At 68.8% G+C, this 223,203-nt stretch carries 213 protein-coding genes and 1 pseudogene (1 of these 214 cut by a window edge); 96 read left to right on the forward strand and 118 right to left on the reverse strand.

Translation table 11 applies throughout. The annotated features are described in order from the left end of the window. The 8 genes from ACFIMZ_RS17250 to ACFIMZ_RS17285 all read right to left on the reverse strand — a co-directional run. Positions 1–151: the 5' portion of a cytochrome c oxidase subunit 3 gene (locus ACFIMZ_RS17250; RefSeq protein WP_059612909.1), read on the reverse strand. 707 nt of this gene lie to the left of the window's left edge; 151 of the gene's 858 nt are visible here — the first part of the coding sequence; the start codon lies at positions 149–151; its stop codon lies beyond the left edge, outside the window. A gap of 138 nt (positions 152–289) precedes the next feature. Continuing rightward, positions 290–490, reverse strand: a complete 201-nt coding sequence (locus ACFIMZ_RS17255; protein ID WP_431820567.1) for a DUF2970 domain-containing protein — start codon at positions 488–490, stop codon at positions 290–292. Between the two features lie 33 nt (positions 491–523). Beyond that, complete coding sequence (locus ACFIMZ_RS17260) at positions 524–1,126, reverse strand: cytochrome c oxidase assembly protein (RefSeq protein ID WP_431820568.1); 603 nt, start codon at positions 1,124–1,126, stop codon at positions 524–526. Between the two features lie 23 nt (positions 1,127–1,149). Continuing rightward, positions 1,150–1,290 carry a cytochrome oxidase small assembly protein gene (locus ACFIMZ_RS17265; RefSeq protein WP_088502125.1) on the reverse strand — a complete coding sequence of 47 codons (141 nt, stop codon included), beginning with the start codon at positions 1,288–1,290 and terminating at the stop codon, positions 1,150–1,152. A gap of 72 nt (positions 1,291–1,362) precedes the next feature. Further along, the gene (gene ctaD / locus ACFIMZ_RS17270) at positions 1,363–2,970 is read right to left on the reverse strand and encodes a cytochrome c oxidase subunit I (RefSeq protein ID WP_059612915.1); all 1,608 of its coding nucleotides are present in this window, start codon (positions 2,968–2,970) and stop codon (positions 1,363–1,365) included. Between the two features lie 43 nt (positions 2,971–3,013). Next, positions 3,014–4,594 carry a cytochrome c oxidase subunit II gene (coxB, locus tag ACFIMZ_RS17275; protein WP_431820569.1) on the reverse strand — a complete coding sequence of 527 codons (1,581 nt, stop codon included), beginning with the start codon at positions 4,592–4,594 and terminating at the stop codon, positions 3,014–3,016. A gap of 49 nt (positions 4,595–4,643) precedes the next feature. After that, positions 4,644–5,180 (reverse strand): DUF2244 domain-containing protein, encoded by a 537-nt coding sequence (locus tag ACFIMZ_RS17280; RefSeq protein WP_431822521.1) that lies wholly within the window; start codon positions 5,178–5,180, stop codon positions 4,644–4,646. Between the two features lie 195 nt (positions 5,181–5,375). Next, positions 5,376–6,341, reverse strand: coding sequence for a methyltransferase domain-containing protein (locus tag ACFIMZ_RS17285; RefSeq protein ID WP_431820570.1), 966 nt, complete (start codon positions 6,339–6,341; stop codon positions 5,376–5,378). Positions 6,342–6,421: 80 nt separating this feature from the next. Here ACFIMZ_RS17285 and ACFIMZ_RS17290 point away from each other — a divergent pair, with 80 nt between their 5' ends. Both ACFIMZ_RS17290 and trmL read left to right on the forward strand, forming a co-directional pair. Continuing rightward, positions 6,422–7,192 carry a phosphoribosyltransferase family protein gene (locus tag ACFIMZ_RS17290; protein WP_431820571.1) on the forward strand — a complete coding sequence of 257 codons (771 nt, stop codon included), beginning with the start codon at positions 6,422–6,424 and terminating at the stop codon, positions 7,190–7,192. Between the two features lie 109 nt (positions 7,193–7,301). After that, complete coding sequence (gene trmL / locus ACFIMZ_RS17295) at positions 7,302–7,772, forward strand: tRNA (uridine(34)/cytosine(34)/5-carboxymethylaminomethyluridine(34)-2'-O)-methyltransferase TrmL (protein WP_431820572.1); 471 nt, start codon at positions 7,302–7,304, stop codon at positions 7,770–7,772. A 1-nt stretch (position 7,773) separates the two neighbouring features. Here the strand turns inward: trmL and ACFIMZ_RS17300 are convergent, their stop codons facing one another. The 5 genes from ACFIMZ_RS17300 to ACFIMZ_RS17320 form a co-directional block, all read right to left on the reverse strand. Continuing rightward, complete coding sequence (locus ACFIMZ_RS17300; RefSeq protein WP_431820573.1) at positions 7,774–8,298, reverse strand: O-acetyl-ADP-ribose deacetylase; 525 nt, start codon at positions 8,296–8,298, stop codon at positions 7,774–7,776. Between the two features lie 68 nt (positions 8,299–8,366). Further along, positions 8,367–9,365 (reverse strand): NAD(P)H-dependent glycerol-3-phosphate dehydrogenase, encoded by a 999-nt coding sequence (locus ACFIMZ_RS17305; protein ID WP_431820574.1) that lies wholly within the window; start codon positions 9,363–9,365, stop codon positions 8,367–8,369. Between the two features lie 26 nt (positions 9,366–9,391). Next, the gene (secB, locus tag ACFIMZ_RS17310) at positions 9,392–9,874 is read right to left on the reverse strand and encodes a protein-export chaperone SecB (RefSeq protein WP_010090592.1); all 483 of its coding nucleotides are present in this window, start codon (positions 9,872–9,874) and stop codon (positions 9,392–9,394) included. Positions 9,875–9,974: 100 nt separating this feature from the next. Next, entirely contained in the window at positions 9,975–10,235 is a 261-nt protein-coding gene (gene grxC, locus ACFIMZ_RS17315) for a glutaredoxin 3 (RefSeq protein ID WP_010090591.1), read from the reverse strand. Next, positions 10,232–10,654 (reverse strand): rhodanese-like domain-containing protein, encoded by a 423-nt coding sequence (locus ACFIMZ_RS17320; protein WP_431820575.1) that lies wholly within the window; start codon positions 10,652–10,654, stop codon positions 10,232–10,234. The genes grxC and ACFIMZ_RS17320 overlap by 4 nt, the downstream gene beginning before the upstream one ends. A gap of 135 nt (positions 10,655–10,789) precedes the next feature. On the opposite strand from ACFIMZ_RS17320, the gene gpmA reads away from it, so the two are divergent. From gpmA to ACFIMZ_RS17335, 3 genes are all read left to right on the forward strand, one after another. After that, entirely contained in the window at positions 10,790–11,536 is a 747-nt protein-coding gene (gene gpmA, locus ACFIMZ_RS17325; protein ID WP_431820576.1) for a 2,3-diphosphoglycerate-dependent phosphoglycerate mutase, read from the forward strand. 174 nt (positions 11,537–11,710) lie between these two features. After that, positions 11,711–13,258, forward strand: a complete 1,548-nt coding sequence (locus tag ACFIMZ_RS17330; RefSeq protein WP_431820577.1) for a S41 family peptidase — start codon at positions 11,711–11,713, stop codon at positions 13,256–13,258. A 180-nt stretch (positions 13,259–13,438) separates the two neighbouring features. Then, a complete protein-coding gene (locus tag ACFIMZ_RS17335; RefSeq protein WP_431820578.1) occupies positions 13,439–14,191 on the forward strand; it encodes a HesA/MoeB/ThiF family protein in 753 nt (250 codons plus the stop codon). 66 nt (positions 14,192–14,257) lie between these two features. On the opposite strand, the gene ptsP is transcribed toward ACFIMZ_RS17335, so the two are convergent. The 7 genes from ptsP to ACFIMZ_RS17370 form a co-directional block, all read right to left on the reverse strand. Continuing rightward, positions 14,258–16,027, reverse strand: coding sequence for a phosphoenolpyruvate--protein phosphotransferase (gene ptsP, locus ACFIMZ_RS17340; RefSeq protein ID WP_431820579.1), 1,770 nt, complete (start codon positions 16,025–16,027; stop codon positions 14,258–14,260). Between the two features lie 201 nt (positions 16,028–16,228). Then, the gene (locus ACFIMZ_RS17345; RefSeq protein WP_431820580.1) at positions 16,229–16,498 is read right to left on the reverse strand and encodes an HPr family phosphocarrier protein; all 270 of its coding nucleotides are present in this window, start codon (positions 16,496–16,498) and stop codon (positions 16,229–16,231) included. A gap of 71 nt (positions 16,499–16,569) precedes the next feature. Then, complete coding sequence (locus ACFIMZ_RS17350) at positions 16,570–17,040, reverse strand: PTS sugar transporter subunit IIA (protein ID WP_431820581.1); 471 nt, start codon at positions 17,038–17,040, stop codon at positions 16,570–16,572. 229 nt (positions 17,041–17,269) lie between these two features. Then, positions 17,270–18,226 (reverse strand): glutathione synthase, encoded by a 957-nt coding sequence (gene gshB, locus ACFIMZ_RS17355; RefSeq protein ID WP_431820582.1) that lies wholly within the window; start codon positions 18,224–18,226, stop codon positions 17,270–17,272. A 36-nt stretch (positions 18,227–18,262) separates the two neighbouring features. Further along, positions 18,263–19,552: a glutamate--cysteine ligase gene (gene gshA, locus ACFIMZ_RS17360; protein WP_431820583.1), complete on the reverse strand. Its 1,290-nt coding sequence runs from the start codon at positions 19,550–19,552 to the stop codon at positions 18,263–18,265. Between the two features lie 242 nt (positions 19,553–19,794). Then, positions 19,795–21,312: an ammonium transporter gene (locus ACFIMZ_RS17365; RefSeq protein WP_431820584.1), complete on the reverse strand. Its 1,518-nt coding sequence runs from the start codon at positions 21,310–21,312 to the stop codon at positions 19,795–19,797. A 32-nt stretch (positions 21,313–21,344) separates the two neighbouring features. After that, a complete protein-coding gene (locus ACFIMZ_RS17370; RefSeq protein WP_006398175.1) occupies positions 21,345–21,683 on the reverse strand; it encodes a P-II family nitrogen regulator in 339 nt (112 codons plus the stop codon). A 353-nt stretch (positions 21,684–22,036) separates the two neighbouring features. Here ACFIMZ_RS17370 and ACFIMZ_RS17375 point away from each other — a divergent pair, with 353 nt between their 5' ends. Both ACFIMZ_RS17375 and ACFIMZ_RS17380 read left to right on the forward strand, forming a co-directional pair. Further along, complete coding sequence (locus tag ACFIMZ_RS17375; protein ID WP_006398174.1) at positions 22,037–22,288, forward strand: accessory factor UbiK family protein; 252 nt, start codon at positions 22,037–22,039, stop codon at positions 22,286–22,288. A 194-nt stretch (positions 22,289–22,482) separates the two neighbouring features. Beyond that, positions 22,483–24,039: a YifB family Mg chelatase-like AAA ATPase gene (locus ACFIMZ_RS17380; RefSeq protein WP_431820585.1), complete on the forward strand. Its 1,557-nt coding sequence runs from the start codon at positions 22,483–22,485 to the stop codon at positions 24,037–24,039. 322 nt (positions 24,040–24,361) lie between these two features. On the opposite strand, the gene ACFIMZ_RS17385 is transcribed toward ACFIMZ_RS17380, so the two are convergent. After that, positions 24,362–24,952, reverse strand: a complete 591-nt coding sequence (locus ACFIMZ_RS17385) for a hypothetical protein (RefSeq protein ID WP_431820586.1) — start codon at positions 24,950–24,952, stop codon at positions 24,362–24,364. 157 nt (positions 24,953–25,109) lie between these two features. On the opposite strand from ACFIMZ_RS17385, the gene ACFIMZ_RS17390 reads away from it, so the two are divergent. Beyond that, positions 25,110–25,646 (forward strand): TlpA disulfide reductase family protein, encoded by a 537-nt coding sequence (locus tag ACFIMZ_RS17390; RefSeq protein ID WP_431820587.1) that lies wholly within the window; start codon positions 25,110–25,112, stop codon positions 25,644–25,646. A gap of 95 nt (positions 25,647–25,741) precedes the next feature. Here the strand turns inward: ACFIMZ_RS17390 and ACFIMZ_RS17395 are convergent, their stop codons facing one another. The 9 genes from ACFIMZ_RS17395 to ACFIMZ_RS17435 all read right to left on the reverse strand — a co-directional run bounded on the left by ACFIMZ_RS17395 (position 25,742) and on the right by ACFIMZ_RS17435 (position 38,716). Beyond that, complete coding sequence (locus tag ACFIMZ_RS17395; RefSeq protein WP_431822522.1) at positions 25,742–27,094, reverse strand: sigma-54-dependent transcriptional regulator; 1,353 nt, start codon at positions 27,092–27,094, stop codon at positions 25,742–25,744. A gap of 117 nt (positions 27,095–27,211) precedes the next feature. Further along, on the reverse strand, positions 27,212–29,215 hold the full coding sequence (locus tag ACFIMZ_RS17400; RefSeq protein ID WP_431820588.1) for a sensor histidine kinase: 2,004 nt from the start codon (positions 29,213–29,215) through the stop codon (positions 27,212–27,214). Positions 29,216–29,219: 4 nt separating this feature from the next. Continuing rightward, positions 29,220–30,509, reverse strand: a complete 1,290-nt coding sequence (locus ACFIMZ_RS17405) for a dicarboxylate/amino acid:cation symporter (RefSeq protein WP_059994816.1) — start codon at positions 30,507–30,509, stop codon at positions 29,220–29,222. A 353-nt stretch (positions 30,510–30,862) separates the two neighbouring features. Then, on the reverse strand, positions 30,863–32,548 hold the full coding sequence (locus tag ACFIMZ_RS17410) for a cation acetate symporter (protein ID WP_431820589.1): 1,686 nt from the start codon (positions 32,546–32,548) through the stop codon (positions 30,863–30,865). 11 nt (positions 32,549–32,559) lie between these two features. After that, on the reverse strand, positions 32,560–32,865 hold the full coding sequence (locus ACFIMZ_RS17415; RefSeq protein ID WP_431820590.1) for a DUF485 domain-containing protein: 306 nt from the start codon (positions 32,863–32,865) through the stop codon (positions 32,560–32,562). A 90-nt stretch (positions 32,866–32,955) separates the two neighbouring features. Beyond that, positions 32,956–34,164 (reverse strand): CaiB/BaiF CoA transferase family protein, encoded by a 1,209-nt coding sequence (locus tag ACFIMZ_RS17420; RefSeq protein ID WP_431820591.1) that lies wholly within the window; start codon positions 34,162–34,164, stop codon positions 32,956–32,958. A gap of 22 nt (positions 34,165–34,186) precedes the next feature. Next, positions 34,187–35,341, reverse strand: coding sequence for an acyl-CoA dehydrogenase family protein (locus ACFIMZ_RS17425; protein ID WP_431820592.1), 1,155 nt, complete (start codon positions 35,339–35,341; stop codon positions 34,187–34,189). A gap of 9 nt (positions 35,342–35,350) precedes the next feature. Further along, a complete protein-coding gene (locus tag ACFIMZ_RS17430; RefSeq protein WP_431820593.1) occupies positions 35,351–36,559 on the reverse strand; it encodes an acyl-CoA dehydrogenase family protein in 1,209 nt (402 codons plus the stop codon). Positions 36,560–36,589: 30 nt separating this feature from the next. Then, a complete protein-coding gene (locus tag ACFIMZ_RS17435; RefSeq protein ID WP_431820594.1) occupies positions 36,590–38,716 on the reverse strand; it encodes a 3-hydroxyacyl-CoA dehydrogenase NAD-binding domain-containing protein in 2,127 nt (708 codons plus the stop codon). 177 nt (positions 38,717–38,893) lie between these two features. On the opposite strand from ACFIMZ_RS17435, the gene ACFIMZ_RS17440 reads away from it, so the two are divergent. The 3 genes from ACFIMZ_RS17440 to ACFIMZ_RS17450 all read left to right on the forward strand — a co-directional run bounded on the left by ACFIMZ_RS17440 (position 38,894) and on the right by ACFIMZ_RS17450 (position 42,472). Further along, positions 38,894–39,856 carry a LysR family transcriptional regulator gene (locus tag ACFIMZ_RS17440; protein ID WP_431820595.1) on the forward strand — a complete coding sequence of 321 codons (963 nt, stop codon included), beginning with the start codon at positions 38,894–38,896 and terminating at the stop codon, positions 39,854–39,856. Positions 39,857–39,927: 71 nt separating this feature from the next. Further along, on the forward strand, positions 39,928–41,805 hold the full coding sequence (gene ggt, locus ACFIMZ_RS17445) for a gamma-glutamyltransferase (protein ID WP_431820596.1): 1,878 nt from the start codon (positions 39,928–39,930) through the stop codon (positions 41,803–41,805). 76 nt (positions 41,806–41,881) lie between these two features. Continuing rightward, positions 41,882–42,472, forward strand: a complete 591-nt coding sequence (locus tag ACFIMZ_RS17450; protein ID WP_431820597.1) for a hypothetical protein — start codon at positions 41,882–41,884, stop codon at positions 42,470–42,472. Positions 42,473–42,532: 60 nt separating this feature from the next. Here the strand turns inward: ACFIMZ_RS17450 and ACFIMZ_RS17455 are convergent, their stop codons facing one another. From ACFIMZ_RS17455 to tauA, 3 genes are read right to left on the reverse strand one after another with little or no spacing between them, the layout of a single operon-like run. Beyond that, entirely contained in the window at positions 42,533–43,501 is a 969-nt protein-coding gene (locus ACFIMZ_RS17455; RefSeq protein ID WP_431822523.1) for an ABC transporter permease subunit, read from the reverse strand. Then, positions 43,501–44,310: a taurine ABC transporter ATP-binding protein gene (locus tag ACFIMZ_RS17460; RefSeq protein WP_431820598.1), complete on the reverse strand. Its 810-nt coding sequence runs from the start codon at positions 44,308–44,310 to the stop codon at positions 43,501–43,503. The genes ACFIMZ_RS17455 and ACFIMZ_RS17460 overlap by 1 nt, the downstream gene beginning before the upstream one ends. 27 nt (positions 44,311–44,337) lie before the next feature. Continuing rightward, positions 44,338–45,372: a taurine ABC transporter substrate-binding protein gene (gene tauA, locus ACFIMZ_RS17465; RefSeq protein WP_431820599.1), complete on the reverse strand. Its 1,035-nt coding sequence runs from the start codon at positions 45,370–45,372 to the stop codon at positions 44,338–44,340. A 474-nt stretch (positions 45,373–45,846) separates the two neighbouring features. On the opposite strand from tauA, the gene ACFIMZ_RS17470 reads away from it, so the two are divergent. Further along, on the forward strand, positions 45,847–46,467 hold the full coding sequence (locus ACFIMZ_RS17470) for a hypothetical protein (protein WP_431820600.1): 621 nt from the start codon (positions 45,847–45,849) through the stop codon (positions 46,465–46,467). A gap of 66 nt (positions 46,468–46,533) precedes the next feature. Here the strand turns inward: ACFIMZ_RS17470 and lipA are convergent, their stop codons facing one another. The 3 genes from lipA to ACFIMZ_RS17485 all read right to left on the reverse strand — a co-directional run bounded on the left by lipA (position 46,534) and on the right by ACFIMZ_RS17485 (position 48,675). Next, complete coding sequence (gene lipA, locus ACFIMZ_RS17475) at positions 46,534–47,526, reverse strand: lipoyl synthase (RefSeq protein ID WP_431820601.1); 993 nt, start codon at positions 47,524–47,526, stop codon at positions 46,534–46,536. After that, a complete protein-coding gene (gene lipB / locus ACFIMZ_RS17480; protein WP_431820602.1) occupies positions 47,519–48,265 on the reverse strand; it encodes a lipoyl(octanoyl) transferase LipB in 747 nt (248 codons plus the stop codon). Before lipB ends, lipA begins: the two co-directional genes overlap by 8 nt. A gap of 83 nt (positions 48,266–48,348) precedes the next feature. Continuing rightward, positions 48,349–48,675, reverse strand: a complete 327-nt coding sequence (locus ACFIMZ_RS17485; RefSeq protein ID WP_431820603.1) for a DUF2917 domain-containing protein — start codon at positions 48,673–48,675, stop codon at positions 48,349–48,351. A gap of 101 nt (positions 48,676–48,776) precedes the next feature. Between ACFIMZ_RS17485 and ACFIMZ_RS17490 the strand changes: the two genes are divergently transcribed. Next, a complete protein-coding gene (locus ACFIMZ_RS17490) occupies positions 48,777–49,721 on the forward strand; it encodes a transcriptional regulator GcvA (RefSeq protein WP_431820604.1) in 945 nt (314 codons plus the stop codon). A gap of 16 nt (positions 49,722–49,737) precedes the next feature. On the opposite strand, the gene ACFIMZ_RS17495 is transcribed toward ACFIMZ_RS17490, so the two are convergent. From ACFIMZ_RS17495 to ACFIMZ_RS17540, 10 genes are all read right to left on the reverse strand, one after another. Further along, positions 49,738–50,046 (reverse strand): HP0495 family protein, encoded by a 309-nt coding sequence (locus ACFIMZ_RS17495; RefSeq protein ID WP_010090550.1) that lies wholly within the window; start codon positions 50,044–50,046, stop codon positions 49,738–49,740. Continuing rightward, positions 50,046–50,972 carry a D-amino acid aminotransferase gene (locus tag ACFIMZ_RS17500; protein WP_431820605.1) on the reverse strand — a complete coding sequence of 309 codons (927 nt, stop codon included), beginning with the start codon at positions 50,970–50,972 and terminating at the stop codon, positions 50,046–50,048. Before ACFIMZ_RS17500 ends, ACFIMZ_RS17495 begins: the two co-directional genes overlap by 1 nt. Before the next feature lie 48 nt (positions 50,973–51,020). Continuing rightward, positions 51,021–52,334 carry a D-alanyl-D-alanine carboxypeptidase family protein gene (locus tag ACFIMZ_RS17505; protein ID WP_431820606.1) on the reverse strand — a complete coding sequence of 438 codons (1,314 nt, stop codon included), beginning with the start codon at positions 52,332–52,334 and terminating at the stop codon, positions 51,021–51,023. 436 nt (positions 52,335–52,770) lie between these two features. Next, positions 52,771–53,415, reverse strand: a complete 645-nt coding sequence (locus tag ACFIMZ_RS17510) for an alpha/beta hydrolase (protein WP_431820607.1) — start codon at positions 53,413–53,415, stop codon at positions 52,771–52,773. 17 nt (positions 53,416–53,432) lie between these two features. After that, a complete protein-coding gene (locus ACFIMZ_RS17515; protein ID WP_011353339.1) occupies positions 53,433–53,750 on the reverse strand; it encodes a (2Fe-2S) ferredoxin domain-containing protein in 318 nt (105 codons plus the stop codon). 107 nt (positions 53,751–53,857) lie between these two features. Further along, entirely contained in the window at positions 53,858–55,021 is a 1,164-nt protein-coding gene (locus ACFIMZ_RS17520) for a VanZ family protein (protein ID WP_431820608.1), read from the reverse strand. Between the two features lie 16 nt (positions 55,022–55,037). Next, positions 55,038–55,661 carry an ABC-type transport auxiliary lipoprotein family protein gene (locus tag ACFIMZ_RS17525; protein ID WP_431820609.1) on the reverse strand — a complete coding sequence of 208 codons (624 nt, stop codon included), beginning with the start codon at positions 55,659–55,661 and terminating at the stop codon, positions 55,038–55,040. Between the two features lie 35 nt (positions 55,662–55,696). After that, entirely contained in the window at positions 55,697–56,623 is a 927-nt protein-coding gene (locus tag ACFIMZ_RS17530) for an MlaD family protein (RefSeq protein ID WP_431820610.1), read from the reverse strand. A 14-nt stretch (positions 56,624–56,637) separates the two neighbouring features. Continuing rightward, positions 56,638–57,537 (reverse strand): ABC transporter ATP-binding protein, encoded by a 900-nt coding sequence (locus ACFIMZ_RS17535; RefSeq protein ID WP_431820611.1) that lies wholly within the window; start codon positions 57,535–57,537, stop codon positions 56,638–56,640. Beyond that, positions 57,534–58,658 carry an MlaE family ABC transporter permease gene (locus tag ACFIMZ_RS17540; protein ID WP_431820612.1) on the reverse strand — a complete coding sequence of 375 codons (1,125 nt, stop codon included), beginning with the start codon at positions 58,656–58,658 and terminating at the stop codon, positions 57,534–57,536. Before ACFIMZ_RS17540 ends, ACFIMZ_RS17535 begins: the two co-directional genes overlap by 4 nt. A 321-nt stretch (positions 58,659–58,979) precedes the next feature. Between ACFIMZ_RS17540 and ACFIMZ_RS17545 the strand changes: the two genes are divergently transcribed. The 3 genes from ACFIMZ_RS17545 to ACFIMZ_RS17555 all read left to right on the forward strand — a co-directional run bounded on the left by ACFIMZ_RS17545 (position 58,980) and on the right by ACFIMZ_RS17555 (position 62,585). Next, positions 58,980–61,034 carry a bifunctional 2',3'-cyclic-nucleotide 2'-phosphodiesterase/3'-nucleotidase gene (locus ACFIMZ_RS17545; protein ID WP_431820613.1) on the forward strand — a complete coding sequence of 685 codons (2,055 nt, stop codon included), beginning with the start codon at positions 58,980–58,982 and terminating at the stop codon, positions 61,032–61,034. Then, positions 61,031–61,888, forward strand: a complete 858-nt coding sequence (locus ACFIMZ_RS17550; RefSeq protein WP_431820614.1) for a tetratricopeptide repeat protein — start codon at positions 61,031–61,033, stop codon at positions 61,886–61,888. Before ACFIMZ_RS17545 ends, ACFIMZ_RS17550 begins: the two co-directional genes overlap by 4 nt. 166 nt (positions 61,889–62,054) lie before the next feature. Further along, positions 62,055–62,585 carry a hypothetical protein gene (locus tag ACFIMZ_RS17555; RefSeq protein ID WP_431820615.1) on the forward strand — a complete coding sequence of 177 codons (531 nt, stop codon included), beginning with the start codon at positions 62,055–62,057 and terminating at the stop codon, positions 62,583–62,585. Positions 62,586–62,613: 28 nt separating this feature from the next. Here the strand turns inward: ACFIMZ_RS17555 and ACFIMZ_RS17560 are convergent, their stop codons facing one another. Together ACFIMZ_RS17560 and ACFIMZ_RS17565 are read right to left on the reverse strand one after the other, a co-directional pair. After that, the gene (locus ACFIMZ_RS17560) at positions 62,614–63,123 is read right to left on the reverse strand and encodes a hypothetical protein (RefSeq protein ID WP_431820616.1); all 510 of its coding nucleotides are present in this window, start codon (positions 63,121–63,123) and stop codon (positions 62,614–62,616) included. Positions 63,124–63,155: 32 nt separating this feature from the next. Then, the gene (locus ACFIMZ_RS17565; protein ID WP_431820617.1) at positions 63,156–63,338 is read right to left on the reverse strand and encodes a hypothetical protein; all 183 of its coding nucleotides are present in this window, start codon (positions 63,336–63,338) and stop codon (positions 63,156–63,158) included. Between the two features lie 226 nt (positions 63,339–63,564). Here ACFIMZ_RS17565 and ACFIMZ_RS17570 point away from each other — a divergent pair, with 226 nt between their 5' ends. The 3 genes from ACFIMZ_RS17570 (at position 63,565) to ACFIMZ_RS17580 (ending at position 65,621) form a co-directional block, all read left to right on the forward strand. Then, complete coding sequence (locus ACFIMZ_RS17570; RefSeq protein WP_431820618.1) at positions 63,565–64,494, forward strand: biotin--[acetyl-CoA-carboxylase] ligase; 930 nt, start codon at positions 63,565–63,567, stop codon at positions 64,492–64,494. Next, on the forward strand, positions 64,491–65,279 hold the full coding sequence (locus ACFIMZ_RS17575; protein ID WP_431820619.1) for a type III pantothenate kinase: 789 nt from the start codon (positions 64,491–64,493) through the stop codon (positions 65,277–65,279). Before ACFIMZ_RS17570 ends, ACFIMZ_RS17575 begins: the two co-directional genes overlap by 4 nt. A 99-nt stretch (positions 65,280–65,378) precedes the next feature. After that, on the forward strand, positions 65,379–65,621 hold the full coding sequence (locus tag ACFIMZ_RS17580) for a hypothetical protein (protein WP_431822524.1): 243 nt from the start codon (positions 65,379–65,381) through the stop codon (positions 65,619–65,621). A gap of 22 nt (positions 65,622–65,643) precedes the next feature. Here the strand turns inward: ACFIMZ_RS17580 and rfaE2 are convergent, their stop codons facing one another. The 6 genes from rfaE2 to ACFIMZ_RS17610 form a co-directional block, all read right to left on the reverse strand. Further along, on the reverse strand, positions 65,644–66,129 hold the full coding sequence (gene rfaE2, locus ACFIMZ_RS17585) for a D-glycero-beta-D-manno-heptose 1-phosphate adenylyltransferase (RefSeq protein ID WP_431820620.1): 486 nt from the start codon (positions 66,127–66,129) through the stop codon (positions 65,644–65,646). Positions 66,130–66,246: 117 nt separating this feature from the next. Beyond that, positions 66,247–67,122 carry a ferritin-like domain-containing protein gene (locus ACFIMZ_RS17590; protein ID WP_059612992.1) on the reverse strand — a complete coding sequence of 292 codons (876 nt, stop codon included), beginning with the start codon at positions 67,120–67,122 and terminating at the stop codon, positions 66,247–66,249. Positions 67,123–67,557: 435 nt separating this feature from the next. Continuing rightward, a complete protein-coding gene (locus ACFIMZ_RS17595) occupies positions 67,558–68,766 on the reverse strand; it encodes a patatin-like phospholipase family protein (RefSeq protein ID WP_431820621.1) in 1,209 nt (402 codons plus the stop codon). Between the two features lie 31 nt (positions 68,767–68,797). Continuing rightward, a complete protein-coding gene (locus tag ACFIMZ_RS17600; RefSeq protein ID WP_431820622.1) occupies positions 68,798–69,550 on the reverse strand; it encodes a PhaM family polyhydroxyalkanoate granule multifunctional regulatory protein in 753 nt (250 codons plus the stop codon). A 69-nt stretch (positions 69,551–69,619) separates the two neighbouring features. Then, the gene (locus tag ACFIMZ_RS17605; protein ID WP_431820623.1) at positions 69,620–70,447 is read right to left on the reverse strand and encodes an enoyl-CoA hydratase/isomerase family protein; all 828 of its coding nucleotides are present in this window, start codon (positions 70,445–70,447) and stop codon (positions 69,620–69,622) included. 118 nt (positions 70,448–70,565) lie between these two features. After that, a complete protein-coding gene (locus tag ACFIMZ_RS17610) occupies positions 70,566–71,558 on the reverse strand; it encodes a fumarylacetoacetate hydrolase family protein (protein ID WP_431820624.1) in 993 nt (330 codons plus the stop codon). Positions 71,559–71,694: 136 nt separating this feature from the next. Between ACFIMZ_RS17610 and ACFIMZ_RS17615 the strand changes: the two genes are divergently transcribed. The 5 genes from ACFIMZ_RS17615 (at position 71,695) to metH (ending at position 78,481) form a co-directional block, all read left to right on the forward strand. Beyond that, entirely contained in the window at positions 71,695–72,561 is an 867-nt protein-coding gene (locus ACFIMZ_RS17615; RefSeq protein WP_431820625.1) for an IclR family transcriptional regulator, read from the forward strand. A gap of 127 nt (positions 72,562–72,688) precedes the next feature. After that, on the forward strand, positions 72,689–73,924 hold the full coding sequence (locus ACFIMZ_RS17620; protein ID WP_431820626.1) for a DUF3108 domain-containing protein: 1,236 nt from the start codon (positions 72,689–72,691) through the stop codon (positions 73,922–73,924). A 276-nt stretch (positions 73,925–74,200) separates the two neighbouring features. Continuing rightward, on the forward strand, positions 74,201–74,458 hold the full coding sequence (locus ACFIMZ_RS17625) for a BTH_I0359 family protein (RefSeq protein ID WP_010090525.1): 258 nt from the start codon (positions 74,201–74,203) through the stop codon (positions 74,456–74,458). A 178-nt stretch (positions 74,459–74,636) separates the two neighbouring features. Then, the gene (locus tag ACFIMZ_RS17630) at positions 74,637–75,716 is read left to right on the forward strand and encodes a homocysteine S-methyltransferase family protein (RefSeq protein ID WP_431820627.1); all 1,080 of its coding nucleotides are present in this window, start codon (positions 74,637–74,639) and stop codon (positions 75,714–75,716) included. A gap of 47 nt (positions 75,717–75,763) precedes the next feature. Then, positions 75,764–78,481: a methionine synthase gene (gene metH / locus ACFIMZ_RS17635; RefSeq protein ID WP_431820628.1), complete on the forward strand. Its 2,718-nt coding sequence runs from the start codon at positions 75,764–75,766 to the stop codon at positions 78,479–78,481. 108 nt (positions 78,482–78,589) lie between these two features. Here the strand turns inward: metH and ACFIMZ_RS17640 are convergent, their stop codons facing one another. Further along, the gene (locus ACFIMZ_RS17640; RefSeq protein WP_431820629.1) at positions 78,590–78,913 is read right to left on the reverse strand and encodes a DUF1840 domain-containing protein; all 324 of its coding nucleotides are present in this window, start codon (positions 78,911–78,913) and stop codon (positions 78,590–78,592) included. Between the two features lie 199 nt (positions 78,914–79,112). Here ACFIMZ_RS17640 and argS point away from each other — a divergent pair, with 199 nt between their 5' ends. The 6 genes from argS (at position 79,113) to ACFIMZ_RS17670 (ending at position 87,174) form a co-directional block, all read left to right on the forward strand. Then, entirely contained in the window at positions 79,113–80,894 is a 1,782-nt protein-coding gene (argS, locus tag ACFIMZ_RS17645) for an arginine--tRNA ligase (protein WP_431820630.1), read from the forward strand. Positions 80,895–80,972: 78 nt separating this feature from the next. Beyond that, positions 80,973–81,968 (forward strand): SPOR domain-containing protein, encoded by a 996-nt coding sequence (locus ACFIMZ_RS17650; protein ID WP_431820631.1) that lies wholly within the window; start codon positions 80,973–80,975, stop codon positions 81,966–81,968. A gap of 62 nt (positions 81,969–82,030) precedes the next feature. Next, positions 82,031–82,669, forward strand: a complete 639-nt coding sequence (locus ACFIMZ_RS17655; protein WP_431820632.1) for a thiol:disulfide interchange protein DsbA/DsbL — start codon at positions 82,031–82,033, stop codon at positions 82,667–82,669. A 19-nt stretch (positions 82,670–82,688) separates the two neighbouring features. Further along, the gene (locus tag ACFIMZ_RS17660) at positions 82,689–83,462 is read left to right on the forward strand and encodes an SDR family oxidoreductase (RefSeq protein ID WP_431820633.1); all 774 of its coding nucleotides are present in this window, start codon (positions 82,689–82,691) and stop codon (positions 83,460–83,462) included. A 286-nt stretch (positions 83,463–83,748) separates the two neighbouring features. Further along, positions 83,749–85,335 (forward strand): ABC transporter substrate-binding protein, encoded by a 1,587-nt coding sequence (locus tag ACFIMZ_RS17665; protein WP_431820634.1) that lies wholly within the window; start codon positions 83,749–83,751, stop codon positions 85,333–85,335. 198 nt (positions 85,336–85,533) lie between these two features. Then, positions 85,534–87,174, forward strand: a complete 1,641-nt coding sequence (locus ACFIMZ_RS17670) for an ABC-F family ATP-binding cassette domain-containing protein (protein ID WP_431820635.1) — start codon at positions 85,534–85,536, stop codon at positions 87,172–87,174. Positions 87,175–87,190: 16 nt separating this feature from the next. Here ACFIMZ_RS17670 and ACFIMZ_RS17675 read toward each other — a convergent pair whose 3' ends face one another. Beyond that, the gene (locus tag ACFIMZ_RS17675; protein ID WP_431820636.1) at positions 87,191–88,270 is read right to left on the reverse strand and encodes an MBL fold metallo-hydrolase; all 1,080 of its coding nucleotides are present in this window, start codon (positions 88,268–88,270) and stop codon (positions 87,191–87,193) included. 293 nt (positions 88,271–88,563) lie between these two features. On the opposite strand from ACFIMZ_RS17675, the gene aceK reads away from it, so the two are divergent. The 10 genes from aceK (at position 88,564) to bioB (ending at position 99,734) form a co-directional block, all read left to right on the forward strand. Next, entirely contained in the window at positions 88,564–90,375 is a 1,812-nt protein-coding gene (aceK, locus tag ACFIMZ_RS17680) for a bifunctional isocitrate dehydrogenase kinase/phosphatase (protein WP_431820637.1), read from the forward strand. Positions 90,376–90,432: 57 nt separating this feature from the next. After that, a complete protein-coding gene (gene can, locus ACFIMZ_RS17685; protein ID WP_431820638.1) occupies positions 90,433–91,200 on the forward strand; it encodes a carbonate dehydratase in 768 nt (255 codons plus the stop codon). A 37-nt stretch (positions 91,201–91,237) separates the two neighbouring features. After that, the gene (locus ACFIMZ_RS17690) at positions 91,238–92,443 is read left to right on the forward strand and encodes an acetyl-CoA C-acetyltransferase (protein WP_431820639.1); all 1,206 of its coding nucleotides are present in this window, start codon (positions 91,238–91,240) and stop codon (positions 92,441–92,443) included. A 32-nt stretch (positions 92,444–92,475) separates the two neighbouring features. Beyond that, positions 92,476–93,153, forward strand: coding sequence for an SDR family oxidoreductase (locus ACFIMZ_RS17695; RefSeq protein ID WP_431820640.1), 678 nt, complete (start codon positions 92,476–92,478; stop codon positions 93,151–93,153). A 36-nt stretch (positions 93,154–93,189) separates the two neighbouring features. Beyond that, entirely contained in the window at positions 93,190–93,627 is a 438-nt protein-coding gene (locus tag ACFIMZ_RS17700) for a YchJ family protein (RefSeq protein WP_431820641.1), read from the forward strand. Positions 93,628–93,733: 106 nt separating this feature from the next. Next, the gene (locus ACFIMZ_RS17705; protein WP_431820642.1) at positions 93,734–94,984 is read left to right on the forward strand and encodes a dienelactone hydrolase family protein; all 1,251 of its coding nucleotides are present in this window, start codon (positions 93,734–93,736) and stop codon (positions 94,982–94,984) included. Positions 94,985–95,400: 416 nt separating this feature from the next. After that, positions 95,401–96,747: an adenosylmethionine--8-amino-7-oxononanoate transaminase gene (gene bioA / locus ACFIMZ_RS17710; protein ID WP_431820643.1), complete on the forward strand. Its 1,347-nt coding sequence runs from the start codon at positions 95,401–95,403 to the stop codon at positions 96,745–96,747. Then, positions 96,744–97,961: an 8-amino-7-oxononanoate synthase gene (gene bioF / locus ACFIMZ_RS17715; protein ID WP_431820644.1), complete on the forward strand. Its 1,218-nt coding sequence runs from the start codon at positions 96,744–96,746 to the stop codon at positions 97,959–97,961. Before bioA ends, bioF begins: the two co-directional genes overlap by 4 nt. Then, positions 97,958–98,677 carry a dethiobiotin synthase gene (gene bioD / locus ACFIMZ_RS17720; RefSeq protein ID WP_431820645.1) on the forward strand — a complete coding sequence of 240 codons (720 nt, stop codon included), beginning with the start codon at positions 97,958–97,960 and terminating at the stop codon, positions 98,675–98,677. Before bioF ends, bioD begins: the two co-directional genes overlap by 4 nt. 37 nt (positions 98,678–98,714) lie before the next feature. After that, the gene (gene bioB / locus ACFIMZ_RS17725) at positions 98,715–99,734 is read left to right on the forward strand and encodes a biotin synthase BioB (RefSeq protein ID WP_431820646.1); all 1,020 of its coding nucleotides are present in this window, start codon (positions 98,715–98,717) and stop codon (positions 99,732–99,734) included. A gap of 88 nt (positions 99,735–99,822) precedes the next feature. Here bioB and ACFIMZ_RS17730 read toward each other — a convergent pair whose 3' ends face one another. The 4 genes from ACFIMZ_RS17730 to ACFIMZ_RS17745 form a co-directional block, all read right to left on the reverse strand. After that, positions 99,823–100,551 (reverse strand): copper homeostasis protein CutC, encoded by a 729-nt coding sequence (locus tag ACFIMZ_RS17730; RefSeq protein WP_431820647.1) that lies wholly within the window; start codon positions 100,549–100,551, stop codon positions 99,823–99,825. Between the two features lie 81 nt (positions 100,552–100,632). Further along, on the reverse strand, positions 100,633–101,037 hold the full coding sequence (locus tag ACFIMZ_RS17735) for a hypothetical protein (protein WP_431820648.1): 405 nt from the start codon (positions 101,035–101,037) through the stop codon (positions 100,633–100,635). Beyond that, positions 101,034–101,414 (reverse strand): hypothetical protein, encoded by a 381-nt coding sequence (locus ACFIMZ_RS17740; RefSeq protein WP_431820649.1) that lies wholly within the window; start codon positions 101,412–101,414, stop codon positions 101,034–101,036. Before ACFIMZ_RS17740 ends, ACFIMZ_RS17735 begins: the two co-directional genes overlap by 4 nt. Positions 101,415–101,552: 138 nt before the next feature. Further along, complete coding sequence (locus ACFIMZ_RS17745) at positions 101,553–102,839, reverse strand: sensor domain-containing phosphodiesterase (protein WP_431820650.1); 1,287 nt, start codon at positions 102,837–102,839, stop codon at positions 101,553–101,555. Positions 102,840–103,144: 305 nt separating this feature from the next. On the opposite strand from ACFIMZ_RS17745, the gene ACFIMZ_RS17750 reads away from it, so the two are divergent. Continuing rightward, positions 103,145–104,812 (forward strand): Na+/H+ antiporter, encoded by a 1,668-nt coding sequence (locus ACFIMZ_RS17750; protein ID WP_431820651.1) that lies wholly within the window; start codon positions 103,145–103,147, stop codon positions 104,810–104,812. Between the two features lie 69 nt (positions 104,813–104,881). On the opposite strand, the gene ACFIMZ_RS17755 is transcribed toward ACFIMZ_RS17750, so the two are convergent. The 3 genes from ACFIMZ_RS17755 to ACFIMZ_RS17765 form a co-directional block, all read right to left on the reverse strand. Next, complete coding sequence (locus ACFIMZ_RS17755; protein WP_431820652.1) at positions 104,882–108,454, reverse strand: indolepyruvate ferredoxin oxidoreductase family protein; 3,573 nt, start codon at positions 108,452–108,454, stop codon at positions 104,882–104,884. 1,337 nt (positions 108,455–109,791) lie between these two features. Next, positions 109,792–110,928: a hypothetical protein gene (locus ACFIMZ_RS17760; RefSeq protein ID WP_431820653.1), complete on the reverse strand. Its 1,137-nt coding sequence runs from the start codon at positions 110,926–110,928 to the stop codon at positions 109,792–109,794. A gap of 22 nt (positions 110,929–110,950) precedes the next feature. Next, positions 110,951–111,439: a hypothetical protein gene (locus ACFIMZ_RS17765; protein ID WP_431820654.1), complete on the reverse strand. Its 489-nt coding sequence runs from the start codon at positions 111,437–111,439 to the stop codon at positions 110,951–110,953. Positions 111,440–112,216: 777 nt separating this feature from the next. Between ACFIMZ_RS17765 and ACFIMZ_RS17770 the strand changes: the two genes are divergently transcribed. Then, entirely contained in the window at positions 112,217–112,831 is a 615-nt protein-coding gene (locus tag ACFIMZ_RS17770; protein WP_431820655.1) for a glutathione S-transferase family protein, read from the forward strand. 12 nt (positions 112,832–112,843) lie between these two features. On the opposite strand, the gene ACFIMZ_RS17775 is transcribed toward ACFIMZ_RS17770, so the two are convergent. Next, positions 112,844–113,815 carry an ion channel gene (locus ACFIMZ_RS17775; RefSeq protein ID WP_431820656.1) on the reverse strand — a complete coding sequence of 324 codons (972 nt, stop codon included), beginning with the start codon at positions 113,813–113,815 and terminating at the stop codon, positions 112,844–112,846. Between the two features lie 192 nt (positions 113,816–114,007). On the opposite strand from ACFIMZ_RS17775, the gene ACFIMZ_RS17780 reads away from it, so the two are divergent. Together ACFIMZ_RS17780 and ACFIMZ_RS17785 are read left to right on the forward strand one after the other, a co-directional pair. Further along, positions 114,008–115,240, forward strand: coding sequence for a molybdopterin-dependent oxidoreductase (locus ACFIMZ_RS17780; RefSeq protein ID WP_431820657.1), 1,233 nt, complete (start codon positions 114,008–114,010; stop codon positions 115,238–115,240). Positions 115,241–115,250: 10 nt separating this feature from the next. Further along, positions 115,251–115,610, forward strand: a complete 360-nt coding sequence (locus ACFIMZ_RS17785) for a c-type cytochrome (protein WP_431820658.1) — start codon at positions 115,251–115,253, stop codon at positions 115,608–115,610. A 43-nt stretch (positions 115,611–115,653) separates the two neighbouring features. On the opposite strand, the gene ACFIMZ_RS17790 is transcribed toward ACFIMZ_RS17785, so the two are convergent. Continuing rightward, a complete protein-coding gene (locus ACFIMZ_RS17790; RefSeq protein WP_431820659.1) occupies positions 115,654–116,676 on the reverse strand; it encodes a sulfate ABC transporter substrate-binding protein in 1,023 nt (340 codons plus the stop codon). 446 nt (positions 116,677–117,122) lie between these two features. Between ACFIMZ_RS17790 and dapA the strand changes: the two genes are divergently transcribed. Then, the gene (dapA, locus tag ACFIMZ_RS17795) at positions 117,123–118,016 is read left to right on the forward strand and encodes a 4-hydroxy-tetrahydrodipicolinate synthase (protein ID WP_431820660.1); all 894 of its coding nucleotides are present in this window, start codon (positions 117,123–117,125) and stop codon (positions 118,014–118,016) included. A 21-nt stretch (positions 118,017–118,037) separates the two neighbouring features. On the opposite strand, the gene ACFIMZ_RS17800 is transcribed toward dapA, so the two are convergent. The 3 genes from ACFIMZ_RS17800 to ACFIMZ_RS17810 form a co-directional block, all read right to left on the reverse strand. Beyond that, entirely contained in the window at positions 118,038–118,418 is a 381-nt protein-coding gene (locus ACFIMZ_RS17800; RefSeq protein ID WP_431820661.1) for a type II toxin-antitoxin system VapC family toxin, read from the reverse strand. Further along, positions 118,418–118,645: a type II toxin-antitoxin system Phd/YefM family antitoxin gene (locus tag ACFIMZ_RS17805; protein WP_431820662.1), complete on the reverse strand. Its 228-nt coding sequence runs from the start codon at positions 118,643–118,645 to the stop codon at positions 118,418–118,420. The genes ACFIMZ_RS17800 and ACFIMZ_RS17805 overlap by 1 nt, the downstream gene beginning before the upstream one ends. Positions 118,646–118,740: 95 nt before the next feature. Continuing rightward, on the reverse strand, positions 118,741–119,754 hold the full coding sequence (locus tag ACFIMZ_RS17810; protein WP_431820663.1) for a LysR substrate-binding domain-containing protein: 1,014 nt from the start codon (positions 119,752–119,754) through the stop codon (positions 118,741–118,743). Positions 119,755–119,853: 99 nt separating this feature from the next. Between ACFIMZ_RS17810 and ACFIMZ_RS17815 the strand changes: the two genes are divergently transcribed. Continuing rightward, a complete protein-coding gene (locus ACFIMZ_RS17815; protein WP_431820664.1) occupies positions 119,854–121,131 on the forward strand; it encodes an MFS transporter in 1,278 nt (425 codons plus the stop codon). On the opposite strand, the gene ACFIMZ_RS17820 is transcribed toward ACFIMZ_RS17815, so the two are convergent. Next, positions 121,123–121,770, reverse strand: coding sequence for a glutathione S-transferase family protein (locus tag ACFIMZ_RS17820; protein ID WP_431820665.1), 648 nt, complete (start codon positions 121,768–121,770; stop codon positions 121,123–121,125). The genes ACFIMZ_RS17815 and ACFIMZ_RS17820 overlap by 9 nt on opposite strands. 115 nt (positions 121,771–121,885) lie before the next feature. On the opposite strand from ACFIMZ_RS17820, the gene ACFIMZ_RS17825 reads away from it, so the two are divergent. From ACFIMZ_RS17825 to ACFIMZ_RS17835, 3 genes are all read left to right on the forward strand, one after another. Then, complete coding sequence (locus tag ACFIMZ_RS17825) at positions 121,886–122,806, forward strand: LysR substrate-binding domain-containing protein (RefSeq protein WP_431820666.1); 921 nt, start codon at positions 121,886–121,888, stop codon at positions 122,804–122,806. A 145-nt stretch (positions 122,807–122,951) separates the two neighbouring features. Beyond that, on the forward strand, positions 122,952–123,245 hold the full coding sequence (locus ACFIMZ_RS17830) for a hypothetical protein (protein WP_431820667.1): 294 nt from the start codon (positions 122,952–122,954) through the stop codon (positions 123,243–123,245). Between the two features lie 42 nt (positions 123,246–123,287). Next, entirely contained in the window at positions 123,288–125,405 is a 2,118-nt protein-coding gene (locus ACFIMZ_RS17835) for a phosphocholine-specific phospholipase C (protein ID WP_431820668.1), read from the forward strand. A gap of 135 nt (positions 125,406–125,540) precedes the next feature. On the opposite strand, the gene ACFIMZ_RS17840 is transcribed toward ACFIMZ_RS17835, so the two are convergent. Then, on the reverse strand, positions 125,541–126,164 hold the full coding sequence (locus tag ACFIMZ_RS17840) for an RBBP9/YdeN family alpha/beta hydrolase (RefSeq protein WP_431820669.1): 624 nt from the start codon (positions 126,162–126,164) through the stop codon (positions 125,541–125,543). 167 nt (positions 126,165–126,331) lie between these two features. On the opposite strand from ACFIMZ_RS17840, the gene ACFIMZ_RS17845 reads away from it, so the two are divergent. The 5 genes from ACFIMZ_RS17845 to ACFIMZ_RS17865 are packed head-to-tail and all read left to right on the forward strand — an operon-like array spanning position 126,332 to position 129,404. Continuing rightward, positions 126,332–126,769: a VOC family protein gene (locus ACFIMZ_RS17845; protein ID WP_059634379.1), complete on the forward strand. Its 438-nt coding sequence runs from the start codon at positions 126,332–126,334 to the stop codon at positions 126,767–126,769. A gap of 4 nt (positions 126,770–126,773) precedes the next feature. After that, on the forward strand, positions 126,774–127,715 hold the full coding sequence (locus ACFIMZ_RS17850) for a 2-hydroxyacid dehydrogenase (RefSeq protein WP_431820670.1): 942 nt from the start codon (positions 126,774–126,776) through the stop codon (positions 127,713–127,715). A 30-nt stretch (positions 127,716–127,745) separates the two neighbouring features. Further along, the gene (locus tag ACFIMZ_RS17855; RefSeq protein WP_431820671.1) at positions 127,746–128,678 is read left to right on the forward strand and encodes a hydroxymethylglutaryl-CoA lyase; all 933 of its coding nucleotides are present in this window, start codon (positions 127,746–127,748) and stop codon (positions 128,676–128,678) included. A gap of 25 nt (positions 128,679–128,703) precedes the next feature. After that, entirely contained in the window at positions 128,704–129,210 is a 507-nt protein-coding gene (locus tag ACFIMZ_RS17860; RefSeq protein WP_431820672.1) for a YbaK/EbsC family protein, read from the forward strand. After that, positions 129,207–129,404 (forward strand): DUF1289 domain-containing protein, encoded by a 198-nt coding sequence (locus ACFIMZ_RS17865; RefSeq protein WP_060112950.1) that lies wholly within the window; start codon positions 129,207–129,209, stop codon positions 129,402–129,404. The genes ACFIMZ_RS17860 and ACFIMZ_RS17865 overlap by 4 nt, the downstream gene beginning before the upstream one ends. Positions 129,405–129,630: 226 nt before the next feature. Here ACFIMZ_RS17865 and ACFIMZ_RS17870 read toward each other — a convergent pair whose 3' ends face one another. Next, positions 129,631–130,533 carry a DMT family transporter gene (locus tag ACFIMZ_RS17870; protein ID WP_431820673.1) on the reverse strand — a complete coding sequence of 301 codons (903 nt, stop codon included), beginning with the start codon at positions 130,531–130,533 and terminating at the stop codon, positions 129,631–129,633. A gap of 110 nt (positions 130,534–130,643) precedes the next feature. On the opposite strand from ACFIMZ_RS17870, the gene ACFIMZ_RS17875 reads away from it, so the two are divergent. Further along, positions 130,644–131,135, forward strand: coding sequence for an Lrp/AsnC family transcriptional regulator (locus ACFIMZ_RS17875; protein ID WP_431820674.1), 492 nt, complete (start codon positions 130,644–130,646; stop codon positions 131,133–131,135). A gap of 19 nt (positions 131,136–131,154) precedes the next feature. Here the strand turns inward: ACFIMZ_RS17875 and ACFIMZ_RS17880 are convergent, their stop codons facing one another. After that, positions 131,155–132,051 (reverse strand): alpha/beta fold hydrolase, encoded by an 897-nt coding sequence (locus tag ACFIMZ_RS17880; RefSeq protein ID WP_431820675.1) that lies wholly within the window; start codon positions 132,049–132,051, stop codon positions 131,155–131,157. A 267-nt stretch (positions 132,052–132,318) separates the two neighbouring features. Between ACFIMZ_RS17880 and ACFIMZ_RS17885 the strand changes: the two genes are divergently transcribed. Then, complete coding sequence (locus ACFIMZ_RS17885; protein ID WP_431820676.1) at positions 132,319–133,278, forward strand: NAD(P)H-dependent flavin oxidoreductase; 960 nt, start codon at positions 132,319–132,321, stop codon at positions 133,276–133,278. Between the two features lie 110 nt (positions 133,279–133,388). On the opposite strand, the gene ACFIMZ_RS17890 is transcribed toward ACFIMZ_RS17885, so the two are convergent. From ACFIMZ_RS17890 to ACFIMZ_RS17900, 3 genes are all read right to left on the reverse strand, one after another. Then, a complete protein-coding gene (locus ACFIMZ_RS17890) occupies positions 133,389–134,351 on the reverse strand; it encodes a LysR family transcriptional regulator (RefSeq protein WP_431820677.1) in 963 nt (320 codons plus the stop codon). A 150-nt stretch (positions 134,352–134,501) separates the two neighbouring features. Further along, on the reverse strand, positions 134,502–135,581 hold the full coding sequence (locus tag ACFIMZ_RS17895) for a porin (protein WP_431820678.1): 1,080 nt from the start codon (positions 135,579–135,581) through the stop codon (positions 134,502–134,504). Between the two features lie 343 nt (positions 135,582–135,924). After that, positions 135,925–136,416: a peptide-binding protein gene (locus ACFIMZ_RS17900; protein ID WP_431820679.1), complete on the reverse strand. Its 492-nt coding sequence runs from the start codon at positions 136,414–136,416 to the stop codon at positions 135,925–135,927. Between the two features lie 363 nt (positions 136,417–136,779). On the opposite strand from ACFIMZ_RS17900, the gene ACFIMZ_RS17905 reads away from it, so the two are divergent. The 6 genes from ACFIMZ_RS17905 (at position 136,780) to ACFIMZ_RS17930 (ending at position 143,473) form a co-directional block, all read left to right on the forward strand. Continuing rightward, a complete protein-coding gene (locus tag ACFIMZ_RS17905; protein ID WP_431820680.1) occupies positions 136,780–137,823 on the forward strand; it encodes a bile acid:sodium symporter family protein in 1,044 nt (347 codons plus the stop codon). Between the two features lie 118 nt (positions 137,824–137,941). Further along, on the forward strand, positions 137,942–139,777 hold the full coding sequence (locus ACFIMZ_RS17910) for an EAL domain-containing protein (RefSeq protein ID WP_431820681.1): 1,836 nt from the start codon (positions 137,942–137,944) through the stop codon (positions 139,775–139,777). A 182-nt stretch (positions 139,778–139,959) separates the two neighbouring features. Then, complete coding sequence (locus ACFIMZ_RS17915) at positions 139,960–140,979, forward strand: LacI family DNA-binding transcriptional regulator (RefSeq protein WP_431820682.1); 1,020 nt, start codon at positions 139,960–139,962, stop codon at positions 140,977–140,979. Continuing rightward, on the forward strand, positions 140,976–142,256 hold the full coding sequence (locus tag ACFIMZ_RS17920) for an AGE family epimerase/isomerase (protein ID WP_431820683.1): 1,281 nt from the start codon (positions 140,976–140,978) through the stop codon (positions 142,254–142,256). Before ACFIMZ_RS17915 ends, ACFIMZ_RS17920 begins: the two co-directional genes overlap by 4 nt. After that, positions 142,253–143,161, forward strand: a complete 909-nt coding sequence (locus ACFIMZ_RS17925; protein ID WP_431820684.1) for a carbohydrate kinase family protein — start codon at positions 142,253–142,255, stop codon at positions 143,159–143,161. Before ACFIMZ_RS17920 ends, ACFIMZ_RS17925 begins: the two co-directional genes overlap by 4 nt. Positions 143,162–143,251: 90 nt before the next feature. Beyond that, positions 143,252–143,473 carry a hypothetical protein gene (locus ACFIMZ_RS17930; RefSeq protein ID WP_431820685.1) on the forward strand — a complete coding sequence of 74 codons (222 nt, stop codon included), beginning with the start codon at positions 143,252–143,254 and terminating at the stop codon, positions 143,471–143,473. 13 nt (positions 143,474–143,486) lie between these two features. On the opposite strand, the gene ACFIMZ_RS17935 is transcribed toward ACFIMZ_RS17930, so the two are convergent. Further along, positions 143,487–143,681 carry a DUF2905 domain-containing protein gene (locus ACFIMZ_RS17935; protein ID WP_010090459.1) on the reverse strand — a complete coding sequence of 65 codons (195 nt, stop codon included), beginning with the start codon at positions 143,679–143,681 and terminating at the stop codon, positions 143,487–143,489. 12 nt (positions 143,682–143,693) lie between these two features. Then, on the reverse strand, positions 143,694–144,884 hold the full coding sequence (locus ACFIMZ_RS17940; RefSeq protein WP_431820686.1) for a class I SAM-dependent methyltransferase: 1,191 nt from the start codon (positions 144,882–144,884) through the stop codon (positions 143,694–143,696). Between the two features lie 13 nt (positions 144,885–144,897). On the opposite strand from ACFIMZ_RS17940, the gene ACFIMZ_RS17945 reads away from it, so the two are divergent. The 7 genes from ACFIMZ_RS17945 to ACFIMZ_RS17975 all read left to right on the forward strand — a co-directional run bounded on the left by ACFIMZ_RS17945 (position 144,898) and on the right by ACFIMZ_RS17975 (position 151,174). Continuing rightward, entirely contained in the window at positions 144,898–145,659 is a 762-nt protein-coding gene (locus ACFIMZ_RS17945; RefSeq protein ID WP_431820687.1) for an SDR family oxidoreductase, read from the forward strand. 55 nt (positions 145,660–145,714) lie between these two features. Further along, positions 145,715–146,119, forward strand: a complete 405-nt coding sequence (locus ACFIMZ_RS17950; protein WP_010090456.1) for a dihydroneopterin aldolase — start codon at positions 145,715–145,717, stop codon at positions 146,117–146,119. Continuing rightward, the gene (ttcA, locus tag ACFIMZ_RS17955; RefSeq protein ID WP_431820688.1) at positions 146,116–147,093 is read left to right on the forward strand and encodes a tRNA 2-thiocytidine(32) synthetase TtcA; all 978 of its coding nucleotides are present in this window, start codon (positions 146,116–146,118) and stop codon (positions 147,091–147,093) included. Before ACFIMZ_RS17950 ends, ttcA begins: the two co-directional genes overlap by 4 nt. A 124-nt stretch (positions 147,094–147,217) precedes the next feature. Beyond that, positions 147,218–148,579 carry a bifunctional UDP-N-acetylglucosamine diphosphorylase/glucosamine-1-phosphate N-acetyltransferase GlmU gene (gene glmU, locus ACFIMZ_RS17960; protein WP_431820689.1) on the forward strand — a complete coding sequence of 454 codons (1,362 nt, stop codon included), beginning with the start codon at positions 147,218–147,220 and terminating at the stop codon, positions 148,577–148,579. A 52-nt stretch (positions 148,580–148,631) separates the two neighbouring features. After that, a complete protein-coding gene (glmS, locus tag ACFIMZ_RS17965) occupies positions 148,632–150,449 on the forward strand; it encodes a glutamine--fructose-6-phosphate transaminase (isomerizing) (protein WP_431820690.1) in 1,818 nt (605 codons plus the stop codon). A gap of 39 nt (positions 150,450–150,488) precedes the next feature. Then, entirely contained in the window at positions 150,489–150,956 is a 468-nt protein-coding gene (locus tag ACFIMZ_RS17970) for a hypothetical protein (protein WP_431820691.1), read from the forward strand. Next, positions 150,956–151,174 carry a hypothetical protein gene (locus tag ACFIMZ_RS17975; RefSeq protein WP_431820692.1) on the forward strand — a complete coding sequence of 73 codons (219 nt, stop codon included), beginning with the start codon at positions 150,956–150,958 and terminating at the stop codon, positions 151,172–151,174. Before ACFIMZ_RS17970 ends, ACFIMZ_RS17975 begins: the two co-directional genes overlap by 1 nt. Before the next feature lie 71 nt (positions 151,175–151,245). Here the strand turns inward: ACFIMZ_RS17975 and ACFIMZ_RS17980 are convergent, their stop codons facing one another. Both ACFIMZ_RS17980 and ACFIMZ_RS17985 read right to left on the reverse strand, forming a co-directional pair. Continuing rightward, entirely contained in the window at positions 151,246–152,082 is an 837-nt protein-coding gene (locus ACFIMZ_RS17980; protein WP_431820693.1) for an FTR1 family iron permease, read from the reverse strand. Between the two features lie 12 nt (positions 152,083–152,094). Further along, the gene (locus tag ACFIMZ_RS17985) at positions 152,095–152,427 is read right to left on the reverse strand and encodes a cupredoxin domain-containing protein (RefSeq protein ID WP_431820694.1); all 333 of its coding nucleotides are present in this window, start codon (positions 152,425–152,427) and stop codon (positions 152,095–152,097) included. 349 nt (positions 152,428–152,776) lie between these two features. Between ACFIMZ_RS17985 and ACFIMZ_RS17990 the strand changes: the two genes are divergently transcribed. After that, a complete protein-coding gene (locus ACFIMZ_RS17990) occupies positions 152,777–152,977 on the forward strand; it encodes a heavy-metal-associated domain-containing protein (protein WP_431820695.1) in 201 nt (66 codons plus the stop codon). Positions 152,978–153,023: 46 nt separating this feature from the next. Here ACFIMZ_RS17990 and ACFIMZ_RS17995 read toward each other — a convergent pair whose 3' ends face one another. Next, a complete protein-coding gene (locus ACFIMZ_RS17995) occupies positions 153,024–154,514 on the reverse strand; it encodes an aldehyde dehydrogenase (protein ID WP_431820696.1) in 1,491 nt (496 codons plus the stop codon). Positions 154,515–154,611: 97 nt separating this feature from the next. Next, on the reverse strand, positions 154,612–155,163 hold the full coding sequence (locus ACFIMZ_RS18000) for a cupin domain-containing protein (protein ID WP_431820697.1): 552 nt from the start codon (positions 155,161–155,163) through the stop codon (positions 154,612–154,614). Between the two features lie 413 nt (positions 155,164–155,576). Here ACFIMZ_RS18000 and ACFIMZ_RS18005 point away from each other — a divergent pair, with 413 nt between their 5' ends. The 11 genes from ACFIMZ_RS18005 to ACFIMZ_RS18055 all read left to right on the forward strand — a co-directional run bounded on the left by ACFIMZ_RS18005 (position 155,577) and on the right by ACFIMZ_RS18055 (position 168,494). Continuing rightward, on the forward strand, positions 155,577–155,804 hold the full coding sequence (locus tag ACFIMZ_RS18005) for a hypothetical protein (RefSeq protein ID WP_431822525.1): 228 nt from the start codon (positions 155,577–155,579) through the stop codon (positions 155,802–155,804). Between the two features lie 290 nt (positions 155,805–156,094). Continuing rightward, a complete protein-coding gene (locus ACFIMZ_RS18010; RefSeq protein ID WP_431820698.1) occupies positions 156,095–156,880 on the forward strand; it encodes a gamma-glutamyl-gamma-aminobutyrate hydrolase family protein in 786 nt (261 codons plus the stop codon). A gap of 28 nt (positions 156,881–156,908) precedes the next feature. Then, positions 156,909–158,246, forward strand: coding sequence for a glutamine synthetase family protein (locus tag ACFIMZ_RS18015; RefSeq protein ID WP_431820699.1), 1,338 nt, complete (start codon positions 156,909–156,911; stop codon positions 158,244–158,246). 28 nt (positions 158,247–158,274) lie between these two features. Continuing rightward, complete coding sequence (locus ACFIMZ_RS18020) at positions 158,275–159,717, forward strand: aspartate aminotransferase family protein (protein WP_431820700.1); 1,443 nt, start codon at positions 158,275–158,277, stop codon at positions 159,715–159,717. A 61-nt stretch (positions 159,718–159,778) separates the two neighbouring features. Further along, positions 159,779–160,897 (forward strand): polyamine ABC transporter substrate-binding protein, encoded by a 1,119-nt coding sequence (locus tag ACFIMZ_RS18025; RefSeq protein WP_431820701.1) that lies wholly within the window; start codon positions 159,779–159,781, stop codon positions 160,895–160,897. Positions 160,898–161,074: 177 nt separating this feature from the next. Beyond that, on the forward strand, positions 161,075–162,229 hold the full coding sequence (locus tag ACFIMZ_RS18030; protein ID WP_431820702.1) for an ABC transporter ATP-binding protein: 1,155 nt from the start codon (positions 161,075–161,077) through the stop codon (positions 162,227–162,229). Beyond that, a complete protein-coding gene (locus ACFIMZ_RS18035; protein ID WP_431820703.1) occupies positions 162,226–163,212 on the forward strand; it encodes an ABC transporter permease subunit in 987 nt (328 codons plus the stop codon). The genes ACFIMZ_RS18030 and ACFIMZ_RS18035 overlap by 4 nt, the downstream gene beginning before the upstream one ends. Further along, positions 163,209–164,042, forward strand: a complete 834-nt coding sequence (locus ACFIMZ_RS18040) for an ABC transporter permease subunit (protein WP_431820704.1) — start codon at positions 163,209–163,211, stop codon at positions 164,040–164,042. Before ACFIMZ_RS18035 ends, ACFIMZ_RS18040 begins: the two co-directional genes overlap by 4 nt. Positions 164,043–164,170: 128 nt before the next feature. Beyond that, the gene (locus tag ACFIMZ_RS18045; protein ID WP_431820705.1) at positions 164,171–165,754 is read left to right on the forward strand and encodes a DUF3138 family protein; all 1,584 of its coding nucleotides are present in this window, start codon (positions 164,171–164,173) and stop codon (positions 165,752–165,754) included. A gap of 98 nt (positions 165,755–165,852) precedes the next feature. Beyond that, positions 165,853–167,157: an NAD(P)/FAD-dependent oxidoreductase gene (locus tag ACFIMZ_RS18050; protein WP_431820706.1), complete on the forward strand. Its 1,305-nt coding sequence runs from the start codon at positions 165,853–165,855 to the stop codon at positions 167,155–167,157. 23 nt (positions 167,158–167,180) lie between these two features. Beyond that, a complete protein-coding gene (locus ACFIMZ_RS18055) occupies positions 167,181–168,494 on the forward strand; it encodes an NAD(P)/FAD-dependent oxidoreductase (RefSeq protein ID WP_431820707.1) in 1,314 nt (437 codons plus the stop codon). 52 nt (positions 168,495–168,546) lie between these two features. On the opposite strand, the gene ACFIMZ_RS18060 is transcribed toward ACFIMZ_RS18055, so the two are convergent. The 10 genes from ACFIMZ_RS18060 to ACFIMZ_RS18105 all read right to left on the reverse strand — a co-directional run bounded on the left by ACFIMZ_RS18060 (position 168,547) and on the right by ACFIMZ_RS18105 (position 176,901). After that, the gene (locus ACFIMZ_RS18060) at positions 168,547–169,221 is read right to left on the reverse strand and encodes a DUF799 domain-containing protein (RefSeq protein WP_431820708.1); all 675 of its coding nucleotides are present in this window, start codon (positions 169,219–169,221) and stop codon (positions 168,547–168,549) included. A 10-nt stretch (positions 169,222–169,231) separates the two neighbouring features. Beyond that, positions 169,232–169,648: a DUF4810 domain-containing protein gene (locus ACFIMZ_RS18065; protein WP_431820709.1), complete on the reverse strand. Its 417-nt coding sequence runs from the start codon at positions 169,646–169,648 to the stop codon at positions 169,232–169,234. Positions 169,649–169,696: 48 nt separating this feature from the next. After that, the gene (locus tag ACFIMZ_RS18070) at positions 169,697–170,374 is read right to left on the reverse strand and encodes a CsgG/HfaB family protein (protein ID WP_045567045.1); all 678 of its coding nucleotides are present in this window, start codon (positions 170,372–170,374) and stop codon (positions 169,697–169,699) included. Between the two features lie 494 nt (positions 170,375–170,868). Beyond that, positions 170,869–172,221 carry a glutathione-disulfide reductase gene (gor, locus tag ACFIMZ_RS18075; protein WP_431820710.1) on the reverse strand — a complete coding sequence of 451 codons (1,353 nt, stop codon included), beginning with the start codon at positions 172,219–172,221 and terminating at the stop codon, positions 170,869–170,871. Between the two features lie 234 nt (positions 172,222–172,455). Next, positions 172,456–172,674: a hypothetical protein gene (locus ACFIMZ_RS18080; protein ID WP_431820711.1), complete on the reverse strand. Its 219-nt coding sequence runs from the start codon at positions 172,672–172,674 to the stop codon at positions 172,456–172,458. Between the two features lie 285 nt (positions 172,675–172,959). Then, positions 172,960–174,081, reverse strand: coding sequence for a porin (locus tag ACFIMZ_RS18085; RefSeq protein WP_431820712.1), 1,122 nt, complete (start codon positions 174,079–174,081; stop codon positions 172,960–172,962). A 441-nt stretch (positions 174,082–174,522) separates the two neighbouring features. Then, positions 174,523–175,218 (reverse strand): YoaK family protein, encoded by a 696-nt coding sequence (locus ACFIMZ_RS18090; protein WP_431820713.1) that lies wholly within the window; start codon positions 175,216–175,218, stop codon positions 174,523–174,525. A gap of 32 nt (positions 175,219–175,250) precedes the next feature. Further along, a complete protein-coding gene (locus tag ACFIMZ_RS18095) occupies positions 175,251–175,592 on the reverse strand; it encodes a zinc ribbon domain-containing protein YjdM (RefSeq protein WP_431820714.1) in 342 nt (113 codons plus the stop codon). Positions 175,593–175,714: 122 nt separating this feature from the next. Further along, entirely contained in the window at positions 175,715–176,242 is a 528-nt protein-coding gene (locus ACFIMZ_RS18100; protein ID WP_431820715.1) for a chromate transporter, read from the reverse strand. Continuing rightward, positions 176,239–176,901 carry a chromate transporter gene (locus tag ACFIMZ_RS18105; RefSeq protein ID WP_431820716.1) on the reverse strand — a complete coding sequence of 221 codons (663 nt, stop codon included), beginning with the start codon at positions 176,899–176,901 and terminating at the stop codon, positions 176,239–176,241. The genes ACFIMZ_RS18100 and ACFIMZ_RS18105 overlap by 4 nt, the downstream gene beginning before the upstream one ends. A 96-nt stretch (positions 176,902–176,997) precedes the next feature. On the opposite strand from ACFIMZ_RS18105, the gene ACFIMZ_RS18110 reads away from it, so the two are divergent. Beyond that, positions 176,998–177,882 (forward strand): transcriptional regulator GcvA, encoded by an 885-nt coding sequence (locus ACFIMZ_RS18110; RefSeq protein ID WP_431820717.1) that lies wholly within the window; start codon positions 176,998–177,000, stop codon positions 177,880–177,882. 78 nt (positions 177,883–177,960) lie between these two features. Here the strand turns inward: ACFIMZ_RS18110 and ACFIMZ_RS18115 are convergent, their stop codons facing one another. Next, positions 177,961–179,268, reverse strand: a complete 1,308-nt coding sequence (locus ACFIMZ_RS18115; RefSeq protein ID WP_431820718.1) for a solute carrier family 23 protein — start codon at positions 179,266–179,268, stop codon at positions 177,961–177,963. A gap of 404 nt (positions 179,269–179,672) precedes the next feature. Between ACFIMZ_RS18115 and ACFIMZ_RS18120 the strand changes: the two genes are divergently transcribed. The 5 genes from ACFIMZ_RS18120 to ACFIMZ_RS18140 all read left to right on the forward strand — a co-directional run bounded on the left by ACFIMZ_RS18120 (position 179,673) and on the right by ACFIMZ_RS18140 (position 185,263). Beyond that, a complete protein-coding gene (locus ACFIMZ_RS18120) occupies positions 179,673–180,698 on the forward strand; it encodes a hypothetical protein (RefSeq protein ID WP_431820719.1) in 1,026 nt (341 codons plus the stop codon). Further along, positions 180,602–181,843, forward strand: a complete 1,242-nt coding sequence (locus tag ACFIMZ_RS18125) for a cysteine desulfurase family protein (protein ID WP_431820720.1) — start codon at positions 180,602–180,604, stop codon at positions 181,841–181,843. The genes ACFIMZ_RS18120 and ACFIMZ_RS18125 overlap by 97 nt, the downstream gene beginning before the upstream one ends. 6 nt (positions 181,844–181,849) lie before the next feature. Further along, complete coding sequence (locus ACFIMZ_RS18130) at positions 181,850–183,136, forward strand: ATP-grasp domain-containing protein (protein ID WP_431820721.1); 1,287 nt, start codon at positions 181,850–181,852, stop codon at positions 183,134–183,136. Then, positions 183,133–184,287 carry an MFS transporter gene (locus ACFIMZ_RS18135; protein ID WP_431820722.1) on the forward strand — a complete coding sequence of 385 codons (1,155 nt, stop codon included), beginning with the start codon at positions 183,133–183,135 and terminating at the stop codon, positions 184,285–184,287. Before ACFIMZ_RS18130 ends, ACFIMZ_RS18135 begins: the two co-directional genes overlap by 4 nt. Positions 184,288–184,594: 307 nt before the next feature. After that, positions 184,595–185,263: an HAD family hydrolase gene (locus tag ACFIMZ_RS18140; protein WP_431820723.1), complete on the forward strand. Its 669-nt coding sequence runs from the start codon at positions 184,595–184,597 to the stop codon at positions 185,261–185,263. Positions 185,264–185,324: 61 nt separating this feature from the next. Here ACFIMZ_RS18140 and flgL read toward each other — a convergent pair whose 3' ends face one another. The 12 genes from flgL to flgB form a co-directional block, all read right to left on the reverse strand. Then, on the reverse strand, positions 185,325–186,569 hold the full coding sequence (flgL, locus tag ACFIMZ_RS18145; protein WP_431820724.1) for a flagellar hook-associated protein FlgL: 1,245 nt from the start codon (positions 186,567–186,569) through the stop codon (positions 185,325–185,327). Between the two features lie 22 nt (positions 186,570–186,591). Further along, a complete protein-coding gene (flgK, locus tag ACFIMZ_RS18150; protein WP_431820725.1) occupies positions 186,592–188,589 on the reverse strand; it encodes a flagellar hook-associated protein FlgK in 1,998 nt (665 codons plus the stop codon). Between the two features lie 240 nt (positions 188,590–188,829). Continuing rightward, the gene (locus ACFIMZ_RS18155; RefSeq protein WP_431820726.1) at positions 188,830–189,585 is read right to left on the reverse strand and encodes a flagellar brake protein; all 756 of its coding nucleotides are present in this window, start codon (positions 189,583–189,585) and stop codon (positions 188,830–188,832) included. Positions 189,586–189,816: 231 nt separating this feature from the next. Continuing rightward, positions 189,817–190,809, reverse strand: coding sequence for a flagellar assembly peptidoglycan hydrolase FlgJ (gene flgJ, locus ACFIMZ_RS18160; protein WP_431820727.1), 993 nt, complete (start codon positions 190,807–190,809; stop codon positions 189,817–189,819). Next, positions 190,810–192,009 (reverse strand): flagellar basal body P-ring protein FlgI, encoded by a 1,200-nt coding sequence (locus tag ACFIMZ_RS18165; protein WP_431820728.1) that lies wholly within the window; start codon positions 192,007–192,009, stop codon positions 190,810–190,812. Next, a complete protein-coding gene (flgH, locus tag ACFIMZ_RS18170; protein WP_431820729.1) occupies positions 192,003–192,692 on the reverse strand; it encodes a flagellar basal body L-ring protein FlgH in 690 nt (229 codons plus the stop codon). Before flgH ends, ACFIMZ_RS18165 begins: the two co-directional genes overlap by 7 nt. Before the next feature lie 20 nt (positions 192,693–192,712). After that, entirely contained in the window at positions 192,713–193,501 is a 789-nt protein-coding gene (flgG, locus tag ACFIMZ_RS18175) for a flagellar basal-body rod protein FlgG (RefSeq protein ID WP_059760151.1), read from the reverse strand. Between the two features lie 28 nt (positions 193,502–193,529). Beyond that, positions 193,530–194,288, reverse strand: a complete 759-nt coding sequence (gene flgF, locus ACFIMZ_RS18180; protein WP_431820730.1) for a flagellar basal-body rod protein FlgF — start codon at positions 194,286–194,288, stop codon at positions 193,530–193,532. A 20-nt stretch (positions 194,289–194,308) separates the two neighbouring features. Further along, positions 194,309–195,553 carry a flagellar hook protein FlgE gene (flgE, locus tag ACFIMZ_RS18185; RefSeq protein WP_431820731.1) on the reverse strand — a complete coding sequence of 415 codons (1,245 nt, stop codon included), beginning with the start codon at positions 195,551–195,553 and terminating at the stop codon, positions 194,309–194,311. 27 nt (positions 195,554–195,580) lie between these two features. After that, entirely contained in the window at positions 195,581–196,339 is a 759-nt protein-coding gene (locus tag ACFIMZ_RS18190; RefSeq protein ID WP_431820732.1) for a flagellar hook assembly protein FlgD, read from the reverse strand. Positions 196,340–196,379: 40 nt separating this feature from the next. Then, positions 196,380–196,805, reverse strand: a complete 426-nt coding sequence (gene flgC / locus ACFIMZ_RS18195; protein WP_431820733.1) for a flagellar basal body rod protein FlgC — start codon at positions 196,803–196,805, stop codon at positions 196,380–196,382. A gap of 20 nt (positions 196,806–196,825) precedes the next feature. Further along, positions 196,826–197,314, reverse strand: a complete 489-nt coding sequence (gene flgB / locus ACFIMZ_RS18200) for a flagellar basal body rod protein FlgB (protein WP_431820734.1) — start codon at positions 197,312–197,314, stop codon at positions 196,826–196,828. 204 nt (positions 197,315–197,518) lie between these two features. Between flgB and flgA the strand changes: the two are divergent. From flgA to ACFIMZ_RS18220, 4 genes and pseudogenes are all read left to right on the forward strand, one after another. After that, positions 197,519–198,807: pseudogene (gene flgA, locus ACFIMZ_RS18205) on the forward strand (flagellar basal body P-ring formation chaperone FlgA). Positions 198,808–198,910: 103 nt separating this feature from the next. Next, a complete protein-coding gene (gene flgM / locus ACFIMZ_RS18210) occupies positions 198,911–199,249 on the forward strand; it encodes a flagellar biosynthesis anti-sigma factor FlgM (RefSeq protein WP_431820735.1) in 339 nt (112 codons plus the stop codon). Positions 199,250–199,325: 76 nt separating this feature from the next. After that, positions 199,326–199,766, forward strand: a complete 441-nt coding sequence (locus tag ACFIMZ_RS18215; protein WP_431822526.1) for a flagella synthesis protein FlgN — start codon at positions 199,326–199,328, stop codon at positions 199,764–199,766. A gap of 176 nt (positions 199,767–199,942) precedes the next feature. Next, the gene (locus ACFIMZ_RS18220; RefSeq protein ID WP_431820736.1) at positions 199,943–201,289 is read left to right on the forward strand and encodes an SGNH/GDSL hydrolase family protein; all 1,347 of its coding nucleotides are present in this window, start codon (positions 199,943–199,945) and stop codon (positions 201,287–201,289) included. Between the two features lie 94 nt (positions 201,290–201,383). Here ACFIMZ_RS18220 and ACFIMZ_RS18225 read toward each other — a convergent pair whose 3' ends face one another. Then, a complete protein-coding gene (locus ACFIMZ_RS18225; RefSeq protein ID WP_431820737.1) occupies positions 201,384–203,234 on the reverse strand; it encodes a M24 family metallopeptidase in 1,851 nt (616 codons plus the stop codon). A 280-nt stretch (positions 203,235–203,514) separates the two neighbouring features. Here ACFIMZ_RS18225 and ACFIMZ_RS18230 point away from each other — a divergent pair, with 280 nt between their 5' ends. Beyond that, positions 203,515–204,345 carry a helix-turn-helix domain-containing protein gene (locus tag ACFIMZ_RS18230; RefSeq protein WP_431820738.1) on the forward strand — a complete coding sequence of 277 codons (831 nt, stop codon included), beginning with the start codon at positions 203,515–203,517 and terminating at the stop codon, positions 204,343–204,345. Between the two features lie 146 nt (positions 204,346–204,491). Here the strand turns inward: ACFIMZ_RS18230 and ACFIMZ_RS18235 are convergent, their stop codons facing one another. The 4 genes from ACFIMZ_RS18235 to ACFIMZ_RS18250 form a co-directional block, all read right to left on the reverse strand. After that, a complete protein-coding gene (locus ACFIMZ_RS18235) occupies positions 204,492–205,733 on the reverse strand; it encodes a multifunctional CCA addition/repair protein (RefSeq protein ID WP_431820739.1) in 1,242 nt (413 codons plus the stop codon). Between the two features lie 10 nt (positions 205,734–205,743). Continuing rightward, on the reverse strand, positions 205,744–206,391 hold the full coding sequence (locus ACFIMZ_RS18240; protein WP_431820740.1) for a glutathione S-transferase family protein: 648 nt from the start codon (positions 206,389–206,391) through the stop codon (positions 205,744–205,746). A 38-nt stretch (positions 206,392–206,429) separates the two neighbouring features. Continuing rightward, positions 206,430–207,386, reverse strand: coding sequence for a complex I NDUFA9 subunit family protein (locus tag ACFIMZ_RS18245; protein WP_431820741.1), 957 nt, complete (start codon positions 207,384–207,386; stop codon positions 206,430–206,432). Positions 207,387–207,480: 94 nt separating this feature from the next. Next, entirely contained in the window at positions 207,481–209,433 is a 1,953-nt protein-coding gene (locus ACFIMZ_RS18250; RefSeq protein ID WP_431820742.1) for a transglycosylase SLT domain-containing protein, read from the reverse strand. An 8-nt stretch (positions 209,434–209,441) separates the two neighbouring features. On the opposite strand from ACFIMZ_RS18250, the gene ACFIMZ_RS18255 reads away from it, so the two are divergent. Continuing rightward, complete coding sequence (locus tag ACFIMZ_RS18255; RefSeq protein ID WP_431820743.1) at positions 209,442–210,050, forward strand: 5-formyltetrahydrofolate cyclo-ligase; 609 nt, start codon at positions 209,442–209,444, stop codon at positions 210,048–210,050. A 117-nt stretch (positions 210,051–210,167) separates the two neighbouring features. On the opposite strand, the gene ACFIMZ_RS18260 is transcribed toward ACFIMZ_RS18255, so the two are convergent. Further along, complete coding sequence (locus ACFIMZ_RS18260) at positions 210,168–210,680, reverse strand: winged helix DNA-binding protein (RefSeq protein ID WP_431820744.1); 513 nt, start codon at positions 210,678–210,680, stop codon at positions 210,168–210,170. Positions 210,681–210,829: 149 nt separating this feature from the next. Between ACFIMZ_RS18260 and pxpB the strand changes: the two genes are divergently transcribed. Genes pxpB through pxpA form a run of 3 tightly spaced genes read left to right on the forward strand, consistent with a single transcriptional unit; the run spans position 210,830 to position 213,370 of the window. Next, entirely contained in the window at positions 210,830–211,486 is a 657-nt protein-coding gene (pxpB, locus tag ACFIMZ_RS18265) for a 5-oxoprolinase subunit PxpB (protein ID WP_431820745.1), read from the forward strand. Next, positions 211,483–212,556 (forward strand): biotin-dependent carboxyltransferase family protein, encoded by a 1,074-nt coding sequence (locus tag ACFIMZ_RS18270; protein ID WP_431820746.1) that lies wholly within the window; start codon positions 211,483–211,485, stop codon positions 212,554–212,556. The genes pxpB and ACFIMZ_RS18270 overlap by 4 nt, the downstream gene beginning before the upstream one ends. 49 nt (positions 212,557–212,605) lie before the next feature. Further along, complete coding sequence (pxpA, locus tag ACFIMZ_RS18275) at positions 212,606–213,370, forward strand: 5-oxoprolinase subunit PxpA (RefSeq protein ID WP_431820747.1); 765 nt, start codon at positions 212,606–212,608, stop codon at positions 213,368–213,370. A 768-nt stretch (positions 213,371–214,138) separates the two neighbouring features. Here the strand turns inward: pxpA and ACFIMZ_RS18280 are convergent. The 8 genes from ACFIMZ_RS18280 to ACFIMZ_RS18315 form a co-directional block, all read right to left on the reverse strand. Further along, the gene (locus tag ACFIMZ_RS18280) at positions 214,139–215,287 is read right to left on the reverse strand and encodes a TraB/GumN family protein (RefSeq protein WP_431820748.1); all 1,149 of its coding nucleotides are present in this window, start codon (positions 215,285–215,287) and stop codon (positions 214,139–214,141) included. Continuing rightward, entirely contained in the window at positions 215,280–216,296 is a 1,017-nt protein-coding gene (locus tag ACFIMZ_RS18285; RefSeq protein ID WP_431820749.1) for a peptide ABC transporter ATP-binding protein, read from the reverse strand. Before ACFIMZ_RS18285 ends, ACFIMZ_RS18280 begins: the two co-directional genes overlap by 8 nt. After that, on the reverse strand, positions 216,293–217,291 hold the full coding sequence (locus ACFIMZ_RS18290; RefSeq protein WP_431820750.1) for an ABC transporter ATP-binding protein: 999 nt from the start codon (positions 217,289–217,291) through the stop codon (positions 216,293–216,295). Before ACFIMZ_RS18290 ends, ACFIMZ_RS18285 begins: the two co-directional genes overlap by 4 nt. A gap of 1 nt (position 217,292) precedes the next feature. Continuing rightward, a complete protein-coding gene (locus tag ACFIMZ_RS18295; protein WP_431820751.1) occupies positions 217,293–218,210 on the reverse strand; it encodes an ABC transporter permease subunit in 918 nt (305 codons plus the stop codon). 3 nt (positions 218,211–218,213) lie between these two features. Further along, a complete protein-coding gene (locus ACFIMZ_RS18300; RefSeq protein ID WP_431820752.1) occupies positions 218,214–219,224 on the reverse strand; it encodes an ABC transporter permease subunit in 1,011 nt (336 codons plus the stop codon). A gap of 112 nt (positions 219,225–219,336) precedes the next feature. Next, on the reverse strand, positions 219,337–220,965 hold the full coding sequence (locus ACFIMZ_RS18305) for an ABC transporter substrate-binding protein (protein ID WP_431820753.1): 1,629 nt from the start codon (positions 220,963–220,965) through the stop codon (positions 219,337–219,339). 258 nt (positions 220,966–221,223) lie between these two features. Beyond that, entirely contained in the window at positions 221,224–222,531 is a 1,308-nt protein-coding gene (locus ACFIMZ_RS18310) for an MFS transporter (protein ID WP_431820754.1), read from the reverse strand. 200 nt (positions 222,532–222,731) lie between these two features. Further along, positions 222,732–223,046 (reverse strand): high-potential iron-sulfur protein, encoded by a 315-nt coding sequence (locus ACFIMZ_RS18315; protein ID WP_431820755.1) that lies wholly within the window; start codon positions 223,044–223,046, stop codon positions 222,732–222,734. Positions 223,047–223,203: the final 157 nt, after the last annotated feature.

The raw sequence follows: 223,203 nt of genomic DNA on the forward strand, positions 1-223,203 counted from the left end.
GGCCGAGCAGCGCGGTATAAGGCGCCCAGTCGTGACCGTTGAGCCACAGTGCGAACGATCCGAGCATGACCAGCAGGCCGACGGCCGCGCTGATCGGATGCTGCGACGGATGCGGCACGAAATAGTACGGGGTCTGGTTTTGACCGCTCATGCTTGATTCTCCACTTCAGTCCAATTTGTGTCCCGGAAACCACTCCGGCTTTATTTCTCGCGCGGCGCGACGGCCGCCGCTCTTTCCTTCGCGGCCCGCCAGGGGCGCGCCGCTTGCATTCTGTTGCTGCCGCAGGCCTCAGCCCACGACGGCGCGCACGATCAGGATCAGCACGCCGATGAACACGCCGGCCGCGATCAGCGCGACGATCAGCACGTGCAGCGGGTTCAGTTGCGTCGCGTCGGCTTCCAGGTCGCGCCGCTTGCGCACGCCGAAGAACGACCACAGCACCGCCTTCACTGCCTGGCCGAACGAGCCGCTACGCTTGACCTCCGTCATCGCCCCGCCTCCATCATCGCCCCGCCTCCATCATCATGCGCCCGGCTTCGTCGAGCCGGACTGCTTCGCCGCGCCGGCTGCCGCCTGGGCCGGCGTATTCAGTTCGAAGAACGTGTACGACAGCGTGATCGTCTTCACGTCCTTCGGCAATTTCGGATCGATCACGAACACCACCGGCATCTTGCGCGACTCGTTCGCGGCCAGCGTCTGCTGCGTGAAGCAAAAGCACTCGATCTTCTTGAAGAACTCCGTCGCCTGCTTCGGCGCGTAGCTCGGGATCGCCTGCGCGACGACCGGATGGTTCTGGCCGTTCGTCACGTCGTACACGATCGTCGTCAACTCGCCCGGATGCACGTCGAGGCTGTTGTGCTCCGGCTTGAAACCCAGCGGGCCGCGCGCGTTCGCGTCGAACTCGACCGACACGGTGCGGCTTTTGTCCACCTGCGTGTTCTTCGCCTCGCGCTCGCTGACGTCGCGCTGCACGAGGTTGTTGATGCCGGTGATCTGGCAAATCGCGCGATACATCGGCACCAGCGCGAAACCGAAGCCGAACATCAGCCCGGCCACGACGATGAGCTTCATCAGCATCGAACGGTTGAACGCGCGATCCGTGCTCTCCGCTTCCGGCTTCGACATACGACAGCTTCCTCGCTACTGCGTCAGTGTGTGGACAGCCACCACTGCTTGATCACGACACCCACAAAAAAGACGGCGACGATCGCAAGCAGAATCAGGCCGAGCCGCTTGTTGCCCGCGCGGATCTGCTCGGGCGTGCGTCTTTGTTGTGGATTCCGGTTCATCTGAAACCTGCTGTAGAACATTCCGCCTCGCCTGCCTGCGGCGGCAGGCGAAGGCGGAACATCCGGTGAAACTTACTCGACGGTCGGCGGGTGCTCGAACGTGTGGAAAGGAGCCGGGCTCGGCACCGTCCACTCGAGGCCCGTCGCGCCGTCCCACGGCTTGTCGGACGCCTTTTCCAGCTCGCCGCCGCCACGGTATGCCGGCAGCACGACCGCGAACAGGAAGTACACCTGCGCGAGACCGAAGCCGAACGCGCCGATCGTCGCGACCTGGTTGAAGTCCGTGAACTGCGCCGGGTAGTCCGCATAGCGGCGCGGCATGCCCGCGAGACCGACGAAGTGCATCGGGAAGAACGTCAGGTTGAAGAAGATCATCGACGCCCAGAAGTGGATCTTGCCGCGCGTCTCGTTGTACATCCAGCCCGTCCACTTCGGCGACCAGTAGTACCAGCCCGCGAACAGCGCGAACAGAGAACCGGCCACCAGCACGTAGTGGAAGTGCGCGACCACGAAGTAGGTGCCGTGGTACTGGATGTCGAGCGGCGCCATTGCCAGCATCAGGCCCGTCAGGCCGCCGAACGTGAACACGAACAGGAAGCCGATCGCGAACAGCATCGGGGTTTCGAAGGTCATCGAGCCGCGCCACATCGTCGCGAGCCAGTTGAACACCTTCACGCCCGTCGGCACCGCGATCAGCATCGTCGCGTACATGAAGAACAGCTGGCCCGTCACCGGCATGCCGGTCGCGAACATGTGGTGCGCCCAGACCATGAACGACAGGATCGCGATCGAAGCCGTCGCGTACACCATCGAGCTGTAGCCGAACAGCGTCTTGCGCGCGAACGCCGGGATCACCTGCGACACGATCCCGAACGCCGGCAGAATCATGATGTACACCTCGGGGTGGCCGAAGAACCAGAAGATGTGCTGGTACATCACCGGGTCGCCGCCGCCTGCCGCGTTGAAGAACGACGTGCCGAAGTGGCGGTCGAACAGCACCATCGTGATCGCGCCTGCGAGCACCGGCATCACCGCGATAAGCAGGTACGCGGTGATCAGCCACGTCCACGCGAACATCGGCATCTTCATCAGCGTCATGCCCGGCGCGCGCATGTTCAGGATCGTCACGACGATGTTGATGCCGCCCATGATCGACGACGCGCCCATGATGTGCACCGCGAAGATCGCGAAGTCCATGCCCGGGCCCATCTGCGTCGACAGCGGCGCATACAGCGTCCAGCCCGCGGCCGTCGCGCCGCCCGGCGCGAAGAACGAGCCGACCAGCAGGACAGCGGCGACCGGCAGCAGCCAGAAGCTGAAGTTGTTCATCCGCGCGAACGCCATGTCGGATGCGCCGATCTGCAGCGGGATCATCCAGTTCGCGAAGCCGACGAACGCCGGCATGATCGCGCCGAACACCATGATCAGGCCGTGCATCGTCGTGAGCTCGTTGAAGAACTCGGGACGCATGATCTGCAGGCCCGGCTCGAACAGCTCGACGCGGATCGCGAGCGCCATGACGCCGCCCGACAGGAACATGATGAACGAGAACAGCAGGTACAGCGTACCGATGTCCTTGTGGTTGGTGGCGAACAGCCAGCGCCGCCAGCCGTGCGGGGTTTCGTGCGCGTGGTCGTCGTGCGCGTGGCCCGCTGCTACGTCGTGCCCGATGCTAGACATGAGAATCTCCTAATGCGAATACGTCGACAAACACAGCGACACGTCAGGCCGCCGGGCCGATCTCGACACGCCGGGCTTCCTTCGCGTCCGCCCCGCCCGTGATCGTTTCCGGCTTCTTCAGAATGATGTGGTCTTCCGCCACGCCCGCCGCCTTCAGCGCGTCGCGCACGGCTTGCGCGCGGTGCTTGGCCAGTTCGGCGTTCGCGTCGGTCGAGCCCGACTTGTCGGTGAAGCCCGACAGCGCGAGCTTTGCGTCCGGATGCGCCTTCGCATAGTCCGCCGCCGCCGCGATCGCCGACTGCGCGTCGGCCGGCAGCGTGCTCTTGCCCGTTTCAAAATAGATCGTCGACAGCGCGGCCGTGGCCGCCGGCGCGGCTGCGCCCGAGGCCGCCTGCTCCGGCGCCGAAGCTGCTTCCGCCGGCGCTGCGCCCGCGGTTTCTTCCGGCAGCTTGCCGTTACGCGCGTCCGCCACCTGCTTCGGTTGCAGCAGGTCGTTCTTGTGGTTGCCCCACGAGTTGCGCTCGTAGGTGATGACCGACGCGATGTCGAGGTCCGACAGCGACGCCCACGACGGCATCGCGCCCTTGCCCTTCAGCACCTGCTCGAGGTGGCCGGCGATCGGGCCGTTGGAGATCTTGCCGCCGTCGATCGCCGGGAACGCGCCGACGCCCTTGCCGTTCGCCTGGTGGCACGCCGCGCAGTTCGCCTTGTAGACTTCCTCGCCGTGCGACACCAGCTCGGCCATCGTGTAAACCTTGTTCGGGTCGACCGCCGCGCCGGCCAGCTTGGCCTTCTGCGCGCTGACCCACTTCGCGTAGTCTTCGTCCGACAGCACTTCGACCACGACCGGCATGTACGCGTGCTCCTTGCCGCACAGTTCGGTACAGAAGCCGCGGAAGGTGCCGACCTTGTCAGCCTTGAACCACGTGTCGCGCACGAAGCCCGGGATCGCATCCTGCTTCACGCCGAACGCGGGCACGTACCACGAGTGGACGACGTCGTTCGCGGTCGTGATGATGCGGACCTTCTTGTTGACCGGCACGACGAGCGGGTTGTCGACTTCCTGCAGATAGGTGTCGGTGATCGGCTTCTTGCCCATCACTTCATCGCGCGGGGTCGACAGCGTCGACAGGAAGCTGATGCCCTCGCCCGGGCCCTTCACGTAGTCGTAGCCCCACTTCCACTGGTAGCCGGTGACCTTGACCGTGAGATCGGCGTTCGTCGTGTCCTTCATCGCGACGACGGCCTTGGTGGCCGGCAGCGCCATCAGCACGACGATGATGAACGGCACGATCGTCCAGATGATTTCGACGGTCGTGCTTTCATGGAAATTGGCGGCCTTGTGGCCCTTGGATTTGCGGTGCGCGAAGATCGAATAGAACATCACGCCGAACACGCCGACGAAGATCACCGTACAGAGGATCAGCATCATCGTGTGGAGGTCGTAGAGCTCCTCGGCGATCTTCGTGACAGGCGGCTGAAAGTTGATCTCGTTGACGCGGGGACCGCCCGGGCTGTCACCGACCGCCAGAGCGGCACCGGCAAAGAGCAGTCCGCTGCATGCCAGCACGCCCGTGAGGGCTCGCTTGATTGTTTTCATAGCATCCTTACCCAAAATTTCCATTCAAACCCTCCCCCGTCGCCAGCCGCCTGCGCCGCGCCGGCCAACCTGCTCAGCCGCAGCGCCGGAGCGACGCGCGCAGTTCGTCGGCGAACTGTGCGCGCCTGTACTGCGCGAGATGCTGCCCGATCACGACGGTCTGCCCGCGCGATACCAGCCGAATCGGATCGCGTGGCGTCGCGCCCGGCTCGACCCGCACCCAGCGCGGGTTGAATTCGATCTGCGTGAGCTGTTCCGCATTCATCCGCTCGATCAGGAGCCGGTGCGGAAACAGCCTGATGCGCTCGTAATCGACCGCATGCCGCGCGTAGATCGCAAACGCGACGCCCACCGCCAGCAGCTCGATTCCGGTAAAAGGCATGATGAGCCATGCCCCCCGCCACATCAGCATTGCCGCGATCGCCAGCGAAAAGCCTGCGAGCGACGCGTAAAACAGCACGAACTGGCGCGGCGACATCGAACAGTTGCGCTTCATGAGCCAGTCCTCGAGGACAGGTTCCGCAACCACTACGGCATCCGCCGAATCAGTCGAAACACGCGCTGCTTCCATCGCCGCCTCACGCGAATGGCATGCGATGCATGCCTGCATCGGACTCGCCACCCCGTATTGCGGGGACCCCGGGGCGACAAGCTGACGCATTATAGGCGGGTTCAATGGCATCCACAAGCAAACGCCTATCGCCCCGCGAGCCAAGCGCGACAAGCTTTCCGGCCGTTTTCGGGGCAATTTTGACCGCGCCTTGCGCTGCTAATCTCAGACATAACAAAACCCCTCTTTACCGCTTTACCGATTCTTCGGACGCCCCTTTCCGATATCCTCGATGCGGACGATGCCGTGCCCTTCCGCGGTCGTGCGCGGCACGGCCTTCCACGCGTGCCCGTAGATCACCTCGAAGGTCAGCGGGATCGTGCCGTCCGCGCGCCGGCGCGCGTCGAGCGCGTCGCAGAGCGCCTGCCGGAAGCGCCGCGTCGCGCGCTGCGGCGCCGCGCGCTCGAATGGATAGGCGCCCCAGCGGCGCACGTCGGCCAGCAGCGAATCGGGGGACTTGTAGGTGACGGTCAGCACTTCCTGGTCCATCACGGGAATCTCGAATCCGCTCTCGACGAGCATGTCGCCGAGGTCGTGCATGTCGACGAAATCGATCACGCGGGGCGCGGCGGGCGCCATGCCGAGCGCGGCCTCGGCCTCGCCGCAGGCCGCGCGCAGCTCGCGCAGCGTGTCGGGGCCGAGCGTACTGAACATCAGGAGGCCGTTGACGCGCAGCACGCGCTGCCACTCGGGCAGCACCGTGTCGGGGCGGCAATGCCAGTGCAGCGCGAGATTCGACCAGATCAGGTCGAATGCGCCGGCCGCGAACGGCAGCGCCGAGAAGTCAGCCTGCGCGACGCGCGGGCCGCGCTGGCCGAGCGCCTTGCCGAGCGACGCGGGCAGCCAGCGGCGCCAGCTCGTCTGGTCGATCTCGCGCTGCCCCGCCCGCGCGAGCATCGCGCCCGACAGGTCGACGCCGAACACCGGCGCCTCGGGAAAGCGCGCGCGCAGCGCCGGCAGGTCGTCGCCCGCGCCGCAGCCCGCGTCGAGCACGGCGGCGGGGCTCACCTTGATGTATTCGAGACGCTCGCACATCCGGTGTGCAATCTCGCGCGGCAGGAACGCAACCGCGTCGAACGTGGCCGCGCGGCGGTCGAAGATCCGACGCAAGCGCCTCGCGTCATAGGCCGGACGGCCGGAGATGGTCGAAGGTGGGGACATGTCGGGCAAACTGGCGAAGAGCCCGAAGTATACTCGCTCGCCCCGGAAGCTTCATTGAGGCCAGATTGAGGAGCCTGCCGATGAATCGCCGCCCGTTTCCGCCGCCGATCCGCGTCGTTATGTCGCAGGCTGTCGCGCAGCTTGCACGCGTTGCGGCGATCGCGCTGCCGAACCGCTGCGCGCTGTGCGGCAATTTGTCACGCGCGGTGATCTGCGCCGGATGCGATGCGGCGTACTGGAACGAAGCGCGCCTGCGCTGCGCTGTCTGCGCGGCGCCGCTCGCCCCGGGGCACGCGCGGCGCGCGGCCGGGTACCGGTGCGACGCGTGCCGCGCCACGCCGCCGCCGTTCGATGCGACACTCGCGCTCGCCGATTACCGGGCGCCGCTCGATGGCCTGGCGCGCGGACTGAAATTCCACGCGCGGCTCGCGCTCGGCGCGGAGTTCGCCGGCCGGCTCGCCCGGCTGCTCGCCGACACGCGCGGCGCGGACGGCGGCTTCGACGTGATCGCGCCGGTGCCGCTCGCGCATGCCCGGCTCGCCGCGCGCGGCTACAACCAGGCGTGGGCGATCGCGCGGCCGCTCGCGCGCCGGCTCGGCGTGCCGGCCGACGCGACGCTGCTCGCGCGCGTGGTGGAAACGGCGCCGCAGTCGCGGCTCGACCGGCGTGCGCGGCGCGACAACGTCGCGTCGGCCTTCACGGTCGCGCACGATGTCGCCAGCCGCCATGTCGCGCTCGTCGACGACGTGATGACGTCGGGCGCGACGCTGGCCGCCGCGGCGCACGCGCTCAAGGCGGCAGGCGCCGCGCGCGTGACGAATCTGGTTGCGCTGCGCACCGCCAGGGATTAATTAGAGAGAAGCCGGCCGCCCACCCGCGGCCGCGCTCGTGACAAACCGGCCGGTCCGGCCGCCGCCCCGCAACGGGGGCGCGCCGGAAACCGCCATCCGAAACCGAAACATGTTCAACGTCGTCCTCGTCGCCCCCGAAATTCCGCCGAACACCGGCAACGTGATCCGCCTGTGCGCGAATACCGGCGCGCGGCTGCACCTGATCGAGCCGCTCGGCTTTCCGCTCGACGACGCCAAGATGCGCCGCGCGGGCCTCGACTATCACGAATACGCGCAAATGCGCGTGCATCCGGACTGGGATGCGTTCGTCGCGGCCGAGACGCCCGATCCCGCGCGGATGTTCGCGTTCACGACACGCGGCTCCGGCCGCTTCCACGACCATGCGTTCCAGCCGGGCGACTGGTTCGTGTTCGGCTCGGAAACGCGCGGCCTGCCCGCCCCGCTGCTCGAGCGGTTCGCGAACGAGCAGCGCGTGCGCCTGCCGATGCGGCCGGGCAACCGCAGCCTGAACCTGTCGAACACGGTCGCGGTGGTCGTGTTCGAGGCGTGGCGCCAGGCCGGCTTCGAAGGCGGCGCCTGAGCTATCGACGTGCGAGCCGCACGCGATACAGCTCGTATATGTCGGGAGAAAAGCACGCGAACACCACGCGTGCGAGGTTCGGCGCCTGCGGCAGCATGTCGACGACCGTATCGACGGCGATGTCGACTGCCTGCGCGGCCGGATAACGGTAAACCCCGCAGCTGATCGCAGGAAACGCGATCGACGTGCACGCGACCTCTTCGGCCAGCTCGATCGCGCGGCGGTAGCACGACGCGAGCATCTCGGCCTCGTTCTGCGTGCCGCCGTGCCACACCGGGCCGACCGCATGAATCACGTACCTGGCCGGCAGCCCGTGGCCGCGCGTGAGTTTCGCGTCGCCGGTCTGGCAGCCGCCGAGCGTGCGGCATTCGGCGACGAGGCCCGGGCCGGCCGCGCGATGGATCGCGCCGTCGACGCCGCCCCCGCCGAGCAGCGAGCTGTTTGCAGCGTTGACGATCGCGTCGACCGCGAGCGTCGTGATGTCGACGACCTGCGCGTCGAGCGTGGTGGAACCGATCTGCAGCATGGCGACCTCCTCGAATGCCGGAGATGGTTCAAGCGTAATCCGCTTTGCGCGGCGATGCGACCGCCGCGCTACTCCGCGCGCGCGTCCCGCCGCAACAGGCCGCTGACCGCGTCGCGCGGCGCGACGCCGTCGAACAGCACGCCGCACACGGCTTCGGTGATCGGCACTTCGATCGCGTGCTCGCGCGCGATCGCAAGCACCGCCTGCGCGCAGCGCACGCCTTCGGCGACGTGGCCGAGCGCGGCGAGGATGTCGTTCAGCGAGCGGCCGGCGGCCAGTTGCAGGCCGACCGTGCGGTTGCGCGACAGGTCGCCCGTCGCGGTGAGGATCAGGTCGCCGAGGCCCGCGAGGCCCGTGAAGGTCTCCGCGCGGCCGCCGAGCGCGACGCCGAGCCGCGACATTTCCGCGAGGCCCCGCGTGATCAGCGCGGCACGCGCGTTCAGGCCGAGGCCGAGGCCGTCGGCGATGCCGGTCGCGATCGCCAGCACGTTCTTCACCGCGCCGCCGACCTCGACGCCGACCACGTCGTCGCCGGTATAGATCCGCATCGCGCCGTGATGGAACGCCGAAAGCGTGCGGTCGCGGCAGGCGGCCGACGCACTCGCGATCGTCAGCGCGACCGGCAGCCCCTGGCCGACCTCGCGCGCGAAGCTTGGGCCCGACAGCACGCCGTTGCTGCGCTGTTCCGGCAGTTCGGCGGCAATCACCTGATGCGGCAGCAGATGCGTGTCCGCCTCGAAGCCCTTGCAGACCCAGATCACGTGCGCGGGCACGCAGCCCGCGTCGCGCATCGCGCGGCACAGCGCGCGCAGGCCGGCGACGGGCGCGCCGATCACGCACAGCGCGTCGTCCGCGGCGCCGTGCGCGAGCGCCGCGGCGAAATCCGCGTCGTAGCGCAGTGCATCGGGCAGCGCGATGCCGTCGAGATAGCGGGAATTCTCGTGCCGGGCCTGCAGCCCGGCGATGAGCGCGGCGTCGCGCGCCCACAGAAGCGTATCGTGCCGCGCGGCCAGATGGCCCGCGAGCGCGGTGCCCCAGGCACCGGCGCCGAGAACGGCTACTTTCATACCCAGCACCGGTCCTTGCTCGTCCCTCAGTTCAGCGCCGAGCCGTTCGGCGCGCCGGCCGCACCAGCCTGTTGCTGCTGGAGCTGCGCGAGACGCTGCTCGTACAGCGCCTGGAAGTTGATCTCGGCGAGGTGGATCGGCGGGAAGCCCGCGCGCGTGATCGCGTCGGCGATGTTCGAGCGCAGGTACGGGAACAGGATCGTCGGGCATGCGATGCCGACGAGCGGGTCGAGCTGTTCGTCAGGAATGTTGCGAATGTCGAAAATGCCGGCCTGCTTCGCCTCGATCAGGAACGCGACCTTGTCCTTCACCTTCGCGGTCACGGTGCCCGACACGACGACTTCGAACACGCTTTCGGCGAGACGCTCGGCCTTCACGTCGACTTCGACTTCAACCGACGGCATGTCCTGCTCGAGGAAGATCGCCGGCGAATTCGGCTGCTCGAGCGACATATCCTTCAGGTAGACGCGCTGGATGTTGAAGAACGGTTGGTTTTCGACGTCGGACATGTTGTTTCCCTAAATGTGGTGACGAGGCGGCCGGCCTGCGCCGGCCGCCCCGGTTGATCCTGCGCGCGTGGCCGCGCGACCGGCGGCCATTCTGCCCTAATCAGGCGGCTTGCAGAAGCGGCACGAGGCCGCCTGCGCGGTCGAGCGTCGACAGATCGTCGTAGCCGCCGACGTGCGTGTCGCCGATATAGATCTGCGGCACCGTGCGGCGGCCGGTGCGCGACATCATTTCCTCGCGGCGCGCCGGATCCTTGTCGATCAGCACCTTCTCGATCTGCTCGACGCCGCGCAGCTTCAGGAGCCGCTCGGCCTGGATGCAATACGGGCACACCTGGGTGCTGTACATGACCACTTTGTTCACTTCGCCACTCCTTGTTTGACGACCGGCATCCCGGCCTGCTGCCACGCGGCGACGCCGCCCTCGAGCACGTGCACCTCGGCATAGCCCGCCGCCTCGACCGCGCGCGCCGCCTTCTGCGACTGCTGGCCGTTCTGGCACACGAGCAGCACCGGGGTGCTCTTGTTCTTCGCGACCTGCGCGATCTTCGCGCCGATCTCGCCGGCTTCGACCTGGCGCGCCGACGGCAGGTGGCCGGCGGCGAACTCGGACGCCGGCCGCACGTCGATCACGACCGCGTTGCGGCGATTGATGAGCTGGGTCGCCTCCGCGGCCGACAGGCCGCCGCGGCCGCGGCGCAGCGCCGGAAACGCAAGCAGGCCGCCGGACACCAGCAGGATCGCGACAAGGGCCAGGTTCGTGTAATCGGTAAAGAAACTCACGGAATTCCGCCGGAAAGAGAGAAATCGGAAAAGGACAATCCGGCCATTATAAAATAACCGCCTTGCGCGATGGCGGGCCCGTCCCGGGCGCCGTGCGACGCGCACCGCTTCCTTCACTACCGACCGCAAGCATCTATGTACAAGCTCGTCCTCATCCGCCACGGCGAATCGACGTGGAACAAGGAAAACCGCTTCACCGGCTGGGTCGACGTCGACCTGACCGAGCAAGGCTGCAACGAGGCCTACCAGGCCGGCGAACTGCTCAAGGAAGCCGGCTACACGTTCGACATCGCGTACACGTCGGTGCTCAAGCGCGCGATCCGCACGCTGTGGCACGTGCAGGACCGCATGGACCTGATGTACCTGCCCGTCGTGCACTCGTGGCGCCTCAACGAGCGCCACTACGGCGCGCTGTCGGGCCTGAACAAGGCGGAAACGGCCGCGAAGTTCGGCGACGAGCAGGTGCTCGTCTGGCGCCGCAGCTACGACACGCCGCCGCCCGCGCTGGAGCCGACCGACGAGCGCGCGCCGTTCGCGGACCCGCGCTACGCGCGCGTGCCGCGCGAGCAGCTGCCGCTCACGGAATGCCTGAAGGACACGGTCGCGCGCGTGCTGCCGCTGTGGAACGAGTCGATCGCGCCGGCGATCAGGGGCGGCAAGCAGGTGCTGATCGCCGCGCACGGCAACTCGCTGCGCGCGCTGATCAAGTATCTCGACGGCATCTCGGACAGCGACATCGTCGGGCTGAACATCCCGAACGGCGTGCCGCTCGTCTATGAACTCGACGAAAACCTGAAGCCGGTGAAGCGCTACTACCTCGGCGACCAGGACGCGATCGCGAAGGCCCAGGCCGCCGTCGCGAAGCAGGGCAAGGCGGGCTGATCCCGCCCCGCCGTGCCGGCCCCGCGCCGGCGCGGCGGGCGCCCGCGCGAACCTCTTCGCCCGGGCGCGGTCGAACCGGTTTCGGTCCTTTCCACTGCCCCGCCGGACGAACAGTTATACTTGTCCGCTCAACCCCCGCTACCGCCACGCGCTTCCCGACCGCACCAGATCTCTATGCGTATGAAATTGAAGAACATCGGCCTGATTGCCGCGGGCCTTGCCACGGGCGTGTTCGCCACGCTGCAAATCTCCGCGTCGGCCGAGCAGACCGTCACGGCGCCGCTTCCGCTCGACCAGCTGCGCCTGTTCGCCGAGGTGTTCGGCCAGATCAAGCGCGAGTACGTCGAGCCGGTCGACGACAAGAAGCTGCTGACGGCGGCGATCAAGGGCATGGTGTCGAGCCTCGACCCGCACTCGTCGTTCCTCGACAAGACCGACTACGAGGAACTGCAGGAGCAGACGAAGGGCCGCTTCGCGGGTCTCGGCATCGAGATCTCGCAGGAAGACGGCCTCGTCAAGGTGATCTCCCCGATCGAGGACACCCCGGCGTTTCGCGCCGGCATCCGTCCGGGCGACCTGATCACCCGCATCAACGACAAGCCGGTGCGCGGCATGACGCTCGACAAGGCGGTCAAGCAGATGCGCGGCGAGCCGGGCACCAAGGTCACGCTGACGATCTTCCGCAAGAGCGATGACCGCACGTTCCCGATCACGGTCACCCGTGCGGTGATCCGCGTGCAGAGCGTGAAGCTGAAGATGCTCGACCCGGGCTACGCGTACATCCGCATCACGAGCTTCCAGGAGCGCACGACGCCCGATCTCGCAGCAAGGCTGCAGGACATCGCGCGCCAGCAGCCGAACGTGAAGGGCCTGATCCTCGATCTGCGCAACAACGGCGGCGGCCTGCTGCAGAGCGCGGTCGGCGTCGCGGGCGCGTTCCTGCCGCCGGATTCCGTCGTCGTGTCGACCAACGGCCAGATCCCCGATTCGAAGCAGGTCTACCGCGACACCTACGACAATTACCGCCTGCCGTCGTTCGACGGCGATCCGCTGAAGAGCCTGCCGCCGGTCTTCAAGACCGTGCCGATCGTCGTGCTGACGAATGCGTATTCGGCTTCCGCGTCGGAAATCGTCGCGGGCGCGCTGCAGGATTCAAAGCGCGCGACCATCATGGGCAAGACGACGTTCGGCAAGGGCTCGGTGCAGACGGTCCGTCCGATGACGGCCGACACCGCGCTGCGGCTGACGACCGCCTACTACTACACGCCGAGCGGCCGCTCGATCCAGAACAAGGGCATCACGCCGGACGTGCCGGTCGACCAGTACGCGGACGGCGATCCGGACGACGTGCTCGTGACGCGCGAAGTCGACTACACGAACCACCTCGCGAACACGCAGGATCCGAACGAGAAGAAGGAGCAGGAAGAGCGCGAGCAGCGCCGGATGGACCAGCTCCGCATTCTCGAGGAGCAGAACGACAAGAAGACGCCGGAGCAGCGCCAGAAGGACCGCGATCGCAAGCCGATCGAGTTCGGCAGCCCGGAGGACTTCATGATGCAGCAGGCGCTCGCGAAGCTCGAAGGCAAGCCGGTGCTGGCATCGAAGTCGCTGCTCGCCGAGAGCACGCAGGCCCCGGCCGGCAAGTCGGCTGCGAAGCCGGCGCCGAAGGCGTCCGCCGCCAAGCCGGCATCCGCGCCGAAGCCCGCGCCGGCACCGCAGTAAGCGCCGGCCGGCACCCGACGGGCCATCGCGGCAACCCCGCGATGGCCCGTTTTGTTTGGGCGCGCCGCCGCGCACAGATCGATGCCGCCCCGGCCGGCACAGCACGTTCGCCTGCCCGCCACCCGTGCGGGCAGGCCCTAGAATAAGCAGGTCCGCCCCGCTCTTCGCCCGCCCCCGCTCATGAACGACGATCAACTTCTCCGCTACTCCCGCCACATCCTCGTCGACGAAATCGGCATCGAAGCGCAGCAGCGCTTTCTCGACGCGCATGCGATCGTCGTCGGCGCGGGCGGGCTCGGTTCGCCCGCTGCGATGTACCTCGCGGCGTCCGGCGTCGGCACGATCACGCTCGTCGACGCGGACACGGTCGATCTCACGAACCTGCAGCGGCAGATCCTGCACGTGACCGCATCGGTCGGCCGCAGGAAGGTGGAGTCGGGGCGCGACACGCTCGCGCAGCTCAACCCCGACGTGACCGTGCACGCGGTCGCCGAGCGCGTCGACGGCGGGTGGCTCGACGCGCACGTGCCGCAGGCGAGCGTCGTGCTCGACTGCACCGACAATTTCGCGACCCGCCACGCGATCAACCGCGCGTGCGTCGCGCACCGCGTGCCGCTCGTGTCGGGCGCGGCGCTGCGCTTCGACGGCCAGATCAGCACGTTCGACTTCCGGCGCGCCGATGCGCCCTGCTACGCGTGCGTGTTTCCGGAAGACCAGCCGTTCGAGGAAGTCGCGTGCGCGACGATGGGCGTGTTCGCGCCGACGGTCGGAATCATCGGCGCGATGCAGGCCGCCGAGGCGCTGCGCGTGATCGGCGGCATCGGCGCGACGCTGAACGGCCGGCTGATGATGCTCGATGCGCTGCGGATGGAATGGACGACGATGAAGATCGCACGCCAGGCGGACTGCCCGGTGTGCGGCGGGCGGCACTGACGCGCGGCCCACGCCCCGCGTGCAGGAACGTGGGCGTGTGAAACCGCCCTAGGGCGTGTTCACGCCCTAGGCCGCGTCCGCGTGCGGCTCGGCGGTCGACAGGCGCTGCAGCGCCGACTGCACTTCCTCGGGCTCGAACGCCGCGAGCACATCGGCCGTCGGCTTTTCGAGCGCCTTCAGGTGCGCGCGCAGGATCTCCTGCTTGACGACGAGCAACTGGCTCGTTTGCATCGAGAACTCGGTGAGGCCCATGCCGAGCAAGAGGCGCGTCAGCGCCGGATCGCCCGCCATCTCCCCGCATACCGACACCGGCACCCCGGCACGCTTCGCTTCGCGCAGCGTGTACGCGATCAGGTGCAGCACCGCCGGATGCAGCGGGTCGTACAGATGCGCGACCGCGTTGTCCGCGCGGTCGATCGCGAGCGTGTACTGGATCAGGTCGTTGGTGCCGATCGACAGGAAATCGAAACGCTTCAGGAACAGCGGCAACGCGATCGCCGCCGCCGGAATCTCGATCATCGCGCCGATCCGCACGTTCGGATCGTATGCGAGGCCCGCGTCGTCGAGCTGGCGCTTCGCCTCGCGAATCAGGTCGAGCGTCTGGTCGATCTCCTGCGCGTGCGCGAGCATCGGGATCAGGATCTTCACCTGCCCGAACGCGGACGCGCGCAGGATCGCGCGCAACTGCGTGAGAAACATCTGCGGCTCGGACAGGCTCCAGCGGATCGCGCGCAGGCCGAGCGCCGGGTTCGGCGCGGTCTCGTAGCCTTCGTCAAGCGCTTCGAGCGGCTTGTCGGCGCCGACGTCGATCGTGCGGATCGTCACCGGCATGCCCTTCATCCATTCGACCGCGCGCTTGTACGCGGCGAATTGCTCCTCTTCCTCCGGCATCGCCTTCTGGTGCATGAACAGGAATTCGGAGCGGAACAGCCCGACGCCGACCGCGCCCGCCTCGACCGCCGCTTTCGCGTCGTCGGGCAGCTCGATGTTCGCGTACAGGTCGATCTTGGTGCCGCATAACGTTTGCGTCGGCGAGAACTTGAGACGCTGCAGCTTGCGTTGCTCGAGCGCCTTTTCGGACTGCCGGTACGAATACTCCTCGAGGACGATCGGCGCCGGATCGACGATCACGATGCCCTGGTCGCCGTCGACGATGATCAGATCGTCCTGCCGGATCAGCGTGCTCGCGTGCTGCACGCCGACCGCCGCCGGAATGCCGAGGCTGCGCGCGACGATCGCCGTATGCGACGTGCGCCCGCCGAGATCGGTGACGAACGCCTGGAACGACTGGCTCTTGAACTGCATCATGTCGGCCGGCGCGATGTCGTGCGCGACGACGATCATCTCGTCGGTGCCGGATTTCGCGGCGCCGTCGAGCGCCTGCGACGCGGACGGCGCGCCCGCGAGCGCCTTCAGCACGCGCTCGACCACCTGCTCGATGTCGGCCTTGCGTTCGCGCAGGTATTCGTCCTCGATGTCGTCGAAATGGCGCGTGAGCAGGTCGAGCTGCTCGGTCAGCGCCCATTCGACGTTGTAGCGGCGCGTGCGGATCAGGTCGATGGTTTCCTGCACGAGCATTGCGTCGCTCAGGATCATCGCGTGCACGTCGATGAATGCGCCCACTTCGGTCGGGGTATCGTCGGTCAGGTCCGCGCGAAGCGCGTCGAGCTCGCGATGCACGGCCGCGAGCGCCGCGCGGAAGCGCTCGACCTCGACGTCGATCTGGTTCGCCTCGATCAGGTAATGGGCGACGTCGAGCGCCGCCGGCGCGATCAGATACGCACGACCGATCGCGATACCACGTGAGACGGGAATGCCATGCAGCGTGAACGACACGCGCACCTCCTCTTTACATGAACAGCCGCGGCGCACCGCTGCGATGCGCTTATGACCCCGATAGCGATTATAAATTCCGCGCGTGGCTGCTGACTGCATGCAGCGCAGCATTGCGCGAATCGCATCAATCGTGCCTGCGAAAAAAATGCCGCGATAGGCGCGGCATTCTCACTGGAAACGGCAGCGATTCTGTGCTGCGGGTCACTGCCCTTCGCCGAACTTGTCGGCGATCAGCTTGAGCAGCGCGTCCATCGCTTCATTCTCGTCCGGCCCTTCGGTCTCGATCGTGATCGTGCTGCCGATGCCCGCCGCGAGCATCATCACGCCCATGATGCTCTTCGCGTTGATCTTGCGCCCGTTGCGCGACATCCAGACTTCGGACTGGAAATTGCCGGCCAGTTGCGTGAGCTTGGCCGATGCGCGCGCATGCAGCCCCAATTTATTGACGATGGTGGTTTCTTGTTGAAGCATGGTTCTCGGTCGGTCGAGGCCGCCGGCGGCCAGCGCCGGCGAACGGGTCTAAAACGGGGAACGCAATCCGGTCACGTCGACCGGGTGCGCGGGCACGGCTCCGGCGGAATCGGCGCGCATGCGCCGCAGCCGACCTCGGACGGCGGCGGCGGCGTGCCCGCCGCGACTTCGTGAACGCCTTTCGCGCCGCCGGACAGCGCCTTGTCGACGAGCTTGTCGAGCGGCAACGTGCGGTAGCAGACCGCGCGCACCAGCATCGGCAGGTTGACGCCCGCCAGCACCCGCACGTCCGTGACCTTCGCGAGCTGGCCGGCGATGTTCGCAGGCGTCGCACCGTACATGTCGGTCAGCACGATTGCGCCGTTTTCTTCCCTGAGCCGCGCGAGCTCCGCGTGCGCGAACGCCATCACCTGGACGGGATCGCTGTCGGCCTGCACGTCGATGCAGCCGATGCGCGCGGGCACGCCGCCGTAGATGTGCGCGATGCAGTCCCGCAGCGCGGTCGCGAGCGGGGCATGCGCGATGATCAGAATCCCTGCCATGTCAGCACCCGCCTGTCCGCCCCGAGCCGGGCAACGAGCAACGCGATTGAGAGGATCGATTCATGTTCAAGCCTTGCAACGGTTCGGCCCGGCCGCCGGGCCTTCGGCGCGTCCAAACGCAGCGCCGGGCGAGCGGGCATTGTAGCAGGCCGGTCGGCCTGTCCGGCCGAGCCATTCCGGCGGCGGGGGACCTGCGCGGCCGCCGCCGGCGTTGCGCGAACAGCGCGGCTTACGCGGCCGCGCGCTCCAGCGCGTCGACGAACATCGCGGCAACGTCGAAGCCCGTCTGCTCCATGATCTCGCGGAAACACGTGGGGCTCGTCACGTTCACCTCGGTCAGCCAGTCGCCGATCGCGTCGAGCCCGACCAGCAGCAGCCCGCGTGCGGCCAGCACCGGGCCAAGCGTTTCGGCGATCTCGCGATCGCGCGCGGTGAGCGGTTGCGCGACGCCGATGCCACCCGCCGCGAGATTGCCGCGCACCTCGCTGCCCTGCGGAATCCGCGCGAGCGAATACGGCACGGGCTCGCCTGCGATCAGCAGGATGCGCTTGTCCCCCGCCTTGATCTCGGGGATGAACTTCTGGATCATCAGTGAACGCGTGCCGTCGTGGCCGAGCATCTCGATGATCGAGCCGAGATTCATCCCGTCCGCCTTCACGCGGAACACGCCCATCCCGCCCATGCCGTCGAGCGGCTTCACGATCACGTCGCCGTGCTCGGCATGGAACGCGCGCAGCCGCGCGGCATCGCGCGTGACGAGCGTCGGCGCGACGAACTGCGGGAATTCGCCGATCGCGAGCTTCTCCGAATGATCGCGGATCGCCTGCGGCTTGTTGAACACGCGTGCGCCGGCGCGCTCGGCCACTTCCAGCATCCACGTGGCCGTCACGTACTCCATGTCGAACGGCGGATCCTTGCGCATCAGCACCGCGTCGAACGACGTCAGCAGGCGCGACTCGTGCGCGGCCGCCTCGTACCACGGATGGCGGTGCAGGTCGGCCGTGTCGCCGACGATCGTCACGCGCCGCACGTCCGCCTCGACGCCCGAACCCGTCCACGCGAGCTGGTGCGGCTCGCATGCGTAGACCGCATGCCCGCGCCGCGCGGCCTCCGCCATCATCGCGTAGGTCGAATCCTTGTAGATCTTGAAGCGCTCGAGCGGGTCGGCGATAAAGAGAATGTCCATGCGGGTCCTGTCTTTGCGGTGCCGGCAGCGCGGCCGTTACACCTGGATGGCTTCCGGATCGGTCTTTTCCAGTTCGATCGACGACGCGATCAGCGACAGCCGCGCGACGACGCCGTACATGTAGAACCGGTTCGGCGGCGCGGCGCCCGGCTTGGCGCCTGCATCCGGCAGCGCGGTGTGCTCGAAGCCGAGCGGCACGTAGTGCATGCCCGGCGCGTTCAGGTTCTGGTCGCGCTCGCGGCCGCCGTGCGTGCGGTAGAAGCCGCCGACCACGTAGCGGTCGATCATGTAGACGACCGGCTCCGCGACCTCGTCGCCGATCCGCTCGAACGTGTACACGCCTTCCTGCACGATCACGTCGCGCACCGCGACGCCGGCCTTCGATTCGGCCATCTGCGCGCGCTCCGCCTTCGACATCCGGCCGATCTCGGCCGCGTCGTGCACGGTCATCACGCCGCGCCCGGCGGTGCCGGCATCGGCCTTCACGACGACGTAAGGCTTCTCGCTGATGCCGTACTCGCGATACTTGCGCGCGATCTTCTTCAGCACGCCGTCGATCGCGTCGGTAAGCGCCTGCTCGCCTTCATGCCCCTGCCAGTCGACGCCCTCGACGTGCGCGAAATACGGATTCACCATCCACGGATCGACGCCGACCATCTTCGCGAACTTCTTCGCGACGTCGTCATAGCACGAGAAGTGCGTCGACTTGCGGCGCACCGCCCAGGCCGCGTGCAGCGGCGGCAGCAGGTACTGCTCGTGCAGGTTTTCCAGCACGGGCGGGATGCCGGCCGACAGGTCGTTGTTCAGCAGGATCGAGCACGGGTCGAAGTTCTTCAGGCCGAGCCGGCGCGGCGTGCGCTCGAGCGGCTCCAGCACGATCTTCTGGCCGTCGGCGAGCGTGATCGGCGTGATGTCGGTGATGCTCGGGTCGAGCGAGCCGAAGCGCACGTTGAGGCCGGCCTGGCGCATGATCGTCGCGAGCCGCGCGACGTTTTCCAGATAGAACGCGTTGCGGGTCGGCAGCTCGGGAATCACGAGCAGGTTCTTCGCGTCCGGGCAGATCTTCTCGATCGCGGCCATCGCCGCCTGCACGGCGAGCGGCAGCACTTCGGACGGCAGGTTGTTGAAGCCGCCGGGAAACAGGTTGGCGTCGACGGGCGCCAGCTTGAAGCCGGCGTTGCGCAGGTCGACCGAACAGTAGAACGGCGGGGTGTGTTCCTGCCATTCGAGCCTGAACCAGCGTTCGATCGCAGGCGTGGCGTCGAGGATCTTCTGCTCGAGTTCAAGCAGCGGACCGTTTAACGCCGTAACGAGGTGGGGAACCATGAATCACTCGCGAGCGGGAGAATGAAGATTGTAGAGCAATTGCATTGCCCATTTGGGGATTGTTCCCGGGATCGCAAGGATTTGGAGGAAGTTTCTGGCTATTGACCCGATAGCGCGCAGGGTTACCCGCTGCCGGGCCCGGTTGCAGGAGAAAAAAAACCCGCCGGGAAGGCGGGCCGAAGTCGCTGCGCTCATTCGTCGCGGGGGCGGCGTCGCGGCCGCCCGCCGTCCATCGTTCCGTCTTATTCGACGTGCTCGCCGTGCAGGATCACGTCGAGGCCTTCGCGCTCTTCCTCTTCCGACACGCGCAGGCCGATCGTCAGGTCGATCAGCTTCAGCAGGATGAAGCTCAGCACGCCGCTGTAGACCAGCGTGATCAGGACGCCCTTCGCCTGCAGCAGCAGGCTGCCGTCGGCGCCGCCGATGTCCTTGACCGCGAACACGCCCGTCAGCAGCGCGCCGAGGATCCCGCCCACGCCGTGCACGCCGAACGCGTCGAGCGAATCGTCGTAGCCGAGCTTCGACTTGAGCCACGTCGCCGACCAGAAGCAGACCACGCCCGCCGCGATGCCGATCACGAGCGCGCCCGCCACGCCGACGAAACCGGCGGCCGGCGTGATCGCCACGAGACCCGCGACCGCGCCCGACACGATGCCGAGCACCGACGGCTTGCCCTTCGCGATCCATTCGGCAAACATCCAGCCGAGCGCCGCGCAGGCCGTCGCGACCTGCGTCGTCAGCATCGCGAAGCCGGCACGGCCGTCGGCCGCGACCGCCGAACCGGCGTTGAAGCCGAACCAGCCGACCCACAGCATCGAGCCGCCGATCATCGTCAGCACCAGGTTGTGCGGCGCCATCGATTCACGGCCGTAGCCGACGCGCTTGCCGAGCACGAGGCACGACATCAGGCCCGCGATGCCGGCGTTGATGTGCACGACCGTGCCGCCCGCGAAGTCGAGCACGCCGTCCGCCGACAGCCAGCCGGTCGGCTCCCACACCATGTGCGCGATCGGCACATAGACGATCAGCGACCAGAGCGTCATGAACACGAGCATCGCCGAGAACTTCATCCGGTCGGCGAACGCGCCGCAGATCAGCGCCGGCGTGATGATCGCGAACGTCATCTGGTAGACGAAGTAGACCGATTCCGGAATCGTCGTCGCGAGATGGCTCACGGTCAGCGTCGTCGCCTTGTCGCCGTGGATGTAGTTCATCCCGTGCAGGAACACGCGCGACAGCCCGCCGATGAAGCCGTTGCCCGGCGTGAACGCGAGGCTGTAGCCGACCACCGTCCAGAGCACCGTGATCAGCGCGGTGATCGCGAAGCTCTGCATCACGGTCGCGAGCACGTTCTTCTTGCGGACCATGCCCGCGTAGAACAGCGCGAGGCCCGGGATCGTCATGAACAGCACGAGCGCGGTGGACGTCAGCATCCACGCGGTGTCGCCCGCGCTGATCTTCGACGAATCGACCGAGAACGGCGCGGTCGGCGCGGCGGGCGCGGCCGGGGCCGACGCGGCCGCGGCGGCCGATGCCTCGGCGCCCGAAGCCGGCGCGGCGGCGGCCGAAGCGGCCGGGGCGGCAGCCTCCGACGCAGCCGGCGCCGAAGCGGCCGGGGCCGCAGTTGCCGACGCGTCGGCAGCCGATGCGGCAGGCGCGGACGCAGCCGCGGCCGACGCCGCGTCGTCCGCGAGCGCGGGGCCAACGCCGGCCGCGATCAGCGAGCCGGCCATCAGCAGGGTCATCAGAAGTTTGCGCATCTTGGTTTTCCTCTTGTCGCTCGTCTTGTCTGTTACAGCGCGTCCGCGCCTGTCTCCCCGGTGCGGATCCGGATCACCTGCTCGATCGGCGTGACGAAGATCTTGCCGTCGCCGATCTTGCCGGTGCGCGCGGCCCGCTCGATCGCTTCCACCGCCTGGTCGACGAGATCGTCGGACACAGCCGCCTCGATCTTCATCTTCGGCAGGAAATCGACCACGTATTCGGCGCCCCGATACAGTTCGGTATGCCCTTTCTGGCGGCCGAACCCTTTCACCTCCGTCACCGTGATGCCGGAGACGCCGAGGGCGGAGAGCGCCTCGCGCGTCTCATCGAGCTTGAACGGCTTGATGATTGCGGTAATGAGTTTCATGAAGTCCTCTCGCTGGGTTGTCCCGTCGAATTGGTTGGATGTGTACCGGGCTCTCTTCAGCAACTCGCATGCCATGTGCGTCCAGGTGACGCATTCCGCCGCGCGGTGAGCGGTCGCATCCCGTGCGAAAAGACGTCGAAGCCCGGCCGAACGGCCAACGGGGGCCGGGTTTGCTGGCGCCGGGCGACGATCGTTGCTAGAGTGCACGCACGTCCCGGGATGCAGGGACTTTCACCCATGCGGGCGCCATGCCCGGAAATCGCGCGCGACGCGCACCATTTCCGGTCATGCGTGCTTCATGGGCACGTATGCAACTGACGATGCACATTTTTTGTGCAATGAAGGGGAATCACATGAAACAACCCAGCGATGTTTTCAACGATCTGCAGTCGCGCGTCAGCGACCTGCTGAAAAACTCGCCGGCCAAGGATGTCGAGCGCAACGTGAAGGCCATGCTGTCGCAAGGCTTCTCGAAGCTCGACCTCGTCACCCGCGAGGAGTTCGACACGCAGGCGCAGGTGCTCGCCCGCACCCGCGTGCGTCTCGAGGAGCTGGAAAAGCGCGTCGCGGAACTCGAGCAGAAGCTCGCCGCTTCACAAGCGTAATGTCACAAGCCTGATGATTTCGCAGGCATGACCGGCAGGCCGCGTGCCGCGGCCTGCCGGTCATGCCTTGCGCTGATATGTAGTACTCGCGTCGTTCTTTCTTCCGCGCCACGCCGGCAAGCGCGCACCGATCCCTCCCTTTCCCGCGGCAGGCGGCCCGACCCGCTGCCCGACCGCTCAACAGGAGCCTCGCCATGTCGCTTGCCGTGGTGCGCAGCCGCGCCCCGGCGGCCGGCCGCGCGCCGGACGTCACCGTCGAAGTCCATCTCGCCAACGGCCTGCCGTCGTTCTCGATCGTCGGCCTGCCCGATCTCGAAGTCCGCGAAAGCCGCGAGCGCGTGCGCGCCGCGCTGCAGAACTGCGGATTCGAATTTCCGGTCCGCCGCATCACCGTCAATCTCGCGCCCGCCGACCTGCCGAAGGAATCGGGCCGCTTCGACCTGCCGATCGCGCTCGGCATCCTCGCCGCGAACGGCCAGATCCCGGCCGACGCGCTGATCGGCCGCGAATTCGCCGGCGAACTGTCGCTGACCGGCGCGCTGCGGCCGATGCGCGGCGCGTTCGCGATGGCGTGCGGCGTCGCGCGCGACCGGCATGCCGGCGGCGCCGAGCCGGCCGCGCCGTCCCGCGACCCCGAGCTTTACCTGCCGCTCGACAGCGCCGCCGAAGCCGCGCTCGTGCCGGGCGTGACCGTATTCGGCGCGCCCGATCTCCCCGCGCTGTGCGCGCACCTGGCCGACGCGCCCGACGGGCGGCTCGCCCCCGTCGCCGCGCCGCGGCTCGAGGGGCGGCCGGCGTCGGCCGCGCCCGACCTCGCCGACGTGATCGGCCAGCGCGGCGCGCGGCGAGCGCTCGAAGTCGCCGCCGCGGGCGGGCATCACATGCTGATGGTCGGGCCGCCCGGCGCGGGCAAGTCGATGCTGGCCGCCCGGCTGCCGGGGCTGCTGCCGCCGCTGACCGACGACGAGGCGCTCATGTCGGCCGCGCTGCTGTCGGCGAGCCGCGCCGGCTTCTCGCCCGCGCAGTGGCGGCAGCGGCCATTTCGCACGCCGCATCACTCGTCGAGCGCCGCGGCGCTCGTCGGCGGCCGCAATCCGCCACAGCCGGGCGAGATCACGCTCGCGCACCTCGGCGTGCTGTTCCTCGACGAGTTGCCGGAATTCGACCGGCACGTGCTGGAAATGCTGCGCGAGCCGCTCGAAGCGGGCCGCATCACGATTTCCCGCGTGGCGATGCAGGCGGATTTCCCCGCCGCGTGCCAGTTGATCGCCGCGATGAACCCGTGCCCGTGCGGCTGGCACGGCGACCCGTCAGGCCGCTGCCGCTGCTCGCCGGATGTCGCCGCGCGCTACCTGCGCAAGCTGTCCGGGCCGCTGCTCGACCGCATCGACATCCAGATCGACCTGCCCGCGCTCACGCCGGCCGAGCTCGCGGCACGGGCGTCGGCGCCCGGCGAGCCGAGCGCGGCGGTCGCCGCGCGGGTCGCGCAGGCGCGCGCGCTGCAGCTCGACCGCCAGGGCAAGACCAATCACATGCTGACCGGCCGCGAGACCGACGACCTGTGCCGGCCGACCGACGAAGGCGAGCGCCTGCTGCGCGAGGCCGGCGAGCGGTTCGGCTGGTCCGCGCGGGCGTATTACCGGGTGCTGAAGGTCGCGCGGACGATCGCCGATCTCGCCGGCGACCCGTTGCCGACCGCCGCGCAGATCGCCGAGGCGATCCGCTACCGGCGCGCGCTGAGCGCGCTTTGAGGACAAAATTGGCTGTCAAGACTTGACTTATGCACAATTCCGCGTATCCGGGCCCGGATTGCGTCGCGACGGGCAATACTTGACGGTCGAATTGCATGCCCTTGTTTTGATTGACTTTTCTTGAACGTCAAGCAGCCGCGCAAGCAGGCTGGAAGGCCGTCCGGCGCGGGTAGGCGGCAGGTTCGGCCAACTTTTCAACAAAGTTATCCACACGTGCTGTGGATAGCCGAAAAAGCCCAGCAAAATCCGGCGATTAGCGGCGAATGCTGCGAAGGAACTTTCAGTCGGCAAAGACGCTCTGAGGCGCCCTCGCCCGCCACGTTCAGTCGAGTTTCAACGAGCCGAAGAACTGATCGAGCTGTTCCGGCGCAAGCGGCGCGTCGGCGATCACGACCGCCTGGTACGCATGCTTGCCGCGCGCGACGAGCCGCGCCACGATCGTCTTGCGGGCGCGCTCCTGCCCGGCCGACGCGCCGGCGACGCGCAGCTCGAGCCCGCTCACCGCGCCGCCCGCCGCGAGCGGCACCGGCACCGCGGCCGTCTGCGGCGCGCCGTCGAGGTTGCGGGACAAGCCCGCGCGCAAGTAGTCGAGCACCGCGCGCCGAGTGTCGTCGCGGTCGTCGGGCAGCATCACCGTGCCGACCGCGAACACCGCGCCGGCGACGTGCGCGGCCTGCATCCGCATCTTCATTGGCGTGCCGCCGATCGCGACCGTGTGTTCCTCGACGGTCGGCTTCGCGGGCAGGTCGATCGTGTAGCCGGCGTCGTTGTGCAGCGTGCGCCAGTCGAAGGACGGCGAGCACGCGGCCAGCGCGGCGCTCGCGCAGACGACTGCGGCGAACTGCCGCAGCGGACGAAAACGACGAAAGGATCGAAAAAGGGGACGCAGCGAATCGGCAAGTTCCTTCGGCATGACGCGGATCGAGGCAGGCAAAGCGTGCATTATGCGTCGAACGGCCATCCGCGGATGCGCGGCGGCCTCCGGTGCGCGCGCCGCATTCGCGCTAAAATGACTGCCGAATTTCGACCGCCATGTCCTGCGCCGTCGACCGACTCCGAGAGCCCCGCAGATGAACTCCACGCCTCCCACCCAGGGCCGCCGCGCCAGCCCGATGCGCTACGTCGCGGCCGCCGTCGTCGTGGCCGCGATCGCCGTGGCCGGCTTTTTCGCGTTCAACGGCAAGTCCAGCGCGCCGGACGCCACCTTCACGCTGCTGTCGGGCCAGAAGATTTCGACCGCGTCCGACCTGAAGGGCAAGGTCTACCTCGTCAACTTCTGGGCGACGAGCTGCGCGACCTGCATGCAGGAAATGCCGCAGATGGTCGAAACCTACAACCGCTTCAAGGGACAGGGCCTGGAATTCGTCGCGGTCGCGATGAACTACGATCCGCCGATGTACGTCGCGAACTACGCGCAGACGCGCCAGCTGCCGTTCAAGGTCGCACTCGACGACGGCAGCGCCGCGAAGCAGTTCGGCAACGTGCAGCTGACGCCGACGACCTTCGTCGTCGACAGGAACGGCAAGATCCTGAAGCGCTATGTCGGCGCGCCGCAGTTCGCGGAGCTCGACGCGCTGCTCAAGAAGGCGCTCGGCAGCGCCGCCTGAGCGCCCGCCCGATACCCGGCCGACGCCTCGCCGCAAGCAGGCCCCCAGGACGGACCGCATGACCGGACAGCACCGGTTCCGCGGTCCGTTTCGTTTCAGCGGTCCGTTTCGCCTTTCGCCGACAGCCCGTAGCGCTTCATCTTCTCGTAGAGCGTCGCCTTGCCGACGTGCAGCCGGTCGGCAGTCGCCGCGACCGCGCCGCCGGTCTGGTTCAGCGCTTCGGCGATCACCGCGCGCTCGAACTCCTCGATCCGCTCCTTCAGCGTCTGCTCGTTCGCGTCGTCGCCCGCCGCGCCCGCATCCTGCGGCATGTCCGCGACGCCGAGCACGAACCGGTCGGCCGCGTTGCGCAGCTCGCGCACGTTGCCCGGCCAGTCACGCTGCATCAGGCTCGTGCGCTGCCGGTCGGTGAGCACCGGCGCCGGGCGGTCGTAGCGCACGGCCGCATCGAGCATGAAGTGCTCGAACAGCGGCACGATGTCCTCGCGGCGCTCGGCGAGCGGCGGCAGCGCGATCGTCACGACGTTGAGCCGGTACAGCAGGTCGCGCCGGAACGTGCCGGCCGCGACAAGTTCACTCATGTCGCCCTTCGCGGCCGCGACGACCCGGCAGTTCACGCGGATCGGCTGGTTCGAGCCGAGCCGCTCGAGCACGCCGTCCTGCAGCACGCGCAGCAGCTTCACCTGCAGCGCGAGCGGCATGCTTTCGATCTCGTCGAGGAACAGCGTGCCGCCGGACGCGTATTCGAGCTTGCCGACCCGGCGCTTCGCCGCGCCCGTGAACGCGCCGGGCTCGTAGCCGAACATCTCCGACTCGAACATCGGCTCGGGCAGCGCGCCGCAGTTCACCGCGATGAACGGCTTGTCGCGGCGCGGCGACAGCTCGTGCAGGCTGCGCGCGATCAGTTCCTTGCCGGCGCCGGTGTCGCCGTTGATGAGGACCGACGCATCGGTCGGCGCGACGTTCGCAATCAGCTTGCGCACCTGCTCGATCGCCGGGCTGCGGCCGATGATGCGCGGCGCGACGACGCTCTGCTCGGCCAGCTCGCGGCGCAGCGCATGGTTCTCGAGCACCAGCTCGCGCCGCTCCAGCGCGCGCCGCACCGTCTCGATCAGCCGCTCGGCGGCGAACGGCTTCTCGATGAAGTCGTAGGCGCCGTCGCGCATCGCCTGCACCGCCATCGAGATGTCGCCATGGCCGGTGACGAGGATCACCGGCACGTCGGGCACGCGCTCGCGGCATTGGGCGAGCAGGTCGAGCCCGCTCGCGCCGGGCAGGCGGATGTCGCTGACGATCACGCCGGCGGCGTCGGCGACGATCGCCTTCTCGGCAGCCTCGGCCGACTCGAAGCCGGTCACGTCGAAACCTGCCAGCTGGAGGCTCTGCACGCTCGCGCGGCGCACGAGCGCGTCGTCTTCGATATAGATCACTTGCAGCCGGTTGGCCATCGTACTCACTTGCTCCTGATGGGCGGGCGCGGGTCGGTTCACGCCGATTGTCCGTCGATTCGGCCCGCGGCGCGCCGCGGGCGGCCAGCGCAAGCCCGCTATTGGCGTGAACAGGCCCTAGCGCGAGCCCGTCCGCTCGGACACGGAGTCCGGATGATGCGTGCGGGCGCGCCGCAACGTCAAGACGAACAGCGCGCCGCCGCCCGGCGCGTTGCGGGCGGTCAGCGAGCCGCCCGCGTCGCTCGCGATCGACGACGAGATCGCGAGCCCGAGGCCGAGCCCGCGCCCCATTTCCTTCGTCGTGAAGAACGGCTCGAACAGGCGCGGCAGCAGGTCGGGGGCAATGCCCGGGCCGTTGTCGCGCACCTGGATCGCGAGCGTCGCGGCCGACGCCTCGATCGTCACGTCGATGCGAGGGGCGGCCCCCGCCGCGACCGCGTCGAGCGCGTTGCCGAGCAGGTTGATCAGCACCTGTTCGAGACGCAGGTCCTCGCAGCGCGCGACGAGCTCCGGATGATCGTTCGCGAGATCGAGCGACGCATCCCGCGCGGGCGACACCGCGGCATCCCGCAACGTCAGCACCAGCTCGACGCCGCGCAGCCGTTCGCCGAGCAGCCCGAGCACGCTGCGCAGCGCGCGCACGACGAGCGCCTGCTCGTTGCGCGGCCGCGCGCGGCCGACGAACAGCTTCAGCTGGTTGGTGATCTTGCCCATCCGCTCGGTGAGCGCGGCGATCGCCTCGAGGTTCTCGCGCGCGGCCGCCTGCTCGCCGCGGTCGAGCAGCACGCGCGTGTTGTCGGAAAAGCTGCGCAGCGCGGCGAGCGGCTGGTTCAGCTCGTGCGTGATGCCCGCCGCCATCTGGCCGAGCGCGGCGAGCTTGCTCGCCTGGATCAGCTCGTCGTGCGCGGCGCGCAGGTCCTGTTCGGCGCGAATCCGGTCGCCGACCTCCTTCTGCAGCTGCGCATTCGCTTCCGACAGATCGGCCGTGCGCTCCTCGACGCGCCGGTTCAGCTCCGCGTACGCCTGCTGCAGCAGCGCGCGGCTGCGGATCATCTCGCGCACGCGGGCGCGGCGCATCCGCCAGTAGAACGCGAGCAGCGCGACCGACACGAAGCCGAAACCGGTGACGATCGTCGCGTTGCGCGCGTCGGCGTCGACCGGCGCGATCGGCGCGAGCGTGACGAGCAGCCAGTCCGGCTCGCCGATGCGGCGCTGCGTCGCGAGATAGCGCGGCGCGCGGCGGCCCGGCCCGAGCCGCACGATCTGCGCATCGGGATCGAGCACCTGCTCGACCCTGAGCGGCAACGGTGTGACCGGCTGCTGCGCGTACTGGCGGGTCTCGAAGATCGACGCGGCGACGGGCCCCTCGAGCGGCTTGAGCGTGTGGTATTTCCACGCGGGCACCGACGACAGGAACACGACGCCGTGATCGTCCGCGACGACGAGCGGCTCGGACGCGTCGGCGCCCTGGAACCATTCGAGGTTGAGCTTCACGACGACGACGCCGACGATCCGGCCGTCGCGCCACACGGGCTGCGAGATGTAGTAGCCGGGGTCGCGCGAGATCGTGCCGATGCCGAAGAAGCGGCCGACCTGGCCGTTCATCGCGTCGATGAAATACGGGCGGAAACGGTATTCGATCCCGATGAAGCTGTCGGGCGCGCGCCAGTTGCTCGCGGCGACGCACAGGCCGTCCGCGCCGACGAGATAGGTGACGGTCGCGTGCGCGTGCTGGTTGAGGTCTTCAAGGTAGCGGTTCGCGCGCGCGGCGTAGTCGGCGCGCTTCGGCTCGGCGAGCAGCTCCTGCACGTACGGATGGCTGCCGAGCAGGTACGGCAGCGATTCGTAGCGGTCGAGGGTGCTCTTCAGCGCGTTGGTCGTGCGGTCGACGCGCACCGCGGCATTGCGCTGCAGTTCGCCGACCCCGCGCTGCCAGGTTACGGTCCACGTCAGCGCGCACGCCGCGGCGAGCACGGCGGCGAGCGCGACGAGGACGAGCAGACGGCGCTTCAAGGTGACGGCTTCCTGGCGATGCGGATCGACTATTGTGTCATAGCCGTCCCCCTCCGCCCTGCCGCCGCGCGGCGCGGCGCCCGCGGGCGGCGCCGCCTGCTCCTTCATGGCGTCAGACGCCGGCCGTCTCGGTGGCGGCGACTTCGCCGCCGCCCTTCAGCGCCTGGCGCAGCTTGTTGCGGTCGAGCTCCTTCTCCCAAGCGGACACGACGACCGTCGCGACGCCGTTGCCGACGATGTTGGTCAGCGCGCGGCACTCGCTCATGAAGCGGTCGATGCCGAGGATCAGCACCATGCCCGACAGCGGAATGGTCGGCACGACGGCGAGCGTCGCGGCCAGCGTGATGAAGCCCGCGCCGGTGACGCCGCTCGCGCCCTTCGACGTCAGCATCGCGACCGCGAGCAGCGTGAGCTGCTGCATCCAGGTCAGCTCGATGTTGGTCGCCTGCGCGATGAACAGCACGGCCATCGTCATGTAGATGTTGGTGCCGTCGAGGTTGAACGAGTAGCCGGTCGGCACGACGAGGCCGACGACCGAGCGCGAGCAGCCGGCCTTCTCGAGCTTTTCCATCAGCTGCGGCAGCGCGGCTTCCGACGAGCTCGTGCCGAGCACGATCAGCAGCTCTTCCTTGATGTAGCCGACGAAGCGGATGATCGAGAAGCCGGTGATGCGCGCGATCGTGCCGAGCACGACGAGCACGAACACGACCGACGTCAGGTAGAACGTGCCGATCAGCTTGAGCAGCGGCACCAGCGAGCCGACGCCGTACTTGCCGATCGTGAACGCCATCGCGCCGAACGCGCCGATCGGCGCGAGCTTCGTGACGATGTGCACGATGCCGAACAGCACGCGCGTGATCCCGTCGATGAAGTCGGTGACGACCTTGCCGCGCTCGCCGAGGTGCGCGAGCACGCTGCCGAACAGCAGCGCGACCAGCAGGATCTGCAGGATCTCGCCCTGCGCGAACGCATCGACCATCGTGTTCGGGATGATGTGCATCAGGAAATCGACCGTCGACTGCCCATGCGCCTTCGCCGCGTACGACGCGACTTCCTTGCCGTTCAGCGTGGCCGGATCGATGTTGAAGCCGACGCCCGGGCGCAGGATGTGCGTCGCCGCAAGGCCGAGCACCAGCGCGAAGGTCGACACGACCTCGAAGTACAGCAGCGCCTTGCCGCCGACGCGCCCGACCTTCTTCATGTCCTCCATCCCGGCGATGCCGGTCACGACCGTACAGAAGATGATCGGCCCGATCACCATCTTGATCAGCTTGATGAAGCCGTCGCCGAGCGGTTTCATCTCGGTGGCGAGCGACGGATAGTAGTGACCGAGGATCACGCCGACGACGATGGCGAAGATCACCTGCACGTAGAGCACTTTGTAGAACGGTTTCTTCTTCACGATGATTCCTGATGAAGGGTAGATGAGCCGGGAAGCGGCGTCACGCGCGCGAGCGAATGCCAGGGGAAGTCAGTCGCCCGCGCGGCTGCCGTGCCGCAACAAGCGATGCCTCAGGACATCCGGAGGGGGAGGAAGGCGTCGGTCATCGGTTGTCTCCTTGCTTGCTGTAGTAGTTCGGCCGCGGGTGGCCGTGCCTTTTATATTGCAAGGTCGATGCCAGCCACACGAAAGCATTCAAGCCGTTGTTTTCGTTGAACTTCCCACAATGCGGCAAGCAAGTAAATCCGGGTTTCCGGAAATCCGGAATGAATCCGTCCGGCGATCCGGACGGATTCATTGTTTCATCAGACGAATCAATGCCGGACGGCCTGCCCGGCCAGCACGCCGGTCTGCGCATAGAACTCCTGCCGCGCGAACGCGTCGCGCTCGCGGCGCGCGCGCTCGCCGCGGTCGGCCAGCGAGCCGACGACGATGCCGACGAACGCGAGCGGCACCGACACGAGCGCCGGGTTGTCGAGGAACACCGGCGCGTGCGCATGATGCAGCACGTCGACCCACACCGATTTCGACAGCAGCGTGAGCACGACCGCCGACGCGAGCCCGAGGCTGCCGCCTGCCACCGCGCCGCGCGTCGTCATCCCGCGCCAGAAGATCGACATCGCGAGCACCGGGAAATTCGCGCTCGCCGCGACCGCCGCGACGAGGCCGACCATGAACGCGACGTTGACGTGCTCGAACAGGATCGACAGCCCGATCGCGATCGCGGAGAGCGCGATCGTCGCCGCGCGCGAGATACGCATCTCCAGGCGCTCGTCGGGTTTGCCGCGCGCCCACATCTGCGCGTACAGGTCGTGCGAGATCGTCGTTGCGCCGGCGAGCGTGAGGCCCGCGACCACCGCGAGGATCGTCGCGAACGTGACCGCTGCGATGAACCCGTAGAACCAGTTGCCGCCGACGGCCTGCGCGAGCTTCACCGCGACCATGTTCGAGCCGCCGAGCAGGTCATGCGTAAGGTTGAACGTGCCGCCCGCGCCGAGCCGGAAGAACTCCGGATGCTGCGCGAGCAGCACGATCGCCGAGAAACCGATCACGAACGTCAGCAGGTAGAAGTAGCCGATGAAGCCCGTCGCGTAGAGCACCGACTTGCGCGCCTCCCTGGCATTCGGCACCGTGAAGAAGCGCATCAGGATGTGCGGGAAGCCGGCCGTGCCGAACATCAGCGCGATGCCGAGCGACAGCGCGTTGGCCGGATCGCGGATCAGCTTGCCCGGCCCCATGATGCCGAGCGCGCCCGGATGCACGGCCACCGCGCTGCGGAACATCGCGTCGACGCTGAAGCCGAATTCGCCGAGCGCGAGCAACGCGAGCAGCGTCGCGCCGCATAGCAGCAGCACGGCCTTGATCACCTGGACCCAGGTGGTCGCGGTCATCCCGCCGAAGAACACGTAGACCACCATCAGCACGCCGACGATCAGCTCGGCCGTGCCGTACGACAGCCCGAACAGCAGCTGGATCAGCTTGCCCGCGCCGACCATCTGCACGACGAGGTACAGCACGACGATCGTCAGCGCGTTCGCGGACGTGAGGAGCCGGATCGGCCGCTGCGCGAAGCGGTACGCGACGACGTCGACGAACGTGAACTTGCCGAGGTTGCGCAGCGGCTCGGCGATCAGGAACATCACGAACGGCCAGCCGACGAGGAAGCCGATCGAGTAGATGAGCCCGTCGAAGCCGAACATGAACACCATCCCGGAGAGCCCGAGGAACGACGCGGCCGACATGTAGTCGCCGGCGATCGCGAGCCCGTTCTGCAGGCCCGTGATGCCGCCGCCGGCCGTGTAGAAGTCGCGCGCCGAGCGCGTGCGGCGCGCGGCCCAGCGCGTGAGCGCGAGCGTCGCGAACACGAATGCGAAGAACATGCCGATCGCGACGGGGTTCAGCTCGACCTTGTCGGGCATCGGCCCGGCGACGGACACCGCGTGCGCGGCAGCGGGAACGAAAACGGAAAGCGCGCCAAGCGCGAATGAGGAACGACGCATCGCGGCCTCCGTCACGAACGTTCGAGAATCGCGTCGACCGCGCGGTCGAACGAGCGGTTCGCGCGCAGCACGTAGCACGCGGTCAGGCCGATCGCGACCAGGATGATCGCGACGCCGGCGGCGATCCCGACCGTCGTCGTCGCGCCCCGGTAAAGCGGCGTCGCGAGCACGTGCGGCGCGAGCGCGACGAGCAGGATGAAGCCGTAGTACGTCGCGATCATCAGCGCCGTCAGCACGAAGCTGAAGCGGCGCCGCGCGCGCACGAGCTGCTGGTAGTCACGGCGCGCCGTGACCTGTTCGATGACGGATGTCTCCATGGTGTCTCCTGCTCGCTCGATTGGCGAGGTTGTCGTGTAATCGATCGGCGCGTGTTCCAGCCCGCCCGCGCCGCGGCGGCACAAATCGATTCAGACCACGCGCTCCGCGCGCAGCTTCGCGACGTCGTCCGCCGACAGCCCGAGCCAGCCGCCGAGCACGTCGTCCGTATCGGCGCCGAGCACGGGCGGCGCGCCGCGCACCGGCAGCCGCGCGCCGTCGAAGCGGTACGGCGGCGCAAGCACGTCGACGCCGCCCGCGACCGGATGCGGCTGCCGCGTGACGAGCCCCGCGCCGCGCGCGCGTTCGGACGTCAGCGCCTCATGCAGGCCGAGCACCTCGCCGCACGGGATGCCCGCATCGGCGAGCGCCGCGAGCAGCGCTGCGCGCGGCCGGCGCGCGAGCTCGCGACGGATTTCCGGCAGCAGCGCGGCGCGGTTCTCCGAGCGGCCGAGGTTGGTCTGGTAGCGCGCATCCGCGGCGAGATCGGGCCGCTCGATCGCCGCGCAGAAGCGCGCGAACTGCGCGTTGTTGCCGACCGTGATCACGAGCGGGCCGTCGGCCGCGTCGAACACGCCGTACGGCACGATCGACGGATGCGCGTTGCCGTAGCGCGGCGGATCCTGTTCCATCAGCAGCGCGTCGAGCCCGTAGTACGCGGTGATCATCAGCCCGCAGTCGAACAGCGCCATCTCGATGCGCCGCCCGCGCCCCGTCGCGTGCCGTTCGTAGAGCGCGGCGAGGATCGCCTGCGCCGAATACATCCCGGTGAACAGGTCGACCGCCGCGACGCCGAACTTCAGCGGCGGCTGGTTTGCCTCGCCGTTCAGCGCCATCAGCCCCGCCTCGCCCTGCACGACGAGGTCGTAGCCGGGACGGCCCGCTTCCGGGCCCGAGCGGTCATAGCCGGAAATCGCGCAGTGCACGAGGCGCGGGTTCAGCGCGGCCAGCGCGTCGTAGCCGAGGCCGAGCTTCTCCGCGCCGCCGAGCTTGAAGTTGTGGATCAGCACGTCGGCCTGCGCGGCGAGTTCGCGCGCGACGCGCCGCCCTTGGTCCGTCTGCAGGTCCAGGCAGATCGACCGCTTGCTGCGGTTCACGCTGTTGAAGTACGTCGTCTCGGTGTTGCCGATCCGCATGCCCCAATCGCGCGTATCGTCGCCGCGCGCCGGGTGCTCGACCTTGATCACCTCCGCGCCGAAATCGGCGAGCACCATCGCGCACCACGGGCCGGCCAGCACGCGCGAGAAATCGAGCACCTTGACGCCGGCGAGCGGCAACGCGCGTGGCGTGTCGTGGTCCATCGTCGTCTCCTCCATCGTCGGCTTATTGTTTCAACAGCGGTTTCAACAGCGGTTTCGACAACGCGATGTAGCGCGCGAGATGGTGATCCTCGTCGCCGAGCTGGTGATCGATCATCACGAGGCGCTTCGCATAGTGCGACAGCGGCAGCTCCCACGTCATGCCGATCCCGCCGTGCAGCTGGATGCTCTCCTCCGCGACCAGCGTGCCGATCCGGCCGACGCTGTACTTGGCCGCGGCGAGCGCGCGTTCGCGCACGGCGCGCGGCGCGTCGAGCTGCGCGGCCGCGTTGATCACCGCCGAGCGCGCCTGCTCGACTTCGAGCAGCAGGTCGGCCATCCGGTGCTGCAGCGCCTGGAAGCTGCCGATCGGCAGCCCGAACTGCTTGCGCGTGCGCAGGTATTCCAGCGTGTGCTCCTTCGCGACGTCCATCGCGCCGAGCGCTTCGGCCGACAGCGCGAGCAGCCCGTAGCCGAGCACGCGTTCGAGCAGCGCCGCCCCTTGATGCGGATCGCCGAGCGCCGCGTCGGACGGCAGCGCGACACGGTCGAAGCGCACTTCCGCCGCGCGGCCGCCGTCGATCTTCCGGTAATCGCGCAGCGACACGCCCGGCGCATCGGCCGGCACGACGAACAGGCCGATGCCGTCCTCATCGTCGTCGTTGCCGGCCGTGCGCGCGCTGACGACGAAGAACGCCGCCTGCGCGGCCTGGTCGACGACGCCCTTCGCACCCGTCAGCACCCAGGCGTCGCCGTGCTGCTCCGCGCGCGTGCGCACCGTCGTGAGTTCGTAATGCGAGCCCGGCTCGTCGTGCGCGAACGCGGCGCTCGCGCGGCCGTCGAGCAGCGCGGCGAGCCTGTCGCGATGCGCGTCGCCGCCGGCGAGCGCGAGCGCGCGGCCCGCGAGCAGCGCGCCGAGGAACGGCTCGACGACGAGCCCGCGCCCGAGACACTCGAACACGACCGCGATGTCGAAGCCCGCGCCGCCGAAGCCACCGTCGGCTTCGGGAAACAGCGCGCCGATCGCGCCCAGCTCGGCGAAGCGCTCCCACATCGTCCGGTCGAAGCCCGCCGCCGATTGCGCGATGCGGTCGCGCACCGGGAACGCGTACTGCTCGCCGATGAAGCGGTTCAGCGTATCCGCCAGCATCCGGCGATCTTCGGTATGTCGAAAGTCCATTAGCGTTCCTTACAAGCCGAGCATCATCTTCGCGATGATGTTCTTCTGGATCTCGTTCGAGCCGCCGAAGATCGACAGCTTGCGGTTGTTGAAGTACTGCAGCGCGGCGCTCGCGGCCCCTTCCGGCCCGACCGGCTCGTCGTCGTAGCCGGCGTCGAGCGCTTCGTCGACGAACGGCTGCGCATACGGCCCCATCGCGCGCCGCATCAGCGCGGTGATCTCCTGGCGGATCTGCGTGCCGCGGATCTTCAGCATCGAGCTTTCCGCGCCCGGCGCGCCGCCGCCCGCAACCGCGGCCAGCACGCGCAGGTTGGTCGTCTTCATGTTCTCGAGCTCGATCTCGACGCGCGCGACGCGCGCCGCGAAGAACGGATCGTCGGCGAGCGGCCGGCCGTTCTTCCGCACCGTCGCGGCGACCGTGCGCAGCCGGTCGAGCGCGGCCGTCGAGAAGCCGACGCCGGCGATGTTGGTGCGCTCGTAGGTCAGCAGGTATTTCGCATAGGTCCAGCCGCGGTTCTCCTCGCCGACGAGGTTCCCGGCCGGCACGCGCACGTCGGTGAAGAACACCTCGTTCACCTCGTGCTCGCCGTCGAGCGTGATGATCGGACGCACGTCGACGCCGGGCGAGTTCATGTCGATCAGCAGGAAGCTGATGCCTTCCTGCTTGCGCACGTCGGTCGCGGTGCGCACGAGGCAGAAGATCATGTTCGCGTAGTGGCCGAGCGTGGTCCACGTCTTCTGGCCGTTGACGACGTAGTGGTCGCCCTGCGCATCGACACCCCGCACCGCGCTCGTCTTCACCGCCGCGAGGTCCGAGCCCGCGCCCGGCTCCGAGTAGCCCTGGCACCACCAGTCCGACCCGTCGAGAATGCGCGGCAGCCAGTAGCGCTGCTGCGCGTCGCTGCCGTACTTGATCAGCACCGGGCCGAGCATGTTCACGCCGAACGGCACGATGCGCGGCGCGCCCGCGAGCGCGCACTCGTGATCGAACAGGAACTTCTGCGCGACGCTCCAGCCGGGGCCGCCGTACTCGCGCGGCCAGTGGCTCGCGAGCCAGCCGCGCGCGTGGAGGATCGCGTGCCATTCGCGCATGTCGTCGCGCGTCAGGCGCAGCCCGCCCTTCACCTTGCGGGAAATGCGTTCTGGAAGCCGCTCATGCAGGAAGCGCTGCACGTCGGCGCGGAACGCTTCTTCTTCGGGAGTGAAATTGAGATCCATCGGGTATCCGTAACGAATTCGGGACGACGTTCAGTCGAGGCGGTTCAGGCTGGCGAAGTTCGCGCCGCGCGCGACGAGCTCGACGATGAGCGGCGACGGCTTCCAGAACAGCGGATCCTCCTTCGCGAACGCGCGAATGTCGGCGAGCACGTTCGCGAGGCCGACCGTGTCCGCGTAGTGCATCGGGCCGCCGCGATGGCGCGGGAAGCCATAGCCGTGCAGGAACACCGCGTCGACGTCGAGCGGGCGCAGCGCGATCCGCTCGTGCACGACGTTCGCGCCTTCGTTGATCATCGCGGCGAGGTAGCGGCGCAGGATTTCGTCATCGGTGAACGCGCGCGGCGTGACGCCCTTTGTCGCGCGCTCGTCGGCGACGATCGCCTCCACTTCCGGATCGGGCGTGCCGGTGCGCGCGCCGTCCGGATACAGGTAGTAGCCGCGCCCGGTCTTCTGGCCGAACCAGCCGCGCTCGCACAGCCGGTCGGAAATCCCGACGTAGCGGGCGCGCGGATCGCGCGTCGCCGCGCGGCGCTTGCGGGTCGCCCAGCCGATGTCGCCGCCCGCGAGGTCGACGACCTGGAACGGCCCCATCGGGAAGCCGAATGCGCGCACCGCGCCGTCGATCTGGTACGGCGATGCGCCGTCTTCCATCAGATAGTCGGCCGCGGTGCGGTAGACGGCGAGGATGCGGTTGCCGATGAAGCCGTCGCACACGCCCGCGCGCACCGGCGTCTTCTTCAGCTTCTTCGCGAGCTCGAACGCGGTCGCGACGACGTCGGGGCTCACACGCGCCGGCACGACGATCTCGAGCAGCTTCATCACGTTGGCCGGCGAGAAGAAATGCAGGCCGATCACGTCGGACGGCCGGTCGATGCTCGCGGCGATCCGGTCGATGTCGAGATACGACGTGTTGGTCGCGAGCACCGCGCCCGGCTTGCACGCGCGCGCGAGCTCGGCGAACACGGCCTCCTTGACCGCCATGTCCTCGAACACGGCCTCGATCACGACGTCGGCCTGCGCGAGCGCGTCGTACGACGTGCCGCCCTTGAAGCGCGCCATCCGCGCCGCATGCGCGGCGGGCGTCATGCGCCCCTTCGCGACGAGGCCGTCGTACACCTTCTCGACGTGCGCGCGGCCGCGCGCGAGCGACGCATCGTCGCGCTCGATCATCGTCACCGGCAGCCCCGCGTCGAGCGCCGCGACCGCGATGCCCGCGCCCATCGTGCCGCCGCCGACCACGCCGATCCGCTCGACCGGCCGTGCGCTCGCGCGGCGCGCCTCCGGCGCCTTCGCGGCCTCGCGCTCCGCGAAGAACGCGTGCACGAGGCCCGCGCGCTGCGGGCTGTCGACGCACCGCAGGAACAGGCTGCGCTCGAGCTTCATCCCCGCGTCGAACGACAGCGTGAGCGCGGCCTCGACCGCGTCGACGATCTTCGCGGGCGAGAACAGCCCGCGCGACTTCTTCGCGAGCTCGACGCGCGCCGCATCGATCGCGGCTTGTGCGGCCGCGCGATCCGCGAGCCCCTGCGCGTCGCGCGTGCGCCGCGCGCTCGCGCCGAGCGACAGCAGCTCCTGCACGTAGGCGAGCCCTTCGGCGAGCGTGTCGTCGCTGTGCGCGAGGCGGTCGACGAGGCCGAGCGCGAGCGCCTCTTCCGCGCCCGCGTGGCGGCCGGACAGCATCAGGTCGAGCGCGGCCTTCGCGCCGATCAGCCGCGGCGCGCGCTGCGTGCCGCCCGCGCCCGGCAGCAGGCCGAGCGTCACTTCGGGCAGCCCGAGCTTCGCGCCCGGCACCGCGAGCCGGTAATGCGCGGCGAGCGCGACCTCGAGGCCGCCGCCGAGCGTCGCGCCGTGCAGCGCGACCACGACCGGCTTCGCGCTCGACTCGATCCGCTCGCACACGTCGGGCAGCGACGGCGGCGCCGGCGGCTTGCCGAATTCACGGATGTCCGCGCCCGCGATGAAGTTGCGCCCGGCGCCGACGATCAGCACCGCATGGATCGCGGCGTCGCGCTGCGCGGCATCGAGCGCGTCGGCAAGGCCGCGCCGGACGTCGGCGGACAGCGCGTTGACGGGCGGATGGTCGATCGTGACGACGAGCACCTTGTCGCGCCGTTCGTGCGTGACCGTGCCGGTATCGGGAGAGGTGGATGCATTCATCGTGTCTCGGGTCCCATGCAAAACGGTAGAAGTCTCCGGCGAGCCGCCGGGTATGACACGATTCTCGATTGATCGAGATTCATTGACAATTCCAGCGTGCTTTAACAAGCTGTCAAATCCGACTTGACACTGAATGCTTGCGAATCATTAAAAGGGATCGATGAGGAGACCTTCGGCATGGACCTGAACGCGCTGACGCTGCTGGTCGAGATCCTCGACGCCGGCAATCTCAGCAAGGCTGCGCAGCGGCTGAAGATGAGCCGCGCGAACGTCAGCTACCGGCTGAACCAGCTCGAGCGCTCGATCGGCCAGCAGCTCGTGCGGCGCACGACGCGCCGCATCGAGCCGACCGAGATCGGCCTGAAGCTCTACGAGCACGGCCGGCGCATCCGCAACGAGCTGCTCGCCGCGCAGGAGTCGGTGACGACGCTCGGCCAGGACCTGCAGGGCCGCGTGCGGCTGTCCGTGCCAAGCGGCTACGGGCAGCTCGTGATGTCGGCATGGCTGCTCGCGTTCAAGCGACTGCATCCGGGCATCGTGCTCGACGTCGTGTTCGAGAACCGCGTCGAGGACCTCGTGCGCGACGAGGTCGACATCGCGATCCGCGTGATGTCCGAGCCGCCGCAGAACCTCGTTGCGCGCGACATGGGCGCGGTGCGCTACGTCGCGTGCGCGTCGCCCGCGTTCGCGGCCGCGCACGGGATGCCGGCGAGCCTCGACGCGCTGGCGGGCGCGCCCGTGATCACCGCGACGGTGATGGGCAGGCAACTGCGCATCGCCGCGTATCTCGGCGACGAGCGCCACGAGGTGCTGCTCGAGCCGACACTGATCTCCGAGAACTTCCTGTTCCTGCGGCAGGCGATCCTCGCCGGGCTCGGCGTCGGCATCGTCCCGGACTACGTCGTGCACGACGACGTGCGGCGCGGCGCGGTCGTCACGTCGCTCGACGCGTACCGGCTGTCCATCTTCGGCACGCACATGTACATGCTCTACATGCCGAACCGGCACCACACGCGCGCGACCGCGACGTTCATAGAGTTCGTCCTCGAACAGGCCGGCAAGGCCGGCCGGGGCGGGCCGGACGCGCTGCGTCAGGGTTTCCTGTCGGATGACAGCCCGCGCGCGACGCGGCGACAATAGCGCGCCGGAGCCTGTCGCTCCCTATCGCTCCCTGTTGCGCCGTTTCAGCCTTCACTCCTGCCGAGGGTTCAATGTCCGACCGGATTCGTCCGCGCCCGCGCTCGTGGGCGATGCTTGCCGCCGCCGCGCTCGTCGCGCTCAATGCCGCCTGCACGTCCCCCGCGCCGCCCGCCGGCGCCGCCGCCAGTACCAACGCACCCGTTGCCGCGTCCGGCGCCGTCGCGCCCGCCGCGCACGCGCCCGAACTGTCGTCGGGCTGGGCCGACAAGCCGGGCTGGACCGCGCAGCGCTACATGGTGGCCGCCGCGAATCCGCTCGCGGCGCAGGCCGGCTACACGATGCTGAAGGCGGGCGGCACCGCGATCGACGCGGCGATCGCGACGCAGATGGTGCTCGCGCTCGTCGAGCCGCAATCGTCGGGCATCGGCGGCGGCGCGTTCATCCTGTATTTCGACGGCAAGGCGACGCAGGCGTACGACGGCCGCGAGACCGCACCGGCCGCCGCGACCGACCGCTTGTTCTACGGCCCGACCGGCCAGCCGATGAGCTTTTACGAAGGCGTCGTCGGCGGGCGCTCGGTCGGCACGCCGGGCGTGCTGCGGATGCTCGAGGCCGCGCATCGCGCGCACGGCAGGCTGCCGTGGCGGCGGCTGTTCCAGCCGGCGATCGCGCTTGCGCAACACGGCTTCACGATCAGCCCGCGGCTCGCGACGCTGATCGCGAACGACCGCTACCTGATGAAGGACCCGGCCGCGCGCGCGTATTTCTACAACCCGGACGGCACGCCGAAGCCGGCCGGCACAGTCCTGAAGAACCCGGCGCTCGCGGTCGTGCTGCGCCAGATCGCCGATCACGGCGCGAACGCGTTCTACACCGGCGCGATCGCGCGCGACATCGTCGCCAAGGTCAGGAAGCATCCGGCCAACCCGGGCCTGCTGTCGCTGCAGGACCTCGCGCGCTACAAGGCGAAGGTGCGCGAGCCGCTGTGCGCCGATTACCGCCGCTCGGTCGTCTGCGGAATGCCGCCGCCGTCGTCGGGCGGCCTCGCGATCGCGCAGATGCTCGGCATCCTCGAGGCGATGCCCGACTGGCAGCAGATCGGCGCGCAGAAGCCGGTGCGCAACGACGTCGGCTTCGAGCCGACGCCGTTCGCCGCGCACCTGTTCAGCGAGGCCGGGCGCCTCGCGTATGCGGACCGCGCGCGCTACGTCGCCGATCCGGACTTCGTTTCGCTGCCCGGCGGCAGCTGGGCGAGCCTCGTCGACAAGTCCTATCTCGCGCAGCGCGCGCGGCTGATCGGCGACGGCAGCATGGGCGCCGCGCAGGCCGGCACGCCCAAGGGCGCGACGCTCGCGATGGCCGACGACCGCAGCCCCGAGCTGCCGTCGACCTCCGACATCGCGATCGTCGACCGCTACGGGCAGGCGCTGTCGATGACGACGAGCGTCGAGGATGCGTTCGGCTCGCGCATGATGGTGCGCGGCTTCATGCTGAACAACCAGCTCACCGATTTCTCGTTTGTATCGAGCGAGAACGGCCGGCCGGTCGCGAACCGCGTGCAGGCCGGCAAGCGGCCGCGCTCGTCGATGTCGCCGGAACTCGTGTTCGACCGGAAGACGAAGCAGGTGACGCTGGTCGTCGGCTCCGCGGGCGGGCCGGCGATCATCAACCACGTCGCGAAGGCGCTGGTCGGCGTGCTCGACTGGGGGATGACGATGCAGCAGGCGATCGCGCTCCCGAACTTCGGGTCGATGAACGGGCCGACGCAGCTCGAGCGCGGCCGCGTGTCGGACACGCTCGTCGACGCGCTGAAAGGTCGCGGCCACACCGTGCAGGTCGTCGAGATGAACTCCGGGCTGCACGGCATCCAGCGGCTGAACGTGCAGGGGCAGACGGTGTGGTTCGGCGGCGCGGACCCGCGGCGCGAAGGGGTCGCGCTGGGGGATTGAGCGGCGGACGTCGAGCGGCGCGCGCATGCCGCCCGACGACGTCTCGCACGGCGAGCCTTGATTTCACCTACATAAAATGAGTGACAACCACACCTACCTGGTCGACCCCGCGATTTCTCTCGATGCCGCGCCCTCAGAGGCGCAGCGGATGATCGCATGGCTGCAGGCGCGCGGGATCGTCGGCGCCGCGACGCGGGTCGGCGACCTGTATCGCAACTGGTGCAACGAACTGGAAGAGGGCGAACTGACGAAAATCGAAGACATCGGTTATCCGTTCGGCCCGCATTATGCGAGCGCATGCGATGCCCGCGCGCGATTGCCCCCGCCGATCCCGAACTGGCTGGAAGTCATCGTTGCGCGCCGCGTTTTCGATGCCGGAGGGAACGGCATCGAGATCTTCTGTCCGGCCTGCAACGAGGAGCAGACGGCGCTCGGCGACGCGTGGAGCGATGCGTTCTCACGCTGGTTCAAAGGCGACGACGACGCCCCGCTCGTGTGCGGCGCATGCGGCCACCAGCAACCCGTGACGCAGTGGCGCTACGACCCGCCGTGGGCGTTCGGCAATCTCGGCTTCTGCTTCCGGAACTGGCTGCTGAGCGATGCGTTCATCGCCGAATTCAGCGCGGCGCTTGGCCGGCCGCTGACGATCGTGTATCAGCACATCTGAGTTGGCGCGAGCCACGCGTGGGTTGCGCGTGCCGCCCGCTCGCGGCGCCGGGCACCCCGCTTACCCCCTGCCCTTCCACGGCACGACCCGCCGCTCGACCCAGCGCATCCCGAGGTCGAACAGCCACGCGATCAGGCCGATGATCAGGATTCCCATCACGACGATGTCCGTGCGCAGGAAGCTCGACGCGTTCAACACCATCTGCCCGAGCCCGGCCGTCGCGGCGACCATCTCGGCCGCGACGAGCGTCGTCCAGCCGAAGCCGATCGCGATCCGCAGCCCGGTGAGGATTTCCGGCAGCGCGGCCGGCAGCACCACATGCCGCACGATCTGCGCGAAGCTGCCGCCGAGCGAATACGCGGCGTTGATCTGCTCGACCGTCGCGGCCCGCACGCCCGCGCGCGCCGCCATCGCGACCGGCGCGAAGCACGCGAGGAAGATCACGACGAGCTTGGCCGTCTCGTCGATCCCGAACCAGATCACGACGAGCGGCAGGTACGCGAGCGGCGGCAGCGGCCGGTAGAACTCCAGCAGCGGATCGAGCACACCGCGCGCGACGCGGCTCACGCCCATCAGGATCCCTGCGGGGACGCCGAGCGCGGTCGCCAGCACGAACGCGCCGAACACGCGCGCGGCGCTCCACAGCAGATGCTCGGACAGCGGCAGCCCACCCTGGATGCGGCCGTGCCACGCGTCGACGAACGCCGCCCACACCGCTTCCGGCGCGGGCAGGAACAGCGGCGGCAGCCATTGCCGGTCCGTCGCGACCCACCACAGCACCGCGAGCGCCGCGACCGTCGCCGCACTCAGCGCCCCCGTCTTCCCCTGCCCCGGCAGCCGGTAGCGGCGCGATGCGCGCGCGGGCCGCGCAACGCCGGCGCGCGGCGGCGCGGTGCGTTCATCCTGCTCGAAACCGGCGGCCGCGCGATCGGCCGCCCACGAATCCTGTGTGCTCATGCTGTCCTGCCTGTGCAAAGTGCCGTTCCGACCGCGCCCGCTGGACGCGCCCTGCCGCGCCAGCTCGCGCATCACGCGGCTTCTCCAACCGCTTCTCCGCCCGCTTCGTCGCGATGCAGATACGCGATCAGCCGCTCCCGCCACGCGATGAAATCGGGCGACGACTTCACCGCGCGTGCGTCGCGCGATTCGACGTAGCGGCGCGCGAACGGCAGGTCGAAGGTCTCGGCGATCCGGCCCGGGCCGGGCGTCATCACGACGAGCCGCGTCGCGAGAAACAGCGCCTCCTCGACGTCGTGCGTGATGAAGAACACCGTCTTGCCGGTGCGCGCCCACACGTCGAGCACGAGCGCCTGCATCGTGCCGCGCGTCATCGCGTCGAGCGCGCCCATCGGCTCGTCCATCAGCAGCACGCGCGGCTCGCTCGCGAGCGCGCGCGCGATGCCGACGCGCTGCTGCATCCCGCCCGACAGCTCGTAGACGCGCGCATGCGCATGGCGCTCGAGCCCGACGAGCGCGAGCATCTCCCGTGCGCGCGCCGCGCGCTCGGCCTTCGGCACGCGCGCGAAGCGCAGCCCGAGCGCGACGTTGTCGAGCACGTCGAGCCACGGCAGCAGCGCGTATTTCTGGAACACCACGCCGCGGTCCGCGCCGGGGCCCGCCACGGGCACGCCGTCGACCCGCACGTCGCCGGTCGTCGGCGCGACGAAGCCGGCCATGCAGTTCAGCAACGTCGTCTTGCCGCACCCCGACGCGCCGAGCGCGACGACGAATTCACCGGCGTCGATGCGCAGGTCGACCTGCGCGAGCGCCTGCGTCGTCGGACGCCCGCGCTCGCCCGGATAGGCGACCGATACCTGACGGACTTCGAGCGTGCTCATGTCTGGCTCCGCGATGCGTTGCCGCGCTCAGCGCGCGGCTTTCTGCACGAACTGCGGATCGACGCCGACCGAGTAGTCGGCGAGCACCGTCTGGATCGTGCCCTGCGCTTTCAGGAACGCGGCCGTCGCCGCGAGCGACTTCGCGGCGCCCGCTTGCGCGCCGCCGCCGAGCCACGTCGGCGACGCCTGCTCGGCGGGCGTCGGGAATGCATAGAGCGCGAGGCTCGCCGGCACGTCCTGCGCGTTCGCGCCGGACACCTTCGCGACGGCCGCGACCTGCGGCGTGCCGACCTTCCATGCGGCGGCGTGCGCGCGGTAATCGGCGTCGGCGGCCGCGAGCACCTTGACGAAGCGCGTGACGAACTCGGGGTTGTCGCGCGCGAACTTGCGGCTCACGACGAAGCCGTCGAAGGTGGCCTTGCCGCTTTGCTTCGCGACCTGGCCCGACGTCGTCAGCACCGTGCCGGACTGCTTGACCTTCGCGAGCACCGGATCCCAGATGTAGGTCGCGTCGATGTCGCCGCGCGTCCAGGCCGCCGCGACTTCGGGCGGGCGCAGGTTGACGATCTTCACGTCGTTCGGGTTGACGCCCGCGGCCTGCAGCGCGACGAGCGTGTGGAAGTGCGACGTCGACACGAACGGCACGCCGATCTTCCGGCCCTTGAGCGCGGCGACGCTCGTCACGCCCGAGCCGTTGCGCGCGACGAGCGCTTCGGCGTCGTTGATGTTGTCGAGAATCCAGAACAGCGAGATGTCGAGCCCCTGCGACAGGCCGGCCGCGATCGGGCTCGAGCCCGCCTCGCCGAGCTGCACCGAGCCCGATGCGAGCGCGCGGATCACGTCCGCGCCGCTGTCGAGCTTGCGGAACGTGACCTTGTAGCCGGTCGCCTTCTCGACCTCGCCGCTCGCCTGCGCATAACGCCACGGGACGACCATGTCCTGGTACGCGATCACGACCTCGCGCGATTCGGCGTGCGCCGCGCCGGGCGCTACAAAGGCGGCGAGCGCGGTCAGCGCGGTCAGTGCGACAGCGGCGCGGCGGATGAGGCTGAAACGGGGCATGCGGCTCTCCTTCGGCATTCTGGCGATTCAACGAGAGAGCCGACTATAGGAGGTTTGCGCGCGGCGGAAGCGAACTTATCCTGCGAAGCTATCGACGACGTTTCAGCTTTGCTTTCCACGCTGGATTGGATCGCGCGTCCGGTCGGGTGGCGATTGTCGTGCGCCAGCCGCCTCTGGCGGAACCGCACGTGTCAACGATGAATCGGTCCATCCGGCGCTCCGGACACGCGCCCGTTGCGGGTCCGGGAGCCCGCTTCGCCAGAACGCAGCCTGGCCCGGCAACGCCACGATTCAATTCCGCAACGTTCACCCGGCCACGTCGCTACCGGACGCGCCGCCGACAGGCCGAGAGCCGCCTATTCGCTGGCCTGGCCCGATATATGCGGCGCCCCGGAAGCCCGCGCCGTCTCGCGTTCGATCCGCGCCCGGGCAAACCAATCGGCCTGCAGAAGAACGAAACCGGAGGCGCGTCTCGTGATAAGTCCTGGTTCGGCCCGTCTGCGCGCCAAGATCGAACATGCGTTGGGTCGGCTGGTTGCAGCGGCCTTTGCCATCGTGCTTCTGGCTTCGCCACTCCGCGCAGATGCACAGGCTGGCCGGCCTCCCTTCAGCCGGGTCTCCGCAACCGCGTATGGTACGGTGCTCGACGCGTGCGGCGTGACTCAGACCGCCGTCACCATCTCGACCTTCGGGACGACAGACCTCGAAAATGCCCCCAATGCTGCAGCTTCGGTCGTCGTCTATCGCTTTGATCGCTGCAAACGCTCGCCCGTCTTCGCTTACGGCGCTTCTCGGCGATGTGACCTTACGGTCGGGGCGGCCGACGGCAGCCGATGGCCGAAATCGGTGACGGTCTCGGGACAGATACCGCTGAGCGTATTCACTTCGAGTGGCCATAGCAGGGACGCCGCGAGGTTCGAGTTGACCCTGCAATGGGTCAGCGCGCCGTCGGGGTCCGGCGACGAGAAACATGGCGGCGCTGCGGGCGACGGCCTGTATGACCACAGTGTCGACACAACCGGTGAAATGACGCTGCCTGCTTTGGGGCTGCGGTCATTTCCGTTGCCGAATGGCCAAATGAAGTTTGAAAGATGAAAAGCCCGCGGCGTGCGGGCTTTTCCAGGCTCGTCCGACGACGAAGCGGCAACGAGGCGACGACGTTCAGACCACCCCGGCCCCGTGCGCCTGCAGATCGGCGTGATAGCTCGAACGCACCATCGCGCCGACGGCCGCGTGCGTGAAGCCCATCTTGTACGCTTCTTCCTCGTACATCTTGAAGGTGTCCGGATGCACGTACGCGCGCACCGGCAGGTGGTGCTCAGAAGGCTGCAGGTACTGGCCGATCGTCAGCATGTCGACGTCGTGCGCGCGCAGGTCGCGCATCACCTGCAGGATTTCCTCCTCGGTCTCGCCGAGGCCGACCATCAGGCCCGACTTCGTCGCGACGTCCGGATGCAGCGCCTTGAAGTCCTTCAGGAGCTTCAGCGAGTGCGCGTAGTCCGAACCCGGGCGCGCTTCCTTGTACAGGCGCGGCACCGTTTCGAGGTTGTGGTTCATCACGTCCGGCGGCGCGGCGTTGAGGATCGAGATCGCGCGGTCGAGGCGGCCGCGGAAGTCCGGCGTCAGGATCTCGATGCGCGTCTCCGGCGACTGTTCGCGCACTTCGCGGATGCATTCGACGAAGTGGCCGGCGCCGCCGTCGCGCAGGTCGTCGCGGTCGACGCTCGTGATCACCACGTACTTGAGCTTCAGCGCGGCGATCGTGCGCGCGAGGTTCTTCGGCTCGTCGGCGTCGAGCGGATCGGGACGGCCGTGGCCGACGTCGCAGAACGGGCAGCGGCGCGTGCACTTGTCGCCCATGATCATGAACGTCGCGGTGCCCTTGCCGAAGCACTCGCCGATGTTCGGGCAGCTCGCTTCCTCGCACACCGTATGCAGGTTGTGCTCGCGCAGGATCGTCTTGATCTCGTTGAAGCGCGAGCTGCCGGTGGCCGCCTTCACGCGGATCCACTCGGGCTTCTTCAGCCGCTCGATCGGAATGACCTTGATCGGGATGCGCGCCGTCTTCGCCTGCGCCTTCTGCTTGGCGGTCGGATCGTAGGCAGGGGTCGCGGCCGAATCGGCCGGTGCGGGGGAAGCGGTCAAGTCAGTCATTCGAATGTTCCAGTGCCTGCGGCTTGTCGGCGGCCGCGGATGCGCCGTCGAGGTTGGCGATCAGACGGCGCACCAGCGTTCGGGCGACGTCGTTCCAGTCGGCGGCAACCTCGAGGCTCGCCATGTCGACGGTTTCCAGTCCGGCATAGCCGCACGGATTGATCGCGAGAAACGGGCGCAGATCCATCTTCACGTTCAGGCTCAGCCCGTGATAGCTGCAGCCGTTGCGGATCTTCAGGCCGAGGGCCGCGATCTTCGCGCCCTCGTGAGCGCCCGACGCCACGTAGATGCCCGGCGCGCCCGCCTTGCGGACCGAAGCGAGATTATACGCCGCGAGGGTTTCGATCACGGCCTCCTCGATCCGGGACACCAGCGTGCGGACCATCAGCTTGCGCCGGCGCAAGTCCAGCAACAGGTACATGACGATCTGGCCGGGGCCGTGATAGGTGATCTGCCCGCCGCGGTCGACCCGGACGAGCGGGACGCCGCTATCGGCGACCAGCAGGTGGGCCGGATCGCCCGCCTGCCCGAGCGTGTAGACGGGCGGATGCTCGACCACCCAGATTTCGTCGCCGGTGCCCGCAGTGCGCGCGTCGGTGAACGCGCGCATCGCGTCGAAGCTCGCGTCGTACGGCTCGACGCCGCGCCAGCGTACCGTCACCGGCGGGACCGGAAGGGCTGCGGGCGAATCGGGTGCGGCGACAGGCGTGGACACAGTGGAAACCGGCGAGACGAACATGGGCGGTAGTTTACCGAAAACCCAAGGGTCTCGCCGGCTATCGAAAGGGACGGATCGATGGCATCCGTCGGATCAAAGCGACATCAGACGGTGCGCCACGCGTTCTGGAACAGCGCCGCGACACGCTCGCGCAGCCGGGCGAGCCCCGTCAGCGCGACTTCCTTCGGCGGCCGCGATACCGAGAACGCGACGCACGCGCTGCCTGCGCCCTCGGCGCTCAGCCACAGACGCTCGCCACGGCGCAGCCGCAGCGTTTCGCCGTCCGCGAGGAAGTAGTCGCCGACGTCGTTGCTGCGCGTCGCCCACACCGGCCCGCACTGGACCGTCAGCCGCGTGCTGCGCTGCACCCGCATCGGGACGGTTTCGCCAGGGGGAATCTCGAACGTGATGCTTGAAGAAATTTCTTGCATGATGCGCTCCGCCAAAAATGCTTCGATGGCTACAATCGTAGTCATCTCAAGGCGTCCGACCAAACGACCAATTTTCACGTCGATGTGAGGAAAATTAGCAAATGGACCTGCGCCAGCTCCCCGCGCTGAACGCGATTCGCGCGTTCGAGGCCGCCGCCCGCCACGAAAACTTCTCGCGCGCCGCCGACGAGCTGTTCGTCACGCACGGGGCGGTCAGCCACCAGGTGCGTGCGCTCGAGGAGGAGCTCGGCGTGCAGCTCTTCACGCGCAACGGCAAGCGCCTGTGCCTGACCAACGCCGGCATCCGCTACGCGCAGCAGGTCCGCACCGCGCTGATGATGCTCGTCGAGGCGACACGCGAAGTCCGCGCGAGCGACCGCGACCGGCGGCTGGTGATCTCGATGCTGTCGTCGTTCGCGGCGCGCTTCGTGACGCCGCGCATCGGCTCGTTCATCGAGCGGCATCCGGAAATCGACGTCGAGCTGCAGTCGACCAACGCCCTCACCGATTTCGCGCGCGACGACGTCGACCTCGCGATCCGCTTCGGGTTCGGCACCTATCCGGGGCTGCACGTGGAGCCGCTGCTCGAGGAAGCGTTCTTCCCGGCCTGCGCGCCGACGCTGAACGGCGGCGTGCTGCCGAAGACGCCCGCGGATCTGGTCCGCTACAACCTGCTGCGCTCGGACGACGAGCTGTGGCGGCCGTGGTTCGACGCAGCGGGCCTCGATACGCTGACGGAGCCGAAGCGCGGGATCCTGTACCAGGATTCGTCGAACCTGCTGCAGGCGGCGATCGACGGCCAGGGCATCGCGCTGGTGCGGCGCTCGCTCGCGGTGCACGAACTGCGGCAGGGGCGCCTCGTGCGCCTGTTCGACATCGACGGGCCGAGCCCGTGGAACTATTTCCTGGTGTGCCCGCCGCCGCTGCTGGGTACGCCGCGCGTGCAGGCGTTCAGGACGTGGATATTGCGGGAAGTCGCCGAATTCAAGCTGCTGTGCGACGAACTGGACGCGCGCCGCGCGGCGGAGAGAGCCGCCGCCGCGTGAGCGCGCAAGGAAGGGATCAGAGCACGACCTTGACCATCGGATGGCCGGTCAGCGCACGGTAGATGTTGTCGAGCTGCTCCTGGCTCGTCGCGCGCACGGTAATCGTGAGGCCGGTGTAGTTGCCGCCGCTCGATGCACGCTCCTCGATCTTCTCGAGGTCGATTTCGTTGTCATGGACGCTCACGACCTTGAAAATCGTGTCCTTGAACTCCGGGTGCGCCTTGCCCATGATCTTGATCGGGAAATCGCACGGGAACTCCAGCAGCGATTCCTTCCGGGTATCGATCGCGCCGGTCAGCTCGACGGTTTTGGACGGTTCGCTCATCACTTTCTCCGGGTTAGGTCAAACTGTTCAAACTCGCGCGCCTTCGCGCGCTGGTACGCGTCGTACAACGCCGCGAATACCGGGCCGGGCTTGCCGCCCTGCACCGGCAAATCGTCGAGCGCCGTGACGGGCAGCACTTCCTTCGTCGCCGACGTGATCATGATCTCGTCGGCCGCGCGCAGCTCCACTTCGCTGATTTCGCGCGCGACGAACGGAATCCCGCATTCGTCGGCCAGCTCCTCGAGCAGCGCGTAGCGGATCCCCTCGAGGATCTTGTTGCTGCGCGGCGGCGCAAGCAGCTCGCCGTTCTTCACGATCCACACGTTCGACGACGAGCCTTCGGTCAGATTGCCGTCGCGCAGCTGCAGCGTCTCGAACGCGTCGTGCTCGACCGCATGCTGCGCCATCAGCACGTTGCCGAGCAGCGAGGTCGACTTGATGTCGCAATGCAGCCAGCGCCGATCCTCGGCGGTCACGCAGCGCACGCCGGCCGCGCGCTCTTGCTCGGACGGCACGCGCAGCGGGCTCGTCATCACGAACACGGTCGGCACGACGTTCGCCGGGAACGCGTGGCCGCGCTTCGCGACGCCGCGCGTCACCTGGATATAGACGAGCGCGTCGCCGGCGCCAAGGCCGTCGGCGTTCGCCGCGACGACGCGCTCGATCAGCGCGCGCCAGAGCGCGTCGTCGTGCGGGTTCGCGATGCCGATCTTCTTCAGGCTGCGCTCGAGCCGCGCGAGATGCTGCGCGATCCGGAACGGCACGTGCGCGCCGTCGTGCGCGTAGACGGGGACGACCTCATACACACCGTCGCCGAAGATGAACCCGCGGTCGAGCACCGGGATGCGGGCTTGCGACAGCGGCACCATCTCTTCCTGCGAGGAGACGCTCAGGTAGACGATCGGTTCGAATTCGGCTTGGCTCATGGCTATGTCAGATGGGGATGAAGTCGTCGAAACAAAGGCCGCGCCCGCTTACTTCTTCTTGCTGAACATCAGCAGGATCGAGTCCCAGATACGACCGAAGATACCCGCTTCCGGCACCGCCTGCAGCGCGACAACCGGGAACTGCGACAGCGTCTTGCCGTCGGCGACGATCTTCACGGTGCCGACCGGCTGGCCGTCCGCGAGCGGCGCGATCAGCGGCGCGTTCACCTCGACCTCGGTCTTCACCTTGTCGCCGAGGCCGCGCGGCACCGTCACCCACTGGTCGCCCTTCACGCCGACCTGCACGTTGTTGCTCTTGCCCTTGTAAAGGCGCGGCGTCGAGATCGCCTGGCCACCCTTGAACAGGCGCACCGCATCGAACGCGCTGTAGCCGTAGTTCAGCATCTTCATGCTGTCCTGCGTGCGGTCGCTTTCCTTGGTCTCGCCCATCATCACCGACACGAGGCGGCGCGGCGCATCCGCCGTGCCCGGCATCGGCCGCTTCGACGACGCGATCAGGCAGAAGCCCGCCGCCTGCGTGTGGCCGGTCTTCAGGCCGTCGACCGTCGGGTCGAGCCACAGCAGGCGGTTGCGGTTGCCCTGGCGGATGTTGTTGTACTTGAATTCCTTCTCCGAGAAGATGCTGTAGTACTGCGGAAAATCGCGGATCAGGTGTGCGGACAGCGTCGCGAGATCGCCGGCCGTCGTGTAGTGGTTCGGGTCGGGCATGCCGTTCACGTCGGCGAAGTGCGTGCCCTTCATGCCGAGGCGCTTGACCTCGTCGTTCATCATGTTGACGAACTGCGCCTCGCTGCCGCCGACCAGCTCGGCGAGCGCGATCGCCGCGTCGTTGCCCGACTGGATGATCATCCCGTAGACAAGGTCGTGCACCGACACCGGCTTGTCCGCCTCGATGAACATCCGCGACTCGTCGGTGCCGACGCGGCGCACGGCAGCGCTCGGCGTGACGATCTGCTCCATCGAGATCTTCTTCTTGTCGAGCGCCTCGAACACGAGGTACGCGGTCATCAGCTTCGTCAGCGACGCCGGCTCGACGCGCTCGTCCGCGTTGCCCGATGCGAGCACGGTGTTGCTGGTCGCGTCGACGAGCACCCACGAACGCGCGTTCACGCCCGGCGGCGGCACCGCGCCCGGCATGTAGGTCGCGGGCGCGCCGGTCGCCTCGGGCGCGGCCGGCGCCGCATGCGCGGCCCGGGCCTTGGCGGCGGGCTTCGCCTCGGCGGCGACGATCGTCGACGCGAGCGCGACGGGCAGCATCACGCCGAGCGCGACGTTGCGCGCGGCGGTGCTGAAGGCGATGGAAGAAGCGAGGGACTTGAGGCCTTGGGAGGACAAACGCATGATCGATTCAGGCTGATGGCAGAAAGTACGGGCGCGAAACACGCACGGTTGAATGGCAAGGCGGCGGGCGTTTCGGCCTGCGCCTGAAACGTCAGGCGATGCGAAACGCGCCGGTTGGACTCGTGCGGACGCGTTCGGTTCGCGGCCGGCGCAGCGCGTGCTGCGACGGGCAGCGAATCGAGCGCCGCATGGGCCCGGCCGGGCCGCGGGCGACGCGAAATCCGGCCATTATACGTGGCCGCGACGGGCGTTTTCGTGAATCCGGCGTCGCGCAGGCACAGATCGGCGACGCGAGGATAGCGCGACGGGAATGCGCAGGACCACTATCGAAGGAAGACGAAAGATGCGCGCAGGCGGCATGCAAGCGCGCCCAAAAAAAGGGGCGAAACGCACCGCCGACGGACCGGCGCTGCGCTGCCCCGCGGCGGAACGCCGACTAGCGCCACGCGTCGACGACGACGCGCTTGAGCACATGCAGCTTGCGATGGAAGAAATGCTCGGCGCCGGGAATCACGACGACGGGCAATTCCTGCGGCCGCGCCCAGTCGTACACCGACGCGATCGGCACCGTGTCGTCGGTCTCGCCGTGGATCACGAGCGTGTTCTCCGGCACGTCGGCAACCTGCCAGCGGCTCGCGGCCGTGCCGACGAACACCATCCGCTCGATCGCGTCGCCCGCGTCGCGCAGCCGCTTCGCGACGTGCGACAGCACGAAGGTGCCGAACGAGAAGCCGGCCAGCACCAGCGGCAGGTCCGCATACGCGGGCTGCGCGCGCATGTGCGCGAGCACCGCGAGCAAGTCGTCGGCTTCGCCGAGGCCGTTGTCGTGCACGCCTTCGGTCGCGCCGACGCCGCGGAAGTTCGACCGGTAGACGACGTAGTTGAGCTGCACGAGCGTGCGCGCCAGTGTTTGCGCGACCTTGTTGTCCATCGTGCCGCCGAACAGCGGGTGCGGATGCGCGACGAGCGCGATGCCGCGCGGCGCGGCGCTCCCTTCGCGCACCGCGTCGGGCAGGTCGACGGCGATCTCGATCTGGCCGACGGGGCCGGTGATCAGCGATTTCTGCGTATGAACGTTCATGCTTTCGACCGCCCCGCTCAGATCTTCAGGCGGTCGACGACCTTGCCGTCGCGCAGGTGCGACTCGACGATCTCGTCGATGTCGGCCTGGTCGACGTACGTGTACCAGGTGCCTTCCGGATAGACGACCATCACGGGCCCCTCCTCGCAGCGGTCGAGGCAGCCGGCCTTGTTGATGCGGACCTTGCCCGGCCCGGCGAGACCGAGCTCCTTCACGCGCTTTTTCGCGTATTCCTGCATGCTCTGCGCGTCGCACTGCGCGCAGCTCGGACGTTCGGCGCCGGGCTCGCGCTGGTTCAGGCAGAAGAAGACGTGGTGCTGGTAGTAGGAATCCATGATGGTGACGGCGAGCGGCCCGGCGACGAGGCCGGACCGGCGGTGGCAGGTGAATGGTGCGGACGATTATAGCGAGCGGCGCGCCCCGCTGCCCGCCCCGCCGCCCGTCACCGGCGCGGCGGGCCGGTCAGGGCGGCCGGCAGCCACGCGCGCTCGACGCGCAGCCCGAGCCAGATCAGCGCCGCATAGGGCCAGATCCACGCGAGCCAGCGCGCGAGGCTGTTGAAGTGCACGTAGCGCCCCTGCCGCCAGCCGGACAGCGTGAAGTCGAAGAACGGGTTGACGGGCAGCAGGTTGACGAGCGCGACGCCCGCGAGCAGCGCGGCGGCGGCGAGCGCCGCCCGCCACGCGCCGGGCACGTACAGCGCGGCAAGCGCCGCCGCGAAGCCGAGCTCGATGCCGAGCCGCGCGCCGGGCGTCGCCCACACGACGACGAGCCCGGTGGCCGACTGCATGAACGTCGCGGCGGACTTCAGCACGAGCGTCGCGGCGACGAGCACGATCAGGAGCCGCACGCGGGGCGCGCGCGGCCGCATCGCGAGCGACGCGATCGCGAGCGCGGGGAACAGCATCAGCCCGCCGAGCACGGCCTCCCATCCGGAATCGGACAGCCAGCCGTCGACCCGCTCGGGCCATGCCGACACGTGCCACGCGGCCGGCAGCCACGCGAGCAGCGCGTCCTGCATCGACACGTCGGCGCGCTCCCACAGCGCGGCCGGCCAGTCGCCGATGCCGAACAGGAACGGGGAAGGAAACAGGATCGCGAACGGCCAGAGCGCGGCCAGCAACAGCGGCGTCGCGCCGTCCGGCTCGAACCACGCGAAGCGCAGCCGCCTGAGCGCGCCGCGATCGAGCAGCGCGCCGGTCGCGGGCGCCATGAGCGCCGCGCCCAGCAGCGCGCCGAGCGCGTTGGCGGCGAGATCGAGATTCGACGCGACGCGCGTCGGCAGGTAGGTCTGCAGCGCCTCCATCGCGCCGGACAGCAGCGCGCCGAGCACGCCGGCGATCAGCGTCGCGCCGACGCCGCGCCAGCGCGGATGCAGCGCGAGCACCGCGAGGCCGCCGAACGGCAGGTAGCCGAGCACGTTCGTGACCACGTCGAACGCGGTCACGTAGCGCTGCATCGGCGCGAACAGGTAGTCGAACGGGCCGATGCCGAGCGCGGTCCAGCCGTCGAACGGATAGAGCGAGGCGTAGACGATGAGCGCCGTGTACGCGGCGAGCGCCTGCCGCGCCAGCGTCGATGCGCGGGACGAGCCGTGCACGCTCATCGCGGGCGCCGGCGCATTACGGCGTGCCCGCGTAGGCCTGCATGCCGACCCAGGCGGCGATCTGCGCGACGAGATCGTCGCTCGCCATCGCGAGCGCGCGCGCGCCGCCGGCGGCGTCCGGCGTGCTCGACGGCGCGCGCGCGACGAACGTGCGCTGGCCGAGCACCTTGCCGTCCTGCGTGAGCGTCGCGCGCGCGGTGACGGCGCCGTGGCTCTGCGACCGGCCGTCGAACACCTGCTCGAACTCGCTCAGGTCGACCCGCAGCGTCGGCGCGCGCACGCCGTCGGCGCCCTCGAGCACCGCGCCGCGCGACGACAGCGCGCCGCGCAGCCGCTGCGTGAGCAGTTGTGCGGGCGGCGCGGTCCAGCGGCTGTCGCGGTAGACGGCCATGCGCTGCGCATCCGCATACGTGAGCCGGAAGACGAACTTGTCCGAATCGAGCGCGTCGGGCGCGACAATGTCGAGCACCTTCAGCGCGGGGCCGGGGCCAGCGGTCGCGACCGGTGCGGCCGGGCCGAGGTCGTAGCGGACGTTCGACAGCGCCGCGTTTTCGCTGGCGCAGCCGGCCGCGAGCGCGAGCGTCAGCGCGGCGAGCACGGCGGCGGCCGGGCGCAGCGCGCGGGCGAGGATTCGGGGCATGACGTGTTCCTGCATGAAAATTCCGGATTCGATGATCAGTGGGCCGTCGCGCCCGGCCAGACGAAGCCCGCCTCGCCGGGCCCTGGAGCCGCGCCCGGCGAGCCGAACAGCAGGCTGCGCGGATTGCGGCCGAGCTCGCCCGCGACGTCCTTCAGCTGGCGCGACGCGTCGCCGACGCTCGTCGCCAGCGCGTTGAAGCGCGGCAGCGTGTCGTACTGCACGCGCGCATTCAGCTCGTTCAGCGCGTCGCCGATATGCTCGGCGGCCATGCCGGCCTTGTTCAGGTTCGCGACGAGCGGGCCGTTCGGCTGCAGCAGCGTGTTCGCCGACGCCATCGCGCGGTTCACCTCGTGCATCGTGTCGGGCAGCGCCGCGACCGCGGGGCCGAGCTGCTTCGACAGCGTCGCCGCGCCGTCCGCCGCGTGCTGCAGGCTTTCCGCCGTCGCGCGCAACTGCTCGCGCATCTCGGGCGACATCAGCTCGTTCGCGCTCTTCGCCGCCAGTTCGAGCTGCCGCAGCAGCACGTCGCCGCGCTGCTGGATCTGGTCGAACAGGCTCGGGTGCATCGGGATCTGCGCGACCGCCTTCGCCGACGACGGCAGCGGCGACAGGTCGGTGCCCGTGTCGTCGAGCTGCACGAACGCGATGCCCGTCACGCCCTGGAAGCCGAGGCTGCCGAACGTCGACTGCGTGATCGGCGCGTCCTTGTCGACCATGATGCGGATCCGGATCTGCCCGGGGCGCGAGCGGTCGAAGCCGATCGACTGCACCTTGCCGACGTCGAGGCCGCGAAAGCGCACCGCCGCGTCCGGAAACAGCCCGGTGACGTTGGTGCGCGCGATCAGGTCGTACGGAATGCGCACGGCGCGATCGACGTTGAACCAGAACACGGCGCCCGCGATCACGAGCGTCAGCGCGATCGTGAACAGGCCGGCCCAGAACGCATGAGATTTGTTTTCCATTCGCGGGTTCCTTGCTACAGCTCGACGCTCGCCAGCGCCGGTTCGAGGGCTGCCGGCGGCAGCTTCGCGCGCCGCTCGGGCGGCAGCGCCTGCAGCGCGCGCCGGCCGCGCAGCCCCAGAAAATACTCGTGGATGAACGGATGGTCGACGTTCGCGGCCTCCTCGACCGGCGCGGCGACGAGCACCTTGCGGTCGGCGAGCACCGCGACGCGCGTCGACAGCGCGACCATCGTGTCGAGATCGTGCGTCACCATCACGACGGTCAGCCCGAGCGTGCGATGCAGCGTCGCGATCAGCTCGACGAACTCTTCCGACGCCTGCGGGTCGAGCCCCGCCGTCGGCTCGTCGAGGAACAGCAGCTCCGGCTCGAGCGCGATCGCGCGCGCGATGCCGACCCGCTTCACCATCCCGCCCGACAGCGCAGCCGGCATCTTCGACGCATGCTTGCACGGCAGCCCGACCATCTCGAGCTTGAGCATCACGATGTCGTGCAGCAGGTCGGCCGGCACGCGGCCGAGCTCGCGCAGCGGCTGCGCGACGTTGTCGAACACCGTCATCGACGAGAACAGCGCGCCCTGCTGGAACAGCATCCCGGAACGGGTGCGCATCGCCCGCGCGCTCGCCGCGTCGATCGTCGACGTGTCCTCGCCGAACACCTTGATCGTGCCCGACGTCGGCCGCTCGAGGCCGAGGATCTGCCGCACGAGCGTCGTCTTGCCCGAGCCCGAGCCGCCGACGATCGACACGATCTCGCCGCGCCGCACGTCGAAATCGAGCTTCTGGTGGATGATGTTGCGCCCGTAGCGCTTCGTCAGGTTGCGCACCTCGATCACGAGGTCGCCGGCCGGCGCGGCGCCGGTCGCCCCGGCGCCGGCGGGCGCCGCATCGGTTGTCGGCAGGTTCAGCATGTTCATCCGAGCCCCACGTTCTGAAACAGCATCGCGAACACCGCGTCGGCGAGGATCACGACCGTGATCGACGTGACGACCGACGTCGTCGTGCCTTCGCCGAGGCTCTGCGAGTTCGCCTTGATCCGGAAGCCGAAATGGCACGCGACGAGCGCGATCAGCATGCCGAACACGACACCCTTGCCGAGCCCGATGTACAGGTTCGCGATCGGCACGACGCCCGGCAGCGAGCGCACGAAGAAGCTGAAGTCGATGCCGAGCGCGAGCTTCGCGGCGAGCGCGCCGCCCGCGAGCGCGATGACGTTGGTCCACATCACGAGCAGCGGCATCGCGACGCCGAGCGCGAGCACCCGCGGCAGCACCAGCCGCAGCCCGTGCGGGATGCCCATCACGCGCATCGCGTCGAGTTCCTCCGTCACGCGCATCACGCCGATCTGCGCGGTGATCGCCGAGCCCGAGCGGCCGGCGACGAGGATCGCCGACAGCACCGGCCCGAGCTCGCGGATCACCGACAGCCCCAGGATGTTCACGATATACCGGTTCGCGCCGAACATCTGCAGCTGCTGCGCGGACAGGTAGCTCAGCACGATGCCGATCAGGAACGCGACGAGCGCGGTGATCGGCAGCGCCTTCGCGCCCGCGCTGTAGACGTTCGCCGACGTCTCCTTCCACGGCATCGTCTTCGGCCGGCGCAGCACCGACAGCGCGTCGAGAACCACGCGGCCGAACATCGAGATGCCGCCCTGCAGGTGCTCGGCGAACGTGAAAAGCGCGCGGCCGAGGCGCGTGACCGGATCGATGCGCTCGATGCGCTCGGGCGCCTCGCGCTGGCGGTCGAGCCGCTCGATGCGCTCGAAGATCGTGCGCTGGGTCTCGGTCAGCGCGATGCCGTCCGGCAGCTTGCGGCCCCAGACCCGCCACAGCGCCTGGCCGCCGACGTGGTCGATCCGCTCGATGCCGGACAGGTCCCATTCGCGCACGCGGCCTTTCGCGAGCCCCGCGACGCGGCGCGCGACGGCGCCGCGATTGCGCGCCAGCGCGAGCGCGGTCCACTGTCCGTACAGGCGCACGGTCGGGCCCTGGCCGCCGGCATCGACCGACAGGCCGGGAGGAGTGTCGAAATCCAAAGCGGCTTGTTTGCAAATGAATGACACCGGCCATTGTAACGAACCGTCCGCTTCCGCGACGCGAGGATTTCCGCCGGGTCGGGAGGCTCGCCGGCCGCGGCGCGCCGCCGCAGCGCCGCCCTCCCCGGACGCCCGCAACTCGCCGCCCGCTGCCGGCCGCCCGCGGATGGCCGCCCCCCCTTTCCGCCAGCCGTCGCAGCCCTTTCATTCCACCGTCACGATTCCTTTCGATACTCTCACGCTCTGCACGACCGGCCGTCGGCGCGCCACGCGTCGCATTCCGTGCAGACCACGACAACAGAACACCAAACAGGACAACCGATGCGATTCCCCTCGCTTCTCCGCCATCGCGCGCCGGCAGCCGCCGCGCTCGCGAGCCTCGCCTTTCTCGCCGCGTGCAACGGCGACGACGTGATCGCCCCGCCGTCGCGGCAGGCGCAAGCGCCCGTCGGCACCAAGGCGACCCTCGCGCTGCTCGAGACGACCGACCTGCACACGAACGTGCTCTCGTATGACTATTTCAAGCTCGCGGCGGACAACTCGCTCGGCTTCGAGCGCGTGTCGACGCTGATCGCGCAGGCGCGCGCGCAGTACCCGAACACGCTCCTGCTCGACAACGGCGACACGATCCAGGGCACCGCGCTCGCCGACTACCAGGCGCTCGTGAACCCGGTCGGCTGCGACCAGACGCTCGCGATCTACAAGGTGATGAACGCGGCGAAGTTCGACGGCGGCGGGATCGGCAACCATGAATTCAACTACGGGCTGCCGTACCTGTCGCAGGTGACCGGCAGCACGTTCGACGTCGACGGCATGCCCGCGCAGCAGAAGAAGTGCGCGGGCCCGGCGTTCCCGCAGGTGCTCGCGAACGTGATCAGCGCGAAGACCAACGCGCCCCTCTTCACGCCGTATACGATCCTGACCCGCACGATCACCGCGACCACGCCGGACGGCAAGACGGTCAGCGCGCCGGTGAAGGTCGGCATCATCGGCTTCACGCCGCCCGCGATCATGAACTGGGACAAGCGCTGGCTCGACGGCAAGGTCTACACGACCGGCCTGAAGGAAGCGGCCGAGAAGTACATTCCGGAGATGCGCGCGAAGGGCGCGGACCTCGTCGTCGCGATCTCGCACGGCGGGCTCGACAACTCGGCGTACTCGCCGACGATGGAAAACGGCAGCTGGTGGCTGTCGACCGTGCCGGGCATCGACGCGATGCTGATCGGCCACTCGCACCAGGTGTTCCCGGATGCGAACAGCACGGTGCCGCAGTTCAACCTGCCGGGCGTGGACAAGGTCAAGGGCACCGTCAACGGCGTGCCGACCGTGATGGCGAACTACTGGGGCAAGCACCTCGGCGTGATCAAGCTCGGCCTCGCATTCGACGGCAAGACGTGGAGCGTCGACAAGTCGCTCACGACCGTCGAGGCGCGCCCGATCCAGAACGCGGACAAGAGCTACGTCGCCGCCGACCCGTCGGTGGCGGCCGCGATCGCCGCCGAGCACCAGGCGACGATCAACTACGTGAAGACGCCGATCGGCTCGACCGACTACCGGATGACCTCGTATTTCGCCGACGTCGGCGATCCGGGCGCGATCCAGATCGTCAACGAGGCGCAGGCCGACTACGTGAAGACCTACGTGCAGGCGAACCTGCCGCAGTACGCGTCGCTGCCGGTGCTGTCGGTCAGCGCGCCGTTCAAGAGCGGCTTCGGCGGCGGCAACGACTTCACCGACGTCGCGCCGGGCGCGCTCGCGATCAACAACGCGGCCGACCTGTACCTGTATCCGAACACCGTCTACGCGACGAAGGTGAGCGGTGCGGACGTGAAGAACTGGCTCGAGACCGCCGCGAAGCGCTTCAACCGGATCGATCCGACGCAGGCGACCGTGCAGAAGCTCGTCAGCAGCTTCCCCGGCTACAACTTCGACATGTTCACGTCCGCCGATCTGTCGTACGAGATCGACGTCACGCAGCCGGTCGGCAGCCGGATCAGGAACCTGACGTACAAGGGCGCGCCGATCGACCCGAACGGGCAGTTCATCGTCGCGACCAACAACTACCGCGCGAGCGGCGGCGGCAACTTCCCCGGCCTCGACGGCAGCAAGACGATCTTCGCGTCGCCGGACGCGAACCGCGACGTGCTGATCGCGTTCATCAAGAAGCGCGGCGCGATCACGCGCGCGGCGGACGGCGCGCAGCGCAGCTGGCGCTTCACGAAGCTCGCGAGCTCGGTCGCGCACGTGCAGTTCGCGTCCGCGCCGAACCGCCTCGCCGATGCGGCGGCGGCCGGCCTGACCGGCATCACGCAGGTCGCGGCCGACGACGGCTCGGGCAAGAACCTCGCCACCTACGAGATCGACCTGACGCAATGAGACACGCGACGCAACCGATCCGCACCATGCGGCCCGCCGCGGCGGGCTTCGCGCCGGCCGCGCGGCGCCTGCTGCGCGTGAAGCTGCCGCCCGCCGTGCTGCTGGCGGCGGTGGCGGCAATCGCCGCCGCCGCCGTCGCGGCGAGCAGCTGGCGCAGCGCCGGCCCCGCGCCGAGCACCGCGCAGCTCGACGAATGGCAGGCGATGGTCACGCAGGCCGGCGAGCCGCACGCGCTCGCGCGGCTGCGCGACCTCGCGCGCGCCGGGTCCGCCGATGCGCAGGCGGCGCTTGGCGGTGCGCTCGTCGACGCGCGCGAGCCCGGCTTGCGCGACGAAGGACGCGGCTGGCTCGAAACCGCCACGCAAGCGAACGGCGCGACGGACGCGCCGGCCGCGCGCCGCGCGCAGCTCGCGCTCGGCAAGGCGCTGCTGCTCGGCAGCGGCGGGCTGCCGAAGGACTATGCGCGCGCCCGGACGCTGCTGGCCGCCGCCGCCGGACACGGCGACCCGGCCGCCGCGTACTACCTCGGGCTGATCTACCGCAGCGGCTACGGCATCGCCGCCGATCCTGAGCAGGCGGCACGCTGGTTCGACGTGGCGTCGCGCGCGGACATCCCGGCCGCCGACTTCATGCTCGCGAACGCGTATCGCGACGGCAGCGGCGTGCCGCGCGACGACGCGCGCGCGCTCGCGCTGTACCGGCGCGCGGCCGAGCACGAACTGCCGGAAGCGGTGCAGACGCTCGCGATGGCGTATCGCAACGGCGAGCTGGGCCTCACGCCGGATGCGAACGAATTCCACGCGCAGTGGATCGAGACCGCGCACGCGCTGAAGCATCCGGTCGTCGCGCCGTAAGGGTGCGGCGGAAGTGCAAGCCGGCAGGACCGCGGTGGCCTGACACGCATGACCCGGCGCCCCGCGCATCGACCGCCTGGAACCGGGATCGATCGCGAGACGCGGGCATGCGCGCGGCGATGCCTTATCATGCCGCCTCACAACAAAACCTGAGAGGACCGCGTCCATGTCGCATCGCCTGTCCGGCCTTCGCGCCGCCCTCGGCGCCGTCGTCGCCGCCCCGTTCGTCGCGCTCGCCGCGCCGCCCGCCCATCCCGATATCTTCAACGCCGCGATCTGCAAGCCGCCGTTTACGTCGGACCTCATGAGCGCGATCTACGACACCGTCAAGGCGACCGATCCGAAGCCGGACGAATCGATGCTGGGCGCCGCGGTCTTTCGCCTGCCGGAGCCGATCCGCCGGGACGGCTTCACGACGCAGAAGGTCGTGTTCACCAGTACGGGAATCGGCGTGCTCGTGGAAGGCGAAGTCGCCGACCAGCTCGCGCAACGCTACAAGCTCGCCCCCGAGAAGGGCCACCTGCTGGGCGCGTCGTCCGTCGGCTATTCCCGCCGGCTGACCTTCCGGGGGCCGGGGGGCGCCCTGATCCTCGTTTCGGCCCGCCAGGGCCCGGCGCTGAAGGGCAAGACGCTGCTTGCCTGCGAAATGACGTCCGAGGAAGACATCAAGGCGCTGGAGCAGATGGAACAGCATTGAGCCGGCCAAGCGCCGCCGTGACATCCCGTCAGGCGGCGCTGCTGCGCGCGGGCCGTTCCAGACGCATGTACGCGTCGGACACGATCAGCCCGAAGACGATGTGGTCGAGTGCGCTCACCCAGCCACGCGCGTCGGCGAACCACGGGAACAATTGCGTCATGCCGTAGTAATTGACGACGTACAGCAGCACGCCGAATACGGCCCCCGCCACGCTGACCATGCCGACACTCGAATCCAGGCTGAAACACGCGATGATCACGGCCAGGATCAGCGCAAATACGATCGACAGCGCGAAGTGCACGCCCAGCGCCGCCAGCAGGGTTCCCACTTCGACCGTGGTCGACGGCGCGAGCGCGTCGTCGCCGAAATAGATGGCCGCGATCATGCGCAGCGGCGCCCACGCGTCCTGTCCGATGATTGCCGACGCGATGACCTGGATGACGAGGAACACCGCGCCGGCCACGCACCCGCCGATCACGGCGGCGCGCCACACCGGAATGCGGCGCGCGTAATGGTGCGAATGCATGTGGAGCTGCATGGCGATCTCCTTGAAAACGGTCCGCCGCCGCGTCAATGCCGGTGCGTATGCGACGTACCGGAACGCACCGCCGACCATGCCGACGCGAGCGACTCCGACAGCCGGTGACAGGCACGCATCATCGGCGGCCCGACGGCGTCGGAGATCCGGGTCGTGTTGCGGTGGAAGCGCTCGAGCAGGCTGGACAGGCTCGCACACGAATGAAGCTTGCTCATCGCCATTTCCCTCGATGCGGCAACGACGAGAACCGGTTGGCACTCGCCACACGCGCCGCCAAAGCGGATATATCGAACGTAGTCTCGCCGGTCGGGAAGATCAAGATGACGACGGCGCTGCTCGCGCGACGCCTCGTCGTTCTCCTGAAGAAAGCGCCGACGGCTGCGCGGCACGCCGCCCGTCTCCCGAGCACCGCCTCTTCCCCCTGTCGCTACAATAGGCGCCATGAACGCCCCCACCTCCTCCGACAAGCCCGACTCCGGCGACGCGCATATCGCGCGCAGCCGGCTCGACGCGCACCTGGACGCCGCGCCGCGCGCGTGGCCGCTCGACATTGTCGCCGCGACCGGCTCGACCAACGCCGACCTCGCCGCCCGCCTGAAGGCGCTGCCGCGCACCGCGAACGCGCTGCCCGCGCCGCTCGTGCGGGTCGCGTTCGAGCAGACGGCCGGCCGCGGCCGGCAAGGCCGCCCGTGGTTTGCGCAGCCGGGCAACGCGCTGCTCTGCTCGGTCGGCTGCATCGTGCCGCGCCCGGTCGACGCGCTCGGCGGGTTGAGCCTCGCGATCGGCGTCGCGCTCGCCGAAGGGCTCGCCGCGCTGCCGCTCGACGCGCGCTCCGGCGTCGCGCTCAAGTGGCCGAACGACCTGCTGCTGACCGCCGCCGACGCCGGCGCGCAACGTGGTGTCCGCATCGTCGGCAAGCTCGCCGGGATCCTGATCGAAACGGTGTGGACGACGCCCGACGCGACGGCCATCGTGATCGGCTTCGGCGTCAACGTGCGCGGCGCGGAAGCCGTCGCCGCGCAGGTCGACGCGCAGCGCGCGCGCGAAGCGTCGACCGCGGGCGCGCTGCCGCCCGCGGCACTGTCGTCCGCGTGGGCGGCGGCGAACCTCACCGATACGCTCGCCGCGTCGCTGAACGCGCTCACGCCCGCGCTCGCGCAGTTCGCGGCCGACGGGCTCGCGCCGTTCGTGCCGCGCTGGCACGCGCGGCACGCCTACGCGGGCCGCGAAGTGGTGCTGATCGAGCAAGGCGCGGAACGCGCGCGCGGCATCGCGACCGGCATCGACGCGGCAGGCCAGCTGCTGCTCGACACGCCCGGCGGCGTGCAGGCGATCGCGGCCGGCGACGTGTCGCTGCGCGAGGCGCAATGAGCGCACCGCACCTGCTGATCGACGCCGGCAACAGCCGGATCAAGTGGGCGCTCGCCGACGCCCGGCGCGGGCTGGTCGAGACGGGCGCGTTCGGCCACGCACGCGACGGCGGCGCCGATCCGGACTGGTCGCACGTGCCGCGTCCGCGCGGCGCGTGGATTTCGAACGTCGCCGGCGCGGAGGTGGCGGCACGGCTCGACGCGCTGCTCGATGCGCGCTGGCCGGGCCTGCCGCGCACGACGATCCGCGCGTGTGCCGCGCAGTGCGGCGTGACGAACGGCTATACGATGCCCGACCAGCTCGGCAGCGACCGCTGGGCCAGCTTGATCGGCGCGCGTGCGGCGTTTCCTGGCGAACCGCTGCTGATCGCGACGTTCGGCACCGCGACGACGCTCGAGGCCTTGCGCGCGGACGGGCACTTCACGGGCGGGTTGATCGCGCCGGGCTGGGCGCTGATGATGCGTTCGCTCGGCACGCACACCGCGCAGTTGCCGACGCTCACCACCGACATCGCGAGCGGCCTGCTCGCGCTCGCTCAGGCGGAGCCGTTCCAGCTCGACACGCCGCGCTCGCTGTCGGCGGGCTGCCTGTATGCGCAGGCCGGGCTGATCGAGCGCGCATGGCGCGACCTGAGCGCCGCGTGGCAAGTGCCGGTGCGGCTCGTGCTGGCGGGCGGCGCGGCGGACGACGTCGCGCGCGCGCTGACGGTGCCGCATACGCGCCACGATGCGCTGATCCTGTCCGGACTGGCGCTGATTGCGGCGGAAATGGTTGCGAATGGTTGAAACGGCACGCACGCGCGTTCTCACACGCGGGTGAGCCGGGCGAACTGAATGACCAGCCCCGCGGCTGGCCTGACTGGATGACGAAAAGGGGTGTCGACGATGCTGCGCTGGCTGATCGCTGTTCTCTTTCTCGCCAACATGCTCGCGCTCGTGGTGGCGCGCGGGGTGTTCGGGCCGCTGCCGGCCGCCGGTCCGCGCGACCCGGGGATGCTGTCGCGACAGGTGCATCCCGACGCGCTGCGCGTCACACCGCTCGCGCACGCTGCTGATCAGGCGCTCACGGGCGGCCCGATCGCGGCACCGGCGGTGCCGGCGGAGCCGCTCGCGGCATCCGCGCCCTGACGCCGCGCGCGGCGGCGCGAATTTACGGCTGCTGCGCGCGCACCTTCTTCAGCAGCGCCGTGGTCGAACGCTCGTGCTCGAACGGAATCGCCAGCGCCCGGCCGCCCCAGCCGCGCACCAGCGCGGATTCCGGCAGCACATCCATGTCGTAGTCGCCGCCCTTGACGAGGATGTCCGGACGCACGGCCTCGATCAGCGACACCGGCGTCTGCTCCTCGAACTTCACGACCCAGTCGACGCTTTCGAGCGACGCGAGCAGCGCCATCCGGTCGTCCTCGTGGTTGATCGGGCGGTCGTCGCCCTTGCCGAGCATGCGCACCGACGCGTCGCTGTTGACGCCGACGATCAGGCACGCGCCGAGCGCCTTCGCGTCGGCGAGATAGGTGACGTGGCCGCGATGCAGGATGTCGAACACGCCGTTCGTGAACACGACGGGCGCGCGCAGCGACGCGCGCAGTGCGACGAGCGCGTCGCGGGTGATCAGCTTACGTTCGAAGGTAGCGGGCATGATGGGTGACTGGCGGAAGCGAACGGCGTGCGCGGCGCGCATGCCCAAGAAAAAGCCCGCCGGAGGGCCGGGCGGGCTTCATGTCGCGCGCGCCCTCGCCGGGCGCGCGTCTCGTCGTCAGGCCGGCTGGGCAGCCGACTGGCCGCCTTCGGCCTGCAGGCGGCCGGTGACTTCCTTGCGATACCGGTTGAGCTCCTGCGCGGTCGCGAACGTGCGCTCGAACAGGATCGACAGGTTGTGCAGGATGCGCTCGACGACCTTCTTCTCCCACTCGCCGTCGAAGCGGATCTGCTCGTCGAGCCAGCGCTCGAGCCACTCCGGATCCGGCAGGCGCGACTGCACGGTGTCGCGCGGGAACAGCGCCTGGTTCACGTGCAGGTTGGTCGGGTGCAGCGGCTTCTCGGTGCGGCGCGCCGACGCCATCAGCACGCCGATCTTCGCGAACGCCGCGCGCGCGACGTCGCCGCAGTTCGAGAGCGCCTTCTTCATGTAGCGCAGGTACGCGCCGCCGTGACGCGCCTCGTCACGCGAGATCGTTTCGTAGATGTGCTTGATGACCGGCTCGGTGTGCCAGTCGGCCGCGCAGCGGTACCAGTGGTTCAGGCGGATCTCGCCGCAGAAGTGCAGCATCAGCGTCTCGAGCGGCGGCGCCGGGTCGAACTCGAAGCGCACCGCGTGCAGTTCCTCCTCGGTCGGCACCATTTCCGGCTTGAAGCGGCGCAGGTACTCCATCAGCACGAGCGAGTGCTTCTGCTCTTCGAAGAACCACACGCTCATGAAGGCGGAAAAGTCGCTGTCGTGCTGGTTGTCGCGCAGGAACATTTCCGTCGCGGGCAGCGCCGACCATTCGGTGATCGCGTTCATCTTGATCGTCTTCGCCTGCTCGTCGGTGAGCAGCGAAGCGTCGAACTTGTCCCATGGAATGTCCTTCTCCATGTCCCAGCGGACGGCTTCGAGCGACCTGTAAAGTTCCGGATAAAGCATGGTGTTCATGATGGTCCCACCCCTGTTCTGCGCAATGCGACTTCTCTTAAACGTGACCGTTGCAGCAACGCGCGTGCGGATGCGCTTTTTGCAACCAAGACTGTAATTTTACGCGTGAAACCAGCCCCCGGCCGCGTGTTCCGCGTCCGGCAGCCGCGCGGCCGCGTAAGCCGCTCGCTGGGGGCAAGCCGCGTGCCGCGCTCCGCTCGAACGGAACCGACCGCGCGTGCCTGAGTGGGGGCCGGCGCTGGCCGGCTTCGCTGGCGAGCCCGTCGCGGCCCCTTGCGGGCGCCGGTCCGGCGAGCTGCTCGATTTGATGTATTCGGCGGCGGCCATGATAGCACGCACGCATGACGGTTCCGCGACAGCCGTCCGGTCGCTTCCCGACAGCCGGCATGCGGCGAAGCGTCGCAGCCGGCGTCGCGAAACCGCCACCGATCCGCATCAGACCCGCATTTCCCCGGCCGCCTGCCCGTCGGCCGGCGACGCGCTCGCGCCGTCCGCGTGCGCGATCCAGCCGGCGAGCGTGGCGTGCTGCGCGCAGCCGTCGCGATAGCCGAGCTCGATCAGTTCGCGCGTGAACGCCTCCTCGAACAGCAGGTAGCTCGCGAACGACGCCCCCGCCGGCTGGCTGCCGCCGACCGCGCCGAGCAGCCCGCGCACGGTGAGCGGCAGCTGCTTCAGGTGTTTCGCGGCGATCAGCTCGATGCGCTCGGACGGCGCGATCGCCAGCACGTCGACGTGCCGCCAGCCGCTGTCCACTTCGACCTGGTGAGGCAGGTGCGCGATCATCCGGTTGATGTGCTCGATCCGTTCGATGTCCGAGCCGATCGAGTCGAGAAACACGCTGGCGAGCACCTGCTGGCCGATCTGCGCGAGCGACGGATAGCCGCGCACGAAGCCGCCGCCGTTCACCGGAATCTCCGGCCGCGGGTCGGCCGCGCCGACGACCACGATCCGGTCCGCGCCGAAGTGGATCGCCGGCGACAGCGGCGCGATCTGGCGGATCGAACCGTCGCCGAAATACTCGATCTGGCCGTCGAGCACGAGCGGCACGGCCGGGAACACGAACGGAATCGCCGACGACGCGAGCAGGTGCGACGCCGACAGGTCGACGAGCCGCGCGGTGCGCTGCGCGCGCCGCCACGCCTGGATCGGCTCGGCGGCCTGGTAGAACGTCAGATGGCGGCCGCTCGAATAGCTGAGCGCGGTCACCGCGAGCGCGTGCAGCGTGCGCGCCTCGAGCATCTGCTCGATCCGGTGGAAGCTCAGCTCGCGCTGCAGCAGGTGCGCGAGCGGCGCGTTGTCCAGCAGGCCGCGCGGCGAGCGGCGGGCCGCCCAGCCGAAGCTCATCGCCGCGAGCCAGCGCGCGCCCGCGGCGGCGATGCCGAGCCAGTCGGTGCGGTACACGTAGTCCGCGCGCAGGTGCTCCCAGAATTCGAGCAGGCGGCGCACGCCGTGCGAGAAATCGTCCGCGTGGCTCGCGATCGACGTCGCGTTGATCGCGCCGGCCGACGACCCGCACACGACGCCGAACGGCAGCGTGCGCCGTTGCGGATCGGCCTCGAGCGCGATCTCGGCCAGCGCCTTCAGCACGCCGACCTGATATGCGGCGCGCGCACCGCCGCCCATCAGTACGAGCGAGAGCCGCATCGCCTGGCCTGCTACATGGGCCGCCGCGCCGTCACGTCGAGCGCTTCGGCGGACGGCTCGCGGGCGTCGACGCGGCCGCCGCGCGCGCCGCAGCCGAACCGGACGATCCGGCGGGCTTCGCGCGCTTCGCGGCGGGCTTGCGCGGCGCGGCCGGCGGCGGGTCGGCTGCGTCGGGCTGCGCCGCGGCCGATGCCGCCGGTGCAGCCGGCGCAGCCGGCGAGGCCGGTTGCGCGCCCGGCTGCGCCATCGCGAGGCTCGCGAGCTGGTTGAACTGCGTCTGCAGCAGGTTCCACCAGCCGGCCGGGTCGAAGCCCGCGTTCTGCGCGGCGCTCTCGCCCTCGGGCGGCGCGTCCGCTTGCGCGCCTTCCGGCGCATCGCCGAGCGGCGTCGCGGCCGCCTTCGCCGCCGCGACGGCCGCATCCTCTGCGGCCGACATCGAGGTTTGCGCGAACGCGCCGAACGCGCGCAGCGTCGCGAGCGTCGCGCGCTGCACTTCCATCGCCTGGATCGCGGACTGCAGCATCCCGAGGTTCAGCTTCAGCCATTGCTCGACCGCGCGCAGGTCGGTGATGCGCTTGTCGAGCTCCTCGACGCTGGCGAGCGGCGCCATCATGTCGGACATGCTCGACAGCGACGGCGGCAGCCCGTGCGTCGCGCCGGGAAACGCGCCCATGCTGCCGAACGGCGACAGGCGGATCATTTCCCACATGCGTTCGAGCATGTCTGCGGGCTGGAAGCCGGCGAAGCCGGAAAAAGGATTGGAGCCGGAGGTATCGATCGTCATGCGGGCATCCTGGTTGACTGTGGGAGCGGCCGGATCGCCCGGCCGCCTGGGTCGATCATAGCGCGCGCGTCAGAACGGCGCGCCGCCGGGGAAGTCGGGCGCTCGCCGTTCGCGCAGCGAGCGGATCCCCTCCTGCACGTCGGGCCCCGAAAAACCCATGAATTCGAGCGCGAGCGACGCATCGAAGGTCGGCCCCGCCGAGCGCAGCCAGTTGTTGAGCGCGTACTTGGTCCAGCGGATCGCCGTCTGCGAGCCGTGCGCGAGCTTCTCCGCGACCTCGTACGCCTTCGGCAGCAAATCGGGCTCGTCGACCGCGAGCGACACGAGGCCGATCCGCTCGGCCTCCTCGCCGCTCACCGGCTCGCACAGCAGCAGGTAGTACTTCGCCTTCGCCATCCCGCACAGCAGCGGCCACACGATCGCCGCATGGTCGCCCGCCGCGACGCCGAGCCGCGTATGGCCGTCGATGATGCGCGCGCTCTTCGACGCGATCGAGATGTCGGCGAGCAGCCCGGCGACGAGCCCCGCGCCGACGGCCGGGCCGTGCATCGCGGACACGATCGGCTTGCTGCAGTTGATCACGTTGTAGACGAGGTCGCGCGCTTCGCGCCAGACCCGCGCGCGCACGTCGAAATCGTTCGCCATCTGCTCGACGAGCGCGAGGTCGCCGCCCGCCGAGAAGCCCTTGCCTTCGCCGCGGATCACCGCGACGCGCGTGTCGGGATCGCGATCGACGTCGCGCCAGATGTCGGCCAGCTCGCGGTGCATGCGCTCGTTGGCGGTCGCGAGGCCGCTCCTGTTCGCGCCTTCGCCGCTCATCACGATCTCGAGGATGCCGTGCGGCTGGCGCCGCACCTTCAGTGCTTCATAACCGCTGTAGATGGCGGTATCGGACATGCGCAACTCCTTGCGGAAAACCCATGAGTCGAGTGTAGCCAAGCCCGCGCGGGCAAACATCGGGCGAAACCCGGCGCGCGGGCCGCAACCGGGTTGCGCCCGCGCGCGCTACGTTACGTCATGCGGCGCCGTCGGGCGGCGCGACCGACTGCTCGATCGCGCCGAAGATCGACTTGCCCGCGTCGTCGAACATCTCGATCTTCACGGTGTCGCCGTAGCGCATGAATTCGGTCTGCGGCTTGCCGTGCTCGATCGTCTCGAGGCAGCGCTTCTCGGCGATGCAGCAGTAGCCGCGCTTCGGATCCTTGTTCGACACCGTGCCCGAGCCGACGATCGAGCCCGCGCGCAGGTTGCGCGTCTTCGCCGCGTGCGCGATCAGCTGGCCGAAATGGAACACCATGTCGGTGCCCGCGTCGGGCTGGCCGACCTTCCTGCCGTTCCAGTGGACGATCATCGGCCGGTGCACGCGGCCTTCGCGCCAGTGCTCGCCGAGCTCGTCCGGGGTGACCGCGACCGGGGCGAACGCCGTCGCCGGCTTGCTCTGGAAGAAGCCGAAGCCCTTCGCGAGCTCGGCCGGAATCAGGTTGCGCAGCGACACGTCGTTGACGAGCGTGACGAGCCGGACCGCCTTCAGCGCGTCGTCGGGCGACGCGCTCATCGGCACGTCGCCGGTGATCACCGCAACTTCCGCCTCGAAGTCGATGCCCCATTCCTCGGACGGACAGACGACGTCGTCGCGCGCCCCGAGGAAATCGTCGCTGCCGCCCTGGTACATCAGCGGATCGGTCCAGAATTCCGGCGGCATCTCGGCGCCGCGCGCGCGGCGCACGAGCTCGACGTGGTTCACGTACGCGGAGCCGTCGGCCCACTGGAACGCGCGCGGCAGCGGCGCCATGCAGTTCGCCGGATCGAACGGGAACGCGTGCCGCGCGCGGCCGTGGTTCAGCGCGTCGTACAGGTCGCGCAGCTGCGGCGCGTAGAACGCCCAGTCGTCGAGCACGCGCTGCAGCGTCGGCGCGATCGCGTCGGCGATCGCCGCGGTGTGCAGGTCGCGCGACACCACGATCAGCTGGCCGTCGCGCGTGCCGTCCTTCAGCGAAGCAAGTTTCATAGGGGGAATCTGCCGTTGTAGTGACGATGGAAGGAATCTATTTTACGATGGTGAATCCGTGCCGCGCACCGCGCTTGCGTGCGCCGCGGCCGATTCGACCCTTCCCTCCAGATCGCGCGCCGCGCGCCGTTGCCCCATGTCCGCCAGCCAGCTCCCAGACGACGATCTCGCCGACCCCGACACCGCCGACGAAGCCGCCGGCGACAACGGCGAGAAGGTCCGCTCCGGCATCCAGTCGATCGAGGTCGGCTTCCGCCTGCTCGACGTGCTGACGAGCGAGCCGCGCGCGATGATGCTGCGCGATCTCGCGCAGCGCGCGGGCATGAGCCCGGCGAAGGCGCACCGCTACCTCGTCAGCTTCTCGCGGCTCGGCGTCGTGTCGCAGGACCCTGTCTCCGGCCGCTACGAGCTCGGCGGCTTCGCGCTGCAGATGGGCCTCGCGCGCCTCGCGCGGGTCGACGGCGTGAAGCTCGCGCGGATCGCGCTGACCGAATTGCGCGACCGGCTCGACCAGACGGTCGGCATCGCGGTGTGGGGCAACCAGGGCCCGACGATCGTGCACTGGATGGAATCGAGCCATCCGGCAAAGGCGTCGCTGAAGCTCGGCGACGTGATGCCGCTGCTCGGCTCGGCGACGGGCCTGCTGTTCGCCGCGTACCTGCCGCGCGGCAAGACCGCCGCGATGATCGAGCGCGAGCTCGCCGACACGCGCCGCTCGCCGCATCACGGCGGGCCGCGCACGCTCGCCGAGGTCGACGCGGCGCTCGCGGACGTGCGCGCCCATGCGGCCGCGCGCGTCGAAGGGATGCTGCTGCCGACGATCCACGCGTTCTGCATGCCGGTGTTCGACGCGGTCGGCGAGCTGGCGCTCGCGATCCTCGCGCTCGGCCACGAAGGCACGTTCGACATCGCATGGGGCGGCGAGATCGACACCGCGCTGCGCGCCTGCGCGCAGAAGCTGTCGTACGAACTCGGCTATAGTCCGGACGCGCGCGACGCCTGACGCGTGGCGCTCGACGCGCCGCATGAACGCGCGGCGCACCCGGCGGTCCGAATCCAGACGCAACCTGCCGACCGGCGCGCCGCGCGCCGACGCTGCGCAACCGCCCCGAACCCTTCGCTGCCCGACGATGCCGCCTTCCGACGCCCCCCCCCGCTACGCCCCGCCCCGCCGTTGGCTGCGCGCGGGCGTCGCGCTTGCCGTGGTGCTCGTGCTGCATGCGCTCGCCGCGCTGTGGTTCACGCGCCATCGCGAACCGTTCACGCCGCCGGCGCCCGCCGAAGTGCCGGTGCAGATCGAGCTGCTGAAGCCGCGGCCGATCGAGCGGCAGCCGGCGCAACCCGCGCCGAAGCCGGTTGCAAGGCCGGCCGCGCCTGAGCCGGCCGCGCCGAAGCCCGCGAAGCCGGCGGCCGCGCCATCGCATCCGGCGCCGCAGGAGCCGGTGCTGACGTCGACGCAGGCTGCCGCGGAAGGCGTGCCGCCGGCCGCCTCCTCCGGCGGCACCGCATCAGGCGCATCAGGCGCGTCGGCTGCGGCGGCCGGCGGCGCAAGCGGCGCCGCGACGGCCGGCCCCGCGTCGAACGGCGTGAAGTTCGCCGCGCCGCCGTCCGGCGACCTGCGGTACGACGCCCTCTTCAACGGCATGCAGAACTCGACGGGGACGATCCACTGGCGCACCGACGGACAAACGTATGAGCTGTCGGTGACGATGCCCGTGCCGTTCATCGGCCCGTTCAGGTACCGGAGCCAGGGCCGCGTCGATGCATACGGGATCGCGCCCGACCGGTACGTCGAGCAGCGCGGCAAGCGCCCGGAGGACATCGCGATCTTCAACCGCGAGATCCGGCAGGTCGTGTTCACGCGCACGCCGGACAACGCGCCGCTGCCCGACGGCGCGCAGGACCGCTTCAGCATGCTGATGCAGCTGTCAGGCCTCGTGCGCGGCAATCCCGACGCATACAAGCGGGGCGTCACGCAGCAGTTCTTCGTGATCGACAACAACAGCGGCGAGACCTGGCCGATCACGGTCATCGGCGACGAGCAGGTGCAGACCGCCGCCGGCTTCATCGAGACGCGGCACTTCATGCGCCTGCCGCGCCGCGCCGGCGACACGCGGCGCATCGACATGTGGCTCGCGCCGTCGCTCGGCTGGCTGCCCGCACGGCTCGTGCAGACGGAACCGAACGGCGCGCAGATCGAGCTGCTGTGGCACGGCCCGCTCGCCGCCCCCGACATGCCCGCCGAAGCGGCGCCGGACACCGGCGGCACGCCGGCCGCAACCTCCGGCGCGACCGCGCCGGACACGCCCGTTGCGCCGCCTTCGGCACCCGCTTCGGCGCCGTCGCCGCCGCCCGCTGCGCCGTGACGCAGCGCGCCGCGCCCGCGAATCGGCAAATTCGACCGATGGTTATCCGCCATAAAGATTGGCGGTGACACGCCGTAATATCAGGCATGACACTCTTTAACAACTATTTCGGTACACCGGCCGACAATAGGAAACGTTTCGGAGATATCGGCTTCTAACCGATACACCCCATGCAGAGGGAACGGGGTGTGCAGCGCAAGCCCCTTGAAACCGGCGAGGTCTACCCCACTTAGGGGAACAACAAGGCCAGAAGCCACTGCGAAGAGGAGTGCCGCCATGCAAATGATCTACAACAGCCCCAACTACTGCGTCGTCGAGTTCCCGCCGCAGGTCGGCCATCATGCGATGAATTCGGGTGGCTACGAAATCGTCGACAAGAACGCGCAGCGCGAGATCTTCATCGACGGCGAACTCGCCGCCCGGTTTCGCGAGCACGTGAAGCAGCTGATCGAGGACGAGCCGTCGCTCGACGAAGTCGACGAATTCCTCGGACAGTTCGACAGCCTGATGACGCAACCGGTCGTCCTGCACTGACGACACGCCGGCCCGGCGCCCGATACTGACTGACGCCGCCGGGTTCGCCGCAAGCACTCCGATCCCGCCCCCGCCCGGTCCGCCGCGCGGGGGCTTTCATTTGGCGCCGCGCAACGCCGGACGGTGCGCGGCCGCACCGGCTACAATGGCGCTTTTCCCGATTCGCCGGTCATCCGCCATGTCTGCGACTTCATCCGCCGTTCGTTCCGCTCCGTTAGCCGCGCTCGACGCCCCGTACACGCGCGGCGCCCAGCTGCCCGCGCTGCTGAAGCAGCGCATCCTGATCCTCGACGGCGCGATGGGCACGATGATCCAGCGCTACAAGCTCGACGAGGCCGCGTATCGCGGCGAGCGCTTCCAGGACTTCCCGCGCGACATCAAGGGCAACAACGAGCTGCTGTCGCTCACGCAGCCGCAGATCATCCGCGAGATCCACGACCAGTACTTCGCGGCCGGCGCGGACATCGTCGAAACCAACACGTTCGGCGCGACGACGGTCGCGCAGGCCGACTACGGGATGGAAGACCTCGTGGTCGAGATGAACGTCGAATCGGCGCGGCTCGCGCGCGAATCGGCCGCGAAATACGCGACGCCGGACAAACCGCGCTTCGTCGCGGGCGCGATCGGGCCGACGCCGAAGACGGCGAGCATCTCGCCGGACGTCAACGATCCGGGCGCGCGCAACGTCACGTTCGACGAGCTGCGCGACGCGTACTACGCGCAGGCGAAGGCGCTGCTCGACGGCGGCGTCGACCTGTTCCTCGTCGAGACGATCTTCGACACGCTGAACGCGAAGGCCGCGCTGTTCGCGCTCGACCAATTGTTCGAGGACACCGGCGAGCGCCTGCCGGTCATGATCTCGGGCACCGTCACCGACGCGTCGGGCCGCATCCTGTCCGGCCAGACGGTCGAGGCGTTCTGGAACTCGCTGCGCCACGCGAGGCCGCTCACGTTCGGCCTGAACTGCGCACTGGGCGCGGCGCTGATGCGCCCGTACATCGCCGAGCTCGCGAAGCTGTGCGACACCTACGTGTCGTGCTACCCGAACGCGGGCCTGCCGAACCCGATGAGCGACACCGGCTTCGACGAGACGCCCGACGTCACGTCGGGCCTGCTGAAGGAATTCGCGCAGGCCGGGCTCGTGAACCTCGCGGGCGGCTGCTGCGGCACGACGCCCGAGCACATCGCGGCGATCGCGAAGGCGCTCGCCGAAGTGAAGCCGCGCCGCTGGCCGACCCAGTACAGCGACGCCGCCTGACCCGACCGATTCCACGCCCGTCCCACACCACACGAATTCGCACCGCCATGACCGATCACACGATGCGCCTTGCCGGCCTCGAGCCGTTCAACGTCACGTCCGGAACGCTCTTCATCAACGTCGGCGAACGCACCAACGTCACCGGCTCGAAGGCGTTCGCGCGGATGATCCTCAACGGCCAGTTCGACGATGCGCTCGCCGTCGCGCGCCAGCAGGTCGAGAACGGCGCGCAGGTGATCGACATCAACATGGACGAGGCGATGCTCGATTCGAAGGCGGCGATGGTGCGCTTCCTGAACCTGATCGCGTCGGAGCCGGACATCGCGCGCGTGCCGATCATGATCGACTCGTCGAAGTGGGACGTTATCGAGGCGGGCCTCAAGTGCGTGCAGGGCAAGGCGATCGTCAACTCGATCTCGCTGAAGGAAGGCGAGGAAGCGTTCCGCCACCATGCGAACCTGATCCGCCGCTACGGCGCGGCGGCCGTCGTGATGGCGTTCGACGAGACCGGCCAGGCCGATACGTACGAGCGCAAGACCGAGATCTGCAAGCGCTCGTACGACTTCCTCGTGAACGAGGTCGGCTTCCCGCCGGAAGACATCATCTTCGACCCGAACATCTTCGCGGTCGCGACCGGCATCGAGGAGCACAACAACTACGCGGTCGACTTCATCGAGGCGACCCGCTGGATCAAGCAGAACCTGCCGCACGCGAAGGTGAGCGGCGGCGTGTCGAACGTGTCGTTCTCGTTCCGCGGCAACGACCCGGTGCGCGAGGCGATCCACACCGTGTTCCTGTACCACGCGATCCAGGCGGGGATGGACATGGGCATCGTCAACGCGGGCCAGCTCGGCGTGTATGCGGAGCTCGACCCGGAGCTGCGCGAGCGCGTCGAGGACGTGATCCTGAACCGCCGCGCGGATTCCACCGACCGCCTGCTCGAGATCGCCGACAAGTTCAAGACCGGCGCCGCGAAGAAGGAAGAGAACCTCGAGTGGCGCAACCAGCCGGTCGAGAAGCGGCTTGCGCATGCGCTCGTGCACGGCATCACGAACTTCATCGTCGAGGACACCGAGGAAGCGCGCGCGAAGATCGCCGCGGCGGGCGGCCGCCCGATCAACGTGATCGAAGGCCCGCTGATGGACGGGATGAACGTCGTCGGCGACCTGTTCGGCCAGGGCAAGATGTTCCTGCCGCAGGTCGTGAAATCGGCGCGCGTGATGAAGCAGGCGGTCGCGCACCTGATCCCGTTCATCGAGGAAGAGAAGCGCCTGCTCGCGGAAGCCGGCGGCGACGTGCGCGCGAAGGGCAAGATCGTGATCGCGACCGTGAAGGGCGACGTGCACGACATCGGCAAGAACATCGTGTCGGTCGTGCTCCAGTGCAACAACTTCGAAGTCGTCAACATGGGCGTGATGGTCCCGTGCAACGAGATCCTCGCGAAGGCGAAGGTCGAGGGCGCGGACATCATCGGGCTGTCGGGCCTCATCACGCCGAGCCTCGAGGAAATGGCGTACGTCGCGGCCGAGATGCAGCGCGACGATTACTTCCGCGTGAAGAAGATCCCGCTCCTGATCGGCGGCGCGACCACGTCGCGCGTGCACACGGCGGTGAAGATCGCACCGAACTACGAAGGCCCGGTGGTCTACGTGCCGGACGCGTCGCGCTCGGTGTCGGTCGCGTCGAGCCTGTTGTCCGACGAAGGCGCGGCGAAGTATCTCGACGAGCTGAAGTCCGATTACGAGCGGATCCGCGACCAGCACGCGAACCGGAAGGCGCAGCCGATGGTCACGCTCGCCGACGCGCGCGCGAACAAGGCCAAGGTCGACTGGGCGAGCTACACGCCCGTGAAGCCGAAGTTCATCGGCCGCCGCGTGTTCAAGAACTATGACCTGAACGAGCTCGCGAACTACATCGACTGGGGCCCGTTCTTCCAGACCTGGGATCTCGCGGGCCCCTACCCGGCGATCCTGAACGACGAGATCGTCGGCGAATCGGCGCGCCGCGTGTTCTCCGACGCAAAGTCGATGCTCGCGCGGCTGATCCAGGGCCGCTGGCTGACCGCGAACGGCGTGATCGCGCTGTTGCCGGCAAACACGGTCAACGACGACGACATCGAGATCTATACCGACGAATCGCGCACGGACGTGCTGCTCACGTGGCGCAACCTGCGCCAGCAGAGCGTGCGCCCGGTGGTCGACGGCGTGATGCGGCCGAACCGCTCGCTCGCCGACTTCATCGCGCCGAAGGAATCGGGCGTCGCCGACTACATCGGGATGTTCGCGGTGACGGCCGGCCTCGGCGTCGACGTGAAGGAAAAGCAGTTCGAAGCCGACCACGACGACTACAGCGCGATCATGCTGAAGGCGCTCGCGGACCGCTTCGCGGAAGCGTTCGCCGAAGCGATGCACGCGCGCGTGCGCCGCGAGTTGTGGGGCTATGCGGGCGACGAGACGCTCGACAACGACGCGCTGATCGCCGAGCAGTATGTCGGCATCCGCCCCGCGCCCGGCTATCCGGCCTGCCCCGACCACCTCGTGAAGCGCGACATGTTCGAAGCGCTTCATGCGGAAGAGATCGGCATGACGGTCACCGAGTCGCTGGCGATGCTGCCGGCGGCGAGCGTGTCGGGCTTCTTCCTCGCGCACCCGGACAGCCGGTACTTCTCGGTCGGGAAAATCGCGCAGGATCAGCTCGAGGACTACGCGCAACGGATGGCGCTGTCGCTCGACGACGCGCGGCGCGCGCTCGCGCCGCAACTTTGAGCGGCGCGGCCGGCCATGTGCGACCGGCCGTTGATCCGACAATATGAAAAAGCCCGCGAGACGCGGGCTTTTTGCTGGCGGTCGGCCGTGTTCGGGGCCGTATTCGGCTCAGAAACCCCAGTGAACGTCGGCTTCGCCTGCTTTCGCGTCGCGCAGCATCGACAGGAACGGTGCGACGCGCTGCGCCAGGCTCGGCGGCACTTCGTGGTGCGCGTGATCCGCGTCGTCCTCGTGGAAATGGCCGGCGTGCTCGGCGCGCTCCTGCTTCGCCTGCGTGACGGCGTCTTCCAGTTTCGCGATCGCGTGATCCAGCTCGTCGTGGGTAATCACGCCGCGCTCGCCGAGCTGCTTGCCGACGAGACCCAGCACGTAGACGGCGAAATCCTTCAGCACGTCGAGATCCTGTGCCGCCTTGCTTTTGAACGTAATCATGACTATTCCCTTTTCATCTTGTTGTGCCCGCCTGGCCGGCTGGGGCCGCCGGCGGACCGGCGTCCGCCCTCGCGGACGCGTGGCGCCTGAGCGGCATATTAGCACCTGTTAAAATTCTGCGATCCCTGAAACGCGCGCTTAAAAGAGCGCGCCGGCCCGCCGGCTTTCCCGGCTGCCACCAACGAAGCCTTCTACCAGCATGCTGCCAGCCCAAAAACAGACCCTCGAAGCCCTGCTCGCGGATAGCGTGACGCAGGTTGCCCACGCCCTGAAGGGCGCCGACGCGGCATTCGTCGCGCCCGCGATCACGCTCGAGCGCCCGAAGGTTGCCGCGCACGGCGACGTCGCGTGCAACGTCGCGATGCAGCTCGCCAAGCCGCTCGGCGCGAATCCGCGCCAGCTCGCCGAGCAGATCGTCGCGGCCCTCACCGCGCAGCCCGGCGCGCAAGGCCTCGTCGAGGCCGCCGAAATCGCCGGCCCCGGCTTCATCAACCTGCGCCTGACGGCGGCGGCCAAGCAGGCCGTGATCGCCGCGGTGCTCGCGGAAGGCTGCGGGTTCGGCCAGTCCACGCGCGAACACGGCAAGCAAGTGCTGCTGGAATTCGTGTCGGCGAACCCGACCGGCCCGCTGCACGTCGGCCATGGCCGCCAGGCCGCGCTTGGCGACGCACTCGCGAACGTGATCGCGAGCCAGGGCTACGCGGTGCACCGCGAGTTCTACTACAACGACGCCGGCGTGCAGATCGGCAACCTCGCGATCTCGACGCAGGCGCGCGCGCGCGGCCTGAAGCCGGGCGACGCGGGCTGGCCGGAAGCCGCGTACAACGGCGAGTACATCGCCGACATCGCGCGCGACTACCTGAACGGCGAGACGGTCGCCGCGAAGGACGGCGAGCCGGTCAAGGGCGCGGGCGACGTCGAGGATCTCGAAGCGATCCGCAAGTTCGCGGTCGCGTACCTGCGCCACGAGCAGGACATGGACCTGCAGGCGTTCGGCGTGAAGTTCGACCAGTACTACCTCGAATCGTCGCTGTACAAGGAAGGCCGCGTCGAGCGGACGGTCGACGCGCTGATCAAGGCCGGCGTGACCTACGAGCAGGACGGCGCGCTGTGGCTGCGCACGACCGACGACGGCGACGACAAGGATCGCGTGATGCGCAAGACGGACGGCACCTACACGTACTTCGTGCCAGACGTCGCGTACCACGTGACCAAGTGGGAGCGCGGTTTCACGAAGGTGATCAACATCCAGGGCTCGGACCACCACGGCACGATCGCGCGCGTGCGCGCCGGCCTGCAGGGGCTGCACATCGGCATCCCGAAGGGCTACCCCGACTATGTGCTGCACAAGATGGTCACCGTGATGCGCGACGGCCAGGAAGTGAAGATCTCGAAGCGCGCAGGCAGCTACGTGACGGTGCGCGACCTGATCGAATGGTCGGGCGGCGCGGCGCCGGGCCAGGAGGCGGCGCCGGACCTGATCGACGAGGCGACGATCACGCGCGGTCGCGACGCGGTGCGCTTCTTCCTGATCTCCCGCAAGGCCGACACCGAGTTCGTGTTCGACATCGACCTCGCGCTGAAACAGAACGACGAGAACCCGGTCTACTACGTGCAGTACGCGCACGCGCGGATCTGCTCGGTGCTCAACGAATTGAAGTCGCGCTACAACGGCGACGCCGCGCAGCTGCCGGGCGCCGACCTGTCGCAGCTCACGAGCACGCAGGCCGCGTCGCTGATGCAGAAGCTCGCCGAGTATCCGGACATGCTCGCGCATGCCGCGAACGAGCTGGCGCCGCACGCCGTCGCGTTCTACCTGCGCGACCTCGCTGGTGAATTCCACTCGTTCTACAATGCGGAGCGCGTGCTGGTCGACGATGAAGCGCGGCGCACCGCGCGCGCTGCGCTCCTCGCCGCGACCCGGCAGGTGCTCGAGAACGGCCTGGCGATGCTCGGCGTCTCCGCGCCCGCCAAGATGTAACTTGCCCGAGCGGGCAGACAGGCCGCGGCTGCGCCCGCCGCGGCCTTTTCACGATTCTTTTTGCAGGTGACTCAAGCAATGGCACAACCACGCCGCACGTCGAAGCAATCGAAACAAGCCGGAGGAACATTTCTGGGCATCGTGCTGGGCCTGATCGTCGGCCTCGCGATCGCCGTGGTGGTGGCGCTCTACATTACGCGCTCGCCGTCGCCGTTCGTGTCGAAGGTCGCGCCGCCGCCGGCCGACACCGGCGCGAGCCAGCCGCAGCAGTTCGATCCGAACCGCGCGCTGCAGGGCAAGACGCCCGGCCAGCCGGTGCCGCAGGCCGCGCAGCCGGCGCCGCCGAACACCGCGCCCGGCCAGGCCGCGAACCAGACGCAGGGCGGCGGCCTGCTGCCCGAGCCGCAGATCGTCGAAGTGCCGCCGTCGACCGGCGGGTCGAACGGTTCCAGCGGGTCGAACGCGTCGAACGCGTCGAACGGTTCGAACGGTTCGAACGGTTCGAACGGTTCGAACGGTTCGAACGGTTCGAACGGTTCGAACGGGTCGAACGGGTCGAACGGGTCGAACAATTCTGCGAACAACGGCGTCGCCGTCCCGCCGAAGGCGGCCGACAATACGCCGCCGAAGAAGCCGCAACAGCCGCCGCAACAACATCAGCAGCAGCCCGCGGGCGAAGACGACCTCGCGCGCCTTGCCGCGCAGAAGCAGGCGCAGCTGCAAGCCGCGCAGAAGGCGCAGCAGCAGGCCGCGAACCCGGCGAAGCCGACGTCGTCGACGACGGTCGCGAACAACGCCGGCAATGCCGCGAAGGCGCCGAACGCGGCCGACGCGAACACCGGCTACTTCCTGCAGGTCGGCGCGTACAAGACGGAATCGGACGCCGAGCAGCAGCGCGCGCGCCTCGGCTTCCAGGGCTTCGAGTCGAAGGTGTCGAAGCGCGATGTCAGCGGCGTCACGTATTTCCGCGTGCGCGTGGGCCCGTTCTCGAAATTCGAGGATATGAACTCGGCGCGCCAGCGCCTGTCCGATGCAGGAGTCGACACGGCGGTGATCCGTTTCACGAAGCAGTAAGACCGGCCGCACCGCCGCCCCTGTCACGTTTCGCTACCCGAGCAAAGATCCGACTACACAACATGAAAAAACTGCTGAGCACGCTTCTCCTGTCCCTGAGCCTTGCGGCCGGTTTCGCCCAGGCCGCACCGGCCGCGCCGGTCGCCGGCAAGGATTACGAGGTGATGAAGGCGCCGCAGCCGGTGTCCGCACCGGCCGGCAAGGTCGAGGTGATCGAGTTCTTCTGGTACGGCTGCCCGCACTGCTACGAGTTCGAGCCGACGGTCGAGGCCTGGGTGAAGAAACAGGGCGACAAGATCGACTTCAAGCGCATCCCGGTCGCGTTCCGCGACGATTTCGTCCCGCACTCGAAGCTGTTCTACACGGTGTCCGCGCTCGGCATCTCCGAGAAGGTCACGCCGGCGATCTTCAACGCGATCCACAAGCAGAAGAACTACCTGCTGACGCCGCAGGCGCAGGCCGACTTCCTGGCGACGCAGGGCGTCGACAAGAAGAAGTTCATGGACGCGTACAACTCGTTCAGCGTGCAGGGCCAGGTGAAGCAGTCGGCCGAGTTGCTGAAGAGCTACAACATCGACGGCGTGCCGACGATCGTCGTGCAGGGCAAGTACAAGACGGGCCCGGCTTACACGAACAGCCTCGAAGGCACCGCGCAAGTCCTCGACTACCTCGTGAAGCAGGTCCAGGACAAGAAGCTCTGATCCCCGTCCCGACGCCTGCATGACAACTCCGCTGAAGGTCTTCATCACCGGCGCGTCGAGCGGCCTCGGCCTCGCGCTGGCCGAGGAATACGCGCGCCAGGGCGCGACGCTCGCGCTCGTCGCGCGCCGCACCGACGCGCTCGAAGCGTTCGCGCGGCGCTTTCCCGCGCTGTCCATCTCCGTCTATTCGGCCGACGTGCGCGCCCCCGAGGCGCTCGCGGGCGCCGCGGCGGCGTTCATCGCCGCGCACGGCTGCCCGGACGTCGTGATCGCGAACGCGGGCATCAGCCAGGGCGCGGTGACGGGCCAGGGCGACCTGGCCGCGTTCCGCGACGTGATGGACATCAACTACTTCGGGATGGTCGCGACCTTCGAGCCGTTCGTCGGCCCGATGACGGCCGCGCGGCACGGCACGCTCGTCGGCGTCGCGAGCGTCGCCGGCGTGCGCGGGCTGCCGGGCTCCGGCGCGTACAGCGCGTCGAAGTCGGCCGCGATCAAGTATCTCGAGTCGCTGCGCGTCGAGCTGCGCCCCGCGGGCGTCGGCGTCGTGACGATCGCGCCCGGCTACATCCGCACGCCGATGACCGCGCACAATCCGTACCGGATGCCGTTCCTGATGGACGCCGACCGCTTCGCCGCGCGCGCGGCCCAAACGATCGCGCAGCAGCGCGCATTTCGCGTGATTCCGTGGCAGATGGGCGTCGTCGCGAAGGTGCTGCACGTGATGCCGCGCTGGCTGTACGACCGCCTGTTTGAAAAGGCCCCGCGCAAGCCGAAGGCAAGCACGCACTGAGCACCCCGGGTCCGGCCGCACGGCCGGACCGCTTTCGAGCGCCGCCGCCGCGCGCTTGTCTCCTCTCCGCCGCCCCCTCTCTCCCGCCTCGAACGCCGGCCGCCCGGCGCGCAAACGGCCATTCCGTCGTCATCGCAGCCGTTTTTCGCTCAACTCGCCGCGTTCCGTCGCCTTTTTCCACGCACGGCGCGCTTTGACGGTATGCTATCCGCCGGCCGCGTCGCCTCCGGGCGGCGCATACGCATCCCGTCATCCAGCAAAAAACACACGCCACGTGGGAGAACCTATGCACGTCAAGCTGTTCGCCGCGGTCGCACTGGCCGCGGCTCCCGTCCTCGTCGCCGCCAAGCCGCTCACCGTCTGCACGGAATCGAGCCCGGACGGCTTCGACGTCGTGCAGTACAACTCGCTCGTCACGACCAACGCGTCGGCCGACGTGATCTTCAACACGCTGGTGTCGTACGACGAAGCGACGAAGAAGGTCGCTCCCGCGCTCGCGGACACGTGGGACGCCAGCGCCGACGGCCTCACGTACACGTTCCACCTGCGTCCGAACGTCGCGTTCCAGACCACCGACACCTTCAAGCCGACCCGCCCGCTGAACGCGGACGACGTCGTGTTCACGTTCAGCCGGATGCTCGACGACGGCAATCCGTGGCACAAGGTCGCCGGCGCGAGCGGCTTCCCGCATGCGCAGTCGATGGGGCTGATCAAGCTCGTGAAATCGGTGTCGAAGGTCGACGACGGCACCGTGAAGTTCGTGCTGAACGAGCCGAACGCGACGTTCGTGCCGATCCTGACGATGGGCTTCGCGTCGATCTATTCGGCCGAATACGCGGACCAGTTGCTGAAGGCGGGCAAGCAGGCGGACCTGAACGCGAAGCCGGTCGGCACCGGCCCGTTCGTGCTGAAGAGCTACACGAAGGACGCGCTGATCCGCTACGACGTGAACCCGACCTACTGGGGCGCGAAGCCGAAGGTCGACCGGCTGATCTACGCGATCACGCCCGACGCGTCGGTGCGCCTGCAGAAGGTAAAGGCCGGCGAATGCCAGATCGCGCTGTCGCCGAAGCCGCAGGACGTGCTCGCAGCGAAAAGCGAAAGCACGCTGAAGGTCGTGCAGACGCCCGCGTTCATGACCGCGTTCGTCGCGCTGAACACGCAGAAGAAGCCGCTCGACAACGACAAGGTGCGCCAGGCGCTGAATCTCGCGTTCGACCGCGCGAGCTACCTGAAGGTCGTGTTCGACAACACCGCGACGCCCGCGAACAACCCGTATCCGCCGAACACGTGGAGCTACGCGAAGGACGTCGCGCCGTATGCGTACGACCCGGCGAAGGCGAAGCAGCTGCTTGCCGCGGCGGGCTTTCCGAACGGCTTCTCGACGACGATCTGGGTGCGCCCGACGGGCAGCGTGCTGAACCCGAACCCGAAGGCCGGCGCGGAGCTGCTGCAGGCCGATCTCGCGAAGATCGGCGTGAAGGCCGAAGTCAAGGTGATCGAATGGGGCGAGCTGATCAAGCAGGCGAAGCTCGGCCAGCATGACCTGCTGTTCATGGGCTGGGCCGGCGACAACGGCGATCCGGACAACTACCTGACGCCGCAGTTCAGCTGCAACGCGGTGAAGTCCGGCATCAACTTCGCGCGCTACTGCGACCCGCAGCTCGACAAGCTGATCGCCGACGGCAAGGAAACGGCCGACCAGGGCAAGCGCGCGAAGCTGTACGAAGCCGCGCAGAAGCTCATCCACGACCAGGCGCTGTGGATTCCGCTCGGCTATCCGACGGCGGCGGCGCTCACGCGCGCGAACGTCAGCGGCTATCGCGTGAGTCCGTTCGGACGGCAGAACTTCGCGACGGTGTCGGTGCAGTAACTCGCCCCCGACCGTGGCGCGCAAGCGACGGGTGTGACCGCCCGCCGCTTGCGACGCGCGCGCCGCGCTTGCTACACTCCGCCCATCTTTTCTCTCGCCGGACTCCAGCCAAAGTGAACAACTAAGCCTTCCCAGAATGTCTTCGCCGCCGCGTCATGCACGCCGCGCGAACGGTTTCACGCATTTTCGGAGGAGCTTATGGCTCAGGTCACGTCCAACGCGGCGCTCGTCGCGCTTCATCACGTTTCTTTCCGCTTCGACAACGGCATCACGCTGTTCGATTCGCTCGACCTCACGCTCGATCGCACGCCGACCGGCATCGTCGGCCGCAACGGCATCGGCAAAAGCGTGCTCGCGCAGCTGATCGCGGGGCAGCGCGCGCCGAGCGCCGGCACGATCGACCGCCGCGCGCCGGTCGCCTACGTCGCGCAGCAGCGCATCGACGCGTCGCCCGATCCGCGCACCGTCGCGGAAGCCGCCGGGCTGCACGCGCCCCTCGCGGCGCTCGCGCGGCTCGCGAGCGGCAGCGCCGAGCCGCACGATTTCGACGTGATCGGCGAGCGCTGGGATCTGGCCGACCGCCTGCGCGCCGAGCTCGATGCGGCGGGCCTGCACGACGTGCAGCCCGCGACGCCGGCGCAATCGCTGAGCGGCGGCCAGCTCGCGCGCATCGCGCTGATCGGCGCGCTGCTGTCGGACGCCGGCCTGCTCGTGCTCGACGAACCGACCAACCATCTCGACGCGCCGGGCCGCGCGTGGCTGCGCGCGGCGCTCGACGGCTGGCGCGGCGGCCTCGTCGTCGTCAGCCACGACCGCGCGCTGCTCGCCGGCGTCGAGCGGATCGTCGAGCTGTCGCCGCAGGGCATGCGCTCATACGGCGGCAACTACGCGTTCTACCGCGCGCAGCGCGACGCGGAGCACGATGCGGCGCAGGCCGCGCTCGATCATGCGCGCACCGAGCGCGGGCGCGTCAGGCGCCGCCTCGAACAGGAACACGACACGATCCAGCGCCATGCGGCCGGCTCGCTTCGCGATGCGAAGACGGCCAATCTGTCGTCGATGGCGCGCGAGAGCCGCAAGGGCGCGGCGCGCAACATCATGGGACAGGTGCGCCGCCACCAGAACGACACCAAGACGGCACTCGACGAACGCGTTCAGCAGGCGGCCGCGCGCGTCGACGCCGACGCGCCCGTGCTCGTGTCGCTGCCGGGCACCGAGGTCAGCGCGCGCCGCCAGCTGTTCGCGCTCGAATGCGCGCAACTGCCGTGGCGCGCGGCGGGTGACGCGGGCGCGCTCACGTGGTCGGCGAGCGGGCCCGTGCGCATTGCGCTCACCGGCCCGAACGGCTGCGGGAAGTCGACGCTGCTGCGGATGCTCGCGGGTGAACTTTCACCGCGCTCGGGCGCATGCACGACGCACGTGAGCGCCGCGTATCTCGACCAGCGGCTCGCGCTGCTCGCCCCCGACCGCTCGATCGTCGAGCAGCTCGGGCTGCTCGATACGCCGCTCGCCGAAGGCGACCTGCGCAGCCGGCTCGCGCTGCTGCAGCTCGACGCCAAGCGTGCGACGCAGCCGGCGCGGCAGCTGAGCGGCGGCGAACGACTGAAGGCCGCGCTCGCCTGCGCGTTGTGGCGCGGCACGCCCGCGCAGCTGTTGCTGCTCGACGAGCCGACCAATCATCTGGATCTCGAATCGGTGCGCGCGGTGGAAGCGGCGCTGGCCGGCTTCCCGGGCGCGCTCGTGGTCGCGTCGCACGACGCCGCGTTTCTCGCGGCGCTCGAGCCGACGCACACGATGCAATGGCATCGCGACGGGTGGCGCTACGAACCTGTCGCGTGACGACGACGAAGCCGCGTCAGCGTGCGGTGCGGAACCGCAGCACGCCGTCGTCGCCCTGCTCGCGCACGAGCTCGCCCGCGAGCCACAGCAGGTTCAGGTGCGCGATCGCCTCGCCGAGCGCGAACGTCATCTGGTGGATGTCGAGCTCGCGGCGGCGGAACATGATCGGCACGATGTCGGCCGCGCTCGCCGGCTTTTCCGCGCACGCCGCGCGCACTTCGTCGAGCCGCGCGTCGTGGTGCGCGCGCAGCTGCGCGATGCGGGTGCGCACGCCGCGGAACGGCTTGCCGTGCGACGGCAGCACGAGCGTGTCGGCGGCCATCGTCTCGTAGCGACCGAGCGATTCGAGGTAGAGCGCGAGCGGGTTCGCTTCCGGCTCGAGATCGAACACCGACACGTTCGTCGAGATGCGCGGCAACACCATGTCGCCGGAGATCAAGAGGCCGTCGGCCTCGCAGTGCAGCGCGCAATGTTCAGGCGAATGGCCGTAGCCGGTGACGACGCGCCACGTGCGGCCACCGATCGTCAGCGCGTTGCCTTCGCGCAGGCGGCGATAGCGCGGCGGCACCGCGGGCACGAGCTCCGAGTAGTAGTTGCGGCGATTGCGCAGCTTGTCGAGCGCCGCCGGATCGGTCAGGCCGTGGCGCGCGAAGTGCTCGGCCGCGCCCGGGCCGCCCGCGTTCGAGCCGTTGCCCGCGGCCATCAGGCAGCCGAACAGGTACTCGCCGAGCGTCATCCACAGGCGCGCCTTCCAGCGCGCGCGCTCGCCGCCTTCGCACAGCCAGTGCGCGAGCCCGAAGTGGTCCGGATGGCAGTGCGTGACGATCACGCGCAGCACCGGCAAGCCGTCGAGACGGGTGTCGAAGATCCGCTCCCAGTGCTCGCGAATTGCATCCGACGCGATCCCGCAGTCGACGATCGTCCAGCCGGCCTGCCCGTCGATCTCGTCGCGCAGCAGCCAGAGATTGATGTGGTCGAGCGAGAACGGCAGCGGCATGCGCAGCCAGCGCACGCCGGGCGCGACCTCGAACGCGTCGCCCGCGGCGGGCAGCGTATCGGCGAAGGGATAGTCGAGTTGGTGTTCCAGTGCGTTCATCGGTGGGGGCGTCTCGTCGTTATGCATGCGGGGCCGGCGGCCGGGCCGCCGCGGGCGTTCCGCCGATTCTATCGCCGTCTCGCGGCGGGCGTCGTCCGGGCCGCCGGCGCATCAAAAAAAGTTCGCGCCAGATTCGGTTCCGTACCTGTATCTTTACGCGAAGAAGCCCCGAACGTCTCGGAACGCCGGGCAACGCCCCCGATGATGCGCAGCCCGGCCCGCCTCCGGATGCGCTGAATCCGGCGCCCGGACGCTAAAATACCGAGTGCTTACAGCCCATGAGCCTGCACGCAATGAATCACTTCCCCAAACTGCTGTCGTCGCAGATCGGCTTCGACGTCGCGCAGACCATGCTCGAGAACTTCGACCGCCACTACCGGATCTTCCGCGAGGCGGCCATCGAGGCGAAGACCCTGTTCGAGCGCGCGGACTGGCACGGGCTGCAGCGGCTCGCGCGCGAGCGCATCACGTCGTACGACGATCGCGTGCAGGAATGCGTCGAGGTGCTGGAAGACGAATACGACGCGGAGAACATCGACGACGAGGTCTGGCAGCAGATCAAGCTGCATTACATCGGCCTCCTGACGTCCCACCGCCAGCCCGAGTGCGCGGAAACGTTCTTCAACTCGGTGTGCTGCAAGATCCTGCACCGCTCGTACTTCAACAACGATTTCATCTTCGTGCGCCCGGCGATCTCGACGGAATACCTCGAGAACGACGAGCCGGCCGCGAAGCCGACCTACCGCGCGTACTACCCGGGCACCGACGGCCTCGCGGTCACGCTCGAGCGCATCATCACGAATTTCCAGCTCGATCCGCCGTTCGAGGATCTCGAGCGCGACATCGCGTGCGTGATGCAGGCGATCCACGACGAGTTCGGCCGCTTCGACGAAGCGCCGAATTTCCAGATCCATGTGCTGTCGTCGCTGTTCTTCCGCAACAAGTCCGCGTACGTGATCGGCCGCATCATCAACGGCGACCGCGTGCTGCCGTTCGGGGTGCCGATCCGCCACACGCGCCCGGGCCTGCTCGCGCTCGACGCGGTGCTGCTGCGCCGCGACCAGCTGCAGGTCATCTTCAGCTTCTCGCACTCGTACTTCCTCGTCGACATGGACGTGCCGTCCGCGTACGTCAACTTCCTGTGCTCGATCATGCCGGGCAAGCCGAAGGCGGAGACCTACACGTCGGTCGGCCTGCAGAAGCAGGGCAAGAACCTGTTCTATCGCGACCTGCTGCATCACCTGTCGCATTCGAGCGACCGCTTCATCGTCGCGCCCGGGATCAAGGGCCTCGTGATGCTCGTGTTCACGCTGCCGTCGTTCCCGTACGTGTTCAAGATCATCAAGGACCGCTTCCCGCCGCCGAAGGAAACGACGCGCGCGCAGATCATGGAGAAGTACCAGCTCGTCAAGCGCCACGACCGGCTCGGGCGAATGGCCGACACGCTCGAATATTCGAGCGTCGCGCTGCCGCTCGCGCGGCTCGACCACGCGCTCGTGCGCGAGCTCGAGAAGGAAGTGCCGTCGCTGCTCGAATACGAGGGCGACGACCTCGTGATCAAGCACCTGTACATCGAGCGCCGGATGGTCCCGCTCAACCTGTACCTGCAGAACGGCACCGACGCGGAAATCGAGCACGGCGTGCGGGAGTACGGCAACGCGGTGAAGGAGCTGATGAAGGCGAACATCTTCCCCGGCGACATGCTGTACAAGAACTTCGGCGTCACGCGCCACGGCCGCGTCGTGTTCTACGACTACGACGAGATCGAATACCTGACCGACTGCAACGTGCGCCGCGTGCCGGCGCCGCGCCACGAGGAGGACGAGCTGTCCGGCGAGCCGTGGTACTCGGTCGGCCCGCACGACATCTTTCCCGAAACCTACGGGCCGTTCCTGCTCGGCGATCCGCGCGTGCGCGACGTATTCTTGAAATACCACGCCGATTTCTTCGAGCCGGCGCTGTGGCAGGCGAGCAAGGACCGGCTGCTGCAGGGCGAACTGCCCGATTTCCATCCGTACGACGCGTCGCTGCGCTTTTGCGTGCGCTACCCCGATCGTTTCGACGCGGCGGACGACGACGAGGGCGGCGCGCAGCGCGCCGCCTGAAACGCCCCGAAACCGCTCTGATACCGACCCGTTTTCCGTACCCGGAATCCCAACCCGATGAATACCAACGACCACCCGCTCTCACACCTGTTCGACAACAACGACGCCTGGGTCAAGCGCAAGCTCGCCGACGATCCGCAATACTTCTCGCGCCTCGCCGACCAGCAGGCGCCGGAATACCTGTGGATCGGCTGCTCGGATTCGCGCGTGCCGGCGAACCAGATCATCGGCCTGCCGCCGGGCGAAGTGTTCGTGCACCGTAATATCGCGAACGTCGTCGTGCACACCGACCTCAACTGCCTGTCGGTGATCCAGTTCGCGGTCGACATCCTGCGCGTGAAGCACATCATGGTGGTCGGCCACTACGGCTGCTCGGGCGTGAACGCGGCGCTGCACAACCGCCGCGTCGGCCTCGCGGACAACTGGCTGCACCACGTGCAGGACGTGCGCGAGCGGCACGCGGCGCTGCTCGACGAATGGCCGGTCGGCGAGGCGCGCTACCGCCGCCTGATCGAGTTGAACGCGATCGAGCAGGTGGTCAACGTGTGCCGCACGACGATCGTCAACGACGCGTGGGCGCGCGGCCAGCAGCTCACCGTGCACGCGCTCGTGTATGGCGTGCACGACGGCCGCATGCGCGACCTCGGGATGGCCGTGTCGAACGCCGACGCGCTCGACGACACCTACCGCCGCGCGGTGGCCGCACTGAGCGCGCGCGGCGACCACGCACGCGGCAACGACATGGTCGCGGCCGATGCGGCGCAGCTCACCGAAGTCGCGCAGTCCGTCGCGGATACCTTGAAGCCTTGCACGGGAACGGAGTAAGGGCCGGAGCGCTCGCCCCGTTCAACGGGAGATGAACATGTCAGCTATCGATCACGACGATCCGATCGTCATCGCGTCGGCGGCGCGCACCCCGATCGGCGGATTCCAGGGCGACTTCGCGTCGCTCGCCGCGCCGCAGCTCGGCAGCGCCGCGATTGCAGCGGCGCTCGCGCGCGCCGGCCTCGACCCGAACCGGATCGACGAAGTGCTGATGGGCTGCGTGCTGCCCGCCGGCCAGGGCCAGGCGCCCGCGCGCCAGGCGGCGCTCGGCGCGGGCCTGCCGCTCGCGACCGGCTGCACGACGATCAACAAGATGTGCGGCTCGGGGATGCGCGCGGCGATGTTCGCGCACGACATGCTCGCCGCCGGCTCGGCCGACGTGATCGTCGCGGGCGGCATGGAAAGCATGACCAACGCGCCGTACCTGCTGCCGAAGGCGCGCGGCGGGATGCGCATGGGCCACGGCCAGGTGCTCGACCACATGTTCCTCGACGGCCTCGAGGACGCGTACGACAAAGGCCGCCTGATGGGCACGTTCGCCGACGAATGCGCGGCCGAGTACGCGTTTTCGCGCGACGCGCAGGATGCGTTCGCGATCGAGTCGCTCGCGCGGGCGAAGCGCGCGAACGAGGACGGCTCGTTCGGCTGGGAAATCGCGCCCGTGACGGTGGCCGGCAGGAAGGGCGGGAAGGACGACAGGGTCGTGTCGCGCGACGAGCAGCCGTTCAAGGCCGATCCGTCGAAGATCCCGCTGCTGAAGCCCGCGTTCGGCGAGACCGGCACCGTCACCGCCGCGAACGCGTCGTCGATCTCCGACGGCGCGGCCGCGCTCGTGATGATGCGCGCGTCCACCGCCGCGCGGCTCGGCGTCGCGCCGCTCGCGCGCGTCGTCGGCCATGCGACGTTCGCGCAGGCGCCGGCGAAGTTCACGACCGCGCCGGTCGGCGCGATCCGCCGCCTGTTCGAGCGCAACGGCTGGCGCGGGTCGGACGTCGATCTATACGAGATCAACGAGGCGTTCGCGGTCGTCGCGATGGCGGCGATGAAGGAGCACGACCTCGCGCACGACCGCGTCAACGTGAACGGCGGCGCCTGCGCGCTCGGCCACCCGATCGGCGCGTCCGGCGCGCGCATCCTCGTCACGCTCATCGGCGCGCTGCGCGCGCGCGGCGGCAGGCGCGGCGTCGCGAGCCTGTGCATCGGCGGCGGCGAGGCGACCGCGATGGGCATCGAACTCCTCTGATCAAACCGCATGACTGCCAAGGAGCGTCGCACATGAAAACCGCATTGATCATCGGCGCATCGCGCGGCCTCGGCCGCGAGTTCGTCCGGCAATACCGGCGTGACGGCTGGAACGTGATCGCCACCGCGCGCGACGACGCGTCGCTGGCCGCGCTGCGCGAGCTCGGCGCGCACGCGCATGCGCTCGACATCGCGCAACCGGAGCAGATCGCCGCGCTCGGCGGGAAGCTCGACGGCGAGCGGCTCGACGTCGCCATCGTCGTGTCGGGCGTCTACGGGCCGCGCACCGAAGGGGTCGAGACGATTGCCGCCGAGGATTTCGACGCGGTGATGCACACCAACGTGCGCGGCCCGATGCAGTTGCTGCCGATCCTGCTGCCGCTCGTCGAGGATGCGCGCGGCGTGCTCGCCGTCGTGTCGAGCCGGATGGGCAGCATCGCCGACGCGACCGGCACGACCGGCTGGCTCTACCGCGCGAGCAAGGCCGCGCTCAACGACGTGCTGCGCATCGCGTCGCTGCAGACGCGTCACGCGGCGTGCGTGTCGCTGCATCCGGGCTGGGTGCGCACCGACATGGGCGGCGCGGAAGCGGCGCTCGATCCGGAGACGAGCGTGACCGGCATGCGGCGCGTGATCGCCGAGGCCGCCGCCGACGTCGCGCTCGCGAACGGCCGCTTCTTCCAGTACGACGGCGTCGAGCTGGCCTGGTAACCGATCACAACCTCACGTCGTTAATTCCCGTTACGCATGATTTTGTCCCGACCTGACGCGTGCCCGTGCGGCGGCGCGTCCCCGCTTCCCGCCGGCCGCGCGCCGGCGCCCCGCTACGCCGCGTGCTGCGGCCGCTTCATCGACGGCGGCGAGGCGGCGCCGACCGCGCTCGAATTGATGCGTTCACGGTATAGCGCGTACGTGCTCGGCGCGACCGACTACCTGCGCGCAACATGGGCCGCCCGCACCTGCCCCGCCGATCTGGATGCCGACCCCACTGCGCCCGACGCGCCGCGCTGGCTCGGCCTCGCGGTGAAACGTCACGCGCCGCTCGACGAACGCCACGCGGAGGTTGAGTTCGTGGCCCGCTACAAGGTCGGCGGGCGCGCGTACCGGCTCCATGAGACGAGCCGTTTCGAGCGCGACGAGCGCGGTTTCTGGCGCTATGTCGACGGCGATGTAAGCGAGCGCTGACAAATACTTGCTGTGTCAGACGCCGGGTAATTCCTGCATTGCACAACCCAAAATTGTCAGGCTACGATGAGCCCTGGTTTGGTCAGTTGCATGGCAGGGCTTACGAATGGCGTTCAGCAAGGTACTGGTGGGATGGATGGCAGCCTGCGCGCTGTCGGCCGCGCTGGCCGACACGCTGCCGAACGCCGGCGCCTCGAGCGGCCCGCTCGCCCGCGCCGAACGCTTCGACTACGGCGACTCGAGCCTGCCCCAGATCGCCGCCGACCTGAACGAACGGATCATCCGCATCCCGGCCGACGCGTCCGGCGCCGTCACGCTCGAAGCCACGCTGTTCAAGCCGGACGGCCCCGGCCCGTTCCCGCTCGTCGTGTTCAACCACGGCAAGAATCCCGGCGACCTCCATCAGCAGCCGCGCAGCCGCCCGCTCGCGTTCGCGCGCGAATTCGTGCGCCGCGGCTATGCGGTGATCGCGCCGAACCGCCAGGGCTTCGCCGGCTCCAGCGGCACCTATCAGCAGGAAGGCTGCAACGTCGCGAAGAACGGTCTCGCGCAGGCAGCCGACATCGGCGCGACGATCCGCTACATGTCGCGCGAGCCGTACGTCGACGCGTCGCACATCGTCGTCGCCGGCACGTCGCACGGCGGGCTCGCATCGATCGCCTACGGCACCGAAGCGGCGGCCGGCGTGCGCGGCATCATCAATTTCTCCGGCGGGCTGCGCCAGGACCTGTGCGACGGCTGGCAGCGCAACCTCGTCGACGCGTTCGACCAGTACGGCGCGCGCACCGCGGTGCAGTCGCTGTGGCTCTACGGCGACAACGACTCGGTGTGGACGCCCGCGCTCGTCGCGCAGATGCATGACGCGTACGCGTCGCACGGCACCCGCGCGCAGTTCGTCGATTTCGGCCGCTACAAGGACGACGCGCACCGGCTGATCGTCGACCGCGACGGCGTGCCGGTCTGGTGGCCCGCCGTCCACGCGTTCCTGGCCAAGCTGGACCTGCCGACCGCGGTGCGCTACGCGGTGGCGAACCCGCACGAGCCGAAGGCGTCGGGCTATGCGTCGATCGACGCGGTCGACGCGGTGCCGTTCATCGACGCGGCGGGCCGCGACGGCTATCGCCGCTTCCTGAACCAGCATCCGAGCCGCGCGTTCGCGGTGTCGGCCGAAGGCGCGTGGTCGTGGGCCGAGGGCGGCGACGATCCGATGGCGCTCGCGCTCGACAACTGCGCGAAGCAAGGCGCCGGCGCGTGCCGGCTGTATGCGGTCAACGATCGCGTCGTGTGGAACGCGAACGCGTCGCAGACGGCCGACAACGACGATGCGCAGGCCGCGCGCTCGCTCGCGTCGCGCTGATCGCGCGTTCGCCTGATCCACCCCGTCCCCCGTTTCATTTCCCGTTCGCTTGCGTATTGACGCGGCCGCACGTCGGCCCGCGCGACGCTCATCGCACCCCGTTTTCCTGCGCGTTCAGGACCGCCGGAGCTTGATTTTTTTCTACTGGGGGGCGTCACTCGGACGTCGTCATCTGCACGCATTTCGGGACTTCTGAGCCGTACCGTCCCGAGTCGTCCTGATCTGCGCCGAACTCCCGCCCGACAAGGCTTTGCGGCGTTTGTAACCGGTAGTGCAAGGCGCAGCGGAACACGCTAATCTCAGCGCGTTTTCGCGTTTTGCATGCCGCCCTGACGGCTTGCATGGCCGTCACCCGATATCGGCCGCGCAGCATCCCGCACGATGCCGCGCGCCGCCTGTTTCTCACCGGAGCCGTTTTGAGTACGCAAGCGACCGACGACTGGGTCGCGCGCAGCCTGCGCGCGGTCTGGCACCCCTGCACCCAGATGAAGCACCACGAGCGGATGCCGCTCATCCCCGTCGCGCGCGGCGCGGGCCTGTGGCTGTACGACCGCGACGGCAAGCGCTATTTCGATGCGATCAGCTCGTGGTGGGTCAACCTGTTCGGCCATGCGAACCCGGACATCAACGCCGCGCTGAAGGACCAGCTCGACACGCTCGAGCACGCGATGCTCGCGGGCTGCACGCACGAACCCGCGATCGAGCTCGCCGAGCGGCTCGCCGCGCTCACGCAGCACACGCTCGGCCATGCGTTCTTCGCGTCGGACGGCGCGTCCGCCGTCGAGATCGCGCTGAAGATGAGCTTCCACGCGTGGCGCAATCGCGGCCACGCGGGCAAGCAGGAATTCGTCTGCGTCGCGAACAGCTATCACGGCGAGACGATCGGCGCGCTCGCCGTCACCGACGTCGCACTGTTCAAGGACGCGTACGATCCGCTGATCCGCCACGCGCACGTCGTCGCGTCGCCCGACGCGCGCCTCGCGCAGCCGGGCGAGACGGCCGCCGACGTCGCGGGCCGCGCGCTCGCCGACGTGCGGCGCCTGTTCGTCGAGCGCAACGGCAGGATCGCCGCGCTGATCGTCGAGCCGCTCGTGCAGTGCGCGGCCGGCATGGCGATGCACGATCCGTCGTACGTGCGCGGGCTGCGCGCGCTGTGCGACGAATTCGGCGTGCACTTGATCGCCGACGAGATCGCCGTCGGCTGCGGGCGCACCGGCACCTTCTTCGCGTGCGAGCAGGCCGGCGTGTGGCCCGATTTCCTGTGCCTGTCGAAAGGCATCAGCGGCGGCTACCTGCCGCTGTCGCTGGTGCTGTCGCGCGACGAGATCTACGCGGCGTTCTACCACGACGACACGGCGCGCGGCTTCCTGCATTCGCATTCGTACACCGGCAACCCGCTCGCGTGCCGCGCGGCGGTCGCGACGCTCGACCTGTTTGCGCGCGACGACGTGCTCGCGCGCAACGCGCGCAACTCCGCCGCGCTGCGCGACGCGCTCGCGCCGCTCGCCGCGCATCCCCAGGTGCGCCACCTGCGCGAGCGCGGCACGCTGTTCGCGTTCGACGTCGCGCTCGAAGGCGACGCGGCGCGCGGCTTCTCGCGGCGCTTTTTCGAACGCGCGCTCGAACGCGAGCTGCTGCTGCGCCCGATCGGCACGACCGTCTACCTGATGCCGCCGTACGTGATGAGCCGCGACGACATCGCATGGCTCGCGCAGCGCACCCGCGACACGCTCGACGCCACCCTTGAGGAGATCGCCCGATGACCCTGCTCGACGCCCTGCAGCGCGGCCTCGCCGAGCTCGACGCGCAAGGCCTGCGCCGCGCGCGCCGCACCGCGGACACCGCGTGCGATGCGCACATGACCGTCGACGGCCGCGAGATCGTCGGCTTCGCGAGCAACGACTACCTCGGCCTCGCCGCGCATCCGGCGCTCGTCGCCGCGTTCGGCGAAGGCGCGCAGCGCTACGGCTCCGGCAGCGGCGGCTCGCACCTGCTCGGCGGCCACTCGCGCGCGCACGCGCGGCTCGAGGACGAGCTCGCCGGCTTTTCCGGCGGCTTTTCCGACGCACCGCGCGCGCTGTACTTCAGCACCGGCTACATGGCGAACCTCGCCGCGATGACCGCGCTGTCGGGCAAGGGCGCAACGATCTTCTCCGACGCGCTGAACCATGCGTCGCTGATCGACGGCATCCGGCTGTCGCGCGCGCACGTGCAGGTCTACCCGCACGCGGACATGGCCGCGCTCGCCGCGCTGCTCGAAGCGTCCGACGCGCAAACCAAGCTGATCGTCAGCGACACCGTGTTCAGCATGGACGGCGACCTCGCGCCGCTGCCCGAGCTCGTCGCGCTGGCCGAGCGGCACGGCGCGTGGCTCGTCGTCGACGACGCACACGGCTTCGGCGTGCTCGGCCCGCAAGGGCGCGGCGCGCTCGCGGCCGCGGCACTCCGCTCGCCGAACCTCGTGTATGTCGGCACGCTCGGCAAGGCGGCCGGCGTCGCGGGCGCGTTCGTCGTCGCGCACGAGACGGTGATCGAATGGCTGATCCAGCGCGCGCGCAGCTACATCTTCACGACGGCCGCGCCGCCCGCGGTCGCGCATGCGGTGTCGGCGAGCCTGAAGGTGATCGCCGGCGACGAAGGCGACGCGCGGCGCGCGCACCTCGCCGCGCTGATCGAGCGCACCCGCGCGTTGTTGCGCAACACGCGCTGGCAGCCGGTCGATTCGCACACGGCCGTGCAGCCGCTCGTGATCGGCAGCAACGATGCGACCCTCGCCGCGATGCGCGCGCTCGACGCGCACGGCCTGTGGGTGCCCGCGATCCGGCCGCCGACGGTGCCGGCCGGCACGTCGCGGCTGCGCATCTCGCTGTCGGCCGCGCATTCGTTCGACGATCTCGCGCGGCTCGAAGCCGCGCTGATCGACGCCAGCGACGGGGCGGCGGCCTCCGTCGAGGCGAATCGGCGGGAGGCCGCATGAGCACCCCGTTGTCGCTGTTCGTCACCGGCACCGATACCGAGATCGGCAAGACCTTCGTGTCCGCCGCGCTGCTGCACGGCTTCGCGCGGCTCGGCCTGCGCGCGGCCGCGATGAAACCGGTCGCCGCCGGCGCGTACGAGCAGGATGGCGTGTGGCGCAACGAGGACGCCGACCAGCTCGACGCGGCCGCGAACGTCGTGCTGCCGCCGGAGCTGCGTACGCCGTTCCTGCTGAAGGCGCCCGCGGCACCGCACATCGTCGCCGCGCAGGAAGGCGTGACGCTCGACCTCGACACGATCGTCACGTGCCATCGCGACGCGCTGACGCGCGCGGACATCGTCGTCGTCGAGGGCGCGGGCGGCTTCCGCGTGCCGCTCAACGACACGCACGACATGGCCGACCTCGCGGTCGCGCTCGGCGTGCCGGTCGTGATGGTGGTCGGCGTGCGGCTCGGCTGCATCAGCCATGCGCTGCTGAGCGCCGACGCGATCGCCGCGCGCGGCCTCACGCTCGCCGGCTGGGTCGCGAATCACGTCGATCCGGCGATGTCGTACCCGGACGAGAACGTCGCGACGCTCCGCGACTGGCTCGCGCGCGAGCACCGCGCGCCGCTGATCGGCCGCATTCCGCATCTGGCGCCGGCCGCCCCCGAATCCGCTGCAGCGATGCTCGACGTCGCCGCGCTCATCGACACGCTGCGCGCCGCGCAGCATTGACCCCAACATTCCCCCACGCGAATCCAGGATGAACGATATGACCCAAGCCCAGACCGCTGCCGTGCAAACCGACGCAATCCCCGTGGCCGCTCCGGCCGCGCAGCGCTGGCGCGTCGCCGACGTCGTCGCACTGTTCGAGCTGCCGTTCAACGACCTGATGTTCCGCGCGCAGCAGGTGCACCGCGAGCACTTCGACGCGAACGCGGTGCAGCTGTCGACGCTGCTGTCGATCAAGACGGGCGGCTGCGAAGAGGATTGCGGCTACTGCTCGCAGTCGTCGCATCACGACACGGGCCTGAAGGCCGAGAAGCTGATGGACGTCGTCGCGGTGCTCGACGCCGCGCGTGCCGCGAAGGCGAACGGCGCGAGCCGCTTCTGCATGGGCGCCGCGTGGCGCAACCCGAAGGAACGCCACATGCCGGCGCTGACCGAGATGGTGCGCGGCGTGAAGGAGATGGGGCTCGAGACCTGCATGACGCTCGGGATGCTCGAGGACGAGCAGGCGAAGGAGCTCGCCGACGCGGGCCTCGACTACTACAACCACAATCTCGACACGTCGCCGGAGTTCTACGGCCAGATCATCTCGACGCGCACCTACCAGGACCGCCTCGACACGCTCGACCGCGTGCGCGACGCGGGCATCAACGTGTGCTGCGGCGGGATCATCGGGATGGGCGAGTCGCGCCGCGAGCGCGCGGGCCTGATCACGCAGCTCGCGAACCTGAACCCGTATCCGGATTCGGTGCCGATCAACAACCTGGTCGCGATCGAGGGCACGCCGCTCGAAGGCACCGCGGCGCTCGACCCGCTCGAGTTCGTCCGCACGATCGCGGTCGCGCGGATCACGATGCCGAAGGCCGTGGTGCGGCTGTCGGCCGGCCGCGAGCAGCTCGACGACGGGCTGCAGGCGATGTGCTTCCTTGCCGGCGCGAACTCGATGTTCTACGGCGACCAGCTGCTGACGACCAGCAACCCGCAGACCCAGCGCGACCGCGCGCTGTTCGAGCGTCTCGGGATTCGCGCGAGCCAGCCGGACGCGCTCGGCACGGACGCGTAAGCGCGCGACCACCGCGCAATGCAGAAGCCGGGGCATGCCCCGGCTTTTTTTTCATTCTGCGCGTATCGCACGCTAACCGTCCGCACGCTCAGCGCGCGGATTTCTCGCTCCCGTCCAGCACCGAGCGCACCTTCACGACCAGCCGCTCGTCGACGGGTGCGAGCACCTCGCCGCGCGGGCGCACGCCCGAGCCGAAATGCACCGCGCGCACGCCGGTCGTCCTGACGAAGTCGCCGACCGCGTCGGCGGTCAGCCCCGAGCCCGCCAGCACCGTGCACGACGTGCCCTCGGCGCGCCGCACCATCCGCGCGATCGTCGCGGCCGCATCGAGCACCGACGGATGGCCGCCCGAGGTCAGCACCGACGTGACGGCCGGCACGCGCAGCAGCGCATCGAATGCGGCGTTGAGGTCGCGCGCGACGTCGAACGCGCGATGGAACGTGAGCGCGCGGCCGTCGGCGGCGCCGGCGATGCGCGCGAGCGCACCGAGATCGATGTCGCCGCGCGCATCGAGCGCGCCGAACACGACGCCGTTCGCGCCGGCCGCGACCGCCGCGCGGACGTCGCGCTCGATCACCCGGAGATCGTCGGCGTCGTAGACGAACGACCGGCTGTGCGGCCGCACGATCACGTTGACGGGAATCGGCACCGCGGCGGCGACGGCTTCGACCAGGCCGACGCTCGGCGTCAGCCCGCCCTCGCCGATCGCGGTGACGAGTTCGAGACGGTCGGCGCCCGCGCGGGCGGCGGCCTTGGCGTCGCCGACGGTCGCGGCGATCACTTCGAGCAGGACGGACGGGGCGGCGGTCGGCTTCATCGGCGGCTCACGAATCTGTAGACGATTCGCATCCTAGCCGACCGGCGCGGGCGACGCCAGATCGGCCGCCGGCGCCCCGCGTCAGCGCCGCCGCACGAGCCACGCGCCGGCGAGCGCGGGCAAGGCTGTCGCGACGAGCCCCGGCGCGACGCTGAACATCGACGCGGACAGCCGCGCGCCGTGCTGGCCGGCCAGCGCGACGAAATCCGGCGACAGCAGCAGGCTCGCGACGCCGATCGCCGCGAGCGCGGTCATGCCGGACGCGACGAGGAGCGCGACGCCCGCGCCGCGCGCACGCGGCCGGAACGTGCCCGTGAACGCGCCGGCGGCGAGGAACACCGCGGTGATCGCGAACAGCGCGCACACCATGGCCAGCTTGAGGTTCGGGTGCCCGAGGTTGAAAAACGCCATGCCCTGCGCGCCCGTCAGCCAGAAATCCGCGACCGCGAACAGCGTGACCGCGAGCCCGTTGCGCACGGCGCTCATCCGCGGGCCTGCGAGAAATACGCGGTCGCCGGGCGCCGGTACAGCAGGTAGACGAACAGCGCGCACAGCAGGACGCCCGGGATCAGGACCATGCGGTACGGGAAGTTGATCAGCGACACGACGATCCCGACCGCGGAGACCGCGATGTACGCGGTGCGCGCCCAGCCGCGCGCGCGCAGGATCGCGATGCCGATCGCGACGTTCAGCGCCGCGGAGACGACGCCGAACCCGATCGTCGCCCATATCGGCAGCAGGCATTGCTGGTAGAGCGCAATGACCATCGGATTGCGCAGCGAGAACGGCGTGTTGATGAGCGTGAACGCACTGGTGACGATGATCACCCACGCGAGAATGGTCAGCGAAATCGGTCTTTTCATTGTGTTTTCCCCGAAAATGCCGCCACTGGGCCCCCGGGCGGCGCGACCGCGGCCACGGCGGCCGCGATCGCGCCATTGTCGGAGAAGCCCGCCGGAAACACAACGCCCGCCAGGGCCTGTTCACGCCAATAACAGGTCCTAGCTGCCGTCCGCCCCCTCGTCGCCCCAGTCGAGATCCCCGCACAGCACGCGCAGCGCGTCGCCGACGCGGATCGCGACCGACAGCGTCACGCACGGCTGCGCCTCGTTGATCGACAGGTACGGCCGCGTCACCTGCACGCGTCCCGGCTCGGCAATCGCCGTGCGGAAGTACGGCCGCCGCAGCCAGTTCGCGCCCTGCGCGTCCGCGAGCGGCAGAAAGCGCGTCTCGCGGGTTGCGCGATCGGCGCGCAGCACGACGTTGCGGCCCGCCTGCCGGCCCTGCGCGTCGAGCAGGAAGCAGCGCGCCGCGCCGTCGAGCGCGAGGAAATTCCAGCACACCTCGTCGAGCGGCTCGCCGGCCGCCAGGCGCTCGGCCGCGCGCTCGAACGCGCGCAGGTACGGCGCGAGCCGCTGGGCCTCGCGCCGCTCGCGCGCGTCGGTCTGCAGGCGAAAGCGCTCGGTCAGCTCGCCGATGCACGCGGTCGCGGCCGCGCCGTCGGGCAGCCCCGGCGCCGGCCGGCCGAAGAAGTAGCCCTGCACGAAATCGGCCTCGCACGACAGCGCGATCTGCGCTTCGTGCTCGGTCTCGATCCCTTCGACCAGCACCAGCTTGCCGGCCTCGTGCAGCAGCGTGACGAGACCGTGCAGGATCGCGGTGAGCCCGGTGCGGTGCGCCGCGTGCGACAGCATGATGCGGTCGAGCTTCACGATGTCCGGATTCAGCTGCCAGATCCGCTCGAGGTTCGAATGGCCCGCGCCGAAATCGTCGAGCGCGAGCAGGAAGCCCTGCGCGCGGAATTCCCGCATCGCGTCGGCAAGCCGCTCGAGGTCGTCCGCGCGCTGCTCCAGCACTTCGAGCACGATGCGGCGCGGCGGCATCCCGAGGCGCTTCAGGTTCGCGAGCAGCGCCGCGGCCTGGAACGGATCGGTCAGCACGCCCGGATGCACGTTCAGGAACAGCCATTCGCGCTCCGCGCCGAGCAGCGCGAAGTTCTCGAGATGCAGCGCCTGCGCGAGCCGGTCGAGCTGCAGCAGCTCGCCGTGACGCGCCGCGTCGCCGAACACGTCGAGCGGCGACACCGGCCGGTCGAGCGTGTCGTGCGCGCGCAGCAGCGCTTCGTAGCCCACCGCACGCTGGTGCGACAGGCTGAAAATCGGCTGGAACACGCTCGTGAGCGTCAGGTCGTGATGCTGCGTCGCAAGACGCTCGAAGCCGGACGTCACCTCCCGCTCGAAGCGGTACGGCGACGCGGCGGCCGGACGCTCCTGTTGCACGATCGTCATACCCCCTTCCTCCTGATGCTGGCGAACGCGGCGGCTGACGGACTGGACGGCGCGTGATGTGTGATGCGGGTTGTCATGAACAGGCCCTCGGATATTCGGTAGTTGTCGGTTGTCGGCAAGCATCAAGCAAGCTTCGTGCGCACGCTGCGCCGGCCCGCCGCGCACGCCCGCGCGACCGGCGCACCGCCGTGGCGCACACCGCGCGCACCATTCCGGTGCGCGCGCACCGGCCCGCTCGAACGCAGCCGTCCGAGCGGCACGCTACACTCCGTACGACCGTTTCATGCCCCGCTTTCGACGTATCGATGGAAATTGTCTTCACCGTCCTGGTCCTGCTGCTCACCGTCGCGCTGTCCGGCGCGCTCACGCGCGTGCTGCCGTTGCGGCTGCCGTTGCCGCTGATGCAGATCGCGTTCGGCGCGATCCTCGCGTGGCCGAAATTCAACCTGCACGTCACGTTCGACCCCGAAATCTTCATGCTGCTGTTCATTCCGCCGCTGCTGTTCGCGGACGGCTGGCGGATTCCGAAGCGCGAGCTGTACCTGCAGCGCCGCGCGATCCTGATGCTCGCGTTCGGGCTCGTCTTCATGACGGTACTCGCAGTCGGCTACTTCGCGCATTGGCTGATTCCCGAGTTGCCGCTGCCGATCGCGTTCGCGCTCGCCGCGGTGCTGTCGCCGACCGACGCGGTCGCGCTGTCGGGCATCGCGGGCAAGGGCCGGATCCCGCCGCAGCTGATGCACATCCTCGAGGGCGAGGCGCTGATGAACGACGCGTCCGGCCTCGTCGCGCTGAAATTCGCGGTCGCCGCCGCGCTGACCGGCATGTTCTCGCTGCGCGACGCGTCGATCACGTTCGTGATCGTCGCGGCCGGCGGGCTCGCGACGGGCGCGGCCGTGTCGTGGATCTTCGGCGCGCTGTCGACGCGCTTCCTGAACGCCGAGCAGGAAGGCGACCCGGCGCCCGGGATCGTGATGACGCTGCTCGTGCCGTTCGCCGCGTACCTGATCGCCGAGCATCTCGACCTGTCGGGCGTGCTGGCGGCCGTCTCGGCCGGGATGATGATGAACTACACGAGCTTCTCCCGCAAAAGCACCGTCGCGTCGCGCGTGCGCGCGGAAAGCACGTGGGCGATGATCGAGTTCGTGTTCAACGGCATGGTGTTCATCATGCTCGGCCTGCAGCTGCCGCACATCATCGGCCGCGCGCTCGTGGACGCGCATCACACGAGCGACGCGCTCGTCGGCCGGATGATCGTCAACGTGCTCGCGATGATGCTCGCGCTCTACGCGATCCGCTTCATGTGGGTCTGGCTGCTGCGCTGGATCGCGAGCCGCCGCGCGGCGCGCCAGGGCCTCGCCGGCACGATGGCCGGGCTGCGCACGATCGCGGTGATGACGGTCGGCGGCGTGCGCGGCGCGGTGACGCTCGCCGGCGTGCTGTCGATTCCGGTCGCGCTCGCCGACGGCACGCCGCTGCCCGGCCGCGACACCGCGATCTTCGTCGCGTCGGCCGTGATCCTCGGTTCGCTGGTTTTTGCCGTGATCGGGTTGCCGCTCTTGCTGCGCGGCGTGCGCTCGACCCGCAACCCGCTCGCCGAGGAGGAACGCCACGCGCGCGCCGCTGCCGCGCAGGCCGCGATCCGCGCGATCGATTCGTCGCACGACGCGATCTCGACCGATCTCGACGAATCGGGCGCGGCGCGCTGCGCGGACATCTCCGCGCGCGTGATGGACCAGTACCGCCGCCGGCTCGCCGCGCTCGCCGAGGACGGCCCCACGCCGCGCGCGGAAGCGAAGCAGTCCGAGACGATGGAGCTGCAGATGCGGATCGCGGCCGTGCGCGCGGAACGCTCCGTGCTGTACCGGCTGCGCGGCGAGCGCAGGATTTCGGACGAAACGCTCGCGAAACTGATCCGCGAAATCGACCTGTCGGAAACGGCGCTGTCGACGCGGAAGAAAGGGCTGGTCTGATTGCACGCCCAAGCAAAACGGCGACGCCGCAGCGTCGCCGTTTTGCCGTCTGCCGTACCGAACGCCGCGTTACTTCGCGACGACGACCGGAATCCCCTTCAGCGTCCCCGCGCCCTTCACTTCGTCGAGCGCAAGCTGCACGTGCGCACTCGTCGCCGCGTCGATGCCGAGTTGCAGCGCGAGCTCGCGCTCCGCGCGCTTCACGCCGGCCAGGTTGCGCAGCTTCACGTGCCCGAAACCGCGCACGCGCGCGTGCAGGTCGGCGAGCTGCGCGACGCGCGCCGTGTTGTCCGCGGTCATTGCCGCGAGCGCGCGCGACAGCGTCGTCTCGTAGTCGTCGGCGAGCGCGCGCTCCATCCTGCGCTCGACGGTGCGGCCGAACGGGTCGAGCCACGTGCCGCGCAGGCTGCGCACGCGCGCCAGCACGCCGAGCACCGGCCACATCCACTGGCCGAACACGCGCTTGTTCGGCACGCCGCCGTCGCTGCCCGCCTTCGCGACCGTCGGCGGCGCGAGGTTGAACTTCACGCGATAGTCCTGCCCCGGCACGCCTTCGAACTGCGCTTCGAGCGCCGTGCGGAACGCGCCGTCCGCATAGAGGCGCGCGACCTCGTATTCGTCCTTCACGGCGAGCAGGCGGTAGAACGTCGTCGCGACCGCGCGCGTCAGCACATCGTCGCCCAGCACGCGGGCCGCGTTCACGAGCGCGCGGTAGCGCTCGACATAGCGCGCGCCGCCGTACTGGTCGAGACGCGCCTCGCGATCCGCGATCAGCTCGGCGAGCGTCTCGGGCGCGACGTGCGCCGCCACCGCATGCCGCGCGTTCCACAGCGCGTCGAGCCCGGCCGGGTCCCCCGCCGCCATCCGGCCGACCGCGAACGCGAGCTTGTTCATCGGCACCGCGACGTTGTTCAGCTCGATCGCGCGCATCAGCGCCGCGTGCGACACCGGCACCAGGCCGAGCTGCCACGCATAGCCGAGCATCAGGATGTTCGCGCCGATCGAGTCGCCGAGGAATTTCGCGGCGAGCGCCTGCGCGTCGCAGCTCGACAGGAAGCCGTCGCCGGCCGCGTGGCGCATCTTCTCGAGCAGCGCGTCCGCGTGCAGGTTCGCGTCGGGGTTCTGCACGAACGACGCGTTCGGGATCCGGTGCGTGTTGACGACGATCCGCGAACGCCCGTGACGCACCGTCTGCAGCGCATCCGCGCTCGCGCCGACGACCATGTCGCACGCGAGCAGCACGTCGGCCTGCTGCGTGTCGATGCGCACCTGGTTCAGCCATTCATCGCGCGCGGCGATCCGCACGAACGACAGCACCGAGCCGCCCTTCTGCGCGAAGCCCATGAAGTCGAGCACCGACGCGCTCTTGCCTTCGAGGTGCGCGGCCATGCTGACCAGCGCGCCGACCGTCACGACGCCCGTGCCGCCGACGCCCGTCACGAGCATGTCGTACGGCGCCGCGTCGAGGTGCGTCGCCGGCACCGGCAGCGCGTCGACGCGCGCGGCGAGCGCCGCCTCGTCGAACGCCGCGCCCGCGGCCTTCTTCAGCGCCGCGCCTTCGACCGTCACGAAGCTCGGGCAGAAGCCGTTCACGCACGAGAAATCCTTGTTGCACGACGACTGGTCGATGCGGCGCTTGCGGCCGAGCGGCGTCTCGAGCGGCTCGACCGACAGGCAGTTCGACTGCACGCCGCAGTCGCCGCAGCCTTCGCACACCGCGTCGTTGATGAACAGGCGCTTGTCCGGGTCGGGGAACTCGCCCTTCTTGCGGCGGCGGCGCTTCTCGGCCGCGCAGGTCTGGTCGTAGATCAGCACGGTGACGCCCGGCGTCTCGCGCAGCTCGCGCTGCACCGCGTCGAGCTCGCTGCGGTGATGGAACGTCGTGCCCTTCGGGAACAGCCCGTGATGGCCGTCGTACTTCTCCGGTTCGTCGGACACGACGACGAAGCGCGACACGCCTTCCGCCTCGACCTGCCGCGCGATCTGCGGCACCGAGATGCTGCCGTCGACCGGCTGGCCGCCCGTCATCGCGACCGCGTCGTTGTAGAGGATCTTGTACGTGATGTTCGCCTTCGCGGCGACCGCCTGGCGGATCGCGAGGATTCCCGAATGGAAGTAGGTGCCGTCGCCGAGGTTCTGGAACACGTGGCGCGTGTTCGTGAACATCGCGTGCGCGGCCCAGTCGACGCCCTCGCCGCCCATCTGGATCAGCCCGGTCGTGTCGCGGTCCATCCACGACGCCATGAAGTGGCAGCCGATGCCGGCCTGCGCGATCGAGCCTTCCGGCACCTTCGTCGACGTGTTGTGCGGGCAGCCCGAGCAGAAGTACGGCGTGCGCTTCACCGCGTCCGCCTCGTTCGACAGGATCTGCGGCGCGACCAGATCGACGACGCGCTCGCGGCGGTCGAGCGCCGGCTTGTGGCGCGCGAGCCAGGTGGCGAACACCGGCAGGATCCGCGACGGGCGCAGCTCGCCGAGCTCGGACAGCAGGCACGCGCCTTGCGCGTCATGCTTGCCGAGCACGCGCGGGCGCGCGCCGTCCGTGCGGTTGTACAGGTAGTCCTTGATCTGCTGCTCGATCACCGGGCCCTTTTCTTCGATGACGAGCACTTCGGCGAGGCCGTCGATGAAGGTCTCGATGCGCGTCATCTCGAGCGGGTACGACAGGCCGACCTTGTAGATGCGCACGCCGGCCGCGTCGAGATCGGCGACGGTCAGGTCGAGGCGGCGCAGCGCTTCCATCAGGTCGAGGTGCGCCTTGCCGCAGGTGACGATGCCGACGTTCGCGTGCGTGCTCGGCGCGATCGACTTGTCGATGCTGTTCGTGCGCGCGAAATGGCGCACCGCGTCGAGCTTCGCGGCGAGGCGCGCCTCGATCGTCAGGCTCGGCAGGTCGGGCCAGCGGTTGTGCAGGCCGCCCGACGGCGGCGTGAAGCCTTGCGGCGCGGGCCAGTGCGTCTGCAGTGCGTCGAGGTCGACGGTCGAGCCCGATTCGACCGTTTCCGAGATCGCCTTGAAGCCGACCCACGCGCCGGAGTAGCGCGACAGCGCCCAGCCGTACAGCCCGAATTCGAGCATGTCGGCGATGTTCGACGGATTCACGACCGGCATGTGCCACGCGATCATCGCGAAGTCGCTCTGGTGCGGCATCGACGACGACACGCAGCCATGATCGTCGCCCGCGACGACCAGCACGCCGCCGTGCGGCGACGAGCCATACGCGTTGCCGTGCTTCAGCGCGTCTCCCGCGCGGTCGACGCCCGGGCCCTTGCCGTACCACATCGCATAGACGCCATCGACGGTGCGCTCCGGATCGGCCTCGACGCGCTGCGTGCCGAGCACCGCGGTGCCGCCGAGTTCCTCGTTGATCGCGGGCAGGAAGCGCACGCCGCCGCCGTCGAGCAGTTTCTTCGCCTTCCATAGCTGCTGGTCGACCATGCCGAGCGGCGAGCCGCGGTAGCCGCTGACGAAGCCGGCCGTGTTCAGGCCCTGCGCGGCGTCGGCCGCGCGCTGCATCAGCAGCAGGCGCACCAGCGCCTGCGTGCCGGTCAGGAAGATCCGGCCGCGCGTCGCGGTCAGGTTGTCGGTCAGACGGTAGTCGGATAGGACGGGCGTGCCGTCGATGGGCAAGCGGGCGGTCATGGGGCTGTCTCCTGATTTGTGCGGATTTCTGCTGTTCTTGGCTGCCGCGGCGGCGCGTCGGGCGACGCAGTGCCGGCGGCAGCGGAATGGCTCTATTTTTTCGCGCGGAAAGAAGAATGTTTTTTCTCATCTTGCGCGGATGGTCCGTTGGCGGGAAAAACTACGCAGCCTTTGCGCGAGATTTGAGAGAGTTCTTGCGTATGGCGGATGGATGGCGGATTGGCCGGGGTTCGTGGCGGGCTTGCGGTTTGCTGAAGCAGCGGGATGTTGCCGGGCGGGTCGTTCGCGGACAGGCGGCCGCCGCCCGCGCTCCGTGCGACGCGGGTCCGGCCGGCCGGAGGCGTGCCTCCTCACCGTTGGAATGCACAGCGATTCGAGTGGCTCGAGGAAGCGAATATCCACAACGCAAGCGTTGACTCGACGCGGTCGATCAGGCGCTCACGCTCACCGTTGAGGGGCACAGCGTTTTGAGTCGCTTCGGGGATTGGGTTTCCACGTCGGAGTCGGAGCCATCGTCGAGCAGGTTCGCACACTCACCTGTAGAATTCACAGCCTTTCGAGTTGCCCCGGATATCGGATATCCACATCGGAATCGGCAACACGTTCGTCCCGGTGTCCACACTCACCCTTGAATTTCACAGCATTCCGAGTCGCTTTCGAGGCCGGATATCCACATCGGAATCGGCAGCACGTTCGTCCCGGTGTCCACACTCACCCTTGAATTTCACAGCGTTCCGAGTCGATTTCGAGGCCGGATATCCACATCGGAATCGGCAGCACGTTCGCCCCGGTGCCCACACTCACCCTTGAATTTCACAGCGTTCCGAGTTGCTTCCGAGGCCGGATATCCACATCGGAATCGGCAGCACGTTCGTCCCGGTGTCCACACTCACCCTTGAAATTCACAGCGTTCCGAGTTGCTTCCGAGACCGGATATCCACATCGGAATCGGCCGCACGTTCGTCCCGGTGCCCACACTCACCCTTGAATTTCACAGCGTTCCGAGTCGCTTTCGAGTCGCTTTCGAGGCCGGATATCCACATCGGAATCGGCGGCACGTTCGCCCCGGTGCCCACACTCACCCTTGAATTTCACAGCGTTCCGAGTTGCTTCCGAGGCCGGATATCCACATCGGAATCGGCGGCACGTTCGATCGGCCGCGCACGCTCACCGTTGAAATTCACGGCGTTTCGCGTCGTTTCGGGGGCGGATAAGCGGTGCTGGTCGACGAGATGCCCGGGTTCTTCAAGGCGATCGCTTTGCGGATCATCGATTGACGCGCCGCCTGTCTCGGCTCGACGCTCGATTGAACGCCGGGCTCGACAGGCGGCTTCGCATCACCACCCTTCCCATCCGCTCCACGCCTGTGCGCCGGCGCCGTACTTGTTCAGCTTGGCGGCCAGCGCGACCGGCATGGCCATCTGGCCCAAACACTGGTCCGGATGTCCGGCGGCGAAGGTGTTCGACATCGCCGACGCAAAATGGTCGGTATAAATGATGTTGATCTTCGGGTCGCGCTCCGGATGATACGACCAGCTTGGAACCCGGTTGAGCGGATCGCGAACGAAGAATCGCTTCAGATGAGGATTAATGTCGTTCGCTGCACGGTCGACGATGCTGCTGATCAACGATCGTCCCCAATACGTGCAGGTCCACGAGAACAGATGCAGCGTGCTCGGCGCGCCGCCCACCGGATTCGGGGGATAGTTGATGTCGAACTGCGCGGGCGCAATCGTACGATTGGCGCGCTGCGTCAGCTTCCTGTACTGCGTGGTCATCATTTCGTCCAAGCCGCTCTCGAACGAATACTGATCGAACAAGGTCAAGCTGTTCGCCGTCTGGTTGATTTCATATTTGTTGATGAGGAAGAACCCTCTCGGCAAGGTCAACGCCCGATTATTGGAAAGATACGGGGCCCTGGCCTGATCCATGGCGCCATCGTACAGAATGGCCACTCTGGATTTCACGGAATTGTCGTCGGGGTTGACGAGGAGTTGTCCGTAATTGGCGTTGAACAGATTGATGTTGCTGGCGGCCGTCGCGCTGTTCTGGGTGTACTGGACCAGTCGATCGCCGAGGGTATTGCGCAGGTACTCGATGAAGCGCACGTGCATCGCATCGTTCCACACGCCGGCGAAATGCGAGATGTTCAGAATGACGAGTTCGCAATCCGCCGCTCGAATGGTCGTGAAGTAGTTGATGATCGCACGCAGGATATTGTCGAACGAGTCGCCCCAGTACAAAGGACCAGGACCATGATAGGTCCAATAGGTGCCGTTGCCCGCAATCGCCGGGCGCAGATCGAAATAGCGTATGCCGCCGGCGAGTTGCGCCGCCATGTCCGCGGTTTGCGTGCGCGCCATACGCCCCAAGAGCGGCATGGATTCCATATAGCAGCCGCTGTCGTGCGTACCGGGGAGCGTGATCGCGCTCAGGGACCGATTCTGCAAGTAGTTCGCGAATAGCTGGGTCATCCACATGTCGATACCCTCTCTTTCAGTTTTTCACGATGGTGAAACCATTCAGGTACGCCGCATCCTTGCTTGAAACGAATTGCAGGAGCTTGAACGTGTTCGGCGGCGTGCATTGCACATCCGCGTAGAGGACCACATCTGACAGATAGCAGTCCTCCGCGATCTGCAGAAAGTCCTTTGCGCTCTTGCTGTCCGGATCGGACAAGGCCGCGGGAGGCGATTTCGCGTCGCATTGATTGATCTTCGCAACGATGCTCGCCGACTTCTGCTGATCGAGCGACACGGTGAAGGTCACGACAACGACGGCCGACTTGGCGCTTCCCGCAACGATCAGTTCCTGTGAAACGGATTGGCGCGAGGGCAGCGCGATGTTCTGGAAGGCTGGCTTGTTGGCGCTCCCCCAATCCGACGCATTGGCGTAGGTCGCGCTCAGCGATATGTCATGGGGCGTGGCGTTGTCGATGACCAGGCTGGTCTTGTAATCTTGCGGAATCGGGTTGGACAGCGGCATGGCAAACGTCCTTTGCATGAGACCGGCGTACCCCGCCGGGGAGACCGGCAGGCGTGCGCTCCGTTGTGCCGTCCGGTGCGTCCACTTTGCGTTGCACGCAACGCGCGAACAATGTGGCACACGTCATGCAAAGGGCGGAACGGAAGGCCTATGACAACGAAGCCGGGAGACGGGAAGGATGAAAGCGGGAGCGTCGTATCCGCAAGCGCCGCTCGTCTCGCGCTCACCATTGGAATGCACAGCGTTTCGAGTCGCACCGGGGGCCGGTTGTCCACAACCGGAACGACGCCTCCGGTCATCCTCACCTGTGAAATGCACAGGGCTTCGAGTCGTTCCGGGGCGCGATATCCACAACGCGCTCGACGGCATGAATTGCGGACATCACCCCATGCAGGCGTGCCCGCCGTATCACCAGCGTCACATTGATGGCGCGGCCCAGTGGGAAAGTTGCGCAGCGGCCAAGCGCCTCGCGATGAGCTTGGTCAGATCAATGGCGACCGTCGTGGGCGCCATTGAAGCGCGTCTTGATGGCAGTGCGGACAACGCGCTGGCGCAGATCCGTACCGGAGTCCGGAAAGTGCGGTCAGGCGCTGACTAGTTATTAAAAAACTAGTTATAGCCTCACTCATCCTGATCACGCCCGTTTGATCGCCCGCCCCCGGCCGGGCGCCCCTGGCCGGGCGCCCCTGGCCGGGCGCCCCTGGCCGGGCGCCCCTGTCCGAACCTCCCCGGCTCGGGTACGCTGACCGTCAACCGACACCGACACGCGGAGACACGATGAAGCTCTACTACTGGCCGAAGACCCGGGCGTTCCGGGCGCTGTGGATGCTGGAGGAGATCGGCGTGCCGTACGAGCTGGCGCCGATCGACCTGCGCTCGCACGAGCAGGGCAGCGACGCGTTCGTGCAGGTCAATCCGATGGCGAAGCTGCCCGCGCTCGACGACGGCAGCGTGCCGTTCGCCGAATCCGGCGCGGTGCTGCTCTATCTCGCGGACCGCTTTCCCGACGCGCAGCTCGGCATCGCGCCCGACGATCCGCTGCGAGGCCGGTTCCTGCAATGGCTGTTCTTCACACCGACCTGCCTCGAACCGGCGATGGCGGAAAAATTCACCGGCGCGTCGGGCAACCCGGTCGCGTTCGGCTGGGGCAACATCGCGCGCGTGCAACGCGCGCTCGCGCAGACGCTGGCGCAAAGCCCGTGGCTCGTCGGCGCGCACTTCACCGCGGCCGACCTGCTGCTCGCGAGCACGCTGAAGATCGCGTTCGACGCGCACCTGCTGCCGCACGATGGCGTGCTCGGCGATTACGTCGCGCGCGCGGAAGACCGCGACGGCTTCCGCCGCGCGGTCGCGATCGAACAACGCGAAGCGGCGCGGCTGCTGCATCCCTGACGCGAACGGGCGCTACGTCGACGACGCGGCCGGGCCGGGCGCGCGATCTTCGCGGGACACGGCGGTCGCGCCGGGCATGCCGCCGTCCGTGTCGGCGTCGACCGGCACGACCTCGTGGAAGTGCGTGTAGTCGATGTGCGTGATGCCGCCCTCGTCGTGCATCAGGTCGACGTAGCGATGAAACCAGCGGATCTCGCCATGCTCCCATGAGTGGCGCGCCAGCATCACCTGCGAGGTCGTCTCGTCCGAGCCCTCGATCGTGATCAGCAGCGACGCGTCGCGCGCCGCGAGCGACTCGGCCGACTCGCCGAACAGCGGGCTCGACTCGTCGATCACGTGCATCAGGTTCCAGCCGAGCAGGAAGATCGGGTGCTCGCTGCGCACGAGCGGCAGGTCGTGGATCTTGCGCAGCGTATAGCCCTCGTGCGTGCCTTCGACGCGCATCAGCCGCAGCTTCGCGCGCGCCTCGGCGATCACGTTCTGGCGTGCGTTCGCGACCCGCACCATCACCGTCAGCCGGCCGTTCAGCGGCCGCACGATCGCGTAGCGCGCGAACAGGATCTTCGCGCGCGGCCGCGAGAAACGGGCGAACACGAGCCCGGTGGCCAGCGCGATCCCCGACATCCCGACGAAGATCTCGAGCGTCGCGACGACGTGCGCGTAGACAGTCTGCGGATGCATGTCGCCGTAGCCGACGGTCGCGAGCGTCTCGACGCTGAAGAAGAACGCGCCGCCGAAGCCGGCCGGCGACTGGTTGGCGATCGGCGTGTTGCCGAGCATGTACAGCGTCGCGAAGCCGCCGTTGATCAGCAGGAACAGCATCGCGAGCGACAGGAAGAACACGGGCCAGCTCACCGTCAGCGCGCGGTGGTACAGGTCGCGCCAGCCAAGCGGCGGCATCCCGTACGCGATCACGTGGCGAGTGCCCGACCAGATCTTGCGGCCGCGGCCGCGAGGGGGAGAAGCGGAAGGATCGAGGTTCATCGCGCGGCGCCGCAGACGGGGAGGCGACGAGCGTAGCACGCGGGTCGCGGAAGCGGAAATGCATGGTGCAGCCCGACCGGATAGGGCGCCGGATAGCGCCTAATATGAATGCAGCCCCGGCGCGCATGCGTCCCCCCGGCCGGGTGAACGGTTGCGCTATCCACAGACAGATCGGCTAACCCGGGAGTCGACATGGCCGCCCCACTCGATCCACAACGCCGCCACCTGATCCAGGCCGCCGCCGCGGGCGGCCTGCTGGCCGTCGGCAGCGGCTGGCTTCGCCGCGCACACGCCGCCGACGCGGTCTCGCTGCCGTTCGAGAACGGGCTGCGCGAGCTGACGCGCGCCTTTCCGCAAAAGGGCGAGATGCTGCTCGTGCGCACCCGCCCGCCGCTGCTGGAGACGCCGTTCTCCGTGTTCGACGACGGCGTGTTCACGCCGAACGACCGGTTCTTCGTGCGCTGGCACCTGGCCGGCATCCCGACGCGGATCGACGCCGGTGCGTTCCGGCTCGCCGTGCACGGGCTCGTCGAGCGTCCGCTGGAGCTGGGCCTGCGCGAGCTCGCGCGGGACTTTCCGCACGTCGAGGTCGCCGCCGTCAACCAGTGCGCCGGCAATTCGCGCGGCTTCTTCAAGCCGCGCGTGGCCGGCGGCGAATGGGGCAACGGCGCGATGGGCAACGCACGCTGGACCGGCGTGCGGCTGAAGGACATCCTCGACCGGGCGGGCGTGAAGGCGGGCGCGGTCCAGGTCCGCTTCAACGGCCTCGACACGGGCGTGCTGCCCGCCACGCCGGCCTACGTGAAGGCGCTCGACGTCGATCGCGCGCGCGACGGCGAAGTGATCGTCGCGTTCGCGATGAACGGGCAGCCGCTGCCGCTGCTCAACGGGTTCCCGGTGCGTCTCGTCGTGCCCGGCTGGTATTCGACGTACTGGGTGAAGATGCTGCACGACATCGAGGTCATCGACCGCCGCGACGACAACTTCTGGATGGCGAAGGCCTACCGGATCCCCGACACCCCGCACGCGAGCATCCAGCCCGGGCAGGCCGGCGTTGCGACCGTGCCGATCGGCCGGATGGTGCCGCGCTCGTTCATCACCAACCTCGCCGACGGCAGCGTGATCGCGCTGGATCGCGTGCAGACGGTCCGGGGCATCGCGTTCGGCGGCGACACGGGCGTGCGCAAGGTGCTGTTCTCGCCCGACGGCGGCGCGTCCTGGACGGCGGCGCGGCTCGGAAAGGACTACGGCAAATACAGCTTCCGCCGCTGGGAGGCGCAGTTCACGCCGCAGCGCGCCGGACAGGCGGTGCTGCAGGTCAAGGCGGTCAACGCCGACGGCGTCGAGCAGCCCGACGCGCCGAACTGGAACCCGGCCGGCTACATGCGCAACGTGGTCGAAACGACGAACGTGGTCATCGCGTGAGGAGCCGATCATGACGAAGACTTGTGCCACGCTCCTGCTCGCCGCCGCGACGTGCACGGCAAGCGTCGCGATGGCGGAAGCGACCGGGCCGGCGCGCGCCGCGGCAGCCCGGAACATCGAGGCTCGCACGGTCGAGGTCGCGCTGCCCGGCGATACGCAGAAGTTTCCGCCCGGCCCGGGCGCCGATCTCGCGAACCTGCACTGCCTCACCTGCCATTCGGTCGGCATGGTGACGCGCCAGCCGCCGCTGTCGTTCGACGAGTGGAAGGCGGAAGTCGTCAAGATGCGCGCGGTGTATGGCGCGCCGCTGCCGCCCGATGCGATCGACGACCTCACCCGCTACCTGACCACGATCAACGGCAAGCCGTGATGCGGCGCGCTCGCGTGGCGCGCCGCGCCGCGTCTGGCCACCGTCATTTCCGGTCGACGATCACCCGGTCGAACGTGCCGCCGTCGGCGAAGTGCGTCTTCTGCGCGTTCGCCCAGCTGCCGAAGACCTGCTCGACGCTGAACGTCTTCAGCGGCTTGAACTCGGCCGCGTGCTTCTTCAGCACGTTCGGGTCGCGCGGGCGCAGATGGTGCTGCGCGATGATCTCCTGCGCGTCCGGCGTGTACAGGTAGTCGAGATACGCCTGCGCGACCTTGCGCGTGCCCTTCTTGTCGACCACCTTGTCGACGACCGCGACCGGCGGCTCCGCGAGGATGCTCGCCGACGGATAAACCGCGTCGAACTGCGCGCCCGACGCGCCGCTGTCCATCAGCGCGACCTCGTTCTCGAACGTCACGAGCACGTCGCCGATGCCGCGCTGCGTGAACGTCGTCGTCGCGCCTCGGCCGCCCGAATCGAGCACCGGCACGTTGCGGAAGATCGCCTTCTCGAAGTCGAGCGCCTGCTGGTCGGTTGCGCCCTTCTGCTTCTGGTAGCCCCACGCGGCGAGATACGCATAGCGGCCGTTGCCGGACGTCTTCGGATTCGCGATGACCACCTGCACGCCCGGCTTCGCGAGATCGCTCCAGTCCTTGATCCCCTTCGGGTTGCCCTTGCGCACGAGGAACACCATCGTCGTCGAGTACGGCGAGCTGCTGTCCGGGAAGCGCGCGCGCCAGTCCTTCGGCAGCAGCTGGCCGCGCTCGGCGAGCAGGTCGATGTCGTTCGGCTGGTTCATCGTCACGACGTCGGCCTGCAGGCCCTGCAGCACCGACAGCGCCTGCGCGCTCGACGCGCCGTGCGACTGCTTGATCGCAACCGTCTCGCCGGTCTTCTGCTTGTAGGCGGCGGCAAAGCCCGCGTTGATGTCCTTGTACAGTTCACGCGTCACGTCGTACGACACGTTCAGCAGCGACGTGTCCGCATGCGCGGCCGCCGTCGAGACGACGAGCGCCGCCGCGGCGACGCTCCTCAGCAGCCGGTGGCCGATTCCGTTCGTGTATCCCATCTTGAATGCCCCGCTTCCAGTGGTTGATGCGTGCCGGCGCGCGCACGCGCCGTCATCGAAACGTAAGCGGGCATTCTACGGGCGGGCCGCGCGGCGCCTTCCAATCAGTCGTGGAAAGCAAAGCAGGATTTCGGATAAGCGACGGCGACCGCTCGCGCACGCGCCGGATGTGATGCTAAGATCACCGTTCAGCCCTTTTCACGGTTCATCCATGTCCGCTGCCCTGCGCCCGCATCCGATCCTCGCCGCCGTCGCGGCAGGCGCGCGCGCGGCCGGGCTGAAACTGAAAAAACGACTCCTCGACTGACGGGGATGTCGCGTCCCGTCAGGCGAATGCCGGACGGGATGCCCGCAGGTCGTTTCTTTCTCCTCGCTCGCAAGCCTCGCTCCGGCACCCTGTCGGCGGAACGGTTCCCTCCACATCCGTTTTCACCATGAGGCTTTGCATGCACACACGTTTCGAAGGTATCTGGCTGCCGCTCATCACGCCGTTTCACCACGGCGAAGTCGACCACCCGGCGCTCGCGCGCCTCGCGCGCCGCTACGCGGCCGCCGGCATCGCCGGGTTCGTCGCGGGCGCGACGACGGGAGAAGGCGCGCTACTCGACGCGCGCGAGCAGGATGCGGTGTTCGCGACGCTGCGCGACGCCGCGCCGGGCCTGCCGATCGTCGTCGGGCTGACCGCGAGCGCGACGCAGTTCGCCGCGGCCCGCGCGCGCGAGCTCGCGGCGCTGGGTCCCGACGGCCTGCTCGTGACGCCGCCCGTCTACGTGCGGCCGGCCCAGGACGGCATCCGGCGGCACTTCGAGGCGATCGTCGAAGCCGCCGACCGGCCGGTGCTCGTCTACAACATTCCGTACCGCACCGGCGTGAACGTCGAGCTGGAGACGCTGCAGGCGCTCGCGCGCGACGCCCGCGTCGCGGGCGTCAAGGAGTGCGGCGGCAGCGTCGAGCGGATGACGCGTCTCGTGCACGAGACGCCGCTCGCGATCCTGTCCGGCGACGACAACCAGAACTTCGCGGCGCTATGTGCGGGCGCGCACGGCACGATCGCGAGCAGCGCGCACGTGCTGACCGAGTGGCACGTGCGCATCTTCGGGCTGCTGCGCGACGAACGGCTCGCCGACGCGCGGCGCCTGGCGGTCGCACTGCAGCCGCTCGTCGCGGCGCTGTTCGCTGAGCCGAATCCGGCGCCCGTGAAGGCGCTGCTGGCCGCGCAGGGCTGGTGCGAGGATGGCCTGCGGCTGCCGTTCGTGCCGGCGAGCGACGCGCTGCGGGCGAAGGTGGTCGAGCTCTGTGCGGCGCTGGAAGCCTCCACGCCGGCTGTCGCGGCAGCGTAGGATTTCGCTCCCGAGATTGTTTCAAACCGTCAGGATTCGGGACGAGCCGTACTGCGCGAGGTCGCCATCGGCGGTGACAAGCAGCAGCGGCTCGCACCACGCCTGCGCGACGAGCAACCGGTCGAACGGGTCGCGATGATAATGGGGCAGATTGCGCACTGCCGCGCCGTGCGCGGCCCGAACCGGCAGTTCGTTGTACTTGCTCGTCCTGATCGCATCGACCAGCCGATCCACATCGACGTCCAACTTCCCCTTTCCGGCCTTGATTGCTACTTCCCGGATGCTCGCGCTGCTGATGAACACTTCATCGGCGGCGGAGATCAGCCTGCGCGCGCGAACGCTCAGTTTCGGGTCATTGGCCAACATCCAGAGAAAGATGTGCGTATCGAACAGCAACCGCATTACTTCCCTTCGAACGCATCCAGCAAGTCGTCGGGAAGCGGCGCATCGAAGTCGTCGGCGATCCATATCTGGCCCTTGAGGAGGCCAAACTGATGGATGGGCTTGAGAGGCACGAGCCGGACCGAGGGCTTGCCGTCCTGCGAGATCACGACGTCTTCGCCTGCGATCGCGGCATCGACGAGCCGCGACAGATCGAGCGCGGCGTCGTGGAGGTTTGCGTTCTGCATGATGGGCTCCATTGAGTGACCACCATTGTCGCGAGATTCGGCAAGTCGCTCCAGTTGGCCGATCGGCTAACCGAAGGCATGCTGGACGATCGGGATCAGGCCACGAACGCCGCAACCGGCGTTTCCGTCACCCCGCTCACCGCCTGCGTCATGATCCGCGCGAGCCGATCGACGGTCGGCGTCGCCGACGACGCGCGCCGCAGCAACACCAGCGGCACGCTCGGCAATTCGGGCAGGCCAAGCGGCGCGGCGTCGAGCAGCCGCACCGACGCGGGCAGCCCGTAATGCGAGCGCACCGTCAGCCCGAGGCCCGCGGCGGCGGCGGCCCACAGGCCCGCGAGACTCGGCGTCGTGAACGCGACGCGCCACGGCACGCCCGCGCGATCGAGCGCGGCCGTCGCCGCGCCGAAAAAACGGCACGGCCGGTCGAACACGACGAGCGGCAGCGGTTCGTCCCGCATGCGAACAGACGGCTCGCCCGCGTCACCGTCTCCCGCCGTGGCCGCACCTGAGCCGGCCGCGCCTGAGCCGGCCGCACCAATCCACCGCATCGGCGCGCGCGCGATCTCCTCGCTGTCGATCCCCGTCCGCGCGACGAACGCCGCCGACGCGGGATCGCCCCACACCAGCGCAAGATCGAGCTGGTTCGCTTCGAGCCGTTCGAGCAACTCCGCGTTATGCGCAACGCGCGCCTCGATCCGCACCTTCGGATGCGCGCGCGCGAAACGGCCCAGCACGCCGGGCAGGATCGCTTCGCCGAAATCCTCCTGCAGGCCGATCCGCACCCAGCCGTCGAGACTCACGCCGCGCACCGCGGCGGCAGCCTCGTCGTTCAGCTCGATCATCCGCCGCGCGTAGCGCAGCATCGCGTCGCCGGCATCGGTCAGCGCGAGCCCGCGCCCCGATTTGACGAACAGCGGCGTGCCCGCCTGCTCCTCGAGCTTGCGGATCTGCGCGCTCACGGCCGACGACGAGCGCGCGACCCGGTCGGCCGCCTTCGCGAAGCTGCCGAGATCCATCCCGGCGACGAGACTGCGCAGCGCGGCGATGTCGAAGTTGGGTTGGGTCGCGGCAGATCGCGCCGCATCGCTTTCAGACATGTCAATCATCCCGTTTTATCGAACGATTCATCAAAAACTTTCCGATTTTCAGGATGAATGTACGGCGCGAGACTGTGTGCGTCAACAGCCACCTCCCCGTCCCCCGTCATGGATACTTGCGCCACCCTCGCCTCCTCGTCGCCGGCGCGTCACGCGCACGGCCCGGCCCATCGCTGGCGCGTGCTCGCGGCCGGCGTCGCCGCGAACATGAGCTTTTCCGCCGCCGCGACCGGCATCCCGACCACTGCCGTCTGGATGCGCGCCGACTACCGGCTCGACAACGGCGCGCTCGGCGTCGTGCTCGGCGCGCTCGGCCTCGGCGTCGCGCTGTCCGAGCTGCCGTGGGGCATCGCCGCCGACCGCTTCGGCGACCGGCGCATGCTGCTGTCCGGGCTGATCGCGACCGCCGCGATGCTCGCGCTGATGGCGTTCGCGATCGCGCCGTCCGCGCAGGCGGTGCCGCCGCTGATGCGCGTCGCCGCCGCGATGTTCGTCGTCGGGCTGCTCGGCGGCAGCGTCAACGGCTCGAGCGGCCGCGCGGTGATGCGCTGGTTCGGCGAACGCGAGCGCGGGCTCGCGATGAGCATCCGCCAGACCGCCGTGCCGCTCGGCGGCGGCGTCGGCGCGGCGCTGCTGCCGTCGCTCGCGTCGCGTGTCGGCTTCGCCGCCGTGTACGGCGCGCTCGCGCTGCTGTGCGCGGTGTCGGCCGTGCTCGCCTGGCGCTGGCTGCACGAGCCGCCGGAGCGCGGCACGACCGCCGTTGCGCACGCGGGCGGGCAGCCCGCGCCGCGCGCACCCAGCCCGCTCGCGAGCGGCCCGGTGTGGCGGATCGTGCTCGGCATCGGCCTGCTGTGCGCGCCGCAGTTCGCGGTGGTCACGTTCGCGACCGTGTTCCTGCACGACGTCATCCGGCTCGGGCTCGCCGGCATCAGCGCGGCGATGGTCACGCTTCAGGCCGGCGCGATGGCGATGCGCGTCTGGAGCGGACGCCATACGGACCGGCGCGGCAACCGGCGCGCGTACCTGCGCGGCTCGGTGCTCGTCGCGGTGGCGTCGTTCGCGCTGCTCGCGGCCGTGACCGCCGCTTCCGCGCACGTGCCGCCCGCCGCGATCGTCGCGCTGCTGGTGTTCGCCGGCGTCTGCGTGTCCGCGTGGCACGGCGTCGCGTATACCGAGCTCGCGACGCTCGCCGGCGCGAATCAAGCCGGCACCGCGCTCGGGATGGCGAACACCTGCGTGTACCTGGGCCTGTTCGCGACGCCGCTCGCGATCCCGCCGCTGCTCGCGCACGCGTCGTGGAGCGTCGTCTGGCTCGCGACGGCCGCGTGCGCGCTGGCAACGTGGCCGCTGTTTCCGCGGCCCGCTGCCCAGGGCGGTTCACGCTGACCGGAGCCCCTCGGCCGCCAGCGCGCGCTGCGCCGCGGGCCGTGCGGCAACACGCGCCGCATGGGCGCTCCACGCCGCGTGCCGCGTCATGTCGAGCCCGATCGCCGCGCCCCAGTGATACAGCACGAGCAGGAACGGATCGACGATCGAATGGCCGCCCGGCTCCGCCCACTCGCGCCCGTCGGCGAGGCTCGCTTCGATCGTCGCGCTCGCCGCGTCGATCACGGCGCGCCCGTGCGCGCTGATCGCGCCGTGCACCGCCGGATCGTCGACGAAGCGGCCCGGCCGCCACAGCGCGCCGTAGCCGACCCCGTGCACCCAGCCGACGAGCCATGCGAGCCATTCGTGGCAGCGCGCCTCGCGCAGCGGATCGTCGAGCGGCAGCAGGCGCGCGTCGGGATGACGGCGCGCGAGATACGCGAGGATCGCTGGCGTTTCGGTGAGCACGCGCGGCTCGCCCGGAATCGCGAGCGCGGGCACGCGCGCCTTCGGATTGATCGCGAGATAGCGGTCGCTGTAGTTGTCCCGCTCGCGCACGGAGACGACTTCGGTGTCGAACGGCGCGCCGGTTTCCTCGAGCGCGATGTGCGAGGCGAGCGAACAGGCGCCCGGGGACAGGTAGAGACGATAGGCGTTCATGATGGGGTGGCCCGCCGGGCCCGGTGGAAGACAGGCACCGAGTGTAGGAACGCGGCGGCGGCGCCGGCAAACGATGAATTGTCGTGCTCGGGCATTAGTGCTACTAATACCCGCCATGCGACCGATCCATCTTCCTCCGCTGCAGACGCTGCGCGCGTTCGAGGCCGCCGTGCGGCTGCAGAGCTTCACGCGCGCCGCCGACGCGCTCGCGCTCACGCAGGGCGCGGTGAGCCAGCACATTCGCGCGCTCGAGGCGCAGCTCGGCTATCCGCTCTTCACGCGCGAACGCAACGGCGCGACGCCGACGCACGCCGCGCACGCGCTCGCGCTGCAGGTCCGCCAGGGCCTGAGCGTGCTCGAGCGCGCGTTCGAGCCGGCGCTCGCGACGCGCGGCCGGCCGCGCACGCGCGCCGTCACGCTCGAGGTCAGCGTGCTGCCGAGCGTCGCCGAACGCTGGCTCGCGCCGCGCCTGCCGCGCTTCGCGGCCGCGCACCCGCACATCGACATCGCACTGCATCCGGACGCCGCGCTCGCGCCGCTGCGCAAGCGCGACCGCATCGACGTCGCGCTGCGCTACGGCCCCGGCACGTGGCCCGGCGTCGTCGCCGAGAAGCTGATGAACGAGACCGTGTTTCCGGTGGCGAGCCCCGCGTACCGCAACCGCGACGGCATCGCGCCGCGCGCGCCGGCCGACCTCGCGCGCGCGACGCTGCTGCGGCATCCCGCGCAGCCGTGGGAGCCGTGGTTCCAGGCCGCGCGGCTCGACCTCACCGAATCCGCACGCGCGCCGCGGTTCACCGACGCGAACGCGCTGATCGACGCGGTGCTGAAGGGGCGCGGCGTCGCGCTCGCGCGCCGCTCGCTGATCGGGCCCGAGCTGGCGGCGGGCACGCTCGTGCGCGTGTCGACGGTGCGCATCACCGACGTCTACGCGCACTATGTCGTGTGGCGTCCCGATCATCCGAAGGAAGCGGCGATCCGCACGTGGCTCGACTGGCTGCGCAGCGAAGTGCGCCGCCGCACGCCGCGCCGCTGACGCACGACCCGCACCGTCGAAAGCCATTCGTCACCGCGCCGAAAGCATTCCGGGATCACGCGCCGGTCGCAAACGATTCATCGAAACGCCTCATCGATTCGTCATACTCGACGACGTCCGAGATCAGTCCCGCAGGAGACATGTGATGCGCCGCTTTGCCACCGCCCTCGCCCTTTGTGCCGCACTGTCCGCCGCCGCGTGCAGCGACGACGCATCGCATGGCGCGCACCCGGCCGACGGCGCGCAGCAGGCCGGCGGGTCCGCCGGCACGGCAAGCGCATTCAACAGCGCCGCGCCTGCCGGCAACGCCGCGTCGGAGGCCGCGCCGCTCGCGCCGCCCGTCGTCCACTATCCGCCGGAAGACGACGACGGCGGCGCGAAGCCGGCGGCGAGCGCGACCGGCGTGGCGCCGGCCGCCCCGGCATCGACGCCAGGCTGATCCGCCGTTTCCGTCCCCGTTCGCAGAACCGAGGTGAAAAACATGACGTCATCCAGCCGCCGCCGTTTCCTGCATACCGTCGCGCAATCCGCGGGCGCCGCCGCCGCGCTCGGCGCGTTCCCCGAATCGATCCGCCGCGCGCTCGCGATTCCCGCCGCGCGCGGCACCGGCACGATCCGCGATGTCGAGCACATCGTCGTGTTCATGCAGGAGAACCGCTCGTTCGACCATTACTTCGGACACCTGCGCGGCGTGCGCGGCTACAACGACCGGTTCCCGATTCCGCTGCCGAACGGCAAGCCGGTGTGGTACCAGCCGTCGAAGGCGGACCCGGCGAAGCCCGTGCTGCCGTTCCGGCTCGACACGAAGACGACGAGCGCGCAGTGCCTCGGCGCGCTCGACCACTCGTGGGCGAAGACCCACGCGGCGATCGACGGCGGCCGCTACGACCAGTGGCCCGCGAACAAGACCGACATGACGATGGGCTACCACGTGCGCGAGGACATCCCGTTCCACTACGCGCTCGCCGATGCGTTCACCGTCTGCGATCACTACTTCTGCTCGCTGCCCGGCCCGACGCACCCGAACCGCGCGTACCTGATGACGGGCACGATCGACCCGACCGGCAAGTTCGGCGGCCCGCTGCTCGACAACGCCGACTACGTCGACGGCGACCTGCCGCCCGCGTACCAGTTGCTCACGTGGCAGACCTTCCCCGAGCGGCTCGACGCGCGCGGCATCTCGTGGCAGGTCTACCAGCAGGGGCTCACGTGGGCCGATCCGTACAACGGCAACTACGGCACGAACATCCTGCAGAACTTCGCGAACTTCATCCACGCGCAGCCGGGCTCGTCGCTGTACCAGCGCGCGCAGACGGTGCGCACGCTCGATGACCTGAAGTCGGACGTGATCAACGACCGGCTGCCGCAGGTGTCGTGGCTGCTGCCTCCCGCGGTGTTCTCCGAGCACCCGAAATACACGCCCGCGTACGGCGCGAACTACACGTCGCAGATCCTCGACGCGCTCACCGCGAACCCGGACGTGTGGAGCAAGACCGTGCTGTTCGTCATGTACGACGAGAACGACGGCTTCTTCGACCACATCGTGCCGCCGCAGCCGCCGACGTCGGCCGCGCAGGGCGCGTCGACCGTCACGACCGACGGCGAGCTGCACACCGTCGTGAACCCGGGGCGCGGCGGCAGCTACACGGCCGACGGCCTGCCGTACGGCCTCGGCCCGCGCGTGCCGATGACGGTCGTGTCGCCGTGGACCAAGGGCGGCTACGTGTGCTCGCAGGTGTTCGACCATACGTCGGTGATCCGCTTCATCGGCGAGCGCTTCGGCGTCGACGAGCCGAACATCACGCCGTGGCGCCGCACGGTGTGCGGCGACCTGAGCGCCGCGTTCGATTTCCGCACGCAGGACGCGACGTTCCCGCCGCTGCCCGACACGAGCCAGTACCGCTCGATCGCCGACCAGCAGTGCACGTCGCAGCCCGCGCCGACCGTGCCCGCGCAACCGGTGCCGATCGATCCGCAGGAACCGGGCGTGCGCCCGGCGCGCGCGCTGCCGTACGAACTGCATGTGAACGCGCGCCTCGACGGCGCGAACCGGCTGCGCATCGAATTCGCGAACCGCGGCGAGCAGGGCGCGCATTTCAACGTGTATGCGACCCATCGCACCGACGGGCCGTGGCGCTACACGGTCGGCGCGCACCGCACGCTGCACGCGGATTTCGACCTGTCGGCGACGCACGGGGCGTATGCGTTCTCGGTGTACGGGCCGAACGGCTTCGTGCGGATCTTCTCGGGCAACGCGTCGGCCGCGGCCGCGCATCGCCGCAACCACGCGCAGCCGGAGGTCAAGGCAGGCTACGACGTCGCGAACGGCAACCTGTACCTGAAGCTGCGCAATCACGGGACGGGCCACGTCACGCTGACGCTGGCCGACAACGCGTACGGCGCGCCGGCGCGGCAGGTGACGCTGCACGCGGGCGACGAGCGCGTCGAGCAATGGCTGCTCGCGTCGAGCCACCAGTGGTACGACGTGACGGTGAGCGACGGCGCGAACGGCACGTTCTCGCGCCGCTTCGCAGGCCACGTCGAGAACGGACGGCCGAGCTATTCGGATCCGGCGGCGGTGAAGCCCGTCACCGCGTAACGGCGGCGGCGCGGCCGGCCGCCGCTCGCGCCGCGCGTCGAACGACGCCGCCCTGCAGGGCGGGCCCCGGCCCGCACCGCAGGGCGTTTTTCATGGTGGCGCGCGGGCATCGCGGATTCGCGGATCCGCAATGCGTCAGACCGCGTGCGCGAACACCCTGCCGGCGAAGGCGGCATCGAACTCCCCCGTCTCCTCCCGAAAGCGCAGCGGCGCCGCGCAATGCACGAGCGTGTCGACGAAGTACTTTGCGCGCGGCCACGGCCCGAAGCCGGCCGCGGTGTTGATGTGGCCCGCGTCGCCGAGGTTGACGAACGCGCTGCCGAGCCGCTGCGCGAAGGTGCGGGCGTCGCCGAGCGACATCCACGGATCGGTCTCGCTGCCGATCACGATCGACGGCACCGCGAGGCGCCGCGCGTCGAACGCGCCGGCAAACGTGAATTTCCGCGGGCTGGCCGGCGCGACCAGCAGCACGCCGGCGACTTCGCCGGCATGCGGCCACTGCGCGAGCGCGTGCGCGGCCGCGAGGCAGCCGAAGCTGTGCGCGGCGAGCACGAACGGGCCGCGCTCGCGTTCGAGCAGCGTGCGCACGGACTGCGCCCAGCCCGCGAGATCCGGCGCATCCCAGTCCGCCTGCTCGACGCGCAGCGAACGCGGGAACTGCCGTTCGAGCCAGGTCTGCCAGTGAGCGCCTTCGCTGCCGTGCAGGCCGGGAACGGTGACGAGCCGCGGCGGCCAGACCGATTTGCTGCATGCGCCCATGATTGCCCTCGCTGGCTTGAAGACGAGGTCCGATTGTGGCGCGCGGTTCGCGGCGGCCGAACCAATATTTTGTGCTTTGCTTTTCGGCGGGCGGGATCGCGCCCCCGCCCGCCGACGCAACCCGCCGCGAAACCGTAGAATGTGAGGTTCCAGAAAGGAGACACCCGATGCCCGCTACGCCCGCCGGCGCGCTGCGCCCGTTCCATCTTGCCTTTCCCGTGTCGAGCCTCGCAGACGCCCGTGCGTTCTACGGCGGCCTGCTCGGCTGCCCGGAAGGCCGCAGCTCCGATCATTGGGTCGATTTCGACTTCTTCGGCCACCAGCTCGTCGCGCATCTCGCGCCGCACGAAACGGGCGCGAGCGCGGTCAATCCGGTCGACGGCGACGACGTGCCGGTGCGCCATTTCGGCGTCGTGCTGGCGATGGACGAATGGCACGCACTTGCGGACAAGCTGAAGGCCGCGCACACGCGCTTCGTGATCGAGCCGCACATCCGCTTCAAGGGCGAGGTCGGCGAGCAGGCGACGATGTTCTTCCTCGATCCGTGCGGCAACGCGCTCGAATTCAAGGCGTTCGCCGACATCGGCCAGCTGTTCGCGAAGTGACGCCATGAAGGTCCTGTTCCATTCGACGTACGAGGATGCCGGCGCATGGCGCGCCGAGCTCGCGCAGGCGCTGCCGGAAGCCGAGCTGCGCGCGTGGCAGCCGGGCGACACGGCCGCCGCCGACTACGCGCTCGTGTGGCGCGCGCCGCGCGAGCTGTTCGCGCCGCGCGACGGCCTGCGCGCGATCTTCAACCTGGGCGCGGGCGTCGACGCGCTGCTCGCGCTCGAACGCGCGCATCCGGGCACGCTGCCGCCGCACGTGCCGCTCGTGCGGCTCGAGGATTCCGGGATGGCGCAGCAGATGGTCGAGTACGTGACGCACGCGGTGCTGCGCTACCTGCGCCGCTTCGACGAATACGCCGAACAGCAGCGTGCGCGCCGCTGGCAGGCGCTGGAGCCGCATCCGCGCGCGACCTTCGCGGTCGCCGTGCTCGGCCTCGGCGTGCTCGGCGCGCAGGTCGCGCGCGCGCTCGCCGGGCTCGGCCTGCCGGTGCGCGGCTACAGCCGCAGCCGGAAGCAGCTCGACGGCATCGAGACATTCGCGGGCGACGGCGCCCTCGACGCGTGCGTCGACGGCGCGAAGGTGCTCGTCAACCTGCTGCCGAGCACGCCGGACACCGATGGCATCCTCGACGCGCGCACGTTCGCGCGTCTCGCACCCGGCGCATACGTGATCAACGTCGCGCGCGGCGCGCATCTGGTCGAAGCCGACCTGCTCGACGCGCTCGCGAGCGGCCGCGTCGCCGCCGCGACGCTCGACGTGTTCCAGCACGAGCCGCTGCCGGACGACCATCCGTTCTGGCGCGCGCCGCGCATCACGATCACGCCGCACAACGCCGCCGAGACGCTGCGCGCGGAAGCGGTCGAGCAGATCGCCGGCAAGATCCGCGCGTTCGAGCGCGGCGAGCCCGTCAGCGGGATCGTCGACTACGCGCGCGGCTACTGAATCGCGCATTCCAAAGACAAGGAGACAGTCATGCCCTTCCCCACCGCCGTGAAGATCGTCGAAGTCGGCCCGCGCGACGGGCTGCAGAACGAAAAGACCTTCGTGCCCACCGACGTGAAGATCGCGCTGGTCGACCGCCTGTCGCGCGCCGGCTTCCGCAACATCGAGGCCGCGTCGTTCGTGTCGCCGAAATGGGTGCCCCAGATGGCCGACGGCGCCGACGTGATGGCCGGCATCGAACGGCGCGCCGGCACCGTCTACTCGGTGCTCACGCCGAACCTGAAGGGCTTCGAGGGCGCGCTCGCCGCGCGCGCGGACGAGGTCGTGATCTTCGGCGCGGCAAGCGAGGCGTTCTCGCAGCGGAACATCAACTGCAGCATCGCCGAGAGCATCGCGCGCTTCGAGCCGGTCGCGAAAGCCGCGAAGGACGCGGGCCTGCGGCTGCGCGGCAGCGTGTCGTGCGCGCTCGGCTGCCCGTACCAGGGCGACGTGCCGGTCGCGTCGGTCGTCGACGTCGTCGAGCGCTTCGCGGCGCTCGGCTGCGACGAGATCGACATCGCCGACACGATCGGCGTCGGCACGCCGCACCGCACGCGCGAGGTGCTCGCGGCGGTCACGCGCGTGTTCCCGCGCGAGCGCCTGTCGGGCCACTTCCACGATACCTACGGGCAGGCGCTCGCGAACATCTACGCGGCGCTGTTCGAGGGGATCGAGATCTTCCACGCGTCGGTCGCGGGCCTCGGCGGCTGCCCGTACGCGAAGGGCGCGACCGGCAACGTCGCGACCGAGGACGTGCTGTACCTGATGCAGGGCCTCGGCATCGACACCGGCGTCGATCTCGCGCAGGTGGTCGCCGCCGGCGAATTCATCTCGAACGCGATCGGCCGCGCGAACGTGTCGCGCGCCGGCCGCGCGCTGCTCGCGAAGGCGCAGAGCGCGGCGGACGCCTCGACCTGTGCCTGACCTGACTTTCCACGGATTCCCCCACATGACGACACCCACTTCACCCGACTCCCTTCCCGATTCCGCGCGACGCGTCGCGACGCTGCTGCGCGAGCGCGGCCATGAGAAAGGCATCGTGATGCTGTCCGAAACCGGCAAGACGTCCGCCGAGGCGGCGGCCGGGCTCGGCTGCTCGGTCGCGCAGATCGCGAAGTCGATCCTGTTCCGCCGCCGGTCGGACGGCGCGCCGGTGCTGGTCGTCGCGAGCGGCGCGAACCGCGTCGACGAGCACAAGGTCGCCGCGCAGGTCGGCGAGGTCGGCCGCGCGGATGCGAAGTTCGTGCGCGACAACACCGGCTATGCGATCGGCGGCGTGTGCCCGATCGGCCATCTGGTCGAGCCGGTCACGCTGATCGACGCCGACCTGCTCGCGCTCGACAGCCTGTGGGCCGCGGCCGGCCATCCGCATGCGGTGTTCAACCTGTCGCCGCAGGAGCTCGTCACGCTGACCGGCGCGCCGGTTGCCGACGTCGCGCTGCGGGAGACCGCATGAGCGACGTGCCGCAAAGCGCCGTCGCATCGCCGTGCACCGGCGTGTGCAAGATCGATCCGCGCACCGAATGGTGCGCGGGCTGCCTGCGCACCCGCGACGAGATCAAGGGATGGCGCGCGTCGGACGACGACGCGAAGCGCGCGGTGCTCGCGCGGCTCGACGCACGGCGCACGCTCGCGGCAAGCGACGCATAAAAAAATGCCGTTCAACCTGACGGGCGAACGGCATCTCGAATCGGAATCCTGTGAACGTGATCAACGTCACAGCACGCATCATACGAGCGACGTCGACTGCATCGCATCGGGTGTTTCCCTACAACTTCTTACAGCCTGTTTCACGTGCGCGCGCGGCACGTTTTTCGCTCCGTAGCGACGAACCGTGGCGGCAAGCCATCGTGGCAAGCCGAATCGCACGACCGTTTCAGTGCCCCGCCACCGCGCGGCGCGCCGGCACGATGCGCCAGCCGAGATTGACGCCGGCCGCCGCGAGCAGGATCAACAGCGCGCCGAGCACCTGCGTCCACGCGAGCGTCTGCCCGAACGCGACGCGGTCGACCGCGATCGCGACGACCGGATAGACGAACGACAGCGCGCCCGTCATCGCGGTCGGCAGCTTCTGGATCGCGCCGTACAGCAGCACGTACATCACACCCGTGTGCACGATGCCGAGCACGACGAGGTCGAACCATTGCGACGGCGTCGCGGGCAGCGTGTCGAAGCGGGTGAACGGCGCGAGCATCACGACGCCGAGCCCGACCTGCAGCAGCGCGATCAGGTGCGGCGGCGTGCCCTTCAGGCGCTTGGCGATGATCGACGACACCGCGTACAGGAACGCCGCGCCGAGCGCGAGCGCGACGCCTTCGAGATACTCGCCCGGCACCGCGAGCACGGCCGGCTCGACGCGCACCACGCACACGAGGCCGACGAACGCGAGCAGCAGCCACACGAGCGTCGACGCGGTGATCCGTTCGCGGAACACGAGCGCGCCGAGCGCGACGAGCATGAACGGCTGCGTGTTGTAGACGGCGGTCGCCATCGAGATCGACGCTCGCGAATACGCGGCGAACAGCAGCAGCCAGTTCGCGACGATCGCGACGCTGCCGAGCGCGGCGAGACCGAGCATGCGCCACGAGAACAGCGAGCGGCGCAGGAACCCGAGCGCCGCGCAGACGAGCGCGAGCGTCGCGCCGCCGAACACGCAGCGGAAGAACACGACGTTGGCGAGCGGCTGCCGCGACGACATCACGAGCCAGCCGATCGTGCCGGACATCAGCATCGCGACGACCATTTCGGCGGCGCCGCGGCGAATTTCGTTCGAAGCCATGATGTTCCCGTTGAAGGATCGGATGACTTCGATTCTAGAAACTTGCTTTCGCGATCTCCACGGATAAACTGAAGCGAATCTTCCGATTCACCTTCGAAAGCAAAGTGATCATGACGAAACGCCTTTCCCCGCCGTCCGTCGCCGCGCTCGACGCGACCGACCGCGCGATCCTCGCCGCGCTCGCCGACGACGCGCGCATCGCGACCAGCGAGCTGGCGCGGCAGATCGGGCTGTCGGCGCCCGCGACCGCGGACCGCGTGCGGCGCCTCGAAGCGCAAGGCGTGATCGCCGGCTTCACTGTCGAGCTCGACCCGCGCGCGCTCGGCTACACGCTGCAGGCGATCGTCCGCGTGAAGCCGCTGCCCGGCCAGCTGCATCTCGTCGAGGAGCTGTTGCGGCGCATCCCCGAATTCGTCGAATGCGACAAGGTGACCGGCGACGACTGCTTCATCTGCCGGCTCTACCTGCGCTCGATCGAGCAGCTCGACGGCATCCTCGCGAAGGTGACCGAGCGCGCGGAGACGAGCACCGCGATCGTCAAGTCGACGCCGGTGCCGCGCCGGCTGCCGCCGCTTTCGGACGACGACGCGGCGCAACGGTGACGCGCGCGCGCCGCCAGCATCAGGCCGCCGGGTCGCGCGCCTCGAAGAACGCGAGCATCTCGTCGATCAGGTCGACCGGCGCCTCTTCCGGAATGTAGTGCCCGCAAGGGAGCGCGCGGCCGCTGACGTCGCGCGCGACGTGCCGCCATTCGTCGAGCGGATCGAAGCAGCGCTCGACGATCCCGTTCGCGCCCCACAGCACGCGCAGCGGGCACGCGACCTTGGTGCCGCGCTCGAGATCCGCACGGTCGTGCTCGAGATCGATCGTCGCCGACGCGCGGTAGTCCTCGCACATCGCGTGCACGGCGCCCGGCTGCGCGAGCGCCGCGCGATACGCGGCAAGCGCGTCGGGCGCGAACGGCGCGAGGCCCGCCGAGCGGCTGCCCATCACGCGCTCGATGTACGCGTCGGTGTGGCCGCCGATCAGCGTCTCCGGCAGCGGCTCGGGCTGGATCAGGAAGAACCAGTGGAAGTACGCGGTCGCGAACACGCGATCGGTCTTCTCGTACATCGCGAGCGTCGGCGCGATGTCGAGCAGCATCATCCGCTCGACCGCATCGGCGTGATCGAGCGCGAGCCGGTGCGCGACGCGCGCGCCGCGATCGTGCGCGCACACGTAGAAGCGCTCGAAGCCGAACTGCCGCATCACCGCGACCTGGTCGGCCGCCATCGCGCGCTTCGAATACGGCGCGTGCTGCGCGTCGCTCGCGGGTTTGCCGGACGCGCCGTAGCCGCGCAGGTCGGTCGCGATCACCGTGAAATGATTCGCGAGCGTCGCGGCGACGCGATGCCAGATCATGTGGGTCTGCGGATGGCCATGCAGCAGCAGAAGCGGCGGCCCCGCGCCTCCTTTGACACCGAAGATGTCGGTGTCCTGCACCGTTACGCGAAACGGAGCGAATGTCTCGAACGACATGGTTTGTTTCTCGTTGGTTTGTTATAGGCGGCTATTGTAGGAGCGCGTTCGCAACCGCACAGCGACGTGGATACCCGAATTCGTAGAAAGAGAGCACTCACTCGATTGCCTGAGCGCGGCACGCTTTGCTAAGCTCGCATGCAAACGCACGATCGTTCGTATTAATATGTGCGACAGACCTGCGCGGCGGCCGCACCGGCTACACTCGAAGCGCCGTTCGCGCTGCCGCGTACAGCCACGATCAGGATCAGTATCAGGAGACACCACATGGCACTGCCCGCCGTCCTTCAGCATCTGACGCTGCCCGTCATCGCGTCGCCGATGTTCATCGTCAGCTATCCCGAACTCGTCCTCGCGCAATGCAAGGCCGGCATCGTCGGCTCGTTCCCGGCGCTCAACGCGCGCCCGGCCGAACTGCTCGACGAATGGCTCACGCAGATCCAGGCCGAACTCGCCGACCACAAGGCGAAGCATCCGGATGCGGTGATCGGCCCGATCGCGGTCAACCAGATCGTCCACCAGTCGAACGCGCGGCTCGAGCACGACATCCGCGTGTGCGTCGACCACCAGGTGCCGATCTTCATCACGAGCCTGCGCGCGCCCGCGCGCGAGATCGTCGACGCGGTGCACAGCTACGGCGGCATCGTGCTGCACGACGTGATCAACCTGCGGCACGCGCAGAAGGCGCTCGAAGCGGGCGTCGACGGGCTGATCCTCGTCGCGGCCGGCGCGGGCGGCCACGCGGGCACGACGTCGCCGTTCGCGCTCGTCGGCGAAGTGCGCAGGATGTTCGACGGCCCGATCGTGCTGTCCGGCGCGATCGCCAACGGCGGCTCGATCCTCGCCGCGCAGGCGATGGGCGCCGACCTCGCGTACATGGGCACGCGCTTCATCGCGACGCAGGAAGCGCACGCGGTCGAGGACTACAAGCACGCGATCCTCAACGCGAAGGCCGCCGACATCGTCTATACGAACCTGTTCACCGGCGTGCACGGCAACTACATCCGCGAAAGCATCGAGAAAGCGGGGCTCGACCCGGACGCGCTGCCCGAATCCGACAAGACGAGGATGAACTTCGGCGGCGACAAGACGAAGGCGTGGAAGGACATCTGGGGTGCGGGCCAGGGCGTCGGCCTGATGGACGACCTGCCGAGCGTCGCGACGCTCGTCGAGCGCCTGAAGCGCGAGTACGACGACACGAAGGCGCGGCTCGGCATCGCGCGCTGACGCGGCGCGTCACCGCAACCCGGACGCGTCACGCAAAACAAAAGCGCGAACCCCTCACGGCGTTCGCGCTTTTTGTTTGCTGCGACTTTCCTTCGACGAAAGCGCGCCGCTCAGCCGGTGCGCTTGATTCGCGTGATCGGCAGCACGCGCAGGCGCGCCTCGATCGACGGGCACAGCGACTCGTTCTCGAACCGCGCGGCGAGGAAATCGACGAATGAGCGCACCTTCGCCGACACATGGCGGCGGCTCGCGTATACCGCGTAGATCGGCAGCTCGCGCGGCGGCACCGCGTCGAGCAGCACCGGCACGAGACGCCCGGCCTCGAGGTCGTCGCCGACCACTTCGGTGCCGAGCAGCGCAATGCCCGCGCCGCCGAGCACGGCCGCGCGCAGCCCTTCGAGATGGTTGACGATCAAGTTGCCGTTGAGATTCACGCGCGACGCGGCGGCCGCGTCGGTCACCATCGCATCGAGCATCGTCGCGTTCGTGTCGCGCCGCAGGTAGTTGTGGTTCGCGAGATCGGCGATCGTCTGCGGCGTGCCGCGCTTGTCCAGATAGTCGGGCGACGCGACGAGCATGATGTGCGCGGTCGCGATCTGCCGCGCGACCAGCGACGACGACTTCAGCCCGCTCGGCGCCGCGCGCACCGCGACGTCGTAGCCTTCGTCGATCAGCTCGACGACGCGGTCGGACAGCGTGATCTCGACCGTCACGTCGGGGTAGCGGTCCGCGTAGTCGGTGACTGCCTGCATCACGTGGCGCAGCCCGAACGCGGACAGCGACGTCACGCGCAGCCGGCCCTGCGGCACGACGCTCGCGGCGCCGACCGCCTGCCCGGCCTCGTCGAGTTCGGACAGCGCCTGCACGAGGCGCTCGTAGTATTCGCGCCCCGCCTCGGTGGGCGCGACGCGGCGGGTCGTGCGATGCAGCAGCCGCGCACCCAGCTGCTGCTCGAGATGCATCACGTGCTTGCTCGCCATCGCCGCCGACATCTGCATGCGCTCGGCCGCGCCGACGAAGCTGCCGACTTCGACGACGTAGCGAAACACATTCATGCTGACGAGGGTATCCATCGAACTGGCTCGCAATTGAAATAAACCGTGCAATTACGAACAGAGTAACAAAGGCTGGGAAACTGAAAGGTCAACAATAGCAAAACGGCGCCGCACACAGCGGCGCCGTTTCGGGCACAAAAACAGGGGGCGAGCGGCTCGCCCGCGGGGTCAGAACTTCGCGCGAATGCCGGCGCCGAACGTGTTGCCGTTCGACAGGCTGCTGATATGGTCGTTCATGTACGCCGCGTAGACGTCGGTGCGCTTCGACAGCGGATAGTCATAGCCGACGGCCCACGTCTGGCGCGTCTGGTTCAGGCCGCCCGCGTCGCGCGAGTATGCGTACGACGCCATCGCGGAGCCTGCGCCGAGCGGCACCGTCACGCCGCCCTGCCCGGTATTCACGTGCCAGCTGCCCGCGACCTGGTCGTTCTTCGTATACATGTACTGGCCGAACAGCTTCACGAGCTTCAGGTCGTAGGTCATGCCGACCTGCGCGATGCCCTGGCTCTTCATGCCGGTGACACCGGGAAGCGAGCCCAGGTCGCGCGGGGCATTGTTGAAGTTCACGTACTGGTACACCGCGGTCGCCGCGAACGGCCCGCTCGCGTAGTTGAACTGAGCACTCCACTTCTTCGCGCCGTTGTCGCCCGCCTGGTTGCCCAATGCGTACATCACGCCGAAGTTCGCGCCGCCGAACGCCGGCGACGTATACGACACCGCGTTGTTCCAGCCCGAATCGCCGACCGCGCCCTGGTCGCTCGGATAGGTCGGGAACGTGCCGAGGCCGAGGAACGTGTGATAGACCATCGGCGAGAACACGTACGAGTCGAAGAACGGGTTGAACAGGATCGTCGACAGGAACAGGTGCGTGGTCAGGCGGCCGGCGGTCACCGTGCCGTACGGCGAGCTGACGCCGACGTACGCGTTGCGCGCGAAGAAGGTGTCGCCGTTGAAGCGGCCGAACTGGCCGTTCTGCGCGCGGAAGAAGCTCTCCAGCGTGAAGATCGCCTTGTAGCCGCCGCCGAGATCCTCGGTGCCGTGCATGCCCCAGTACGACGTCGACATCCCGCCGCCCGACACGTTCCATGCGCGATCGCCGCCCGGGAATTTCGTCGCGCCGACCCACTCGTCGACCTGGCCGTACAGCGAGACGCTCGATTGCGCGTGGACGGGCGCGGCGGCGACGCAGGCGGCGGCCGCGACCAGCGCGGCGGACGTGCTCGACGCACGGCGGGCAAATGCTTTCATGGGATCTCCAGGTATTGTCGATAAGAAATCGGGCGGCGCGAGCGTTGTTATAGGGGCCGCCGCTTGCGTCGTGCTGGGGCGCAGCCATCTTTGCGGATCATTTTTCCGGTCAAAAATGCGTGTGCTTATTGCGGGTATAGCAGCGGCATTAACTTCGCGGCGGCGGTTCGGGAACAGACGGGGCGCGGCGGCAACGCGCGAGCTCGTCACGCGGCGGCTCGGCGGCGCGTCACGCGCGAACCGGGCGCGAAAGATAGCGCAATGCGGCGGGAAAATCAGCGGAAATCGATGCGCGACTGTGGCGAATTCGCATCAGTCGGCGGGGGACAGAACGCGGGCGCGCTCAGTTTCGATAAAACGGCGAGAAATACGGCGAATGCGCGGGCTCTTCCTGCACGCGCGGCGGCGGCAGCGGGCGGCCGCCGCGCTCCTCGTTGTAGCGGGCGACGTCGGCTCGGATCGACCCGGCGCGCAGCGGCATGTTGCCGCCGCCCGACGGGCGCGGCACCTGGCGCGCGTCGGCGCTGATCGGGCGATACGGGCTCTGCGCGGCGTAGTGGCCGTACGACGGCGTCGGCCGCAGGCCCCAGCGGGGGCCGTAGCCTTTCACGCCTGCGCCGGCCGCCCCCATTCGCGCTCCCGGGTTGCCGCCCCACTGCCCATGGCGCCAGACGGGCGGGCCGCCGGACGCCTGACCGAACGCGCGCGGGCCGCGATCGCCGCCGCCGAACCCGTGTCCGCCGTGCGGGGGCTGCGCGAGCGCAAGCGGCACCAGCAGCACGCCGAGCACGCCTGCCGCCCATCGTCCGATCTTCCGTTTCACCCGATCCGTCATTGTTCAGAGCCTGGTTTTGCCTGCCGCGAGCCCCGTCCAGGGCGGGCGCAAGCCTTTCAGCAGTAATTTATGAGCGAGGCGAAATCGTGTCGAGCCAAAAAGTGTTAGGTCTGGGGCATCGGTGTAACACCATGTTACTGCTAGGTTTTTCACGTCGGGGACGGATCGCCGCAGCACATTCTTCTGCTGTTTTCGTCACCTGCGCGACAGGCTGGATCGGCCGAACGGCATTCACTCGATTCATCAATCGATTCATACAATGAATTTGTGGTTTGAATCGGCAGCCGGGAAAATAGCGGCGTCCGCGCGTGCGGCGTCCACGCGTGCGCGGCACGCGTTCCTATCGACCCGATCGAGATTCCGATGGCCCGCCCCCGTTACCTCCCCGACAACTTCACGCTCGCCCTCGTCGGCACCGTCGTGCTCGCGAGCCTGCTGCCGTGCCGCGGCCCGGCCGCGCACGCGTTCAACTGGGCGACCAACATCGCGGTCGGCCTGCTGTTCTTCCTGCACGGCGCGAAGCTGTCGCGCGAGGCGATCGTCGCGGGCGCTACGCACTGGCGGCTGCACGCGGTCGTGCTGCTCAGCACCTTCGCGCTGTTCCCGCTGCTCGGCCTCGCGCTGAAGCCGGTGCTGCAGCCGCTCGTCACGCCGGCGCTGTATGCGGGCGTGCTGTTCCTCTGCACGCTGCCGTCGACGGTCCAGTCGTCGATCGCGTTCACGTCGATCGCGAAGGGCAACGTGCCGGCCGCGGTCTGCGCGGCGTCCGCGTCGAGCCTGCTCGGGATCTTCGTCACGCCGGCGCTCGTCGGGCTGATGATCACGACGCAGTCGGCGGCAAGCGCGTCGCCGTGGAGCACGGTCGGCAGCATCGTGATGCAGCTGCTCGTGCCGTTCGTCGCCGGCCAGCTGCTGCGGCCCGTGATCGGCGGCTGGATCGAGCGCAACCGCGCGGTGCTGCGCTTCGTCGACCAGGGCTCGATCCTGCTCGTCGTCTACGTCGCGTTCAGCGAGGCCGTGGACCAGGGCCTCTGGCACCAGATTCCGCCGCGCGCGCTCGCCGGGCTGCTGGCCGTCAACCTGCTGCTGCTCGCGATCGCGCTGCTGCTGACCGCGTTCGTCAGCAAGCGGCTCGGCTTCAACCGCGCCGACCAGATCACGATCATCTTCTGCGGCTCGAAGAAAAGCCTCGCCGCCGGCGTGCCGATGGCGAAGGTGATCTTCTCCGCGCACGCGGTCGGCGCGATCGTGCTGCCGCTGATGCTGTTCCACCAGATCCAGCTGATGGCCTGCGCGGCGCTCGCGCAGCGCTGGGGCGCGCGCAGCCTGGACGAACCGGGCGACGAGGGCGCCACGCCGGGCCGGATCGCGTCCGCGCCGGGCGCGCTGAGCGCCGGCAAGCGCTGACGCGGCGGCCATGATTCGCGGCGATGCACCGACATGGCGCATCGTTTCACGAAAATTCATTCAATTCTCCTGCGCGGTGCCGTTAAGCCGGGCGTTCCGACGTTTTGGCCGTCCCGCCATGCCCGCCACCCCCGCCGCTCCCGATGCCGCCCGCACCGCGCGATTGATCGCGGATCGTGCGCTCGCCGCCGTGTTCCAGCCGATCGTCGACCTCGGCTCGGGCACGGTCATCGCCTATGAGGGCCTGATCCGCGGCCCGCGCGGCACCGACCTGGAGCCGCCCGCCGCGCTGTTCGCGCAGGCGGCGCGCGAAGGCACGACCATCGCGCTCGAACACGCGGCCGCCATCACCTGCCTCGACGCGTTCGCGGCGCTCGGCTGTGACGGCAAGCTGTTCCTCAACTTCAGCGCGGGCGCGATCCTGCAGCTCGCGCGCGAACGCAAGCACGCCCGCACGCTGCTCGAGCGCGCGCAGATCGCCGCCGAGCGCATCGTGATCGAGCTGACCGAGCAGAACGCGACGACCGATCTCGCGCAGGTCGTGCCGGCCATCGCGTCGCTGCGCGACGCGGGCATCCAGTTCGCGCTCGACGACTACGGCACCGCGAACGCGAGCATGAACCTGTGGCTGCGCCTGCATCCCGACGTCGTGAAGATCGACCGCTTCTTCATCCACGACATCGCCCGCGACCCGTTGAAGTTCGAGGCGGTCAGGGCGATGCAGCACTTCGCGCATGCGAGCGGCGCGACGCTGATCGCCGAAGGCATCGAGCACGAACGCGACCTGATCGTCGTGCGCGACATGGGCATCTGCTGCGTGCAGGGCTTCCTGCTCGGCCGCCCGCATGCACAGCCGGAGCGCGTCGTCGCGCCCGCCGCGCGCGACGCGATCCGCGCGCCGCACATCGCGGTGTTTCCGGACGCGTCGCGCGCGGCCCGCCCGAGCGGCACGGTCGCCGCGAAGATGCTCGTCGCAGCGCCTGCGCTGCCGCGCGACGTGACCAGCAACGACGTGCTCGCGCTGTTCAACCGGATGCCCGAGCTGCACGCGGTCGCGCTCGTCGAGCACGAGCGGCCCGTCGCGCTCGTGAACCGCCGCAGCTTCATGGACCGCTTCGCGCTGCCGTACCACCGCGAGGTGTTCGGCAAGAAGCCGTGCCTGCAGTTCGCGAACGACGCGCCGCTGATGATCGAGAACGCGACGACGGTCGAACAGCTCGCGCTGCTGCTCGCCAACAACGACCAGCGCTATCTCGCGGACGGCTTCGTGATCACCGAGCACGGCCGCTACGTCGGGCTCGGCACCGGCGAGAGCCTCGTGCGCGCGGTGACCGAGATGCGCATCGAGGCCGCGCGCTACGCGAACCCGCTGACGTTCCTGCCCGGCAACATTCCGATCAGCGCGCACATCGACCGGCTGCTCGCGCGCGACGCCGGGTTCCACGCGTGCTACGTCGACCTGAACCAGTTCAAGCCGTTCAACGACCAGTACGGCTACTGGCAGGGCGACGAGGTGCTGAAGTACGCCGCGACCGTGCTGGCCGGCATCTGCGATCCGCAGCGGGACTTCCTCGGCCACGTCGGCGGCGACGATTTCCTGGTGCTGTTCCAGAGCGACGACTGGCACGCGCGCGCGGCCGCCGCGATCGGTCGCTTCAACGACGGCGCGCAGCGCTTCTACACGCTGACCGACCAGCGCGCGGGCGGCCTGCGCGGCGAGGACCGCCACGGCAACCCGGCGTTCTTCGGCTTCGTGACGATGGCGATCGGCGCGGTCGGCGTGCCGGCGGGCGCGCACCGCGCGATGCGCTACGGCAGCGACGAAATCGCGTCGGTCGCGGCGCTCGCGAAACGGCGCGCGAAGCAGCAGCCCGACGGGCTCGCGGTCGTCGATCTCGACGCGGGCCGCGCGGCGCTGCTCGCGCGCGGCGAACCGCCCGCGACACGGCACTGAGCGCCACGCGCGGATACCTTGCCTTTTGCCGCGCCTGTTTAGTATTTTTAGTAAAAGCGCCGGCGCAGATTAGTGCTTTAAATTCGCGTATTTACGGGTATTCCCCGGGAATCCGGCGCGATTTTCTCGATGCGTTTTACTATACAATCGCCGTCACCCTAAACAAACCGGATTTCCGAACGATGGGCACCACCATTCGCGACGTGGCGCGGGCGGCAGAGGTCTCGATCGGCACCGTGTCCCGCGCGCTGAAGAACCAGCCCGGCCTGTCCGAAGCCACGCGCGCGCGCATCGTCGAGATCGCGCAGCGCCTCGGCTACGATCCCGCGCAACTGCGGCCGCGCATCCGCCGGCTGACATTCCTGCTGCACCGCCAGCACAACCGCTTTCCCGCCAGCCCGTTCTTCTCGCACGTGCTGCACGGCGTCGAGGACGCGTGCCGCGAGCGCGGCATCGTGCCGACGCTCCTGACCGTCGGCCCGAACGACGACGTGCTGCGCCAGATGCGCCCGCACGCGCCCGACGCAATCGCGGTGGCCGGCTTCATGGAGCCGGAGACGATCGAGGCGCTCGCCGCGACCGGCCGCCCGCTCGTGCTGATCGACCTGTGGGCGCCCGGGCTGCGCTCGGTCAACATCGACAACGCGACCGGCGCGGCGCTCGCGATGCGCCACCTGCTGGCCACCGGCCGCACGCGCATCGCGTTCATCGGCGGCTCGCCCGCGCACTACAGCATCACGCAGCGCGCGATCGGCTACCGGCGCGCGTTCTTCGAGGCCGGGCGGCTGTTCGACCCGGCCTACGAAGTGACGATCGACGCCGGACTCGACCCGGACACCGGCGCCGCGCGCGCGATGCAGCAACTGCTCGACGCGCCGGGCCCGCGCCCGGACGCGGTGTTCGCGTACAACGACGCGGCCGCGCTCGCCGCGCAGCGCGTGTGCCTCGCGCGCGGGCTGCGGGTGCCGGACGACATCGCGATCGTCGGCTTCGACGACATCCCCGCCGCCGCGCACGCGAGCCCGCCGCTCACGACGCTCTCCGTCGACAAGGAAGCGCTTGGCCGCCGCGGCGTCGAGCTGCTGCTGGCCGAATCCCCCGAGCACATCGAGATCTGCCTGCCCGTCGAGCTGATCGTGCGGGCCAGCAGCCGGCCCGCCGCGACACGGGCCCCCGTCACCGCCACGAGCACCGAATCATGACTACGCCCCCGGTCCAACCCGCCCCGGCGACGCCGGCCGCGCATGCCCAACCGGCCCCGTTCGTCGCGAGCTTCCGCGATCCGTCGTTCCTGCTGTCGCACGTCGAAGACACGCTGCGCTTCTATGCACCGAACGCGCTCGATCCGACGGGCGGCTTCTACCACTATTTCCGCGACGACGGCAGCGTGTACAACCGCACGTCGCGGCACCTCGTCAGCAGTTGCCGGTTCGTCTTCAATTACGCGATGGCGTACCGGCATTTCGGCGATCCGCGCCATCTCGACTACACGCGCCACGGGTTGCGCTTCCTGCGCGACGCGCACTGGGACGACGCGCTGCAAGGCTACGACTGGGAGCTCGACTGGCGCGACGGCGCGAAGCTCGCGACGCTCGACGGCACGCGCCACTGCTACGGCCTCGCGTTCGTGCTGCTCGCCGCCGCGCACGCGACGATGGCGGGCGTCGACGAGGCGCGGCCGCTGATCGCCGCGACCTACGAGCTCGCCGAGCACCGCTTCTGGGACGCCGCCGCGGGACTCTACGCGGACGACGCGACGCCGAACTGGATCGTGTCGAGCTACCGCGGCCAGAACGCGAACATGCACATGACGGAGGCGCTGCTCGCCGCGTACGAGGCGACCGGCCACCTCACCTATCTCGACCGCGCGGAAAAGCTCGCGACGCACATCACGCGGCGCCAGGCAGCGCTGTCGGGCGGCCTCGTGTGGGAGCACTATCACGCGGACTGGTCGGTCGACTGGGACTACAACAAGGAAGACAGCTCGAACATCTTCCGGCCGTGGGGCTTCCAGCCGGGCCACCAGACCGAGTGGGCGAAGCTGCTGCTGATCCTCGAGCGGCACCGCCCGCTCGACTGGCTCGCGCCGCGCGCGGCCGAGCTGTTCGACGCGGCGCTCGCGCACGCGTGGGACGCCGATCACGGCGGGCTCTGCTACGGCTTCGGCCCCGACTTCACGATCTGCGATCACAACAAGTACTTCTGGGTGCAGGCGGAATCGTTCGCGGCGGCCGCGATGCTCGGCGCGCGCACCGGCGCCGAACGCTACTGGGACTCGTACGACGAGATCTGGCGCTACAGCTGGACGCATTTCGTCGATCACCGCTACGGCGCGTGGTACCGGATCCTGACCTGCGACAACCGCAAGTACAGCGACGAGAAGAGCCCCGCCGGCAAGACCGACTACCACACGATGGGCGCGTGCTACGACGTGCTCGCGACGCTCGCGCGCGCGGCGCGCAGCGAACCGACGCAATGAGCGGCGGCGGCTTTCCGGCATTCGTGTCCGCCGGCGACATCCTGACCGACATGGTGCGAGCGGGCGACGCGCACTGGACGTCGGTGCCGGGCGGCGCCGGCTGGAACGTCGCGCGCGCGGTCGCGCGGCTCGGCGTGCCGAGCGCGCTCGCCGGCGCGATCGGCGAGGACTGCTTCTCCGACACGCTGTGGCGCGCGAGCGACGCGGCCGGGCTCGACCTGCGCTTCCTGCAGCGCGTCGCGCGCCCGCCGCTGCTCGCGATCGTCCACGAGACGCGGCCGCCCGCGTATTTCTTCATCGGCGAAGCGAGCGCCGATCTCGCGTTCGATCCGGCGCGGCTGCCGGCCGGCTGGGCCGACCATGTGAAATGGGCGCACTTCGGCTGCATCAGCCTCGTGCGCGAGCCGCTCGCCGGCACGCTGATCGCGCTCGCCGCCGAGTTGCACGCGCGCGGCGTGAAGATCAGCTTCGACCCGAATTACCGGAACCTGATGACGGCCGCGTACCGGCCGACGCTCGAGAAGATGGCGGGCCTCGCGGACCTGATCAAGGCGTCCGACGAAGACCTGCGGCACCTGTTCGGCGGCAGCGAGGCCGCTGCGATCGCAGCGCTGCGCGCGCTGAATCCGCGCGCGGCGCTCTTCGTGACGCGCGGCGCGGACGCCGCGACGCTGTATGCGGACGGCGGCGCGTACGAAGCGCGCCCGCCGCGCGTCGAAGTGGTCGACACGGTCGGCGCGGGCGACGCGTCGATCGGCGGGATGCTGTTCAGCCTGATGGCGGCGCCGCAGCGGCCGTGGCCGGCGCACCTCGCGTTCGCGCTCGCCGCGGGCGCCGCCGCGTGCCGCCACACCGGCGCGCACGCGCCGACGCTCGACGAGGTGGTCGCGCTGCTGGAGCGCTAGCCCGCTGTCCGGCACAACCCGGCACGAAGCGGTGCTGTACATGTTGCGGCGCGGTGCTACGATGAAGTGTCCTTTTGCGGGAGAGGCATCATGGACACCAACACGTTCACGAAGGGCATCTACACGGCCAAGGCGCATACCCGGCATGCCGGCCACGGCCAGTTCCAGGGCTATGTGATCCTGAGCCGGGACGAAGGGGAGACCCCCGACAACACGGTGTACGACGTCGGCAGCACGAGCCCGAACGAGGAAGAGGCGTTCAACGAAGCGAAGGCGCTCGCCCATCGCATCCTCGGCGAGATCGAGCTGTGATGCGCGCTGCGCGTCAGACGAGCCGAGCCGCCATCGACACCAGCATCGTGATCACCAGCGTCGACATGAACGGAAACGGGTAGCGCCGCCCGCCGAGCGTCAGCGTCACGTCGCCGGGCAGCCGCCCGACGCCCAGCTTGCCGAGCCACGGCCAGCAGCGCGTGAGGATCATCACCGCGACGAACGACGCCATCAGCCAGCGCAGCATCGGCCGCTCCCGTCAGAGCGCGTGCGAGCGGTCGCCGCGCGCGAACGCGTCGAGCGGGCCGTCGAGGCCGCGCGAGAACGCGATCACCTTGAACAGCTCGCCCATCTCCGCTTCCGAGATCAGCTTCTGCACCGCGTTCGCGGCGGGCAGGAACGCGCGGACGTCGGACGGATCGATCGCGGCAAGCGCATCGGTGATGCCCGCATTGAGCAGGAAGCGCGCCTGCGACGTGTAGCCGAGCAGGTCCGCGCCGGTCGCGACGCCGGCCTCGTAGATCCCCGAGAATTCGACGTGCGCGGTGATGTCCTGCAGGCCCGGATAGAGGAACGGGTCATCGTGCGCGCGGTGCCGATAGTGGCACATCAGCGTGCCGCGGTCGCGCTGCGGATGGTAGTACTCGTGCGCGGGAAAACCGTAGTCGACCAGCAGCACCGCGCCGCGCGCGAGCATCGTGCAGACGGTGCGGGTGAACGCGAGCGCGGCCTCGTGCGTCTCGGTCACGTAGCCGTCGCCGGCGTCGAGCGCGGCGAGCGCCGGCGGCACGTCGGCCGGCGCGGCCGGCCGGTCCTCGAACACGAACGCCTGCCGCGCGTCGAGCGCGACCCCGCGCTCGCGCCACGCACCGTCCGCCTTCGCGAACAGCCGCACCGGCATCGCGTCGAGCACCTCGTTGCCGACCACGACGCCCTCGAAGCGCTCGGGCAGCGCGTCGAGCCAGCGCACCTTCGACGCGAGGCCGGGAGCAGCAGCGGCGATCGTGTCGCGCTGCCGCTCGCGCAACTCGCCGGACAGGTCGACAATCAGGTATTCGTCGAGTTCGGCTGCCAGCGCGTCGAGCGCCGCGAGCAGCCCCGCCGCCAGCTTGCCGGTGCCCGCGCCGAATTCCATCACGCGGCGCGTGCCGCTCGCCGCGAGCGCCTGCGCGACGGGCCGCGCGAGCGTCTGCGCGAACAGCGGCGACAGCTCGGGCGCGGTGACGAAGTCGCTGCCGTCGTCGGCGCGGCGGCCGAACTTGCGGGCGCCGCCGCTGTAGTAGCCGAGACCGGGCGCGTACAGCGCGCGCTCCATGAAGCGGTCGAACGGCAGCCAGCCGCCGGCCGACGCGATCTCGTCACGCAGCTGCGCGGCGAGGGTTTCGGACTGCGCGAGCGCGTCGGGGCCGGGAGCAGGTAAACTAGCGGGTTCGTGAGCTTTCGGGTTCATCCCGGCATTGTAAATGACCGTTTCAGCCGATACGTCGACCGCGCGCGTGGTGCTCGTCGCGGGCGCCCTGGACAGCGCGGCCGACGCCGCGTCGATCGGCCGCGCGCTCGCCACCGGGTTCGCCCGGCGCGGCTGGGACGTCGCGCTGCAGCGCGGCCGCGACGCGCCGCCCGCCGTGGCCGACGCGCTCGTCGCCGAGGTCCGGGCGCTCGGACGCCGCGCGGCCGTGCTCGACGCCGATCTGGCCCTCGAAGCCGAGGCGGCCGGGCTCGTCGCGGCCTGCGACGCGGCGCTCGGCCGGCCGGCATGCGTCGTGTTCCACAGCGCGCCGACGGGCGCCGACGACGCGCACTCGGTGTGCCATGCGGCGCTCGCCGCTGCGCTCGCCCGCAACGTCGCCGCGCCGCTCGCGCTGGCCCGCGCGCTCGAAGCCGCGACGCCCGACGCCGCGCGCGCCGACGAAGCGCTGCGCGCGTGCGCGATCCACGTGCTGGACCAGGCGCTGTTCCACCCGGCGCCCGAACAGCTGTCGCACGCGCTGATGCAGGCCGCGCTGAACCGCGCGACCGCCGCGCTGGCGCTGACGCTCGCACCGAAGGTGCGCATCGCGGCGCTCGTGCGCGGGCGCGCGCCGCACGCGAACGACATCGCGGCGGCGGCCTGCTACCTGGCGGACGCGCCCGGCATCACCGGCGCGACGCTGACCGTCGACGGCGGCGAGCACCTGGTGCCGCCTGCCGCCGGCCCGAATGAACCGCACGGGCGCGCGCCATGACGGCCGCCGCCCGCGCCGCTTTGCGTGCGCGCACGCCAATTTGACTGGAACGACCATGCATTCCGCTCTCCTGCACCCCCGCCTCGCGGATTGCCGCAGGCTCTACCTGCGCGACTACGAGGTGCACATCAACATCGGGGCATTCGAGCACGAGAAGCGCGGCGAGCAGCGCGTCGTCATCAATGTCGACCTGTTCGTGCCGCTTGCGCTGTCCACCCCCGTCGACGACCGGCTGCATGAAGTCGTCGACTACGACCTGATGAAGCAGAGCGTCGCGCAGTGCGTGGCGCGCGGCCACATCCACCTGCAGGAAACGCTGTGCGACGCGATCGCCGCGCGCCTGCTGGCGCACGACGCCGTGCGCGCGGTACGCGTCCGTACCGAGAAACCGGACGCCTATCCGGACTGCGACGCCGTCGGCGTCGAAGTCTTTCGCATCAAGGACGAGGAGCGAGCATGAACGCCCCCCATACCCCCAATCCGAATGAGCTGGCGGCCGACGCCGGCCGCCCGGCGCTGACGCGCCGCGAGCAGAAGGAAGCGTACGAGAACAACAAGCTGTTCAAGCGCATCGTGCGCCAGGTCGGCCAAGCGATCGGCGACTACAACATGATCGAGCACGGCGACAAGGTGATGGTCTGCCTGTCGGGCGGCAAGGACAGCTACGCGATGCTCGACGTCCTGCTGCGCCTGCGCGAGCGTGCGCCGATCGACTTCGACATCGTCGCCGTCAACCTCGACCAGAAGCAGCCGGGCTTCCCGGAGCACGTGCTGCCCGAGTACCTGACGCGGATCGGCGTGCCGTTCCACATCGAAAACCAGGACACCTACAGCATCGTCAAGCGCCTCGTGCCCGAGGGCAAGACCACCTGCTCGCTGTGCTCGCGGCTGCGCCGCGGGATCCTGTACCGCGTCGCGGGCGAGCTCGGCGCGACCAAGATCGCGCTCGGCCATCACCGCGACGACATCGTGCAGACGCTGCTCCTGAACATGTTCTACGGCGGCAAGCTGAAGGGGATGCCGCCGAAGCTGCAGTCGGACGACGGCAAGAACGTCGTGATCCGCCCGCTCGCGTACGTGAAGGAAACGGATCTGGAGAAGTACGCGGAGCTGCGCGAATTCCCGATCATCCCGTGCAACCTGTGCGGCAGCCAGCCGAACCTGAAGCGCGCGGAAATGAAGGCGCTGATCCGCGAGTGGGACAAGCGCTTCCCGGGCCGCGTCGACAACATGTTCAACGCGCTCGCGAAGGTCGTGCCGTCGCACCTGATGGATACCACGCTGTTCCCGTTCACGTCGCTGCGCGCGACCGGCGAGGCCGATCCGCAGGGCGACATCGCGTTCGACGAGGAACCGTGCTCGAGCGGCGACGACGGCACCGCCAGGCCTGACGCGGCCCGACCGATCTCGATCGTCCAGTTCGACGATCTGTAAGCCGCCCAGCGCGGGGCCCGGCGACGCCCGCCGGGCGGGCCCGCCAGCCCCGCCCGGCCGGGCTCGGCGGGCGGGGCCCCATGCTAGAATGTGTAGCTTCGAACTCTTCTGACAAGCTGGCGCCATGAATATCGTGATTTTGGCGGCAGGCACCGGCAAGCGCATGCGTTCCGCGCTGCCGAAAGTGCTTCATCCTCTGGCCGGCAGGCCCCTCCTCTCCCATGTCATCGCCACCGCGCGCGCGCTGCAGCCGTCCCGGCTCGTGGTCGTCGTCGGCCACGGCGCGGAGCAGGTGCAGGCTGCCGTCGGCGCGCCCGACGTGCAGTTCGCGGTGCAGGCCGAGCAGCTCGGCACCGGCCACGCGGTGCGCCAGGCGCTGCCGCTCCTCGATCCCGCGCAGCCGACCCTCGTGCTGTACGGCGACGTGCCGCTCACCCGCGTGTCCACGCTCGAGCGCCTCGTCGACGCCGCGCGCGAAGGCCGCTACGGCATCCTGACGGTCACGCTCGACGAGCCGACCGGCTACGGCCGCATCGTGCGCGACCCGGCCGGCTTCGTCACGCGCATCGTCGAGCAGAAGGACGCGTCGCCGGACGAGCAGAAGATCGCCGAGATCAACACCGGCATCGTCGTCACGCCGACCGCGCAGCTCGCGATGTGGCTCGGCGCGCTGAACAACGACAACGCGCAGGGCGAGTACTACCTGACCGACGTCGTCGAGCTCGCGATCGACGCCGGCTTCGAGGTCGTCACCGCGCAGCCGGACGCCGAATGGGAAACGCTCGGCGTGAACAGCAAGGCGCAGCTCGCGGAGCTCGAGCGCGTCCACCAGCGCAACCTCGCCGACGCGCTGCTCGCCGACGGCGTGACGCTCGCCGACCCGGCGCGGCTCGATGTGCGCGGCACGCTGCGCTGCGGCCGCGACGTGTCGATCGACGTGAACTGCGTGTTCGAAGGCAACGTGACGCTCGCCGACAACGTGACGATCGGCGCGAACTGCGTGATCCGCAACGCGTCGGTCGGCGCGGGCACGCGCATCGACGCGTTCACGCACATCGACGGCGCCGAGCTCGGCGCGCACACGGTGATCGGCCCGTACGCGCGGCTGCGCCCGGGCGCGCGGCTCGCCGACGAGGCGCACGTCGGCAATTTCGTCGAGGTGAAGAACGCGGTGATCGGCCACGGCTCGAAGGCGAACCACCTCACGTACATCGGCGACGCCGACATCGGCGCGCGCGTGAACATCGGCGCGGGCACGATCACCTGCAACTACGACGGCGCGAACAAGTTCCGCACCGTGATCGAGGACGACGTGTTCGTCGGCTCGGATACGCAGCTGGTCGCGCCGGTGCGCGTCGGGCGCGGCGTGACGATCGCCGCGGGCACGACGATCTGGAAGGACGTGGCCGAAGGCATGCTCGCGTTGAACGAGAAGACGCAGACCGCGAAGAGCGGCTACGTCCGCCCGGTCAAGAAGAAAAGCTGAATACCCCGCGGGCGCCGTCGTTGCGCCCGCTTCGACTTACAGGACTGTTTTCATGTGCGGCATTGTCGGTGCAGTTGCAAAGCGTAATATCGTTCCGGTGCTGATCGAAGGTCTGCGGCGCCTCGAATACCGTGGCTACGATTCGTGCGGCGTCGCCGTGCTCGAACCGGACGCACCGAAGCGCGCGCGCAGCGTCGCGCGCGTTGCCGACCTCGACGCGCAGGTCCGCGAGTCGCACCTCGAAGGCGTCACGGGCATCGCGCACACGCGCTGGGCCACGCACGGCGCGCCGGTCACGCACAACGCCCACCCGATCTTCTCGTCGAACGCGCTCGCGCTCGTCCACAACGGCATCATCGAGAACTTCGAGGCGCTGCGCGACGCGCTGCGCGCGCAGGGCTACGAATTCGTGTCGCAGACCGACACCGAAGTGATCGCGCACCTCGTGCACAGCCTGTATCGCGGCGACCTGTTCGCCGCGGTGCGCGAGGCGGTGCAGCAGCTGCACGGCGCGTATGCGATCGCGGTGATCCACAAGGACCAGCCGCACACGGTCGTCGGCGCGCGCCAGGGTTCGCCGCTCGTCGTCGGCTACGGCGACGGCGAGAACTTCCTCGCATCCGACGCGCTCGCGCTGGCGGGCAGCACCGACCACTTCACGTTCCTCGAGGAAGGCGACGTGTGCGAGCTGTCGCTCGACGGCGTGAAGATCGTCGACCGCCACGGCGCGGCGGCGCAGCGCGAAGTGCGCGTCGTCAGCGCGTACGGCGGCGCGGTCGAGCTCGGACCGTACCGGCACTTCATGCAGAAGGAAATCTTCGAGCAGCCGCGTGCGATCAGCGACACGATCCCGCAGGCCGACGCGTTCGACGCGACGCTGTTCGGCGACGCCGCGGCCGCCGCGTTCGGCGAGATCGACAGCCTGCTGATCCTCGCGTGCGGCACCAGCTACTACTCGGGCCTGACCGCGAAGTACTGGCTCGAATCGATCGCGAAGATCCCGACCCAGGTCGAGATCGCGAGCGAATACCGCTACCGCGAATCGGTGCCGAACCCGCGCCAGCTCGTCGTCGTGATCTCACAGTCGGGCGAGACGGCCGACACGCTCGCGGCGCTCAAGCACGCCCAGTCGCTCGGCCATGCGCACACGCTCGCGGTGTGCAACGTCGCGACGAGCGCGATGGTGCGCCTCACCGAGCTGCAGTTCCTCACGCATGCGGGCACCGAGATCGGCGTCGCATCGACGAAGGCGTTCACGACCCAGCTCGTCGGGCTGTTCGTGCTGGCCGCGACGCTCGGCAAGCTGCGCGGGCACGTCGACGCCGCACAGGAAGGCGAATACCTGAAGCAGCTGCGCCACCTGCCGGCCGCGCTGAACAGCGTGCTCGCGCTCGAGCCGCAAATCATCGCGTGGTCGGAAGAATTCGCCCGCAAGGAAAACGCGCTGTTCCTCGGCCGCGGGCTGCACTACCCGATCGCGCTCGAGGGCGCGCTGAAGCTGAAGGAAATCTCGTACATCCACGCCGAGGCGTATCCGGCGGGCGAACTGAAGCACGGGCCGCTCGCGCTCGTCACGGAAGCGATGCCGGTCGTCACGGTCGCGCCGAACGACGCGCTGCTCGAGAAACTGAAGTCGAACATGCAGGAAGTGCGCGCGCGCGGCGGCGAGCTGTACGTGTTCGCGGACGCGGACACGCAGATCGTCAACGACGACGGCCTGCACGTGATCCGGATGCCGGAGCACTACGGCCAGCTGTCGCCGATCCTGCACGTCGTGCCGCTCCAGCTGCTCGCGTATCACACGGCCTGCGCGCGCGGCACCGACGTCGACAAGCCGCGGAATCTCGCGAAGTCGGTGACGGTGGAGTAAGCGGCGCAGCGGGCCGCCGACGAGACAAACGGAGAAAGCATGGTGAGACTGATCGGATGCGGCTTGCTGGCGCTGGCGTGTGCGACGCCCGGCATGGCCGCCGACCATTACGTCGAGGTGTGGAATCCGCCCGAGGCGCGCACGGCTGCGCCGCGGCCGCCGGCGGCGCACACCCCCGACGCGCACGCGACGGCCCCCGCGAAGCATGCCGCCGCCCAGCAGAAAACGGCCGCGAAGCCGCACAAGCGCCACGTCGCGCCCGCCACGCAGACGCTGAGGACGGGCGCGCATCGCATGCCGGCACCCGGCACCCCGTCCGCCACGCCCACCGCGCCCGCCACGCGCCCCGTCGCCCGGCCCGCGCCGGGCCGGCTGACGGTGATGCAGCCGGACGCGCAGGATTCGCCGCATGGTCTCGCCTTCACCGACATCCCGCGGCAATATACGCCGGACGGCAACGTGCTGCGCGTCGGCACCCGCAACGGCCCCGCCAAGGTGACACGATAATGGAAGCGGAAACCTACCACGGCTACCATATCTGGGGCCACGCGATCCTGCAGCAGGACGAGATCATGCAGCCCGAGCGCTTCGCGGCAAGCGGCACGATCACGCAGAACAACAAGCTCGTCGAGGCCTCGGGCGTGCTCGGCGTATTCGATACCGAGGACGAGGCGCGCGTCGCCGGGCTCGAATGGGCGCGCGCGTGGATCGATAACCACCGCTGAGCGCGGCACCGGCCGGTAAACGAACGAAGGGGCGTCATGGACGCCCCCTCGTGCATGCGAACCCGGGTTGTTCAGGCGACCGGTCGCGGCGGCCGCATCGCACCTTGCGGCCGGCCGACGAGCCGCGCGAGCACGACGATCGTCGCCAGCGTCGCGAGGTATGCGACGATCTGGACGCCCGCCGGACGCGCGGTATAGCCGATCAGCGTATGGAGCGCCTTGCCGACGAGGCTCGAATCCTTCAGCAGCCACGACGTATCCCACACCGCGTCGCCCCACGACGGCACGAGGCCGGCCGCCAGCAGGAAGCCGACGCACTGGCTCGCCATCCCGGCCGCGAGCAGCACGATCAGCCCGTTGGTGACGGAGAACAGGCGCTTCAGCGGAATCCGCAGCAGGCCCGCATACATCGCATAGCCGAGCCCCGCGCCGCCGAGCACGCCGAGCAGCCCGCCGGCGATCATCTGCGGCGTCTGCCCCGGATCGCCCGCCGCGATGCCGTACAGGAACAGCACGGCTTCGGAGCCTTCGCGCAGCACCGCGACGCCGACGACGATCGCGAGCCCGGTCAGCGGCTTGCTGCCGGCCGCGACGGCCCGGCCGACGGCGGTCATGTGCAGCGCCATCTCGCGGCCATGCTTGCTCATCCAGATGCTGTGCCACGCGAGCATCAGCGTCGCGACGAACATCACGCCCGCGTTGAACACCTCCTGGCCCATCCCGGACGCCCACTGCGAGATCACGTCGGCGAACGCGGCGATCAGGCCCGCGCCGATCACGCCGCCGACCAGCCCGCTGCCGACCCACCAGCCGCGCCGCGGCACGCCCTTCGTGGCGGCCATCACGATCGAGACCACCAGCGCGGCCTCGAGCACTTCACGAAAGACGATCAGGGCGGTAGACAACATGGCGGTACGCGCTTACTTGACGGTGAGCTTCGTCTTCGACTGAGCTTCGTGGTACTCGTCGTGGAACTCGTAGGTGCCGGCCTTCAGCGGCCCGACCAGGATCTCGGCCGTTTTGCCGGCCGGAATCACCTTCTCGGCCTTGAAGTCGTCGCTTTCGAATTCGGCGGGCGTCGCGTCGAGGTTCTTCACGACGAACTTCACCTTCGTGCCGGCGGGAATCGTCACGCCTTCGGGCGAGAACTTGTGGTCCTTCAGGGTCAGGTTGACGACGTCGTCGGCCGCGAATGCGGAGGTGGCCGACGCGCCCAGCAGGGCCAGCGCAAAGCCGAAAGCGAAACGATTCATGATCAGGAGTAGAAAGAAATGCGGAAGGAAAACTGATATTAAGAGCGATTCGCATTTCCGCATCAATTACCCTTGATCGCAGAATGGGGATCGCGCTTCACACCGTTTCGCAAGCCTTTGTCTCAAAAGGAATTTTGCGACCGTCGCGTCCGACCCTGAACGGTCAATCGGGCTAAATACCGACTGACGATCCGCCCGAAATTCTTATTTGTCCGATTACACGCTGACGAATTGCTTTCGCGTCACGAAAGCGGCGCGCGGGTTATCCTGCGCACCGGTGCGCGCACGCTTGACCTTCCCACGGTGGCAAGCTTCATGCTGTGCGGGTTCGTCAACTCTGGAGAGAACGATGGAATTCGAAGTTCAGGACATGACCTGCGGCGGCTGCGCGAACGCGATCACCCGCGCGGTGACCGCGGCCGATCCCGGCGCGAAGCTCGACATCGACGTCGCGGCGAAGCGCGTGACGGTCGAATCGGCGCAATCCGCCGAGCGCGTGCAGTCGATCATCGAAGCCGCGGGCTTCCATCCCGCACTGCGCGCCGCATAACGCGCACCGCCGGCTCCCGCAGCGCAGCGGAGCCGGCGGCGCGGCCTCACCGCAGCCGCACGAGCGTCGACTTCAGCTCCGTGTACTTCTCGAGCGCATGCAGCGACTTGTCGCGGCCATTGCCCGACTGCTTGTAGCCGCCGAACGGGAAGTTCATGTCGCCACCCTCGTCGTAGCAGTTCACCCACACGGTGCCCGCGCGCAGGCGTCGCGACACCTCGTGCGCGGTCGTCAGGTTCGACGTCCACAGCGCCGCCGCGAGACCATACTCGGAATCGTTGGCGATGCGCACCGCTTCGTCGACGTCGTCGAACGCGATCACCGACAGCACCGGCCCGAAGATTTCCTCGCGCGCGACCTTCGCGGCGGGCTTCACCTCGAACACCGTCGGCTCGACGTAGAAGCCGCCCGTCTCCTGCATCACGCGCGCACCGCCCGTCACGAGGCGGCCTTCGTTGCGCCCCGCGTCGATATAGCCGAGCACGCGCTCGAGCTGGATGCCGTCGACGATCGCGCCCATCGACACCGACGGATCGAGCGGATTGCCGGGCACATACGCGCGCGCGGCCGCGACGAGCTTCTCGATGAACACGTCCTTGATGTCGCGATGCACGAGCAGGCGCGAGCCCGCGGTGCACATCTCGCCCATGTTGTAGAAGATCGCGCCGGCCGCGGCCTGCGCCGCGCGATCGAGATCCGGGCAGTCCGGCAGCACGATGTTCGGCGACTTGCCGCCGAGCTCCAGCCACACGCGCTTCAGGTTCGATTGCGCCGCGTACTGCATGATCAGCTTGCCGACCGCGGTCGAGCCGGTGAACGCGACGCAATCGACGTCGCGATGCAGCGCGAGCAGCTTGCCCGGCTCGCCCGCGCCCGGCACGACGTTGAACACGCCGGCCGGAATGCCGGCCTCGTGCGCGAGCTGCGCGACCTTGATCGCCGTGAGCGGCGACTTCTCCGACGGCTTCAGCACGACGCTGTTGCCGGCGGCGAGCGCGGGACCGAACTTCCACGCGGCCATCAGGATCGGGAAATTCCACGGCACCACCGTCGCGACGACGCCGACCGGCTCGCGCGTGACGAGCCCGACCAGGTGATGATCGGCCGGCACGACTTCGCCGCCGACCTTGTCGATCGCTTCGGCGAACCATTCGACGCAATACGCGGCGCCCGGCACGTCGACCGTCGTCGTGTCGCCGATCGGCTTGCCGGCGTCGAGCGTTTCGAGCAGCGCGAGCTCGTCGAGATGCGCGCGCATCAGCGCGGCCCAGCGCAGCAGCACCGCCTTGCGCGCCCGCGGGTTCAGCCCGGCCCACACCTGCGCGTCGAACGCGCGGCGCGCGGCCGCGACGGCCGCGTTCACGTCCGCCTCGCCGCAATCGGCGACCTTCGCGAGCACGCGGCCGTCGATCGGGCTCACGCAGTCGAACGTCCTGCCGGACTGCGCATCGCGCGACGCGCCGTCGATGAACGCGCGCCCTTCGATCGCGAGCGACGCTGCCTTGTCCTGCCAATCCTTCAAAGTCAACTTGTTCATCAGGATGCCTCAATGGTTGTGACATTCGCCGCGCACGGGCGGCAGCGCACGTCGCGCAGCCGGTGGCGAATGCGGTGAAGCGCGGCCGGAAGGCGGGTCAGAAGGTCGGCGGCGAGTTGGCCGAGACGACCTCGCAGACTTGCTCCGCGCTGGGATTGCGAAAACGGTGCGGCAAACGGCTTTCGAAGTAGTAGCCGTCTCCGGGATCGAGCAGCCAGGTCGCGCCGTCGACGGTGAGCTCGAGCCGGCCCGACACGACGACGCCGCCTTCGTGCCCGGCATGCGCGAGCATCTCCGGCCCGGTGTCGGCGTGCGGCTGGTAGACCTCGCGCATGATGCACATGTTGCGGTCCTTCACGCCCGCGCCGACGAGATGAAACGCGAGCGCGTCGTTGCCGAGGTTCGGCATCGCGTCGCGGCGCGACACCACGGTGCGCGACTCGACGAGCTCGAACGTGAAGAACTCGGCAAGGCTCATCGGAATGCACTCGAGCAGCTTCTTCAGCGAGCCGACCGACGGGCTCACGCGGCCCTGCTCGATCAGCGAGATCGTGCCGTTGGTCACGCCGGCCCGCTTCGCGAGTTCGCGCTGCGACAGGCCATGCTTGTTGCGCACGAAACGCAGGCGCTCGGCGACTTCGGTGGACATCGATTCGGTTTCGGACACGATAAGTGCGATGAAAGAATGAAACGACGCGTGGAGCGGCCGTTGAATATTCTAATCACTTTATCGCGTATATTGATGGGGAAAACCCCGAAAGGCGTTCGAAATAATCGACACCCTCCCCATCATTCCATTTACGCATATTTTATTCGCAGTGCTTGGGGTAAGCCCTGATGATGGCCCGTAAAAAAACATTTGACGCCGTTTTTGGCTCGTATATGCTGGCTCTCAGGTCAGCGTCATTGAACCGTCACGCACATCAAAATGCGTTATTGCAACGCAAAAATCGATGCCCGCAGAGGTTCGTGTCGCCCGGCCGGCGTCTCGATTATTTAAACGCCCCGCGCGTTCAGGCAATCAGGCGTTCAATACTTTCAACGAACCAGTCGAGTGTAATCGTGAGAGTCCGTGGCCCTCTGGTGAGGTGGGATCGTGGCGATGCGCGAAGTAAGCGCAGCGCGACATCCACCATCGCCGATGGCAGTTGCGGCTGGCATAGTCCTCGCCTGCTGCATCTGTCCATCTACACCATCCTGTCCCGTCGTTCCGTCCGGCGTCACAACGCCGTCTCCGCACGCGCGTTCGTCGCCATTCACACCGACGAAGTGGCGTCGCTGCTGCCATAGCGCCTCTTTCCCTCTCACGTCGTCCGTTTCGCCCGCATCCCGTCCGCCGTGTCGCATGACCGGTGACGGATGGCGCTCGCGCATGCATTGCCGCGCACTGCGCCGCACAACGAAACGAACGTCGGCCTGATCGTCGCGTGCAGCACCAACCTCGTGCTGCGCTCCTTCGTCAGCGGCCATGCGCCCAGCGCACGCCTGCAGGGCCGTGTCGCGCCTGCGATTTGCGCAAGCCATGCTTGCCGCGCCGCTCGCCGCGCTTCACGGCTTGCTTAGGTAACCTGATCGACGCAATGGAAAGAAAACCCCTCGTCGGCATCACCGCCGACATGACGCAAATCGGCTCGCATCCGTCGCATACGGTCGGCGACAAGTATGTCGCCGCCGTCGTCGACGGCGCACATGCGCTCGCGATGGTGCTGCCCGCGCTCGGCGAGCGCCAGTCGGTCAACGACATCCTCGATGCGGTCGACGGGCTGCTGTTCACCGGCAGCTATTCGAACGTCGAGCCGCATCGCTACGGCGGCGAACCGAGCGCGCCCGGCACGAAGCACGACGCCGCGCGCGACGCCACGACGCTGCCGCTGCTGCGCGCGGCGATCGCAGCCGGCGTGCCCGTGCTCGCCTTGTGCCGCGGCTTCCAGGAGCTGAACGTCGCCTTCGGCGGCACGCTGCATCAGCGCGTGCACGAAGTGCCGGGCCTCGCCGATCACCGCGAGGACGACGACGCGCCGCTCGACACGCAATACGGCCCCGCACACACGGTGCGCCTGACGCCCGGCGGCGTGCTGCAGCTGCTCGCGGACGGCCGCGACGAAGTGCGCGTGAATTCGCTGCACAAGCAGGGCATCGCGCAACTCGGCGCCGGCCTCGCGATCGAGGCGGTCGCGCCGGACGGCCTGATCGAGGCCGTGAGCGTCGCCGGCGCCGCCGCATTCGCGCTCGCCGTGCAATGGCATCCGGAATGGCGGCATGCGCACGACCCGCTGTCGACCGCGATCTTTCGCGCGTTCGGCGGCGCGTGCCGCGCCCGCCGGGACGCCCGCACGCGCGCCGGGGCCGCCGCCGCGCTCGCGTGAGCGCGCCGACCAACCAACGAGAACAAACATGCACGACATAGACGAATTCCTGAAGAAACACCGGATCACCGAGATCGAGGCGATCATTCCCGACATGGCCGGCATCGCGCGCGGCAAGATCACGCCGCGCAACAAGTTCACGTCCGGCGAATCGATGCGCCTGCCGCAGGCCGTGATGGTGCAGACCGTCACCGGCGAATATCCGGAAGACGGCTCGCTGACCGGCGTGACCGACCCCGACATGGTGTGCGTGCCCGACACGTCGACGATCCGCCTGATCCCGTGGGCGGTCGACCCGACCGCGCAGGTGATCCACGACTGCGTGCACTTCGACGGCTCGCCGGTCGAGATCTCGCCGCGCTACGTGCTGCGCCGCGTGCTCGACCTGTACAAGGCGAAGGGCTGGAAGCCGGTGGTCGCGCCCGAGCTCGAGTTCTACCTGGTCGACATGAACAAGGACCCGGACCTGCCGCTGCGCCCGCCCGTCGGCCGCACGGGCCGCCCGGAAACGGGCCGCCAGTCGTATTCGATCGAGGCGGTCAACGAGTTCGATCCGCTGTTCGAGGACATCTACGAGTACTGCGAAATGCAGGATCTCGACATCGACACGCTGATCCACGAAGTCGGCGCCGCGCAGATGGAGATCAACTTCATGCACGGCGACGCGCTGTCGCTCGCGGACCAGGTGTTCCTGTTCAAGCGCACGGTGCGCGAGGCCGCGCTGCGTCACAACATGTACGCGACGTTCATGGCGAAGCCGATGGAAGACGAACCCGGTTCGGCGATGCACGTGCACCAGAGCATCGTCGACGAGGAAACGGGCCACAACCTGTTCACGTCGAAGGAGACCGGCGGCGCGACGTCGATGTTCTACAACTACCTCGCCGGCCTGCAGAAGTACACGCCGGCGCTGATGCCGATGTTCGCGCCGTACATCAACTCGTACCGCCGGCTGTCGCGCTTCATGGCCGCGCCGATCAACGTGCAGTGGGGCTACGACAACCGCACGGTCGGCTTCCGCATTCCGCACTCGGGCCCGGCCGCGCGCCGCATCGAGAACCGCATCCCGGGCGTCGACTGCAACCCGTACCTCGCGCTCGCCGCGACGCTCGCCGCCGGCTATCTCGGGATGACGCAGCGCCTCGAGCCGACCGAGCCGCTCGTCAGCGACGGCTACGACCTGCCGTACCAGCTGCCGCGCAACCTCGAGGAAGGGCTGACGCTGATGGCCGCGTGCGAGCCGATCGGCGAGATCCTCGGCCACAAGTTCCTGAAGGCGTACTTCGCGCTGAAGGAAACCGAATACGAAGCGTTCTTCCGCGTGATCAGCTCGTGGGAACGCAAGCACCTGCTGCTGCACGTGTGAGCGTGCACCACCGCACTCCGGAGGAAACATGACCTATCGCAACGAATCGGCCTGGATCCAGCCCGCCGCGCCCGCGGCCCGCGCGACGCAGGCCCACATCACGCAGGCCCGCACCACGGCCGAATACCGCGCGCTCGACGCCGCGCACCACATCCACCCGTTCTCCGACATGGGCGCGCTCAATCGCGCGGGCAGCCGCGTGATCGTGAAGGCGGACGGCGTCTACCTGTGGGATTCGGACGGCAACAAGATCATCGACGGGATGGCCGGCCTGTGGTGCGTGAACGTCGGCTACGGCCGCAAGGAACTCGCCGATGCCGCGTACCGGCAGTTGCAGGAGCTGCCGTTCTACAACACGTTCTTCAAGACCACCCATCCGCCGGTGATCGAACTGTCGGCCATGCTCGCCGAAGTCACGCCGCCGGGGTTCAACCACTTCTTCTACTGCAACAGCGGCTCGGAAGGCAACGACACCGTGCTGCGCGTCGTGCACCAGTACTGGCGCGTGCAGGGCCGGCCGCAGAAGAAGTATGTGATCTCGCGCAAGAACGGCTATCACGGCTCGACCATCGCCGGCGGCACGCTCGGCGGAATGGGCTACATGCACGAGCAGATGCCGTCGAAGGTCGAGCACATCGTGCACATCGACCAGCCGTACTTCTTCGGCGAAGCGCAAGCCGGCGAGACGCCTGAAGCGTTCGGCCTCGCGCGCGCGCAGCAGCTCGAAGCGAAGATCCTCGAACTCGGTGCGGAGAATGTCGCCGCGTTCATCGGCGAGCCGTTCCAGGGCGCGGGCGGCGTGATCTTCCCGCCGTCGACGTACTGGCCGGAGATCCAGCGGATCTGCCGCAAGTACGACATCCTGCTCGTCGCCGACGAGGTGATCGGCGGCTTCGGGCGCACCGGCGAATGGTTCGCACACCAGCACTTCGGCTTCGAGCCGGACCTGATCACGATGGCGAAGGGGCTGACGAGCGGCTACGTGCCGATGGGCGCGGTGGGCATCCACGAGCGCGTCGCGCGGCCGATCATCGACAACGGCGAATTCAACCACGGCCTCACCTACTCGGGTCATCCGGTCGCGGCGGCGGTCGCGGTCGCGAACCTGAAGCTGCTGCGCGACGAAGGCATCGTCGCGCGCGTGAAGACCGACACGGGCCCGTACTTCCAGGCGCTGATGCGCGAGACCTTCGCGCGCCATCCGATCGTCGGCGAAGTGCACGGCGCCGGCCTCGTCGCAAGCCTGCAGCTGGCGCAAGCGCCGGCCGAGCGGCGCCGCTTCGCGAACGGCGGCGACGTCGGCACGATTTGCCGCGACTTCTGCTTCAACGGCAACCTGATCATGCGCGCGACCGGCGACCGGATGCTGCTGTCGCCGCCGCTCGTGATCTCGCGTCAGGAAATCGACGAACTCGTGTCGAAGGCGAAAAAGGCCGTCGACGCGACCGCCCAGCAGCTGGGCCTTTCGTAACGGCTTTGCCTACGGGCCGCGGCACGCGCGCCGCGGCCCACCTTACCAGGGGAACTCCACCATGCGTGCTCGCACTCTTCGCCAAGCCTGTTCCGCCGCCGCCCTCGCCGCCGCGGCCGCGTTCACGTCGGTCGCCAGCCCGCCGGCGCAAGCCGCCGACGAGCTGAACGTCTACAACTGGTCCGACTACATCGCGCCCGACACGATCCCGAACTTCCAGAAGCAGACCGGCATCCACGTCAAGTACGACAACTACGACAGCGACGACACGCTGCAGGCGAAGCTGCTCGCCGGCAGCTCCGGCTACGACATCGTCGTGCCGACGTCGAACTACATGGCCAAGCAGATCCAGGCCGGCGTCTACCAGAAGCTCGACAAGTCGAAGCTGCCGAACCTCGCGAATCTCGATCCGCTGCTGATGAAGATGATCTCGGACGCCGACCCCGGCAACCAGTACGGCGTGCCGTGGGCGTACGGCACCGACGGGATCGGCTACAACGTGCAGGCGGTGAAGAAGGCGCTCGGCGAGAACGCGCCGGTCGACAGCTGGGCGCTGGTGTTCGACCCGGCGAACATGTCGAAGCTCAAGAGCTGCGGCGTATCGTTCCTCGACCAGGCGGTCGACGTGTTCGCCGCGACGCTGCAGTACATGGGCAAGAACCCGAACAGCACGAACCCCGCCGACTACCAGGCGGCGTTCGAGGTCCTGAAGAAAGTCCGCCCGTACATCACCCAGTTCAACTCGTCCGGCTACATCAACGACCTCGCGAACAACGACATCTGCGTCGCGCTCGGCTGGTCGGGCGACGTCGGCATCGCGCACCGCCGCTCGTCGGAAGCGAAACGCTCCTACGACATCAGGTTCGCGAATCCGAAGGAGGGCGGCCTCTTGTGGTTCGACGTGATGGTGATCCCGAAGGACGCGCCGCACGCCGAGGCCGCGCTGAAGTGGATCAACTACATCGAGGATCCGAAGGTCAACGCGGCGATCACCAACACGGTGTTCTATCCGACCGCGAACAAGGCCGCGCATCCGTTCGTAACGCCGGCCGTCGCGCAGGACCCGACCGTGTATCCGTCCGAGGACGTGCTGAAGAAGATGACGCTGATGAGGCCGATGCCGGCCGACATCCTGCGCCTGCAGAACCGTCTGTGGGCGCAATTGAAGACCGGCCACTGATCGCGACGCCGGCCGCGATGCGGGCATGAGCCGATTCCTGCCCGCCGCGGCCTGACGTCCGCGCGCGCCACGCGCGCACCGCTCCACCCGGCACGAGCCGTTGCTCGCGAGTCGCGTCCCGCGCCTCGCGCGGGGACGCTCACGCCTGCAATCCGTGACGAACGAATGGTGAAACCCATGCAATCGATACCCTCTTCCGCGGCCGAGCGCCATGCGCAGCCGGCCGCTGCGGCCCGCACGAAGCACGACGCGTTCGTGCGCATCGAAAACGTCGTGAAGAAGTTCGGCGACAGCACGGCCGTCGACAACGTGAACCTGACGGTCGCGAAAAACGAACTGTTCGCGCTGCTCGGCAGCTCGGGCTGCGGCAAGTCGACGTTGCTGCGCATGCTCGCCGGGCTCGAAACCGCGACCGCCGGCAAGATCTACGTCGACGGCGAGGACCTCGCGTCGCTGCCGCCGTATCGGCGCCCGGTGAACATGATGTTCCAGTCGTATGCGCTGTTCCCGCACATGACGGTCGAGTCGAACGTCGCGTTCGGCCTGAAGCAGGAAGGCACGCCGAAGCACGAAATCAGGGAACGCGTCGCCGATGCGCTCGCGCTGGTGCAGATGAGCAAGTACGCGAAGCGCAAGCCGCACCAGTTGTCGGGCGGCCAGCAGCAGCGCGTCGCGCTCGCGCGCTCGCTCGTCAAGCGCCCGAAGCTGCTGCTGCTCGACGAGCCGATGTCCGCGCTCGACAAGAAGATCCGCCAGAAGACCCAGCTCGAGCTCGTGAACATCATCGAGAAGGTCGACGTGACCTGCGTGATGGTCACGCACGACCAGGAAGAGGCAATGACGATGGCGAGCCGCCTCGCGGTGATGAGCGAAGGCAAGATCGTGCAGATCGGCTCGCCCGGCGAAGTGTACGAATACCCGAACAGCCGCTTCTCGGCCGAGTTCATCGGCTCGACCAACCTGTTCGAGGGCCGCGTCGTCGAGGACGAGCCCGACCACATCTTCGTCGAAAGCGACGACCTCGAAGCGCGCATGTACGTGAGCCACGGCGTGACGGGCCCGCTCGGGATGCCGGTCGGCATCTCGGTGCGGCCGGAGCGCATCCACGTGTCGCGCGAGAAGCCGCGCTCGCCGCACAACTGGGCGCGCGGCGTCGTCACCGACATCGCGTACATGGGCAGCTACTCGCTGTACCACGTGCGCCTGCCGAGCGGCAAGACCGTCGTGTCGAACCTGTCCAGCTCGCACCTGATGCACGACGGTGCGCCCGCCTACAACGACGACGTGTTCGTCTCCTGGTCGCCCGCCAGCGGCGTGGTGCTGACGCAATGAGAACTTCCGCTCCCTCCTCCTCCGCGCCGGCGTCGCCCGGCGCCGTGGCCGCGAGCGCGGCCCCCGCGCGCAAGCGGCGCTTCGCCGCGCTGTCGCGCTTCCTGCCGTCCGGCCGCAGCGTCGCGATCGGCGTGCCGTTCGTGTGGCTCGCGCTGTTCTTCGCGCTGCCGTTCGTGCTGGTGCTCAAGATCAGCTTCGCCGACCAGGTGATGGGCATTCCGCCGTATTCGGCGCTGATGCAGATCCAGGACGGCGTCGTGCACTTCGCGGTCCAGCTCGGCCACTACGCGTTCCTGCTGAAGGACGACCTGTACGTCGCGACCTACCTCAGCTCGCTGAAGATGGCCGCCGTGTCGACGCTGTTCTGCCTGCTGATCGGCTATCCGATGGCGTACTACATCGCGCGCTCGGAGCCGGGCACGCGCAACGTGCTGATGATGGCGGTGATGCTGCCGTTCTGGACGTCGTTCCTGATCCGCGTGTACGCATGGATCGGCATCCTGAAGGACGACGGCCTCTTGAACCATGCGCTGATCGCGCTCGGCATCATCCACACGCCGCTGCGGCTCTATCACAGCGACGCGGGCGTCTACATCGGGATGGTCTATTCGTACCTGCCGTTCATGGTGATGCCGCTCTACGCGCACCTCGTGAAGATGGACCTCACGCTGCTCGAAGCCGCATACGACCTGGGCGCCAGGCCGTGGGTCGCGTTCACGCAGATCACGCTGCCGCTGTCGAAGAACGGGATCATCGCCGGCAGCCTGCTGGTGTTCATCCCGGCGGTCGGCGAGTACGTGATTCCGGAGCTGCTCGGCGGCGCGGACACGCTGATGATCGGCCGCGTGATGTGGGACGAGTTCTTCAACAACATGGACTGGCCGATGGCGTCCGCGGTGACGGTGGCGATGGTGCTGCTGCTGCTCGTGCCGATGGCGCTGTTCCAGTACTACCAGGTCAAGGAACTGGAGGGCGCGAAATGATCAAGCCGAGCAAACCGCTGTCGACGGGCGTCCTCGCATTCGGATTCCTGTTCCTGTACATCCCGATCATCAGCCTCGTCGTGTATTCGTTCAACGAGTCGAAGCTCGTCACCGTGTGGTCGGGCTTCTCGCTGAAGTGGTACGCGTCGCTGTGGCAGGACGACGAGCTGCTGTCGGCCGCATGGCTGTCGCTGAAGATCGGCCTGCTGACCGCCACCGCGTCGGTCGTGATCGGCACGTGGGCGGGCTTCGTGCTCGCGCGCTTCGGCCGCTTCCGCGGCTTCACGCTGTACACGGGAATGATCAACGCGCCGCTCGTGATTCCCGAGGTGATCCAGGGCATCTCGCTGCTGCTGCTGTTCGTCGCGCTGGAGCAGATGTTCGGCTGGCCGAAGGGGCGCGGGATGGTCACGATCTGGATCGGCCACGTGATGCTGTGCGTGTCGTACGTCGCGATCATCGTGCAGTCGCGCGTGAAGGAGCTGAACAAGTCGCTGGAAGAGGCCGCGCTCGATCTCGGCGCGACGCCGCTGAAGGTGTTCTTCGTGGTCACGCTGCCGCTGATCTCGCAGGCGCTGCTGTCGGGGTGGCTCCTGTCGTTCACGCTGTCGATCGACGACCTCGTGCTGTCGGCGTTCCTGTCGGGCCCCGGCTCGACGACGCTGCCGCTCGTCGTGTTCTCGCGCGTGCGGCTCGGCCTGAATCCGGAGATGAACGCGCTCGCGACGCTGTTCATCACGGCCGTCACGATCGGCGTGATCGCCGTGAACCAGATGATGATCGCGCGCGAACGACGGCGCGTGGCCGACATGCGGCTCGCGTTTTCCTGACCGCCCCGCTCACCGCTCATCCACCAAAACAATGACGCGGCCCCGTGCGTTCCGAATGATGCGCCGCACGGGCGCCGCGCTGCGCTCATCGCACTTTTGCCGACATACGACCGCTAGGAGAATCCGTGATGAAGAAGAAACTGATCTGCCTGCTGGTGGCCGGCGCGCTGCCGGGCATCGCGCTGGCTGACTCGACGTCCGCCCAGATCAAGGCGCTGCAGGCGCAGGTCGCCGCGCTGCAGAAGCAGATGAAGGCGATGCAGACGCAGCTCGCCGCGAGGCCGGGCGGCGGCGCGAGCGCGACCGCCCAGGCCGGCGCGACGTCCGGCGGCAAGCCGGTCGCCGTCGTGGCCGCCGATCCGTCGTCGCCCGACTACGGCAAGGCGCCCGCCATGCTGAGCAACGACGACGTGACCGAGATGAAGCAGCAGATCGCGAACCAGCAGCTGAAGGTCGACTCGCTGACGGACGCGGCCAACACCGGGCCGATCGCGGGCCTGTCGATCACCGGCTACATCGATCCGACCTACATCTACAACCGTGCGCCGGGCACGTCGTCGTTCCTGTTCGCGAACCACGAGAGTGTGTACAACTACTTCAACAGCACGTTCGGCGACCTGTACCTCGACATCAAGAAGACCTTCGGCGTCGGCCCGATGGCGCCGTCGGCGGAGATCACGCTGATGCCGAACCGCGGCAACGGCATCACGCTGCTCTCGAACTCGCGCGGCAACATCGGCAACAACATCCTGAACACGGCGGTGGTCAACGTGCCGATCAGCGCGTCGACGACGCTCGTCGCCGGCCTGATCCCGAGCTTCGGCGGCTACGAGGTGCAGCAGTCGAACCAGATGCTGACGCTCACGCACAACCTGCTGTACGACTTCTCCGACCCGGGCAGCTACATCGGCGCCGGCGCGAACTACACGAAGGGCAACTGGGCGTGGAAGTTCTTCGTCGGCAACGAGCAATACCGCACCTCCGGTTCGGTCACGCAAACCGGCACCAACGCGCTCGGCGACCCGATCACGACCAGCAACAAGGTGCCGACCTTCACCGCGCGCGCGGACTACACGTGGTCGAGCGCGCTCGACCTCGGCGGTTCGTTCAACATCGGCCGCCAGACGCTGTCGAGCGCGACCGATTCGAGCGGCAACGTGCACTTCGGCCCCGGCGGCGCCGCGCCGAGCCCGTACGGCATGTTCTTTTTCGGCGAAGTCGATGCGACCTATACGCTCGCCGACGTCCAGTACAACGCCGAAGTCGATTACGGCCAGCAGCGGCATGCGGCGTTCAACGGCGGCCTCGCGCAGTGGTACGGGCTGTCGCTGCTCGCGCACCGCAAGTTCAACGCGCCGGTGGTCGGCCGCATGGGCGTGACGCTGCGCTACGATCTGCTCGCGAACAGCAAGAACGGCGGCGGCGGCGGCGGCATCGCGCTGAACGGCAACGGGATGGACCCGAACAACGGCTTCGGCGTCGACGCGGACTGCCTCGCGATGTCGAAGGCCGGCGGCGGGCTCGGCTTCGAGTGCAAGGGCGCGGTGCGCCAGGACGTCGCGCTCGACCTGCTGTTCTATCCGACCCAGCAGATCACCGTGAAGGTCGAATACCGGCACGACTGGGCGAACAACAAGGTGTTCCTGCGCCACGACGGCTCGTACGGCAAGTCCAACGACCTGCTCGCGACGCAGTTCATCTACTCGTTCTGATGCCGGCCGCGCGGGACGCCGTGCAGCGCGCGGCGTCCCGCGCGATGCTTCGGACAGGAATCCGGCGCGTTGCGCGCCGCATGGAGGGAGTCGGTTTCATGAGCCAGTCTTTCATCCGCCGCGCCGACGCGCTCGCGCGCGACTCGTACTACGAAGCGAGCACAGCGCGCCCCGAGGCCGACGACCCTGTGCTCGACGGCGCGCTCGACGTCGACGTCTGCGTGATCGGCGCCGGCTTCGCGGGCCTGTCGACGGCGCTCGACTGCCGCGCGCGCGGCTTGTCCGTCGCCGTGATCGACGCGCACCGGCCCGGCTGGGGCGCGTCGGGCCGCAACGGCGGGCAGGCGATCGCCGGCTTCGCGAAGGACGAGGCGATCGAGCATCAGCTCGGCGCCGACGGCGCGCGCGCGGCGTGGGCACTGTCGCTCGACGGCGTCGCGCTGATCGCCGAGCGGATCGCGCGCTACGGGATCGACTGCGACTTCACGCGCGGCTACCTGACCGTCGCGACCAGGCCGCGCCGCATCGGCGACCTGCGCGCGTGGATGGACGCGGCGACGTCGCGCTGGGGCCATCCGTCGCTCACCTGGCTCGACACCGACGCGATCCGCGCGCGCATCGCGTCGACGCGCTATCTCGCAGGCGTCCACGATCCGCTGTCCGGCCACCTGCATCCGCTCAAGTACTGCCTCGGCCTCGCCGACGCCGCGCGCCGCGAAGGCGTCGCGCTGTTCGCGCACACGCCGGCGCTCGACGTCGTGCGCGGCGCGCGGCCCGTCGTGCGCACGCCGTCCGGCGAGATCCGCTGCCGCTTCGTCGTGTCGTGCTGCAACGCGGGGCCGGGCGGCGTGCTGCCCGCGGCGACGGCCGCGCGCATCGCGCCGGTCGCGTCGTACATCATCGCGACCGAGCCGCTCGGCAAGACCCGCGCCGACGCGCTGATCGCGCGACGCGAAGCGGTGTGCGACAACAACTTCTTTCTCGACTACTTCCGGCTGTCCGCCGACCACCGGATGCTGTTCGGCGGCCGTGCGAGTTCCGCGGGCGCGTCGCCCGCCGCGCTCGCCGGCGCGATCCGGCGGCGCATGACCGGCGTGTTCCCGCAGCTGGCCGACGTGCGCGTCGACTACGCATGGGGCGGCTTCGTCGACGTCACGCGCAACCGCGCGCCGGACTTCGGCGCAATCGACCCGAACTTCTTCTACGTCCAGGGCTTCAGCGGGCATGGCGTCGCGCTCACCGGCATCGCCGGGCGCGCGGTCGCCGGCGCGATCGCGGGCGACGCGCGCGCGTTCGACCTGTTCGCGCGCCTGCGCCATCGCCGCTTCCCGGGCGGCGACGCGTGGCGGCAGCCCGCACTCGAACTCGGGATGCTGTATCACCGCGTCCGAGAGCTGTTCTGAGCCCTTCATTCGTGTTCCTGACCATGCAGAATTTCGCGAACCAACCGCATGCCGCGTCGTACTACGCGGCCACCGCCAACGATGCGACGCGTCATCCGCCGCTCGCCGGCGCCGTCGACGCCGACGTGTGCGTGATCGGCGCGGGCCTGACCGGCCTGTCGGCCGCGCTCAATCTCGCCGAGCGCGGCCATTCGGTCGTCGTGCTCGAAGCGTCGCGGGTCGGCTGGGCCGCGAGCGGCCGCAACGGCGGGCAGCTGATCGGCGGCTACGCGTGCGACATCGACACGTTCGCGCGCCACCTGCCGGACGCCGACGTGAAGCGCATCTGGGAGATGGGGCTCGAAACGCTGTCGCTCGTGAAATCGCGCATCGCGCAGCACGACATCGATTGCGCGCTGGTGCCCGGCTACCTGAGCGCGGCGAACACCGCGCGCGACGCCGATGCGCTCAAGCGCTGGCGCGATGAGGCCGCGCAGCGCTTCGGCTACGACCGCCTGCAGTTCGTCGAAGCGGACGACCTCGGCGGCTACGTGCAGTCGTCACGCTACCGGGGCGGCCTGTACGACCCCGACAGCGGCCACCTGCATCCGCTGAACTACACGCTCGGCCTCGCGCGCGCGGCGACCGGGGCCGGCGTGCGCATCCACGAGCACAGCTGCGTGACGCGCGTGCGCGACATCCCGGCCGGCCATCTCGTCGAGACGGACCAGGGGCACGTGCGCGCGCGCTTCGTCGTGCTCGCGTGCAATGCCTATATCGGCGCACTCGTCGGCGCGCTCGCGCCGGCGCTCGCGAGGAAGATCATGCCGGTCGGCACCTACGTGATCGCGACCGAGCCGCTCGGCGAATCACGCGCCGCCGCGCTGATGCCGGCGCGCGCGGCGGTCTGCGACAGCCGCTTCGTGCTCGATTATTTCCGGCCGGCGCCGGACACGCGGCTCGTGTGGGGCGGCAAGGTCAGCTACTCGACGCGGCAGCCGCGCGATCTCGCGCAGGCGATGCGCGGCGACATGCTGAAGACGTTCCCGCAGCTCGCGGACGTGAAGGTGGAATACGCGTGGGGCGGCTTCGTCGACATCACGATGAACCGCGCGCCGCATTTCGGGCGCGTCGCACCGACGCTGTATTTCGCTCAGGGATTCTCGGGGCACGGCGTGAACACGACCGCGCTGGCGGGCAAGCTGATCGCCGAGGCGATCGACGGGCAGGCGAGCCGCTTCGACCTGTTCGGCAGGATCCCGCATCGCGATTTCCCGGGCGGCGCGCTATTGCGGACGCCGGCGCTGGTGCTCGCGATGAGCTGGTATCGGCTGCTGGATGCGTTTGGCGTGCATTGAAACACACACGGCGCGCATGACGCGCGCCGTGGCGTGCGGGCATGGCAGCCGGTCAGTCGGTGCCGTACTTGCGCGAACGCGGGCCGTACAGCAGGCCGGTCGGCGGGCCGGCCGACAACAGGCGATTGCTGGTCAGCGCGGCCACGTCGTGGGCTTCATCGGTCAGCGAATGCGCGATCTGCTTGACGGCGGCCTGCACGAGCATGCCGACGATCCCGAACCCGCCGACGTTCACATTGTTGCCGAGTTCCTTGCCGTTCGCGCTGCCTTGACCCTGCCACAGCACGTCGCCCGTTTTCAGGTCGACGAGCTTGGCCGACGCGGTCACCACCGTCGTGCTGTCGATGATCTGGTAAACCGAGCCGTACTTCGAGACCTTCGAATACAGCGCGGCGTCCGCGCCGAAGATTTCGCGCAGCTTGGCCGGCGACGTGTTCTGGATCTCGGCGGCGTTGGTCAGGCCGTTCTGCTTGAAGGCCTCGTCCATCACCGCGACCGGCACCACGTAATAGCCGGCCTCGGCGAGCGGCAGCGTCATCTGCGACAGCATCCCGTAGGTCGCCGCGACGTCGTTGGTTTCGTTGACCGGCGGCAGCACGAGAATCGAGCGCGGCTGGCTCTTCTTGAACGCCGTGTAGTCGGCGTGCTTCACCGGCTGCGCGCATGCGCTCAGCAGCGCGACGATCGACAGCACGGACAGCAGCTTGAATGAAATGGTCTTGAACATGGCAGGTGCGTCACTGTTTGGCGGTGTTCTGATCGGCCGGCTTCTGCTCGGCCGTTTTCTGCTCGGCCGGCTTCTTCGCCGCCGGTTTGTGCTTCATCAGGAAGTCCATGAACGGCGACGATTCCGGAAACAGCTGCTTCTCCGCCTGCAGTTCCTGTTCGGCCTGCTGTTCGCTGCCGACGCTCGCATACAGCATCCCGAGATGCGCATGGAAGCCCGGCGGCGGCGTGTTGCCCTTCGCCCGAATCTGCTGCAGCGCCTTTTCGAGCGCGTCGATCTGCTCCTGCGGCGACGTCTTGCCCTTGAAGTACTCGTACACCTGCGGCTGGTAGCCGTTCCATTGATAGAGCGGCGGCGTGGTCGGCGCCGCGCAGCCCGCGAGCAGCAATGCGGCGGCCGTTGCCGGCAGCCAGATACCCCGTTTCATGGTCATTTCTCTTCTGGTTGATAGGGTGAATCGGTGAAGCAGTGGCGCTTACTTCGCCGGCTTCAGCGCGCCGGCGTCGACCTGGTCGACGAGATGGTTGACGGCCTCCTGGATCGCGAGGTCGAGCACCTTGCCGTTGAGCGTCGAGTCGTAGCTCGCGGTGCCGCCGAAGCCGATGATTTCGCGGTTGGACAGGCTGAATTCGCCCGCGCCCTGGCTCGATGCGATCACTTCCGACGTCGTCGTGTCGACGATGTTCAGGTTGACCTTCGCGTACGCGACCTGCGTCTTGCCGCTGCCGAGGATGCCGAACAGCTGGTGATCGCCGACTTCCTTGCGGCCGAATTCGGTCACGTCGCCCGTCACCACGTAGTTCGCGCCCTTCACCGCCTGCGCCTTCTTCATGAAGCCGGCTTCCTGCTTGATCTCCTCGAGGTTCTCGCGATCGAGCACGTTGAAGCGGCGGCTCTGCTGCAGGCGCGTGACGAGGATCGTCTTCGCCTGGCCGCCGAGGCGGTCGATGCCGTCCGAGAAGATGCCGCGCATATAGCTCGAACGGTTGTCGAACTTGCCGACCGCGATCGCGACCGGCTTGCCCGAGTACGGGCGCTGCGCGCTGCTGACGGCCGGCACGTCGAGCGTGCGCGACGATTCGGTCGCGCAGCCGGTCAGCGCCGCGACGAGGGCCGCGGCGACGAGGACGTTGCGTCGTGTCTGGATGTTCACTGCTGATCTCCTTGCGTGGAAAGAATGCCCGTAACGGGCGCGCCGGCTCGCGGGCGAGCCGGACTTCAAGGCGGCGGCGACGCGAACGCGTGCGTCGATGCGCCGCTCGACGCGACGCGCGTCACGCAACGCGGCAGGCGTCGCCTTGGGCGCTATGAGGGAAATGAAAGCGGATGCGCGCGTGACGGACGCGTCACGGCGAATGGCAGGCAGGCGGCGAAATCGTCACGATTCGCGCGCGGTGCGATTACCCCGTTGTTTTGATTGCTGCGCTGTTGATCGCGCATGGTCGGCCCCGTATTTGGTTTTTTGCGGATGATACCAAACGCGTTGTCGAATACGCTCCGTCGTGAATCGAAAGCCGTCGTTCGGAACCTTGCTTTTCGTAATATCGGCAATCGGGTCGCATTCTGTAGAGGCCATGCGCTCGCGGCGCGCACGGATCGATCGCCGGCGCGCATCCGGCGGCTGCGCGCGCCGGCCCGCGTCGTCGCTCAGTCCACCTTCTGCCGCATCGTGACAAATTCCTCGGCCGCGGTCGGGTGGATGCCGATCGTGTCGTCGAACTGCGCCTTCGTCGCGCCCGCGCGGATCGCGATCGCGATGCCCTGGATGATCTCGCCCGCGTCGCGGCCGACCATGTGCGCGCCGACCACGCGCTGGCTGTCGCGCGCGACGACGAGCTTCATCAAGGTGCGCTCGTCGCGTCCGGACAGCGTGTGGCGCAGCGCCTTGAACGACGTGCGGTAGACGTCGACGTCGCCGTGCACGTCCCGCGCGCGCGCCTCGGCGAGGCCGACCGTCGCGACCTCGGGCTGGCTGAACACCGCCGACGGCACCCATTCGTGATCGGCCGCGACGCGCCGCCCGCCGAACAGCGTCAGCGCGAGCAGACCGCCGTCGCGCGTCGCGACCGGCGTGAGCTGCGGTCGCGACGTGACGTCGCCGATCGCGTGGATCGACGCGACCGACGTCGCGGAATACGCATCGACCGCGATCGCGCCGCGCGCATCGAGCGCGACGCCCGCCTGCTCGAGCCCGAGGCGCTCGACGTTCGGCACGCGTCCGGTCGCATAGAGCACCGCGTCGTACGGCCCGTGGTGCGCGCCGCCGACGCGCACGGCGAGCGTGCCGTCGGGTGCACGCTCGATCGCGTCCACCGACGCGCCGGTATGGATCGTCGCGCCCTGCTTCGTCATTTCATCGGCGAGGAACTGCCGGACGTCGTCGTCGAAGCCGCGCAGGATCTGCGCGCCGCGATAGAACAGGTCGACGCGGCTGCCGAGCCCGTTGAAGATGCCCGCGAACTCGACCGCGATATAGCCGCCGCCGACCACCGCGACGCGCGCCGGCAGCGTCGCGAGCGACAGCGCCTCGCGCGACGTGATCGCATGCTCGATGCCGGGCAGCGGCGGCAGCGACGGGCGCGAACCCGTCGCGATCGCGATGTGGCGCGCGGTGACGCGGCGCTCGCCGAGCGCGACCGTGTGCGCATCGACGAGCGACGCGCGCCCCGCGTGCATCTCGACGCCGGACTGCCGCAGCAGGTTCACGTAGATGCCGCTCAGCCGGTTGATCTCGCGATCCTTCGCGGCGATCAGCGCGGGCCAGTCGAGCGCGCCGGCGCCGAAGGTCCAGCCGAAGCCCTGCGCATCCTCGACTTCATGCGGGTAATGCGACGCATAGACGAGCAGCTTCTTCGGAATGCAGCCGCGCAGCACGCAGGTGCCGCCGATCTGCTCTTCTTCCGCAATGCCCACGCGCGCGCCGTATTGCGCCGACATCCGGGCCAGCCTGACGCCGCCCGAGCCGGCGCCGATCACGAACAGGTCGTAGTCGAATTCCATCGCATGCCCTCATCGGAGTTCGGATGACGGCACGATAGCAAGATTCCGGTTTTCCTGCGGCGCGCGGCGCCCGCGCAAAAAAAAACGGCGAGAGACCTTGCCTCTCGCCGATCAATCCGGCTGCCGGGTTCGCCATGCGTCACCGATCGACCGCATGCCCGACCCGCCGGCCGCGCGACGCCGGCTCGCCCGTCCGCGCGGCTTGCGCGGGCGCGGCCGAGCCGGCCGCCATGCTCATGCCTGCGACGTGTCGCCACCGTCGGTCGCCTGCGTGTCGTCCGCCGGCTGCTCTTCCTTCTTCTCGAGCATGCCTTCGAGCGCTTCCGCGCCCTTGAAGCCGGCGACGGCCGCCGCCGCCTTGGTCAGGAGACCCGCATCCGGATCGACTTTCTCTGCCGCCTCGACGGCCGCCACGGCGCCCGCGATTTCGCCAACGGTGTTCAGGATACCCATCGCCCTCTCCTTTCAGGAAACTCGTGAAGCGCATCGTTCCACGAAAAAAACCGGCTGACAGCGTTTGTCATCACCGGATACACAATTTACCGACGCGCCGGCATGCGGCGAGCGATGCATGCAGCTTAGCGGAACGCCTGCGCACGCACTGTAAAAAACTGTTCCGGAATGCCGACGAACGGCTTACGGATCGCGCTTCGTGCGCTTCGTGCGGACGAAAAAAAAGAGACCCCCGCGGGGGTCTCTTCGTCGCGAGCCGGACGCCGGTCCGGCGCAGGCGATTGATCAGAAGATATTGCGCAGACCGATCGCGATGCCGGTCTGGTTGCTGCGGCCCGGCAGCTCGACGTTGGCCGCGCCGTTCGTCTTGTTGAAGTCGACCGTGCCGTAGATTTCCGTGCGCTTGCTCAGCGCGTACTCGGCGATGCCGACGATCGCGTAGCGGTTGCCGCTCGCGAGCGTGCCGTTCGCGGTCATCGCGTTGCGCATGTGGTCGTAGTAGAACGCGCCCGTCAGCGTCAGCGGCGCGCTGGCCTGCCAGCTCACGCCCGCGAACGGACCGTCGTCGATCCGGCCGGTGCCCTTCGCAGCCGGAATCTTCTGCTGCGCGAGCAGGCTGTCGACGAAGCCCGTATCGTCCTTCGAGCGCAGGTAGCCCGCGTAGACCTTCACCGTGCTGAACGCGTAGACGACGTTCGCGTGATAAATGGTCTGCTTGCGTGCCGAGTTGTCGCTGTTCTGCTGCGCGCCGGCCGCGATGCTGAGCGGGCCCATCACGTACGACAGCGAGATACCCCACGCATTGCCCTTGCCGAGCGAGCCGGGGATCTGGCCGGAGAAGCCGCCGGGGCCGGTCTTCTCGTAGTTCGTGCCGGTCGAGTACATCGCGCTCGCGGTCAGGCCGCTGAACGTGCCCGTGTACTTGATCTGGTTGTCCGCGTACAGCCCGCCGCCGAGCGCCACCGGCAGCCACGCGTTCTCGAAGTAGTTGCCGACGGTCAGCGGATCGTAGGTGTCCGACAGCAGGTCGAACAGCGGCGTCTTCTGGCGGCCGAGGGTCACGGTGCCGTACGGGCTCGACAGGCCGACGTACGCGGCGCGGTTGAACATGCGGCCGCTGTCCGAGAACGCACCGCTTTGCAGGTCCACGCCGCTTTCGAGCTTGAACAGCGCCTTCAGCCCGCCGCCAAGGTCTTCCGTGCCGTAGATGCCGAAGCGGCTGTTCGTGATCGCGCCGTTCGTCATCGACAGCAGGCCGTCGTTCTTGGCGTTCGCGTTGGTCAGGTAGCGGACGCTGACGTCGGCGACGCCCCACAGCGTGACCGAGCTTTGTGCCGTTGCGTATTGGCTGGCGAAGGCCAGCATGGCGCCCCCTGCGAGTGCTGCGAGTCTGGTGGTCTGCTTCATGAGCGATCCCATATTTGTTGGTGTCTCCTTACATGGCCGGCCGCATGCGCGGCCGGGTGACGATCGCGCGCGCTCTTGGCGCGCGCGATGTGGCGAGAATCATAAGACGAGTCCGAATCCCGAAAGAAATTGAAATGCGTGGTAACGGTTCGATTGTCGTCAGCGCACAACGCCCCGGCGCGCGGGGCTTGCGCGACGAGCGCCGGATGACGGCCGGTTTCCGCGCCGGGCGGGCAATTCGGCAGGAATCCGTCACGATTCGGGCAGGCGGCGGGGAGATCGGCGGGAGTGAGCGGAGATGTGGCTGATGCGGCGCAGCATACGGGCCGCGAGACGGTGCGCGAGACGGCAAGGCAATGACGCGGCGGCGTGACGGGCGCGGACCGGTTCCATACCGGCTACGGATGCCGCGCCGCAGCACGGCCGCGCCGCGCCGCGCCGTCAGCCGGCCGCGCCTGCGCCCGCGTCGGCGCGCCGCCACGCGCGCCGCACGATTTCGGCGAACGCGCCCGCGAGCAGCAGCACCGCGCCCCACAGCGCGACGTCCGGCACGAGCCGCGTGACGAGGCCGCCGGCCACGGCACCCGCGAGAAAGCAGAAGCTGATCGTCGCGAGCAGCGCCGAATCGTGCAGCGCGCCGGCGTCATAGCGCGGAATCAGCCCGACGAACAGCTTCTGCGCGGCGCGCCGCAGGTTGCCGGTCGTCATCACGGACGTGTACGACAGTTCCTCGAGGTGCGTGAACGACAGCGTCTGCAGCGTCGCGACGAACGAGATGCCGGGAATCAGCCACGCGCTCGACGCGCCGACGAGGCCGCTCGCGGCGATGCCGAGAAACGCGATCTCGACGATCAGGCTCGCGAACGCGGTGTGCCGCATCCAGCCGCGCTGCGCCGCGAGCCCGAGCAGGTGCGCGACGAGCACTGCGATCACAAAGCCGACGAGCGGCGGCACGTGGTGCAGCGCCGCGGCCCACTCGCCGGCCGACAGGTTGATGCCGAGCAGCGCGACGTTGCCGGTCATCGTGTTCGCGAACACGTGGCCGTGGCCGACGTACGTGTACGCGTCGAGATAGCCGCCGGACAGCGTCAGCAGTGCGGCGACCGTCAGATTGCGGCTGGCGCCGTCGAGATCCATCGATCCTCCGGTTTCGTCGCGCGGGGGGGAGCTCAATTCTTCTTCAGATAGCAGGCCTTGAGCATCACGCTCATCCCGTCGACCTTGCAGTCGACCTCGTGATCGCCGTCGACGAGGCGGATGCTCTTCACCTTCGTGCCCATCTTCAGCGTGACCGACGAGCCCTTCAGCTTCAGGTCCTTGATCAGCACGACCGAATCGCCGTCGGCCAGCACGTTGCCGTTCGCGTCGCGAACGACGCGCGCCGCGTCGTCATCGGCCGCCGCCGGTGCGGCGCTCGGCCACTCGTGGCCGCAGTCGGGGCAAATATATTGGTCGCCGTCGGGGTAGGTGTTCTCCATCGCGCATTGCGGACAGGCGGGAATCGTCGACATGATGCTGGGTCCTGCTGATTGAAAGCCGGAAGTATACCGGCCCGTTGCGCCGGCCCGCCCTGCCGCATCTCAAAGCGCTGCCGAATGACGCCCGCCGGCCGGCTGCCCGTGCGCGGCGGCGTTCACTGCCCGAAGCCCGTCAGCCCGATCAGCGCGCCGGCCGCGAGCAGCCACAGCGGATGGATGCGCGTGCGGTACGCGAGCACCGCGCACGCGGCGGTGATGCCCCACTGCACGGCCATGTGGTTCGACGCGTCGGCGATCAGCACCGCGCTCGCGACGACGAGCCCCGCCGTGACGGGCACCATGCCCTGCTGCACGTAGCGCCGCCACGGCCGGTTGCGGAAGCGCTCCCACGCGTGCAGCGCGAGCACCGTGACCACCGACGACGGCCCGAACTTCGCGAGCGTCGCGACGAGCAGCCCCGACCAGCCGGCCACGTGCCAGCCGACGAGCGACACGATCATCATGTTCGGCCCCGGCGCCGCCTGCGCGAGCGCGAACAGCGCGGTGAACTCGTGCGCGCTCATCCAGTGGTGCACGTCGACGACCTGCCGCTGCATCTCCGGCAGGATCGTGTTGCCGCCGCCGAACGCGAGCAGCGACAGTTGCGTGAAGATGGTCGCGAGCGCGATCAGCGTGTCGTTCATCGCGCGCCTCCGTCATGCGTGCCGCGCTGCTGCGCGTCGTGCGGCGCGACGGCGTCGGCTGCCCCCGGCCGCGCACCGGGCGCGGCGGCCGGTGCGGCACCGCGCCGCGCGGCGAGCCACACGCTGAGCGGCGTCAGCACCAGCATCGTCGTGAGCAGCGGGATGCGCAGCACCGCGATCGCGACGAACGCCAGCGCCGCGATGCCCGCCGCCGCGCGCGCATGCCGCAGCGGCTTCGCGACCTTCACCGCCATCGCCGCGAGCAGGCCGGCCGCGGCGGCCGACAACCCGGCGAACAGGTGCCGGACGGCCGGATCGCTCTCGGTTTTCGCATACAGCACGCCGAGCGCGACGACGACGAGCGTCGGCCCCGCGATCAGCCCGAGAATGCCGGCGAACGCGCCCGGCACGCCGCGAAAGCGCATCCCGACCGCGACCGACAGGTTGATCACGTTGCCGCCCGGCAGGAACTGGCACAGGCCGAGCAGATCGGTGAACTCGTCGGCGGAGAGCCACTTGCGCTCCTCGACGATCGTGCGGCGCGCGAACGGCAGCGCGCCGCCGAACGACATGAGCCCGAGGGACAGGAAGCCGGTGAACAGCTCGGCGAGGCCGACGTCGCGCGGCGCGCCGGCGGGCGGCGGGGAAACGGATTGCATGGGAGTCCTCGATAAACGACAGGTCGAGATTACCGCCGCGCGGCGCGCCCGCAAAACGATTTCATCGGCGCTCGCTTGTGATCTAGAATCACAAGCATGGCACGCGATCTCCCGCCCTTTTCCGCGCTTCGGGCCTTTGAAGCCGCGGCACGACACGAAAGCTTCAGCGCCGCCGGCGACGAGCTGCATGTGACTCATGGTGCCATCAGCCGGCAGATCGCCGGGTTCGAGGCGTGGCTCGGCAGGCCGGTGTTCCACCGCATCGGCAAGCGCGTGAAGCTCACCGACGAAGGCCGCCAGTACCTGGACACCGTGCGCGCCGCGTTCGACAGCATCGCGCTCGCGACCGAGCGGCTGCGGCGCACCGGCGCCGCGCGCGTGCTGCGCATCAACGCGCTGCCGACCTTCGCGATGAAATGGCTGCTGCCGCGCCTGTCGCGCTTCCAGCGCGACGTGCCGAACGTGGAGCTGAAGCTGTCGACGTCGAACGCGCCGCTCGACGCGCTCGACGGCTTCGACGTCGCGATCCGCCGCGGCCCGGGCCACTGGCCGAACTGCGCGAGCGGCCGCTTTCTCGACGAAAGCGTGATCCCGGTCTGCAGCCCGGCGCTGGCGAAGCGCATGCCGATCGCGCGCGTCGACGACCTGGCGCGGCACGTGCTGCTGCATTCGGATACGCGCCCGGAGGGCTGGCGCGACTGGTTCGCGGCCGCCGGCGCGACGATGAAGGGCCGCAAGCGGCAGTCGTTCGACCACTTCTACCTCGCGCTGCAGGCGGCGGTCGACGGGCTCGGCGTCGCGCTCGGCCCGCTGCCGCTGATCGACGACGAGCTCGCGAGCGGCCGGCTCGTGATGCCGCTCCCCGGCCCGCGCATCGCGACGCGCAGCTACTGGTGGATCACGCCGCGCGAGCACGCCGGCGAGCCGCTCGTCGCCCAGTTCTGCGCGTGGCTCGAGGCGCAGGCGAACGCCGGCGCGTGACATGGCGTTCAGCGGCGGGCGGTGCGGCGCCGCCCGCGCCGTGATCCGTCCTTGCCCATGACGGGCAAGCGCCGGGCGTCAGACCACCGGCCCCGGCTCCTTTTCCTTGCGCAGGATCGCGTAGAGGAGGATCGCGCCGAACGTCGCGGTGCCGATCCCGCCGAGCGCGAAGCCGCCGAACTTCAGCGAGAAGTCGCCCGCGCCGAGCACCAGCGTGACGGCCGCGACGATCAGGTTGCGGTTGTCGGAGAAATCGACCTTGTTGACGACCCAGATCCGCGCGCCCGTCACCGCGATCAGCCCGAACACGACGATCGACACGCCGCCGAGCACCGGGCCCGGAATCGTCTGGATCACCGCGCCGAACTTCGGCGAGAAGCCGAGCCCGATCGCGATCAGCGCGGCAACGACGAACACGAGCGTCGAGTAGATGCGCGTGACGGCCATCACGCCGATGTTCTCCGCGTAGGTGGTCACGCCCGTGCCGCCGACGCTGCCCGACACGATCGTCGCGAGCCCGTCGCCGATGAACGCGCGGCCGACGTAGCGGTCGAGGTTCTGGCCCGTCATCGCGCTCACGGCCTTGATGTGGCCGAGGTTCTCCGCGACGAGGATCACCGCGATCGGCGCGAGCATCAGCATCGCGTGCGGATCGAACGCCGGCGCATGGAAGGTCGGGATGCCGAACCACGCGGCGTGCGCGACGATCGCGAAGTCGATCGGCTTGCCGAGGCCCATCCCATTGGTCGCGACCGCGTAGATCGCGTAGGCGATCACGAGCCCGACGAGGATCAGGAGGCGCTGCAGCATCCCGCGCGCGAACACCGCGACGCCGCCGACCGACAGCACGGTGACGAGCGCCATCACCGAATCGAAGGTCGACGCGGACACGCCCTTCACCGCGATCGGCGCGAGATTCAGGCCGATCACCGCGACGATCGCGCCCGTGACGACGGGCGGCATCAGCGCCTCGATCCAGCGCGTGCCGACCGCCGACACGAGCGCGCCGAGCGCGACATACACGACGCCGCACGCGATGATGCCGCCGAGCGCGACCGCGATGTTCGGGTTCGGGCCGCTGCCGCCGTAGCCCGTCACCGCGATCACGAGGCCGATGAACGCGAAGCTCGAGCCGAGGTAGCTCGGCACCCGGCCGCCGACCAGCGCGAAGAACAGCAGCGTGCCGACGCCGGACATGAAGATGCACAGGTTCGGGTCGAAGCCCATCAGGAGCGGCGCGAGCACGGTCGAGCCGAACATCGCGACGACGTGCTGCACGCCCATCGCGATCATCTGCGGCCACGACAGGCGTTCGTCGAGGCCGACGACGCGCGCGGCCGCGCCGGGCGGTTGCACCCGCCAGCGCGGGAAATAGGAATCGGACATCGGCACACGCTCCAGTCTTGTCGGTCGCCGGCTGCGAGGGATGCGCCGGTCTGAAATCTGGCGCGAAGTGTACGGAGCGGGGATGGCGCTGGCAAGCGGCGGGCCCCGGCGCAAGGCGGGGACGGATCAGCCCGCGTCGCCACTTACCGTCTCGGGAAATTCGTTCGATTGTCCTGGGTCAACGAGTCGCGATCGCGTCAGAAATATCTAAAGTCTGAAGGACAGGAACAAAATCTTACGCTAATATCGACGCTACAACAGAAATCGATCGGCTAACGCTCCATCGAATTTCAACAATAGATCAACACAAGAAAGCCCACATCCGGCGCTTGCATTCCGCTTATTCCGGCACACCGGAAAGCGGATGCATCCGAATGTCAACAAGAAACTGAGAGAGACAAAAATTGATAATCGAGGAGACATCTCGATGGGATGAGATCGAGCAATCGATTTCTGACCTGAGAAAGCGCGTCGTTATTGACTGCGGCCATGTTTCAGTGCGCAGCGACCAGCAGGGTTTCTCGTTTGGCGGGCGCGGAGGACCGAGCGCCTCGACGCTGGAGACATTTGAATTCGGCGTGGCGCTGCGCCGCCGGCTGGCGTCCGAAGGCCGCGAGGCGACGCTCAGCCTATGCCTGTCCGATACCTCGCGCCTGCTTGGCGACAGCAAGGAGCGCGCAGTGCTGGCAGCCGCCATTGCGGAACGGCGCTGGTCCGCCATTTTGCCGTCCGAATATCTGCATCGGCTTTCGCAGGACGAATTCGATCAGATAACCGTGACCCTTCAGACGAGAAACAGCAATCGCTTTTCCGCGGCATTGAAGAAATTCAAAACCACGGCGGCCCGCACCACATCGTCCGAAATCTTTTACCGGGAATCCGGAAGCCTGCTGCTGTCCAGTTTCGACGGCGATCGCCTGGCCATCAGCACGCCGTTTCTGATGGAATGCGCGAGCGAAGACGCCTATTACGAAAATGACGACTGGAGAAGCCCGGACCATATCGATCGAGAAGAAGACATTATCGCGAGACCGATGACCCGCCTGCTGAGAAGCGGCTTCATCAATCTTTACGAGAAAAGCTCCGGCATTCTCTGCCCGGCCACTTATGGCGGGTTGCTGCTCAATTACGACGAATCCAGCGATCACATCTGCATCTATTCACGCAGCGACGATCCGCATATCGGAGAAAAGATCCTGCGCGGCGTGATCGCGGCCAATGCGGTCAGCCGCGACATGTCGCGGACCTTCCTGCAGATCGTGCTTCCGGAAATCTCCCGCACCCCGGAAATCTCGCTGCTCGACTCCTCCCGCCTGAAACGGCCGGACATGTCATGGGCGGCGTTCGCGAGCGCACTGGAGTCGCGGGACGTCTTCAGCCGCATGACGCCGTATGTGGAACGGAAAAACTCGGAGAGCACGCCAACATGAACAAGTACTTCGATCACGCTGCGTCCATGCAGGTCTCTGCCAAGGCCTGGCTCGATACGCTGTCCGTCTACGGCCCCGGCAATCCGTCCAGCGCCCACGACGCGGGAGAGCAGGCGCGCCGCATCATCGGCGACACCCGCAACCGGATCGCCGCCCATCTCGGGTGTCGCGCCGAGCGCATCTACTTCACGTCGGGGGCCACCGAATCCGCCAATCTTCTGATCCAGGGCTACCTGGCGACGCTGCGCCGCAAGGAAAGCACGCGTTCGGAAATCGTCGTGTCGGCGATCGAGCATCCCGCCGTGTACCAGACGGTCATGTCCATGAAGAAGCATGGGTACACCGTCCGCGAGCTGCCGGTGAACCGTAACGGCGTCGTCGCGATCGAGCACGTCGACGCAGCGATCAGCGAGCGCACGGCGATGCTCTGCCTGATGGCCGTCAACAACGAAACGGGCGCCGTCCAACCCGTCAATGAAGTCGCGCGCGCCGTCAAACGCGCCGATCCCGACATCCTCGTCGTGTGCGACGCAGTGCAGCACTTCGCCAAATTGAACGGGCCGATCGACCTGGACGTCGTCGACGCCCTGTTCATGTCCGGCCACAAGATCGGCGCCGACAAGGGGATCGGCTGCTTCTACCTGAATGGCCGATACAAGCTCACGCCGCTCATGTACGGCGGCGCGCAGGAACAAACCTATCGTCCCGGCACCGAGAACGTGTTCGGCATCGGCTTGCTCGGCGCCGCGCTCCAGGAAGCCGTGCGCGACCCCGCCGGCAAGCTCGCGCATGTCGGCGCGCTCGGCGAACGCCTGATCGATGGGCTGACCCGCTCCGGCATCGCCTTCGAGCGGTTGATCCCCGCCGCCGACGCCTCGCCCTACATCCTTGCGCTGGCCTTTCCCGGCGTGCCGTCGCGGCAGATGATCGCCGATCTGGCGGCGTCGGGATATTGCGTGTCGCAAGGGTCCGCGTGCAGCAGCCATTCGCTGGAGCCGTCCCGGGTGCTGTCGGCCATGCGCGTGCCGCCCGAGCACCTCAACAGCCTGATTCGCATCTCCTTTTCGCCGACCCACACCATGCCGGACATCGACGACCTCGCGACGCACATCGTCGAGATCTGCCACGCATACAGCGACGCCTGACCGTCCGTGATCCAGAGGGCGCGTGAACGGCAACGGTCACGCGCCCCACTCGAGGAGCAAGCACACATGAAGATTCTCATCATCGAGCCCTGTTTCTTCGGCCTCGGTTACCTTCAGGCCGCCCGGGCGCTCGATCTGGAATGCTGGGTGGCAACCAGCGACGCGTCGCTCCCGGACCAGCACGGGTATCGGGAGCTGGTGCACGGCGTGCTGGTGTGCCCGGTGAACGACGCGCAAGCCGTCAAGCGGGCACTGGAAGATGCGGGCCTGCTGTCATCCATCGCGGCCGTGGTCGCCGGCAATCAGTTCGTCACCGTGACGGCCGCGAAACTGGCGTCCCTGCTGGGACTGCGCGGCGTCCCGCCGCTCGCGGCCGAAAGCGGCGTGCACAAGGATCTCGCGAGGCACGCCTATCGGGAGGCGGGGGCCCCGTCGCTCGAGTACGCGCTGGTGGCGAGCCTCGACGACGCGCAAGCCGCGGCCGCCCGAATCGGCTACCCGCTCGTGATCAAGCCGACCAGCGCCGCGTCGAGCAAAGGGGTCACGCTGTTGCAGGATGCCGCCGCGCTCGAACCCGCATATCGGCAACTGCAGCAAACGGACTTCGGCATGTTCGGCCTGGCGCGCCGCACCGAGTACTTGCTCGAGGCGTTCGCGGACGGTCGCGAATTCAGCGTCGAACTGGCGCTGGTCGACGGAACGGTCCGGTTTGCCGGCGTGACGGAGAAATGGGTGACGGCGCCGCCGTTTTTCGTCGAGCTCGGTCACGTGTTCCCCGCGCGCATCCCGGCGCAACAACGACAGGCGCTGCTCGACGCGGCCCGCTCCGCGACGCAGGCGCTCGGCCTGAATACCGGCGTATTTCACATCGAGTTGCGCTGGACCTCCACCGGCCCCCGCATCATCGAGACCAATCCGCGCCCCGGCGGCGATCACATCACGACCCACCTGGTCCCGCTCGCGACCGGCGTCGACCTGTTCAAGCTCCATCTGCGCGCGCTGCTGGGCGATTCCGGGGCAACGCCCCCCGCTCGAGCCGCCGCGGCCGCCGTGGGGTTCGTCGTTGCCCCGCGCGAAGGCGTGCTGGAAGCGCTGGACGGTTGGGACGACGTCAAGCAGCGCGACTACGTCGCCCATGCCGGACTGGAAAAGAAACCGGGGGACCGCATTCGCCCGCCCGAAAGCTCCGGGGACCGGATCGCATTCGTCGTCGTGACCGGCGAGACGGCCGAAATCGCTGCCGAGCGGGTACAGACCGTGCTGCGCGATGTCGTCGTCAGGATCGCAAAATGAATCGACCGCTGCTGACGCTGCTCGCCTTTCACGCGCTCGACAAGCTCCTGTTCTTCTCGATTACGCCGAACAAGCCCATTTCCGCGTGGCAGGCAGGCTGGCTGGACGATGCGGGGCTCGCGCTGTTCTTCGTGATCCAGATCTTCTGCTACCGGCTCTTCCCTTTGCTGGGCGGATTCCTCGCGGACCGGCATTCGAAACGCGCGACGCTCGCGTTCGGCTCGCTCCTGCAGGCGCTCGGGCTGGCGGCACTGTGTCAGGCCAACTCGCCGCTGGCGCTGTTCGGCGCGGGCGGGCTGGTCGGAATCGGCGGCGGGATCCTGAACCCGGCGATCTATTCGATGCTGAGCCAGGTATCGGGTCCGGCCGGCAGCCGGGCTTTTTCCACGCACTACCTGTTGATCAACGTCGGGGCGCTGGCCGGCCCGCTGCTCCTGTGGCCGGGCTTCGGCAACGCATGCCTGTGGCTCCTGCTTCCCGCCGGCGTCGCGCTGGCGGGCGTGCTCGCGACCCCGGAAGGCGCGCGCGCGATGCCGACGCAACATCAATCCGCGTCCTGGTTCGCGCCGCTGCACGACCCTGTCTTCCTGAGGGTGTTCATCCTGTTCAGCGCGATCTGGGCGTGCTACACGATGATCTTCTCCAGCGCCCCGCTGATTGCTGCCGAACTCGGGTTGCGCACGCAAGGCAACGTCTGGCTGGGCGTGAACTCGGCCACGGTCCTGCTCGCGTATCTGTGGACGTTGCGCCGCCCGCCAAGGACCGGCATCTCGTGGCCCGGCGTGTCGGCCGGACTCGCGCTGACCGTCGCCGGCGTCGCGCTGGTGGGGGCGGCGCCAACCGGCTTGCTCGTCGGAGCGGGCATTGCCGTGTTGAGCATCGGCGAACTCATGTCGATCCCGGTGCTCTACCATCTGGTCTCCGAACACGCGCCCGCGCATGCCCGGAGCCGCTACTTCGGCTTCATCTGGGTCGCCGGCGCGATCGGGGAAGCCGGCGCGCAAGCGTTGCTCTGGGCGTGCCCGCAGCCTCGCATCATCTGCTTCGTGGCGGCAGCGATGCTGGCGTTCGCGACGTTGTCGACACGCAAGATCAAGGTCCGTGCGGCCGAAATCAACGCCGGTGCAAATGTCTCGCCGTCGATTTCCTAGCGCCCGGCCGGCGCTCGCCGGGCCGCCGCAGAATCTGACTCGTCCCATTCACGGCGGCGGCGAGTTTCCCTAAAGTAGCAGCACTGCCGTGCACCAGGCGCGGCAGTGTTCCGCACTCTCCGTTGGCCGTTCGCGCTCCCCGCCCGAACGGCCTTTTTTTGGTTCATCGCGAATGCTCGCGGAACGCAACGCCGACCTTCCGCTTTCGGCCGGCGCCGGTCATCGATATTCAACAGTAGAATGGCCGCTGGCCTGAACTTCGGGCCTGCGCCTTCCCGTCCTCCCGCCCCTTACGTGCTGGTGATCAATGAAAGCCGAACGCATACTTGTCCTGGATATCGACGGCACGCTGACGGACTCGGTCGCCATGCACCAGTCCGCGTTCCTCGCGGCAATGCTGGCCCTGAGGCTGCCGGCCCTCGACACCGACTGGGGGCGCTATCCGCATCACACCGACACGGGCATCCTCGCGCACGCGCTGTCGTCCAACGGCTGGCGCCCGATGAGCGCATCGGCCGTGGCGTCCTTCGAGCAGGACGTGGATCATCATTTCGTGGACGCGCTTTCCCGCCAGGCACTCAGCGAAATTCGCGGAGCCGGCGCGTTCGTGCGGGAGGCGGTGGCGTCGGGGTGGGGAATCGTCTTTGCGACGGGTGGGGTGAGGCGCGTCAGCGAGCGGAAGCTGCGTGCCGTCGGGATCCCGTTCGACGACGATCTGCTGGTGACGGCGTCGGAATACCCTTCACGGACGGTTCTTGTCGCGGCCGCCGTCGAGCGCGCCCGGCGGCACTATCGCGTCGAATCGGCCTGCCGCATCGTTTCGGTCGGAGACGGGCGCTGGGACCTCGACGTGGCCCGGCATCTCGGCCTTGAATTCGTCGGCGTCGGCACGCCGCCCAAGGCGGACGTCCTGACCGCGCGCGGCGCCCTTGTGTTTCCGGATCTCGAGCAGGCGCGCCCGTTCCTGTCCAGCTGACGCAGGACGGCGCGCCGCGCGACGCGAGCGTGCGCTCGCATCGCGTCCGGCGCAGGCTGCATTACGGGTTGATGTACTGGAACAGCGACAGGTTCTGCATTTGCACGAAAGCCTTCTGCGCGCCGGTCAGCGCGTTCTGCAGCTGCGTGAACTGGCTGATCGTCGACACGATGTTGGTGCTCGTCAGGTCCGCGAGATTGCTGGAAACCTGCAGCGAGTTGGTCTGCGTGACCGTCTGCATCGCCTTGATTTCCTGCTCGCGGCCGCCGACGTCCGCCTGGATCGTCGTGACGTTGAGCATCGTGTTGGCGAGCTTCGTCGAACCGGCCGTCATTGCGTTCTTCAGCGTCGCCATGGCTACCGGGTTGTTGACGGAAGGCGTATTCAGCGCGGCGACAATCGCATCGAGCGTCGAGAACACGTCGGCGCCGCCGACGGCCTGCGGCGCGGGCGACACCGTGAACTTGTCGCCGTTCGCGGGCGCGCCGGACACCGAGACGGTCTGGCCGCCGCCGAGCGCGATCGCCGCGCCGGGCGTGTACGGCTGCGCGGTCGGCGCCGGCCCCGGCGGCACGAGCGAGTTGTCAGTCACCGTATAGGTCGGCGCGGCGGCGGTGCCGCCGAACTGGATCGTGAACTGGTGGTTGTTGGTCGCGGCCGACGGGCTCGTCACGGTGACGGGGCTGATCGTGCCCGTGCCGGTGTTCGACGCGCTCCCGGCCGGCACCGCCTGGCTGCCGAACGTCGGCACCGACATGAACACGGACGCGCCGTTGTCCCCCTGCGACAGGGTGCGGGAATCGGCAATCTGCACGTTGCGCGTGCCGGTGTCCCCAACGTAATTCACGCCGCCGCCCGCCTGGTTCGTGAACGGCTGGCTGCCGTTCTTGAACCCGGCGAACAGGTAGTTGCCCGCGCCGTCGTCCGAGTTCGCGATCGTCATCAGCTGGTCGCGCGCGCTCTGGATCTGCGTCGCGAGCGCCGCGCGGTTGCTGTCGGACAGCGAACCGTCGCCTGCGCGCACCAGCGTCGACTGGATGCTGGTCAGCACGTTGTTGACGTTCGTCAGTGCCTGGTCCTCGGCCTGCAGCGACGACAGTGCCGCACTCTGGTTGCTGGTGTACTGCTGCAGCGTCGCCGACGTCATCGACAGCTGCACGGCCTGCGCGGCGCCGACCGGGTTGTCCGCGGGCGTCGTCAGGCTCACGCCGCTCGACAGCTGCTGGTACAGCTGCGCGAGCTGCGCCTGCTGGTCGTTCATCGTGGCGACGTTCAGCTGGAAAAACTGGGCGCTGGAAATTCGCATCGCTTCAATCCTCGAAATCCGGTCAGTTGAACAGGCCAAGCACGGTCTGGAACAGCGTCGACGCCGTCTGGATCACCTTCGCGTTCGCCTGGTAGAGCTGCTGGTACTGCATCAGGTTGGCTGCTTCCTCGTTCTGGTTCACGCCCGACACCTCCTGCTGCGCCTTCGAAATCTGGCCGACGAGCGCGGTCTGCGCGGCGTTCGACGACTTCAGCTGGCTCGCGGTGTTGCCGATCCCGTTGACGTAGTTCGCATACGCGCCGGTCAGCGTCGTCGTGCCGCCGGCGAGCTGCTTCGCGGTCACGAGCTGCGCAAGCGCGAGCGCGTTGTTGCCGTCGCTGGTGCCGCCCGAGTACGGGCCGATCTTGAAGGTGTCGCCGGTGCTCGGCGCGCCCGACAGCGTGATCGTCACACCGTTGATCGCGGTCGCCGCGGTGCCCGTCAACGTCATCGTCGCGCCCGTCGCCGGGTTGTACGGCACCGTGTCGGTCGGGGCGTTGATCGTCGTCGAGGTCGGCGGCGATCCCGCGATCGTCACCGTCGTACCGACCGGGAAGCCGGACAGCTGGCCAGTCGACGCGTTGTAGGTCAGCGTCGTGCCGCCAGCCGGGATCTGATAGCCGGCGGTCACCGCGCCTTGCGTGATCTTGCCGGTGCCCGTGTTGGTCCCCGACGCCGACACGGCGACCGGCGACGCCGCCGCGATCGCCGCGCCGTTCGCCGTCGCGAGCGAGAACCCGCCGAGCGCGCCGCGCGTCGGCAGCAACGTGTACGAATCGCCGGGGTTCATCGTGCCGGACGCGAGCGAGATCTTCAGCCCGCTTGCCCCACCGAGCGTGACCGGCATCGGTGCGTTTTTCTGGTCGACCATCGCACCGGTCGCGCGGTCCGTCAGCGTGTACTTGGTGCCGTCGTACGACAACGTGTAGTCGCTCGTCGTCGGCTGCGCGGGGTTCGCGAACGACACGTTGAGCGTCGCGTTGCCGGTGTTCGCCTGATTCGCGAACACGGTCGAGCTGCCGGTCGAGAACAGGTTGCCGCCGGGATTGCCCGACAGGTCGACGCCGAGCGCGTTCTGCGCGTTGACCTGCGCGGCGAAGCTGGTCGCGATCGCGCCGAGCTGCGCCTGCGCGGGGTCGAGCGTCTGGCGGCGGAACGCGAGCAGGCCGCCGAGCGTGCCGCCCGACAGCGACGAATCAGGCAGCGCCTGGTTCTGGCCCGGCGGGTTCGCGCCGGCGATGCCCTGCGACACGACGGACAGCTCGCTCGGGTCCGACGACGATGTGACGGCCGCGAGCGTATAGCTCTTGTCGGCGACGACGAGCGGCTGGCCGCCGGCCATGAACACGCTGTAGCCCTGGTCGTTGCGCACGACCTGGATGCCCGCGAGGCTCGACAGGTTCGACACCGCCTGGTCGCGCTGGTCCAGCAGCTGGTTCGGCGGCTGCCCCTGGCTGCCCGCCGTCGCGATCTGCTGGTTCAGCTGCGCGATCTGCGTCGTATACGTATTGATCTGCCCGACGGTGGCGGACAGCTGCGTGTTGACGCTCTGGCGCAGCGCGTCGTATTGCGCGCCGGCCGCCTTCAGCTGGTCGGCCAGCACCTGCGCGTTGCTCATCGCGGTCTGCCGCACCGACGTATCGGCCGCCTTGTTCGCGACGTTCTGCAGCCCGGTGAAGTAGTTGGTGATCGCGGTCGAGATCCCGGCCGTCGGGCTGCCGACGTAGTTGTTCAGCTGCGCGACGAGCGAATTCCAGGTCGACAGCGCGCCGCCCTGGGTCTGCGCGCTGTTCAGCTGGTCGCTCAGGTACTGGCTGTACTGGCGCTGGACGGTGACGGTGTTCACGCCCTGCGGCAGGTAGCCGCTGCCGGTGTACTGGCCGCTCGCCTCCGCGTAGACCGGACGCTCGATCGTATAGCCGGGCGTCGCCGCGTTGGAGAGGTTGTTGCTGGTCGTCGTCAGGCCCCAGATGGCGGCGTTCAGGCCGCTGATACCGAGGTTCATCAATGTATTGGACATGCGCGATCCTGAAGGGTCGGCCGCGCTGCGGCCGCCGGGTTGCGTGACTCCCGGTATAACGGCCGCGGATCGAAAAAATTGAGGGGAAAATGCGGGCCGCCGTGCGCAATTGCAGCGGGCGGCCGGGCGCGCGCCGGATGGTGCGCGCAAAGCGGCGGGCCGGCCAGTCGCGGCGCGGCGCGCGTGCGCGCTGCCGAACCGGGTGTGCGCCCTGCCGACCGGCGGGCGCGACGAGCAACGTCAGGCGCGCGCGAGCTGGCGGCGCTTCATCTCGAGCTGGGTGATCAGGCGCTGCAGCGTGTTCTCGGCGCTGCCCGGCAGCGACATGAAGCGAAAGCCGAGCTGGTAGCGCCGCGTGCCGTTCGGCACCTCGGTCGAGCGCTGCGACACGAGCTGCAGGTCGAGCGACAGCTTGCCGTGCCCGTTCAGTTCCAGCTCGACGTCGGGCAGCACCGTGCCGAGCTCGAGCGCCGCGACGCGCTCGTCGGCCGTGCGCAGGCCGACCCCGCCGAGCGACAGGTTGTGCACCTCGAACAGGAAGCTCTCGCCGTCCGGCAGCTTGCCGCGGCACAGGTACGGATCGATGATCGGCGCGTCGACCCGGAAATATTCGCGCCGCTGGATGCAGTACAGCACTTCCGGAAAGTCGGCCTCGAACGCGGGCAGCCCCTCGTAGCGGGTCTCGCGCGGCGCACCGGTGCCGAACTCGACGCGCACGCCTTCCGGCGAGGCCGAGAACGTGCAGTGCGAAGCTGCGAGGATGCCGTTGTTCTGCTCGGCGAGCGCGCCCCAGTCGAACGTGAAGGTGCGCGCGCCGACGTCGACCTCGAGCAGCCGGGTGACCAGCTGGCCGCCCGGATACTGGACGGTCAGGAAATCGCCGCGGTTCACGAGGTTGCGCAGCTGCACGCCGATTTCCAGCGGATTGCGGCGGGCGTAGTCGGGCCCGGAGTGCCCCGCGTCCTGGCTCGGGTCCGTCGACAGTTCGATATTCATGGCTTGCCGGTCTTTCTTGTCATGAGCGCCCGGGAACCGGTGCGCAAAAAACCGGGCCAGATCGCAGGCCCGGTCGCAGGTCTCTCACACTTAGCGGCAGTGCTGCGCGAAAGTTTAGATCGATTTTCCGATTTTTTTCGCGCAAACGTTCAAACCGCGCGCGGCGGGGCCGGGCGCGGTCCGAAAGGAGCGGGACATCAGGGGGGGACGACGGCGGCGCCGGCGGCCCGGTCAGCCGATCTGCTGCATGATCGAGATGAGCTTCTTCGCGTAGTTCGGGTCGGTCGCGTAGCCGGCCTTCTGCATCCCGTGCGCGAAGCCCTCGACGCTGCGGCTCGCGCTCAGCACGCCCGCGTAGCGCGGATTGTTCTTCAGCAGGTTCGCGTAGTCGGTCATCGCGTGCTCGTAGGAGTCGTACGCGCGGAACTTCGCGACGACGCGGCGCGGCTCGCCGTTCACGTATTCGGTCGTCAGCGCCGACACCGTGCGGCCGGTCCAGCCCTTGGTCGCCTTGATGCCGAACACGTTGTAGCTCGTCGAGCCGTCGGCCGCGCGGATCTCGCGCTTGCCCCAGCCCGATTCGAGCGCGGCCTGGCCGACGATGAAGCGGGCCGGGATGCCGGTCGTCGCGCTGGCCGCCTGCGCCGGGGCGGCGAGCCGGTCGACGAACGCGTCGGCGTCGGGCGAGCCGCCCGCGCCCTTCACCGGCGGCGTCAGCGCGCTGCCGGCGGAATAGCCGCGCCCGCTCGCCAGCGCGCCGTTGTTGCCGGCCGCGCTCGCGTAGGCGCGGGCCATCGCGTTCATCGCGGCCATGCCGCCCTCGTTGCCGGCGATGCCCGAGCCGGCCATCCCGAGCCCGGCCGCTTCGGCGTCCGCCGACCCGGCCGCGCCCGCACCGAGGTTCGCGTTGCGCATCAGCTGCTTCATCAGCGCGTCGGCCACGCCGATCCCGCGCGACGACATATGCTGCGCGAGCTGCTGGTCGAGCATCGACGTGTACATCTTCGACGTGCTCGAGTCGAACAGCCCGCCGTCGGGCGTCGCGTCGCGCATGCTCTTCAGCATCATCTGCGTGAACATCGCGTCGAACTGGCCCGCGACGAGCTTCACGCCGGCCTGCGGCGACTGCTTGACCTGCGCGCGCAGCGCGTCGAAGCCCTGCACGTCGAGCGCGAAGCGCTGCGACAGGTCGTTCGCGTTGGACAGATTCGCGGAATTCGCCATTTAGATGATCTCCAGGTCCGCGCGCAATGCGCCGGCCGCCTTCATCGCCTGCAGGATCGACATCAGGTCCGCGGGCGTCGCGCCGAGCGAGTTGAGCCCCTTGACGACGTCGGCGAGGTTCGCGCCCGCCGTCACCATCTTCAGCGAGCCGTTGTCCTGCTTCAGCTGGATCTGCGACTGCTGCGCGGCCACCGTCTGCCCGTTCGAGAACGGCCCCGGCTGCGACACGACCGGCTGCGTGTTGACGACCACCGACAGGTTGCCGTGCGCGACCGCGCAGCTTTGCAGCGTGACCATCTGGTTCATCACGATCGAGCCCGTGCGCGCGTTGAGGATCACCTTCGCGGCGGCCTTGTCCGGGCTCACGTCCAGGTTCTGCAGGCGCGCCATGAACGCGACCTGCTGCGCCGAATCGGCAGGCGCCGCGAGCTGGATCGTGCGGCCGTCGAGCGCGGTCGCGGTGTTCGGCCCGAAGCTGCCGTTGATCGCCGACACGATGCGCTGCGCGGTGCCGTAGTCCATGTCGTTCAGCTGCAGTTGCAGCATCCCGTTCATCTGCGCGACCGCGTTCGGCACCGAGCGCTCGACGATCGCGCCGCCGGCGATACGGCCCGACGCGAGCTGGTTCACCTGCACGCGGCTGCCGTTCGCGCTCGCCCCCGCGCCACCCACCGCCATGTTGCCCTGCGCGAGCGCGTACACCTGCCCGTCCGCGCCCTTGAGCGGCGTGAGCAGCAGCGTGCCGCCGCGCAGGCTCTTCGCGTTGCCGAGCGACGACACGGTGACGTCGACCGCCTCGCCCGGCCGCGCGAACGGCGGCAGCGTCGCAGTGACCATCACCGCCGCGACGTTCTTGAGCTGCATGTTCGACAGCGACGAGCCGCCGCCGTTGGCCGAGCCGTTGTTGAGCGAGATGCCGAGGTTCGCGAGCATGTTCGCGAGCGTCTGCGTCGTGAACGGCGTCTGCATCGTCTGGTCGCCGGTGCCGTCGAGGCCGACGACGAGGCCGTAGCCGATCAGCGGGTTGTCGCGCACGCCCTGGATCTGCGCGAGGTCCTTCAGGCGCTCGGCGTGCGCGGCCGCCGGCGCCAATGCCAGCACGCAGCAGGCGGCGAGCACGCGGCACGCAGCCTCAAGTCGGTTCGATCGGGCGAGATGGCGCATCATGTGCGCGAGCAAGGTACGCATCGTCATCACCACGGCGAAACGTTGAGGAAGAAGCGCTGCAGCCAGCCCATCGTTTCGGCTTCGTTGATGTAGCCCTTCGCCGAGTATTCGATCTTCGCGTCGGCGACCTGCGTCGACAGGACCGAGTTCGCGCCGGAGATCGTGTTCGGGTTCACGATGCCCGAGAAGCGCACGAACTCGTTGCCCTGGTTGATCAGCATCTGCTTCTCGCCGCTGACGACCAGGTTGCCGTTCGGCAGCACGTTGGTCACGGTGACCGTGATCGTGCCGTTGAACGTGTTCGCCGCGCTCGCGCCGCCCGTCGCGGTGAACTTGTTGGCGCCCGCGGCCGACAGGTTCGCCTTGTTGAACAGCCCGCCGAGGAAGCCGGCGGTCGGCACGTCGAAGTTGGTGTTGCCCGAGCGGTTGGTGTTCGCGCCGGACGACTTCGTCGCGTTGATGTTCTCGGCGATGTCGATCGTCAGGATGTCGCCGACGTTGCGCGGGCGCTGATCCTCGAACAGCGGCCGGCCCGCATAGCCCGGGTTGTAGATCGAGCCGGGCGCCTGCATCGACGGCGGAATCGGCGGCTGGGCCGTCATCGGCTGCTGGATGATCGGCTCGCGCGGAATCTGCGCGCAGCCCGCGAGCGCCGCCGCCGCGAGCACGCAGGCGGCGCGGGCGGTGACGAACGGGAAGGGACGAACCTGCTTCATTGCGGCGACGGGAAATCCGGTTAGCTCTTCATCTGCGTGACGTTCTGCAGCATCTGGTCGGAAGTCGTCACGGCCTTGCTGTTGATCTCGTACGCGCGCTGCGTCTGGATCATGTTGACGAGCTCCTGCACGACGTTCACGTTCGACGCTTCGACATAGCCCTGGTTGAGCGAGCCCGCGCCGTTCAGGCCCGGCTGCGACACGTTCGGCGCGCCCGACGACGTGGTCTCGGCGAACAGGTTCTCGCCCTTCGCCTCGAGGCCGGCCGGGTTGATGAAGGTCGCGATCTGGATCGAGCCGATCTGCACCGCGTTGTTCGAGCCCGCCTGCTTGACCGACACCACGCCGTCCTTGCCGATCGTCAGCGCCGTCGCGTTCTGCGGCACGGTGATCGCCGGCAGGACCTGGTAGCCGCTCGCCGTGACGAGCTGGCCCTGCGCGTTGGTCTGGAACGAGCCGTCGCGCGTGTACGCGTTCGTGCCGTCCGGCATCAGCACCTGGAAGAAGCCTGCGCCATCGATCGCGAGGTCCTTCGAGTTGCCGGTCTGCTGCAGGCTGCCCTGCGTGTACAGGCGCTCGGTCGCGACCTGCTGCACGCCGGTGCCGAGCTGCAGGCCCGACGGCAGCTCGGTCTGCTGCGTCGAGTTCGCGCCGGGCTGGCGGATCGTCTGGTACAGCAGGTCCTCGAACACCGCGCGCGAGCCCTTGTAGCCGTTGGTGCTGACGTTCGCGAGGTTGTTCGAGATCACGTCCATCTGCGCTTGCTGCGCATTCATGCCGGTAGCGGCGATGTAGAGCGAACGGTTCACTTTGAATTGACTCCTTCGTTGACTGGCGTCAGCTGAAATTGAGCAGCTGGTTCGCCGACTGCTCGTTCTGGTCGGCGGTCTGGATCATCTTCGACTGCAGCTGGAACGCGCGCGCGTTGTCGATCATCGCGACCATCGCGTTCACCGGGTTGACGTTGCTGCCTTCGAGCGAATTCGGCACGACGACGACGTTCGGGTCGGCGTCCGCCGGGTTGCCGTCGGCGGTGCGGAACAGGCCGTCGTTGCCGCGCGTGATCGTCGCCGGATCGGGATTGACGAGCTTCATCTGGTCGATCATCGCGACCGCGGTCGGCGGATCGCCCGGCATCAGCGCGGACACCGTGCCGTCCTTGCCGATCGTCACCTCGGCATTCGGCGGCACCGAGATCGGGCCGCCGTTGCCGACCACCGGCAGGTTGCTCGCGTTGACGAGCTGACCGTCCTGGTTGACGTGCAGGTTGCCGTCGCGCGTGTACGCCTCGCTGCCGTCGGCCAGCTGCACGGACAGCCAGCCGGCGCCCTGCACCGCGACGTCGAGCGGATTGCCGGTGCGCGAGATCGGCCCCGGCGCGAAGTCCGCGCCGGGCGTCGACGACAGCACATAGGTGCGCGTCGTCGTCGGGTCGATCGCGCTGCCGTCGCCGAAATTCATCGGCACCGCGCGATAGGTCGCGAGCTGCGCGCGAAAGCCGGTCGTCGACGCGTTCGCCAGATTGTTCGCGACGATCGCCTGCTGGTCGAGCGCCTGCGACGCGCCCGTCATCGCCGTGTATATCAGTCGGTCCATGGCTGCCCGTTATCCGCGCGTCAGAGGTTGATGACCGCCTGGTCGACGGCCTGCTGCGTCTTGATCGTCTGCGCGTTCGCCTGGTAGTTGCGCTGCGCGGTGATCAGGTTGACGAGCTGGGCCGTCAGGTCGACGTTCGAGTTTTCCAGCGCGCTGCCCTGCAGCACGCCGTGGTTCGTGCTGCCCGGCGCGGAGATCTGCGGCACGCCCGACGCGGAGCTCTCGGCGTACTGGTTGCCGCCGAGGTTCGTGAGGCCGTTCGGGTTGTTGAAGTTCGCGAGCGCGATCAGGCCGAGCGTCTGCGTCTGGCCGTTCGAGTAGTTGCCGGTCAGCTTGCCGTCCGCGCCGATCGTGAAGGTCGACAGCGTGCCGCTCGCGAAGCCGTCCTGCGCGAGGTTGGTCACGCCGTCCTTGCCGCCGTACTGGGTCGTGCCGGTCAGGTCGAGCGTCAGGTTCTGCGGCGTCAGGGAGCCGCCGGTGGTCGTGATCGTGAACGGGAACTTGCCGGTCGACGCGGTCGGCACGCCGGCCGGGGTGGCCGTGCTCTGGATCTGGCCCGTCGGGCTGAACGTCACCTTGCCGAGGTCGGTCGTCGGCTGGCCCTGCACGCCCGCGTACGCTTCCCACTGGCCGGCCGTCGCGCTCTTCACGAAATACATGTTGACCTGCTGCGTGCCGCCGAGCGTGTCGTACACCTGGATCGACGTCGAGTAGTTGTACGTCGTGTTGTCCGTCGGGCTGAACGGCGTCGTGACCGGCACCGTGTCCTGCGAGTTCAGGTTGAACTGGCCGGTGATCTTGGTCGACGCGGTCGGCGCGAGGTTGGCGGTCGGCGCCTGCAGCGGCACGGTCGCCGCGGTGTTGATCACGCCGCCGCCCGCGGCTGCCGCATAGCCCATCAGGTTGCGGCCCTGCGAATCGACGATGAAGCCGTTCTTGTCACGCTGGAACGTGCCGTCGCGCGAATACGTGACCACGCCGTTGTTCGACATCTGGAAGAAGCCGTTGCCGTTGATCGCGACGTCGAGCGCGTTGCTCGTCGTGTTGATCGTGCCCTGGCCGAACTGCTGCTGCACCGACGAGATCCGCGTGCCGATGCCGATCTGGGTGTTGACCGACGTCGCGACCGAGTTCGCGTACATGTCCGCGAACTGCGCGGTGCTCGACTTGAAGCCGACCGTGTTCGAGTTCGCGATGTTGTTGCCGATCACGTCGAGCGCGTTCGACGCACCCGAGAGGCCGCTCAAACCCTGTTGATAACCCATTTCGGTCTCCGTTTCGTGGAAGCTGAATCAGTTGGTGGTAGTCGTGCCGGCCGACGTGGACGACGACGCGTTCGGGAAAATCGACGCGACCTGGGTGAGCCCCACCGTCGTGCCGTTCGACAGCACGAGCCCCGCCGTGCCGTCCGCCTGCTTGATCACGCTGCGGACCTGCGCGGCCGACAGCGCGGTCGCCGTATAGGTCTTGCCGTCGCTGCCGACGTATTGCGCGCTGACCGTGTACTTGCCGTCCGGCAGCGTGTTGCCCGCCGCGTCGGTCGGCGTCCAGTTGAACGGCACGGTGCCGGCCGACTGCTTGCCCGCGTTGATCGAGTTGACGACGACGCCCGCGTCGTTCTTCACCGTGATGGTCAGGTTCGACACGTCGTTCGACAGCTGCACGCCGAACGGCGACGCCACGCCGCCCTTCACCGCGACGCCGTTGCCCGGTGCGAGCACGTTCGAGCCGATCAGGAGCGCCGCCTGGGTCTGCTGGCCCGCCGTGAGCTGAGTCGACAGCGACGTCAGCGACGTGTTGAGCTGCGCGATGCCGCTCACCGTGTTGATCTGCGCGAGCTGCGAGGTCATCTGCGAGCTGTCGACCGGGCTGGTCGGATCCTGGTTCTTCAACTGCGTGACGAGCAGCTTCAGGAACGTCGTCTGCAGGTCGCTCGCCGACGTGGTCGACAAGGTGCCGGTGGTCGACACCTTGTTCGTGTTCATCGTGTCGACCGGCAGCGTCGATGTGCTCGTGCCGTTGTCGCCGATCGTGGTGGAGGAGGATGCCATTCGGTCGTGCCTTCTGTCGGGTGAGAGGGGAGTCGCGTGCTTAGGTGCCGATCGTCAGCGTCTTCAGCATCAGCTGCTTCGCGGTGTTCAGCGTCTCGACGTTGGCCTGGTACGAGCGCGACGCGGAGATCATGTTCACCATTTCCTGCACCGGATCGACGTTCGGCATCTGCACGTAGCCGTTCGAATCGGCGGCGGGGTTCGCCGGGTCGTAGGTCGACTTCATCGGCGACGGATCGTCGATCACCTTCGCCACGCGCACGCCGCCGACGCCCTGGCCGGACGCGGTGCGCGCGCGGCCTTGCGGATCGGCCGCGAACACGACCTGCTTCGCCTTGTACGGCTTGCCGTCGGGGCCGGTCGCGCTGTCGGCGTTCGCGATGTTCGACGCGGTGACGTTCAGGCGCTGCGACTGCGCGGACAGCGCCGAGCCGGCAACGCCGAAGATGTTCATCAACGAGGGCATGGGGGCTCCTTAGATTGCGGTCACGAGTTCGACGTGATCGCGGCGATCATCGACTTGATCTGCTGGGTCATCACGGTCATCCCGCTTTCGTAGTGCAGCGCGTTGTTCGCGAACTGCACGCGCTCGACGTCGAGCTCGACCGTGTTGCCGTCGAGCGCCGGTTGCGTCGGCTGGCGGTATTGCGGCCGGCCGTAGTCGTCGGTCGGCCCGCCGGTCGGGATCAGCTTCGCGTTGCCGGCCATGTGGCCGGGCGCCGTCGACGCCATCGTCATCCCGCTCGTCACGCCGGCCGGCTGCGCGAGCGGCAGCTGCGCGGCGTTGCTCGGCGCGACGCCGCCGTTCACCTGTTTCAGCGAGCGGGCGAGCGTCGACGAGAAATCGACGTCGCGCGCCTGATAGCCGGGCGTGTCCGCGTTCGCGATGTTCGACGACAGCAGTTCCTGCCGATAGGCGCGCACGTCGAGCGCCTGGCGGCCGAACGCGAATTCGGCATCGAGTCTGTCCAGCATTTGTGCGTCTCTCCGTTTGAAGCGCTGCACCGCTCTTTCGCCGCACGACGGCCAAAGAGGCTTTTTTCCATGACACGCATGGTAGGCGGCGCCCGCAATGGGCAATCGGACGAATAACGCGGCAAAGCCCCCCTCTATTCATCGTTTGCGCGGCGGCCCCGCTCCCTAGAATGCCAATCGGATCAACGGATCGAGGACACGACGATGACCGGCAGCGCACTTCGCAGCGACAACGGGCGACGGCCGCACGCGCGGCTGGCGTTCGCGCTCGCCGCCGCGCTGTGGGCGTGCGCCACGACCGCGCTGGCCGCGGACGACGGGATGATCGTGATCCCCGGTCGCGGCGAGTCGGCCGAGACCGCGCTCGCGAACGCGAATGCGGCCAGCACCGGGCGCCCGGCGGGGAACCCGAATCCGGGCGGAATGCCGGCGACGAACGCCGCGGAAACGGCCGGCGCGAACCTGGCGACTAACCCGGCGGCGATCGCGGGCGGCCTGCCCGCCGGCACGCCGGCGTACGCGCCGCACGCCGCGGCAGCCCTGCCCCCGACCACCGTTCCGGCGGCACCGGCCGCGCGCCCGCAGGCGCCGCTCCCGGCGCCCGCCCCCGCCCGCCTGGCCGCGCCGATGCCGGCCGGCGCAACCCCAACGCCGCTTACGGCGCGGCGCGTCCGGCTCCGTCGGCAGTCGCGGCCGCCGATCAGGGCCGGATCGCCACGGTCGTCGCGGGCGAGCCCGCCGCGGCGATGCGCCCCGCGCTCGCACCGCGGCAACCGGCCTGGCGCGCCAACGCGGCCATCGCCGCGCCGGCCTCGCGCACCGGCCCCGCCGCCGGCGCGTCCGCCGCGGCCGCCGTTGCCACGCCGCCCGGCCAGCAGGACCCCGACACGATCCGGCGCACGGCGCTCGCATTCCTCCAGCAGCAGATCGCCGGCCTGCCCGGCAAGCCGGCGGCGACCGTCGCGCCCGCCTTTCCGCGCGGGCTTGCCGCGTGCACGACGCTCGAGCCGTTCCTGCCGACCGGCGCGCGCCTGTGGGGCCGCACGACGGTCGGCGTGCGCTGCGCGGGCGAGCGGCCGTGGACCGTCTACCTGCAGGCGAAGGTCACCGTGCAGGCCACCTATTACGCGGCCGCGCGGCAGATCGCGCCGGGCGAGGTGCTCACCGCGGCCGACCTCGTCGCGCGCGACGGCGACCTGACCCTGCTGCCGCTCGCGGTCATCACCGACCCGTCGCAGGCGGTCGGCTCGACCGCGCTCGCGCGCGTCGCCGCGGGGCTGCCGCTGCGGCAGGACATGCTGAAGAGCGCGGCGTCGGTGTCGGCCGGCCAGACCGTGCGGGTCGTCGCGGCCGGACCGGGCTTCACGATCTCGGCCGAAGGCAGCGCGCTCGCCAACGCGGCGCCCGGCCAGTCGGTGCGGGTGCGGATGGCCGCCGGGCAGATCGTCACGGCGATCGTCAAGGACGCCGGCACGGTGGAGATTCCGCTCTGACGGGACAAGATTCTGATTCTTCGGAGGTTTGCGTCGCCCGCGAGGTGCTAAAGTTTGGCCCGGCCATGCCGTTATCTGGGTCAAACCGCACAGGAACACCATCGTGAAAATCGATTCGACGCCTACCCCGAATACCCGCGCGCCTGCCGCTTCCGGCAACGGCGCAGCCCGTGCGCAGGACGACGCGCCTGCCGCGTCCGGCCCGCAAGCGGGCGCCGCAGGCGCGGCCGGCGGCGACGCGACCGTCAACCTGTCGGGCCTGTCCGGGCAGTTGCGCACGCTGTCGGCGTCCGGCAGCACGGACATCGACACGGGCCTCGTCCAGTCGATCAAGGACGCGCTGAGCAACGGCACGCTGACGATCGACGCGAGCAAGATTGCCGACGGCGTACTGAATACCGCCCGCGAGCTGCTGAAGCAGCAGCGTCCGCAGGGCGCCTGATCCGGCCCGCAAGGCCGGCCCAACCGGTTTGCCGGCGCGCGGCCCATCCGCGCGCCGGCCTGAAGAGCGAATGGCGATGAGAGACGAGCTGCTGGCCACGGTCAACGACGAACACGCGACGATCGAAGCGTTCGCGTCGCTGCTCGCCTATGAGGAAAAGGCGCTGACGACGCCCGAGCCGCTCGAGGTGCTGCCCGACATCATCGAGAAGAAAACCACGCTGATCGACCGGCTCGCGCAGCTCGAGCGCACCCGCGACACGCAGTTGTCCGCGCTCGGCTTTCCCGGCGGCAAGAAAGGGATGGACCAGGCCGCCGAGCGCGACACGCGCCTGTCCGGCAGCTGGCAATTGCTGCAGCAGGCCGCCGATCGCGCCCGCCGCGCGAATGCGAACAACGGCATGCTGATCCGCATCCGGATGGACTACAACGAACGCGCGCTCGCGGTGCTGCGCGACGCACCCGCGCGGGTCGGCTTCTACGGTCCCGACGGACGCGTGTCGACGCTGGTGCGCTGACCGCGCCGGCGGCGGCCCGCGCCGCCGAGTTTCACCGCAGCTCACGTTTCCGCAGCTCACGTTTTCGCAGTTCACGTTTCAACAGACCGGGCTCGAACCCGGCGCCCACGGTCCCTTCCAATACACGGCAGCGCAGCCGCGCGGCCGTCCAATCACAAGAACCAGAAGAGGGCCTCATGCAACATTTCCGCATTCCCCCGTCACACCGCATCGCCGCCGTCGCGGCGCTGAGCGCCGCGCTGACGCTCGCCCCCGCGCACGCCGCCGGCCCCGCACCGCTGCCCACGCCGACCGGCGACATGTCGCTGTCGCCGGCCGGCCCCGACGTCGCGCCGCCCGCCGCCTCGACCGCGCCGGGCGTGACGCCGCGCACCGCGCGCCGCGGCTCGGACACCTACACCTACCTGCGCTGCTGGTACCGGATCGACGCTGACCCGCTGAAGCCGGCCGCGACCTACGAATGGGCGCGCGACCCCGCCGGCGGCGACTGGTATCGCGTGTCCGGCTACTGGTGGGCGGACGGCATCACGCAGTGGAAGAACATGTTCTACAGCACGACCACGCAGGACACGCTCGCCGACGTGTGCCGCAAGACGCTCGCCGCGAAGGGCATCAAGTCGGACCTCACGCAGGCGGTCGCGGCCAACAACGCGCTGTCGTTCAACTACACGGTGTGGACCATCGATTCCGCGCAGCAGGACGCGCGCGTCAACAAGCTGATCGTGTTCGGCGACAGCCTGTCCGACACCCAGAACATGTTCAATGCGAGCCAGTGGAAGCTGCCGAACGGCACGAGCTGGCATGCGGGGCGCTTCAGCAACGGCCCGGTGTGGGCCGAATACCTCGCGAACGCGCTGCGGCTGCCGTTCTACAACTGGGCGATCGGCGGCGCGGCGACCGACCAGCACCTCGTCGTGCCGGGCCTCGTGCAGCAGATCGACTCGTGGCGCGAATACATGGAGCGCGCGCCGGACTACCGGCCCGGCAACACGCTGTTCGCGGTGTTCGCGGGCGGCAACGATCTCGTGAACTACGGGCGCTCGCCCGAGCAGGCGGCCAATGCGGTGCGCGACAGCCTTGACCGGCTCGCCGCGGCCGGCGCGACGCGGATCATGCTCGTCACGCTGCCGGACGTGTCGCGCGCGCCGGTGTTCGCGACCCGCACCGACACCGCGAGCGTCGCCGCGCAGGTGAAGGACTACAACAAGCGCCTCGCCGACGCGGCCGCCGCGCTGCGCGCCCGCTACGGCGCGACGCTGCGGCTCGAGGTGTTTGACGCGTACGCGCTGTTCGACGACCTGCTGAGCCACCCGGCCAAATACGGCTTCGACGAGGCGAAGCGCTCGTGCCTCGACATTCCGAAGCCGACGTCGTTCACCTACATGGCCGCGCAGACGCCGCGCGCGGACTGCCGCGACCCGGCGCGCTTCGTGTTCTGGGACACGCTGCACCCGACCACGCGCACGCATGCGTGGCTCGCCGAGCAGGTCGCGCCGTTCGTGCGCGCACGTTTGCTGAACTGATCGACGCAGGCGGCGGGCCGCGCGCGGCCAGGCCGCCTTCATCCGCGTCACCGCCGTCGGGCCCGGCCCGCGGCGGCATCGCCAGCGCCGTTGCTTACAGCAGCGGGCACGCGGTCACCTGCGTGCCGCGCTCGGCGCACAGCCGCTCGTAGTCGCGCAGGTAATCGCGCTCGTCGTCGGTCAGCAGGTCGAGATCGATCAGGTCCCAGTCGTAGCCGACCGCGACGATGTTCTCGAACGTCATCTTGTCCGGCTCATGCTCGCTCGGATGGATGATCACGATGTTCTCGATCCGCACGCCGCCCTTGCCCGGCACGTAGATGCCCGGCTCGACCGAGATCACCGCATTCGGCACGAGGCCGTACTTCGAACCCGGCGCGAACCGCACCCCGCCTTCGTGCACGTGGATCCCGACGCCGTGCCCGGTGCCGTGGCCGAAATCGTGGCCGTGATCGCGACACACCTGCCGCACGGCCGCATCGACGTCGCCGCCCGTCGCGTCTTTCGGGAACGGCGTGACGAGCCCCTTGATGCACGCCTTCAGCGCGACCGTGTAGATCTCCCGCTGCCACGGCTGCGCGACCGTGTCCGGGCGGGTCCGGCGCAGCACGACGCGCGTGCAGTCCGTCGCGAAGCCGCCTTCGTAGTACGCGCCGCTGTCGAGCAGCACCAGCTCGCCTTCCGTCAGCTCGACCTCCGGGCTCGCCGCCGTGTAGTGCGCGGACGCGCTGTTGGCGCCGTTCGCCGCGATCGTCGTGAACGTCAGCGCCACCGCCGAGCGCGCGCCGTATGCGTCGTTGATCACGCGGGCCAGGTCGTATTCGGAATGCCGCCGCCCCGGCTCGCCCGTCTTCGCCCAGCGCATCGTGTCGGCGATCGCCGCGGAACTGCGTGCGAACGCGTCGCGGAACTGGTCGAGCACTTCCGGCGTCTTCGCGACCCGCATCGCCTCGACCGGGCTGAAATCGGCATGCCCGGCCTGCGGCCACACGCGGCTCACCGTCTCGACGAGCGCGCAGTTGACCGACTCGAAGCCGTAGCACACATGTTCGGCCACGAACTGCGCGAGGAAGCGTTCGAGCTCGTCGAAGTCGCGCCGGATCACCTGCAGCACCGGATACGATTCGAGGTCGACCGGGCAGCGGTCGCAGCCTTCCGGCAGGAACAGCACGACCTGCGCGCCGACCACGAACAGGAAACCCAGGTGCGACGACGCATTCGGGATGTGATAGCCGCGGCTGTTCAGCAGATAGCCGAGGTCGTCCGACAGGCAGGTGACGAACGCGGTCTTTCCTTTTGCCGCACCGGTGTGCGCGGCGAGCCGCTGGCTCAGCGTCGCGATGTTCTGCGCGACGCTCACGCCGGTCATCGATTCCGGCAGCTCGAAGATCGGGCGCTCGACGACCCAGCCCGGCAGCGCGATCGCCCGGTCGATTTCGCGGCCGACGAGGCTCGTCCAGTCGAACTGCGCCGCCTGCGTGCTGTCGAGCAGCCGGTCGCGCTGCGCGACGCTGACCCGCAGCCCGTCGTAGCCGACCCGCTTGAGCCGGCCCGCCTGGGCGACGAGCCAGTCGGCCATCGCCGGCCAGATCGTCTCGTTCAACCCGAGCTTCTCGACGTGCACGCGCGCCGGATCGCACTGCTTTTCGGCCTGCAGGTGATAGCGGCCGTCGACGAACAGCAGGAACTGCGGCACGCCGAGCGCCTGCGCCGCCGTCGCGCTGAGGAAGATGCCGGAGCCTGCCGAGCCGTCGAAGCCCGACAGCGCGTAGCGCTGGTTGTTGCGACGCGGCAGGTACTCGGTGATGAATTCGTCCTGCGACGTGATCACCACGGCGTCGAGCTGCGCGGCGTCGAGCAGGCGCGACAGCCCTGCGTGTGTCTCGTCAACGGATGCATCGTAGGGGGGAAGGCCGGAGAAACTGTATTGCAGTTGATCGATCATCGGATGCCCACATTGTTCATTGTTGTCGGAGGGAGCGCGCGCGGCGCGCAAACCCGCGGCCAGCGCGCCCCAAATTACCGCTCGACCAAATTTACGTCAAGCTTAAATTGAGGCATCACTTAAATCAAGGCGAGCGGCTGCCCGCGCGACGCTGCGGGGTACAATGCGCCGGCATCATCACCCGAACGGTCGTGCTTCGTGCGATTCGCGGAACAGGTACGTCCAGGCGACTGCACCTCCGCCTCCGGTCGCCTTCCACTCGTTGCCACGAAAGAGATTCATGGATTCAGACATCATGCGTATCGGCCAGCGCATTCGGCGCCTGCGCCGGGAATCGAAGAAAACGCTGCTGGAAATCGCGACCCAGGCAAAACTGTCGGTCGGGTTCCTGTCCCAGGTCGAACGCAATCTCACGGGCATTTCCATTTCGTCGCTCGTCAACGTCGCCAAGGCACTGAACGTGCCGCTCGGTGCGCTGATCGACCAGCCGCGCCAGCCGCAGCCCGATTCGCACCAGGGCAACCGGGAGTCGTATGCGGTCGACCGGACGTCGCAGCGCTACGAGCGTCTCTCCACGACCTTCGATGGCAGTCTCATCAACGCCGTCAAGGTTCAGATGATGGAAGGCTACTGCTCGGAATGGGTCGCGCACGGCGGCGACGAATTCGTCTACGTCCTGTCGGGGCAGGTCCGCTACACCATCGGCAAGAAGGACTATCCACTGTCGCCCGGCGATTCGATCCACTTCGACGCACACCAGAAGCACCGCGTCGCCAACGTGGGCGCCGGGCCCGCGGAGCTGATCGTGGTCGGCACGCTGCCGCTCTTCGACGACAGCCATGCCGAATTCGTGTCCGCATCGACTGGAATCCGGCAGCCCGACAGCGACGCCAAGCCGCTCCCGGGCGAGCCGCGCGTGAGCCGACGCCTGCCGGCGCCGAAGCGCGGCCGCGCCGGGGACCCGGTGCAGTCGGGCGCGGTGCGGCCTGCCGCCGGGAAAGCCAGGACAGTGGACAAGCCTGCGTCCACCAAGCCGCGCCCGCCCGCCGGCAAGCGGCCGGCGAGCGCCGCCGCTCCGGTCCGCAAGCGCGCCGCACGCGCGAAGAAATAACCCCCTCGGGCCGGCCGCTCTCCCGGCCCGCTACGGCTCCGGCGACGCGCACGCAAGTGTCGCTTGCCGAGCAGCTGGCGCCGTTGGCGCGGGCACGGTTGCCGGGCCGCACGCGGCGACCGACACGCGCCGCGTGCGGCCCGGCGCTACTCGCCGATGTCGAGCGCGCGCGCGACCGCCTCGATCCGCGCGCGATGCACCGCGTCCTTGATCTTCGCGGTGTCGGCGCCGACGCCGCGCGCGATCGCGCCCGCATCGACGCCGCGCGCCGCCACGAGCGCCACGCGCAGCCGCTCGGCCTGCGGATACGGCTGGGTCTCCAGCCCGAGCCGGCCGCGCGCATCGGCTTCGCACGCCTGCACCATCTCGGCGAAGCGCGCCGGCTTGCGCAGCGCGTCGGTGCGCTCGAACAGCCGCACCAGCGCCGCCGCGCCCATCTCCATCACGCGATGCATATTGCCGTGCTCGCGCGCGACGACCAGCGCGAGGTCGCGGCACTCGTTCGGCACCCGCAGCCGGTCGCACAGCGGCTTCAGCAGATCGACGCTGCGGCCTTCGTGGCCGATGTGGCGCGGCAGCACGTCCTCGGGCGTCGTCGCCTTGCCGAGATCGTGGGTCAGCGCCGCAAAGCGCACCGCGAGCGAATAGCCCTGCTTCGCCGCGCGGTCGACCACCATCATCACGTGCACGCCCGTATCGACTTCCGGGTGATAGTCGGCGCGCTGCGGCACGCCCCACAGCGCATCGACCTCGGGCAGGATGCGCGCGAGCGCGCCGCATTCGCGCAGCGCCTCGAACATCCGCGACGGCCGCGCCTCCATCAGCCCGCGCGCGACCTCCTGCCACACGCGCTCCGCGACGAGCGCGTCGACTTCGCCCGCGTCGACCATCCGCCGCATCAGCGCGAGCGTGTCGTCGGCGACGGTAAAGCCGGTGAAGCGCGCGGCGAAGCGCGCGATGCGCAGGATCCGCACCGGATCCTCGACGAACGCGTCGCTCACGTGCCGGAACACGCGCGCGCGCAGGTCCGCCTGCCCGTCGAACGGATCGATCACGGGCCCGGCCAGCGCGCCGTCCGGACTCATCTCGCGCGCCATCGCGTTGATCGTCAGGTCGCGCCGCGCGAGATCGTCGTCGAGCGTCACGTCCGGCGCGTAGTAGAACTGGAAGCCGTGGTAGCCGGCCGCCGTCTTGCGCTCGGTGCGCGCGAGCGCGTACTCCTCGTGCGTCCGCGGATGCAGGAACACCGGAAAATCCTTGCCGACCGGCTTGAAGCCCTGCGCGACCATCTGCTCCGGCGTCGCGCCGACCACCACGTAGTCGCGGTCCTGCACCGGCACGCCGAGCAGCTCGTCGCGGATCGCGCCGCCTACTGCATAGACCCTCATGCGTGGACCCTCATGGCGTCGGCTCGTAGTCGGCGATCACGTGCGTCTCGCGGCGCGCGCCGTCGATCCACCGCTGCACCGCCGGCAGCGCGGTCACGCGCTCGACGTAGCCGGCCGCTTCCGGCGACAGGCCCGGCGCATATGTGTTGAAGCGCATCACGACCGGCGCGTACATCGCGTCGGCGATGCCGAATTCGCCGAACAGGAACGGCCCTCCCGACGCTTCGAGGCATTCGCTCCACAGCGCGTCGATGCGTGCGACGTCGGCGAGCGCGTCGGGCGTCGCGCCGCGGCCCGGCATCGACGCGCGCACGTTCATCCCCATCTGCTCGCGCAGCGCCGCGAAGCCCCCATGCATCTCCGCCGACACGCAACGCGCATGCACGCGCTCGAGCGGATCGGCCGGCCACATCGGGTGCTGCGGATAGCGCTCGGCGAGCGTCTCGGCGATCGCGAGCGAATCCCAGATCGCGACGCCGTGGTCGTCGATCAGGCACGGCACCTTGCCGGACGGCGAGTGCTCGAGGATGCGTGCTTTCGTGTCGTCGCGGCGCAGCTCGATGACGATTTCGTCGAACGGGATGCCGAAATGCGCGAGCAGCACCCAGGGCCGCATCGACCACGACGAGTAGTTCTTGTCTCCAATGACGAGTCTCATGACGAAATTCCAGGAAAACGCAGGGAAAAAAAGCCGGACTAGCGGCGCGAGCGGAACCAGTCGAAGCGGGACCGCAGCGCCGCGTCGCCGAGATACGCGGGCACGATGCTCTCGAGGCTCACGGGCTGGAGGCCGAGTTCCGGCGCGAGCGGGCCGGACAGCACGTTCGGCACCGACATCGATGCGAGGTTGTCGCGCGTGATCACCGGCTCGCCCGGCAGGCATTCGAAGAACGCCGCCTGCAGCCGCGCGATCGCGTCGGGCAGCCGCACGATCGGCGCCTCGCGGCCGACCAGCGTGCCGCAATAGCGGACCAGTTCCTCGAGCGTATAGACCTTCGGGCCGCCGAGCTCGTAGGTCTTGCCGCGCGCGGCCGCGAGGTCGAGCGTGTTGACGAACGCGCGCGCGACGTCGCCGACGAACACCGGCTGGAACTGCGCGTCGGGCATCGCGAGCGGAATCGCCGGCAGCGTGCGGTGCAGCCGCGCGAATGTGTTGAGGAACGCGTCGCCCGGCCCGAACACGACCGACGGCCGGAAGATCGTCAGCGCGAGCGAATCGGTGGCCGCGACCGCGTGCAGCGCGGCCTCGCCGTCGCCCTTCGAGCGCTGGTACATGCTCGGGCCGTGCGAATTCGCGCCGAGCGCACTCATGTGCAGCAGGCGCCGCACGCCGGTCTCGATGCACGCGCTCGCGAGTGCGGCCGGCAGCGCGACGTGCGCGCGCTCGAAGCCGGCGCCGTACGGCGTGCCGTGCCCGCCGTGCAGCACGCCGACGAGATTCACGGCCGCGTGCGCGCCGGCGACGAAGCGGGCCAGGCCGCGCTCGTCGAGGTTTTCGAGCTCGACGATCTCGACCGGCAGCGTCATCAGGTGGCGCGCATGCTCGCGGCGGCGGGTGCCGATCCGCACGCGCTTGCCGGCATCGATCAGCGCACTCACGAGCCGGCTGCCGATGAAGCCGGTCCCTCCCAGCAGCGCGACGGTCTGATCCATGTTCGAACCTCCATCCGGCCCGCCCGCGCTCACGCGGATGGCAGGCCCCAAAAGCACACTGCCGCGTCTCGCGCGGCAGTGTGCAGGTTGCAGATCAGGGCGAGATCATGCCTAGCCGCTTCTTCAGCGACTGCGGCTTCCCTTCGAAGAGCGCCGCGTAATACGTCGTGTTCGACAGCACGTTCTTCACGTAGTCGCGCGTCTCGTTGAACGGGATCGTCTCCGCAAAGATCGCGCCTTCGACCGGCTGCGTCAACACCTGCCGCCACTGGCGCGGCCGGCCCGGGCCCGCGTTGTAGCCGGCGGTGGCGAGCACCGGCGAGCTGTCGAAGTTGTTGTAGATGTCCGCCAGATACCAGGTGCCGAGCTGGATGTTCGTGTCGATGTCGTGCATCTGCGCGCGCGAGATCGTGCCGAGCCCGAGCTTTTTCGCGACGAGCTGCGCGGTCGCCGGCATCAGCTGCATCAGGCCGCCCGCGCCGACCGACGAACGCGCGCTCGTGATGAAGCGCGATTCCTGGCGGATCAGCCCGTATGCCCATTCGACGTCGAGGCCCGTCGTCTGCGCGTAGCGCTCGACGATGCTGCGGTACGGCGACGGGTAGCGCAGCGTGAAATCGTGCTCGGCCTTCGTGCGGTCGGCCGTGTTCACCGTGCGGTCGAGCAGGTCGACGCGCTTGCCGTACTCGGCGGCCGCGAGCAGCTGGCGGTCGGTCATCCCGCGCAGCGGCCAGTTCCATTCGCGGTTGCCTTCGAGGCGCAGGTTCAGCGCGTAGAAGCGCTGCGCGAGCGCGAAGCCCGGCACCTTGCCCATCTCGCCGATCTCGGCGTCGCTCACGGTGGTGCGCGGCGGGATCTTCGTGCGCTGGCCGAGCTCCTCGCCGGCGAGCTGCCCATAGAAATTGAACTGCCCGGCGATCTGCTCGAATTCCTGGTTCGCCTGCAGCGTGTCGCCGCTCTGCTTGAGCGCACGCGCATGCCAGTAGACCCACGCCGGATCGTCGCGCAGCGACGGCGGCATCTGTTCGATCGACCAGCGCACCATCGGCCAGTTGCCGACGAGCAGCGCGCTGCGCGTGCGCCATTCGTACGCGGAGTTCGACAGCGGCGCGTTCGCCGATTTCGCATACCAGACCGACGCGAGCGCCGAGCGCTTCAGCGCGCCCTGGTAGCCGACCGCGCCCCACGCGATCGCCTGTTCCTGCTTCGTCAGCGACGACGCGAGCGACGTGACCATGCCGGCGGCCTGGTCCGGATCGTTGCGCGCCATGCGGCCGAGCGCGATCAGCGCGAGCTGGTGCGACACCGCGTCGGGGCCGACGCCGCGCGCGAGGAACAGCGGCGGCGCGCTCGTCGCCTGGTCGAACGCGACCGGGCGCGGGCCGAGCGCATCGACGATCTTGCCGCCGAGCGTCGTGTAGTTCTGCTCGAACGCGAGGCGCGCCTGCTGCCACACGTCGTCGCTCGTGAACTGCTGGTTGACCGCGAGCGCGGTGATCAGGTCGACGCACGCGTCGCCGTAGTTCTTCGGCTCGACGAGCAGCGCGCGCGCCGCGTCGCCGACGTTCTCGCCGCGCGCGGCCCGCGATTCGAGCGCGTAGCACTTGACCTGCGTGTCGTCGTCGAGCACGAAGCGCTTGTACTGCTCGTCGAACTTGCGCCAGTCGTGGCGCGCGCCGAGCACGAGCAGGTAATCGTTGCGCATGCGGTCGGCGATCGCCTGGCCGTCGTAGCGCTGCAGGAACGACAGCACGGGCGCGTCCGGCGCGTCGACGCGCGCGCGGCCCGTGGCATCGAACAGCTGCGGCTTGATCTGGAAATACTCGAGGTACGACGGAACCGGATAGTTCGGGATCATCGCGGCGAGCTGCGCGGCCTTCGCGGCGTCGTTGCGGCGCGCGGCTTCACGGAGCTGGATGAAGGTCTGGTCGTCCCCGGAGAGCGTGTCGTCGGACGGCGCGGCGCACGCGGCCGTGCCCGCGACGAGCGCGGCGGCCGAAAGCGTCAGCGCGACCGCGCGATATACTCGAAAAAGGCTGTTCGACATCGTTTTGAATGGAGCACGGAGTGAGCGAAAGCATAGCACGCAACCATCTGGCCGAACGGAAGCTGGCATTGCGCCGGGCGCTGTCCGAGGCCCGCCGAGACGCCGCGTCGCAACCCGCGGCGAACGACGCGCTCGATGCGCGGCTGCGTGCGTTGCTCGAACGGCTCGCACCGCGCACGGTCGGGTTCTACTGGCCGCTGCCGGGGGAGTTCGACGCGCGCGCGGCGGTGCTCGCGTGGCGCGCGGCGCAGGCCGGCAGGCAGGTGGCGCTGCCGGTGATCCGCGAGCAGCGCGCGCCGCTCGAGTTTCATGCATGGGACGACGCGACGCCGATGCGCGAAGGGCACCACCGGATTCCGGAGCCGGCGTCCGGCGTGATCGTGGTGCCGGACCTGCTGCTGATTCCGTGCGTGGGATTCGATACGTGGCTGTACCGGCTCGGGTATGGCGGCGGATATTACGACCGCACGCTCGCCGCGTGGCCGGGCGGGTCGCTGCCGGTGACGGTGGGCATCGCGTACGAGGCGTGCAAGGTCGACGCGCTGCCGGCCGAGGATCACGATCTCGCGATGCGCTGGGTCGTGACGGACGAGGAAACCTACGTGGCCGACGCGTAAGCGCGCCGCCGCGCGCCGAAAGATCCCCGAAAGCCGCCCGCCGTTCGCGGGGCGTCAATAAACCGTCGCAATCGGCAGCCTACACTGCCGGGGCACCGCGGGCCGCCGCGCGCCCGGCTACAGCGACGCCGCCGCCCGCGCGGCCGTGTCGTACAGCCCGGACGCGTGGCGCAGCAGCTGCGCCGCGTCGCCGATCTGCTCGTTGGTGAGGCCGCTGTCCTTGAGCGTCTCGATCAGGCAGTGTTCGCGCACCTCGCGATACCTCAGGCACAGGGCGCGCCCGGCCTCCGTCGCGAAGAAGAACACTTCCTTGCCGCTTTTCTCGCTCTTGACGTAGCCTCGGGCGATCAGTTTTTTCAGCGCGTAGGTCGCGACGTGCGTATCCTCGATGTTGAGCACGAAGCAGATGTCGGCGAGCTTCTTCTGGCGTTCGCGATGGCTGACGTGATGCAGCAGCGACACCTCGACCGCCGTCATGTCCTTCGCGCCCGCGGCCGACATGCACCGCACCATCCAGCGGTTGAACGCGTTGCCCGCCATGATGAGCCCGTATTCGAGCTCGGACAGTTCCGCGCTCGAATCGGAAACCAGGTGTTCGGAAGAGACGATCTTGGTCGGATGACGCTTCATGGGACAGTCGGCGCACGCAGGATGTCAGGGTGTGCCGAGTGTACGTCAGAAGCCCGCGCGCACCAGCTAGGCAAAAACGCGCACTGGCAAGTTATCGATATCTTCTTGACAATGTACGTTAATATTGCCGCCCGAACCGTGCCAGACCGATGACGCATCCACGCATCTATCCGCTCGGCGACGCCGCGCTCGTCTGCGAGGTGCCGCCCCCCGCCACGCTCGATTGCCAGCGGCGCGTCTGGGCCGTTGCCGAGGCCGCGCGCGCGTGGCCGCACGTCATCGACGTCGTGCCGGGCATGAACAACCTGACGATCGTGTTCGACGTGCTTGCCGCGTCCGCCGACGCGCTGTCGGACACGCTGCTCGACGCATGGGAAACCGCCGACGTCGAGCATGCGCCCGGCCGCGAGATCGAGATTCCGGTCGAATACGGCGGCACGGCCGGCCCCGACCTGCAGGCGGTCGCCGCGCATGCCGGGCTGACGGCCGACGAGGTGGTCGCGCGCCATGCGGCCGCCGAATACGTGGTGTTCTTCCTCGGCTTCCAGCCGGGCTTCGCCTATCTCGGCGGCCTCGACGCCGCGCTGCACATGCCGCGCCGCGCGGCGCCGCGCCTCGAGGTGCCGGCCGGGTCGGTCGGCATCGGCGGCGCGCAGACCGGCATCTACCCGGCCACGTCGCCCGGCGGCTGGCAGCTGATCGGCCGCACGGCGCACGTGCTGTTCGATCCGTCCCGGCAGCCGCCGACGCTGCTCCTGCCCGGCGACCGGGTGCGCTTCACCATAGCGGGGGTCCACGCGACATGAGCCAGAGCAAAGCGCCGGGCAGCATCGAGGTATTGCGGGCCGGCCCGCTGTCGACCGTGCAGGATCTCGGCCGCCAGGGCGCGCGCCATCTCGGCGTCGCGCAGGGCGGCGCGCTCGACAGCCTCGCGCTCGAGGTCGGCAACCGGCTCGTCGGCAACCGCCCGGACGCGGCCGCCGTCGAGATCACGATCGGCCCGGCCGCCTTCCGCTTCCCTCGCGCGACGCGCATCGCGGTCACCGGCACCGAATTCGGCGCGACGCTCGACGGCAAGCCCGTCCATTCGTGGTGGAGCCTGCCCGTCGAGGCCGGCCAGACGCTGACGATGCCGGCCGCGAAGCGCGGGATGCGCGGCTATCTGTGCATCGCCGGCGGCATCGACGTGCTGCCGATGCTCGGCTCGCGCAGCACCGATCTCGCGTCGCGCTTCGGCGGCCTCGGCGGCCGCGCGCTGCGCGACGGCGACCGGCTGCCGGTCGGCGTGCCGCCGGCGACCCTCGGCTGCCTCGCGGCCGACGCGCCCGAGTTCGGCGTGAAGGCGCCGGCCTGGTGCAGTTTCGCGCGCGTCGACGAGCCGCCGCGCCGCCACCGGCCCGCCCATGCGCACGCGCCGTGGGCGATGCCGGTGCGCGTGCTGCCCGGCCCGGACTACGCGTCGTTCGGCGTGGAGTCGCAGCAGGCTTTCTGGGATGACGAATGGCTCGTCACGGCCAACAGCAACCGGATGGGCTACCGCCTCGCCGGCGTCGAGCTGATCCGCGAACGGCCGGTGGAACTGCTGTCGCACGCGGTGCTCCCCGGCACGATCCAGGTGCCGCCTAACGGCCAGCCGATCGTGCTGATGCACGACGCACAGACGACCGGGGGGTATCCTAAGATCGGAACGGTGATTCGCGCGGACCTGTGGAAGCTCGCACAGGCGCGCCTGAACCTGCCGATCCGCTTCGTGCGCACGACGCCGGACGCGGCGCGCGACGCACTGGCCGCGCAGCGGGCCTACCTGCGGCAGATCGACGTCGCGATCGCGATGCGCGAAGAAGCGCGCCAGCGCGCGCAATCGCGCGCGGCGTGACGATGCGGCAACAGGCGGCGCGCCACGCAATGGGTGGACAAGGAACATCATGGAAATCGATCTGAACGCCGACCTGGGCGAAGGATACGGATCGGACGAGGCGCTGCTCGACCTCGTTACGTCGGCAAACATCGCGTGCGGCTGGCACGCGGGCGGCGCGAACGCAATGCGCGACTGCGTGCGCTGGGCCGTGCAGAAGGGCGTGTCGATCGGCGCGCATCCGAGTTTTCTCGATCCCGAGAATTTCGGCCGCAAGGAGATGCAGTTGCCGGCGACCGACATCTACGCAGGCGTGCTTTACCAGCTCGGCGCGCTATCTGCAATCGCACAGGCCGAAGGCGGCCGCATCGCGCACGTGAAGCCGCACGGCGCGCTGTACAACCAGGCCGCGCGCGATCCGCTGATCGCCGACGCGGTGGTGTCGGCGATTCACGATTTCGATCCGTCGCTCGCGGTGTTCGGCCTCGCGAACAGCGTGTTCGTCGCGGCCGCGCGGCACGCGGGGCTGGCGGCGATCGAGGAGGTGTTCGCCGATCGCGGCTATCGCGCGGACGGCGCGCTCGTGCCGCGCAGCGAGCCGGGCGCGCTGGTCGACGACGAGGACGAGGTGATCGCCCGCACGCTCGACATGGTGCGCGACCGGCGGGTGCGCGCGGTCAGCGGCGAATGGGTGCCGCTCAATGCGCAGACGGTCTGCCTGCATGGTGACGGGCCGCATGCGCTGGCGTTTGCAACGCGGATTCGTGCGGCGCTCGAAGCCGCGGGCATCGATGTCGTCGCGCCGGGCGCGCTGCACGCGGACGAAGGCGCTTAGCGCGGGCGCGCGCCGCGTCTTTCCCGTCGAACCTTCAATTCGGGACAATAACCACTCGTATTTGCAGTCGGATACGCGTTACTGCTTGACGTGCCGAGCACATGGTCGCTGTTCAAATGGAGCACGGGGGCACTCGCTTTCCTCGTGTATTCGTGTGCCTTCGAGATGATCACAAGCCGGCGGGCACACCGGCAACGCTCACCCATCCGTCGATGCGACGTAGCGCCCCCTGGGCAATCTCGCGCCTTCGAGCAACGGACCGCAGCATCGGAGCGCACGACGCCCCAAAACAAAAAAGCGCCCATGAGGCGCTTTGCTGTTGGCTGAATGCGGCCTGCGGCCGACCGTCAACGGTGAAGCCGTCTATCGACGGCGTCCGGAAAGACCTGCTCCGGATCAAAATACGTCCGCCGCCGCCCGCTGCTGCATCCCCCGGCCGGACGACGGAACGCTGCTTATCCGCAAGTCGGCCCGCATGCGATTGAGATCGGACGATGGTTGGCCCCGCCGTGCATGCAGACACTCCGCGGCCGGCACGCGATACACGTGCCGGCAACGCTCACCCCGCGCTTTTTTTTGCTACCCCGTAGAACTTATCTGTTCTTTTCAATTTTTCAACTTGTGGGATGAAGAATAGAGATTGCCCGAACGAGATGTCAATCGTTTGAAACGCTATTTTCTGATGAATCGAGGGTTTTCCTTACGAGGAAACGCCGCACGCGGATCGTCGATCAAACGGGGAAGGATCGGCACGCAGCATCCGCGCGATCAGTTCGCGTCGACCCGGTAACCTTGCTGGCGCAACAATTCGAGCACGCCGCGCAGGCCGCCCAGATGCAGCGCGCCGATCGCGACGAACAGCGGCCGGTTCGGCGCGGCGATTGCCGTCATCCGTGCAACGAAGCGCCGGTTGCGCTCGTACAGGATCTTGTTGTCCATTGACGCGGACAGCGCCTTCGAGCGCGCCAGGCGCTCGCTCTTCGCGACCGCCCACGCGGCGAGCGCATCGGCGTCGCCGATCCGCCACAGCCGGTGCAGCGCCTTCACGTCGGCGGCGTTCTGCGCGGGCGTCTGCACCATGTCCTGCGCGAGCATCTCGCGCTGCTCGGCGAGCGTGAGGCCGGTGAACGCGCGCATCTGCTCGGCGAGCGTCTCGAGCCCGACCACCCGGCCGCCCCTCTTCTTCAGGTACACGTTCTGCAATTGCGCCTCGGTGCCGTACTCGGTCTGCAGGCCGGCCGACAGCGAATCGTAGGTCTCGACGACGAGCGCGGCAAGCCATGGCCGCATCTTGCGGATCTCGGCGAGCGCGGCCGCATTGCCGCGCAGCCGGCCGGCGAGCTGCTGCCACAGCGGCGCGGGCAGCAGGCGCGGCAGGCACGCGTAATTGCAGACGCCGTACTTCGACACGTCGTCCTGCGATTCGAGCAGGTCGTCCGGCGACAGCTCGAGCGCGAGCGTCGGCGACGCGGCGAGCGCCGCGAGGATGCCCGGCCGGAACGGCTGCGCGCTCGGGTAGTCGGACGGATCGCCGATGTGCAGCGTGCCGAGCACGTAGATCGTGACCTTGCCCTTGGTCGCGACGTAGAACGGCATCCGCGCCGGCTGCGCGCGCACCGCGCCGCTCGCGACCGAGCCGTTCGACACCGGCGGCGGCGGGTGAAAGCCCGGCAGGGTCATGCCGGGCGGCGGCACCTGCGAAGGATGGAGCGGCGCCGTCGCCGGCGCGCGAGCCTCGGCCCGCGCGAGTTCGACGGGTACGGCGAGGCCGGCCACCGCGCACGCACCGGCCAGCGCCGCGCCGGTCACCGTGCGCACGCTCCAGCGGCGTGCATTGCGGTACGCGCGACGCACGCGCGTACCGCCGATGCGCTCACGGCGCGCAGGGGCTTCGCGCGCCGCCAGGCCTTCAGGCATTCGCCTCCCCCACCTCCTCGGCGCGATGGCAGGCGACGCGCCGGCCATCGACGTCGCGCAGCTGCGGTTCCTCGGCACGGCAACGCTCGACCGCATACGGGCAGCGCTGATGGAACGCGCAGCCCGACGGCGGATTGAGCGGCGACGGCAGCTCGCCCTGCAGCTTGATCTGCACGCGGCGGTCTTCCTCGAAGATCGCCGGCGTCGCGGACATCAGCGCACGCGTGTACGGATGGCGCGGGCGCGCGTAGATCGTCGCCTTGTCGCCGAGCTCCGCGACGCTGCCGAAGTACATCACCATCACGTCGTCGGCGACGTGCTCGACCACCGCGAGGTTGTGCGAGATGAACACGTAGCTGGTCTTGAACTGCTCCTGCAGGTCCATGAACAGGTTGAGGATCTGCGCCTGGATCGACACGTCGAGCGCGGACACCGGCTCGTCGGCGACGACGATCCGCGGATCGAGGATCATCGCGCGCGCGATCGCGACGCGCTGCCGCTGGCCGCCCGAGAACATGTGCGGATAGCGCTTCGCATGCTCGGGCCGCAGGCCGACCGTGCGCATGATCTGCGCGACGCGCTGCGCGCGCTCGGCGGCCGTCAGGTTCGTGTTGATCTCGAGCGGCTCGGCGAGCGTCTGCTCGACGGTCTTGCGCGGATTCAGCGACGCGAACGGGTTCTGGAACACCATCTGCACGCGGCGGCGCAGCTCGGCGATCGTCTGGCGGTCCGCACCGGCGACGTCCTTGCCGTCGATCGTCAGGTGTCCGGAGGTCGGCGTCTCGATCATCGTCAGCTGGCGCGCGAGGGTCGACTTGCCGCAGCCGGACTCGCCGACGACCGCGAGCGTCCGGCCGCGCTTCAGCGTGAACGACACGCCGTTGAGCGCCTTCACGGTGCCCTGGCCGAACATGCCGCGCTTCACCTGGTAGTGCTTCGCGAGCTGGTCGGCGACCAGCACCGCATCCTCGTCGTGCGCCGTGTGGCGCGTTTCGTTGACAGCATTCATCGTGCGCCTCCCGTCAGGTCGAGGTTCGTCAGATTGAGCGGCTTGATGCAGCGCGCGCGCATCGCGTCGTTGCCCGCCACCAGCGTGTCGAGCGACGGACGCGCCTTGCGGCAATCGTCGACGACGTACTTGCAGCGCGGCGCGAACAGGCACCCGGACGGGCGATCATCGCGGCCCGGCACCATCCCCGGCAATGCGGCAAGCCGCCGCGCCCCCTTGTTGTGCTCGGGAATCGCCGCGAGCAATGCTTCGGTGTACGGATGGTGCGGCTGCGCGAAGATGTCCGGCACGCGGTTGGTCTCGATGATCTCGCCCGCGTACATCACGGCAACGCGCTGCGCGACTTCGGACACCACGGCGAGATCGTGCGAGATCAGCACGAGCGCCATCCCGCGCTCCTTCTGCAGCTTCACGAGCAGATCCATGATCTGCGCCTGGATCGTCACGTCGAGCGCGGTGGTCGGCTCGTCGGCGATCAGGAGCTTCGGGTTGCACGCGACGGCCATCGCGATCATCACGCGCTGGTTCATCCCGCCCGACATCTGGTGCGGGAACGAATCGATGCGGCTCTTCGGGTCGGGGATGCCGACCTGGTCGAGCAGCTCGAGCGCGCGGCGGTGGAGCGCGTCGCCACGCAGCCCTTCGTGCAGCTTCAGCACTTCCTTGATCTGGTAGCCGACCGTGTAGCTCGGGTTCAGGCTCGTCAGCGCGTCCTGGAACACCATCGCGATGTCCTTGCCGATGATCTTGCGCCGCGCCTTCGGCGACGCCCTCAGCAGGTCCACGCCGTTGAACGTGACTTCGTCGGCCGTCACCTTGCCCGGCGCGTCGATCAGGCCCATCAGCGCCATCATCGTCACGCTCTTGCCCGAGCCCGATTCGCCGACGACGCCCACCACCTCGCCCGGCGCGATCGACAGGTTGATCCGGTCGACGGCGGGCAGGCCGTTGAAATTCACCGCGAGATTGCGGATGGTCAGAAGGTTCTCGCTCATGTCAGGCCATCCGTTTCAGTTTGGGATCCAGCGCGTCGCGCAGCCCGTCGCCGAGCAGGTTGATCGCGAGCACCGAGATCAGGATCGACAGGCCCGGCATCGTCACGATCCACCATGCGTTGTCGATGTAGTCGCGCGCGGAGGCCAGCATCGCGCCCCACTCGGCGGTCGGCGGCTGCACGCCGAGGCCGAGGAAGCCGAGCGCGGCCGCATCGAGGATCGCCGACGAGAAGCCGAGCGTCGCCTGCACGATCAGCGGCGCCGTGCAGTTCGGCAGCACTTGCGAGAACATCAGGCGCAGCGTGCCGGCGCCCGCCACGCGCGACGCCGTCACGTACTCCTTCTGCAGCTCGCCGAGCGCAGATGCGCGCGTCAGGCGCACGTACGCGGGCAGCGCGACGATCGCGATCGCGAACATCGTGTTGGTGAGGCCCGGGCCGATGATCGCGACGACCGCGACCGCGAGCAGCAGCGACGGCAGCGCGAGCAGCACGTCCATCACGCGCATCACGGCCGTATCCGCCCACGTCTGGAAGAACGCGGCGACGAGCCCGAGCACGATGCCCGGGATCAGCGCGAGCACGACCGACACGAAGCCGATCCAGAACGACATCCGCGCGCCGTACATCAGCCGGGACAGGATGTCGCGGCCGGCTTCGTCGGTGCCGAGGACGAACTTCCAGTTGCCGCCGTCGAGCCACGCGGGCGGGATCTTCACGTAGTCGCGGTATTGCTCGACCGGGCTGTGCGGCGCGATGAGCGGCGCGAACAGCGCGATGACGATCAGCGCGAGCACGACGATGCCCGCGCCGACCGCGCCGCGGTTGCGCGAGAAGTTGCTCCAGAACTCGCGCAGCGCGAGCATGCGGCCGCTGACCGGCGCGGTTTCGCGCGGCAGGGTGTTTTGCAGGTTGCTCATGGATTACCTCGTATGGCGGATGCGCGGGTTCAGCACGCCGTACAGCAGGTCGACGACCAGGTTCACGACGATCACGAGGGTCGCGATCAGCAGGATGCCGCCCTGCACGACCGGATAGTCGCGGCGGCCGATCGCGTCGATCAGCCACTTGCCCACGCCGGGCCACGAAAACAGCGTCTCGGTCAGCACCGCGCCGGCGAGCAGCGTGCCGATCTGCAGGCCGATCACGGTGACGACCGGGATCAGCGCGTTGCGCAGCGCATGCACGACGACGACGCGCACGGGCGACAGCCCCTTCGCGCGCGCGGTGCGGATGTAGTCCTCGCGCAGCACTTCGAGCATCGACGAACGGGTCATCCGCGCGATCACCGCGAGCGGAATCGTGCCGAGCACGATCGCCGGCAGGATCAGGTGGCTGACCGCCGACTTGAACGAGCCTTCGTCCGGCGCGAGCAGCGCGTCGATCAGCATGAAGCCCGTCACGTGCGGAATTTCGTATTCGACCGCGATGCGCCCGGACACGGGCGTCCAGCCCAGGTACGACGAAAACACCATGATGAGGATCAGCCCCCACCAGAAGATCGGCATCGAATAGCCGGTGAGCGCGGTGCCCATCACGCCATGGTCGACGATCGAGCCGCGCCGCAGCGCCGCGACGACGCCGGCCGGCAGGCCGACCGCGAGCGCGAAGAACAGCGCGCACAGCGACAGCTCGACGGTCGCCGGGAAGCGCGCGAAGAATTCGCCCGCGACGCTCGTGTTGGTGATGATCGACGTGCCGAGGTCGCCCGACAGCGCGCGGCCGATGTAGTGGACGTACTGAACGGGCAGCGGCTGGTCGAGCCCGAGGCGTTTCATCGCCTCCGCGTGCATCGCGGGATCGACGCCGCGTTCGCCCATCATCACTTCGATGGGGTCGCCCGGTATCAGGTGAATCAGCGCGAACGCGAGGATGGTGATGCCGATGAAGGTCGGGATCACCATGCCCACGCGGCGCAATACGAATCGGAACATGATGCGTCTCGTATTTTCTTGTGGGAAATGTGCGACCGGCGACGAGGAGCTCGTGGCCCCTCGCCGCCGGGTGTTTTCAAACCGGTGTTCGTGACAGCTTACGCCCGTCGCGTTACTTCACGCTCACACCATCGAAGCGTACATAGCCGAGCGGCTCGATGCGCATGTCGCCGATGGTCTTGCGCACCGGCTGGTAGACGGTCGAGTTCGCGATCGGCGAGAACGGCAGTTGCTGCGCGAAGACCTGCTGCGCCTGCGTGTAGATCTTCGTGCGCGCATCCTGCCCGTTCGTCGTGCGGCCCTTCTGGACGAGCTCGTCGAACGGCTTGTAGCACCAGTGCGAGAAGTTGTTGCCCTTGATCGCCTCGCAGCCGAGCAGCGTGCCGAGCCAGTTGTCCGGATCGCCGTTGTCGCCGGTCCAGCCGATCAGCATCGTGTCCTGCTCGCCGCCGTGCGCGCGCTTGATGTACTCGCCCCACTCGTACGTGACGATCTTCGCCTTCACGCCGATCTTCGCCCAGTCGGCCTGGATCATCTCGGCCATCAGGCGGCCGTTCGGGTTGTATGCGCGCTGCACCGGCATCGCCCACAGCGTGATCTCGAAGCCGTTCGGGAAGCCGGCCTTCGACAGCAGCGCCTTCGCCTTCGCGGTGTCGTACGCGGGCATCTTCAGGCTCTTGTCATACGACCATTGCGTCGGCGGCATCGGCGCGCTCGCAGCCTGGCCCGCGCCCTGGTACACCGATTCGAGGATCGCCTTCTTGTTGATCGCCATGTCGAGCGCCTGGCGCACCTCGAGCTTGTCCATCGGCTTGTGCTCGACGTTGTACGCGAGGTAGCCGAGGTTGAAGCCCGCCTGCGACGGCATGTCGACGCCCGGGTCGGCCTTCAGCGTCGCGATGTCGGCCGGACGCGGATAGGTCATCACCTGGCACTCGTTGCGCTTGATCTTCTGCACGCGCACGCCCGGATCGGGCGTGATCGAGAAGATCAGCTTCGAGAGCTTCACTTCGCCCTTCTTCCAGTAGTCAGGATTGCCGTCGAAGCGGATCGTCGCGTCCTTCGTATAGCTGCGGAAGATGAACGGGCCCGTGCCGATCGGCTTCTGGTTGATGTCGGCGGCCTTGCCGGCCTTCAGCAGCTGGTCCGCGTATTCGGCCGACAGGATCGACGCGAATTCCATCGCCATGTTCTGCATGAACGGCGCGTTCGGTTCCGTCAGCGTGAATTTCACCGTGTACGGATCGACCTTCTCGACCTTCGTGATCAGCTTGTCGAGGCCCATGTCGGTGAAGTACGGGAACGACACCGGGTAGGCCTTGCGGAACGGCTGGTTCGGATCGAGCATGCGCTGGAACGTGAACACGACGTCGTCCGCGTTGAATTCGCGCGTCGGCTTGAAGAAGTCGGTCGTGTGGAACTTGACGCCGTGGCGCAGGTGGAACGTGTAGACCTTGCCGTCGGGCGACACGTCCCACTTCTCGGCGAGGCCGGGCTCGACCTTGGTGCCGCCGCGCTCGAATTCGACGAGGCGGTTGTAGATGGTGAACGTGGACGCCGTGAAATCGACGCCGGTCGTGTATTGCGCGGAATCGAAGCCCGCCGGGCTGCCTTCTGAGCAGTAGACGAGCGTTTTGTTCGGGATCTGTGCGAATGCAGATCCCGCGATGCCGAACGATGCCGCTGCCACGCCTGCCATGGCGGTAACACGCAGGGTGTGCAACAGACGGTTGTATTCCATGTTTCCTCCAGGTCTCCAGATCGGAACCGACCCTTCAGTAGGGGCCGGCGTACGCGGATATTACTTGAGCTATCGATTCTGCAACAAGCTGGAGAAAAAACTCGTCCCGGCGCGACGGCGCGGGTTTGCGTGGAGGTTTCCCGCGCATGACAGCGCGCGGGCGCGCGCGAGCGGCGGTTCCGGTGATGCAGCGCGTGTTTCCTTCGGCAACTAAACACCATCCGCGCTGCGGCGGACGGCGGCGCGACGCCCGGCGGCTCAGCGGCGCGCGTCGAGATCCGCGCTGCGCGCCGGCACGAACGCGACCGCGACGATCGACAGCGCGAGCCCCGCCATCACGTACCAGGTCGGCGCGAGCGGCGAGCCGGTGGCCTTGATGAGCCACGTGACGATGAACTGCCCGAAGCCGCCGAACAGCATCACCGCGACGTTGTACGCGATCGACAGCCCGGTCGAGCGCACGTTGGCCGGAAACAGCTCGGCGATCATCGCGCCGAACGGGCCGTAGTAGCCCGCGAGCGTCACCGACAGCACGGCCTGCACGGCGATCAGCCGCGCGATGCTCGGCGCGGCGTCGAGCCACGCGAACAGCGGATACATCAGCGCGAACGTGATCGCGAGCGACCACAGCGACAGCCCCTTGCGGCCGATGCGGTCCGACCACGCACCCGCGAGCGGCGACAGCACGGTGAGCAGCAGGTTGCCGACGATCACCGCGTAGAACGATTGCGCATACGGCAGCTTCAGCTGCTTCACCGCGAAGGTCGGCAGATAGGCGATCAGCGCGTAGATCGTCACCGTCAGCGCGATCACCGCGCCGAGCCCGCAGAGCACTTCGCGCGAATGGCGCGTGAACACCTCGCCGAGCGTCGCGCGCCGCGCGCTCTGCTGCGCATGCAGGAAGGCTTCCGAATCGGCGAGATGGCGGCGGATGTAGAAGCCGATCGGCCCGATCACGAGCCCGATGATGAACGGCACGCGCCACCCCCACGCGCGCAGCGCGTCCGGCGTCAGGCCGCGCGTGACGGCCGCGCCGACGAGCGCGCCGATCAGGAGCGCCGCCGCCTGGCTCGCCATCTGCCAGCTGCCGTAGAAGCCGCGCTTCGAGAACGGCGCGGCTTCGATCAGCAGCGCGGTCGCGCTGCCGAACTCGCCGCCCGCGGAAAAGCCCTGCAGCAGGCGGCCGAACACGATCAGCAGCGGGCCGCCGATGCCGATCGCCGCGTACGGCGGCGCGACCGCGAGCAGGAAGATGCCGGCCGTCATCAGCAGGATCACGAGCGACAGCGCGGCCTTGCGGCCGGCGCGGTCCGCGTACAGCCCGAACACGACGCCACCGATCGGCCGCATGAAGAACGCGACGCCGAACGTCGCGGTGGCCAGCAGCAGCGACGAATATTCGCTGGTCGTCGGAAAGAACAGGTCGGCGATCACGACCACCATGAAGCTGAAGACCGTGAAGTCGTACCACTCGAGCGCGTTGCCGATGACCGCCGCCGCCACCGCGCGCCGGTTCAGCGCACGCTCGGGCCCGACCGTTTTCGTTGAACCCGCAATCGTCGCCATGCGTGTCTCGCCCTCGTGAAATGGTTCTGTGCGGATGTGCGACGCCGGGTGCCGCTGCGACGCGCCGGTTTGCAGCGAGTGTAGAAAGGCGCGGAACCGATTTCAAGCAATAAAAAACGCCCGCCATCGAACGATGGCGGGCGTGTTTCGGATCGCGCGGAATTGCGGCACCGCACGATGCCCCGTGGGCCGCGTGGGCGTTATGCCATCTTCGTGAACGCGCTGCACCAGCCCTTGGCCAACACCTGCTTGCCGGGGAACGCGCCGCACGGGCCGGATGCCGAGCCCTTCTTGCCCTGGTACAGCATGCAGGCCGCGCAGTCCTGGCCCGCTGCGTATTTCGGGTACTTCGCCTTGTCGACCTTCGTGGCGTCCGTCTTGTAGCCGAGCGCCTGCGCGGTCGGGTCGCTCTCGGACAGCATCGGCAGATCGGCGGCCAGCGCTTCGCGCGACAGCGCCATGGCCGAGACGACGCCGACGCTCGTGATCAGGAAACTCCGACGGGAGGTTTTCATGGGGACTCGCTCCAATGTTATCGATTTGAAAGCTGCTCTAGCGACAGCCGTCTGACAGCATAACGCTCGCGCACACGAATGTGCGGCCCGAAATGCCGGAGATAAGAAATTTCGCAAAGTCGCTCCACGCGGCCGCCACACTGCCGCCATCAGCCGC

It is taken from the genome of Burkholderia sp. F1, assembly GCF_050813845.1.
GTDB classification, from domain to species: Bacteria; Pseudomonadota; Gammaproteobacteria; order Burkholderiales; family Burkholderiaceae; genus Burkholderia; species Burkholderia ubonensis.

Bases quoted from the DNA above. Each gene is read 5' to 3' on its own strand.
- ACFIMZ_RS17255 (WP_431820567.1), bottom strand. From the start codon at position 490: ATGACGGAGGTCAAGCGTAGCGGCTCGTTCGGCCAGGCAGTGAAGGCG.
- ACFIMZ_RS17260 (WP_431820568.1), bottom strand. From the start codon at position 1,126: ATGTCGAAGCCGGAAGCGGAGAGCACGGATCGCGCGTTCAACCGTTCG.
- ACFIMZ_RS17265 (WP_088502125.1), bottom strand. From the start codon at position 1,290: ATGAACCGGAATCCACAACAAAGACGCACGCCCGAGCAGATCCGCGCG.
- ctaD (WP_059612915.1), bottom strand. From the start codon at position 2,970: ATGTCTAGCATCGGGCACGACGTAGCAGCGGGCCACGCGCACGACGAC.
- coxB (WP_431820569.1), bottom strand. From the start codon at position 4,594: ATGGAAATTTTGGGTAAGGATGCTATGAAAACAATCAAGCGAGCCCTC.
- ACFIMZ_RS17280 (WP_431822521.1), bottom strand. From the start codon at position 5,180: ATGCAGGCATGCATCGCATGCCATTCGCGTGAGGCGGCGATGGAAGCA.
- ACFIMZ_RS17285 (WP_431820570.1), bottom strand. From the start codon at position 6,341: ATGTCCCCACCTTCGACCATCTCCGGCCGTCCGGCCTATGACGCGAGG.
- ACFIMZ_RS17290 (WP_431820571.1), top strand. From the start codon at position 6,422: ATGAATCGCCGCCCGTTTCCGCCGCCGATCCGCGTCGTTATGTCGCAG.
- trmL (WP_431820572.1), top strand. From the start codon at position 7,302: ATGTTCAACGTCGTCCTCGTCGCCCCCGAAATTCCGCCGAACACCGGC.
- ACFIMZ_RS17300 (WP_431820573.1), bottom strand. From the start codon at position 8,298: ATGCTGCAGATCGGTTCCACCACGCTCGACGCGCAGGTCGTCGACATC.
- ACFIMZ_RS17305 (WP_431820574.1), bottom strand. From the start codon at position 9,365: ATGAAAGTAGCCGTTCTCGGCGCCGGTGCCTGGGGCACCGCGCTCGCG.
- secB (WP_010090592.1), bottom strand. From the start codon at position 9,874: ATGTCCGACGTCGAAAACCAACCGTTCTTCAACATCCAGCGCGTCTAC.
- gpmA (WP_431820576.1), top strand. From the start codon at position 10,790: ATGTACAAGCTCGTCCTCATCCGCCACGGCGAATCGACGTGGAACAAG.
- ACFIMZ_RS17330 (WP_431820577.1), top strand. From the start codon at position 11,711: ATGCGTATGAAATTGAAGAACATCGGCCTGATTGCCGCGGGCCTTGCC.
- ACFIMZ_RS17335 (WP_431820578.1), top strand. From the start codon at position 13,439: ATGAACGACGATCAACTTCTCCGCTACTCCCGCCACATCCTCGTCGAC.
- ACFIMZ_RS17345 (WP_431820580.1), bottom strand. From the start codon at position 16,498: ATGCTTCAACAAGAAACCACCATCGTCAATAAATTGGGGCTGCATGCG.
- ACFIMZ_RS17350 (WP_431820581.1), bottom strand. From the start codon at position 17,040: ATGGCAGGGATTCTGATCATCGCGCATGCCCCGCTCGCGACCGCGCTG.
- gshB (WP_431820582.1), bottom strand. From the start codon at position 18,226: ATGGACATTCTCTTTATCGCCGACCCGCTCGAGCGCTTCAAGATCTAC.
- gshA (WP_431820583.1), bottom strand. From the start codon at position 19,552: ATGGTTCCCCACCTCGTTACGGCGTTAAACGGTCCGCTGCTTGAACTC.
- ACFIMZ_RS17365 (WP_431820584.1), bottom strand. From the start codon at position 21,312: ATGCGCAAACTTCTGATGACCCTGCTGATGGCCGGCTCGCTGATCGCG.
- ACFIMZ_RS17370 (WP_006398175.1), bottom strand. From the start codon at position 21,683: ATGAAACTCATTACCGCAATCATCAAGCCGTTCAAGCTCGATGAGACG.
- ACFIMZ_RS17375 (WP_006398174.1), top strand. From the start codon at position 22,037: ATGAAACAACCCAGCGATGTTTTCAACGATCTGCAGTCGCGCGTCAGC.
- ACFIMZ_RS17380 (WP_431820585.1), top strand. From the start codon at position 22,483: ATGTCGCTTGCCGTGGTGCGCAGCCGCGCCCCGGCGGCCGGCCGCGCG.
- ACFIMZ_RS17385 (WP_431820586.1), bottom strand. From the start codon at position 24,952: ATGCCGAAGGAACTTGCCGATTCGCTGCGTCCCCTTTTTCGATCCTTT.
- ACFIMZ_RS17390 (WP_431820587.1), top strand. From the start codon at position 25,110: ATGAACTCCACGCCTCCCACCCAGGGCCGCCGCGCCAGCCCGATGCGC.
- ACFIMZ_RS17395 (WP_431822522.1), bottom strand. From the start codon at position 27,094: ATGGCCAACCGGCTGCAAGTGATCTATATCGAAGACGACGCGCTCGTG.
- ACFIMZ_RS17400 (WP_431820588.1), bottom strand. From the start codon at position 29,215: ATGAAGGAGCAGGCGGCGCCGCCCGCGGGCGCCGCGCCGCGCGGCGGC.
- ACFIMZ_RS17410 (WP_431820589.1), bottom strand. From the start codon at position 32,548: ATGCGTCGTTCCTCATTCGCGCTTGGCGCGCTTTCCGTTTTCGTTCCC.
- ACFIMZ_RS17415 (WP_431820590.1), bottom strand. From the start codon at position 32,865: ATGGAGACATCCGTCATCGAACAGGTCACGGCGCGCCGTGACTACCAG.
- ACFIMZ_RS17420 (WP_431820591.1), bottom strand. From the start codon at position 34,164: ATGGACCACGACACGCCACGCGCGTTGCCGCTCGCCGGCGTCAAGGTG.
- ACFIMZ_RS17425 (WP_431820592.1), bottom strand. From the start codon at position 35,341: ATGGACTTTCGACATACCGAAGATCGCCGGATGCTGGCGGATACGCTG.
- ACFIMZ_RS17430 (WP_431820593.1), bottom strand. From the start codon at position 36,559: ATGGATCTCAATTTCACTCCCGAAGAAGAAGCGTTCCGCGCCGACGTG.
- ACFIMZ_RS17435 (WP_431820594.1), bottom strand. From the start codon at position 38,716: ATGAATGCATCCACCTCTCCCGATACCGGCACGGTCACGCACGAACGG.
- ACFIMZ_RS17440 (WP_431820595.1), top strand. From the start codon at position 38,894: ATGGACCTGAACGCGCTGACGCTGCTGGTCGAGATCCTCGACGCCGGC.
- ggt (WP_431820596.1), top strand. From the start codon at position 39,928: ATGTCCGACCGGATTCGTCCGCGCCCGCGCTCGTGGGCGATGCTTGCC.
- ACFIMZ_RS17450 (WP_431820597.1), top strand. From the start codon at position 41,882: ATGAGTGACAACCACACCTACCTGGTCGACCCCGCGATTTCTCTCGAT.
- ACFIMZ_RS17455 (WP_431822523.1), bottom strand. From the start codon at position 43,501: ATGCGCGAGCTGGCGCGGCAGGGCGCGTCCAGCGGGCGCGGTCGGAAC.
- ACFIMZ_RS17460 (WP_431820598.1), bottom strand. From the start codon at position 44,310: ATGAGCACGCTCGAAGTCCGTCAGGTATCGGTCGCCTATCCGGGCGAG.
- tauA (WP_431820599.1), bottom strand. From the start codon at position 45,372: ATGCCCCGTTTCAGCCTCATCCGCCGCGCCGCTGTCGCACTGACCGCG.
- lipA (WP_431820601.1), bottom strand. From the start codon at position 47,526: ATGACTGACTTGACCGCTTCCCCCGCACCGGCCGATTCGGCCGCGACC.
- lipB (WP_431820602.1), bottom strand. From the start codon at position 48,265: ATGTTCGTCTCGCCGGTTTCCACTGTGTCCACGCCTGTCGCCGCACCC.
- ACFIMZ_RS17485 (WP_431820603.1), bottom strand. From the start codon at position 48,675: ATGCAAGAAATTTCTTCAAGCATCACGTTCGAGATTCCCCCTGGCGAA.
- ACFIMZ_RS17490 (WP_431820604.1), top strand. From the start codon at position 48,777: ATGGACCTGCGCCAGCTCCCCGCGCTGAACGCGATTCGCGCGTTCGAG.
- ACFIMZ_RS17495 (WP_010090550.1), bottom strand. From the start codon at position 50,046: ATGAGCGAACCGTCCAAAACCGTCGAGCTGACCGGCGCGATCGATACC.
- ACFIMZ_RS17500 (WP_431820605.1), bottom strand. From the start codon at position 50,972: ATGAGCCAAGCCGAATTCGAACCGATCGTCTACCTGAGCGTCTCCTCG.
- ACFIMZ_RS17505 (WP_431820606.1), bottom strand. From the start codon at position 52,334: ATGCGTTTGTCCTCCCAAGGCCTCAAGTCCCTCGCTTCTTCCATCGCC.
- ACFIMZ_RS17510 (WP_431820607.1), bottom strand. From the start codon at position 53,415: ATGAACGTTCATACGCAGAAATCGCTGATCACCGGCCCCGTCGGCCAG.
- ACFIMZ_RS17515 (WP_011353339.1), bottom strand. From the start codon at position 53,750: ATGGATTCCTACTACCAGCACCACGTCTTCTTCTGCCTGAACCAGCGC.
- ACFIMZ_RS17520 (WP_431820608.1), bottom strand. From the start codon at position 55,021: ATGAGCGTGCACGGCTCGTCCCGCGCATCGACGCTGGCGCGGCAGGCG.
- ACFIMZ_RS17525 (WP_431820609.1), bottom strand. From the start codon at position 55,661: ATGCCCCGAATCCTCGCCCGCGCGCTGCGCCCGGCCGCCGCCGTGCTC.
- ACFIMZ_RS17530 (WP_431820610.1), bottom strand. From the start codon at position 56,623: ATGGAAAACAAATCTCATGCGTTCTGGGCCGGCCTGTTCACGATCGCG.
- ACFIMZ_RS17535 (WP_431820611.1), bottom strand. From the start codon at position 57,537: ATGAACATGCTGAACCTGCCGACAACCGATGCGGCGCCCGCCGGCGCC.
- ACFIMZ_RS17545 (WP_431820613.1), top strand. From the start codon at position 58,980: ATGCGATTCCCCTCGCTTCTCCGCCATCGCGCGCCGGCAGCCGCCGCG.
- ACFIMZ_RS17550 (WP_431820614.1), top strand. From the start codon at position 61,031: ATGAGACACGCGACGCAACCGATCCGCACCATGCGGCCCGCCGCGGCG.
- ACFIMZ_RS17555 (WP_431820615.1), top strand. From the start codon at position 62,055: ATGTCGCATCGCCTGTCCGGCCTTCGCGCCGCCCTCGGCGCCGTCGTC.
- ACFIMZ_RS17560 (WP_431820616.1), bottom strand. From the start codon at position 63,123: ATGCAGCTCCACATGCATTCGCACCATTACGCGCGCCGCATTCCGGTG.
- ACFIMZ_RS17565 (WP_431820617.1), bottom strand. From the start codon at position 63,338: ATGAGCAAGCTTCATTCGTGTGCGAGCCTGTCCAGCCTGCTCGAGCGC.
- ACFIMZ_RS17570 (WP_431820618.1), top strand. From the start codon at position 63,565: ATGAACGCCCCCACCTCCTCCGACAAGCCCGACTCCGGCGACGCGCAT.
- ACFIMZ_RS17575 (WP_431820619.1), top strand. From the start codon at position 64,491: ATGAGCGCACCGCACCTGCTGATCGACGCCGGCAACAGCCGGATCAAG.
- ACFIMZ_RS17580 (WP_431822524.1), top strand. From the start codon at position 65,379: ATGCTGCGCTGGCTGATCGCTGTTCTCTTTCTCGCCAACATGCTCGCG.
- rfaE2 (WP_431820620.1), bottom strand. From the start codon at position 66,129: ATGCCCGCTACCTTCGAACGTAAGCTGATCACCCGCGACGCGCTCGTC.
- ACFIMZ_RS17590 (WP_059612992.1), bottom strand. From the start codon at position 67,122: ATGAACACCATGCTTTATCCGGAACTTTACAGGTCGCTCGAAGCCGTC.
- ACFIMZ_RS17595 (WP_431820621.1), bottom strand. From the start codon at position 68,766: ATGCGGCTCTCGCTCGTACTGATGGGCGGCGGTGCGCGCGCCGCATAT.
- ACFIMZ_RS17600 (WP_431820622.1), bottom strand. From the start codon at position 69,550: ATGACGATCGATACCTCCGGCTCCAATCCTTTTTCCGGCTTCGCCGGC.
- ACFIMZ_RS17605 (WP_431820623.1), bottom strand. From the start codon at position 70,447: ATGTCCGATACCGCCATCTACAGCGGTTATGAAGCACTGAAGGTGCGG.
- ACFIMZ_RS17610 (WP_431820624.1), bottom strand. From the start codon at position 71,558: ATGAAACTTGCTTCGCTGAAGGACGGCACGCGCGACGGCCAGCTGATC.
- ACFIMZ_RS17615 (WP_431820625.1), top strand. From the start codon at position 71,695: ATGTCCGCCAGCCAGCTCCCAGACGACGATCTCGCCGACCCCGACACC.
- ACFIMZ_RS17620 (WP_431820626.1), top strand. From the start codon at position 72,689: ATGCCGCCTTCCGACGCCCCCCCCCGCTACGCCCCGCCCCGCCGTTGG.
- ACFIMZ_RS17625 (WP_010090525.1), top strand. From the start codon at position 74,201: ATGCAAATGATCTACAACAGCCCCAACTACTGCGTCGTCGAGTTCCCG.
- ACFIMZ_RS17630 (WP_431820627.1), top strand. From the start codon at position 74,637: ATGTCTGCGACTTCATCCGCCGTTCGTTCCGCTCCGTTAGCCGCGCTC.
- metH (WP_431820628.1), top strand. From the start codon at position 75,764: ATGACCGATCACACGATGCGCCTTGCCGGCCTCGAGCCGTTCAACGTC.
- ACFIMZ_RS17640 (WP_431820629.1), bottom strand. From the start codon at position 78,913: ATGATTACGTTCAAAAGCAAGGCGGCACAGGATCTCGACGTGCTGAAG.
- argS (WP_431820630.1), top strand. From the start codon at position 79,113: ATGCTGCCAGCCCAAAAACAGACCCTCGAAGCCCTGCTCGCGGATAGC.
- ACFIMZ_RS17650 (WP_431820631.1), top strand. From the start codon at position 80,973: ATGGCACAACCACGCCGCACGTCGAAGCAATCGAAACAAGCCGGAGGA.
- ACFIMZ_RS17655 (WP_431820632.1), top strand. From the start codon at position 82,031: ATGAAAAAACTGCTGAGCACGCTTCTCCTGTCCCTGAGCCTTGCGGCC.
- ACFIMZ_RS17660 (WP_431820633.1), top strand. From the start codon at position 82,689: ATGACAACTCCGCTGAAGGTCTTCATCACCGGCGCGTCGAGCGGCCTC.
- ACFIMZ_RS17665 (WP_431820634.1), top strand. From the start codon at position 83,749: ATGCACGTCAAGCTGTTCGCCGCGGTCGCACTGGCCGCGGCTCCCGTC.
- ACFIMZ_RS17670 (WP_431820635.1), top strand. From the start codon at position 85,534: ATGGCTCAGGTCACGTCCAACGCGGCGCTCGTCGCGCTTCATCACGTT.
- ACFIMZ_RS17675 (WP_431820636.1), bottom strand. From the start codon at position 88,270: ATGAACGCACTGGAACACCAACTCGACTATCCCTTCGCCGATACGCTG.
- aceK (WP_431820637.1), top strand. From the start codon at position 88,564: ATGAATCACTTCCCCAAACTGCTGTCGTCGCAGATCGGCTTCGACGTC.
- can (WP_431820638.1), top strand. From the start codon at position 90,433: ATGAATACCAACGACCACCCGCTCTCACACCTGTTCGACAACAACGAC.
- ACFIMZ_RS17690 (WP_431820639.1), top strand. From the start codon at position 91,238: ATGTCAGCTATCGATCACGACGATCCGATCGTCATCGCGTCGGCGGCG.
- ACFIMZ_RS17695 (WP_431820640.1), top strand. From the start codon at position 92,476: ATGAAAACCGCATTGATCATCGGCGCATCGCGCGGCCTCGGCCGCGAG.
- ACFIMZ_RS17700 (WP_431820641.1), top strand. From the start codon at position 93,190: ATGATTTTGTCCCGACCTGACGCGTGCCCGTGCGGCGGCGCGTCCCCG.
- ACFIMZ_RS17705 (WP_431820642.1), top strand. From the start codon at position 93,734: ATGGCGTTCAGCAAGGTACTGGTGGGATGGATGGCAGCCTGCGCGCTG.
- bioF (WP_431820644.1), top strand. From the start codon at position 96,744: ATGACCCTGCTCGACGCCCTGCAGCGCGGCCTCGCCGAGCTCGACGCG.
- bioD (WP_431820645.1), top strand. From the start codon at position 97,958: ATGAGCACCCCGTTGTCGCTGTTCGTCACCGGCACCGATACCGAGATC.
- bioB (WP_431820646.1), top strand. From the start codon at position 98,715: ATGACCCAAGCCCAGACCGCTGCCGTGCAAACCGACGCAATCCCCGTG.
- ACFIMZ_RS17730 (WP_431820647.1), bottom strand. From the start codon at position 100,551: ATGAAGCCGACCGCCGCCCCGTCCGTCCTGCTCGAAGTGATCGCCGCG.
- ACFIMZ_RS17735 (WP_431820648.1), bottom strand. From the start codon at position 101,037: ATGAGCGCCGTGCGCAACGGGCTCGCGGTCACGCTGTTCGCGGTCGCG.
- ACFIMZ_RS17740 (WP_431820649.1), bottom strand. From the start codon at position 101,414: ATGAAAAGACCGATTTCGCTGACCATTCTCGCGTGGGTGATCATCGTC.
- ACFIMZ_RS17745 (WP_431820650.1), bottom strand. From the start codon at position 102,839: ATGACGATCGTGCAACAGGAGCGTCCGGCCGCCGCGTCGCCGTACCGC.
- ACFIMZ_RS17750 (WP_431820651.1), top strand. From the start codon at position 103,145: ATGGAAATTGTCTTCACCGTCCTGGTCCTGCTGCTCACCGTCGCGCTG.
- ACFIMZ_RS17755 (WP_431820652.1), bottom strand. From the start codon at position 108,454: ATGACCGCCCGCTTGCCCATCGACGGCACGCCCGTCCTATCCGACTAC.
- ACFIMZ_RS17760 (WP_431820653.1), bottom strand. From the start codon at position 110,928: ATGACCCAGCTATTCGCGAACTACTTGCAGAATCGGTCCCTGAGCGCG.
- ACFIMZ_RS17765 (WP_431820654.1), bottom strand. From the start codon at position 111,439: ATGCCGCTGTCCAACCCGATTCCGCAAGATTACAAGACCAGCCTGGTC.
- ACFIMZ_RS17770 (WP_431820655.1), top strand. From the start codon at position 112,217: ATGAAGCTCTACTACTGGCCGAAGACCCGGGCGTTCCGGGCGCTGTGG.
- ACFIMZ_RS17775 (WP_431820656.1), bottom strand. From the start codon at position 113,815: ATGAACCTCGATCCTTCCGCTTCTCCCCCTCGCGGCCGCGGCCGCAAG.
- ACFIMZ_RS17780 (WP_431820657.1), top strand. From the start codon at position 114,008: ATGGCCGCCCCACTCGATCCACAACGCCGCCACCTGATCCAGGCCGCC.
- ACFIMZ_RS17785 (WP_431820658.1), top strand. From the start codon at position 115,251: ATGACGAAGACTTGTGCCACGCTCCTGCTCGCCGCCGCGACGTGCACG.
- ACFIMZ_RS17790 (WP_431820659.1), bottom strand. From the start codon at position 116,676: ATGGGATACACGAACGGAATCGGCCACCGGCTGCTGAGGAGCGTCGCC.
- dapA (WP_431820660.1), top strand. From the start codon at position 117,123: ATGCACACACGTTTCGAAGGTATCTGGCTGCCGCTCATCACGCCGTTT.
- ACFIMZ_RS17800 (WP_431820661.1), bottom strand. From the start codon at position 118,418: ATGCGGTTGCTGTTCGATACGCACATCTTTCTCTGGATGTTGGCCAAT.
- ACFIMZ_RS17805 (WP_431820662.1), bottom strand. From the start codon at position 118,645: ATGCAGAACGCAAACCTCCACGACGCCGCGCTCGATCTGTCGCGGCTC.
- ACFIMZ_RS17810 (WP_431820663.1), bottom strand. From the start codon at position 119,754: ATGATTGACATGTCTGAAAGCGATGCGGCGCGATCTGCCGCGACCCAA.
- ACFIMZ_RS17815 (WP_431820664.1), top strand. From the start codon at position 119,854: ATGGATACTTGCGCCACCCTCGCCTCCTCGTCGCCGGCGCGTCACGCG.
- ACFIMZ_RS17820 (WP_431820665.1), bottom strand. From the start codon at position 121,770: ATGAACGCCTATCGTCTCTACCTGTCCCCGGGCGCCTGTTCGCTCGCC.
- ACFIMZ_RS17825 (WP_431820666.1), top strand. From the start codon at position 121,886: ATGCGACCGATCCATCTTCCTCCGCTGCAGACGCTGCGCGCGTTCGAG.
- ACFIMZ_RS17830 (WP_431820667.1), top strand. From the start codon at position 122,952: ATGCGCCGCTTTGCCACCGCCCTCGCCCTTTGTGCCGCACTGTCCGCC.
- ACFIMZ_RS17835 (WP_431820668.1), top strand. From the start codon at position 123,288: ATGACGTCATCCAGCCGCCGCCGTTTCCTGCATACCGTCGCGCAATCC.
- ACFIMZ_RS17840 (WP_431820669.1), bottom strand. From the start codon at position 126,164: ATGGGCGCATGCAGCAAATCGGTCTGGCCGCCGCGGCTCGTCACCGTT.
- ACFIMZ_RS17845 (WP_059634379.1), top strand. From the start codon at position 126,332: ATGCCCGCTACGCCCGCCGGCGCGCTGCGCCCGTTCCATCTTGCCTTT.
- ACFIMZ_RS17850 (WP_431820670.1), top strand. From the start codon at position 126,774: ATGAAGGTCCTGTTCCATTCGACGTACGAGGATGCCGGCGCATGGCGC.
- ACFIMZ_RS17855 (WP_431820671.1), top strand. From the start codon at position 127,746: ATGCCCTTCCCCACCGCCGTGAAGATCGTCGAAGTCGGCCCGCGCGAC.
- ACFIMZ_RS17860 (WP_431820672.1), top strand. From the start codon at position 128,704: ATGACGACACCCACTTCACCCGACTCCCTTCCCGATTCCGCGCGACGC.
- ACFIMZ_RS17865 (WP_060112950.1), top strand. From the start codon at position 129,207: ATGAGCGACGTGCCGCAAAGCGCCGTCGCATCGCCGTGCACCGGCGTG.
- ACFIMZ_RS17870 (WP_431820673.1), bottom strand. From the start codon at position 130,533: ATGGCTTCGAACGAAATTCGCCGCGGCGCCGCCGAAATGGTCGTCGCG.
- ACFIMZ_RS17875 (WP_431820674.1), top strand. From the start codon at position 130,644: ATGACGAAACGCCTTTCCCCGCCGTCCGTCGCCGCGCTCGACGCGACC.
- ACFIMZ_RS17880 (WP_431820675.1), bottom strand. From the start codon at position 132,051: ATGTCGTTCGAGACATTCGCTCCGTTTCGCGTAACGGTGCAGGACACC.
- ACFIMZ_RS17885 (WP_431820676.1), top strand. From the start codon at position 132,319: ATGGCACTGCCCGCCGTCCTTCAGCATCTGACGCTGCCCGTCATCGCG.
- ACFIMZ_RS17890 (WP_431820677.1), bottom strand. From the start codon at position 134,351: ATGGATACCCTCGTCAGCATGAATGTGTTTCGCTACGTCGTCGAAGTC.
- ACFIMZ_RS17895 (WP_431820678.1), bottom strand. From the start codon at position 135,581: ATGAAAGCATTTGCCCGCCGTGCGTCGAGCACGTCCGCCGCGCTGGTC.
- ACFIMZ_RS17900 (WP_431820679.1), bottom strand. From the start codon at position 136,416: ATGACGGATCGGGTGAAACGGAAGATCGGACGATGGGCGGCAGGCGTG.
- ACFIMZ_RS17905 (WP_431820680.1), top strand. From the start codon at position 136,780: ATGGCCCGCCCCCGTTACCTCCCCGACAACTTCACGCTCGCCCTCGTC.
- ACFIMZ_RS17910 (WP_431820681.1), top strand. From the start codon at position 137,942: ATGCCCGCCACCCCCGCCGCTCCCGATGCCGCCCGCACCGCGCGATTG.
- ACFIMZ_RS17915 (WP_431820682.1), top strand. From the start codon at position 139,960: ATGGGCACCACCATTCGCGACGTGGCGCGGGCGGCAGAGGTCTCGATC.
- ACFIMZ_RS17920 (WP_431820683.1), top strand. From the start codon at position 140,976: ATGACTACGCCCCCGGTCCAACCCGCCCCGGCGACGCCGGCCGCGCAT.
- ACFIMZ_RS17925 (WP_431820684.1), top strand. From the start codon at position 142,253: ATGAGCGGCGGCGGCTTTCCGGCATTCGTGTCCGCCGGCGACATCCTG.
- ACFIMZ_RS17930 (WP_431820685.1), top strand. From the start codon at position 143,252: ATGGACACCAACACGTTCACGAAGGGCATCTACACGGCCAAGGCGCAT.
- ACFIMZ_RS17935 (WP_010090459.1), bottom strand. From the start codon at position 143,681: ATGCTGCGCTGGCTGATGGCGTCGTTCGTCGCGGTGATGATCCTCACG.
- ACFIMZ_RS17940 (WP_431820686.1), bottom strand. From the start codon at position 144,884: ATGAACCCGAAAGCTCACGAACCCGCTAGTTTACCTGCTCCCGGCCCC.
- ACFIMZ_RS17945 (WP_431820687.1), top strand. From the start codon at position 144,898: ATGACCGTTTCAGCCGATACGTCGACCGCGCGCGTGGTGCTCGTCGCG.
- ACFIMZ_RS17950 (WP_010090456.1), top strand. From the start codon at position 145,715: ATGCATTCCGCTCTCCTGCACCCCCGCCTCGCGGATTGCCGCAGGCTC.
- ttcA (WP_431820688.1), top strand. From the start codon at position 146,116: ATGAACGCCCCCCATACCCCCAATCCGAATGAGCTGGCGGCCGACGCC.
- glmU (WP_431820689.1), top strand. From the start codon at position 147,218: ATGAATATCGTGATTTTGGCGGCAGGCACCGGCAAGCGCATGCGTTCC.
- glmS (WP_431820690.1), top strand. From the start codon at position 148,632: ATGTGCGGCATTGTCGGTGCAGTTGCAAAGCGTAATATCGTTCCGGTG.
- ACFIMZ_RS17970 (WP_431820691.1), top strand. From the start codon at position 150,489: ATGGTGAGACTGATCGGATGCGGCTTGCTGGCGCTGGCGTGTGCGACG.
- ACFIMZ_RS17975 (WP_431820692.1), top strand. From the start codon at position 150,956: ATGGAAGCGGAAACCTACCACGGCTACCATATCTGGGGCCACGCGATC.
- ACFIMZ_RS17980 (WP_431820693.1), bottom strand. From the start codon at position 152,082: ATGTTGTCTACCGCCCTGATCGTCTTTCGTGAAGTGCTCGAGGCCGCG.
- ACFIMZ_RS17985 (WP_431820694.1), bottom strand. From the start codon at position 152,427: ATGAATCGTTTCGCTTTCGGCTTTGCGCTGGCCCTGCTGGGCGCGTCG.
- ACFIMZ_RS17990 (WP_431820695.1), top strand. From the start codon at position 152,777: ATGGAATTCGAAGTTCAGGACATGACCTGCGGCGGCTGCGCGAACGCG.
- ACFIMZ_RS17995 (WP_431820696.1), bottom strand. From the start codon at position 154,514: ATGAACAAGTTGACTTTGAAGGATTGGCAGGACAAGGCAGCGTCGCTC.
- ACFIMZ_RS18000 (WP_431820697.1), bottom strand. From the start codon at position 155,163: ATGTCCACCGAAGTCGCCGAGCGCCTGCGTTTCGTGCGCAACAAGCAT.
- ACFIMZ_RS18010 (WP_431820698.1), top strand. From the start codon at position 156,095: ATGGAAAGAAAACCCCTCGTCGGCATCACCGCCGACATGACGCAAATC.
- ACFIMZ_RS18015 (WP_431820699.1), top strand. From the start codon at position 156,909: ATGCACGACATAGACGAATTCCTGAAGAAACACCGGATCACCGAGATC.
- ACFIMZ_RS18020 (WP_431820700.1), top strand. From the start codon at position 158,275: ATGACCTATCGCAACGAATCGGCCTGGATCCAGCCCGCCGCGCCCGCG.
- ACFIMZ_RS18025 (WP_431820701.1), top strand. From the start codon at position 159,779: ATGCGTGCTCGCACTCTTCGCCAAGCCTGTTCCGCCGCCGCCCTCGCC.
- ACFIMZ_RS18030 (WP_431820702.1), top strand. From the start codon at position 161,075: ATGCAATCGATACCCTCTTCCGCGGCCGAGCGCCATGCGCAGCCGGCC.
- ACFIMZ_RS18035 (WP_431820703.1), top strand. From the start codon at position 162,226: ATGAGAACTTCCGCTCCCTCCTCCTCCGCGCCGGCGTCGCCCGGCGCC.
- ACFIMZ_RS18040 (WP_431820704.1), top strand. From the start codon at position 163,209: ATGATCAAGCCGAGCAAACCGCTGTCGACGGGCGTCCTCGCATTCGGA.
- ACFIMZ_RS18045 (WP_431820705.1), top strand. From the start codon at position 164,171: ATGAAGAAGAAACTGATCTGCCTGCTGGTGGCCGGCGCGCTGCCGGGC.
- ACFIMZ_RS18050 (WP_431820706.1), top strand. From the start codon at position 165,853: ATGAGCCAGTCTTTCATCCGCCGCGCCGACGCGCTCGCGCGCGACTCG.
- ACFIMZ_RS18055 (WP_431820707.1), top strand. From the start codon at position 167,181: ATGCAGAATTTCGCGAACCAACCGCATGCCGCGTCGTACTACGCGGCC.
- ACFIMZ_RS18060 (WP_431820708.1), bottom strand. From the start codon at position 169,221: ATGTTCAAGACCATTTCATTCAAGCTGCTGTCCGTGCTGTCGATCGTC.
- ACFIMZ_RS18065 (WP_431820709.1), bottom strand. From the start codon at position 169,648: ATGAAACGGGGTATCTGGCTGCCGGCAACGGCCGCCGCATTGCTGCTC.
- gor (WP_431820710.1), bottom strand. From the start codon at position 172,221: ATGGAATTCGACTACGACCTGTTCGTGATCGGCGCCGGCTCGGGCGGC.
- ACFIMZ_RS18080 (WP_431820711.1), bottom strand. From the start codon at position 172,674: ATGGGTATCCTGAACACCGTTGGCGAAATCGCGGGCGCCGTGGCGGCC.
- ACFIMZ_RS18085 (WP_431820712.1), bottom strand. From the start codon at position 174,081: ATGAAGCAGACCACCAGACTCGCAGCACTCGCAGGGGGCGCCATGCTG.
- ACFIMZ_RS18090 (WP_431820713.1), bottom strand. From the start codon at position 175,218: ATGGATCTCGACGGCGCCAGCCGCAATCTGACGGTCGCCGCACTGCTG.
- ACFIMZ_RS18095 (WP_431820714.1), bottom strand. From the start codon at position 175,592: ATGTCGACGATTCCCGCCTGTCCGCAATGCGCGATGGAGAACACCTAC.
- ACFIMZ_RS18100 (WP_431820715.1), bottom strand. From the start codon at position 176,242: ATGAACGACACGCTGATCGCGCTCGCGACCATCTTCACGCAACTGTCG.
- ACFIMZ_RS18105 (WP_431820716.1), bottom strand. From the start codon at position 176,901: ATGCAATCCGTTTCCCCGCCGCCCGCCGGCGCGCCGCGCGACGTCGGC.
- ACFIMZ_RS18110 (WP_431820717.1), top strand. From the start codon at position 176,998: ATGGCACGCGATCTCCCGCCCTTTTCCGCGCTTCGGGCCTTTGAAGCC.
- ACFIMZ_RS18115 (WP_431820718.1), bottom strand. From the start codon at position 179,268: ATGTCCGATTCCTATTTCCCGCGCTGGCGGGTGCAACCGCCCGGCGCG.
- ACFIMZ_RS18125 (WP_431820720.1), top strand. From the start codon at position 180,602: ATGGGCGGCGTTCGCGAGCGCACTGGAGTCGCGGGACGTCTTCAGCCG.
- ACFIMZ_RS18135 (WP_431820722.1), top strand. From the start codon at position 183,133: ATGAATCGACCGCTGCTGACGCTGCTCGCCTTTCACGCGCTCGACAAG.
- ACFIMZ_RS18140 (WP_431820723.1), top strand. From the start codon at position 184,595: ATGAAAGCCGAACGCATACTTGTCCTGGATATCGACGGCACGCTGACG.
- flgL (WP_431820724.1), bottom strand. From the start codon at position 186,569: ATGCGAATTTCCAGCGCCCAGTTTTTCCAGCTGAACGTCGCCACGATG.
- flgK (WP_431820725.1), bottom strand. From the start codon at position 188,589: ATGTCCAATACATTGATGAACCTCGGTATCAGCGGCCTGAACGCCGCC.
- ACFIMZ_RS18155 (WP_431820726.1), bottom strand. From the start codon at position 189,585: ATGAATATCGAACTGTCGACGGACCCGAGCCAGGACGCGGGGCACTCC.
- flgJ (WP_431820727.1), bottom strand. From the start codon at position 190,809: ATGGCGAATTCCGCGAATCTGTCCAACGCGAACGACCTGTCGCAGCGC.
- flgH (WP_431820729.1), bottom strand. From the start codon at position 192,692: ATGAAGCAGGTTCGTCCCTTCCCGTTCGTCACCGCCCGCGCCGCCTGC.
- flgF (WP_431820730.1), bottom strand. From the start codon at position 194,288: ATGGACCGACTGATATACACGGCGATGACGGGCGCGTCGCAGGCGCTC.
- flgE (WP_431820731.1), bottom strand. From the start codon at position 195,553: ATGGGTTATCAACAGGGTTTGAGCGGCCTCTCGGGTGCGTCGAACGCG.
- ACFIMZ_RS18190 (WP_431820732.1), bottom strand. From the start codon at position 196,339: ATGGCATCCTCCTCCACCACGATCGGCGACAACGGCACGAGCACATCG.
- flgC (WP_431820733.1), bottom strand. From the start codon at position 196,805: ATGCCCTCGTTGATGAACATCTTCGGCGTTGCCGGCTCGGCGCTGTCC.
- flgB (WP_431820734.1), bottom strand. From the start codon at position 197,314: ATGCTGGACAGACTCGATGCCGAATTCGCGTTCGGCCGCCAGGCGCTC.
- ACFIMZ_RS18215 (WP_431822526.1), top strand. From the start codon at position 199,326: ATGAGAGACGAGCTGCTGGCCACGGTCAACGACGAACACGCGACGATC.
- ACFIMZ_RS18220 (WP_431820736.1), top strand. From the start codon at position 199,943: ATGCAACATTTCCGCATTCCCCCGTCACACCGCATCGCCGCCGTCGCG.
- ACFIMZ_RS18225 (WP_431820737.1), bottom strand. From the start codon at position 203,234: ATGATCGATCAACTGCAATACAGTTTCTCCGGCCTTCCCCCCTACGAT.
- ACFIMZ_RS18230 (WP_431820738.1), top strand. From the start codon at position 203,515: ATGGATTCAGACATCATGCGTATCGGCCAGCGCATTCGGCGCCTGCGC.
- ACFIMZ_RS18235 (WP_431820739.1), bottom strand. From the start codon at position 205,733: ATGAGGGTCTATGCAGTAGGCGGCGCGATCCGCGACGAGCTGCTCGGC.
- ACFIMZ_RS18240 (WP_431820740.1), bottom strand. From the start codon at position 206,391: ATGAGACTCGTCATTGGAGACAAGAACTACTCGTCGTGGTCGATGCGG.
- ACFIMZ_RS18245 (WP_431820741.1), bottom strand. From the start codon at position 207,386: ATGGATCAGACCGTCGCGCTGCTGGGAGGGACCGGCTTCATCGGCAGC.
- ACFIMZ_RS18250 (WP_431820742.1), bottom strand. From the start codon at position 209,433: ATGTCGAACAGCCTTTTTCGAGTATATCGCGCGGTCGCGCTGACGCTT.
- ACFIMZ_RS18255 (WP_431820743.1), top strand. From the start codon at position 209,442: ATGGAGCACGGAGTGAGCGAAAGCATAGCACGCAACCATCTGGCCGAA.
- ACFIMZ_RS18260 (WP_431820744.1), bottom strand. From the start codon at position 210,680: ATGAAGCGTCATCCGACCAAGATCGTCTCTTCCGAACACCTGGTTTCC.
- pxpB (WP_431820745.1), top strand. From the start codon at position 210,830: ATGACGCATCCACGCATCTATCCGCTCGGCGACGCCGCGCTCGTCTGC.
- ACFIMZ_RS18270 (WP_431820746.1), top strand. From the start codon at position 211,483: ATGAGCCAGAGCAAAGCGCCGGGCAGCATCGAGGTATTGCGGGCCGGC.
- pxpA (WP_431820747.1), top strand. From the start codon at position 212,606: ATGGAAATCGATCTGAACGCCGACCTGGGCGAAGGATACGGATCGGAC.
- ACFIMZ_RS18280 (WP_431820748.1), bottom strand. From the start codon at position 215,287: ATGCCTGAAGGCCTGGCGGCGCGCGAAGCCCCTGCGCGCCGTGAGCGC.
- ACFIMZ_RS18285 (WP_431820749.1), bottom strand. From the start codon at position 216,296: ATGAATGCTGTCAACGAAACGCGCCACACGGCGCACGACGAGGATGCG.
- ACFIMZ_RS18290 (WP_431820750.1), bottom strand. From the start codon at position 217,291: ATGAGCGAGAACCTTCTGACCATCCGCAATCTCGCGGTGAATTTCAAC.
- ACFIMZ_RS18295 (WP_431820751.1), bottom strand. From the start codon at position 218,210: ATGAGCAACCTGCAAAACACCCTGCCGCGCGAAACCGCGCCGGTCAGC.
- ACFIMZ_RS18300 (WP_431820752.1), bottom strand. From the start codon at position 219,224: ATGTTCCGATTCGTATTGCGCCGCGTGGGCATGGTGATCCCGACCTTC.
- ACFIMZ_RS18305 (WP_431820753.1), bottom strand. From the start codon at position 220,965: ATGGAATACAACCGTCTGTTGCACACCCTGCGTGTTACCGCCATGGCA.
- ACFIMZ_RS18310 (WP_431820754.1), bottom strand. From the start codon at position 222,531: ATGGCGACGATTGCGGGTTCAACGAAAACGGTCGGGCCCGAGCGTGCG.
- ACFIMZ_RS18315 (WP_431820755.1), bottom strand. From the start codon at position 223,046: ATGAAAACCTCCCGTCGGAGTTTCCTGATCACGAGCGTCGGCGTCGTC.